This window comes from Corallococcus caeni (assembly GCF_036245865.1).
Lineage (GTDB): Bacteria > Myxococcota > Myxococcia > Myxococcales > Myxococcaceae > Corallococcus > Corallococcus caeni.
Genome location: NZ_BTTW01000001.1, coordinates 513,357 through 740,839, shown reverse-complemented (window position 1 = coordinate 740,839; position 227,483 = coordinate 513,357). Strand labels below are relative to the sequence as shown.

187 protein-coding genes and 2 pseudogenes (2 of these 189 cut by a window edge) are annotated in these 227,483 nt (G+C 70.4%); 83 read left to right on the top strand and 106 right to left on the bottom strand.

What is annotated here, in order from left to right:
- Nucleotides 1–216, bottom strand: partial view of a hypothetical protein gene (locus AABA78_RS03060; RefSeq protein WP_171421843.1) — the 5' portion only. Its footprint begins 9 nt before the window's first position; only the first 216 of its 225 coding nucleotides appear in the window; the start codon lies at nucleotides 214–216; its stop codon lies beyond the left edge, outside the window.
- A 272-nt stretch (nucleotides 217–488) separates the two neighbouring features.
- Between AABA78_RS03060 and AABA78_RS03055 the strand changes: the two genes are divergently transcribed.
- Both AABA78_RS03055 and sctV read left to right on the top strand, forming a co-directional pair.
- Nucleotides 489–956 (top strand): tetratricopeptide repeat protein, encoded by a 468-nt coding sequence (locus AABA78_RS03055; RefSeq protein ID WP_171421842.1) that lies wholly within the window; start codon nucleotides 489–491, stop codon nucleotides 954–956.
- Nucleotides 957–1,042: 86 nt separating this feature from the next.
- Nucleotides 1,043–3,169 (top strand): type III secretion system export apparatus subunit SctV, encoded by a 2,127-nt coding sequence (sctV, locus tag AABA78_RS03050; protein ID WP_338261545.1) that lies wholly within the window; start codon nucleotides 1,043–1,045, stop codon nucleotides 3,167–3,169.
- Between the two features lie 96 nt (nucleotides 3,170–3,265).
- On the opposite strand, the gene AABA78_RS03045 is transcribed toward sctV, so the two are convergent.
- Together AABA78_RS03045 and AABA78_RS03040 are read right to left on the bottom strand one after the other, a co-directional pair.
- Complete coding sequence (locus tag AABA78_RS03045) at nucleotides 3,266–4,321, bottom strand: FHA domain-containing protein (protein ID WP_338261544.1); 1,056 nt, start codon at nucleotides 4,319–4,321, stop codon at nucleotides 3,266–3,268.
- A 27-nt stretch (nucleotides 4,322–4,348) separates the two neighbouring features.
- Complete coding sequence (locus tag AABA78_RS03040) at nucleotides 4,349–5,410, bottom strand: tetratricopeptide repeat protein (protein WP_338261543.1); 1,062 nt, start codon at nucleotides 5,408–5,410, stop codon at nucleotides 4,349–4,351.
- A gap of 103 nt (nucleotides 5,411–5,513) precedes the next feature.
- On the opposite strand from AABA78_RS03040, the gene AABA78_RS03035 reads away from it, so the two are divergent.
- The gene (locus tag AABA78_RS03035) at nucleotides 5,514–6,032 is read left to right on the top strand and encodes an outer membrane beta-barrel protein (protein WP_171419642.1); all 519 of its coding nucleotides are present in this window, start codon (nucleotides 5,514–5,516) and stop codon (nucleotides 6,030–6,032) included.
- On the opposite strand, the gene AABA78_RS03030 is transcribed toward AABA78_RS03035, so the two are convergent.
- Nucleotides 5,974–6,822, bottom strand: a complete 849-nt coding sequence (locus AABA78_RS03030; RefSeq protein ID WP_338261542.1) for an RDD family protein — start codon at nucleotides 6,820–6,822, stop codon at nucleotides 5,974–5,976. The genes AABA78_RS03035 and AABA78_RS03030 overlap by 59 nt on opposite strands.
- A 141-nt stretch (nucleotides 6,823–6,963) precedes the next feature.
- Here AABA78_RS03030 and AABA78_RS03025 point away from each other — a divergent pair, with 141 nt between their 5' ends.
- On the top strand, nucleotides 6,964–10,068 hold the full coding sequence (locus AABA78_RS03025) for a cyclic nucleotide-binding domain-containing protein (RefSeq protein WP_338261541.1): 3,105 nt from the start codon (nucleotides 6,964–6,966) through the stop codon (nucleotides 10,066–10,068).
- Between the two features lies 1 nt (nucleotide 10,069).
- Here AABA78_RS03025 and AABA78_RS03020 read toward each other — a convergent pair whose 3' ends face one another.
- On the bottom strand, nucleotides 10,070–11,602 hold the full coding sequence (locus AABA78_RS03020; RefSeq protein ID WP_338261540.1) for a hypothetical protein: 1,533 nt from the start codon (nucleotides 11,600–11,602) through the stop codon (nucleotides 10,070–10,072).
- Nucleotides 11,603–11,653: 51 nt separating this feature from the next.
- On the opposite strand from AABA78_RS03020, the gene AABA78_RS03015 reads away from it, so the two are divergent.
- The 3 genes from AABA78_RS03015 (at nucleotide 11,654) to AABA78_RS03005 (ending at nucleotide 14,780) form a co-directional block, all read left to right on the top strand.
- The gene (locus AABA78_RS03015; protein WP_338261539.1) at nucleotides 11,654–13,225 is read left to right on the top strand and encodes a bifunctional metallophosphatase/5'-nucleotidase; all 1,572 of its coding nucleotides are present in this window, start codon (nucleotides 11,654–11,656) and stop codon (nucleotides 13,223–13,225) included.
- 101 nt (nucleotides 13,226–13,326) lie between these two features.
- Nucleotides 13,327–14,340: a stage II sporulation protein M gene (locus AABA78_RS03010; protein WP_338261538.1), complete on the top strand. Its 1,014-nt coding sequence runs from the start codon at nucleotides 13,327–13,329 to the stop codon at nucleotides 14,338–14,340.
- Nucleotides 14,337–14,780: an inorganic diphosphatase gene (locus AABA78_RS03005; protein ID WP_338261537.1), complete on the top strand. Its 444-nt coding sequence runs from the start codon at nucleotides 14,337–14,339 to the stop codon at nucleotides 14,778–14,780. The genes AABA78_RS03010 and AABA78_RS03005 overlap by 4 nt, the downstream gene beginning before the upstream one ends.
- Nucleotides 14,781–14,784: 4 nt before the next feature.
- Here the strand turns inward: AABA78_RS03005 and AABA78_RS03000 are convergent, their stop codons facing one another.
- The 13 genes from AABA78_RS03000 to AABA78_RS02940 all read right to left on the bottom strand — a co-directional run bounded on the left by AABA78_RS03000 (nucleotide 14,785) and on the right by AABA78_RS02940 (nucleotide 33,642).
- Nucleotides 14,785–15,309 (bottom strand): GNAT family N-acetyltransferase, encoded by a 525-nt coding sequence (locus AABA78_RS03000; protein WP_338261536.1) that lies wholly within the window; start codon nucleotides 15,307–15,309, stop codon nucleotides 14,785–14,787.
- A 7-nt stretch (nucleotides 15,310–15,316) separates the two neighbouring features.
- A complete protein-coding gene (locus AABA78_RS02995; RefSeq protein ID WP_171419658.1) occupies nucleotides 15,317–16,624 on the bottom strand; it encodes a DUF58 domain-containing protein in 1,308 nt (435 codons plus the stop codon).
- Nucleotides 16,621–17,622 (bottom strand): AAA family ATPase, encoded by a 1,002-nt coding sequence (locus AABA78_RS02990; protein ID WP_338261535.1) that lies wholly within the window; start codon nucleotides 17,620–17,622, stop codon nucleotides 16,621–16,623. The genes AABA78_RS02995 and AABA78_RS02990 overlap by 4 nt, the downstream gene beginning before the upstream one ends.
- On the bottom strand, nucleotides 17,619–18,896 hold the full coding sequence (locus AABA78_RS02985; RefSeq protein WP_338261534.1) for a DUF4350 domain-containing protein: 1,278 nt from the start codon (nucleotides 18,894–18,896) through the stop codon (nucleotides 17,619–17,621). Before AABA78_RS02985 ends, AABA78_RS02990 begins: the two co-directional genes overlap by 4 nt.
- The gene (locus tag AABA78_RS02980) at nucleotides 18,889–20,778 is read right to left on the bottom strand and encodes a DUF4129 domain-containing protein (protein WP_338261533.1); all 1,890 of its coding nucleotides are present in this window, start codon (nucleotides 20,776–20,778) and stop codon (nucleotides 18,889–18,891) included. Before AABA78_RS02980 ends, AABA78_RS02985 begins: the two co-directional genes overlap by 8 nt.
- Nucleotides 20,779–20,782: 4 nt before the next feature.
- Nucleotides 20,783–21,049, bottom strand: coding sequence for a hypothetical protein (locus tag AABA78_RS02975; protein WP_014398393.1), 267 nt, complete (start codon nucleotides 21,047–21,049; stop codon nucleotides 20,783–20,785).
- Nucleotides 21,050–21,108: 59 nt separating this feature from the next.
- On the bottom strand, nucleotides 21,109–22,713 hold the full coding sequence (rho, locus tag AABA78_RS02970) for a transcription termination factor Rho (protein ID WP_338261532.1): 1,605 nt from the start codon (nucleotides 22,711–22,713) through the stop codon (nucleotides 21,109–21,111).
- Between the two features lie 278 nt (nucleotides 22,714–22,991).
- On the bottom strand, nucleotides 22,992–25,475 hold the full coding sequence (gene sppA, locus AABA78_RS02965) for a signal peptide peptidase SppA (RefSeq protein WP_338261531.1): 2,484 nt from the start codon (nucleotides 25,473–25,475) through the stop codon (nucleotides 22,992–22,994).
- 48 nt (nucleotides 25,476–25,523) lie between these two features.
- On the bottom strand, nucleotides 25,524–26,732 hold the full coding sequence (locus AABA78_RS02960; protein WP_171422112.1) for a PEGA domain-containing protein: 1,209 nt from the start codon (nucleotides 26,730–26,732) through the stop codon (nucleotides 25,524–25,526).
- A gap of 28 nt (nucleotides 26,733–26,760) precedes the next feature.
- A complete protein-coding gene (locus AABA78_RS02955) occupies nucleotides 26,761–28,221 on the bottom strand; it encodes a PEGA domain-containing protein (RefSeq protein ID WP_338261530.1) in 1,461 nt (486 codons plus the stop codon).
- A gap of 96 nt (nucleotides 28,222–28,317) precedes the next feature.
- A complete protein-coding gene (locus AABA78_RS02950; protein WP_338261529.1) occupies nucleotides 28,318–30,249 on the bottom strand; it encodes a DNA gyrase/topoisomerase IV subunit B in 1,932 nt (643 codons plus the stop codon).
- Nucleotides 30,250–30,259: 10 nt separating this feature from the next.
- Nucleotides 30,260–32,638 (bottom strand): DNA gyrase/topoisomerase IV subunit A, encoded by a 2,379-nt coding sequence (locus tag AABA78_RS02945; RefSeq protein WP_338261528.1) that lies wholly within the window; start codon nucleotides 32,636–32,638, stop codon nucleotides 30,260–30,262.
- 287 nt (nucleotides 32,639–32,925) lie between these two features.
- The gene (locus AABA78_RS02940) at nucleotides 32,926–33,642 is read right to left on the bottom strand and encodes a hypothetical protein (RefSeq protein ID WP_338261527.1); all 717 of its coding nucleotides are present in this window, start codon (nucleotides 33,640–33,642) and stop codon (nucleotides 32,926–32,928) included.
- 106 nt (nucleotides 33,643–33,748) lie between these two features.
- On the opposite strand from AABA78_RS02940, the gene AABA78_RS02935 reads away from it, so the two are divergent.
- The gene (locus tag AABA78_RS02935) at nucleotides 33,749–34,408 is read left to right on the top strand and encodes an MBL fold metallo-hydrolase (protein WP_338261526.1); all 660 of its coding nucleotides are present in this window, start codon (nucleotides 33,749–33,751) and stop codon (nucleotides 34,406–34,408) included.
- A 14-nt stretch (nucleotides 34,409–34,422) separates the two neighbouring features.
- On the opposite strand, the gene AABA78_RS02930 is transcribed toward AABA78_RS02935, so the two are convergent.
- The gene (locus AABA78_RS02930; RefSeq protein ID WP_338261525.1) at nucleotides 34,423–35,160 is read right to left on the bottom strand and encodes a M50 family metallopeptidase; all 738 of its coding nucleotides are present in this window, start codon (nucleotides 35,158–35,160) and stop codon (nucleotides 34,423–34,425) included.
- 122 nt (nucleotides 35,161–35,282) lie between these two features.
- Here AABA78_RS02930 and AABA78_RS02925 point away from each other — a divergent pair, with 122 nt between their 5' ends.
- Nucleotides 35,283–37,460, top strand: coding sequence for a S46 family peptidase (locus AABA78_RS02925; protein ID WP_338261524.1), 2,178 nt, complete (start codon nucleotides 35,283–35,285; stop codon nucleotides 37,458–37,460).
- A gap of 1 nt (nucleotide 37,461) precedes the next feature.
- Nucleotides 37,462–38,115, top strand: a complete 654-nt coding sequence (locus AABA78_RS02920) for a DUF8685 domain-containing protein (RefSeq protein ID WP_338261523.1) — start codon at nucleotides 37,462–37,464, stop codon at nucleotides 38,113–38,115.
- Nucleotides 38,116–38,124: 9 nt separating this feature from the next.
- Here the strand turns inward: AABA78_RS02920 and AABA78_RS02915 are convergent, their stop codons facing one another.
- Entirely contained in the window at nucleotides 38,125–38,640 is a 516-nt protein-coding gene (locus tag AABA78_RS02915) for an RNA polymerase sigma factor (protein WP_338261522.1), read from the bottom strand.
- Between the two features lie 138 nt (nucleotides 38,641–38,778).
- Between AABA78_RS02915 and AABA78_RS02910 the strand changes: the two genes are divergently transcribed.
- Entirely contained in the window at nucleotides 38,779–40,764 is a 1,986-nt protein-coding gene (locus AABA78_RS02910) for an APC family permease (RefSeq protein ID WP_338261521.1), read from the top strand.
- Nucleotides 40,765–40,781: 17 nt separating this feature from the next.
- On the opposite strand, the gene AABA78_RS02905 is transcribed toward AABA78_RS02910, so the two are convergent.
- The 19 genes from AABA78_RS02905 to AABA78_RS02815 form a co-directional block, all read right to left on the bottom strand.
- Complete coding sequence (locus tag AABA78_RS02905) at nucleotides 40,782–42,413, bottom strand: sigma 54-interacting transcriptional regulator (protein WP_338261520.1); 1,632 nt, start codon at nucleotides 42,411–42,413, stop codon at nucleotides 40,782–40,784.
- 109 nt (nucleotides 42,414–42,522) lie between these two features.
- Nucleotides 42,523–43,503, bottom strand: a complete 981-nt coding sequence (gspN, locus tag AABA78_RS02900; protein WP_338261519.1) for a type II secretion system protein GspN — start codon at nucleotides 43,501–43,503, stop codon at nucleotides 42,523–42,525.
- 3 nt (nucleotides 43,504–43,506) lie between these two features.
- The gene (locus AABA78_RS02895; protein ID WP_171415955.1) at nucleotides 43,507–44,064 is read right to left on the bottom strand and encodes a type II secretion system protein M; all 558 of its coding nucleotides are present in this window, start codon (nucleotides 44,062–44,064) and stop codon (nucleotides 43,507–43,509) included.
- A gap of 1 nt (nucleotide 44,065) precedes the next feature.
- Complete coding sequence (gene pilM / locus AABA78_RS02890; protein WP_338261518.1) at nucleotides 44,066–45,673, bottom strand: pilus assembly protein PilM; 1,608 nt, start codon at nucleotides 45,671–45,673, stop codon at nucleotides 44,066–44,068.
- A gap of 1 nt (nucleotide 45,674) precedes the next feature.
- On the bottom strand, nucleotides 45,675–47,105 hold the full coding sequence (locus tag AABA78_RS02885) for a type II secretion system minor pseudopilin GspK (protein WP_338261517.1): 1,431 nt from the start codon (nucleotides 47,103–47,105) through the stop codon (nucleotides 45,675–45,677).
- Nucleotides 47,105–47,779, bottom strand: a complete 675-nt coding sequence (locus tag AABA78_RS02880) for a type II secretion system protein GspJ (RefSeq protein ID WP_171415949.1) — start codon at nucleotides 47,777–47,779, stop codon at nucleotides 47,105–47,107. The genes AABA78_RS02885 and AABA78_RS02880 overlap by 1 nt, the downstream gene beginning before the upstream one ends.
- Nucleotides 47,776–48,702, bottom strand: a complete 927-nt coding sequence (locus tag AABA78_RS02875) for a type IV pilus modification PilV family protein (RefSeq protein ID WP_338261516.1) — start codon at nucleotides 48,700–48,702, stop codon at nucleotides 47,776–47,778. The genes AABA78_RS02880 and AABA78_RS02875 overlap by 4 nt, the downstream gene beginning before the upstream one ends.
- Complete coding sequence (locus tag AABA78_RS02870) at nucleotides 48,699–49,424, bottom strand: pilus assembly FimT family protein (RefSeq protein WP_338262366.1); 726 nt, start codon at nucleotides 49,422–49,424, stop codon at nucleotides 48,699–48,701. The genes AABA78_RS02875 and AABA78_RS02870 overlap by 4 nt, the downstream gene beginning before the upstream one ends.
- An 8-nt stretch (nucleotides 49,425–49,432) precedes the next feature.
- The gene (locus AABA78_RS02865) at nucleotides 49,433–49,900 is read right to left on the bottom strand and encodes a type II secretion system protein GspG (protein WP_338261515.1); all 468 of its coding nucleotides are present in this window, start codon (nucleotides 49,898–49,900) and stop codon (nucleotides 49,433–49,435) included.
- 58 nt (nucleotides 49,901–49,958) lie between these two features.
- Nucleotides 49,959–50,378, bottom strand: coding sequence for a type II secretion system major pseudopilin GspG (gene gspG / locus AABA78_RS02860; protein ID WP_338261514.1), 420 nt, complete (start codon nucleotides 50,376–50,378; stop codon nucleotides 49,959–49,961).
- A gap of 76 nt (nucleotides 50,379–50,454) precedes the next feature.
- Entirely contained in the window at nucleotides 50,455–50,598 is a 144-nt protein-coding gene (locus AABA78_RS02855) for a hypothetical protein (RefSeq protein ID WP_338261513.1), read from the bottom strand.
- A gap of 15 nt (nucleotides 50,599–50,613) precedes the next feature.
- Complete coding sequence (gspF, locus tag AABA78_RS02850; RefSeq protein WP_171422077.1) at nucleotides 50,614–51,870, bottom strand: type II secretion system inner membrane protein GspF; 1,257 nt, start codon at nucleotides 51,868–51,870, stop codon at nucleotides 50,614–50,616.
- A 6-nt stretch (nucleotides 51,871–51,876) separates the two neighbouring features.
- Nucleotides 51,877–53,703, bottom strand: coding sequence for a type II secretion system ATPase GspE (gene gspE / locus AABA78_RS02845; RefSeq protein ID WP_338261512.1), 1,827 nt, complete (start codon nucleotides 53,701–53,703; stop codon nucleotides 51,877–51,879).
- Nucleotides 53,704–53,708: 5 nt separating this feature from the next.
- Nucleotides 53,709–56,324: a type II secretion system secretin GspD gene (gene gspD, locus AABA78_RS02840; protein WP_338261511.1), complete on the bottom strand. Its 2,616-nt coding sequence runs from the start codon at nucleotides 56,322–56,324 to the stop codon at nucleotides 53,709–53,711.
- 28 nt (nucleotides 56,325–56,352) lie between these two features.
- Nucleotides 56,353–57,267 (bottom strand): type II secretion system protein GspC, encoded by a 915-nt coding sequence (gene gspC / locus AABA78_RS02835; RefSeq protein WP_171421953.1) that lies wholly within the window; start codon nucleotides 57,265–57,267, stop codon nucleotides 56,353–56,355.
- Between the two features lie 200 nt (nucleotides 57,268–57,467).
- Nucleotides 57,468–58,883: a sigma-54-dependent transcriptional regulator gene (locus AABA78_RS02830; protein ID WP_338261510.1), complete on the bottom strand. Its 1,416-nt coding sequence runs from the start codon at nucleotides 58,881–58,883 to the stop codon at nucleotides 57,468–57,470.
- 47 nt (nucleotides 58,884–58,930) lie between these two features.
- Entirely contained in the window at nucleotides 58,931–59,941 is a 1,011-nt protein-coding gene (locus AABA78_RS02825; RefSeq protein WP_338261509.1) for a ParB N-terminal domain-containing protein, read from the bottom strand.
- Nucleotides 59,942–60,002: 61 nt separating this feature from the next.
- On the bottom strand, nucleotides 60,003–61,349 hold the full coding sequence (locus tag AABA78_RS02820) for a TldD/PmbA family protein (RefSeq protein WP_338261508.1): 1,347 nt from the start codon (nucleotides 61,347–61,349) through the stop codon (nucleotides 60,003–60,005).
- A gap of 7 nt (nucleotides 61,350–61,356) precedes the next feature.
- The gene (locus tag AABA78_RS02815; RefSeq protein ID WP_338261507.1) at nucleotides 61,357–62,838 is read right to left on the bottom strand and encodes a TldD/PmbA family protein; all 1,482 of its coding nucleotides are present in this window, start codon (nucleotides 62,836–62,838) and stop codon (nucleotides 61,357–61,359) included.
- 288 nt (nucleotides 62,839–63,126) lie between these two features.
- On the opposite strand from AABA78_RS02815, the gene AABA78_RS02810 reads away from it, so the two are divergent.
- The 3 genes from AABA78_RS02810 (at nucleotide 63,127) to AABA78_RS02800 (ending at nucleotide 67,006) form a co-directional block, all read left to right on the top strand.
- Nucleotides 63,127–65,073 carry an FHA domain-containing protein gene (locus AABA78_RS02810; RefSeq protein WP_338261506.1) on the top strand — a complete coding sequence of 649 codons (1,947 nt, stop codon included), beginning with the start codon at nucleotides 63,127–63,129 and terminating at the stop codon, nucleotides 65,071–65,073.
- Nucleotides 65,074–65,175: 102 nt separating this feature from the next.
- Nucleotides 65,176–66,513, top strand: a complete 1,338-nt coding sequence (locus AABA78_RS02805) for a cyclic nucleotide-binding domain-containing protein (RefSeq protein WP_171414225.1) — start codon at nucleotides 65,176–65,178, stop codon at nucleotides 66,511–66,513.
- Nucleotide 66,514: 1 nt separating this feature from the next.
- On the top strand, nucleotides 66,515–67,006 hold the full coding sequence (locus AABA78_RS02800) for a hypothetical protein (protein ID WP_171414224.1): 492 nt from the start codon (nucleotides 66,515–66,517) through the stop codon (nucleotides 67,004–67,006).
- A gap of 3 nt (nucleotides 67,007–67,009) precedes the next feature.
- On the opposite strand, the gene AABA78_RS02795 is transcribed toward AABA78_RS02800, so the two are convergent.
- Nucleotides 67,010–68,593: a tetratricopeptide repeat protein gene (locus tag AABA78_RS02795; protein WP_338261505.1), complete on the bottom strand. Its 1,584-nt coding sequence runs from the start codon at nucleotides 68,591–68,593 to the stop codon at nucleotides 67,010–67,012.
- Between the two features lie 144 nt (nucleotides 68,594–68,737).
- Between AABA78_RS02795 and AABA78_RS02790 the strand changes: the two genes are divergently transcribed.
- Nucleotides 68,738–69,706 (top strand): homoserine kinase, encoded by a 969-nt coding sequence (locus AABA78_RS02790; RefSeq protein WP_338261504.1) that lies wholly within the window; start codon nucleotides 68,738–68,740, stop codon nucleotides 69,704–69,706.
- Nucleotides 69,707–69,710: 4 nt separating this feature from the next.
- Here the strand turns inward: AABA78_RS02790 and AABA78_RS02785 are convergent, their stop codons facing one another.
- The 3 genes from AABA78_RS02785 to AABA78_RS02775 all read right to left on the bottom strand — a co-directional run bounded on the left by AABA78_RS02785 (nucleotide 69,711) and on the right by AABA78_RS02775 (nucleotide 73,198).
- Nucleotides 69,711–70,181 carry a nuclear transport factor 2 family protein gene (locus AABA78_RS02785; protein ID WP_171414221.1) on the bottom strand — a complete coding sequence of 157 codons (471 nt, stop codon included), beginning with the start codon at nucleotides 70,179–70,181 and terminating at the stop codon, nucleotides 69,711–69,713.
- Between the two features lie 73 nt (nucleotides 70,182–70,254).
- Nucleotides 70,255–70,782, bottom strand: a complete 528-nt coding sequence (locus AABA78_RS02780; RefSeq protein WP_171414220.1) for an SRPBCC family protein — start codon at nucleotides 70,780–70,782, stop codon at nucleotides 70,255–70,257.
- Between the two features lie 52 nt (nucleotides 70,783–70,834).
- Nucleotides 70,835–73,198, bottom strand: a complete 2,364-nt coding sequence (locus AABA78_RS02775) for a hypothetical protein (RefSeq protein WP_338261503.1) — start codon at nucleotides 73,196–73,198, stop codon at nucleotides 70,835–70,837.
- A 25-nt stretch (nucleotides 73,199–73,223) separates the two neighbouring features.
- Between AABA78_RS02775 and AABA78_RS02770 the strand changes: the two genes are divergently transcribed.
- The 4 genes from AABA78_RS02770 to AABA78_RS02755 all read left to right on the top strand — a co-directional run bounded on the left by AABA78_RS02770 (nucleotide 73,224) and on the right by AABA78_RS02755 (nucleotide 78,382).
- Nucleotides 73,224–73,628 carry a TIGR02266 family protein gene (locus AABA78_RS02770; protein WP_120528360.1) on the top strand — a complete coding sequence of 135 codons (405 nt, stop codon included), beginning with the start codon at nucleotides 73,224–73,226 and terminating at the stop codon, nucleotides 73,626–73,628.
- Nucleotides 73,625–74,182: a DUF192 domain-containing protein gene (locus tag AABA78_RS02765; protein ID WP_338261502.1), complete on the top strand. Its 558-nt coding sequence runs from the start codon at nucleotides 73,625–73,627 to the stop codon at nucleotides 74,180–74,182. The genes AABA78_RS02770 and AABA78_RS02765 overlap by 4 nt, the downstream gene beginning before the upstream one ends.
- Nucleotides 74,183–74,349: 167 nt before the next feature.
- Nucleotides 74,350–76,686, top strand: a complete 2,337-nt coding sequence (locus tag AABA78_RS02760; protein WP_338261501.1) for a PhoX family protein — start codon at nucleotides 74,350–74,352, stop codon at nucleotides 76,684–76,686.
- A 34-nt stretch (nucleotides 76,687–76,720) separates the two neighbouring features.
- Complete coding sequence (locus tag AABA78_RS02755) at nucleotides 76,721–78,382, top strand: Aq_1262 family (lipo)protein (RefSeq protein ID WP_338261500.1); 1,662 nt, start codon at nucleotides 76,721–76,723, stop codon at nucleotides 78,380–78,382.
- 414 nt (nucleotides 78,383–78,796) lie between these two features.
- On the opposite strand, the gene AABA78_RS02750 is transcribed toward AABA78_RS02755, so the two are convergent.
- The 7 genes from AABA78_RS02750 to cglC all read right to left on the bottom strand — a co-directional run bounded on the left by AABA78_RS02750 (nucleotide 78,797) and on the right by cglC (nucleotide 86,352).
- Nucleotides 78,797–80,575 (bottom strand): bifunctional diguanylate cyclase/phosphodiesterase, encoded by a 1,779-nt coding sequence (locus AABA78_RS02750; protein WP_171414215.1) that lies wholly within the window; start codon nucleotides 80,573–80,575, stop codon nucleotides 78,797–78,799.
- Between the two features lie 139 nt (nucleotides 80,576–80,714).
- Complete coding sequence (locus tag AABA78_RS02745) at nucleotides 80,715–81,935, bottom strand: AAA family ATPase (RefSeq protein WP_338261498.1); 1,221 nt, start codon at nucleotides 81,933–81,935, stop codon at nucleotides 80,715–80,717.
- An 81-nt stretch (nucleotides 81,936–82,016) separates the two neighbouring features.
- Nucleotides 82,017–82,493, bottom strand: coding sequence for a Cys-tRNA(Pro) deacylase (ybaK, locus tag AABA78_RS02740; protein WP_014398345.1), 477 nt, complete (start codon nucleotides 82,491–82,493; stop codon nucleotides 82,017–82,019).
- 5 nt (nucleotides 82,494–82,498) lie between these two features.
- Nucleotides 82,499–83,641, bottom strand: coding sequence for a 5-(carboxyamino)imidazole ribonucleotide synthase (gene purK / locus AABA78_RS02735; RefSeq protein ID WP_338261497.1), 1,143 nt, complete (start codon nucleotides 83,639–83,641; stop codon nucleotides 82,499–82,501).
- Nucleotides 83,638–84,141 (bottom strand): 5-(carboxyamino)imidazole ribonucleotide mutase, encoded by a 504-nt coding sequence (gene purE / locus AABA78_RS02730; RefSeq protein WP_171414212.1) that lies wholly within the window; start codon nucleotides 84,139–84,141, stop codon nucleotides 83,638–83,640. The genes purK and purE overlap by 4 nt, the downstream gene beginning before the upstream one ends.
- A 161-nt stretch (nucleotides 84,142–84,302) precedes the next feature.
- Nucleotides 84,303–85,730, bottom strand: coding sequence for a vWA domain-containing protein (locus AABA78_RS02725; protein ID WP_338261496.1), 1,428 nt, complete (start codon nucleotides 85,728–85,730; stop codon nucleotides 84,303–84,305).
- Between the two features lie 115 nt (nucleotides 85,731–85,845).
- Entirely contained in the window at nucleotides 85,846–86,352 is a 507-nt protein-coding gene (gene cglC, locus AABA78_RS02720; RefSeq protein ID WP_171414210.1) for an adventurous gliding motility lipoprotein CglC, read from the bottom strand.
- Between the two features lie 267 nt (nucleotides 86,353–86,619).
- Between cglC and AABA78_RS02715 the strand changes: the two genes are divergently transcribed.
- The 7 genes from AABA78_RS02715 (at nucleotide 86,620) to pcnB (ending at nucleotide 96,039) form a co-directional block, all read left to right on the top strand.
- The gene (locus tag AABA78_RS02715; RefSeq protein WP_171414209.1) at nucleotides 86,620–87,447 is read left to right on the top strand and encodes an outer membrane beta-barrel domain-containing protein; all 828 of its coding nucleotides are present in this window, start codon (nucleotides 86,620–86,622) and stop codon (nucleotides 87,445–87,447) included.
- Nucleotides 87,444–88,340 (top strand): outer membrane beta-barrel domain-containing protein, encoded by an 897-nt coding sequence (locus tag AABA78_RS02710; RefSeq protein ID WP_171414208.1) that lies wholly within the window; start codon nucleotides 87,444–87,446, stop codon nucleotides 88,338–88,340. The genes AABA78_RS02715 and AABA78_RS02710 overlap by 4 nt, the downstream gene beginning before the upstream one ends.
- A 6-nt stretch (nucleotides 88,341–88,346) precedes the next feature.
- The gene (gene gltC, locus AABA78_RS02705; RefSeq protein ID WP_338261495.1) at nucleotides 88,347–90,398 is read left to right on the top strand and encodes an adventurous gliding motility protein GltC; all 2,052 of its coding nucleotides are present in this window, start codon (nucleotides 88,347–88,349) and stop codon (nucleotides 90,396–90,398) included.
- Nucleotides 90,399–90,509: 111 nt separating this feature from the next.
- Nucleotides 90,510–91,823, top strand: coding sequence for an MFS transporter (locus tag AABA78_RS02700; protein WP_338261494.1), 1,314 nt, complete (start codon nucleotides 90,510–90,512; stop codon nucleotides 91,821–91,823).
- A gap of 10 nt (nucleotides 91,824–91,833) precedes the next feature.
- Entirely contained in the window at nucleotides 91,834–92,868 is a 1,035-nt protein-coding gene (gene plsX / locus AABA78_RS02695; RefSeq protein WP_171422120.1) for a phosphate acyltransferase PlsX, read from the top strand.
- Complete coding sequence (locus AABA78_RS02690) at nucleotides 92,865–93,911, top strand: phosphatase domain-containing protein (RefSeq protein WP_120530639.1); 1,047 nt, start codon at nucleotides 92,865–92,867, stop codon at nucleotides 93,909–93,911. The genes plsX and AABA78_RS02690 overlap by 4 nt, the downstream gene beginning before the upstream one ends.
- Before the next feature lie 400 nt (nucleotides 93,912–94,311).
- Entirely contained in the window at nucleotides 94,312–96,039 is a 1,728-nt protein-coding gene (pcnB, locus tag AABA78_RS02685; RefSeq protein ID WP_338261493.1) for a polynucleotide adenylyltransferase PcnB, read from the top strand.
- 83 nt (nucleotides 96,040–96,122) lie between these two features.
- Here pcnB and dinB read toward each other — a convergent pair whose 3' ends face one another.
- On the bottom strand, nucleotides 96,123–97,328 hold the full coding sequence (dinB, locus tag AABA78_RS02680) for a DNA polymerase IV (protein WP_338261492.1): 1,206 nt from the start codon (nucleotides 97,326–97,328) through the stop codon (nucleotides 96,123–96,125).
- A 41-nt stretch (nucleotides 97,329–97,369) separates the two neighbouring features.
- Here dinB and AABA78_RS02675 point away from each other — a divergent pair, with 41 nt between their 5' ends.
- Complete coding sequence (locus AABA78_RS02675; protein ID WP_171413557.1) at nucleotides 97,370–97,783, top strand: secondary thiamine-phosphate synthase enzyme YjbQ; 414 nt, start codon at nucleotides 97,370–97,372, stop codon at nucleotides 97,781–97,783.
- Here AABA78_RS02675 and AABA78_RS02670 read toward each other — a convergent pair.
- Both AABA78_RS02670 and AABA78_RS02665 read right to left on the bottom strand, forming a co-directional pair.
- Nucleotides 97,780–98,721 carry an RluA family pseudouridine synthase gene (locus tag AABA78_RS02670; RefSeq protein WP_338261491.1) on the bottom strand — a complete coding sequence of 314 codons (942 nt, stop codon included), beginning with the start codon at nucleotides 98,719–98,721 and terminating at the stop codon, nucleotides 97,780–97,782. The genes AABA78_RS02675 and AABA78_RS02670 overlap by 4 nt on opposite strands.
- Nucleotides 98,718–99,827 (bottom strand): serine/threonine-protein kinase, encoded by a 1,110-nt coding sequence (locus tag AABA78_RS02665; RefSeq protein ID WP_338261490.1) that lies wholly within the window; start codon nucleotides 99,825–99,827, stop codon nucleotides 98,718–98,720. Before AABA78_RS02665 ends, AABA78_RS02670 begins: the two co-directional genes overlap by 4 nt.
- 228 nt (nucleotides 99,828–100,055) lie before the next feature.
- On the opposite strand from AABA78_RS02665, the gene AABA78_RS02660 reads away from it, so the two are divergent.
- The 11 genes from AABA78_RS02660 to AABA78_RS02610 all read left to right on the top strand — a co-directional run bounded on the left by AABA78_RS02660 (nucleotide 100,056) and on the right by AABA78_RS02610 (nucleotide 110,690).
- Nucleotides 100,056–100,355: a serine/threonine-protein kinase gene (locus AABA78_RS02660; RefSeq protein ID WP_338261489.1), complete on the top strand. Its 300-nt coding sequence runs from the start codon at nucleotides 100,056–100,058 to the stop codon at nucleotides 100,353–100,355.
- Between the two features lie 257 nt (nucleotides 100,356–100,612).
- Nucleotides 100,613–101,410, top strand: a complete 798-nt coding sequence (gene uppS / locus AABA78_RS02655; protein ID WP_171413561.1) for a polyprenyl diphosphate synthase — start codon at nucleotides 100,613–100,615, stop codon at nucleotides 101,408–101,410.
- Nucleotides 101,407–102,237 (top strand): phosphatidate cytidylyltransferase, encoded by an 831-nt coding sequence (locus AABA78_RS02650; protein ID WP_171413562.1) that lies wholly within the window; start codon nucleotides 101,407–101,409, stop codon nucleotides 102,235–102,237. The genes uppS and AABA78_RS02650 overlap by 4 nt, the downstream gene beginning before the upstream one ends.
- An 84-nt stretch (nucleotides 102,238–102,321) precedes the next feature.
- Complete coding sequence (gene rseP, locus AABA78_RS02645; protein WP_171413563.1) at nucleotides 102,322–103,953, top strand: RIP metalloprotease RseP; 1,632 nt, start codon at nucleotides 102,322–102,324, stop codon at nucleotides 103,951–103,953.
- 10 nt (nucleotides 103,954–103,963) lie between these two features.
- A complete protein-coding gene (locus AABA78_RS02640; RefSeq protein ID WP_338261488.1) occupies nucleotides 103,964–104,449 on the top strand; it encodes a septal ring lytic transglycosylase RlpA family protein in 486 nt (161 codons plus the stop codon).
- A gap of 24 nt (nucleotides 104,450–104,473) precedes the next feature.
- Nucleotides 104,474–105,217, top strand: coding sequence for a tRNA (adenosine(37)-N6)-threonylcarbamoyltransferase complex dimerization subunit type 1 TsaB (tsaB, locus tag AABA78_RS02635; protein ID WP_338261487.1), 744 nt, complete (start codon nucleotides 104,474–104,476; stop codon nucleotides 105,215–105,217).
- A 74-nt stretch (nucleotides 105,218–105,291) separates the two neighbouring features.
- Nucleotides 105,292–106,323, top strand: a complete 1,032-nt coding sequence (locus tag AABA78_RS02630; protein ID WP_171413565.1) for an aspartate-semialdehyde dehydrogenase — start codon at nucleotides 105,292–105,294, stop codon at nucleotides 106,321–106,323.
- 126 nt (nucleotides 106,324–106,449) lie between these two features.
- Nucleotides 106,450–107,466, top strand: coding sequence for an MXAN_2561 family MXYO-CTERM-anchored protein (locus tag AABA78_RS02625; RefSeq protein ID WP_338261486.1), 1,017 nt, complete (start codon nucleotides 106,450–106,452; stop codon nucleotides 107,464–107,466).
- Entirely contained in the window at nucleotides 107,463–108,182 is a 720-nt protein-coding gene (locus AABA78_RS02620; RefSeq protein WP_338261485.1) for an MXAN_2562 family outer membrane beta-barrel protein, read from the top strand. The genes AABA78_RS02625 and AABA78_RS02620 overlap by 4 nt, the downstream gene beginning before the upstream one ends.
- A gap of 11 nt (nucleotides 108,183–108,193) precedes the next feature.
- Nucleotides 108,194–110,002 (top strand): PKD domain-containing protein, encoded by a 1,809-nt coding sequence (locus AABA78_RS02615; protein ID WP_338261484.1) that lies wholly within the window; start codon nucleotides 108,194–108,196, stop codon nucleotides 110,000–110,002.
- A 25-nt stretch (nucleotides 110,003–110,027) separates the two neighbouring features.
- On the top strand, nucleotides 110,028–110,690 hold the full coding sequence (locus AABA78_RS02610) for a molybdenum cofactor biosynthesis protein (protein ID WP_338261483.1): 663 nt from the start codon (nucleotides 110,028–110,030) through the stop codon (nucleotides 110,688–110,690).
- Nucleotide 110,691: 1 nt separating this feature from the next.
- Here AABA78_RS02610 and AABA78_RS02605 read toward each other — a convergent pair whose 3' ends face one another.
- The 4 genes from AABA78_RS02605 to AABA78_RS02590 form a co-directional block, all read right to left on the bottom strand.
- Nucleotides 110,692–111,381: a hypothetical protein gene (locus AABA78_RS02605; RefSeq protein ID WP_338261482.1), complete on the bottom strand. Its 690-nt coding sequence runs from the start codon at nucleotides 111,379–111,381 to the stop codon at nucleotides 110,692–110,694.
- Between the two features lie 85 nt (nucleotides 111,382–111,466).
- Nucleotides 111,467–115,267 (bottom strand): ATP-binding protein, encoded by a 3,801-nt coding sequence (locus AABA78_RS02600; RefSeq protein ID WP_338261481.1) that lies wholly within the window; start codon nucleotides 115,265–115,267, stop codon nucleotides 111,467–111,469.
- A 162-nt stretch (nucleotides 115,268–115,429) separates the two neighbouring features.
- Nucleotides 115,430–116,971 carry a M50 family metallopeptidase gene (locus AABA78_RS02595; protein WP_338261480.1) on the bottom strand — a complete coding sequence of 514 codons (1,542 nt, stop codon included), beginning with the start codon at nucleotides 116,969–116,971 and terminating at the stop codon, nucleotides 115,430–115,432.
- Between the two features lie 13 nt (nucleotides 116,972–116,984).
- Nucleotides 116,985–117,407 (bottom strand): NUDIX domain-containing protein, encoded by a 423-nt coding sequence (locus AABA78_RS02590; RefSeq protein WP_120529920.1) that lies wholly within the window; start codon nucleotides 117,405–117,407, stop codon nucleotides 116,985–116,987.
- Between the two features lie 73 nt (nucleotides 117,408–117,480).
- Here AABA78_RS02590 and AABA78_RS02585 point away from each other — a divergent pair, with 73 nt between their 5' ends.
- Nucleotides 117,481–117,963, top strand: a complete 483-nt coding sequence (locus AABA78_RS02585; protein WP_338261479.1) for a hypothetical protein — start codon at nucleotides 117,481–117,483, stop codon at nucleotides 117,961–117,963.
- Nucleotides 117,964–118,025: 62 nt separating this feature from the next.
- A complete protein-coding gene (gene acs, locus AABA78_RS02580; RefSeq protein WP_338261478.1) occupies nucleotides 118,026–119,978 on the top strand; it encodes an acetate--CoA ligase in 1,953 nt (650 codons plus the stop codon).
- Between the two features lie 26 nt (nucleotides 119,979–120,004).
- On the opposite strand, the gene AABA78_RS02575 is transcribed toward acs, so the two are convergent.
- Nucleotides 120,005–120,160: a hypothetical protein gene (locus tag AABA78_RS02575; RefSeq protein ID WP_158625595.1), complete on the bottom strand. Its 156-nt coding sequence runs from the start codon at nucleotides 120,158–120,160 to the stop codon at nucleotides 120,005–120,007.
- Nucleotides 120,161–120,391: 231 nt separating this feature from the next.
- On the opposite strand from AABA78_RS02575, the gene AABA78_RS02570 reads away from it, so the two are divergent.
- From AABA78_RS02570 to AABA78_RS02560, 3 genes are all read left to right on the top strand, one after another.
- Entirely contained in the window at nucleotides 120,392–122,119 is a 1,728-nt protein-coding gene (locus AABA78_RS02570; RefSeq protein ID WP_338261477.1) for a dipeptidase, read from the top strand.
- Between the two features lie 201 nt (nucleotides 122,120–122,320).
- Complete coding sequence (locus AABA78_RS02565; protein WP_171413576.1) at nucleotides 122,321–123,292, top strand: squalene/phytoene synthase family protein; 972 nt, start codon at nucleotides 122,321–122,323, stop codon at nucleotides 123,290–123,292.
- 84 nt (nucleotides 123,293–123,376) lie between these two features.
- The gene (locus AABA78_RS02560; protein WP_338261476.1) at nucleotides 123,377–123,907 is read left to right on the top strand and encodes a hypothetical protein; all 531 of its coding nucleotides are present in this window, start codon (nucleotides 123,377–123,379) and stop codon (nucleotides 123,905–123,907) included.
- Here the strand turns inward: AABA78_RS02560 and AABA78_RS02555 are convergent.
- Complete coding sequence (locus tag AABA78_RS02555) at nucleotides 123,891–124,625, bottom strand: hypothetical protein (RefSeq protein WP_338261475.1); 735 nt, start codon at nucleotides 124,623–124,625, stop codon at nucleotides 123,891–123,893. The genes AABA78_RS02560 and AABA78_RS02555 overlap by 17 nt on opposite strands.
- 104 nt (nucleotides 124,626–124,729) lie before the next feature.
- On the opposite strand from AABA78_RS02555, the gene dusA reads away from it, so the two are divergent.
- Nucleotides 124,730–125,731 (top strand): tRNA dihydrouridine(20/20a) synthase DusA, encoded by a 1,002-nt coding sequence (gene dusA, locus AABA78_RS02550; protein WP_338261474.1) that lies wholly within the window; start codon nucleotides 124,730–124,732, stop codon nucleotides 125,729–125,731.
- A 13-nt stretch (nucleotides 125,732–125,744) separates the two neighbouring features.
- Here the strand turns inward: dusA and AABA78_RS02545 are convergent, their stop codons facing one another.
- Nucleotides 125,745–126,821 (bottom strand): ribonuclease T2 family protein, encoded by a 1,077-nt coding sequence (locus tag AABA78_RS02545; protein ID WP_338261473.1) that lies wholly within the window; start codon nucleotides 126,819–126,821, stop codon nucleotides 125,745–125,747.
- A 174-nt stretch (nucleotides 126,822–126,995) separates the two neighbouring features.
- Here AABA78_RS02545 and AABA78_RS02540 point away from each other — a divergent pair, with 174 nt between their 5' ends.
- On the top strand, nucleotides 126,996–127,397 hold the full coding sequence (locus AABA78_RS02540) for a cupin domain-containing protein (protein ID WP_338261472.1): 402 nt from the start codon (nucleotides 126,996–126,998) through the stop codon (nucleotides 127,395–127,397).
- A 32-nt stretch (nucleotides 127,398–127,429) separates the two neighbouring features.
- On the opposite strand, the gene AABA78_RS02535 is transcribed toward AABA78_RS02540, so the two are convergent.
- Complete coding sequence (locus AABA78_RS02535; protein WP_338261471.1) at nucleotides 127,430–129,217, bottom strand: hydroxysqualene dehydroxylase; 1,788 nt, start codon at nucleotides 129,215–129,217, stop codon at nucleotides 127,430–127,432.
- Between the two features lie 447 nt (nucleotides 129,218–129,664).
- On the opposite strand from AABA78_RS02535, the gene AABA78_RS02530 reads away from it, so the two are divergent.
- Genes AABA78_RS02530 through AABA78_RS02515 form a run of 4 tightly spaced genes read left to right on the top strand, consistent with a single transcriptional unit; the run spans nucleotide 129,665 to nucleotide 134,565 of the window.
- The gene (locus AABA78_RS02530; RefSeq protein ID WP_338261470.1) at nucleotides 129,665–131,383 is read left to right on the top strand and encodes a chemotaxis protein CheA; all 1,719 of its coding nucleotides are present in this window, start codon (nucleotides 129,665–129,667) and stop codon (nucleotides 131,381–131,383) included.
- 27 nt (nucleotides 131,384–131,410) lie between these two features.
- A complete protein-coding gene (locus AABA78_RS02525) occupies nucleotides 131,411–133,099 on the top strand; it encodes a methyl-accepting chemotaxis protein (protein ID WP_338261469.1) in 1,689 nt (562 codons plus the stop codon).
- A gap of 15 nt (nucleotides 133,100–133,114) precedes the next feature.
- Entirely contained in the window at nucleotides 133,115–133,675 is a 561-nt protein-coding gene (locus AABA78_RS02520) for a chemotaxis protein CheW (protein ID WP_338261468.1), read from the top strand.
- The gene (locus AABA78_RS02515; protein ID WP_338261467.1) at nucleotides 133,672–134,565 is read left to right on the top strand and encodes a CheR family methyltransferase; all 894 of its coding nucleotides are present in this window, start codon (nucleotides 133,672–133,674) and stop codon (nucleotides 134,563–134,565) included. Before AABA78_RS02520 ends, AABA78_RS02515 begins: the two co-directional genes overlap by 4 nt.
- Before the next feature lie 63 nt (nucleotides 134,566–134,628).
- Here the strand turns inward: AABA78_RS02515 and AABA78_RS02510 are convergent, their stop codons facing one another.
- A complete protein-coding gene (locus AABA78_RS02510; RefSeq protein WP_338261466.1) occupies nucleotides 134,629–135,516 on the bottom strand; it encodes a CPBP family glutamic-type intramembrane protease in 888 nt (295 codons plus the stop codon).
- Nucleotides 135,517–135,618: 102 nt separating this feature from the next.
- On the opposite strand from AABA78_RS02510, the gene AABA78_RS02505 reads away from it, so the two are divergent.
- Entirely contained in the window at nucleotides 135,619–135,990 is a 372-nt protein-coding gene (locus AABA78_RS02505) for a type II toxin-antitoxin system PemK/MazF family toxin (RefSeq protein ID WP_338261465.1), read from the top strand.
- Between the two features lie 14 nt (nucleotides 135,991–136,004).
- On the opposite strand, the gene AABA78_RS02500 is transcribed toward AABA78_RS02505, so the two are convergent.
- On the bottom strand, nucleotides 136,005–136,850 hold the full coding sequence (locus AABA78_RS02500; RefSeq protein ID WP_338261464.1) for a nuclear transport factor 2 family protein: 846 nt from the start codon (nucleotides 136,848–136,850) through the stop codon (nucleotides 136,005–136,007).
- 72 nt (nucleotides 136,851–136,922) lie between these two features.
- On the opposite strand from AABA78_RS02500, the gene AABA78_RS02495 reads away from it, so the two are divergent.
- Nucleotides 136,923–137,786, top strand: coding sequence for a LysR family transcriptional regulator (locus AABA78_RS02495; protein WP_338261463.1), 864 nt, complete (start codon nucleotides 136,923–136,925; stop codon nucleotides 137,784–137,786).
- Between the two features lie 56 nt (nucleotides 137,787–137,842).
- Here the strand turns inward: AABA78_RS02495 and AABA78_RS02490 are convergent, their stop codons facing one another.
- Nucleotides 137,843–139,570, bottom strand: coding sequence for a GMC oxidoreductase (locus AABA78_RS02490; RefSeq protein WP_338261462.1), 1,728 nt, complete (start codon nucleotides 139,568–139,570; stop codon nucleotides 137,843–137,845).
- Between the two features lie 213 nt (nucleotides 139,571–139,783).
- Nucleotides 139,784–140,665, bottom strand: coding sequence for an aldo/keto reductase family oxidoreductase (locus AABA78_RS02485; protein WP_338261461.1), 882 nt, complete (start codon nucleotides 140,663–140,665; stop codon nucleotides 139,784–139,786).
- Between the two features lie 95 nt (nucleotides 140,666–140,760).
- Here AABA78_RS02485 and AABA78_RS02480 point away from each other — a divergent pair, with 95 nt between their 5' ends.
- On the top strand, nucleotides 140,761–141,669 hold the full coding sequence (locus AABA78_RS02480; protein WP_338261460.1) for a LysR family transcriptional regulator: 909 nt from the start codon (nucleotides 140,761–140,763) through the stop codon (nucleotides 141,667–141,669).
- Nucleotides 141,670–141,754: 85 nt separating this feature from the next.
- On the opposite strand, the gene AABA78_RS02475 is transcribed toward AABA78_RS02480, so the two are convergent.
- Entirely contained in the window at nucleotides 141,755–146,695 is a 4,941-nt protein-coding gene (locus tag AABA78_RS02475; RefSeq protein WP_338261459.1) for an Ig-like domain-containing protein, read from the bottom strand.
- A gap of 417 nt (nucleotides 146,696–147,112) precedes the next feature.
- Between AABA78_RS02475 and AABA78_RS02470 the strand changes: the two genes are divergently transcribed.
- The 3 genes from AABA78_RS02470 to AABA78_RS02460 all read left to right on the top strand — a co-directional run bounded on the left by AABA78_RS02470 (nucleotide 147,113) and on the right by AABA78_RS02460 (nucleotide 151,256).
- Nucleotides 147,113–148,909 carry a DUF885 domain-containing protein gene (locus AABA78_RS02470; RefSeq protein ID WP_338261458.1) on the top strand — a complete coding sequence of 599 codons (1,797 nt, stop codon included), beginning with the start codon at nucleotides 147,113–147,115 and terminating at the stop codon, nucleotides 148,907–148,909.
- Between the two features lie 12 nt (nucleotides 148,910–148,921).
- Nucleotides 148,922–149,953, top strand: coding sequence for an AraC family transcriptional regulator (locus AABA78_RS02465; RefSeq protein WP_338261456.1), 1,032 nt, complete (start codon nucleotides 148,922–148,924; stop codon nucleotides 149,951–149,953).
- Nucleotides 149,954–150,071: 118 nt separating this feature from the next.
- Nucleotides 150,072–151,256 (top strand): hypothetical protein, encoded by a 1,185-nt coding sequence (locus AABA78_RS02460; RefSeq protein ID WP_338261455.1) that lies wholly within the window; start codon nucleotides 150,072–150,074, stop codon nucleotides 151,254–151,256.
- Between the two features lie 34 nt (nucleotides 151,257–151,290).
- On the opposite strand, the gene AABA78_RS02455 is transcribed toward AABA78_RS02460, so the two are convergent.
- Entirely contained in the window at nucleotides 151,291–154,173 is a 2,883-nt protein-coding gene (locus AABA78_RS02455; protein WP_338261454.1) for an ELWxxDGT repeat protein, read from the bottom strand.
- A gap of 184 nt (nucleotides 154,174–154,357) precedes the next feature.
- Complete coding sequence (locus tag AABA78_RS02450) at nucleotides 154,358–154,729, bottom strand: DUF3060 domain-containing protein (RefSeq protein WP_338261453.1); 372 nt, start codon at nucleotides 154,727–154,729, stop codon at nucleotides 154,358–154,360.
- A 157-nt stretch (nucleotides 154,730–154,886) separates the two neighbouring features.
- Here AABA78_RS02450 and AABA78_RS02445 point away from each other — a divergent pair, with 157 nt between their 5' ends.
- Both AABA78_RS02445 and AABA78_RS02440 read left to right on the top strand, forming a co-directional pair.
- Nucleotides 154,887–155,936 carry a hypothetical protein gene (locus AABA78_RS02445; RefSeq protein ID WP_338261452.1) on the top strand — a complete coding sequence of 350 codons (1,050 nt, stop codon included), beginning with the start codon at nucleotides 154,887–154,889 and terminating at the stop codon, nucleotides 155,934–155,936.
- Between the two features lie 13 nt (nucleotides 155,937–155,949).
- Nucleotides 155,950–157,050: a hypothetical protein gene (locus AABA78_RS02440; protein WP_171412738.1), complete on the top strand. Its 1,101-nt coding sequence runs from the start codon at nucleotides 155,950–155,952 to the stop codon at nucleotides 157,048–157,050.
- A 19-nt stretch (nucleotides 157,051–157,069) separates the two neighbouring features.
- On the opposite strand, the gene AABA78_RS02435 is transcribed toward AABA78_RS02440, so the two are convergent.
- The 3 genes from AABA78_RS02435 to AABA78_RS02425 are packed head-to-tail and all read right to left on the bottom strand — an operon-like array spanning nucleotide 157,070 to nucleotide 160,248.
- A complete protein-coding gene (locus AABA78_RS02435; RefSeq protein WP_338261451.1) occupies nucleotides 157,070–158,659 on the bottom strand; it encodes a methyl-accepting chemotaxis protein in 1,590 nt (529 codons plus the stop codon).
- Between the two features lie 18 nt (nucleotides 158,660–158,677).
- A complete protein-coding gene (locus tag AABA78_RS02430) occupies nucleotides 158,678–159,115 on the bottom strand; it encodes a type 2 periplasmic-binding domain-containing protein (protein ID WP_338261450.1) in 438 nt (145 codons plus the stop codon).
- Nucleotides 159,116–159,138: 23 nt separating this feature from the next.
- Nucleotides 159,139–160,248, bottom strand: coding sequence for a porin family protein (locus tag AABA78_RS02425; RefSeq protein WP_338261449.1), 1,110 nt, complete (start codon nucleotides 160,246–160,248; stop codon nucleotides 159,139–159,141).
- 345 nt (nucleotides 160,249–160,593) lie between these two features.
- On the opposite strand from AABA78_RS02425, the gene AABA78_RS02420 reads away from it, so the two are divergent.
- Nucleotides 160,594–162,021 (top strand): alpha/beta fold hydrolase, encoded by a 1,428-nt coding sequence (locus AABA78_RS02420; RefSeq protein ID WP_338261448.1) that lies wholly within the window; start codon nucleotides 160,594–160,596, stop codon nucleotides 162,019–162,021.
- Nucleotides 162,022–162,035: 14 nt separating this feature from the next.
- On the opposite strand, the gene AABA78_RS02415 is transcribed toward AABA78_RS02420, so the two are convergent.
- Nucleotides 162,036–162,770: a glycoside hydrolase family 16 protein gene (locus AABA78_RS02415; RefSeq protein ID WP_338261447.1), complete on the bottom strand. Its 735-nt coding sequence runs from the start codon at nucleotides 162,768–162,770 to the stop codon at nucleotides 162,036–162,038.
- Nucleotides 162,771–162,950: 180 nt separating this feature from the next.
- Complete coding sequence (locus AABA78_RS02410; RefSeq protein ID WP_338261446.1) at nucleotides 162,951–163,838, bottom strand: hypothetical protein; 888 nt, start codon at nucleotides 163,836–163,838, stop codon at nucleotides 162,951–162,953.
- A 74-nt stretch (nucleotides 163,839–163,912) separates the two neighbouring features.
- Here AABA78_RS02410 and AABA78_RS02405 point away from each other — a divergent pair, with 74 nt between their 5' ends.
- Nucleotides 163,913–164,500: a transposase gene (locus AABA78_RS02405; protein ID WP_338261445.1), complete on the top strand. Its 588-nt coding sequence runs from the start codon at nucleotides 163,913–163,915 to the stop codon at nucleotides 164,498–164,500.
- Nucleotides 164,501–164,785: 285 nt separating this feature from the next.
- Here AABA78_RS02405 and AABA78_RS02400 read toward each other — a convergent pair whose 3' ends face one another.
- The gene (locus tag AABA78_RS02400; protein ID WP_338262365.1) at nucleotides 164,786–166,528 is read right to left on the bottom strand and encodes an AAA family ATPase; all 1,743 of its coding nucleotides are present in this window, start codon (nucleotides 166,526–166,528) and stop codon (nucleotides 164,786–164,788) included.
- Nucleotides 166,529–166,788: 260 nt separating this feature from the next.
- On the opposite strand from AABA78_RS02400, the gene AABA78_RS02395 reads away from it, so the two are divergent.
- Entirely contained in the window at nucleotides 166,789–167,160 is a 372-nt protein-coding gene (locus AABA78_RS02395; RefSeq protein ID WP_338261444.1) for a hypothetical protein, read from the top strand.
- Between the two features lie 112 nt (nucleotides 167,161–167,272).
- Nucleotides 167,273–167,686 carry a C40 family peptidase gene (locus tag AABA78_RS02390; protein WP_338261443.1) on the top strand — a complete coding sequence of 138 codons (414 nt, stop codon included), beginning with the start codon at nucleotides 167,273–167,275 and terminating at the stop codon, nucleotides 167,684–167,686.
- A 250-nt stretch (nucleotides 167,687–167,936) separates the two neighbouring features.
- Here the strand turns inward: AABA78_RS02390 and AABA78_RS02385 are convergent, their stop codons facing one another.
- The gene (locus AABA78_RS02385; RefSeq protein ID WP_338261442.1) at nucleotides 167,937–168,275 is read right to left on the bottom strand and encodes a hypothetical protein; all 339 of its coding nucleotides are present in this window, start codon (nucleotides 168,273–168,275) and stop codon (nucleotides 167,937–167,939) included.
- A gap of 20 nt (nucleotides 168,276–168,295) precedes the next feature.
- On the opposite strand from AABA78_RS02385, the gene AABA78_RS02380 reads away from it, so the two are divergent.
- On the top strand, nucleotides 168,296–168,748 hold the full coding sequence (locus tag AABA78_RS02380; RefSeq protein ID WP_338261441.1) for a hypothetical protein: 453 nt from the start codon (nucleotides 168,296–168,298) through the stop codon (nucleotides 168,746–168,748).
- 41 nt (nucleotides 168,749–168,789) lie between these two features.
- Complete coding sequence (locus AABA78_RS02375) at nucleotides 168,790–168,963, top strand: hypothetical protein (RefSeq protein WP_338261440.1); 174 nt, start codon at nucleotides 168,790–168,792, stop codon at nucleotides 168,961–168,963.
- Between the two features lie 61 nt (nucleotides 168,964–169,024).
- Here the strand turns inward: AABA78_RS02375 and AABA78_RS02370 are convergent, their stop codons facing one another.
- On the bottom strand, nucleotides 169,025–169,405 hold the full coding sequence (locus AABA78_RS02370) for a hypothetical protein (RefSeq protein ID WP_338261439.1): 381 nt from the start codon (nucleotides 169,403–169,405) through the stop codon (nucleotides 169,025–169,027).
- Nucleotides 169,406–169,751: 346 nt separating this feature from the next.
- Nucleotides 169,752–170,723 (bottom strand): hypothetical protein, encoded by a 972-nt coding sequence (locus AABA78_RS02365; protein WP_338261438.1) that lies wholly within the window; start codon nucleotides 170,721–170,723, stop codon nucleotides 169,752–169,754.
- Nucleotides 170,724–171,123: 400 nt separating this feature from the next.
- On the opposite strand from AABA78_RS02365, the gene AABA78_RS02360 reads away from it, so the two are divergent.
- Together AABA78_RS02360 and AABA78_RS02355 are read left to right on the top strand one after the other, a co-directional pair.
- Nucleotides 171,124–171,929, top strand: a protein-coding gene (locus AABA78_RS02360; protein ID WP_338261437.1) for an IS5 family transposase whose coding sequence is annotated in 2 segments (ribosomal slippage) — nucleotides 171,124–171,469 and nucleotides 171,469–171,929 — 807 coding nt in all. Because the reading frame shifts where the segments join, the coding sequence is not laid out codon by codon here.
- Between the two features lie 1,420 nt (nucleotides 171,930–173,349).
- Nucleotides 173,350–175,065: a S1C family serine protease gene (locus AABA78_RS02355; protein ID WP_338261436.1), complete on the top strand. Its 1,716-nt coding sequence runs from the start codon at nucleotides 173,350–173,352 to the stop codon at nucleotides 175,063–175,065.
- A gap of 220 nt (nucleotides 175,066–175,285) precedes the next feature.
- Here the strand turns inward: AABA78_RS02355 and AABA78_RS02350 are convergent, their stop codons facing one another.
- Entirely contained in the window at nucleotides 175,286–176,365 is a 1,080-nt protein-coding gene (locus AABA78_RS02350) for a helix-turn-helix transcriptional regulator (RefSeq protein WP_338261435.1), read from the bottom strand.
- A gap of 168 nt (nucleotides 176,366–176,533) precedes the next feature.
- Here AABA78_RS02350 and AABA78_RS02345 point away from each other — a divergent pair, with 168 nt between their 5' ends.
- Complete coding sequence (locus AABA78_RS02345; protein WP_338261434.1) at nucleotides 176,534–177,007, top strand: hypothetical protein; 474 nt, start codon at nucleotides 176,534–176,536, stop codon at nucleotides 177,005–177,007.
- A gap of 259 nt (nucleotides 177,008–177,266) precedes the next feature.
- Nucleotides 177,267–179,411 carry a hypothetical protein gene (locus AABA78_RS02340; protein ID WP_338261433.1) on the top strand — a complete coding sequence of 715 codons (2,145 nt, stop codon included), beginning with the start codon at nucleotides 177,267–177,269 and terminating at the stop codon, nucleotides 179,409–179,411.
- Here the strand turns inward: AABA78_RS02340 and AABA78_RS02335 are convergent.
- The 13 genes and pseudogenes from AABA78_RS02335 to AABA78_RS02275 all read right to left on the bottom strand — a co-directional run bounded on the left by AABA78_RS02335 (nucleotide 179,408) and on the right by AABA78_RS02275 (nucleotide 192,304).
- A complete protein-coding gene (locus tag AABA78_RS02335) occupies nucleotides 179,408–179,992 on the bottom strand; it encodes a transposase (protein WP_502260919.1) in 585 nt (194 codons plus the stop codon). The genes AABA78_RS02340 and AABA78_RS02335 overlap by 4 nt on opposite strands.
- Nucleotides 179,993–180,105: 113 nt before the next feature.
- A pseudogene (locus AABA78_RS02330) lies at nucleotides 180,106–180,333 on the bottom strand (S8 family serine peptidase); the annotation flags it as partial.
- Nucleotides 180,334–180,830: 497 nt separating this feature from the next.
- The gene (locus AABA78_RS02325; RefSeq protein WP_338261431.1) at nucleotides 180,831–181,736 is read right to left on the bottom strand and encodes a bile acid:sodium symporter family protein; all 906 of its coding nucleotides are present in this window, start codon (nucleotides 181,734–181,736) and stop codon (nucleotides 180,831–180,833) included.
- 121 nt (nucleotides 181,737–181,857) lie between these two features.
- A pseudogene (locus AABA78_RS39260) lies at nucleotides 181,858–182,049 on the bottom strand (aldehyde dehydrogenase family protein); the annotation flags it as partial.
- Nucleotides 182,050–182,760: a bleomycin resistance protein gene (locus tag AABA78_RS02315; protein WP_338261430.1), complete on the bottom strand. Its 711-nt coding sequence runs from the start codon at nucleotides 182,758–182,760 to the stop codon at nucleotides 182,050–182,052.
- Nucleotides 182,750–183,223 carry a MarR family winged helix-turn-helix transcriptional regulator gene (locus AABA78_RS02310; RefSeq protein WP_338261429.1) on the bottom strand — a complete coding sequence of 158 codons (474 nt, stop codon included), beginning with the start codon at nucleotides 183,221–183,223 and terminating at the stop codon, nucleotides 182,750–182,752. The genes AABA78_RS02315 and AABA78_RS02310 overlap by 11 nt, the downstream gene beginning before the upstream one ends.
- Nucleotides 183,224–183,341: 118 nt before the next feature.
- On the bottom strand, nucleotides 183,342–183,977 hold the full coding sequence (locus AABA78_RS02305) for a hypothetical protein (RefSeq protein ID WP_338261428.1): 636 nt from the start codon (nucleotides 183,975–183,977) through the stop codon (nucleotides 183,342–183,344).
- Complete coding sequence (gene rnhB / locus AABA78_RS02300) at nucleotides 183,974–184,852, bottom strand: ribonuclease HII (RefSeq protein ID WP_338261427.1); 879 nt, start codon at nucleotides 184,850–184,852, stop codon at nucleotides 183,974–183,976. Before rnhB ends, AABA78_RS02305 begins: the two co-directional genes overlap by 4 nt.
- 279 nt (nucleotides 184,853–185,131) lie before the next feature.
- Complete coding sequence (locus AABA78_RS02295; RefSeq protein WP_338261426.1) at nucleotides 185,132–185,545, bottom strand: carboxypeptidase-like regulatory domain-containing protein; 414 nt, start codon at nucleotides 185,543–185,545, stop codon at nucleotides 185,132–185,134.
- Between the two features lie 43 nt (nucleotides 185,546–185,588).
- Nucleotides 185,589–187,034, bottom strand: coding sequence for a tetratricopeptide repeat protein (locus tag AABA78_RS02290; protein WP_338261425.1), 1,446 nt, complete (start codon nucleotides 187,032–187,034; stop codon nucleotides 185,589–185,591).
- Between the two features lie 13 nt (nucleotides 187,035–187,047).
- Complete coding sequence (locus AABA78_RS02285; RefSeq protein ID WP_338261424.1) at nucleotides 187,048–188,820, bottom strand: M61 family metallopeptidase; 1,773 nt, start codon at nucleotides 188,818–188,820, stop codon at nucleotides 187,048–187,050.
- A gap of 39 nt (nucleotides 188,821–188,859) precedes the next feature.
- The gene (locus AABA78_RS02280; RefSeq protein WP_370469437.1) at nucleotides 188,860–190,224 is read right to left on the bottom strand and encodes an RsmB/NOP family class I SAM-dependent RNA methyltransferase; all 1,365 of its coding nucleotides are present in this window, start codon (nucleotides 190,222–190,224) and stop codon (nucleotides 188,860–188,862) included.
- A gap of 412 nt (nucleotides 190,225–190,636) precedes the next feature.
- Nucleotides 190,637–192,304 (bottom strand): metallophosphoesterase, encoded by a 1,668-nt coding sequence (locus tag AABA78_RS02275; RefSeq protein WP_338261423.1) that lies wholly within the window; start codon nucleotides 192,302–192,304, stop codon nucleotides 190,637–190,639.
- Nucleotides 192,305–192,512: 208 nt separating this feature from the next.
- Here AABA78_RS02275 and AABA78_RS02270 point away from each other — a divergent pair, with 208 nt between their 5' ends.
- From AABA78_RS02270 to AABA78_RS02260, 4 genes are all read left to right on the top strand, one after another.
- Entirely contained in the window at nucleotides 192,513–192,710 is a 198-nt protein-coding gene (locus AABA78_RS02270; RefSeq protein WP_338261422.1) for a hypothetical protein, read from the top strand.
- A 30-nt stretch (nucleotides 192,711–192,740) separates the two neighbouring features.
- Nucleotides 192,741–193,154 carry a toxin-antitoxin system YwqK family antitoxin gene (locus AABA78_RS02265; protein ID WP_338261421.1) on the top strand — a complete coding sequence of 138 codons (414 nt, stop codon included), beginning with the start codon at nucleotides 192,741–192,743 and terminating at the stop codon, nucleotides 193,152–193,154.
- 126 nt (nucleotides 193,155–193,280) lie between these two features.
- Complete coding sequence (locus AABA78_RS39255; RefSeq protein WP_440588501.1) at nucleotides 193,281–193,448, top strand: DUF6959 family protein; 168 nt, start codon at nucleotides 193,281–193,283, stop codon at nucleotides 193,446–193,448.
- Nucleotides 193,449–193,541: 93 nt separating this feature from the next.
- On the top strand, nucleotides 193,542–194,030 hold the full coding sequence (locus AABA78_RS02260; RefSeq protein WP_338261420.1) for a pentapeptide repeat-containing protein: 489 nt from the start codon (nucleotides 193,542–193,544) through the stop codon (nucleotides 194,028–194,030).
- 76 nt (nucleotides 194,031–194,106) lie between these two features.
- On the opposite strand, the gene AABA78_RS02255 is transcribed toward AABA78_RS02260, so the two are convergent.
- The 6 genes from AABA78_RS02255 to AABA78_RS02230 all read right to left on the bottom strand — a co-directional run bounded on the left by AABA78_RS02255 (nucleotide 194,107) and on the right by AABA78_RS02230 (nucleotide 200,231).
- Nucleotides 194,107–194,913, bottom strand: coding sequence for a hypothetical protein (locus AABA78_RS02255; protein WP_338261419.1), 807 nt, complete (start codon nucleotides 194,911–194,913; stop codon nucleotides 194,107–194,109).
- A complete protein-coding gene (locus tag AABA78_RS02250; protein ID WP_171421635.1) occupies nucleotides 194,910–195,620 on the bottom strand; it encodes a DUF4956 domain-containing protein in 711 nt (236 codons plus the stop codon). Before AABA78_RS02250 ends, AABA78_RS02255 begins: the two co-directional genes overlap by 4 nt.
- 5 nt (nucleotides 195,621–195,625) lie before the next feature.
- On the bottom strand, nucleotides 195,626–197,338 hold the full coding sequence (tmk, locus tag AABA78_RS02245) for a dTMP kinase (RefSeq protein ID WP_338261418.1): 1,713 nt from the start codon (nucleotides 197,336–197,338) through the stop codon (nucleotides 195,626–195,628).
- Nucleotides 197,339–197,344: 6 nt separating this feature from the next.
- Nucleotides 197,345–198,064 carry a VTC domain-containing protein gene (locus AABA78_RS02240; RefSeq protein WP_338261417.1) on the bottom strand — a complete coding sequence of 240 codons (720 nt, stop codon included), beginning with the start codon at nucleotides 198,062–198,064 and terminating at the stop codon, nucleotides 197,345–197,347.
- 11 nt (nucleotides 198,065–198,075) lie between these two features.
- Nucleotides 198,076–199,323, bottom strand: coding sequence for a putative porin (locus AABA78_RS02235; RefSeq protein ID WP_338261416.1), 1,248 nt, complete (start codon nucleotides 199,321–199,323; stop codon nucleotides 198,076–198,078).
- Between the two features lie 224 nt (nucleotides 199,324–199,547).
- Complete coding sequence (locus AABA78_RS02230) at nucleotides 199,548–200,231, bottom strand: hypothetical protein (protein WP_338261415.1); 684 nt, start codon at nucleotides 200,229–200,231, stop codon at nucleotides 199,548–199,550.
- Between the two features lie 114 nt (nucleotides 200,232–200,345).
- Here AABA78_RS02230 and AABA78_RS02225 point away from each other — a divergent pair, with 114 nt between their 5' ends.
- A complete protein-coding gene (locus tag AABA78_RS02225; RefSeq protein WP_338261414.1) occupies nucleotides 200,346–202,568 on the top strand; it encodes a serine/threonine protein kinase in 2,223 nt (740 codons plus the stop codon).
- Here AABA78_RS02225 and AABA78_RS02220 read toward each other — a convergent pair.
- On the bottom strand, nucleotides 202,565–202,897 hold the full coding sequence (locus AABA78_RS02220) for a rhodanese-like domain-containing protein (RefSeq protein ID WP_338261413.1): 333 nt from the start codon (nucleotides 202,895–202,897) through the stop codon (nucleotides 202,565–202,567). The genes AABA78_RS02225 and AABA78_RS02220 overlap by 4 nt on opposite strands.
- Before the next feature lie 101 nt (nucleotides 202,898–202,998).
- Here AABA78_RS02220 and AABA78_RS02215 point away from each other — a divergent pair, with 101 nt between their 5' ends.
- The gene (locus AABA78_RS02215) at nucleotides 202,999–203,382 is read left to right on the top strand and encodes a HesB/IscA family protein (protein WP_171421503.1); all 384 of its coding nucleotides are present in this window, start codon (nucleotides 202,999–203,001) and stop codon (nucleotides 203,380–203,382) included.
- 81 nt (nucleotides 203,383–203,463) lie between these two features.
- Here AABA78_RS02215 and AABA78_RS02210 read toward each other — a convergent pair whose 3' ends face one another.
- Genes AABA78_RS02210 through AABA78_RS02200 form a run of 3 tightly spaced genes read right to left on the bottom strand, consistent with a single transcriptional unit; the run spans nucleotide 203,464 to nucleotide 205,603 of the window.
- A complete protein-coding gene (locus AABA78_RS02210; protein ID WP_338261412.1) occupies nucleotides 203,464–203,982 on the bottom strand; it encodes an acyl-CoA thioesterase in 519 nt (172 codons plus the stop codon).
- 36 nt (nucleotides 203,983–204,018) lie between these two features.
- Nucleotides 204,019–204,771 carry a deoxynucleoside kinase gene (locus AABA78_RS02205; protein ID WP_338261411.1) on the bottom strand — a complete coding sequence of 251 codons (753 nt, stop codon included), beginning with the start codon at nucleotides 204,769–204,771 and terminating at the stop codon, nucleotides 204,019–204,021.
- A gap of 13 nt (nucleotides 204,772–204,784) precedes the next feature.
- The gene (locus AABA78_RS02200) at nucleotides 204,785–205,603 is read right to left on the bottom strand and encodes a glycerophosphodiester phosphodiesterase family protein (protein ID WP_338261410.1); all 819 of its coding nucleotides are present in this window, start codon (nucleotides 205,601–205,603) and stop codon (nucleotides 204,785–204,787) included.
- Between the two features lie 160 nt (nucleotides 205,604–205,763).
- Here AABA78_RS02200 and AABA78_RS02195 point away from each other — a divergent pair, with 160 nt between their 5' ends.
- The 3 genes from AABA78_RS02195 (at nucleotide 205,764) to AABA78_RS02185 (ending at nucleotide 210,860) form a co-directional block, all read left to right on the top strand.
- On the top strand, nucleotides 205,764–206,825 hold the full coding sequence (locus tag AABA78_RS02195; protein WP_338261409.1) for a hypothetical protein: 1,062 nt from the start codon (nucleotides 205,764–205,766) through the stop codon (nucleotides 206,823–206,825).
- A 211-nt stretch (nucleotides 206,826–207,036) separates the two neighbouring features.
- On the top strand, nucleotides 207,037–209,895 hold the full coding sequence (locus AABA78_RS02190; protein ID WP_338261408.1) for a serine/threonine-protein kinase: 2,859 nt from the start codon (nucleotides 207,037–207,039) through the stop codon (nucleotides 209,893–209,895).
- 218 nt (nucleotides 209,896–210,113) lie between these two features.
- Nucleotides 210,114–210,860 carry a hypothetical protein gene (locus AABA78_RS02185; RefSeq protein ID WP_338261407.1) on the top strand — a complete coding sequence of 249 codons (747 nt, stop codon included), beginning with the start codon at nucleotides 210,114–210,116 and terminating at the stop codon, nucleotides 210,858–210,860.
- 72 nt (nucleotides 210,861–210,932) lie between these two features.
- Here AABA78_RS02185 and AABA78_RS02180 read toward each other — a convergent pair whose 3' ends face one another.
- Both AABA78_RS02180 and AABA78_RS02175 read right to left on the bottom strand, forming a co-directional pair.
- Entirely contained in the window at nucleotides 210,933–212,120 is a 1,188-nt protein-coding gene (locus AABA78_RS02180; RefSeq protein WP_338261406.1) for a hypothetical protein, read from the bottom strand.
- Nucleotides 212,121–212,143: 23 nt separating this feature from the next.
- Nucleotides 212,144–213,706, bottom strand: coding sequence for a hypothetical protein (locus AABA78_RS02175; protein ID WP_338261405.1), 1,563 nt, complete (start codon nucleotides 213,704–213,706; stop codon nucleotides 212,144–212,146).
- A gap of 183 nt (nucleotides 213,707–213,889) precedes the next feature.
- Between AABA78_RS02175 and AABA78_RS02170 the strand changes: the two genes are divergently transcribed.
- Nucleotides 213,890–214,267 carry a metallothionein gene (locus AABA78_RS02170; RefSeq protein ID WP_171420185.1) on the top strand — a complete coding sequence of 126 codons (378 nt, stop codon included), beginning with the start codon at nucleotides 213,890–213,892 and terminating at the stop codon, nucleotides 214,265–214,267.
- Between the two features lie 52 nt (nucleotides 214,268–214,319).
- Here the strand turns inward: AABA78_RS02170 and AABA78_RS02165 are convergent, their stop codons facing one another.
- On the bottom strand, nucleotides 214,320–214,931 hold the full coding sequence (locus tag AABA78_RS02165) for a zinc ribbon domain-containing protein (RefSeq protein ID WP_338261404.1): 612 nt from the start codon (nucleotides 214,929–214,931) through the stop codon (nucleotides 214,320–214,322).
- An 86-nt stretch (nucleotides 214,932–215,017) separates the two neighbouring features.
- Nucleotides 215,018–215,950, bottom strand: coding sequence for a quinolinate synthase NadA (gene nadA / locus AABA78_RS02160; protein WP_171420181.1), 933 nt, complete (start codon nucleotides 215,948–215,950; stop codon nucleotides 215,018–215,020).
- 379 nt (nucleotides 215,951–216,329) lie between these two features.
- Between nadA and AABA78_RS02155 the strand changes: the two genes are divergently transcribed.
- The 6 genes from AABA78_RS02155 (at nucleotide 216,330) to AABA78_RS02130 (ending at nucleotide 227,479) form a co-directional block, all read left to right on the top strand.
- On the top strand, nucleotides 216,330–218,774 hold the full coding sequence (locus AABA78_RS02155; RefSeq protein ID WP_338261403.1) for a PilZ domain-containing protein: 2,445 nt from the start codon (nucleotides 216,330–216,332) through the stop codon (nucleotides 218,772–218,774).
- A complete protein-coding gene (locus AABA78_RS02150) occupies nucleotides 218,774–219,559 on the top strand; it encodes a methyltransferase domain-containing protein (RefSeq protein ID WP_338261402.1) in 786 nt (261 codons plus the stop codon). Before AABA78_RS02155 ends, AABA78_RS02150 begins: the two co-directional genes overlap by 1 nt.
- The gene (locus AABA78_RS02145) at nucleotides 219,556–222,483 is read left to right on the top strand and encodes an ATP-binding protein (RefSeq protein WP_338261401.1); all 2,928 of its coding nucleotides are present in this window, start codon (nucleotides 219,556–219,558) and stop codon (nucleotides 222,481–222,483) included. The genes AABA78_RS02150 and AABA78_RS02145 overlap by 4 nt, the downstream gene beginning before the upstream one ends.
- A gap of 172 nt (nucleotides 222,484–222,655) precedes the next feature.
- A complete protein-coding gene (locus tag AABA78_RS02140) occupies nucleotides 222,656–224,044 on the top strand; it encodes a peptide MFS transporter (RefSeq protein ID WP_338261400.1) in 1,389 nt (462 codons plus the stop codon).
- A gap of 122 nt (nucleotides 224,045–224,166) precedes the next feature.
- On the top strand, nucleotides 224,167–225,333 hold the full coding sequence (locus AABA78_RS02135; RefSeq protein WP_338261399.1) for an FIST signal transduction protein: 1,167 nt from the start codon (nucleotides 224,167–224,169) through the stop codon (nucleotides 225,331–225,333).
- A 16-nt stretch (nucleotides 225,334–225,349) separates the two neighbouring features.
- Entirely contained in the window at nucleotides 225,350–227,479 is a 2,130-nt protein-coding gene (locus AABA78_RS02130) for a sensor histidine kinase (protein WP_338261398.1), read from the top strand.
- Here the strand turns inward: AABA78_RS02130 and AABA78_RS02125 are convergent.
- A protein-coding gene (locus tag AABA78_RS02125) for a POT-type proton-dependent oligopeptide transporter (RefSeq protein WP_338261397.1) crosses the window boundary here: on the bottom strand, nucleotides 227,476–227,483 show its 3' end. 1,441 nt of this gene lie beyond the right edge of the window; 8 of the gene's 1,449 nt are visible here — the last part of the coding sequence; the start codon falls outside the window, past its right edge — the gene reads right to left on this strand; its stop codon occupies nucleotides 227,476–227,478. The genes AABA78_RS02130 and AABA78_RS02125 overlap by 4 nt on opposite strands.

Here is a 227,483-nt window from a genome sequence, read left to right as displayed (position 1 = left end):
GTTGCCGATGATCGACATGGCGATGTCGCTCAGCTTCTTCATGATGTTGGAGGCGAAGGCAGCGGCCTCCTGCTGCTTCTGGAGCATCAGCTGCGCCTTGGCGCGGGTCAGGTCGTCACCCTTGAGGCCCTTCAGGGTGGCGGACTCGGTCTCGTTCAGCTCCTGCGAGGCGTTGAAAGCGGAACGAACTGCAGAGCCGGCGACGTCAGCGTTCATGGGAGACTCCGAAGGTTGAGGCGGGTGGGTACCGCGAAGCTGCTTACAAAAGGATTATGGCGGATCAGGGGCCGGAAGTTTCGTCCCCATTTTCCGATCATTTTCCTACCCGGGAGCAGGGCGCGAGGTCCGGACGTGGGCGTGCGGACGCACCCTCTTTGAAGGTTCTGCCGATAACAGCTTAAAGTGTCCGCGCCCGGCACCCCTCCCGTCCCTCAAGAGGCGGTTTCCGGAGCACGACTTCCTGTCCTCCCTCTGAGGGACCCGCGCTGATGACGACCGAATCCAAGGCTCCGGTGTCGAACGACAACGAGAAGCCCCTGTCTGGACCGGAGATGCTCGAACGGGCCACGGAGGGCTTCAATCTCTTCCAGGACGGGAACTTCAGCGAGTCGCTGGCCATCTTCGAGAAGCTCTCCGCCATGGACGCGGGCGAGGCCTACTTCCAGACCGCCCTGGGCGCCTGTCACCTGGCGCTGGAAGACCTGGACTCCGCCGTGGCGTGCTTCAACCGCGCCATCGAGCTGGATCCCACCGACATCACGCCCTTCGTCAACCGGGGGGAGGCGTTCCTGCGCCAGGGCCGGACGATGGAAGCGGCCCGCGACTTCCAGAACGCCGTGTCGCTGGACCCCGAGGACAAGGACCCCTTGAGCCGTCGTGCGCGCATGCTGGCCGCCGCGGCCCTGGAGAGCTCGGACGAGGCTTCGGAAGCCGAAGCCCCCGAGGACCGCTCGTAGGCTGACCGCAGGCTCCCTCTCCGGACAGGGGAGGGATGGCCCCCCCTTGGGCTCGGGGGCGGCCACGGATTAGGATGGCGCCGCCGATGGCCAACGCCGATCCGAACAGCTTCCTGAACAAGTACTCCGACATCGTCCTGGCCGTGGTCGTCGTGGCCATCGTCGCGATGATGATCGTCCCGCTGCCGACGATCATCCTGGACGTATTGCTGACGCTGAACATCAGCCTCTCGGTGATCCTGCTCCTCATCTCCCTCTACGTGCCCAGCGCGCTGTACCTGTCGTCGTTCCCGACGATCCTGCTGATCACGACGATGTTCCGTCTGTCGCTGACCATCTCCACCACGCGACTCATCCTGCTCACCGGTGACCCGGGCGAAGTGGTGGTGGCGTTCGGTAACTTCGTGGTGCAGGGCAACTTCGTCGTCGGCGCCATCCTCTTCCTCATCCTGGTGGTGGTGAACTTCATCGTCATCTCCAAGGGCTCGGAGCGCGTCGCGGAAGTGGCCGCGCGCTTCACCCTGGACGCGATGCCCGGCAAGCAGATGTCCATCGACGCGGACCTGCGCGCGGGTGTGATTGATCAGGACCAGATGAAGAAGAAGCGCCGCGACCTGGAGCGTGAGAGCCAGCTCTTCGGCGCCATGGACGGCGCGATGAAGTTCGTGAAGGGCGACGCCATCGCGTCCATCATCATCACGGTCATCAACATCGTGGGCGGCCTCATCATTGGCGTGACCCAGAAGGGGATGTCCGCCGGTGACGCCGCGCAGAAGTACACGCTGCTCACCATCGGCGACGGTCTGGTGGGCATGATCCCCGCCATCCTCATCTCCACCTGCGCCGGCATCCTGGTGACGCGCGTGGGCGGCGAGGAAGAGGGCGCGCACCTGGGCAAGGACGTGGGCTCGCAGCTCACCGCCTTCCCGAAGGCCATCGCCATCGCCGCGGCCATGCTCATCGGCCTGGGCCTCATCCCCGGCCTCCCCAAGATTCCCTTCTTCCTGCTGGGCGCGGGCGCGGGCTTCGGCGCGTACTCGATGATGCGCAAGCGCGACGAGGCGCTGGCCGCCGAGGAGGCGGGCCCCGCCATGGAGTCCAGCTTCGGCACGCCGGTGTCCGCCGAGCCTCCGCCCAAGGAGCAGCTCAACCCGGACTCGGAGCTGTTCATCCCCGTCGTCACGCCCATCGTGCTGGAGGTGTCCGACGCGCTGGTGCCCTTCGTGGACTCGCGGCAGGACGGCGGCAAGTTCCTCTTCGAGCTCATCCCGTTCATGCGCGACGGCCTCTTCGTGGAGCTGGGCGTCCGCTTCCCCGGCGTGCGCGCGCGCGGCAACGGCGGCCTGCCGCCCGGGGCCTACCAGATTCAAATCAACGAGGTCCCCGTCGTCACCGGCCAGGCCACCCTGGGCCACATCCTGGTGAACGACACGGTGGAGCGCCTCAAGCTGATGAACATCCCCGGCTTCGAGGCCATCAACCCCGCGACGCGCCAGCCGGCCGCGTGGGTGCCCGAGCAGTTCCGGGAGACGCTCGAGTCCGCGGGCCTCACCACCTGGGACGTGCCCGGCTACATCATCCTGCACACCGCCGCCGTGCTGCGGAAGAACGCCCGTGAGTTCGTGGGCGTGCAGGAGACGCAGACGATGCTGGAACAGCTGGAGAAGGCGTTCCCGGCCATCGTGAAGGAGGTGGTCCCGAAGATCGTCAACGTGCTGAAGCTGACGGACATCCTCGGGCGCCTGGTGGAGGAGGAGCTCTCCATCCGCGACCTGCGCGGCATCCTCCAGGCCCTGTCGGAGTACGGGCAGGTGGAGGCCGACAACGTCATGCTCACCGAGCATGTCCGCGCCTCGCTGCGCCGCTACATCTCCCACAAGTACGCGCGCGGCACCGGCACGCTGGTGGTGTACCTGCTGGACCCGAACATCGAGGAGGCCATCCGCAGCTCCATCAAGCGCACCTCTGCGGGGGCCCACCTGGCGCTGGAGCCGGAGATCGCCCAGGAGATCGTCGGCGCGGTGCGTTCGGAGTGCGGCCACCTGCCGCCCAGCGCCCAGCGCCCCGTCATCCTCACGGCCATGGACATCCGCCGCTACGTGCGCAAGCTGCTGGAGTACGAGTTCAACCCCTCGTTCTCCATCCTCAGCTACCAGGAGCTGTCCCCCGAGCTGAACATCCAGCCGGTGGCGCGCATCTCCTCCGGCCGGTAGTCCCGCGCCGGAAAGACGAAGGCCCCCGTCTTTCGGCGGGGGCCTTTGTCGTTTCAGGAGGACGCCGTGGCGCGCGAGGTGCGCCGGGGACGCGGCTCAGGCGCCCGCGAGCACGGCGATCATCAACACCAGGAAGCTCAGCCCCACCACGCCCATCACGATGAGCGGGACGAGCTTCTTCTTGTCCGCGAGCGCGGACACGGCCGGGGCGGGCTCGGGTTCCGGCTCCGGCATGGGCGCGTCCTCGCCGCCGTCGGGCTGCGGCTCCTCGGAGGAGGCGGAGCCCTCCTCGGAAGGGGCGGGCTCCTCCGGTGGCGCGGGGGCGGGCTCGGGCTCCGGTTCGGGCTCCGGCGGGGGCGGCTCCTCGCGGCGGGGCGGGGAGGGGCGCGGCGGCGAGGGCGCCGGGGCGACGACGGAGCTCTCCGCGGAGAGGCTCACCGCCGGCTCGTCGGGCGGCTCGGCGGGGTCCACGTAGACGAAGCGGGTGGCGCCAATCTCCAGCTCGTCGCCGTCCTTGAGCGCCTTGCGGTTCACCCGCTTCTTGTTGACCTTGATGCCGTTGCGGCTGCCCAGGTCCTCCACGTGCGTGCCGGACCAGTCCCGGCGCACCTTGGCGTGCTTTCGGGAGACGAGGTCGTCCTTGAGGATGACGTCGGCTTCCTTCTCGTCGCGGCCGAAGACGTGCTCCTGGGCCTCGGAGATTTCGATGCGCTGGCCCTCGCGCGGGCCGTTCATGTAGCGCAGGAAGCGCTCCTCGCCGCCGGAGAGGCCGCGCATCGCGTCCTTCAAGGCGCCGCGTGCGAGGAAGGACGTCTTGTCGCTGACGTCAGGGGCGATCTCCACGACCTTGTCGAAGCGGACGTCGTACTGCGCGATGGCGATGACGTCGCCGTTGCGCAGCAGCTCCTTCTCTCCCTTGGGGAGCACCTTGCCGTTGATCTTCGTGCCGTAGGCGCTGCCCAGGTCCTCCAGGAAGTAGAGGGTCCCCTCCTGGATGATGCGCGCGTGGTTGCGCGACACCGCCTGCTGCGGAAGCACCACCTGGCAGGTCTTGTCCCGCCCCAGGGTGATGACGGAGTCGTCGAGGACGACCTCTTTGCCCGAGGCGCCTCCGGCCTCGCTGCGCTGTGTGACGGTCAGACGGACGCTCATCGCGTGTGTCGCTACCCAGGGGGACGGCTAGAACGAGTCGTTGGCGAGGAATCTCTCACACGTCGTGTACTCGGTGGGGAATTCCTCGGAGGTACCAAACTTCATGAAGTTCTTGCACGCCGTCTGCGCGTGGGTCTGCTTGTGGGCCTCGTTGAAGATCTGGAAGAGGCCGAAGTGGCAGGGCGCGAACTTGGCGTCCAGCTTCACGCACTTGCGGTAGGCGGCTTCCTCTTCGGTGAGCAGGCCCTTCTCGCGGTACTGGCGCGCGAGCAGGTACATGGCCGGGGCGCTGTTCTCCGCCGTCTGGGTGTCCTTCAACTCCTTGAGGGCGGAGTCCGTGAGGGCCACCTTGCGCTGGGCGACGGCCAGGTTGTTCAGGCAGCTGGAGTTCTTCTCATCCAGGCGGGCGCAGTTGCCAAAGGCCTCGCGGGCCTCCGCGAAGCGGCTCTGCTCCATGAGGACGGTGCCCAGGTCGTGCCACACCTCCGCGGAGTCCGGGGTGAGCTGGGCGGCCTGGGAGATGTGCTCGAAGGCAGTCTCCAGGTCCTTGTCCTCGTAGGCCATGATGCCGAGGTTGTGATGGGCGTTGGCCACGTTGGGGTTGACCGCGAGCAGCGTGTCGAACTCCTTCCGGGCCTCCTTCTTCTTGTCCATCTTCATGTAGGTGAGGCCCAGGTCGTAGCGCGACTCCAGGTTGTCCGGGTTCACCTGCAGGGCCCGCTTGAAGTTGTCGTGGGCCTTTCCGTAGGCGCCTTCCTCCAGGTAGAGGACGCCCAGGTTCTGGTAGGCCTGAAGGTGCTCCTGGTTGAAGCGCAGGGCCTTGATGAAGAACTCCTTCGCCTTGCCCTTGTTGCCCGAGTACATGGCGATGAGGCCCTTGTTGGCCCACAGGTCCGCGTACTGGGGGGAGAACTCCAGGCCCAGGTTGCAGTAGGTCTCCGCCTTCTGCAGGTCCCCGTTGGCCATCTCCTGCGCGCACAGCTCATTGTTGATGAGCGCCCGCTCGTGCGGCGGCGGCGTGCTGAGGCAGGCGGTGGTGGAGAGGGAGGCGGCGGCGGTCAGCGTGAGGAAGAGGCGGCGAAGACGCATGGCCGGCCGAGTGTAGGAGAGCGCCACCCCGTGAGGCAACGCCGGCCTTCCGCTGAATCAGCGCTGTTTTCCAGGGGTTAGGCCGGCTGTAGAGTGCGCCGCCATGCGTACCTACCTTTGTGCTTTCGGCTTGCTCGCTGCCCTGCTGGGCGCGGCTCCTGCTCACGCCCAGTTCTCCAACCGCAGCCTGGGATTGTCGCTGGGCTACATGGACTTCAAGGAGACCGCGGGCCTCGCGGGCACGCCGTTCATCGGTCTGGAGGGCAGCCTCTACATCGAGAACGGCTTCGAGGTCGTCTCGCTGTCGAAGCTGATGTTCCCCAAGGACACCTACGCCTCGCCGCAGAAGCGCGTGGTGGGGCTGGCGCCGTCGCTGGGCATCCGCTACCTGCTGCTGGAGGAGAGCATCCGGCCCTACATCGGCACGGACGTGAGCTACCTCATCGTCTTCAAGGACACCGTCAGCAACTTCGTGGGCATCGGGCCCAACGCGGGCGTGGACTTCTTCCTCAGCGACTCGGTGAGCCTGGGCGTGCGCGCGCAGTACAACTTCTACATCGCGCTCAACGAGGATACGCAGACGTCGCTGACGGGCTCCGTGGGCCTGGCGACGTACTTCTAGGGCCGGACGCCGGACGCCCCGGGCGTGCTCCCGGGGCGGGCAGCAGGGCGGCGGCCACGAGCAGCGTCCACTTCTCGTCCGAGAGGTGGGCGGGCTTCTCCATGGCCAGCGAGTCCTGGAGCCGGGCGCCCAGCGCGGAGAACAGCGTGAGCCGGGCCTCCAGCCGCAGCTCCTCACGGCGCAGGGCCGCGGACAGCACCAGCTCGCGCTCCTCGGTGGACAGCCGCTTCACGCGCGAGACGAACAGCGGATCCGCCAGCAGGCCCTCCTCGCCCCGGGTCTCCAGGGCTGAGGGCACCTTGAGGCGCCGCTCGCGCACGACGATGGTGCCGGCCAGCAGATCTCCCAGCCGCTGGTGGGAGCGCGACACGAGCGCCACCGAGCCGCCCACGAGGTAGAGCAGCGGCAGCCGGTCCACCACGCGCGCCAGGTTGCGCAGCGCCGCGTGGTAGAAGCCGATGCGCACGCCGCTCTCCTGGATGACCCGGAGGGACATCACGCGCTTGCCCACCGTCTGGCCCGCCCACGCGGTCTCCAGCGCGATGCCGTAGCCCCAGTCCACCAGGAAGTACACGACGATGCCCAGCGCGCTGGCGAACCCCGGGAACGCGGCCATCCCCACCTGGAAGACCAGCAGCACCACCATCGTGGCGAAGCCCACGATGAGCGCGTCCAGCAGCCACGCGAGGAAGCGCGAGTACACGCCCGCCAGCGTGAAGCGGAACTCCACGTACTCCGGGGTCAGCACCGTGTGGGTGCCGTCGAGCAGGGTGTCGGAGGAGGGCGTCACGGCGCCGCAGTGTACGCCACGCGGACCGCGGGGAGCAGGCGGGCGACCATGCCCGGCCGGAGGGCAGATGCGGGCGGGGCTTGAAGAGTGTTATTCGTGAATAGCGGGCTCCCACGTTATCCTGTCCGCATTCCCGCGCCCGTGGCCTCTTCCGACACCTCATCCTGGAACCGCCGCGTCCTACCGGCGGGTGCGTTCCAGTTCGCGCTCATCGCCGGGGTGACGCAGCTCAAGACGTCCGCGAACGCGCTGGTGCTGTCGCGCTTCGAGTCCCAGGCGCTGCCGTACCTCTACCTCCTGGGTGCGCTGATGACGGCGTCGCTGACGCTGCTGCCGCGCGGCCGCCCGGACGGGCCCACCGAGTCGCCGGGCATCCTCACCGGGGTGGGCGGGGTGCTGGCGCTGGGGCTGGCGGCGGCGCTGTCCGCGGGGCAGCGCATGCCGGCGCTGGCGCTGTACCTGTTCGCGGACTGCTTCAGCACGTTCGTGTCGTTCCGCTTCTGGGGCCGCATGGCGTCCGCGTTCGACGCGCGCGAGGCGCGCCGGGCGTTCACGGTGCTCAACGGCTTCGGCATGGGCGGCGGCATCGCGGGCGGCCTGCTGGTGCAGGCGCTGGCGGTGCGGCTGGGCACGCCCGTGGTGGTGGTGAGCGGCGCGGTGAGCCTGCTGGCCGCGGGCGCCATCTTCCACCACCTGCACAAGGCGGAGCCGGTGCAGCCCTCGCGCCCGCGCTCGTTGCAGGCGTGGTTCCCGGCGTGGAGCTACCTGGGGGAGAGCCCGTACGCGCAGGTGCTGGCGGCGCTGGGCATCGCCTTCGCCGTCCTGTCGTCCTTCGTGGACTACCTCTTCCGCCTGCGCGTGGAGGGCACGCTCAGCGAGGACGGGCTGGCGGCGCTGTTCGGTTCCTTGCAGCTGTGGATTGGCCTGTTCTGCGTGGCCTTCCAGCTGCTCGTGGCGGAGCGGCTGCTCAAGCGCATGGGCCTGCTCATGTACCTGGCGCTGGTGCCGCTGGTGCTCGCGCCGCTGGCGGGCGCCACGCTGGCCACCGGGCAGCTGTGGCCGGTGCACCTGCTGCGGCTGGTGGAGACGGCGGTGAGCTACTCCATCCTGCCGGTGGGCATCCAGCTGCTCTACGCGGCGGTCCCGGACGAGCAGCGCGAGGGCCTGCGAAGCGCGGTGGACGGCCTCTTGCGCAAGGGCGGCGTGGTGCTGGCGGGCCTGCTGCTCATCGGCGCGGGCCGGGGCGCCAACGGCATCACCATGGCGGTGGCGGTGGTGGGGCTGTGCGCCGCGCTGGGCCTGCTGCTCGTGCGCCTCAAGCCCGCGTACCTCACCGCGCTGGGCGAGCAGGTGGGGGCCCACGAAGAGGAGGAGGTCGAGCTGGGCGGCGAGGCGCAGAAGCTGCTGGTGGATGCGCTGGGCGCGCCCACGCCGGAGCGCGTGCTGCGCGCGGTGGACATGCTGGAGCAGGCGGAGGCCGCGCCCCTCCGGCAGCACCTGGCCGCGCTCTTGAGCCATCCCCACGAGCGCGTTCAGGAGCGCGGCGTGACGCTGGCCCTGTCCATGGATGCGCGGGAGCTGGCGCCCATGCTGGAGCGGCTGGTGGAGGAGGGCCCGCGGCGCCCTCGCGACCAGGCCGTGTGGGCCCTGGCGCGGCTGTCTCCGGAGCGCGCGGAGCGGCTCCTGCCGCCCCTGCTCACCAGCCCCGACGTGGGCCTGCGTTGCGCGGCCATTGGCGCGCTGATGCGCACGCAGGGCAACTCCGCGGCGCTGGAGTCCCTGCGCGAGCTGCTGTCGAAGGGGGACCACGCGCCGGTGGCCGAGCGGCGCGAGGTGGCGCGGCTGCTGGGTCGGCTGAAGGATCCCCGGTTCGCGGGGCAGCTGTCGCTGTACCTGGAGGACATGGACATCTCCGTGCGGCGCGTGGCGCTGGTGGCGGTGGGGGAGGGCGGCTACGTGGAGCTGGCGCCGCGCCTGCTGCCGTTCCTCACCTGGCGCGAGGAGCGTCCCGCCGCGCGTGAGTCGCTGGTGCAGCTGGGCGACTCCGTGACGCCGCTCTTGGAGCTCCAGCTCAACAACAAGGCCGCGCCGCTGGCCATGCGGATGCAACTGCCCCGCGTGCTGCGCGGCATCGGTTCCTCCGCGGCGCTCAACGCGCTCTTGTTCTCCAACGTGCGCGACGACGCGGCCCTGCACTTCCGCATCGGCGCGCAGCTGTCGCGCCTGCGCGAGGAGCAGCCGGATCATCCGGTGGACGTGGACCGCATCCACGAGGCGCTGGGCCGCCGCCGCGACACGTACCGCCAGCTGGTGGGGGCCTTCCGCGACGTGCAGGCGGCGCTGGGGCCCCAGTCGCTGCTCACCCGCGCCGTGGGCGACCGGTTGGATCAGGCGCTGGAGCTTTCGTTCTTCCTCCTGGGCCTGCTGCACCCGCCGCAGGCGATGCGCCGCATCCACCAGCACCTGGTGGGCAAGGACTCGCGGCGGCGGGCCTATGCGCTGGAGCTGCTGGAGAACCTGGTGGCGCAGGAGGAGCGCGAGCTGGTGATGGAGCAGGTGGAGGCCCACCACCGCGAGCTTCCGCCGGGAGCACCGGGCCGGCTGTGGCGGCGGCTGGCGAACCTCGTGCAGAGTGAGGACCTGGTGCTGCGCGCGTGCGCCCGCCACGTGGCGCGGGTGAATGGCCTGGACGTGCTCCCGCAGGAGGGTGACATGAGCGATACCATCGTCCAACGGATGTTCGCCCTGGAGGGCGTGAGCGTCTTCTCGCAGAGCGACGTGGACGACATCGCCGCCATCGCGGAGGTGGCGCGCGAGGCTTCCTTCAAGGCGGGCCAGCGGCTCTACAGCCAGGGCGACCCGGGCGACGCGCTCTACGTCATCGTCGAGGGCGCGGTGGACGCGTTCCGCAACGGCGAGCACGTGCTGCGCTTCCAGGCGAAGGAGGCCATTGGCGAGGTGAGCCTGCTCGACGGCGCGCCCCGCCCCACGGACATGGTGGCCGCGGTGGATTCGCGCGTGCTCGTCATCGACCGGCGCGACTTCCTGGACCTGCTGGCGGACCGGCCGGAGCTGCTCACGGGCTTCTTCCGCTCCGTGAGCCAGCAGCTCCAGAGCGTCATCGACCTGCCCGCGCGCCGAGAGGAGGGCCAGCGGCTGGAGCTGGGCGCTCCCCAGCAGCCCGCCGCGCCGCTGGAGGGCATTGGCGGCTTGCCTCCCGAAGGCAACGCGCCCTCCGACGTCTGAGTCAGTCTCCCGCGCCGTGCGGAGGCGGCGGCTCGCCGCTCTTGCGCGCGGGCGGCTGCACCGGGTCCAGGCCGATGAGGTGCGCCGACGCCACCGGGATGAACGGCCGCGTGAAGCAGCGGAACGGCGGGATGCTGCCCACGAAGCGCGTGAACGCGAGCCCCGCGAAGACCCACGGCTGACGCTCCACGGTGGCGATGGGCGCGGCGACGGCTTCCGCCCGGTGCGCCAGCCGCGACACGTACCCGCGCAGCGGCCCCCCCTGCAGGAACGGCAGCGCGCTCCAGATGCGCACGAACCAGGGTGGCCGCGTGACGGGGGCCATCCAGGCGCGGTCGCTCTTGGCGGCGGTGAAGACGAGCAGCCACCAGAAGCCCCAGAGGCTGCTGACCAGCGTGAACGAGTTCGGGATCCAGCACAGGGGGACGCAGAGCAGCAGGAGCGCGGGGACTCCCATCACGAACAGCAGGAAGGCCCTCCAGCGGCGCTGGAGCTTGGCGCGCATCCAGGGGACGTTCAGGCGCACGCGCGGGGTGATGTCAGGGTCCTCGGGCGGCACGCCGGTGGCGAGGCTGGCCTCGCGGGAGATGGACGTGTGGTAGTCGCGTGACAGGGCGACGATGATCCACTGCGCCGCGCTCAACGAGCCGAAGAAGAGCGCCCAGAACTCCCAGCTGCCCAGGAAGAAGACGCCGTCGCGCACCACGGGCGCGTCGATGTTGAACCCCTTCTTCTGGGGCTCCTTCTGGATGCGGGGGCCCTTCGCTTCCTCCTCCGAGATGTCAGCCACGTCCCGGAGGGCCTGCTCGACCTCCGTCCGGATGGCGGCGGAGAGCGAATCACTCTCCGCATCCCCCTCGTCCGTGACCTGTGCGTCCTCGCTCGCGGCGGCCGTGGCCTTCTCGGCGGACTGCCTTTGTTCCTCTGCCGCCGCCTCCTCGGCGGCGGCCGCGGCCTCATCCGCCGCGTCCCCGGCCACGGCGGCGGCTTCATCCGGAGGGAGCTCGCCCTGCTTGCCGGAGTTGACGGCTTCATGGATGAGCGCGCTCAGCGCCGCCTTCACGGCGGCCGCGTCCTCCTTCTCCGAGCCCTGGCCCTTCCGGGCCTTCATCGCGGCCTCCAGCTCCTTCGCCCGTGCCTCGATGCGGGCCTGCGCCCTCTCGCGCGCGGCCCGGGTCTCGGACGTCTCCGGCCGCTTCCGATGCTCCTGTGCGTCGAACTGGTTGAACGCCCAGCCCGCGGCGATGGCCAGCAGGAACGCCGTCTGGAGCGCGGTCACCTTCACGTAGGTGGCGCGGACCGCGGGGCTCGCGAGCGTGACGCGGGCGATGTGGAAGGGCAGGGCCACGCCATAGAAGAACTGGCGGATGCGGCCCGGGGGCAGCTGGCCCTTCGTGGACTGGAAGTGCTCGGCGCCGCCCCGGACCTCGCCCCACAAATCGGAGGCGAAGTTCCGGCCTCGCGAGCCTCCCTGACCCCCGGGAGTCCCGCCGTCCTCATCCTCCTGTAAAGGCTTGAAATCCTTGCCTTTCATGCCCGTCATTGGGTCACGCTACCACGTCGGGGATGTGCTAAAGGCCCGGCCGTGAACCCGAACCCTCTCTCGCTGCGTCCCTTCCGTCGTCCTTCCCGCCAGCTCACGCTGTCGTCCGGCGCGCTGGTCCTCGCCCTGGGAGCCCTCGCGGGTTGTGAGAAGACTCCCCCGCCGGCCCCGGCCACGCCGCCTCCCGCGGCCGAGCCCGCGAAGCCCGCCGTGCCCAACGAGGTGACGGTGCTCGTCACCGGCAGCGCCCGTGGCCAGCTCCTGCCCGTCGAGGGCAAGGGTGGCGCCGCGGAGCTGATGGGCCGCTGGGTGACTGATGAAAAGCACTGTGCCGGTCCGCTGAAGGACGGCCAGGCGACCTGTCCGGATGCCGGCACGCTCGCCCTGACGACGGGCGACCTGTGGACGGGCCCGGCCATCTCCTCCTTCTTCCTGGGGGCTCCGACGGCCGAAGTGATGGGGCACATGGGCTATGCGGCCTCCGCGCTGGGCAACCACGAGCTGTCGTACGCCAAGGATTCCTTCCTGAAGAACCGCGCGGCCGGGGGCTTCCCCTTCCTGGCGGCGAACCTGAAGGTGACGGACGCGTCGCTGGCGAAGGACCTGTCCATGCCCGCGTTCCAGGTCTACGAACGCCGGGGCCTGAAGATTGCGGTGGTGGGCCTCACGTCGCAGAAGACCGTTCGCACGGCGATGTCCGGCCGCGCGGAGGGCCTGGAGGTCACCCCCAACGAGGACGCGCTCAACACCGCGGTCCCCGAGGCGCGCAAGGCGGGCGCGGACGTCGTCGTCATCGTCGCGGACCAGTGCCCCACGGACCTGCAGCCGGTGCTGGCGAAGCACGCGGACTGGAAGGTGTCGCTCGTGGCCGGCGGCCGCTGCGGCACGGAGGCCCCTGGCGTGAAGACGGAAGGTGACACCACCTACGCGTCGCTGGGCCGCGGCTTCGAGTCGTACCTGCGCGCGCAGTTCAAGTTCGACCCGGCGAAGCCCGCGGGCCAGAAGGTGACCGGCGTGGACACGAAGGTCGTCCAGGTGTCCGGTGGCACGCCGGACGCGGAGACGGCGAAGCGCATCGCGGAGTGGCAGGCGAAGGTGGACCAGGCGCTCGGCCGGAAGATCGGCTTCACCAAGACGGGCATCCCGCAGGACTCGCCGCTGATGGCGAAGTGGGTGGCGGGCGCGGTGCGCACGCAGCTGAACACCGACGGGGCCATCCTCAACAAGGGCGGCATCCGGGGCGGCCTGGCCAAGGGTGACGTGACGCTGGGCAGCGTGTACTCGGCCCTTCCGTTCGAGAACTCGCTGCTCACCGTGAAGCTCAAGGGCGAGGACCTGGCGAAGCAGCTGGCGAACCCGGACGCGCTCGTCGCCGGCTTCACCCCGGCGGGCAAGGGCAAGTTCAAGGACGCCAAGGGCAAGCCGCTGGATCCGCAGAAGGAGTACACGGTGGCCACCGTGGAGTACCTGTACTTCGGCGGTGACGGCTTCGACTTCGAGAAGCTGGACAGCGACCCGGCGGAGACGGGCATGGCGTGGCAGACGCCCGTCGTCGAGTGGACCGAGGCCCAGGGCTCCACCGAGGCGAAGCCGCTCGAGAAGCTCATCAAGTAGTCCGCTGGAGTGCTGAAGCACCGGGGCGCCGGAGTCCTCCCTCGAAACGAAGGAGGGCGGCCGGCGCCTCGTCGTTTCCCGTGCTCGGCTAGAGTGGCCCCATGGAGATGGCGGAGTTCATCGAGACGCGGCGGCCGCGCTGGCAGCAGCTGGAGTCGCTGCTGGACAAGTCCGAGGGCGAGGGGCTGCGCAGGCTGAGCCTGGACGAGGCCCGCTCGCTGGGGAAGCTGTACCGCGCCGTCTCCAGCGACCTCTTGTGGGTGCGCGCGCGCAGCGGATCCGCGGACGTGAGCGCGTACCTCAACGACCTGGTGGGCCGCGCGTACGCGCTGACGTACCCGGGCAGCCGGCCCCGGTTCGCGGACGTGTGGGCCTTCGTCGCGCGCGGCTTCCCGGCGCTGCTGCACCACGAGTGGCGGATGTACGTGGCGTCGGTGCTGCTGTTCCTGGCGGGCGCGGGCTTCGGCTACGTGGGCATGGTGGTGGATCCGGACGCGGCGCACTACCTGGTGCCCGAGCAGCACCTGAGCATGGACCCCGTGAAGCGCGCCGCCGACGAGGCCGCGGGCAAGGGCATGTCCGTGGAGGAGCAGGCGCAGTTCACGACGTTCCTCTTCACGCACAACATCCAGGTGGCCTTCCTGGCGTTCGCGCTGGGCATCACGCTGGGGCTGGGCACGGCGGTGATGCTGTTCACCAACGGCCTGTTCCTGGGGGCGCTCGCGCAGGTGTACGCGGCGAAGGGGATGGCCGGGTGGTTCTGGGCGTGGATATTGCCGCACGGCATCCCGGAGATTTCCGCCATCTGCATCGCGGGCGCGGCGGGGCTCGTCATTGCGCGGGGCATGGTGGCGCCGGGCGGGCTGTCGCGCGGGCAGGCGCTGCGCAAGGAGGCGGTGACGGCGGTGAAGCTGCTGTTCGGCACGCTGGTGCTGTTCGTGCTCGCGGGCTTCATCGAGGGCACGGTGTCGCAGATCCACCCGCCGAAGCTGTCGGTGGCCTTCAAGGTCACCTTCGCGCTGACGGTGGGGACGGGCGTCTACGCGTACCTGCTGTCGGACTGGATGCGCGGCCGGCGGGACAGGGCGCGGGCGACGGCGGAGCTGGCGGGATGAGCGGGCCGGAGCTGGCCGTGCCTCCGTTGCCGCGCGAGCCGGAGGTGCTGATTGAATGCCCGCGCTTCTCCCTGGTGAAGCGGCGCGCGGACGGCTCCGTGGACTTCGTGTCGCCGCTGCCGTGCCCGTACAACTACGGCTCCATTCCGGGGCTGCTGTCGGACGACGGGGATCCGCTGGACGCGGTGGTGCTGGGGCCTCGCCTGGCGCAGGGGCAGCGCGTGCGCGTGCCGGTGGTGGCCGTGCTGGGCTTCATCGACGCGGGGAAGGGCGACCCGAAGGTGGTGTGCGGGACGCACCCGATGACGCCCGCCGAGCGCGCGGGCCTGGAGCGCTTCTTCCGCGTCTATGCCCTGTTCAAGCGGGGCCTGCACCGCGTGCGCGGCGACGTGCCCGACACGCGCTTCGTGGGCTGGCTGCGTGAGGGGCCCGAGGCCTGACGCCTCAGCCGAGGGCCTTGGTCATCTTCAGGACCCGGTTGTGCTTCAGCCCCTGCTCGATGGGGCCCACCCATTGCTCCGGCTGGAAGCCCACGCGCGTCCAGAAGCGGCGCCCGACCGTGTTGTCCTCCACCACCGCCACGCGCAGCAGCCGGCCGCCGTTCGCGCGCACGTGGCCTTCGTAGGCGCTCAGCACGGCCTCGCCCCGGCCCTGGCCTCGGGCTTCGGGCGCGAGGAGCAGCAGGCCGATGTACCACTCACCCCGGGCCGGGAAGTCGCGCAAGGCTTCAATCATCCCCGCGAGGACGCCGTGCGCGTCGCGAAGCGCGAGGAGCTGGCCCTGGCCGGGGGCGAGCCCCGGAGGCCGTTCGCTGGGGATGTTCCGGGCCTGATCCGGGAGCGCGGGGCGGCCGTAGGCGATCTGGTGGTAGTCCTCGCAGCGGTCGAGGAGCGGTTGCACGACGTGTGTCTCGCTGTCGTCGACGGGCTCCGCCGTGAAGTCCGCCGTCTGGAATGCGGTCCGGGCCATGGGGCTCCTACAGGACGCCGCGCGCCTTGATGTCGAGGTATCGGTTCACCGCCGCGAGGCTCAGCTCGTCCGGCGCCACGTCCAGCATCTGCACGCCGCCCCGGCTCACGCGGGCCTTGAGCACCTCGCGGTCCGTGAGCAGCTCCGACGCCACCGCGTGCTGGAACGCTTCCTCCGGGCCTGACGGCGGCGTGCGCAGCAGCTTCTGGAGTGCCGTGTCCTTCACGGACAGGCACAGCGGGACGTGGCGGCGGGCCAGGCGGTGCAGTGGAGCCACCAGCGTGTTGGCCTGCTCCTCGTCGAGGAAGTCCGTGAAGACGCACAGCAGGCTGCGCCGGTTGAGGCGCACGTTCAGCTCCTTGAAGAGCGCCAGGTAGTCCACGTACGTGAGGCTGGGCGTCGTGGAGTAGAGCGTGTCCACCAGCTTGCGGTACTGGCCCCGGCCCGCGGCGGGCGGCAGGTAGGCCTTCACGCCGTCCGCGAAGAGGGCCAGTCCCACCCGGTCCCCGTTGCGGATGGCCACGAAGGCGAGGAACAGCGCCGCGTTCACCGCGTGATCCAGCTTGGTGAGGCCGTCCACCTGCGCCGCCATGGAGCGCCCCGCGTCCACGCAGATGAGCAGCGCCTGGGAACGCTCCGACTCCAGCACGCGCGTCACCGGACGGCCCCGGCGCGCGGTGGCCTTCCAGTCCACGTCGCGCACGCTGTCGCCCTGGGCGTAGTCGCGCAGGCGCGCGAACTCGCTGCCCCGGCCGTCGCGCCGCAGCTGCCTCAGGCCCAGGTTCACCAGGTCCAGCGCCGCGCCCGAGAGCAGCAGCCTCCGGGCGCCTCGCAGGTCCGGGTACACGGACACCGAGCGCTCGGCAGGGAAGGCGCGCTCGTGCGACATGAGCCCCAGCGGGCCGCGCACGCGCACGTGCACGGCGCCGAAGCTGAACTTGCCGCGCTTCGCGGGCGTGGCCCGGTACACCCACTGCGTCTGGCTGTCCGGCGTGAGGCGCAGCGTGGCCTCCGAGGGCTCCGTGGCGAAGGACGGAGGCGCGTCGTCCTTCACGCGCACCTCCACCGTGCCGCCTCCCCGGTGCACCAGCCGCAGCTCGACGCGGTTCGCCACGCCGACGTTGAGGCGCTCCGGCAGCGTGCGCTCCACCTCCAGGCGCACGCGGCGGGCCTGGAGGAAGTCGAACGCGGCCAGGGCCACGGCCAGCGCGTCCAGCGCCAGCACCGCGCCGCCCAGGCCCGGGAAGAAGCCCGCCAGCGCCATGGGCAGCGCGAGCAGGGCGAGCAGCCCCCACAGGCGCTCGGAGGGAATCACCGGGGGACCTCGACGCCCTGGACCACCTCGCGCAGCACTTCCGTGGGCGTGGCCCCGTCCAGCTCCGCGTCCGGCGACAGGAGCAGCCGGTGGCGCAGCACCGGGCCCACGAGGAATCGCACGTCGTCCGGGGTCACGAAGTCGCGGCCCCGCAGCGCCGCCAGCGCCTTGGACGCGAGCAGCAGGTGCACGCCCGCGCGCGGCCCCGCGCCCAGGCGGATGTTGGGCGAGCTTCGCGTCGCCGCCACCAGCTTGCGGATGTAACCCAGTACCGGTTGCTCCACGTTCACCGCGCTGAGCGCCGCGCGCGCCTCCAGCAGCCCGTCCTTCGTCACCGCCGCGTTCACTCCGGCTCGCGCCAGGTCGCCCGAGTCGAAGCCCCGGTGCACGGACTCCAGGATGGCGTCCTCCTCCTCCGGCGCGGGGTAGCCCACGTCGATCTTCAGGAGGAAGCGGTCCAGCTGCGCCTCGGGGAGCGGGTACGTGCCCTCGGACTCCACCGGGTTCTGCGTGGCGAACACCGTGAACATGGGTGACAGCTGGAGGTTCTTGCCCTCCAGCGACACGGCGCGCTCCTGCATCGCCTCCAGCAGCGCGGACTGCGTCTTCGCCGGGGCGCGGTTGATTTCGTCCGCGAGCAGCAGGTCCGTGAAGATGGGGCCTCGCGCGAGCACGAAGGCCTGTGACTTCAAGTCGAAGACGCTGGTGCCCAGGATGTCCGCGGGCATCAGGTCCGGCGTGAACTGGATGCGCTTGAAGTCCGCGCCCACGCTGCGCGACAGCGCCTTGGCCATCAGCGTCTTGGCCACGCCGGGCACGCCCTCCAGGAGGATGTGTCCGCCGGCCACGAGCCCGCAGAGCATCAGCTCCAGCGGTTCGTCCTGCCCGACCACGGCCTTGCGCACCTCCGCGAGGACGCCCTCGCGGATGGCGTTCGCGGACCGCACGGCGTTGCCGCTGTCCGGGAAGGGAGGAGGGGAGAAGGGCGGGGCGTTCATGGGGTTCCGGGGCGGGGCCGGCCGGTGCCGGCGGGGTGGATGCGCTCGCGCAGGTGCGCGGCGGAGGTGGCGAGGGCCTGGAGGTCGGCGTCCTTCTGGACGGCGGCGGATTGGCGATTCACGTCGAGCAGCCCTTCCGCCAGGTCCTGGCGTCCGCGCGACCGCAGCCCTTGCGCGACGGCGTCGGCGGTGGAGTGCGAGGGCAGGCCCGCGAGCGGCGCCAGCTGCTGCGTGAGGCCGCGCGAGATGAGGCCCGCGGCGAAGGCGTGGTGCTGGCCCTCGCGGTACAGGCGGCTCATGGCGAAGAGGGCGTCCGTGGCGCCCACGCGCATGGACTCGGGCGGAGGCAGCGGACGGCCGAAGCGCTTCAGCGCGCCCGCCCACAGCACGACGCCCAGGAGCAGCTGCGCGACGGCGAAGTGCAGGCCGTAGCGGCGCGCGAAGTCCACGATGGAGCGCTCGTTGGTGAAGCCGTGGTGGAACTCGTCGAAGGCGTAGGGGCCGGGGCCCATGGCGCCCAGGGCGCTCAGCCAGAACTGCGCGTTGTCCGCGCGCGCGAGCGCCGGGTTCATCGCGAGCTCGGGGGCGCCCACCACCAGCACCCGGCCCTTGCCCGCGGGGACCACCGCCGCCACGGGGAAGCCCAGGCGTTCATCCTCCAGCACGGTGACCGCGCCCTCCGGGAGCCGGAGGTAGGCCTGGACCTTCGCCTCCACGCGCTCGACGCCCAGCGTGTACGGCGTGGGCAGCGGGGGCACCAGCGTGCGCATGGGCAGCGTCACGTCCGCCTTGTCCAGCTTCACGCCCAGCGCATCCAGGAGCGCGTTCTCCCGCGAGCCCCAGGGCACGTACACGAGCGACGCCCCGGCGCGGACATGGGCCAGGACGCGTTCGACCTCGTCGTCGTCCAGTTGCTGCGCCCGCAGCGCGTTGAAGCCCTGGTGCGGCGCGTCCTCGCCGTGGGTCCCCGCGTCCGGATCCGAGGCGAGCCGCGTCTGATCCGGATCCTCCTCGTGCGAGTCCTGGACCTCCACGGCGAGCAGCACCAGCGCCTCATGGCCGGAGAGCAGGCGCAGGTCCGCCATGTTGCGTGTCACCGGCAGGCCGCTCTCCTGCGCGAGCAGGTACAGGGCGCGCGCGCCGTCCGGCTCCGCGCGGAAGGTGGACAGTGGATCCGCGAAGCCGCCGCGCTGGGCGCCGCGCACCAGGAACGTCCCGAGCACGCCCGCGAGCAGCAGGCTCCCCAGCACGAGCAACGGGAAACGGTCACGCACCGGCGGCCTCCTGCACGGGCGGCGCGGCGAGCAGCGGGGCGGTGATGGCACGGAACTCGGTGTAGCCGTCCGGGCCCACGGGCACGTTGCCGTACCACGCGAAGTCGAAGCGGCGCGTCAGCTCCCGGAACGGGGCCTTCACCTCGGGGCGGCCCCGGAACGCGCGCAGGTAGTCCCAGTTGGAGAGGGTCTCGTCGTAGTGGATGGCGCCGTCGCGGTGCAGGCGCGACAGGAGCGCGAGGTAGAGGTTGCGCACCGCCTCGCGGTACTCGCCCTTCGCGGCCAGCGCGTCGGCCAGGTGCGCCCAGCCTTCCGGCGGACGGGACAACGCGTGGTCCGGGTTGTCCGCGAGCGCCGCGGCGTCCACGGTGCGCACGTCCAGCGCCGGACCCGGGGCCGCACGCTTGCGCCGCAGCACGCTGACGAGCACCACCCCCAGCACCGCCAGCGTCAGCGCGACCAGGATGACGACGAGGATGTCGGCCGCCGCGCCGCCGCTCAGGGGCAGGGCCGTCTCACGCGACCTGGGCTGCGGGTCGTGGCGCTTGAAGAACTCCTTCAGCCACTCGCCCAGCTTGTCGATGAAGCGGCGCCACCAGCCGGGCTCCGGAGGGACCTCCTCCTCCTTGGGTTCGGACGGGGCCTTCTCCGGACGTTCCTGGAACTCCGGCCGCGCGAGGATGGACCGCGCCCGGTCCGTCGCCGCCCGGGCGTCCGCGCGCGCCTGGGCCTCGGCCGTGGCCGTCACCTGCGCGAGCCCTTCCTCCAGCGTCACCGCCGCGCTGTCGCAGTCCTCGTCGTCGTAGGCCTGCTGCTCCAGGCGGCGCACGAAGCGCTCCAGCTTGACCGTCTCACGCGCGTCCAGCGCATCGAGGTCCCGGAGCGCCGGGCCCTCCACCTGCTCGGGCAGCTCGCACGTCGTCGCGACCTTCACCAGCCGGGCGCGCACGGCCTTGCGGTCCACCGGCGCGGCTGCTTCCGGAGCCGCTTGCGCCGGAGCGGGCACGGCGAGGAGCAGGCCCGTGGCGAGGAGCAGCGCGGCGGCGACGCCCTTCGACGCCAGCGTGCCGGGCTTCCTGCTCCGCTCCGGCAGTTGCTGCACGGCGGCCAGCAGGTCCAGCCCCTCCTGCCGTACGCGTCCGTCCACCAGCAGCAGCGTGGCGGTCGCCGCGCGCAGGGGCTCGAAGAGGGCGAACGTCGTCGCGGCCAGGAACACGAGCCACGGCGGGTTGTCCAGCGACGCGAACCGCTCCGCGAACGTCAGGTCGATGCCCACCAGCTGCCGCCCGAGGTACAGCAGGAAGTTGAACCCCACGTGCAGGTTGAAGAACACCAGCACCTGCACGCCCATCAGCCAGCGCACCGCGGTCGCCGTTCCCCGCGACGGGCCCAGCAGCCGCGAGCCCAGGGCGTACAGCTTCAGCGGGCTGCCCCGGCCCTGCATCGTCGCCGCGTAGCCCACGCCCTGCGCGGAGAGCAGCAGCGTCGCGATGCCCAGCGAGAACGTCAGCGTCAGCACGTTGAAGAACGCCAGGTACGCCACGGCGATGAACAGGCTGGGCAGCCGCGCCAGCGCCGCGCGCAGCGACTGCCGCACGGACGGCTCCGCCTTCGCGCCCAGCAGCACCTCCTGCACGTAGTGGCACGCCGCGCCCTGGCCCACGCCCCGGAGGAACCACGCGAGCGTGACGTACAGCGCGGGCAGGGTGGGGGAGCGCCCATGGTCCACGGCGTCCAAGAGGTGCAGCAGCGCGGCCACCACCGCGGCGCCACCGGGCAGCGTGAGCGCCCAGACGCCCGCGTCGCGCGCGCACAGCCGCAGCGCCGCGTCCATCAAGGCCACCGGACCCCGGGGGCGCAATTCCAATGCGGAGACGGCCATCGCGTCAGCCCACCGCGTGCGCGGCCAGCAGCACGCCGCCCCACACGAGCACGACGCCCACGAGCGCCAGCACCACGTGCGCCACGCTCCACTCGCGCCGGGGCGGCGGCCCCTCCAGCGCCTTGCGGCGCGTGTCGAGGCAGCTGGCGCAGCGGTTGATGCCCTCGAACTGCGTGGTGCACTCGCGGCAGATGACGCGCCGGCACTCCACGCAGACGCCCAGGCCCGCGCGGTCCGGGTGATAGTGGCAGCGGCCCGAGCCCTGAATCATGCGCTCACCTTACGCAATCCAGGGCTCGCCACACCACCCCCGCGCGGGCGGACCGGGGCCTACAACTCGTCGAAGAACTCGTCGTTGTAGGTGTAGCGGCCGAGCCGTTTGACGAGCGCCTCCATGGCCTCCACCGGCTTCACGGAGAAGAGCATCTGCCGCAGCTTCTTCACCTTCTCGTACTCGCGCAGGGTGAAGAGCTTCTCCTCCTTGCGCGTGCCGGACTGGGGGATGTTGATGGCCGGGAAGACGCGCTTCTCCGCGAGGAGGCGGTCCAGGGTGACCTCGGAGTTACCCGTGCCCTTGAACTCCTCGAAAATCACCTCGTCCATGCGGCTGCCGGTGTCGATGAGCGCCGTGCCGATGATGGTGAGCGAGCCCGCCTCTTCCGTGGCGCGCGCGGCGCCGAAGATGCGCTTGGGGCGCTCCAGGGCGCGGCTGTCCACGCCGCCCGTCATGGTGCGGCCGGAGCTGTCGACCTCCTTGTTGTAGGCGCGCGCCAGGCGGGTGATGGAGTCCAGGAGGATGACCACGTCCTTGCCGGATTCCACCAGCCGGCGGGCGCGCTCCAGCGCGAGCTCCGCGACCTTGAGGTGGTCGCCCGTGGGCCGGTCGGAGCTGGAGGCGATGACCTCCGCCTTGATGCTCCGGCGCATGTCCGTCACTTCTTCCGGGCGCTCGTCGATGAGCACCACCATGACGTGGCACTCCGGGTGGTTCTGGATGACGGCCTGCGCGATGCGCTGGAGCATGATCGTCTTGCCCGTCTTGGGCGGGGCGACGATGAGCGCGCGCTGACCCTTGCCGATGGGCGCGATGAGGTCCAGCACGCGCGTGACCATCTCCTTGTGGCCGTTCTCCAGCTTCAGCCGCTCGGTGGGGTCCACGGAGGTGAGGTCCGCGAAGTGGGGCAGCCGGGGCGCGCCCTCCAGCGGGCGCCCGTCCACCGTGTCCACCTTCTGGATGACGCCCTTGTGGCCGCGCATCTGCGCGAACGCGGTGAGGTACTGGCCCTGCCGCAGGCGCAGCTTCTGCACCAGGTTCTTCGGCAGCTCCGGGTCGTCCGGCGACGCCAGGAGGTTGCGCTTCACCTGACGCAGGAACGCGTTGGGGCCCTTGGCCTCCGTGTCCAGCACGCCCTCCACGGGCGCCAGGTTCTGCTGCTGTTGCTGCTGTCCGCCACCGCGCTGCTGCTGCTGATGGCGCGGGTGCTCGTGGCGCTGCGGCTGCTGCTGCGGCTGCCCGCCGTCCTGCGCGGGGCGGGCCTCCTGGGCCTGCGGCTGGCCGCCGCCCTGGGGCTGCTGCTGTTGCTGCTGCGCCTGGCGCTGCTTGTACTGCTCCAGCTCCTGCGGCGTCAGGAACACCTGTACCTGCTGGCCGTCCGGGCCCGGCTGCATGCGGTAGGCCTGGCCCTCCGGGGTGAAGTGCACCTGCGCGCCACGACGGCGGCGGCGGCGGCGGCGACGGCGGCCACCCTGGCCCGCGGGGCCTCCGGGCGCGCCGTTCTGCGCGGCACCTCCCGCGGAGGCGTCGCCCTCGTCGGGGCCCTCGTCTCCCTCGTCGTCTCCGCCGTCGTCATCCGCCTCGGGGGGCGGAGGGGGACGTGCGGCCGCGGGCGGGGGCGGCGGGTTGCGGGTCTCGGGGTTGTCGGAATTCTCGCTCATGGGGCTCCACGCGTGACGGCCCTTGAGGGCGGCGGCCTTGAGGGGGCACGCCGGGGACGTCAGGAAGCAGGTTTTGGGACAGGAAGCCGGACGCGGGGCCTGCGAGAAGGCCGAAACCGCCGGTTCCTGAAACCCCCCGACGGCCCTAGCGCCGGCCGGGAGGCACTCACCACCCTAACAGAGCGCCCGGATGGGGCGCCCGCAATTTCGCCGGGGGTGTGCGTGGGCTGTCCACCCGCCGACCTCCCCGGCCCGAACCCGGGGCCTCCGGGCGCCGCTCAGCGGATGCGCACGCGGAAGGGCATCATGGCCTTCAGCCCGGGGCGCAGGAGCTCGGGCGACCCCAGCCCCACCTCCCGGGCGAGCACGGACAGGGCCTCCGGCGGGCGCTCCGGCAGCGCGGGCAGCAGCAGCCCCGCCAGCGCGTGCACGCCAGGCTCTCCGCCCAGGCCGGAGAAAAAGCCGCGCGCGTCCCCCATGACGTCCAGGTCCAGGTCCTCCGCGGGGGGCACCTTCGCGCGCCTGCGCGCCGACGCGATGGCCTCCGGCAGGCCGCCCAGCCCGTCCACCAGCCCCCGGGCGAGCGCGTCCGTGCCGCTCCACACGCGGCCCCGGGCCACGGCGTCCACCTTCGCCTTGTCCATCTTCCGGTTGCGGGCGACCTCCGTGATGAACGTGTCGTAGGAGTCGTCCACCCAGGTCTGCACCGCGGCCTGCTGCTCGGGCGTCCACGGCTTCCACCACTCCAGGAGGTCCGCCAGCTCGCCGCGCTTGAGCGTCTCCTGGTTCACCCCCAGCTTCATGCCCAGGCCCTCCAGCGCGGGCTTCGGGTAGAAGACGCCGATGCTGCCCGTGAGCGTCGTGGGCTCCGCCAGCACCTCGTCCGCGGCCACCGCCGCGTAGTAGCCGCCGGACGCCGCCGCGTCGCCCATGGAGGCGACGACGGGCTTGTGCTTCTTCGCCTCCAGCACCGCGCGGTACATCAGGTCCGACGCCAGCACGTCGCCGCCGCCGGAGTCCACGCGCAGGACGATGGCCACCACGGACGGGTCCTCCTGCGCCTCCTGCAGCGCGCGCACCACCGTCTCCGCGCCCGCCAGCTGCGCGAAGCCCAACGGATCCTCGCGGCTGCGGCCGCCGGTGATGTCGCCCAGCACCGGCACCACCGCGATGCGGCGGCGCAGGCCCCAGCGGTCCTCGCGCTCGTCGCGCGGCGAATACGACGGGTGGAAGCGCAGGCCGGGGAACCACTCCGCCACGCGCGCCTCCAGCTCCGTCGCGGACACCACGCCGTCCAGCAGCCCCGCCGCCTGCGCCCGCTTGGAGGACAGGATGCCCTGGGCCCACGCGGCGCGCAGCTTCTGCGGGGGCAGCTTGCGCCCCGCCTCCACGGCCTTCTCGTAGTGCGTCACCTGCGCATCCAGGTATGCGTCCAGCGTCTCGCGCTCCGCGGGGCTCATGTCGGAGCGGGTGAACTGCTCCATCGCCGTCTTGTACTCACCCACGCGCGCCACGTCCCAGTGCACGCCCAGCTTCTCCATGGTGCCGCCCAGCGACGTCACCGTGGCGGCCAGGCCGTTGATGGGCAGCGACGCCTCCGTCAGCGCGTAGACGCTGTCCGCCGCGGACGCCACCAGGTAGCTGCGGTCATCCCCGGACAGCATCACCACCACGACCTTCTTGCCCGCCTCGCGCAGCTTGAGCAGCGACTGGCGCAGCTCCTCCGCCGTGCCCCAGCCCACGCCGGGCAGGCCCTCCATCTTCAGCACCACGCCCTTGAGCCGCTCGTCGCGCGTGGCCAGGTCCAGGAACTTCATCAGGCGCAGGTACGGGTCCACCTCGCTCACGCCCAGCAGCGAGAGCACGGGGCTCACGCCGCCCGCGAGCATGTCGTCCAGGTCCACGAGCGCCACCACGCCGCCGCCGCCGTGCACGGAGCGGTAGCGCTCCGACGACAGGCGAAGCTGCAGCACGTGGTCCAGCCCGTTCCCCGCGCCGCCCGCCGCGTACGTCAGGCCCGCGTGGCCCAGGTCCACCGTGGCCGCGAACTGGAGCGCCAGCGGGATGCCGCTCACGAAGCCGTGGGACAGCCCGCCGCCCAGCCGCAGGCCGCGCACCACCTCTGCCTGGAGCGTGTACGTGGCCAGGCCCTCCCGGAAGCCGCCCTCCGCGAAGAGCCAGTCCACGCCCAGCGTGTAGCGCTCGCCCAGCGGGCGCAGGCCCAGGCCGAAGTTGTAGCGCCGCGGCAGCTTGAGGCCGTCCTGCTCCGGCGCGTTCACGTCCTTCGCCACGGCGGCCAGCGACAGGAAGCGGAAGGGGCGCGCGGTGAGGCCCACGTCCCAGCTGGTCAACCCGCCGATGCGGCGGTCATCCGAGCTGAAGTCGTGCAGGGCGGCGCCCAGCTGCAGCGTGCGCGGCCCCAGCGACAGGCCGAAGGACGTCTTGCGGTAGTCCGGCGCGTTCTCCCCGCGGATCCACTCCAGGGAGAAGCCCGCGCCCAGCCCCAGCAGGCGCGTGCCCAGGAACACGGCGTCCGCGACGGAGTCGGATTCGAGGTTGCGCTCGTGGAGGTAGAACAGCTGCCCCGCGTCCTGGAAGCCCAGGCCGGCGGGGTTGAGGGACAGGGCGGGCGCCTCGTCGATGAGCGCCGCGTTGGTGGGCGGCAGCGTGACGCCCCGGGGCGGGGCGGGGGCGCGGTCGACGGCGCCCGTCTGGGCGAGCGCGAGGCTGGGGAGGAGGGCGAGCAGCGGCAGGTGGCGCATACGGCCCGGGACTCTAGGGGGGAGCCGTCCCGGGACAAGCGCCGCGTGCTACCAGTCCTCGGTACCCGACACGTTATCCAACGGATCATCCCCGGAGTGCTTCTTGACGGACTGTCGGGAGTTGCCGCCCCGGTCCTCCGAACCCCAGTCCTCCGCGCCGCTGCGGTTGTCCAGCGGGTCGCGCTTCTTGATGACCTGTTCGCCCTCGCTGTTGATGAGCTGGTTGACCACCCGCTCCATCTCCGACTTGAGCTGGCCGTACTCGTCGCCCTGGAGCACCAGCTTGCGCGAGCCCAGGCGCTTGCCGCTCTTCACGTCGAAGAGGGCCACCGCCAGCTCCGTGCCCCGCTCCGGGATGACGCGCACGGTGCCCACCATGGCGCGGTCCAGGCTCAGCGACTTGCCCAGGGACATGACGGCGTTGGCCGGCTTGTCGCTGCCGCGCGCCACGTCCGGCACCACCTTGTCCAGCTGCGCGTCGTAGGCCTTGTAGGTGGCCGTCGGCGACAGCGCGGTGGTGACCTCCACGTCGTCCGGCGTGACCTCCGCGATCTGCCCGAACTGGCGGAAGCCCGGCCGCTCCATGCGCACCAGGTGCTTGCCCACGGGCAGCGTGGGCAGCGTCACCGGCGTGAAGCCCACCGGCTCGCCGTCCACGTAGACGCGGGCGCCCGCGGGCCGGGACTTGAAGGTGGCGCTGCCGCGCAGCTGCGAGGTGCGGCTGGTCGCCACCTGCACGCGCAGGCTCATGAACTCCCGGCTGAAGCGCTTGGGGTTCAGCTCGAAGGTGGGGTTGAGCGCCATCAGGTCGATGAGCAGCAGCTTCGCCTCCTCCACGTCGCCCCGCAGCTGGAGGATGGCGCCGTGCAGCGCCAGCGCGTCGCACAGCGGGAAGCAGGAGGTCATCGCCGCGACGGAGCCCTCCACCTCCTTGAGGGTGGCGCGCACCTTGCGCTCCGCGTCCTCGTAGTCGCGCGCCTCGAAGGCCTTGAGGCTCTCCTCGTAGCCCTTCTTCGCGCGCTGGAAGGACGCCTGGGCGGCCGGGTCGTCCGGCAGGCCGAACAGGTCGCGGGGCTTTCGCACGGAGTAGCCCGCGAAGTTGCCGAGCGCGTCGTTCATGTAGCTCTCCATCTGCACCCCGGAGGACTCGGACGACGGGTCCATGGGGATGAGCAGCGCGGAGACGCGGCCCTGCGGGGGCGAGGACGACAGCGCCAGGGCGGGCAGCAGCACGAGCGCGAGCGAGAGGGCTTTCATGAGGAGTCCTGTGCGCTTGACGCCCGGCCTAGAAGGAAATTCCACCGGGCAGACCATTCACCGGGTTGAAGCCGGAGCCGCGGTCCGTCGTGGCCACGTACACCACGCCCGCCGTCACGGCCGCCACGCCCGCCGCCGCCGCCCAGAACCAGGGCTTGCGCAGCACGGAGTCGCTGGAGGACACGGCGTCCTTCTCCTCCTTGCGGCTCTGGGGCAGGGCGGCGCCCGCGAGGAAGGTGTGCACCTGGTCCGCGGCGGCGTCCGCGCTGCCCTTGCCGTCGCGCTTGGTGAAGTCCACCTCCACGTCGCGCAGGCGGTTCTTCGTGCGCAGGTCCCACGCCTGCACCTCGCCGTGCAGCCGGCCCTTCTTGTCCTGGAACGACGCCGCCAGCACCACGTAGCGGGCGTTGAGCCGCTCGCCGATGGCGCCCACCTCCGGCGGCACGCCGTCCGCGTCGAAGGCGGCTTCCGTGCCCGCCTTCGCCGCCGCGTCACGCAGCGCGGACAGGCCCGGCGCGGAGGCCAGCTTCGTCTTCACCTCCGTGGGGGCGGACGGCTTCACCTCCGCGTACGTCGCGAACGGGGCGTAGCCCGGCAGCACCACCTGCACGGGGTAGTGGCCCGGGGCCAGCTTCGCGCCGGACAGCGGCGTCACGCCCACGTCGCGTCCGCGCACCAGCACGCGCGCGCCCTGCGGCTGGGACGTCACCGCCAACGTGCCCTGCGGCTGCGCGTTCAGCTCCGTCTGGGCCTCCGCGAACACCCGCTGCACGTCCTGGCCGAACAGGCCCGCGTCCGGGCGCAGCGACGGCTCCGCCAGCAGCGCGTTCGTGAAGGCCGCCTTCGCGCCCGCCACGTCGCCGTTGAGCAGCTGCGACGCGCCCTGGAAGAGGTACGTCTCCCCCAGCTTCTCCGGGCGCAGGTCGCCGGGGCGCTGCACGTAGGCCTCCGCGGCCGCCTTGAACTTCACCGCCGCGGTGTCCGGATCCAGGTTGTCGTACGCCGTGCGGCCCTCGTCGAAGAGGGCGTCCCCCTTGGGGTTGCCCTGCGGCTCCGGCGGCGGGAAGGCGGTGGCCAGGTCCACGAACTGGATGTCGCCCGCGCTGCCCAGCTTCCGGGTGAGCGTGTCCTCCAGCTTCGCCGCGGAGTCCGCCGCGGCTGACTGGCGCGCCACGCCGAAGATGGCGACCGCGTTGGACGGCGCCGCGCGCACCACCGCGGCCGGGACCTCGGCCATCTTCGGGAGGGTGGGCCTGGCCGGGGCGACCGGGGCCTGGGTGGCCGCCTTGGGCGCCACGGGCGCGTCCGACGCGGGGGCCGCTTCATCCGGAGGGGTGAAGGTGTCCTCGGGGACGGGCGCGGGCACCTTCTTGGTGGCGGCGGGGCGCTTCTTCTTCGCGGCGGGCTTCCGCTTGGTGGCGGCGTCGGCGGCGGGAGCGCTCAGCACACAGGCGAGCGCGACAGTCAGGGCAAGACGGGCAGTGTTCACGATTCGGCGGATGCTAGCCGACCGGCGGGGCGGAAGACCAATGCCCCCCCGGGACGGGGAAACGCCCGTCCCGGGTGTGCGGGGACTCCCGCTTTCTCAGACGTCCAGCTCCTGGACCTCGCCCGCCATTTCGGTGATGAACTTGTAACGCGCCGAGACATCCTTGCCCATCAGGTCGTTGATGATGCGGTCGGTCTCCAGCGCGTTGTCGATGGTGACGCGCAGGCTGATGCGGTTCTTCGCATCGAGCGTGGTCGTCTTCAGCTCATCGGCGGTCATCTCGCCCAGACCCTTGAAGCGCATGATGTTGGGCTTGGCGTTGCCCTTGGCCTTCTCGCGGATGATGCGGTCGCGGTCCGGTTCGTCCAGGGCCCAGTACGTCTCCTTGCCGATGTCCACCCGGTACAGCGGCGGCTGGGCGATGTGCACCGCGCCCGCCTCAATCAGGGGCCGCAGGTGCCGGTAGAAGAACGTGAGCAGCAGCGTGGCGATGTGGTGGCCGTCGCTGTCCGCGTCCATCAGCAGGAAGACGCGGCCGTACCGCAGCTTCGTGATGTCGAAGTCGGAGCCGATGCCGCAGCCCAGCGCGCTGACGATGTCCTGGAGCTCCTTGTTGGTGGCCACCTTGTCGGTGGAGGCCTGCTCCGCGTTGAGCACCTTGCCGCGCAGGGGGAGGATGGCCTGGGTGCGCCGGTCGCGGCCCTGCTTGGCGGAGCCGCCTGCGGAGTCACCTTCCACGATGAACAGCTCGCTCGTCTGCGGGTCCGTGGACGAGCAGTCCGCCAGCTTCCCGGGGAGGTTGAGCCGGTGGCTCACCGCGGACTTGCGGCTGATGGCGGCGGAGGCCGCGCGGGACGCCTCACGCGCGCGGGCGGCCAGGATGATGCGCGCCAGCAGCGCTTCCGCGATGGACTTGTTGTCGTTGAGCCACTTCTCCAGCACCGGGCGGATGGCGCCGTCCACCTGCGCCGTCGTCTCCGGGTTGTTGAGGCGGCCCTTCGTCTGCCCCTGGAACTGGGGCTCCACCACGTACACGGAGAGGATGGCGGTGATGCCCTCGCGGATGTCCTCCGCGGTGAGCGACACGCCCTTGGGCGTCAGGCCGTGCGTCTCGATGTAGTTGCGCATCGCCTTGACGATGGCCGCCCTCAAGCCCGCCTCGTGCGTGCCGCCCAGGTTCGTGGGGATGCCGTTGACGTACGAGCGGATGTGCTCGTCCGTGGCCTCCGTCCACGCCAGCGCCACCTCCAGGCGGACCTCGTTGTCGCGCGAGAAGTAGAACGGCGTGCTGCCCGCGGGGACGATGGGCTTCTGGCGCTCCGTCACGACCTTGGTGAGGTACTCGGCGATGCCGCCGTCGTGCTTGAACGTCTCCGACACGGCGGGCGTGACCGTTTCGTCCTTCCAGACGACCGTCATGCCCTTGTGCAGGTAGCTCTTCGCCTCCAGGCGCTCGCGCACCAGGGCCGCGTCGAACTTCTGCTTCTCGCCGAAGATCTCGGCGTCCGGCTCGAAGGTGATGGACGTGCCGGTGCCGCGCGCGGGGCCCTCCACCTTCAGGGCGCTCGTCGCCTTGCCGCGCGCGTACGACTGCACGTGGCGCTTGCCGTCCTTCTTGATTTCGATGAGCAGCTTGCTGGTGAGCGCGTTCACCACGGAGCTGCCCACGCCGTGCAGACCGCCCGAGTGGATGTAGTTGCCCTGCTCGAACTTGCCGCCCGCGTGCAGCGTCGTGAGGATGACCTCCACGGCGGGCTTCTTGTGCTTGGGCATCATGTCCACGGGGATGCCGCGCCCGTTGTCCACGACGGTGATGGACTTGCCGCCCTTGTGCAGCGTGACCTCGATGTGGGACGCGAAGCCGTTGATGACCTCGTCCACCGAGTTGTCGACGATCTCCCAGAGCAGGTGGTGGTAGCCCGTGGTGTCGGTGCCACCGATGTACATGGCCGGGCGCTTGCGCACCGGCTCCAGGCCTTCCAGGACCTGGATGTCCGCGCCTGTGTAGCTTTCCTTCTTGGTCGCCATGGCCTTCCCGCTACTCCTTCTTCTCCGGCAGCGGCACGAAGGTGACGGGCCGCGCCACCTCCTTCACCGTGTCGCGCTTGGACATCTCGTGGCCCTTGCCGCCGCGCGCCGTCACCGTGAACTTCGCCGGTGACAGGTGCAGCTTGCGGCCCTTCTGCGTCTCGAACTCCAGCGTGGCGTCCTTCTGACTGGCCGGCGCCGCGAGGAAGTCCACCACCTTGTCGCCCGCGTCCACCTTGATGACCTGGACGCCCTTGCCCGGGCCCGCCAGCTCGTTGACCTCCGCCACCTTGCAGACGAGGGCGTTGGTCTTCTCCGTGAGGACGGCGAGCAGGTCCTTGTCGCCCACCGGCTGGGTGCCGATGATCTCATCGCCCTCGCCCGTCTTCGCGTAGCGGCGGCCGGCGCGGGTGGACACTTCCAGGTGCGGCGCCAGCAGGAAGCGCAGGCCCAGGCCCTGGCGCGTCACCGCGACCAGCTTCTCCGGCTGGGGCAGGCGGGCGTCCTGGGACAGGGCGCCCACCACGCGCTCGCCGTCGTCGAACTTGAACAGCTTCTGCACCGGGTCGCCGTAGCCGGTGGACGCCGGCACGTCGTTGAAGCGGGTGACGTACGCGGTGCCGAAGTTGCTGAACAGCACCAGGTTCGCCTTCAGGCTGCCGGCGAGCACCGCCATCACCGCGTCGCCCTCGCGCAGGCGGGTGGTGGACGGGTCCTTCACCTCGCGCACGCGCTTGATCCACCCGTCACGGGTGATGACGACGTGGGCGTCCTCGTCCGCGATGAACGCCTCCGCGGAGAACTCCATCTCCTCGGAGCCCGCGCCGCCGATGCGCGTGCGGCGCTTGTCGGTGTACGCGGCCTTGAGGCCGGACAGCTCGTCGTGGATGACGCCCCAGCGCTTCTTCACGTCCTTGAGGATGCCCTCGATGCGCTTGATCTCCGCGCGCTTCTCCTTGAGCTCCTTCTGGACGATGAGGATCTCCAGGCGGGCCAGCTTGTAGAGGCGCATCTCCAGGATGGCGTCCACCTGCACTTCGTCCATCTTGAAGCGCGCCATCAGCTTCTGGGCCGCGTCCTGCTTCCCCTCGGACTGGCGGATGATCCGGATGATCTCATCCAGCGCGTCGTAGGCCTTCTCGAAGCCCTCGAGGATGTGGACGCGCCGCTTGAGCTCCGCCAACTCGTGCTCGAACCGCTTGGTGACGATCTCCAGGCGGAAGTCGAGGAAGTAGCGGAGGATGGACTTGAGGTCCAACCGCTTGGGCGTGCCCACGTCCGGGTTGTCGGAAGGGACGAGGCACGTGAGGTTCACGCCGAAGTTCGTCTGCAAGGGCGTGTGCTTGTAGAGGTACGCCATCACCAGCTCGGGGTTGGCGTCCTTCTTGAGCTCCAGCACGATGCGGACGTCCTTGGTGGACTCGTCGCGCACGTCGGTGATGAGCGGCAGCTTGCGCTCGCGCACCAGCTCGCCAATCTTCGCGACGAGCGTGGACTTGTTCACCGTGTACGGGATGGAGGTGACGACGATCATCTGACCGCCGCGCTTGAGCTCCTCCAGCTTGTACTCGCCGCGGATGCGGACGGAGCCCTGGCCCGTCTCGTAGATTTCGCGCAGCTCCTTCTTGTCGTTGAGGATCTGCCCGCCGGTGGGGAAGTCCGGCCCCTTGATCCACTTGAGCAGGTCCTTGGTCTGCAGCTCCGGGTCGTTGATGAGCGCCAGCAGCGCGTCCACCAGCTCGCCCAGGTGGTGGGGCGGGATGTTGGTGGCCATGCCCACCGCGATGCCGGTGGTGCCGTTCATCAACAACTGCGGGACGCGCGCGGGGATGACGACCGGCTCCTCGCGGGTGCCGTCGTAGTTGGGGCGGAAGCGGACCGTCTTGCTGTCCAGTTCCCCCAGCAGCTCCGTGGCCAGCTTCTCCAGGCGGCACTCGGTGTAGCGGTAGGCCGCGGCGGAGTCGCCGTCGAGCGAGCCGAAGTTGCCGTGGCCGTCCACCAGCGGGTAGCGCAGGGAGAAGTCCTGGGCCATGCGCACGAGCGCGTCGTAGATGGCCGTGTCGCCGTGCGGGTGGTAGCGGCCCATGATGGCGCCGACGACTTGGGCGCACTTCTGGTACTTCGTGTCGAACGACAGGTTCAGGTCGTTCCACATGCCGTACAGGATGCGGCGCTGCACGGGCTTGAGGCCGTCGCGCACGTCGGGCAGGGCGCGCGAGGTGATGACCGACAGGGCGTAGTTGAGGTACCGGCGGCGCGCTTCCTCGGCCAGGCCCGCGGGCAGACCGTCGCCGCCGCCGGCGCCGGACGCGCCGCCGCCTCCCTTGCCTCCGCCCCCTGCCGGGCCTCCCTGCTTCTTGCGCGACTTCGTTTCGGCTTCTGCGAGCATGGTCATGGAATCCAGATGGGTGTCACTCGGGCCGCCCCCACCGTGCGTGACGCGGCGCGCGGGCCGCGCCGTACGCCCTGCGACTACCAGTCGGGTCGGACACTCAACGTCAGATGGCCGGGACTACCATGGGCCTCTGACATTGAGAACGAATTCGGGAGGTTGCGTCGGCTCCAACGCGGGACTTCTGCACGTCCGTACAGTCCTGTGCCTGCTTAGAACCCACCGCCAACCCCCCGGAATTCCGAGGGGAGCGCTGTCAGGGCCTGACTGGCCGGCAGCTTGGACTAGCCGTTGTCGCCGGGGGGATTGGCGCGGGGCTTCTTGCCTTCCGCGTCAGGGGCGCGACCCCAGTTGCCGCTGCCGCGCTTGAAGATCTGCACGCCCCGGCCGGAGCTGCCGCCGGCCATCCCGTTGATGCTGGCGGTGAGGGCCTTGCCACCCGGCGGGTGGTAGATGACGCGCACCTTGCGCGCGGAGGGCAGCAGCGCGCTGGTGGCGTCCACCAGCAGGTAGACCGTGGTGCCGTCCGTCTGGATGCGCTCCGGATCCTGCCGGTTGTTGAGGTCCGCGAGCAGCTCGCCCGCGTCCGCGCTGGTGGCGTCGGAGCCCAGCTGGCGGACCTTCACGCGCAGGGCCATTTCCGGGGGCGCGTCCTGGCGCTTGTACTCCCGCACGCCCTGGATGACGACCGCCAGGTCGGCGCCGTTCTCCGGGGCCTTGTTGGCGGCCAGCTGCAGGCCGGACTGGGTGCTGGAGTCCGTGTCCAGGAAGAGGGTGATGTTGGCGCAGCGCTGCTTGCACTCCTCGCCGAAGGGGTCCTTGTTGAACTTCAGGCGCATGGCGAAGTCGCTGCCCTGGGGCCCGATGGTGGCGTCCACGATGACGGGCCGCTCGTCGTCCGGCGACGGCTTGTAGCGGAAGGTGGAGGTGCTCCGCCCGGCGGCGGAGGCGGTCGCGCCAGCCAGGAGCGAGCAGGCGAGCAGGGTGGGCAGGCGCTTCACGGAAGAGGACCTCCTGGCGGCATGGGACGGCGAACGGGCGCATTCAATGGGAACAGGCCCCGGGGCGGCAAGCCTGGGGCGTAGAGTGGCCGCCTGGAGGACAACCATGCCCACCCCGTACGTACGGCAGCTGAAGCTCGGACCGATGGACAACTTCGTCTACCTCGTGGGGCCCCAGGACGGCCCGGAGGTGGTGGTGGTGGATCCGGCGTGGGACGTGCCGGCCATCGAGGCGGCGGTGGCGAAGGACGGCAAGCGCCTGGTGGGCGCGTTCGTGTCGCACTGCCACGGCGACCACATCAACGGCCTGGCGGAGCTGCTGTCGCGCCACGACGTCCCGGTGTACGCGCAGGCGGAGGAGGTCGCCTTCTCCAGCGAGCTGCGCGCCAAGGGCGGTGACGCGCTGAGGGCGCTGAAGGCGGGGGACCCCGTGCCGGTGGGCGCGCGCACGTTCCAGGCCCTGCACACGCCCGGGCACACGCCGGGGTCGCACTGCCTGCTGGCGGAGGACGCGCTCGTGTCCGGGGACACGGTCTTCATCAACGGGTGCGGCCGGTGCGACTTCCCGGGCGGCAACCCGGAGGACATGTACCGCTCGCTGTCCCAGGTGCTGGCGAAGGTGCCGGACTCCGCGCGGCTGTTCCCCGGGCACGACTACGCGGACGTGCCGGTGGCCCAGATGGAGGCCATCCGGCAGAAGAACCCGTACTTCGGCTTCCCGGACATGGCGTCCTTCGTGGCCTTCCGGATGCGGCCGCGCAAGTAGCGCGGCCCCCAAGCTCACACCCGCCGCGCGCGGGCCACGGGCGGCAGCTTCACGCCACCGCCCGGCTTCGCGTGCATGGCCCAGTACGCGGACACGCCCAGCAGGGCCAGCGACAGCAGCGTCCACAGGGCCGCCCAGACGATGGAGGGCACCCACGTCTCGCTGGCGAGGATGGCCGCGTCGCTCTGCGCGCGCACCGCGCTGTTCCACAGGTCGTCCCGCAGGTCGAAGATGACGTAGAGCGCCGTGAAGGCCGCGAGGAACAGGTTGAGCGCGTCCACCAGCCCCGTGGGCAGGAAGCGCGCGCCCAGCCCCATGGCCACCGCCATGCCCAGGCAGAAGGCCAGGGTGAAGAGGTCCCCCGCGTAGAAGAAGCCCATCACCGCCAGCCACACGGACGCCGCGCCCATCACCGCGCGGCCCAGCCGGAAGCGGAACGTGGCCAGCATCAGCGCCGCCCCCGCCACCGCGCTGCCCAGGTAGCCCGCGGACGACACGATGACGCGGTTGAACACGCCGGGCGGCAGGCGGGAGAAGCAGGTCCCCCCTTCGTTCACCTGGAGGTGGACCCGGTCCACCGAGCCCCCCACGAGCAGCGAGGCGATGGCGTGTCCGCTCTCATGCATCATCACCACCAGCACCTTCACCGGCCACAGCACCGGCGAGTACCAGAAGTACCAGGACGCCCCCATCAGGAGCAGGAGCAGCGCCAGCCTTCCGAAATCCAGTGTCGCCCCGCTCGCGGTCCGCATCGCTGGTCCCCTCCTGCCTGGACACCGGAACATCCAAGCGCGTTCCATCTTCCGCGAAAACGCCCGCCCCGGACACCGGAACGGTCGCGCCCGGGCGGCGGACGGAGTAGGGAGGGGGCACCATGAAGAAGACGCTCCTTCTCCTCTCGCTCGTGGCTGCCCCGGTCTTCGCCGGGGAAGGGAAGTGGACCCCGCAGCAGGTGCTGGAACTGAGCCCTGCCTGGCTCAAGGCCCAGGGGCTCCAGCTGCCGCCCAACAAGCTGTGGGACCCCAAGCGCGGCACGGGCCTGCTGGCGGGCACGGTGAACACCGGAGGCTGCTCCGGGTCGTTCATCTCCGCCTCCGGCCTCATCATCACCAACCACCACTGTGCCTTCTCCATCATCCAGGAGCACAGCTCCCCGCAGAAGGACCTCATCACCGACGGCTTCCTCGCCAAGAGCCAGTCGGAGGAGCTCCCGGGCAAGGGCTCGCGCGTGCAGGTGCCGCGCGGCTTCAAGGACGTGACGGCGGAGGTGAACGCCGCCGTGCCGCAGGGCGCGGACGACCTCGCGCGCTACAAGGCCATCGACCGCAAGCAGAAGGAGCTGGTCGCCGAGTGCGAGAAGCGCCCCGCGACCCGCTGCCAGGTGGCCACCTTCGACGGCGGCGTGAACTACACGCTGGTGGACGCCGTGGAGCTGCAGGACGTGCGCCTGGTCTACGCGCCGCCGCGCGCCGTGGGCGAGTACGGCGGCGAAGAGGACAACTGGATGTGGCCCCGCCACACCGGCGACTTCGCCATCATCCGCGCGTACACCGCGCCGGACGGCACCTCCGCCGCGTTCAGCGACAAGAACGTGCCCTACAAGGCGGAGTTCTTCTTCCCGCTGTCCACCGAGGGCGTGAAGCCCGGGGACTTCGTGATGGTGCTGGGCTACCCGGGCACGACGTTCCGCACGCTGCTCGCGGACGAGATGGCGGAGCGCCAGGCGCGCTACTACCCGCGCATCCGCGACGTGCTGGGAGAAGCCATCCGCATCCTGGAGGCCGAAGGGGAGAAGGACCCGGCCGGGAAGATCGCCGTGGCCTCGCAGCTCAAGGGCCTGCACAACGTCTACAAGAACGCGGGCGGGCAGCTGGCGGGCCTGAAGCGCGGCCACATCGTGGAGAAGCAGCGCGACACGGAGGCGGCCACCGTCGCCTGGGCGCAGAAGGACGCCGCGAAGTGGGGCGACGCCCTCAAGGCCCGCGAGGCGCTGCTCCAGGAGCAGCAGGAAGCCGCCAAGACCTTCGACCGCGAGTTCCTCCTGAACATGTCCGGCCGTCTGGCGCGCGGACCCGCGCTGGCCACGGCCGTGTCCCGGCTGGCCATGGAGCGCGCGAAGCCGGACCTGGAGCGCCGCCCGGAGTACATGGACCGCGAGGTGCCGCGCATCAAGGACCGCCTGGAGCGCGAGCAGAAGAACCTCTTCCTCGCCGCGGACAAGGCCCTCTTGCACGCGTTCGTGAAGCGCGCGCAGGCGCTCCCGCAGGACGCGCGCATCACGTCCGTGGACGCCGTCTTCGGCAAGACGTACTCGGAGAAGGACGTCACCGCGAAGATCGACTCGCTCTACGCGGGCACCAGGGTGCTCACGCTCGCGGAGCGCCTGAAGATGGCGGACGAGTCCGTGGGACAGCTCGCCGCGCGCCGCGACCCGCTGCTGAATTTCGGCATGGAGCTGGCGAAGGAGCAGGCCGCGCTGGATGACACGCGCGACCGGCGCCAGGGCGCGTCCTCCCGGCTGCGGCCGGCGTGGCGCAAGGCGGTGATGGCGCAGGCGGGCAAGCCGATTGCTCCGGACGCCAACAGCACGCTGCGCGTGTCGTTCGCCAAGGTGCAGGGCTACACGCCGCGCGACGGCGCGCTGTACCTGCCGCAGACGACGCTGACCGGCATGCTCCAGAAGCACACGGGCGAAGAGCCCTTCAACGCGCCGGAGAAGGTGCGCGCCGCCGCGGAGGCGAAGAAGTTCGGCCGGTGGGTGGACCCCCGGCTGAAGGACGTGCCGGTGGACTTCCTGGCGGACGCGGACACCACGGGCGGCAACTCCGGCAGCCCCACGGTGAACGGCAAGGGGCAGCTTGTCGGCGTGAACTTCGACCGCGTGTGGGAGAACGTCGCGAACGACTTCGGCTACAATCCGGACGTGGCCCGGAACGTCAACGTGGACGTGCGCTACCTGCTCTGGCAGCTCGACCAGGTCGAGGACGCGGACGCGCTCCTGCGCGAGCTCAACATCCGCAAGGGCAAGCCGGTGGCCAGGGAGGCGCGCTGACATGTCGGACGCGGGAGCGGGACCCCGGCCTCTTCCCACCTTCCGCCCCGATGAGCGGGTGTGCGGCAACTGCAAGCTCTGGAGTCCGCACTCCGAGGATCACCGTGGTTGGGTGGGGCCGTGCCGCCTGCAGAACTCGCGCGGCATGTTCCCGCCCTCCGCGCCCATCTGTGACAAGTACGCGCCCAAGGGCTCGGCGGCCCCGGCGCCTGTCGTTTCGAGCACGCGAACCCGCACCGCGCGGAGCGTGGCGCCCGTGGTGGTGCGCCACCGCGCGGATCCGCACGCGGTGGTGGACCTGGAAGGGCTGAACATGACGCGCGAAGAGCTGATGGACATCTTCCGGGAGGCGGCGGGCCTGAGTGAACCGCCGCTCGCGGGCAAGTGGGAGGGCGGCACGGTGCGGCTGGTGCCGGGCAACCCGGAGCTCCAGGCGAAGGACCTGCCCATCGACAACCTGTTCCACAAGGTCACGATGGTGCGCGACCGCATCCGCGTGCTGGAGCAGAAGCTCAACGCCCACCCCAAGCTCACGGAAGCGGAGAAGGCGGAGATGCAGGGCTACATCACCCGCGTCTACGGCTCGCTCACCAGCTTCAACCTCCTCTTCAAGGAGAAGGGGGACCAGTTCGTGGGCAGCAAGGGCGACGAGTAGCGTGCTCTGTCACGGCCGCTGGCCGCGCTCCTCCATCACGGTGAGGGCGCGCTGGCGGCCGCGGTGCAGGGCGCTCTTCACGGTGCCCTCGGGGATGCGCAGGAGCCGGGCGATTTCGGTGGAGCCCAGGCCGCGCACCTCGCGCAGGTAGAGCACCTGCCGCTGCTGGGGGTTCACCTCCTCCAGCGCTTCGTGGAAGTGGCGCTGCATCTGCGTGCCCATGGCGTGGGCCTCCGGCGACACGGTCTCCTGGGGCGCGTGCGTCAGCCGCTCCCGGCGACGGCGCGCGCGCAGCCAGTTGATGCTGCTGTTGACCATCACCCGGTGCAGCCAGGTCGTCCACGTCGCGCGCCCGTCCAGCCCCGGGGGCTGCCGCGACAGGCGCAGGAAGACGTCCTGCACCACGTCCTCCGCGTCGTCGGTGTCGCCCACGATGCGCCGGGCGATGGCCAGCGCTCGGGGACGGTGCTGGGCGTACAAGTCATCCAGGGTGGGGAAGGCGAGGACGGCGGCGTGCGGGCCCATGGCGGACGGTCTCCTGTGTCTTCCCCTGGAACGAACGGGCGCGGGAAACGGTCTATGACCCTGGAGGGCATGCGACTGCGGGGCCGTGTTCTCGCGCGGACAGCCGGTGCGCACCTTCCGGGCCAGGGGGACGCCGACATGGCCCAGCTGGCCGACTACGGACGCAGGAGGCCGTTCATGCCCCGGCGCCGGGAGGGCAGCGGCGTCGCGGACCTGCTCCTGGGGCGCCCGCTCACCAGCGCCCAGGCAATGCAGGAGAAGACGGGCGTCCTCACCGGCGTGGCGCTGCTCGGGCTGGATGCGCTGTCCTCCGCCGCGTACGGCCCGGAGGCCGCGCTCACCGTGCTGCGCCCGCTGGGGGCCGGGGGGCTGTGGCTGCTCCTGCCCATCACCGTCGCCATCGTGGGGCTCCTGATGATCGTCGCGGGCTCGTACGCGCAGACCCTGGCCGCGTACCCCAGCGGCGGCGGCGCGTACTCGGTGGCGAAGCAGAACCTGGGGCGGGGCGCGGGGCTGCTCGCGGCGACGGCGCTGATGCTGGACTACCTGCTCAACGTGGCCGTGGGCATCTCCGCCGGCACGGGCGCGCTGGTGTCCGCCGTGCCCGCGCTGAGGCCCTACACGCTGCCCATCACCCTGGGCCTGCTGGCGCTGCTCACCCTGGTGAACCTGCGCGGCGTCAGCGAGGCGGGCGCCGTGTTCGTCCTGCCCACGTGGTTCTTCATCACGTCGCTGAGCGTGGTGCTGGCCGTGGGCGTCTTCAAGCTGGCCTCCGGTGACGCGACGCCCGTGCAGGCCCCACCCGCGTTGGCGGTGCCCACCGCGTCGCTGGGCGCGTGGCTGGTGATTCGCGCCTTCGCCAGCGGGTGCACGGCGATGACGGGCGTGGAGGCCCTCAGCAACGCCGTGCCCATCTTCCGCGACCCCGCCGTCCGCCGCGCGCGCGTCACGCTGGGCCTCATCGTCGGCATCCTGGTGACGATGCTGCTGGGCATCGCGCTGCTGTGCCGGGCGTACGGTGTGGGCGCGACGGACCCCGCCGGCGCGCACTACCAGACGGTGCTGTCGCAGCTCATCGCGGCGGTGATGGGGCGCGGCGTCTTCTACTTCGTGGCCATGGCCGCCATCCTCTGCGTGCTCGCGCTGTCCGCGAACACCAGCTACGCGGGCTTCCCGCTCGTGTGTCAGGTGCTGGCGCGCGAGCGCTACCTGCCCCCGGGCTTCGCCCACCGGGGCCGGCGCCTGGCCCTGTCGCGCGGCATCCTCACGCTGTCCGCGCTGGCGGCGCTGTTGCTCATCGCGTGCAGGGGCATCACGGACCGGCTGATTCCGCTGTTCGCCATCGGAGCGCTCATGGCCTTCACCCTGTCGCAGGCGGGCATGGTGGTGCACTGGGGCCGGCACCGGGAGGAGGAGGGCTGGCGGTGGCGCCGCGCCCTCAACGGCGCGGGCGCGGTGATGACGGCGCTCACGCTGTGCATCGTGGCCGTGTCCAAGTTCATGCACGGCGGCTGGGCCGCGTTCGTCATCGTCCCCGTGGGGCTGGGGGTGCTGTCGCGCGTCCACGCCTCGTACACGCGCACGCGCCAGGCCACGGAGCTGAAGCGGCCCCTGCGCCTGACGCCTTCGTCGTCGCTCGTCGCCGTGGTGCCGGTGGACCGCTGGTCCCACGCGTCGGAGACGGCGCTGCGCTTCGCGCTGGAGCTGGGCGACGACGTGCGCGCGGTGCACATCTGCAGCGGGGACACCGACGAGGCGGCGCTGGATTCCCAGTGGCAGCACTTCGTCCAGGGGCCGCTCCTGGCGGCCGGGCGGACGCCGCCGCCGCTCGTGCACGTGGGGTCTCCGTACCGCGCGCTGGTGTGGCCGTTGATGGACTACCTGGACGCGCTGCTCGCGGAGGTGCCGGGCCGCACCGTGGCCGTCGTGATGCCGGAGCTGCTGGAGAAGCGCTGGTACCGGGCCATGCTCTACAGCCGCCGCTCGGAGCTGCTGAGGAGCGCGCTGCTCCTGTCCGGCGAGCGGCGCCTGGTGATTGTCAGCGTGCCCTGGTACCTGCGCACGGACGCGCACCCCGCGCCGCACTCGGCCTGGGGCGACCCCGTCCACCCGGGGAACGGGTAGGGCGGGGCGCGGCGGAACTACTCCTGTTCGTCCTGCTTCGTCAGGCCCCAGTCCTTCAGGCGCTTGAAGAGGGTGGAGCGCGCGAGGCCCAGCTCCCGCGCCACGCGCTCGCGGTTGTTGTTGAAGCGGCGCAGCGCGGTTTCGATGATCTGCCGCTCCAGCTTCTCCAGCATCTGCTCCAGCGTCATGCCCGGCGGCAGCTCCGGCACGGTGATGCCCGTCTCGCGGTTGACCTCCTGGTCGAAGGACAGGTCGCTTCCGTCGATGGACGGGCCCTTGCGCAAGAGCAGCGCGCGGTGCACCACGTTGCGCAGCTCGCGGATGTTGCCCGGCCAGGCGTGCTGCTGGAGCCGCTCCAGCGCGGCCTGGGTGAAGCGCACCGTCTGCCCGCGCGGGGCGAACGCGCGCACGAAGTGCTCCGCCAGCGCCACCACGTCGCCCCGGCGGTTGCGCAGGGGCGGCAGGTGCAGCGGCACGACGCACAGGCGGTAGTAGAGGTCCTCGCGGAAGCGGCCCTCGCGCGCCGCCGCCAGCAGGTCGCGGTTGGTGGCCGCCACCACGCGCACGTCCACGTGCAGGGGGCGGCTGGCGCCCACGCGCTTGATTTCACCGCTCTCCAGCGCGCGCAGCAGCTTTGCCTGGAGGTCCAGCGGCAGTTCTCCAATCTCGTCCAGGAACAGCGTGCCGCCGTCGGCCTCCTCGAAGGCGCCCTTGCGCGCGCCCACGGAGCCGGTGAACGCGCCCTTCTCGTGGCCGAACAGCTCGCTCTCAATCAGTTCCTTGGAGATGGCGGCGCAGTTGACCGGGATGAGCGGCCGGTTCGCGCGCGGCGAGCACGCGTGCAGCGCGTTCGCCACCAGCTCCTTGCCCGTGCCGGACTCGCCCAGGATGGTGACGGCCGCGGTGGACGGGGCCACGCGCTGGATGAGGTCCGTGAGCTGCCGCACGGACGGGTCGCTCCCGAGGATGCCGTGGAAGGCCTGGGCCTCCTTCTTCGCGGCGGGCACGGCCTCCAGGATGAGCTCCGCCTCGCCCACGCGCAGCGACGTGGGCAGCGTCACCTCCGCCTCGAAGAGGCGCACCGGGCCCAGCCACGTGCCGTTGGTGGAGCGCAGGTCCACGACGTGGAAGACGCCGTCCTTGCGCGTGACCTTGAGGTGCCGCCCGGAGATGAACCGGTCCTGGAGCACCAGGTCGTTGCCCGCGTCCTTGCCCACCGTGAAGCTGTCGCCGGTGAGCCGGTGCACGGCCTCCGTGCCGCCCTGCTTCACGCGCAGCTGCGCGGGCTGCCAGCGCTGCGCGTCCCGGCCCTGCACGCTGGTAGCGTTGCCTGCCTCCGTGGCCGCGTCCGCGTCCTCGCTGGCGCCGTGCTGGCGGAACACCGCGCGCCACTGGCCCAGCTCCAGGTCCGCGCCGTCGGGCAGGTCGCCGCGCTCCACCACCGCGCCCGCGACCTTCGTGCCCTTGCCGGACAGGTCCTCCACGCGGCACTTCTGGCCGTCCCACAGGAGGGCCACCTGCTGGCGGCTCACCTCCGGATCCGGAATGGCCACGTCGCTGGAGTCGCCCCGGCCGAGCACCACCCGCGCCCGGTCCACCGCTACCCGCAGCACTTCCTCGCCTCGACGGAAGAACACCAGCTCCGGCATTACGAACTCTCTCCCAAGCCCCGGACACCCAGGGGCCGCGCAGCGCTTTACACGGCGCGTGCGCGGGCAGCAACCCGGGGGGGAGGGGAGGAAAACGACCCCCGGGGTCCTACCGCTTGGGCCCGAAGCGCGGGCTGCTCACCATGCCGCTGAGCCGCCCGCCGCGCCAACCCGGGTTGTCCCGGTCCTGCGGCAGCATGTTCACCGCGAGCGCCAGGGGGCCCAGCCGCTGCTGGAAGGCCTGCTCGAACTTCAGCCGCACGTCGAGCGCCAGCTCGCTGTACTCCAGCCGCCGCCCCAGCTTCACCGTGCCGGTGCCCGCGCCCTCCAGGTCCTCGCTCTTGAGGTTCAAATCCCTCACCGTGCCCAGGCCCTTGTCGAACTGGACGTCGCCCTTCAGTTCGCCCAGCACCATGCGCGGCAGGGTCATGGGCATCGCGGGGCCGCCGCCCATGGGGATGGCCGCCGTGCCGCCCTTGATGGTGAGCCCCTGGGTGTCCAGCGCCACCGTGCCGGTCGCCTGGGACCAGTCCACCGGCTGGCCGCGCATCATCGTCCCCGGCGCCTGGAGCGCCAGCTTCGCGTTGAGGGTGCCCTCCATGTCCACGCCCGTGTACTTCGGCAGGTTGCCGCCGCTGGCCTGCACGCCGTCCACGTCCACGTTCAGCGACGTGCCGCTCAGGCCGCCCACGTGGATGTCCACCGTGCCGCCCATGCCGTGGAGCTTCATCACCACGCCGGGCGGGAAGACGGACGGGCGCAGCGCCACGCTGTCGAAGACGAGCGCCTCGCCCAGTTCGTCCGGGCCCAGCCCGCCGGACTCGCCCCGGGCGAGCGCCGCGACGGCGTCCGAGCCCAGCGGCGTGGGCGGCTTGCTGACGCGCACGTTGGTGGCGGTGACGCCGGAGAGGCCGGGACGCAGGCCGCCGATGCGGACCGCGAGCCCGTGGGCCGCCGCCTCCGTCACCAGCCGCGTGCGGACCGCGTCGTACGGGAACGTGAGCAGCAGGCAGAGGATGAACGCCACCACCGCGAAGGCGGTGTAGCCCACGACGAGCTTCCAGCGGGCGGTCTTGGATTCAGTGGCCATGGGCTATTGCTTCATCCGGTAGGTGGCGACGGTCGTCCACGCCGTCAGGGTGTCCGTGGCGGGCCGGGGCTCCACGCGCAGGTACTTCACCTTCACGATGCCCGGGCCCGTCTCCACCGTGCGCAGGAAGTCCGTCAGCTTGCGCAGGTCCACGTCCGTGAAGGTCAGCTCCACGGAGCTCTCGATGATCTTCCCGTCCCCCACGCCCACGTCGCCCTTGGGCGTCATGTTGGGGACGGTGAGGCCCGCGGCGGTGGCCTTGTCTTCGATGTATGTGATCAGCCGCACGTTGCTCTGCGTGAGCTGCTGCTCCACGTTCTGGCGCTCCGCCTGGGCCTCGCCGTAGCTCGTCGCCAGGGCCTGCACCTCCTGCAGCTTCGCCAGCTTGTCCTGCGTGCGCCGGCGGTAGCCCTGCGCGCTGTTGGCGAAGCTGAAGAGGGTGACGAAGAGCACGAACACCAGCACCGCGGAGCCGGCCAGCGCCACGAGCTTGCGCTCGCGGTCGGAGAGCCGCTCGAACCACGTCTGGAGGGGCGCGAAGAGTTCTTTGAGCTTTCCCATGTCAGGTCTCTCCCCCCTGCTTCTCGCCGGGGCACTGCACCTGCACGTCCAGGCGGAAGGTCACCTTCTGCCCGTCGCGAGTCTTCTCCACCTTGCCCTCCTTCACGTCCTTGAAGCAGCGGTGGCCCTTCAATGCGGCGGAGAGCGTGTCGATCTGCTTGGAGCTGTCCGTCTCCCCCTGGAGCATGATGCGGTCCAGGTCCACCTGGATGCGGTCGAACTTCACCGGCACCTCCGGCGGCACGCGCTGGGTGACCTCCGCCAGCAGGTTCACCGCGGACATCGCGGGCAGCGCCGCAGCGGGGCTCTCCACGCCCTTGAGCATGTTGAGGGCGCGGTCGTAGTTCGTCTCGCAGGTGCCCAGGATGCGCTGGGTCGTCTTGCAGAGCACCGCGTCCACCTCCGCCTCGCGGCGCGACAGCACCGTGTTGCGCACCACCCCGAAGGCGACGAGCAAGAGCAGCAGCGTCACCGCGAAGGAGGCCAGCAGGCCCAGCCGGTCCTTCACGTAGTCGTAGCCGCCCTTGAAGGCGAACTCACCCCGGCGCAGGTTGAAGCGCGGCGCCTTCGCCCCGGCCGCGTTGCCGCGCATGGCCAGCGCGTACGCCTGCGCCGCGGACGGCGTCTCCTGGGGGCCAATCATCGCGGCCGCGTCCGCCGGCAGCGCCATCACGCGCACCGGCAGGTTCAGGTCCTTCGACAGCTGCTCGGCCAGGCCCGGCATGCGCGCGGTGCCGCCGCACAGCACCACCGCGGCGACCTGCCGGCGGGTGCGCGCGGCGAAGGCCTTGAAGGACGGGCGCAGCTCGCGCAGCACCGGCTGCAGGCCGCGCACGAAGGCGTTGGCGGCGCGCTCGGCGTCCGGCCCCTTCGCGGCGCTGGCCATGGCGCCGTGCGCTTCCTTCCACGCGTGGGCCTCCGGCAGCGTCGTCTGGAACTCCGTGGCCAGCGCGCGCGTCAGGTCGCGCCCGCCGCCCGCGAAGGTGCGCGCGAACTCCACGCCCTTGCCCGGCTGGCCAATGGCCACCGACGTGCGCTCGTGGCCGATGTCCACCACCGCCACCGGGCCGCCCTCGGACGCGCCCTCGAAGAGGCCGGGCATCTGCGTGAAGAGGTTCTGGTACGCGAGCGCCGGGTGGGTGATGACGCGCGGGTCCACCTGGAGGCCGCCCAGCAGGGCCAGCAGCGACTGGAGCTCCTCCTTCTTCACCACGCCCACCAGCAGGTCCGCGGCCTTGTCCTTGCCGCCGGTGTCCTTCTGGCCGACCACCTGGTAGTCGTAGACGACCTCCGAGATGTCGAACGGCAGCTGGCTGCCCACCTCGAAGGGCAGCGTCGCCTCCACGCGCTTGCTGTCGGAGAAGGGCAGGCTCACCGCGTGCGTGGTGAGGGACGGGCCGGGCAGGGCGATGACGACCTGGTCCACGTGCCCCTCCGGCATCTTCCCGAGCAGCTCCTCCAGCGCGGCGCGCAGCGTGTCCGCGCGCTCGCCTTCCTGCGCGCGGCGCACCTCCGCGTAGGCCTGGGTGGTGCTGCTTTTCGCTCCGGAGGTGAGCACCACCCCCTTCACGGAGTGGCTGCCCAGGTCCAGGCCAAGAATGCGGGCCATGCTATTCCTCTCTGTAATACACGAGCTTGCCCAGCCCGTCGTCCAGGCGGATGACCGCGGTGAGCGTCTTCTGGACGCTGCCCGCTTCTCCCACGGACTTGATGGTGAATGTCTTGCTCTTGTCGCCCAGGTAGCGGTTCTGCTGGACGTTGCCCTTGATGAGCGGGTTGACCGCGATGCCGGCCTGCTCCACGACGCCCACGAAGTCCGACACCGACATGCCGAAGAAGTTGAACATGCGCGCGGCGCGGATGCGGCTGATGAGCTCGTTGAGGAACACCGGGTCCGTCAGGCGCGGATCCGGCCGGTTGGGGTCCGCGGCGGACATGATGGCCAGCCCCAGCATGATGGGGTCGTCGGTGTTGACGTTCGGCTTGGAGTTGATGTCCGGGTACACCGTGAGCCGGTCGCGGAAGGCCGCCATGAAGCGGTCGTTGACGCCATGCACGCGGTACAGCTCGTCCAGGCTGTCGAAGCGCGCGTTCTTGACGTCATAGCGCGGTTCGTAGCGGCTGTACGGCGAACCCTCGTCCGCGAAGCCCGCGACGAAGGGGTTCGTGGGGTCCTTGGGGTTGAGGGTGGACTGGGTGGTGTCCTCGTCCGACCAGTCCTTCAGCGCGATGACGGTGTCCTGCGGCGTGGAGCGCACCTTGTTGGCGTCGTCCTGCTGCCAGAGGAACTCGAAGCGCTTGTCGGAGAACATGTCCATCATGCGCGCCGCGGTGGCCTGCGCCTCCGCGCCGCCGGTGTTCAGGCGCATGACGTTGAGCTTCTCCTCCTCGTCGCTGATGGTCGCGAGGAAGCAGCCCTCGAAGCCGCCGAAGGAACGGCGCTGCATCTGCGCCGCCATCTGCGTGGCCGCGCCCGCGTTCTCCCCCTCCTCGCCGTCCATCTGGAAGTTGGAGTCCACCTGCACGGGCTCCGTCTCCACGGGGCGGCCGTCCTGGCCCTCCGCGCCGTCGCTCTTCACCAGCCCCTTGAGCATGTGGCAGTCCACCCGGGCCAGCTTCCAGAGCTGGATGTTGAGCGACTGCGGCTGGAACGCGTTCGCGCCCCCCGCGCCCGCGCCCGCGCCGCCCAGGGCTCCGCCCAGCGCGCTCAGGAGGCTCGCGGGGTTGGGGATGGGCGTCTGGTCCACCTGCTTCTGGAAGCGCAGCAGGAGCCGTCCCAGCGACAGGCCGGAGCGGGCCATGTAGTAGGCGCGCACTTCGTCGCGCTGGTTGGCGGCGAGCTGCAGGTCCACGCGGCTGTTGTAGGCGAACTCCGTGGCCACCACCGTGAGCAGCGTGATGGAGACGAGCGCGATGATGAGCGCCACGCCGCGCGAGCGCTTGTGCTTGCGGGCGGCCGGCGACGGCGGCGCCTGGGGGGCCACCGCAGCCCGCGCCTTGCCGCGCCGGCGGAACGCCTGCTGGAAGTAGGGGAGGGCCATCAGTTGAACCTCGGCAGTTCCGTGTTGAGCACGATGCGCGTCTGCGTGGTGTAGCGCGCTTCCTTGCCCGCCTCATCCAGGGCGATGACGGTGATGCGCACGCGCGTGGGGAGGATGGCCTTCTTCTCCGTGCGCCGCGTGTCCCATTCGTCATCCCACTCCTTCTTCTCCGAATCCCAGTAGGCGAACTCCACGCCCTTGACGCCCTCGAAGAGGACGTCCGTGGTGCCGCCGCGGTCCATGCGGTCCCCCACGTTGGGGTTCACCCGCCGCTTGAGGTCCTGCCGCTGCCGGGCGCCCTTCTCGCTGGAGTTCTCCACGAAGTACTCCACCACCGCCTGGTCGGACTCCTTCACGTCCGTGTACAGGCGCTGGTGCGCGAACGTCGTGAAGGTCAGCTTGTCGCGCTCGCCAATGAAGTTGGTGGGCCGGTCGTTCTGGTCGCGGAAGCGGCGCAGGTCGTAGCGGTCGCTCACGAAGGCGGAGCCGATCTCCCGCGCCATGCGGTTGAGCGACACGCGCACCATGCGGTAGCGCTCCGCCTCGCCCTCCACGACCTCCTTCGCGTTGATGCCCGTCTGGAAGGCCATGGCGACGACGGTGCCCATGAGGGCGGTGATGCCCACCGCGACCATGACCTCCATGAGGGTGAAGCCTCGCATGCGACGCTTCATCGGATGGTCCCCCCTCGCGGCATGCCCGGGAGGCCGCCGTTGAAGATGCCGCCCGGCAGGCGCGGGTTGATGCCGGTGTTGCCGTTGGCGCCGCCCTGACGGCCGTTCGGGTTGTTGAGCTGGTCGAGGACCTGGGCCCGGTTGACCAGCGGCTCGCGTGTGTTCGGGTCCAGCATCTGCCCGTTGGGGCCGGGGATGGGGTTGTCCACCACCTGGCCCGTGCGCGGGTTCACCCACTGGTTCGCCGCGCCCGGCGTGCTGCCCGCGTTGGGCGTGAAGCCGCCGTTGCGGTCGCCACCGGGCCCCAGCGACACGACGTGCGTCACCACGTCCACGCTCTCCACCTGGGTGCCTTCCTTCCAGTACACCGTGAGGTGCACCTCGCGGACGGACTTGGTGAGCTGGTCCACCATCTGCGTGAACATGGGCTGCGCCATGCTCATGGCGGACGCGCCCATGGGGCTGGCCGTGGTGGTGCCGCCCGGAGGCGTGCTGCCGCCCTTGCTGTCGCCGCCGCTGCCGCCAAAGAGGCCGGCCAGCCCGCCCAGCGGGTCGCCGGAGTCGCCGCCGCCCATGGGCAGGTTGAAGATGGCGCCGATGAGCTGGTCCGGCGTCACGCCGTCCGTCTTGGGCGCGATGATGCGGGCGCGCCACTTGAACTGGGGCCAGCCGTCGTCGGAGAAGTCGCCGGACTGCTCGTCGTCGTCCTGTTCGAAGCCGTCGTCGTAGAGCTTCTGCTCCAGGTCCGTCATCTTCGAGCGGGCCAGCAGCGACGCCACGGTGAGCCGCTTGGTGTAGACGTGGTTGGCCACCGCGCCGGAGTTGAGGTCGAAGATGGCCATCAGCGCGACGCTGAGGATGGCCATGGCCACCATCGTCTCCAGCAGGGTGAAGCCCGAGCGCCTTCGTGTGGGAGTCGTCATGAGCGGGGCACCTCCAGGGCCTCGGGTGCGATGAACACCTTGCCCGTCAGGGGTGACACGTCCAACGTCCACGCGTTGTCGCCCTGGCGCAGGAACACCATGGCCTTCTCCGTGTAGCCCTGCGGGAAGAAGTAGAGATAGGCCACGCCGCTCTCCACCGGCTCGCGCTGCTGCCGCGTCCACACCGACACCGCCACGCCCGCCGGAAGCTCCTTGGGGGTGATCTCCTCCGCGGTGTACGCGGAGAAGGTGGCCTGCGACTCGATGCGCGTCTTCTCCTCTTCCATCAGCTCCTGCGCGGACGGCTGCGAGCCCTCGGCGCGCGTGTAGTTCTTGCGCGAGTCGCCGCCGTTGTTGCCCGCGCGCGCGGTGCGCTCGCGGTCGCGCGCCTCGTCCCGCAGCGCCGCGTCCCGGTCGCGCGAGGTGGTGACGCCGCCCGCGGCGCATTCGGCGTGGTAGCGCGTGGGCTGCTCGCGCTTCGGGTCGGGGATTTCGAACACCAGCCGGCACGTCTTGCCGCTGAGCGCCGCCGAGTCGTAGAGCGAGCGGATGACGCCCGCCAGCTCCGTGGCGCTGCCCTTCGCCTTCGCGCCGGTGATGGCGCCGATGCCGACGGTCACCGCGGCGAACATCACTGCCGCGATGGCCAGCGCGATGGAGATCTCAATCAGCGTGAGGCCGCGCGGGGCGCGACGGCGGCGGGCGGGAGCGGGCAGGGACATGACCTTCTTCAAGGCTGCACCTCCTGTGCCACGATGCCGCCGCTGAAGAGGTCCGCGGCGTCGCCGGTGCCACCGGGCTTCCCGTCGGAGCCGAGCGACAGCACGGCGCCCGTCTTGCCTTCCATGCGGTAGACGTACGGGTGGCCCCACGGGTCGATGGGCGTCCCGTCAATCACCTTGGAGTCGATGAGCGGCTGGAAGCCCTGCGCCTGCGTGGGGAAGAAGCCCATCAGCCGGTGGTGGGCCTTGAAGAAGCCCTCCAGGCGGCGGATCTGCTCGCGCGCCTGGCGCTGCGTGGGCGTGAGGGTGTTGTCCTCGGTGGCCCACACCAGCGCGAACGCGAGCAGGCCGGCGCCGACGAAGACGCCCAGCAGCAGCAGCCTGCCCAGGCGTGACGAGCGGGCGCGGGCCTGCTTGCCGGAAACGGGTCGCGCCTCGCGCGCGGACGTCGGTGAGGAAGTTTGCTCGGGGGTCATCACGGGCATTCCTACGACAACACGCGGGAGGCGCGGCTTTGCTTCAGGAAAACGCCTGTTACTGCTTGGCGCTCTGGTCCTTGGAGGAGATGTCGGCGTCGGAGCCCTCGCCGCCCGGGTTGCCGTCGGCGCCGTAGCTGGTGATGACCGGCTTGCCGCCCTCGTTCATGTAGACGTACTCGCGGCCCCAGGGGTCCAGCGGCATGCGCTCCAGGTTCTGGGTGTCCACCAGCGCCTTGAGGCCCGTGGCGGTGTCCGGGTAGGAGCCCTTCTTCGTGTAGTAGAGCTTCATCGCGCTCTGGATGTTGCGGATGTCCAGCTTCGCGGTGTCCTGCTTGGCCTCTTCCAGCTTCGGGATGACGGCCACGCCCACCGCCGCCGCGATGAGCCCGAGGATGGTGATGACCACCATGATCTCGATGAGGGTCATGCCGCGGTTCTTGCGGCGCTGGTTCTTCTTCGCGTTCGTCGTGTGCATGTCTTCACTCACCTTCGGGTGACTTTCTGGCAAGCCACCGCGCCATGGGTGTGTCGGGATGTCAGAAGCGATGGGGTCAGGGAGGGGTGCCCGGGCGGGTGGCCGCGGGCGGGTCCCGGTGGGCGTAGAGGGTGGCCCCCACCGTCGCCAGCGTGGCGGCCAGGGCCAACAGGCCCATCAGCGTGGCGCGCTGGATCCACCGGTCGAGCGTGTCGTTCATCGTGCGCCCCTGCTCCTAATGAATGGCCGTGTTCACCTGCAGAATCGGCATCAGGATGCTGAGTGCGACGAATGCAATCATCACGCCCATCACCACGATGAGCATGGGCTCCAGGAGGCTGGTGAGCGCGCCGATGCGCACGTTCACCTGCGTCTCGTAGGAGTCCGCCACCGACAGGAGCATGTCCTCCAGCTGCCCTGATTTCTCACCGATGGCGACCATGTGGTACACGAGCGGCGGGAACTGGCCGGAGCGCTTGAGGGGCGTGGCGATGCTTTCGCCCTCGCGGATGGACTCGCGGGCGTTCTCCACCGCGTCCGCCAGCACCGAGTTCGTCATCACTGCCTTGACGATGTCCAGCGCGGCCAGCATGGGCACGCCGCTCTTGAGCAGCGTGGACAGCGTGCGGGCGAAGCGGGAGATGGCCAGGAGGCGCACGAGGCTGCCGAAGATGGGGGCCTTGAGCGTGAAGCGGTCCCACTTGGGCTTGCCCTTGGGGCTCTTCGTCCAGCGCATGAAGAAGATGAAGCCCGCCACGATGGACGGAATCACCAGGAACCACCACGCCTGCATGAAGTTGGACGCGGCGATGAGGATGCGCGTGTTCAGGGGCAGGGTGGCCTTCATCGTCTCGAAGATCTTCGTCACCTTCGGGACGACGAACACCATCAGCAGCACCAGGATGCCGCCGCCCACCAGCAACATGATGGCGGGGTAGAGCATGGTGCCGATGATCTTCTGCTGCAGCTTGGCCTGGTTCTCCGTGAAGTCCGCCAGGCGCAGCAGCACGGTGTCCAGCGCGCCGGAGGCCTCACCCGCGCGCACCATGTTGATGTAGATGCTGGGGAAGATCTTCGGGTGCTGGCTGAACGCGTCCGCCAGGGACGAGCCTTCGTTCACGCGCTGCTTGATGTCGGAAAGGGCGCGCTTGAGGCGCTCCTTCTCCGCCTGGTCCACCAGTGCGTTGAGCGAGTCCACGATGGTGACGCCCGCGCCCAGCAGGGTCGCGAGCTGGCGGGTGAGGATGGCCACGTCCTCGGTGCTGACCCGGCCGCCGGCCAGCTTGCGCAGGTCCACGTCGCGCGCCACGAGCGACGCGTTGGCGCCCTTGGACACGCCCGCGCGGCTGCCCTCCGCCTGCCCGAGTACGTCGGTCAGGAAGATGCCATCCGCGCGCAACTTGGAGCGCAGCGTCTTGGGCGAGTCCGCTTCGAGCAAGCCCTTCTTCTGCTTGCCGTGGGAATCGAGGCCTCTGTATTCGAAGACGGGCATGGCGGACTAGATGTCCTCCTGCGTGATGCTCAGGACCTCGGCGATGGTCGTCTCGCCCATGGCGATCTTCCGCACGCCGTCATCGAGCAGCGTCGTCATGCCCTTGGCCAGGGCGGACTTCTTGATGGTGGACGCGTCCACGTTCTTGAGCACCAGCTGGCGCACGTCGTCGTCCACGAAGAGGAACTCGTAGATGCCGGAGCGGCCGCGGTAGCCGTTGCGGTTGCAGGACGGGCAGCCCACCGCGCGGTAGATGCGGTCCGTGTTGAACTTCGCCTTGAAGCTGGCGACCGTGTAGCCCAGCTCCTTCAGCTCCGCGTCCGTGGGCGTGTAGGCCTGCCGGCAGTCCGGGCACACCCGGCGCACGAGGCGCTGGGCGAGGATGCCGGTGAGCGACGACGCCACGAGGAAGGGCTGCACGCCCATGTCCACGAGTCGCGTCACGGCGCCGGCCGCGTCGTTGGTGTGCACCGTGGAGAGCACCAGGTGGCCCGTGAGGGACGCCTGGATGGCGATCTCCGCCGTCTCCTTGTCGCGGATCTCACCGACCATGATGACGTCGGGGTCCTGGCGGAGGAAGGAGCGCAGGCCCTGCGCGAACGTCAGGCCAATCTTCGGGGCGATGGCCATCTGGCCAATGCCCTTGAGCTGGTACTCGACCGGGTCCTCGACGGTGAGGATGTTGAGGTCCGTGGTGTTGATCTTGGAGAGCGCGCCGTAGAGCGTGGTCGTCTTTCCGGAGCCCGTGGGGCCCGTCACCAGCACGATGCCGTGCGAGCGCTTGATGACGGACTCCATGTTGCCCAGCACCTGCGGGCTCATGCCGATCTCCGCCAGGTCCAGCAGCGTCGCCGTCTTGTCGAGCAGACGCATGACGATGCGCTCGCCGAAGGACGTGGGCGTGGTGGACAGACGGATGTCGATGTCGCGGCCCGCGAGCTTGATGCGGATGCGGCCGTCCTGCGGCAGGCGCTTCTCCGCGATGTTCAGCTGCCCCATCACCTTGACGCGCGCGATGATGGAGTTCTGGTAGCGCTTGGGCGGCTTGATGACCTCCTGGAGCACGCCGTCGATGCGGAAGCGCACCAGGAGCTCGCGCTCCATGGGCTCGATGTGGATGTCGCTCGCGCGCTCCTTGGCGGCGCGGAAGAGCACGGAGTTCACCAGCCGGATGACGGGGGCTTCGTCGTCCGCGTCCAGCAGGTCCTTGGGCTCCTCCAGCTCGTGCGCCAGCGAGTCCAGGTCCTCCGTGGTCTCCATTTCGTCCACGAGCGCCTCGGCCTCGTTGACGGAGCGGTCGTACACGCTGTTGATGGCGTCCACGATGGTGGAGGCCAGCGCGATGCGCGGCTGGATGGCCTGGCCCAACAGCAGGCGCGCGTGGTCCAACGCGGTGGTGTCCAGCGGATCCGCCACCGCGAGCACCACCTCGTCACCCTCCACGGAGAGCGGGAGCAGCTGCGTCTGGCGGGCGAAGTTGATGGGGATGCGCTTGACCAGCTCCGCGTCCACCTCCTCCACGAAGATGCGCTGGAGGTAGGGCAGGTCCAGCTGGTGGCCCAGGGCGCGCGCGACGTCCTCCTCGCTGACGGCCTTCATGCCCACCAGGACCTCCCCCAGCCGCCCGCCCTTCTCCTGCTGGGCGGCGAGCGCCTCCTGGATCTTCTCCGGGGTGAGGGCGGGCACGAGCGCGCGGAGGATCTCCCCGAGCGGCCGGCCACAGAGGTAGGCCTGCCCGTGGGCGACGACCTGCGTGGCGTCGTTGCGGCCGCCGGACACGGCGGGCGTCGCGGCGGTGTCTTGAGAGGTCGTGGTGTCGGCGGTCAGGTCCATGGTCCTTACTCTCCGTCTCCCGGCTGGATGCGCAGCCGCTCGGTGTCCGCGTCCGGCGTGGGCGCGATCACCTCGGGCTGTGGCGCGGGGACTGATCTCTCCGAACCCTCCGGAGGCGCCTCGAAATTTCGCGGCGCCTGCTCGCCCTCGGGGGAGGGCGTGGCACCTTCCTGCGGAGGCGGGGCCTGCTCGCCCGGCCGCGCGGGAGACGGAGAAGCGGGCGCCGCGCCGCCAGCGGCCGGGGGCGCGCCAGCCGGACGGATGACCCGTTCGTTGGAGGTGCCGCTGCCGCCGTTCTCCACCCGCTGCTCTTCCTTGATGACGGCCTGGTTCATGCGCGACAGGGGGCCGGGCTTGCGGCTGAAGTCCACCGCGACGTCGTAGCCGGGGACCTGGCCGTAGAACTGCTCCACGAACTGCTGCCGCTCCTTCATCTTGCGCTCGAAGATGCGACGGAAGTCCTCCTGGCCGCGGATGATGTAGGGCGTGAGGAAGAGCAGCAGGTTCGTCTTCGTCTTGCGGCGCGTGGTGTCGCGGAACAGGTGGCCCAGGAGCGGGATGTCACCCAGCACCGGCACCTTGGAGACGGACTCCAGCGTGCGGTCCTGCATGATGCCGCCAATCACCACCGTCTCCATGTCCTTGGCGATGACGGTCGTCTTGGCGCTGCGCTTCGACGTGGTGGGGCCCAGGACGGGGTCCGAGGAGGCGATCTCCTCCGTCTGCTCCGTGATGACGAGGCGGATGTAGTCGCTCTCGTTGATCTGCGGCTTGACGGTGAGCTTGAGCTCCACGTTCTGGCGGGTGATGGGGGCGTACAGCGACCCCAGGCCGCCCAGCGAGCCCAGGAGCGACGGGTTGATGCCGCCGTTGGTGCCGGCGCCGGTGACGGAGCTGCCCAGCGCGGACGGGGTGAAGCCGGACTGGAAGGGCACGTTCTGGCCCACCGTGATCTCCGCCTCCTCGTTGTCGCTGGTGAGCAGGTGCGGCGTGGACAGCACGTTCACGTCGGACGACTGCTGCATGGCGTTGAGCACCACGCCGAAGGCCGGGATGTCGATGCCCAGCGCCTTGAGCTCCGGCAGGACGGGGCCCTGGATGCCGGCGAGGAAGCCGCCCATGCTGGCCAGGTTCGCCAGGGAGAAGGACGGGGGGATGGAGCCGCCGGAGTAGTTGGTGCCCAGGATTCCGGGGATGGCGCCGTCGTCCGTCTTGAGGCTGAAGCCCTGGTGGAAGTTGATGCCGAACTCGCTGTTGCGGTCCAGGTTCACTTCCATGATGACCGCCTCCACGAACACCTGGCGGCGCGGCTGGTCCAGCTGCTGGATGATCTGGACCATGTTCTTGTAGTCCGCCTGGCTGGCGACGATGACCAGCGAGTTGGTGCCCTTGTCGGCGGAGATCTTCACCTCGCCGCTGAAGAGCTCCGCGGCCTGTGCGGGCGCGCGCGGCAGGCCCTGCGCCTGCTGCGGGATGGGGCCGCGCTGGGGGCGGTTGGCGGTGCCCTGCGCGAGCGACTGGAGCGTGCTGGCCAGCTCCTCGGAGTTGGCGTTCTCCAGCGGGTAGACGTTGATCTTGTTGCCGCTGCCGGACGGGATGTCGATCTCCCGCACCAGGTCCTGGATGCGGCCGAAGGCGGCGGGGCTGGCCACGACGATGAGCTTGTTGGTGCGCTCGTCCGGGATGATCTGCGACAGGGTCGCCGCGCCGCCGGTGTCGGTGCCGCCGGACACGCCCTCCGCGCCGGGCGGAGGCTGGCCGGGGGTGCCCTGCGTGAAGTTGCCGGGGCGCTGGCCTGCGCGGCCGCCCGCGCCGGCCTTGGCCTCAAAGAGCTTCTGGATGGTGTTGGCCACGTCCTGCGCGGTGGCGTACTGCACCTGGATGATGCGCATCTCGTCGCTGGAGGAGCGGCTGTCCAGCTGGTTGATGAGGCGCTCCAGGCGGTGGATGTTGGAGCCCACGTCGTTGACGATGATGGTGTCCGGCGGGTACGGGATGGTGTCGCCGTCCTTGGACACGAGCTGCTGGAGGACGCCGCGCAGCGGCTCCACCTCCACGTACTTGATCTTGAACAGCTTGGTGACCATCTGCTCGTTCGTCGTGTACGGGGTGTTCTCGTCCACGATGGTCGGGATGGGGTTCTGCTTCGCCGAGCGCTTGTCGACGATCTTCAGGAAGCGGCCGTACGGGTAGACGGCCAGCCCGTTCGCGTCGAGCGCGGCGAGGAACGCGGAGTAGAACGAGTCCGCGTCCACCTCCACGCGGCCGTTCTCCGGACCGATGATGGAGATCTTCCCGCGCACGTTCTCCGGGAGGATGAAGGTGCGGCAGGTGGCATCCGACACGGTCTGGACGAGCTTCTCGATGTCCACCTTGTCGAAGTAGATGCCGTAGCGCGCGTTGCGCCGGGCCTGCTCGCACGAGGGCACCTGGCGGGGGCCCTGGTTCTCCGCGGGCGCGGCGTTGCTTCCGGCCTGCGGGGTGATGGTCCGGTCGCGTTCACCCTGGGCCGCGGGAGCGGGGGCAGCGGTACCGGGCTGGGTGGGACGGCGCTGGGCCCACGCGGAGCCGGAGAGCGCGAGGCACAGACAGAGCAGCCAGGACGGGAGCGTCGTCTTCATGGAGGAGCGGGCGCTTTGACGGGGGTGTTTAACGGACGTTGTAGGATTTGCGGATCGGCGCGCCGTTGCGCTCGATCTCGATCTCGATGCGGCTGGAGTCCTTCAGCTTCGAGTAGATCTCCAGCGCCTTCTCGGGGCTGTTCATGTCGAAGCCGTTGATGCGGCGGATGACGTCACCGTTCTGGACGCCGATCTTCGAATAGATGCTGTCCGGGCGGATGGAGAACAGCTTGAAGCCCACCGCCTGGCCGTCCTTGAAGGCGGGCACGATGCGCGCCTGCATCGCCACGTCGTTGAGGTTGCTCAACGTCTTGTCGATCTCCGCCTTGGGGACTTCGTACTCGTTCTCACCCGTGGACTTGATGCCGTTGCCCAGGCTGTTGGGCGTGGTGGCGGCGGGCGTGGCCGTGGGGGGCGGGGTGTAGGCGGCGACGGCGCCGTCACCGGGCTGCCCGTCGATGAACTCGCGGCGGCCGTTGTTGTTGATGATGACGCGCTCGCGTTCGATCTCCATGATCGTGGCGCCCATCAGGTTGTTGCCGATCATGTACGTCTGCGACCGCTGGGTGGTCATGTCCTGGATGGACGCGAAGGACCAGTCCGGGTTGGCCGCGACGAGCGTGCCCAGCAGCTTCACGCGCAGGCCGCTCTTGGACGGCGGGGCGTTGGCGTCGAACTCCGGCGCCGTGGGCTCCTTCACCGCGACCTCCGGCTCCGGGAGCTTCACGCCGGTGAGGCGCGACAGGCGCTCCGCGTCGATGGTGGCGAGGCCGCTGTCCGCGGCGTGGGTGCGCTGCGCGACGCGGGCGGGAGCCTCGGACGCGGGCGCGGGGGAGATGGAGGATTCAACGAACAGGTTCACCGTGCGCGCCGCCAGGAGGGCGACGAGCAGGATGAACAACAGGTTCACGCTCCAGAAGTACTTGCGAAAGAAGAGTTCCATCACGCTTCCGGGAGAAAGCCAGCCCCACATGGGACCTTGAGCAAGGCAGGTGCCATCGCTGGGCGGGCGTCAAACCCACGACTTACGGCCAAGTCCTTGAAATTATTTCGGAATAGGACGGAGCCCCGGCCAGGTGGGCAGCCGGGACAGGACGTCGGGACAAATTGTCAAAAGCTGGCGGGGGCCGGTGTGACGGCCTGTCAGTCCGCGCTGGTGGGGGAGGGGGGCCCCGAGGGGGCGGCCGGGGCCACGTCCGGGCCGCCCTGCTCGCGCTCCAGCTTGCGGTAGATGGTGCGCGCGGCGATGCCCAGCAGGCGGGCGGCGAGCGTCTTGTCGCCCCGGGTGTGGCGCAGGGTCTCGTGGATGACGCGCCTTTCAATCTCCTCCATGGGCGTCCCGATGGGGATGACGAGCTGACCGGCCGAGCCCAGCGGCCCCTTGCGCACGGACTCCGGCAGGTCGCTGGCCTCCAGCACGTCCGTGCGGGCCAGCACCACGGCGCGCTCCACGGCGTGCTCCAGTTCGCGCACGTTGCCGGGCCACGCGTAGTTCTCCAGCACGTTCAGCGCGTCCGGGGAGAAGCCGCGCAGCACCTTGCCGTTCTTCGCGGAGAAGCGGCGCAGGAAGGCCTCCGCCAGGAGCGGGATGTCCTCGCGACGCGAGGCGAGCGCGGGCACGCGGATCTCCACCACGTGCAGTCGGTAGTAGAGGTCCTCGCGGAAGCGCCCTTCGGCGACCTCCTTCTGCAGGTCCTTGTTGGTGGCGGCGACGAGCCGCACGTCCACCTTCACCGTCTGCGTGCCGCCCAGCCGCTCCAGCTCTCCCTCCTGGAGCACGCGCAAGAGCTTCACCTGCGCGGAGAGGGGCATCTCGCCCACCTCGTCCAGGAAGAGCGTGCCGCCGTGGGCGCGCTCGAAGCGGCCCTCGCGCCGGGTGACGGCGCCGGTGTACGCGCCGCGCTCCACGCCGAAGAGCTCCGCCTCCAGGATGCTCTCCGGGATGGCGCCGCAGTTGACGGCGATGAAGGACTGCTTCGCCCGGGCGGAGTGCTCGTGCAGCGCGCGGGCGGCCAGCTCCTTGCCGGTGCCGGATTCGCCCAGGAGCAGCACCGTGGCGGTGGAGGGCGCCGCCTGGCGGATGGTGTCCAGCATGGCGCGGAAGGCGGGGGACTGGCCCACCATGGCGCGGCCGCCGGCGGGGTTGATCTCCGCGAGCTTCGCCTTGAGGGAGGTGTTCTCCTGGACGAGCGCCTGCTTCTCCAGCGCCTTCTGCACCGCCTTCACCAGGGCGTGGCGCTTGAGGGGCTTGGTGATGAAGTCGTAGGCGCCGTCCTTCATGGCCGCCACGGCCGTCTCCACCGTGCCGTAGGCGGTCATCAGCACCACCTCCACGTCCGGGCGGATGGCGCGGCTGGCTTTGAGCAGCTCCTGGCCGTCCATGCCGGGCATCATCAGGTCGGTGACCATGACGCTGACCTCGGGGCGCCGGAGCAGCTCCAGCGCCTCCGTGCCCTGCGCGGCGGTCAGCGTGGCGAAGCCTTCCCGCTGGAAGATGCGGGCGACGGAATCAAGGTTGGCGCGGTCGTCGTCGACGACCAGGACCGTGGGAGATGTCATGGGAGTGCGGGGCCTCTCTCAACACCGCCCTGCAATCCCCATTCCCTTCAGGCCTGCTCTTCGTCCGGTTCCATGGGGCCGCCGCCCATGCGGCCGATGTCCTCGCGGCGCACATTGTCCACGTTGAAGCGCCGGGCGCTGGCCAGCATGCGGCTCACGGTGGCGTCGAAGGTGGGAGGGGGGCCGTCCTTGCGGAAGCGCAGGAAGTTGAGCCGGGCCACGACGAAGTTCTTGAGGTAGGGGCTCTGGAGGCCGCGCTCCTTGAGGGCGGAGACGATGGCCACCACCGCGTCGTCCAGCTCCAGCAGCCGCTCCGCCTGGGCGTCGCGCACGGCGATGGCCTCCGGCAGCGGCACGTCCTGGAAGCCGTCCACCACCTTGACGAAGGGGTGGTAGGCGCCCGCGGAGAAGCGGGGGCGCTTCTCGTAGGCGGCGCCCAGGGTGAGGAAGGAGGGCTCCTCGAAGAGGTGGGCGAAGGCGGACTCCTTGCCCGGGCGGTTCGCGCCCACGAGCCCGCGCGCCATGCGGATGACCTCCAGCGAGCGCTCCTTCAGGTTGTGGGCCTTCTCCGTGTTGAGGGCCAGGATTTGAAAGGCCACGTCCTCTTCGGGCAGCAGCAGCGCGACGATGGACTTCGCGCCCAGCATCTTGCTGGCGTTGAGGCGGTGGTTGCCGTTGGGCGTCCAGTAGTGGCCCTCCACGCGCACGGCGATGACGGGATCCAGGAAGCGATCCAACCGCTCCATCGCGGTGGCGAGCCGCTTGACGTGGGGCTCGGACAGGTCGCGCTGGTAGGGCGTGGGCTCCACCTTGTCGATGGGGAGCACCGCGAAGACGACGGGGTGGCCGCCCAAGGGGTCGCGGTAGACGGAGAGCACCTCGCCGCCGTCCTCGCGCACCGCCTGGAGGAGGGCTTCGGGGAAGGCCACGGCCTCGCTCGCCACCTCGTGGGGGCCCAGGCCCCGCGACCTCGGTTCGGCCTTCTTGCGGCGCGGCTTGCGCGGCGTGGCCGACTTCGACTTCGCGGGGGCGGACCTGCGGGCGGACTTCGCGGCCATGCGGACGGACCTCGTACCGTGAGGAAGAGGCCCGCCAGCGTAGGCGACCGGACGGGGCTGACTACGCGCCCGACACGGTGAGCTGTCGGAAGCGGACAGTGGGCGCGCCCACGCTGCCGCCGCGGAACTGGAGGTCGCTGCCCACCGCGTCCACGTCCTTCAACATCTGGAGGAGGTGGCCCGCGACGGTGACCTCCTGTACCGGGTGCGTCAGCTCACCGTTTTCAATCCAAAGGCCGTTGGCCCCGCAGGACATGTCCCCGGACACCGGATCCGCGCCGTGGCCCAGGAGGGCGGTGACGTAGAGGCCCTGGGGCACCTCCCGGATGAGCTCCTCCGGCGTCTTCGTGCCCTTCTCCAGGTAGAGATTGGTGGTGCCGATGCCCGGCAGCGCGCTGTAGCCGCGCGACGCGTTGCCCGTGGTGCGCGCCTTCGCCTTGCGCGCGGTGAAGGCGTCGTAGAGGAAGCCGGACAGCACGCCCTGATCAATGATGGGCGTGCGGCGGGTGGGGACGCCCTCGCCGTCGAAGGGCGCGGTGGCCAGGCCCCGGGGCAACAGGCCGTCGTCCACCAGCGAGACGTGCTTGCCGGCCAGCCGCTTGCCCACGTGGGGCGCGAGCACGCTGGACTGCTGGTACACGGCGTTGCCGTTGGCGGCCTGGGACAGGTTGCCCACGAAGCTCGCGGCCACCAGCGGGTCGAACACCACCGGCACCTGCTGCGTCTTCACCGGCTTCGCACCCAGCATGCGCACGGCGCGCTTCGTGGCCTCTCGGCCGATGGACTCGGGCGACTCCAGGTCGTCCAGGAAGCGCTTGTAGTCCAGCCAGTAGCCCGTCTGGAGCTGCCCGTCCTGCGACGCCACCGGCACCGCGACCAGGTACACGTACGTACCGGAGTAGCCGCCGGACGCGCCCTCGCTGGACGCGAGGTACACCTCCGCCACGAAGTCGCCCGCGGACACGGAGTCGAACGTGGCCACGCGCGCGTCCTGCGCCCGGCCCGCGCGCTCCGCCTCCAGCGCCGCGTTGATCTTCCAGTCCCCGGGCAGGTTCGCGACCTTCGGGTCGAAGAGAGCGCCGGTGTCCCCGCGCTTGCCCAGGTCCTTCGCGCCGGGCAGGCCGTTGAGCTTGTTGGGCGCGGCGGCCTCCGCCAGTTGCACGGCCAGGTCCACCACGCGCTCCAGCCCCGCGGTGGTGAAGTCGGACGTGTACGCGAAGCCCAGCCGGTCCTTCACGATGACCCGCACGCCCACGCCCTTGCTGGTGGCCTCCGTGAGGTCCTCAATCTGCCCTTCGCGGACGCGCACGCTGCTCTGGCGGCCCACCTCCAGGTACGCCTCCGCCTGCTTCGCGCCCTTCTTCACGGCGCGCTGGACGATCTTCTTCGCGAGCTGTTCGTAGTTCACGGTGTCCTCAGCCGACCTTCGTTCCGCCCACGGTGACGTTGTCGATGCGCACGGTGGGCAGGCCCACCCCCACGGGCAGCATCTGCCCGTCCTTCACGCAGACGCCCATGCCGGGGTCCGGCATGGGGTCGCAGCCCACGCGGCTGATGTTCTTCAGCGCCTCCGGCCCCACGCCAATCAGGATGGCGTTCTTCACCGGGCGGCCCAGCTTCCCGTCTTCAATCTGGTAGGCCTCGCTGACCTCGAAGACGAAGTTGCCGTTGCTGATGTCCACCTGACCGCCGCCGAAGGTGGCGCAGTACAGCCCGCGCTTCACCTCCTTGAGGATGTCCTCCGGCGCGTGGTCCCCGGGCGCCAGGAAGGTGTTCGTCATGCGCGGCAGGGGCAGGCTCTTGAACGAGTCCCGCCGGCCGCTGCCCGTGGAGCGCTGGTTCATCAGCTTCGCGTTGAGCTGATCATAGAGGTAGCCCTTGAGGACGCCGTTCTCGATGAGGACCTTGCGCTCGCCCGGCACGCCCTCGTCGTCGATGTTGATGGAGCCGCGCGCGCTGGACACCGTGCCGTCGTCGATGACCGTCACCAGGTCGGAGGCCACCTTCTCCCCCAGCTTGCCCGCGAACAGCGAGGTGCCCTTGCGGATGAAGTCCGCCTCCAGGCCGTGGCCCACCGCTTCGTGCAGCAGGATGCCGCTCCAGCCCGGCGCCAGCACCACCGTCTGCGGCCCCGCCACGCAGTCCACCGCGCCCAGCGTGGCGATGGCCTGCCGCGCGGCCTCCTCCGCCACGGACTCCGGCGTCACGCCGTCCCAGTAGCTGAAGGACACCCGGCCGCCGCTGCCGTACATGCCCGTGCGCCGCTCGCCGCCCTTGCCCAGCGCCACCACGTGCACGCTCAGGCGGGACTGGTCCTGCGTGTCCTCGCTGAAGCGGCCGGAGGTGTTGGCCACCGCGATGCGCCGGGTCTGATCCACGTAGGACGCGTTCACCTGCTGGATGCGCGAGTCGAAGGCGCGGGCGGCGGCGTTGGCGCGGGTGAGCAGCGCCGTCTTGCGCGCCACCGCCACGTCCTCCAGCGGCTGGGCGACGCGGTAGTGGCTGGGCACCGGCACGCGCTTGACGGGGTAGGCGCGCTCGGAGCCGCCGCCCTGGGCAATCATCGCCGCGGTGCGCGCGGCGCGGACGAGCGCGGCGTCGTCCCAGTCGTCGGAATAGGCGTAGCCCACCTTGGCCCCGGCGATGACCCGCACGCCCACGCCCTGCACCAGGCCCACCTGCGCGCTGCGGATGCGCTCCTCCTCCAGCACCACGGCGGTGGTGGACGTGCGCTCCACGTACACCTCCGCGAAGTCCGCGCCCCGGCCCATGGCTTCCGCCAGCAGACGTTCCAGCAGACCCGGGGGCAGGAGCGGGGAGGCGGCCGCCTGCCGTGCCGCCGGAGGGGCGAGCTGGGCGGGACGGGCGCGCCGGGAGGAGGCGAGGACTCGGGGCATGGCGGGGCTCGTGGCGCTGGAGGAAGCGGGAATGGAGGAAACCTACATCGGAGACGGGATGGCGTGCGGGCCAACGAACCGGAACGGGCCCGTCTTCCCTGAAAGGAACGGTGGGAGCGCATTCCCACCGTGCGGTGAGCGCTCTAAGATGCTGGCCGCTTCAACCTGGACCCACCCATGCCTCCTCGCCGTCCATCACCGTCATCGCGTTCGGGTACCGGCCGTTCGGCCGGGGGCGCGACGGCGGATCGCCGACCCAAACCTCCCGCGGGGGGCGGCTCTCGCCGCGTGTCCGCCGTGCCGGATGAAGACTGGTCCGCGCCCGAGTCGGGCGAGGACAGCCAGGACGGAGGAGACCCGGAGCTGTACGGCGACGCGGAGCCCGTGCGTTCGCGCACCGGCGAGACGCGGGTGGCATCCATTGAGAACCTGCGTCCGGAGGAGGAGGAGCCCGCCGAGGAGGAGGACAACTCCGAGACGACGCGCGCCGGCCCGCCGGTGATGATGCTGGTGCTGGACGGCGTCGACAAGGGACGCAAGAAGCGCTTCAAGGGCGTGCGCATGGTGGTGGGGCGCAGCAAGGACTGCGACTTCGCCCTGGGCGACCAGACCGTGTCCCGCCGCCACCTGGAGCTCGTCTACGGCGAGAGCGGCGTGGTGATGCGCGACCTGGGCGGCATTTCCGGCACCCAGGTGAACGACCAGAAGGTCGACGAGTGCATCCTCAAGCACGGGGATGAGATCTCCGTGGGCAAGACGCGCCTGCGCTTCGTGGACGAGGGCGAACTCATCAAGGAGATGCGCGCCAAGGCCGAGTCCGGCGAGGCGGATGAGAAGAAGGAGGAAAAGAAGGAGGAGAAGAAGGACCCGCGCCTGGATGAGAAGACCAACGCGAACTACAAGCTCGCGGACCTCATGCGCGACGAGAAGGCGCGCAAGACGGGCGTGCCCCGCCCGCGCCCGGTGCGCTCGCCGGCGCGCGAGGGCTTCCGGCCGACCTTCAAGATGAAGGTGGGCGCGGCCGTGGGCGGCCTGGTCCTGCTGCTGCTCATCGCGGGCCTGGCGATGTCCGGCGGGAACAAGCCGCCGCCCAAGCCGCCCGTGGACCCCAACCAGGCGCGCGCCCAGGAGCTGATGCAGCGCGCGCGCGACAAGGTGCGCGACGGCGAATACCCGGACGCGGTGCGCTTCGCCCAGGAGGCGGAGAAGCTGCGCGTGGGCATCGACGTGGACGGCGTGGCCAAGGCGGCGCAGCAGCTGCAGGACATTCTGGACTCGTTCCAGGCGGTCCGCGGGCTGATGGCGGAGAACCGCTACACGGACGCCCGGGCGAAGCTGACCGCCACGCCGCAGGGCACCGCGCGCACGGACGAGGAGCGCAAGAAGCTGGAGGAGGAGCTGGAGTCGCGGGAGCAGGCGTACACGCTCGGCCTGGTGGAGGCGGCGCTGACGGAGCGCCGGCCGGACGACGCGCGCACCCTCATCGCGGAGCTGCCGCAGAGCACGCGCTCCCTCTACGAAGAGAAGCTCAAGGAGCTGGAGGCGCTGCTCGCCAAGGAGGCGCAGCAGGCCGCGCGGCAGGCGGGCATCCGGCAGGCGGTGGCGGCGGAGAACGCCAAGCAGCGCCGCGCGGAGTTCGTGGCGGAGGCCTTCCAGGACGTGGAGCGCCGCTTCAACGGCGGGGACTTCCAGCGCGCGACGCTGGAGGTGGACCGGGTGATGGACAAGTACCGCTCGGAGGCGGACATCCAGGCCCGCGCGCGCAACCTGAAGAAGCTCATCCCCCAGTTCCGCTCCGCCTTCGAGGAGGGCCAGAAGAAGTACGAGAACAACTCGCTGGAGGCGTCCGTGAAGCCGCTGCGCCGCGCGGCGGACGTGTACCGGCAGATCGGCTTCGCGGGCTCGCTGGGGGACACGCTCGACAACGAGCTGGCGTCCGCGTCCGTGGCCGCGGGGCAGGCGGCCTTCAAGCGCAAGGAGTTCCCGCTGGCGGGCCGCAGCTTCCGCGAGGCGCTGCGCCTCAACCCGGGGGACTCGCGCGCCCGCGACGGCCTGGACGAGCTGCAGAAGAAGGTGGAGGAGCTGTACCTGTCGGCGTACATCGCTCGCGACCGCGACCCCGCCATGGCGAAGGAGCAGTTCAAGATCGTCATCGAGGCGTCCGCGGACGGCGCGGACGTGAAGCGCAAGGCGGAGATGGCGCTGAGCGAGCTGCAGAAGGCCGACGGTTCGTAGCGCGAAGCGTGAAGCCGGGGGCCGCCGCGCGTGGGATGGGGCGGGCGGCCTCCTCATGGATTCCCGTCACCCCTGTCGTCGTGCGCGGTCTGGAGACACTGGATGAACGAGTCGTCGTTGCGTGAGCTGGGCATGGACCTGTTCGAGGAGCGCCAGTTCGAGCGCGCCCTCGCCGTCTTCGCGGAGGCCGTTCGCCGCGTGCCCGCCGACCACCGCTCGCGCATGCTGGCGTCCCGGTGTCTGGCGGAGCTGGGCGAGCGCGAGCGCGCCGTCACCGCGTACCACGCGTGCGCGGAGGGGCTCCTGCGCCGCGACTACCTCCTCTCCGCCATGGCCGCGTGCAAGCTGGCCCTGGAGCTGTCGCCGAACGAGCGGCGCCTGAAGGAGACGCTCTTCCGCGTGCACTCGCGCGCCGCGCGCAGCGCCCCGGGCCGCGCCGCCGTGCCGCCGCCCTTGCCGCCGGAGCACCTGTACGACGGCAAGGTGGACACGGACCTGATGGGGCTGGTGGGCGAGGAGCTGTCCAACCGCGCCATCGAAGTGCTGGCCGCGCCGGACACGGGGGGCAACGCGGATCCGCAGAGCCGTCCGCCCCTGCCGCTGTTCGCGGACCTGGACCGGGACGCGTTCCTGGACCTGGTGGGGCGCATGGTGTGGCGCACCATCAAGCCGGAGGAGGTCATCAGCCGCGAGGGCGAGCCGGACGACCACCTGCACGTGCTCGTCGCCGGCAAGGCGGAGGTGACGCGCAGGACGGACGGCGAGGACCGCACCCTGGGCTTCCTGGGCGGCGGCTCCATCTTCGGAGAGCTGGCGCTGCTCACGGGCGCGCCGCCCACCGCGACGGTGACGGCGGTGTCGGACTCGGAGGTCTTCGAAATCCGCCGCGAGCACCTCAACGCGGTGGCGAAGAGCCACCCGGCGGTGCCGCAGTTGCTGGCGGACTTCGCGCAGCAGCGCATGATGCGCAACCTGATGGCGAACTCGCCGCTGTTCCAGCAGCTGCCGGAGTCCGAGCGGGGCGCCTTCTTCCAGCGCTTCACCTTCCGCGCGCTCCAGCCCGGGGAGAAGGTCCTGGTGGAGGGCGAGTACTCTCAGGGCCTCTTCCTGGTGCTGGCCGGTGAGATGACGGTGCAGAAGGAGGACCCGGCGGGCGGAATGGTGACGCTGGGCGTGCTGCGCGAGGGCGACGTGGCGGGAGAGATTTCGCTCCTCACGGGCCTGCGGGCCACGGCCACGGTGACGGTGACGCGCAAGACGGCGGCGGGGTGGCTCAAGCGCGAGGCCTTCCAGGAGCTGGTGAAGACCTTCCCCAACATCCGCACGTACCTGGAGCAGCTGTCCGACCGGCGGCTGAAGCAGATTGGCGAGGCGCTGCGTCCGCTGGAGATCATCGACGCGGACGACATGATGCTGGAGCCGGAGACCGGGGCCGCCTGAGATGGTGCTGACTCGAGCCCGGGTGCTGAGCGGCATGGCGGCGGTGGTCGCCGCGGCGCTGGTGCTGTTCTTCTGGCCGCGTGAGGAGCCGGGCGTGAAGGACGCCGTCACCCGGCGCATCATCGCGATGACGCGCTCGGCGGAGGAGAAGAACGTCGGCGAGGTGATGGAGGGCGTGTCCGAGCGCTTCAAGACGACGGAAGGCTGGAGCAAGCAGGACGTGCGCGGCATCCTGACCGCGCAGGTGCTGCGCGGCCAGTGGGTCCGCATCTTCACCACCGATATCGACGTGCACGAGGTGTCACCCACCCAGGGTGACTTCCAGGCGCGCTTCATCTTCGGCCGCTCGCAGGCGGACAAGCTGGAGGACCTGGCGAAGGAGAGCGTCCTCAACGCCTATTCCATCGAGGGCACCTTCGAGAAGGAGGCCGACGGGGAGTGGCGCGTGGTGAAGGCGAAGCAGCGCCGGTTGGACCCCTCGGAGCTGCTCTAGCCGTTACTGCTGGAAGAGCGGCCCGGCCTCGTTGAGCCAGGCCTTGGCCATGGCGGGCTGCCCGCTGGTCTCCAGGCGCTTCTTGATGTCGTTGGCGCGCGTGGCCAGCTGATCCACCGGCGCGCCCTGGGCGCGGGCGCGCACGAGCGCGAAGTAGTGCTGCTGGCATCCGGCGGCGAACTCGCCCTGGGCGAAGAGCAGCTCACCCAGCGCCGCGTACGCCTCCGGCATGCTGCCCGCGCCGCTGTCCGGGGCCACGGCGGTGAGCAGCGTCCGCGCGCCTTCGAAGTCCTTGCGCGCGAGCAGCAGCGCCCCCTTGGCGTACTGCGCCCGCGCCAGCCCCACGCCGCGCGCGGAGAGCGCCTTGTCGTATGCCGCGAGCGCGTCGTCCTGCCGGCCCGCCGCCTCCATCACGCCGCCGCGCGCGAGCCAGTACCGGTCATCCCGATCCAACGCGGGCACCTCCTTGCCGTCCGCCGTCCGCGCCTTCACCTCGCGGAAGGTCTTCTCGTAGGCGTCCAGCATCGCCAGCGCGCCCTCGCCGTCGCCCTGGGCCTGGAGCAGGCGCGCGCCCTCCAGCGTCAGCAGGGGCGCGGTGGGCCGCTTCGCCGCCGCCGCCTCGAAGGCCTGACGGGCCTCCGGAGCGCGCTTCACCGCGAGCGCGCGGCCCCGGGTGAAGAGGGCGTAGTGCTCATCCGGCCAGGCCTTGAGCGCCGCGTCCACGTGCGTGAGCGCCTGGTCCGGAGCGCCCTTCGCCAGCGCGACCTCCGCCTGCGCCACCTCCATGCGGGCCTGGAGCGTGGGCGTCAGGTCCTTGGCGCGCGCGCGCACCTCGTCCAGCGTCGCCTGCACGCCATCCGGGGGCTGTCCCGCGTACAGCCGCGCCAGCGCGGACGTCACCTTCGACAGCAGGTGGTCCGGGTTCGCGGTGGTGGCGCGCGAGAAGGCCTCCACGGCCTGGGGGAACATCCCCTCGTCGAGCAGCGCTTCACCGTAGGCCGTGGAGAAGCGCGGATCCTTCCACGCCCCTTCCGCCGCGCGGGCGAAGGACTGGCGGGCCTCCGAGAGCCGCCCCTGCTTCTGCAGCAGCAGCGCCTGCGCCAGCGTCAGCTTGGGGCTGTTGGCGCCCTGGGCCTTTAATTCCTCCAGCAGCTTCTGCGCCTCCGCCGTCTGGCCCGCGCCCACGAGCAGCAGGGCCCGCGCGCCGTAGCGCTCACCGGAGCGCGAGCCCAGCGCCTCCGCGCGCTCCAGCTGTTCGCGCGCCTTCGCGTCCGCGCCCGGCTGGTGGTGGGTGAGCCACAGCTCCGCCTGGAGGTCCGCGGCCAGCGCCCGCGCGTCTCGCGAGTCCGGCGCGAGCGCGAAGAGGGCCTCCAGGTTCTGCTGCGCCATGGCCAGGTCGCTGGGGTTGCCCCTCAGGAACGCGGCGCGCGCCGTGCGCAGGTGGGCGTCCACCTCCTGCTGGACCTGTCCGCGGTGGACGAACCACGCCACGGCGGCCGCGAGCAGCACGGCGACGACGCCAATCTGGGCAAGGGCGCTGCCCAGCCCCTCGCGACGCTTCCAGTCACCGCGGCCCGACGTTTCCATGGGGGTGGCCTCACGCGCAAAGATTGAAGATTTTCAGACAGTTATGCGAAGTAGGACGGGCATGGACAGATAGGTCCGGCCCCCCGGGGTGTCAACGGGTGGGGGCAGCACGCACGCGCGGGTGGAACACCCCGGAGGCACGCCATGGCCGTGTACACGACACTTCCCCCCGAGGCCTTCACCCACGTGGCGGACGCCTACGGCCTGGGGGCGGTGCGCTCCATCACGCCCATCCCGCAGGGCTCCATCAACACCAACCACCGGCTGGAGACGGACGCGGGCCGCGTCTTCGTGCGCCACACGACGGTGCGCTCGTCGGACGACCTGCGCTTCGAGGCGTCCCTGCTGGAGCACCTGGCCCGCGCGCGCTTCCCCGCGCCCGTGCTGCTGGTGCCGCCGGGGGCCACGCCGTTCCTGGACCTGCACGGCGGACGGATCAGCGTCTTCCGGTGGCTCTCCGGGGAGGAGTTCACCCGCGACCGCCTCACGCCGGACGTGCTGGAGCGGCTGGGCGCGGAGCTGGGCAAGCTGCACCAGGTGACGCAGTCCTTCAGCGGCACGCGCGCGAACCCCTACGGCCAGGGCGTGGTGAAGGGCTGGCTCGACAGGCTGGCCCAGCGGCCGGAGCCGGAGCTCGTGTCGGTGGCGGCGGAGCTGGAGGGGTTGCTCGCCCGCGCGGAACACGAGCGCCAGGGGCTGGAGCCCCGGGGCGTCATCCACGCGGACCTCTTCCTGGACAACGTGAAGTGGCTGGCCGACCGCGTGGGCGCCTTCTTCGACTTCGAGATGGCCTGCGTGGAGGCGTACACGCTGGACGTGGCCATCACCCTCAACGCGTGGTGCTTCGAGGGGACGTACCAGCCGGAGCTGTGCCAGGCGCTCCTGCGCGGCTACCAGGACGTCCGGCCGCTGGCGGACGTGGAGAAGCGGGCGCTGTACGGCCACGCCCTCTACGGCGCGGTGCGCTTCACCACCAGCCGCATCCGCGACTACCACCTGTCCCCGCTGGGCGCGGACAAGCTCGCGCCCAAGGACTTCCGCACCTACCTGGCGCGGGCGCGGGCCCTGGACGGGATGGGCCCGGCGGGACTTCAGGCGCTCGTGGGACTGTGACGCGCTAGATGCCGGAGAGGATCTTCCACTCGCCGTCGACCTTCTGGAACACCATCTGCTCCAGCTCCGAGTCCTGCTGGGGCCGGGCGTTGAGGCCGGGCATGCGCCAGGACGCGTTCCAGTAGTAGATGGCGAGCGCGAGGTTGTCCTCTTCGCGGAACTCCACGCGGCGGATGTTGAAGTCCACCTTGGGGTTCTGCAGCTTCTGGAAGAGGGCCTGGAGGTGGGGCCCCAGGTTGGCGGCGGTGAGGTCGTCCGCCGTGTCCTCGGTGCCGCCGTCGTCGCGGAACTTCGGGGACACCAGCGCCTGGATGGCCTTCGCGTCGCGGGCCTCCAGGGCGGCGCGGTAGCGCTCCATCACGGAGAGGATGGCACGGGTGTCGTCGGTGTCTTCCAGCTCCGTGCCGGGGATGCGCTTCGGGGCGCACGCGGCCAGGAGGAAGACGGCGCAGAGGGCGAGGAAGCGGTTGTGCATGGCGGGGCCTTACGGGTTCAACCGCATTTGTGTCAACCCATTCCCAGGCCCCGCCGCCCTCCGTGCGCTTTGACTATTTGGCGCGGATGACTTCAGCGATGAAGCGGTTGAGCACGGGCAGCTCGCCGTCGAGGATCTTCAGCCCTTCCGTCTTGATGAGGGGCTCCGCGATCATCGCCACGGGCTTGAGCAGGAAGGGCACCTTGAGCGAGAGCTCGCCGTCCATCTTGCGCTCCGTCTGGCCATTGCCCAGGTCGCGCAGCTTCAGCACGCCCGTGTTCACCAGCATCTTGGAGATGGTGTGGGACGTGGGCGTGTTGGTGAACGTGAGCTGCTTGGTGCGCTTGTCGTAGGTGGACGTCTCGATGAAGGCGAACCACTCCGGCGACACCTTCTTGGGGCCCACGGAGGAGATGACGGGCTTGGGGCGGTAGCGCACCTTGCGGTGCACGCGGTCACCGTCGTTGCGCACCTCCAGGGGCTGCAGCTCCAGCAGCACGCCGTGGTGCTGGAGGAGGAACGGGAAGTAGCGCTCGTCCAGGAGCGCGCGCTCCACCTCGTCCACCGTCCCCTGGATGTACTGTGTCTTCTCGAAGTGCATGCCCCATCCACCTTTCCGTCAATGCGTGAATCGCTGTCGCAGGGGCCCGCGTCTAGCGGAAAGCCTGACGCGGCACCAGGGGCCCGCGAAAGGTCGTCTGCTCGAAGTCACATCGCTCCTGCCACTCGGAGGCCGCCGCGCGGAAGGCGGCCCCGTAGTCCGGCAGCGCCCCCACTTCATGCCGCACGGCGCCGCAGTCGCCCGCCAGGTAGGCGGCCTCGATTTTCAGCCGCGTGGCCTCCCGGCGGATGGCCTCCGGGAGCGCGGTGTCCGCCAGGGCGCGCTGGAGCTGCTCGCCCGCGAGCGCCGGGGCCCCCACCTGGTGCAGGCGCCGTCCCAGCAGGTAGCGCAGCCACGGGTCCTGGGGCGAGGCGAGGAGGGCGCGGTCGAGCAGCAGCAGGCGCAGCTCCTCCCGCGGCGCGCGGAAGTACGCGTCGATGGGAGCGCGGCGCGACGGCGTCTCCAGCGCGGCCAGCTTCACCTGGGCGGTGCGCGTCACCTCCGGCCCCGGGTCCAGCGCGAGCGCGGCCTGGAGGAAGGCGCGCGAGCCCTCCACGTCCTCCAGGTGCAGGGCCACGTCGGCGCGGGCCACGGCCACGTCGGCGGCGAGCGTGGGCCGGTCCTTCACCTGCTCCGCGAGCGAGGCCAGCACCTTCGCCGCGTCGGGCGCGCGCTCCAGGGCGTCCAGGGCCGCGGCCTGGCCCAGCTGGAAGGACGGCTCCTCCGGCTGGAGCGCCGCGGCGCGCTGGTAGCGCTCGAGCGCGTCCTGCGGGTCGCTCGCGAGCGCGTCGCGGGCGGACTCCGACAGGCGGGCCACCTCGCGGGCGCAGGCGCGGGAGAAGAGGCTGCCCGTGCGGAAGCGCGCGAAGGCCCGCGCGAGCGTGGACGCGTCCAGGGGCAGCGCGTCCAGGGTGCGCTCCCACTCGGTGACGAGCTCGTCCAGGGGCCGGCCGTAGGCCTCGTTGAAGTCCGCGTGCGCGTAGACGGCGCGCAGCCGGTCCGCGCCATACGTGTCCGCCAGGTAGCGCAGGAACGAGCCCGCCACGGTGTACGCGCGCGCCGGGGCGGACTGGTAGAAGCCCTTGGGCCCCATGAGGTCGCGCATGTCCGGCGCCAGCCCCTGCCGGCGCATGCCCGCGGCCCACTGGTGCAGGGTGAGCTCGCCCTGCACGGGGTCGTCCGCTGCCACCGCCAGCCCTTCAATCACGCCCATCAGCGGCCACACGCCCAGCCGGGTGGTGACGCGGAAGAAGCCGGAGCCCGCGGGGCCCGCCATGACGTGCGCCAGCTCGTGGTGGAGCGTGGAGTGGGGGAAGGGCTTGTCCTGGATGTGCAGCTCCGTGCGCCAGGGCTTGGCGAACTGGGTGCGGCCGGCGCCCACCAGCTTCTGTTTCTCCTCCTCGGAGCGGTAGAGCCACACGCGCACGCGCTCCGTGGGGGCCACGCCCAGGAAGCGCGACGTCTGGGCGTAGCGGAACTCCAGGTCGCGTGCCATCCGGTCCACGTCCTCGCGGGCCTTGCCGCGCGGGTAGTGCAGGACGAAGTGCGCCGTCTCCCGCACGCCGCCCAGCTGCTCCGCCAGGTACGCGTCGCTCATCCGCAGGCCCAGCTGGGGCGCGTGGAGTTCCAGATAAGTGATGCCCAGGGCGCAGGGGAGCACCAGCCCCAGCAGGCCGCCGACGCGCGCCCCTTGCCGCGCCAGCCGCCCGGTGCGCACGTCCAGGAACGCCAGGGCGAGCCCCGCGAAGACGCCCACCCACAGGAGCGTCTCCAGGCGGAACCAGCCGAGCGCGGCCGTCAGCTGGAGGGCCTCGTCGTAGAGCGGGCCGGGCAGGTGGCCCAGGAAGACGTTGAAGGCGAACACCTGGGGCCCGAAGACGATGGGCCACACCGTCACCGCCAGTGAGGCAAGGAGGAGCAGGGCGTACAACCCCGCCGCGCTCCGGGGGCGGGCGGTCGCGAAGCCCAGGAACACGCCGGCCGCGGACGCCAGCAGGGCGGAGGGGACGGTGAGCAGGGGGTAGAAGCCGGCCAGCTCGAAGGGGTCGCACGCGGTGCGCAGGCGGGCGAAGAGCAGGGCGCACACGAAGGGGGGGACCAGCACCCCCAGGTTCAGGACGACGCTGGCGCCCAGGGCGCGGCCCACGGCGGTTCCGGGCAGGGCGGACGCTTCCGCCGAGGCGGGCCGGGGGGAGGCGCCGGTGAGGATGCGGCGCTCCTGGGCGGCGGCGGCGATGCCCGTTCCTCCTCCGAGCAGGCCGACGGCGATGGACAGGGCCAGGCCCAGCTCGAAGCCGGGCACCCCGAAAAGCGGGAGGAGGACGAGGGCCGCCCCCCCACCGCCGAGCAGCAGCACGATGGCCAGGACGGCCGGACGGCCCAACAGAGCGCGGGCACGGGGGAGGACTTGCCGCATGGCGTCCCCTATACTCCCCGGCCGCATGTCCGAACAGAAGAGCGGATCCGAACTGCGCACCCACGGTCGTGCGCCCATCGAGCTGAAGGTCGACTACAAGAAGCTCAATTCGTTCTTCGCCGACTACACGAAGAACATCAGCAAGGGCGGCACGTTCATCAAGACGAAGAAGCCACTGCCCATCGGCACGCGCTTCCTCTTCAAGCTGACGGTGCCGCACCGGGAGGCACCCTTCGAGCTGCTGGGCGAGGTCGTCTGGTCCAAGGCCGACGCGGAGGAGCCCGGCATGGGCATCCGCTTCATCTACAGCAGCGAGTCACAGCGCGTGGACTTCGAGACGCTGGTGGAGCGGCTCATGTCCGACAGCCTGGGCTCCGAGCTGACCGAGAAGCTGCTCAACAAGCCCCTGCACCCCCAGCACCCGTCATGAAGACGCGGACGCGCCTCACGTTCGTTCTGGCGGCGCTGGCCTTCGTGGGCGGCGCGTGTCAGGAAGCGCCCGCCGCGCCTCCGAAGCCCGCCGCGCCCGCTCCGGCGCGGCCGAAGTCGAAGGACGTGGCTGCGGAGGACTACGTGATGCCGACCCTGCCGCGCGCGCACGTGCGGCTGAAGGATGCCTACGGAGGAGTGCACCGCGTGGAGGTGGAGGTGGCCGCCACGGGGGAGTCGCGCACGCGCGGGCTCATGTGGCGCAAGTCGCTGCCCGCCGGGCAGGGCATGCTCTTCCTCTTCCCGGACGAGGACGTGCGCGGCTTCTGGATGCGCAACACGCTCATCCCCCTGGACATGCTGTTCATCACGTCCGAGGGCCGCGTCGTGGGCATCATCGAGAACGCGGAGCCGCGCACGCTGACGAACCGCACGGTGGGCATCCCCAGCCAGTACGTGCTGGAGGTGCCGGGCGGCTGGTGCCAGAAGAACGGCATCGTCCGCGGCGGCACCGCGGAGTTCGAGGGCGTGAGCACCATCCCCATCACGCCGTGACACACCGGGGACCGGTGACGCGCGGTTGTCGCGCGTCCGGCCCTCCCGTGATGAAGAAGTGACGCGCTGCTCAAGGCAGCGCCACGCTTCCTCCGCAGGATGCGCGCCGCGCGTGACCGACCTGACCGTGGGCGGCCGCGTGCGCCACCTTCTGGAGGATGCACTGCATGGCTTCTCGTCTGATGGGCCGCGCCACCGGCGCGATGCTCCTGCTTGGCACCGCGACGTGGGTGGGCTGTGAGGGAGCGCAGGGCCCCGCGGGGGCGGACGGCGCCAAGGGCCAGGATGGGCAGGACGGTCAGGACGGCGTCCAGGGACCGACGGGTGACCCGGGCGCTCCGGGCCCCGGCACGCAGGGACAGCCCGGGCCGGGCGCCACGGCGCGAGCCCCGGGCGTGGAGTCCGGCACGCCGCTGTCGTCCGTCATCGCCGTGACGTTCCGGGGGGACCTGGGCACGGGCGCGACCAACGTGGCCGAGTACGTGAAGGCCCGCGTGGAGCAGGTCGTCACGGGGAAGCTGCCCTCGCCGCTGGTGTTCCCGCTGTCGTCCGCGTCCACGGATACGGTCCGCTCGGTGCCAGGGCTGTATCCGACCACGGTCATCAAGTGGATGGATCCGTTGGCCTTCGCGAAGGGTGGGGCGCGCTTCGGCGCGAACGTGGACTACATCGCGTTCTTCGGGGACGGCTGGTCCCAGGACGGGCGCGCGCCGCAGTACCACGGGCAGGGCGCGGCCGGCTGGATGTGGATCAACCACGAGTACGTCTCCGGCACGAAGCCCCGCGTGGGCACGGCGCCCATCGGTCAGCACCTGGACTTCGCGCGCTTCCTGCGCAACACGGGCGCGCTCTCCAACACGGTGGCGGACGGCACGTCGTGGCAGGCGGACGCGCTCGTCTCCTACAACCGCGAATGGAAGAAGCAGGTGGGCGGCACCTGGATGCGCGTGGTGCAGGACCCCGCGACGGGCGGCTGGGCGGTGGACCGCAACGCGGCCAACGTGCGTTACGACGCCTCCAGCGCCACCCTGGCGAAGGTGGTGGGCGTGACGCTCTCCGGGGAAGAGCATGACGACTCCGGCGCGGCGCTGGCGGCGGGCGTGGTGCCCGGCACGCACTCGAACTGCTCCGGTGGCCAGACGCCGTGGGGCACGGTCATCGTCGGCGAGGAGAACGTCCAGGGCGTCTACGGCGACCCGGAAGCCGCGCTGTGGACGGGGAAGAACGACTGGATTCCGGCGGCCCCTGGCTTCGCGCCGGGCGCTCCGCTCGCGCCCGATTTCTCGGCGCCGGCGGAGGGGGACATGATCAGCGGGGACCGCAACTCCGCGCACTTGAAGGACGGCTACGGCTACCTGACGGAGGTGGATCCGGGGCAGCCAGCGGACCTCTGGTACGGCAAGGACGCGGCGAAGCCGGGCGCGGGCCACCGCAAGCTGGGCGTGATGGGGCGCGCGCACTGGGAGAACGCCAGCTTCGTGGTGGACGCGGACTGGAAGCTGCTCGCGAACCAGCCCGTCGTCATCTACGGCGGTGATGACCGGCGCGGCGGACGCATCTTCAAGTTCGTGTCGCAGGGGAAGTACACGCCCGGGATGACGCAGGCGCAGGTGCGCGCGCTGCTGGACGCGGGCACGCTCTACGTGGCGCACTTCGCGGGCCTGGACAACGCGACGGGCGACACGCTGGTGGGCGGTGTGGTGCCCACGGACGCGGCGCCGGGCCACGGCCGGTGGATCCAGCTGGGCCTGGACAGCACCGACCTGGCTCCGAACGGAGAGGCCTTCGGTCGGCCGACGCTCCAGGTGGGCGCGGCGCTGCGTGACGCGAACCACAACGCGATGGGTGGCTTCGTCAACGACGACCAGGTGCGCAAGCTGCTGTGGACGGCGGCGAACAAGGTGGGCGTGATGGAGCTCAACCGCCCCGAGGACACGGAGTGGAACCCGAAGGACCCCAGCGGCACGCCGCTGCTCTACGTGGCCTTCACCGAGCACGGCGACCCCACGGCGTTGGATCAGCAGGGACGGGTGGCCACGGCCGCGCTGCAGGACGGCGTCTGGGTGAAGAAGGAGCGCGGCGCGCAGGACAACCGCGCGGTGGACAAGGTGGGCTCCCTCTTCGCCATTCGGGAGGCGGATCCGGCGGCGCCCGCGGGCTCGCGCACGTTCGACTTCTTCCGCGTGTGGAAGGGTGAGGCGGCGGCCACCAGCGCGGCGCCGGAGTTCGCGGCGGCCAAGCCGGACAACATCGTCATCGACCGCGAGGGCGGCGTGTGGTTCGGCACGGACGGCAACTTCGGCGTCAACAAGGTCGCGGACGGCGTCTTCTACCTGGACCAGGCGCCCGCGCATCGCGGCAGCCCGTACTTCCGCAAGGCGTTCCGCGTCCTGTCCATGCCGAGCGACGCGGAGGCCACGGGCCCGGCGTTCAACTCGGACATGACCAGCCTGTTCGTCAGCGTCCAGCACCCGGGCGAGGACAGCTTCAGCGTCTGGCCGTAGTCCCTTACCGATGATCCGTGACGGAGGCCTGCGCATGCGTTCTTCCCAGCTCGATGGGGTGCGGGGCCCCGTCTTCATCGTCCTGACGTTGGGGGCCTTCGCCGCGGCGGCGGGCGTGTGGCGGCTGCGCACGCCCGCCGAAGTAGCGGCTCCGTTTGATCCGCTCGCGCAGGCGCTGGCGGCGGGCAGCCGCGTGGCCAACCGGGAGGCCCCGGTGCCGTCCATGTGTTACACGAAGACGGCCGGGGTCTCGAACCCGTGCTGGACGTGTCACACGGGCGGCGTCGGCAACAACGTGATGGCGGATGCCTCGCTGCAGGCGGAGTACGCCTTCAGCGACGTGGGCCTCACGAACCACTGGACGAACCTCTTCACGGATCGGACGCGGGCCATCGCGTCCATCTCCGAGGAGGAGGTGCTCGAGTACATCCGCGAGGACAACTACACGCCGTTGCGAAGCGCGCTCCTGGGGCGTGCGGGGGGATACGAGGGCTGGGTTCCGGACCTGGACCTGACGCAGGGCTTCGACGCGGAGGGCTTCGCGCGGGACGGCAGTGGCTGGCGGGCCGTGCGCTACAAGCCCTTCCTGGGCACGTTCTGGCCCACCAACGGCAGCACGGACGACGTCTACGTCCGGCTACCGGAAGCCTTCCGGAAGGATGCGAAGGGGCAGCCGTCGCGCGAGGTGTATCGCCTCAACCTCGCGGTGCTGGAGGCGGCGATGACGGTGGACCCCGGCCTCCTGGACGTGAAGGCCGCGCGCCGCCGCGTGGAGCCGGTGGACGAGCGCGTGGGAGGCGTGGACCTGGACGGGGACGGGGTCTTGTCTCCCGGCGTGGAGCGCGTGCACGGGTTGCCGGCGCATTACGCGGGGAGCGCGGCGGACGTGCGAGTGCGGCGGTACACGTATCCCAGGGGCACGGAGTTCCTGCACACCGTGCGCTACGTGGATCCGGAGGCACCCGCGCTCATGTCCACGCGGATGAAGGAGCTGCGCTATTCGCGCAAGGACGAGGAACCGGCGGACGACCGGGTGCGAAACTTCTACGCGGAGGAGCAGGAGAAGAAGGTGCGCGGTCGGCTTCCCGCGTTTCCGGGCACGCCGGAGCTGGGGTTGATCAACGAGTTCGGCTGGCGCCTGCAGGGCTTCATCGAGGACGCGAAGGGACGGCTGCGCCTCCAGACGTTGGAGGAGCACGTCTACTGCATGGGCTGCCACACGAACCTGGGAGTGACTGTGGACCAGACCTTCGCGTTCCCACGCAAGGTGCCGGGGCGTGAGGGATGGCGGACCCAGGACCTGCGAGGCCTGCCAGATGTTCCGCAGGCGGGGCACGCCGCTCCGGAGACCGCGACGTACTTCGAGCGCGTGCAGGGCGGCGATGAGTTCCGCGCGAACGAGGAGCTGCTCACGCGCTTCTTCCCAGGTGGAGTGCTGGACCTGCCCGCGGTGCGCCGCGCGGCGCCGGGAGGGGACCGCGACCTCGCCTGGCTGGTGACGCCATCAAGGGCGCGCGCGCTCCAACTCGACAAGGCCTACTGGACGCTGGTGCGGGAGCAGGCGTTCGCGCTGGGGCGGGACACGCTGCTAGCGCCGCCCGCCAACGTGCACCGCGCGGTGGAGAACGGCTCCACCGAGCTGGAGGCCACGGGCCGCCTCTACACCGACGGACGGCTGCACCTCGCGTGGGAGTAGGCCGAGATTGGCGACGCGACCGACTTCACGGCCTCGGACCTGACCCGCGAATTGCTGCTTCGCGTTAGGCGCAGCGAGCGCTTCCGGCTTCCCGCGCATCCAGGCTCGCCGCCTTCCGCCCGATGCGCCTCAACTGGTCCAACTGTCGGACCAGTTGCCCCGGCCCGGATGGCGGCACCCCGGCACAGCCCAGCCATGGCGAGTGCTGCGTCAGACCTGACGGGGCGCGGTCAGCCCAACTGGTCCGACAGTCGGACCAGTTCGTGAGGCGCGCCTCCGGCAGGGAGCCTGCGTCGGGTTCTCACTTCCCAGCAATGTGGGCAAACCTCGGGGCCGAGGGCTGACAGCATGCCGCGCCGTGTTGGACGGCTCCGACGGACAGCTGCGCCGCACCTGGGCATGGGCGCAGCCGGGTTACTTCACCGTGCCCGGCTGGAACAGGAACGTGCTGGTGTGCGTCTGCGCGGAGACGGCCTTCACGCGCTTGCGCAGGGCCGCGGCGACGGCGGACAGCTCCGCGGGGTGGGGGTGGGCGGACAGCCCGTGGTGGTCCACCGCCGCGAGGCTCAGCGTCACCGGCACCGTGTTGCCCGCCGCGTCTGTCGCGGTGAAGCCTCCGCGCCGCAGGTCCTCCGGACCGTAGAGCGGCACCTTCTCCGCGTCGAAGCGCTGGCAGAGCGTGCGCAACACCTCCGGCGCCACCGCGTCCGGACACACGAGCACGAAGTCGTCGCCGCCCACGTGGCCCAGGTTCGAGCCCTCCGGCAGCAGGTGCAGGCACTCCGACAACACGCTCGCCGTGTAGCGGATCACCCGGTCGCCCTGGAGGAACCCGTAGCGGTCGTTGTACGCCTCGAAGTGATCCAGGTCCGCGTAGATGACCGTGAACGCGCTGCCCTGGAGCGCGGCGCGGATCCACCGCTCAATCATCCGGCTGCCGGGCAGGTCCGTGAGCGGATGCGCCCCCGTCGCCGCGTGCTGCTCCAGGTCCGAGGCCCGCGCGATGAGCTGCTTCATCGTCACCGTGCCCAGGAAGTGGCCCTTCGCGTCCGTCACCACCACCGGGTCGTAGACGGACTCGGGCGAACGGCGCATCGCCATGCGCGCCAGCGCCGTGATGGCCGTCGCGTCCTCCACCACCATCAGCGCCTCGCGCGGCCCCTCCGGGAGCGCGGACGCCGCGCTGACGGCGGCCCCCCCGAAGCGCGCGTAGAAGCTCCGCCGCGTCACCACCGCGTGCGGCTGCTCTCCGTCCAGCAGCACGACGTGGTCCTCGCCCGGCGTGCGGCGGAAGAGCCGGTCCAGCTCCACTGCCTGCGCCGTCACCGGAGCGCACGGCGGACGGATGATCATGCTGCCCACCGTCTCGTCGTCCTCGTGCTCACGGTGGTGCAGGGCGCGGATGGCCTCGCGGCAGCGCTCCGCGAAGTCCGCGCCCGGCCGCTGCGGGGAGCTCACGGGCCGCGCCAGCAGGTAGCCCTGCGCGTGCCGGATGCCCAGGCGCAAAAGGACGGCCAGCTCGTTCCACGTCTCCACGCCCTCGGCGATGAGCACCGCGTCCACGCGCTGCGCGAAGGCGACCAGCGACTTCACCAGGTGCTGCCGGTACGTGTGCAGGTGGATGTCCCGCACCAGCGCCTGATCCAGCTTGATGAAGTCCGGCGCGCTGTGCACCAGCGTCACCAGGCCCGAGTGTCCCGCGCCGAAGTCGTCCAGCGCGATGCCGAAGCCCTGCTCCGCGTACCGCCGCGCGAGCATGCGCAGCTGCTCCGTGTCCTCGAACGTGCTGCGCTCGGTGATCTCCAGCACCAGCTGCTGGGGACTCAGGCCGTGCTGACGCAGCAGCTCCAGCGTGGACGCGCCGCCAAAGCGCTCGTCGCTCAGCACGTCCGGGCTGACGTTGAAGAAGAAGGGCCCGCGCCGCTGCGCCTCCGGCAACGTGGCGATGCGGCGCACCGCAGCGGTCCAGCACGCGCGCTCCAGCTCGAAGGTGAAGCCCTCCACGCGCGCGCGGTTGAACAACTCGTTGGGGGACTCCACCGGGCCCAGGCCTCGCGACAGAACCTCGTGGCCAAGCACCTCGCCGCTGAGCAGATCGACGATGGGCTGGAAGACGGTGGCGACCCTCGGCTCATCTCCGTTCCACAGCCAGGGGGGTGGCGGTGCGGGCTTGCTGGGGGAGGGCAGGCTCATGACTCCCGAAATGTACCGCGCTCTGGCGCAAGCTTCAGGCCCCCCCGACCACTCGGCAGGTCCAACATCGAAAACGGACGCTTGCCGCGGGGCCTCCCGGGGGCCCGGGACGGGAGGGCCCTGACAGCCTCCCCAGGTCCTATTCCCCCTGAATCCGCTGGATTTCCGGCACCTTGGCGCCGTCGGACGCGAGCGGGGCCGGATCCACGGGCGTCACCTGGGCGACTTCCACCGGCGGCACCTGGGTCAACGTCACCTGGGCCGCGACCGCGTCCATCGCCTGGCCTTCCTCTCCCTGAGCGGTCGAGAGGGCGCGGAACCGGCGGGCCAGCGAGGCCAGCTCCGCGGCCTTCAGCTGGGCCTGGCCGCTGCGCAGCGACAGCAGCGCCACGCGCGCACGCTCCAGCAGCGCCACCTCCGCGCGCAGCCTCGCGAGGATGCGCTCGCGCCGCTGACGCATGTCCCCCAGCCGCTCCACCTCCTCCGCCAGCGACGCCGCCGCGGCCTCCAGCTGCCGGCGCGCCACCACGTCGGTGCTCGCGCGGGCGCTGCGCTCCAGGCTGTCGCGCTCCGCCTGCAGCTCCGCGGCGGCGCGCTCCTCCAGCTGCGCCTCCACGCCGGCCCACTCGGACGCCAGCTCCACCGCGCCCTTCGTGATGCGCGCCAGCGTGCGCGCCAGCTCCTCGCGCGCGGGCTCCCGGGGCAGCTTCGCCAGGGACTGACCGCATTGGCGATAGAGGGTCAGCGCGCGCTCGGACAGCGTGAGGAAGTCACCGGAGAGCTGGGGCAGCAGCTCCTCCGCGCGCGCCTCCACCGGGTCGGCCGTCAGGCCCAGGTGCGCGGCGATGGCGCCCAGCCCCACGAAGAGGCCCACGATGCCACCCACCACCGCCGCCGCCAGCAGCGTGGGCGTGGCCACGGACGCCAGCCGCACCGACAGGATGTTCGCCACCACGCCGCCCGCCAGGGTGAGCCCCGCACCCAGCACGGCGCCCAGGCCGTAGTGCACGAGGGTGGGGCGGGCCTCCGCGACCTGTCCCTCTTCCCCCAGGTCGTTGAGGCGGGAGCGCACCAGCAGGGCCCCCGCGGCCGCGCCACTGGTCGCCACCGTCCACGCGGGCGACAGGCCCAGCCCGTAGGGCAGCGCCACCAGCAGCAGCCCCAGGCCACTCAGGAGGCCCCGGTCCCACCGGTCGCCGCGCGCGCACGCCAGCACCACCGCCGCGGGGACCAGCCACGTCAACGGCACCGGCAGGCCCACGCGCAGGCCCAGCCACTGCACCAGGCCCGCCCCGGCGCCTGCCGCCAGCGCGCGCGTGACGGTGTGCTCGAAGGCTTCGCGGTGGTGGAATTGCAACACGGCGGCATTCATCGGGACACCCCGGGAGCGGCCTCACGGGCCGGGAATGTCCCTTCGAACGCGCGGCGCGCTAAAAAAGGTCTACGCCTTCGGACGCGAGATGGGTCCCGGCTTTCCCTTCGTCACGCGGAGGTAGTCCGCCGGGGCGAGGACAATTTGCGTCCCGCGCACCCCGGCCGACACGGCGACCTCGTCGAACAGCTCCAGCGTCTCGTCCACGAAGACGGGGTAGTCCTTCTTGCCGCCCAGCGCGGTGACGCCGCCCCGGATGTAGCCCGTGAGCGGCTGCAATTCCTTGAGGGGAACGGTGTCCACCTTGCGGTCGCCGGAGAGCCGCGCCAGGGCCTTCAAATCCAGTTCCGCGTTGCCGGGCACCACCGCCATCAACACGCCGGTGCGGTCCCCCTTGGCCACCAGCGTCTTGAAGACCTGCTCCGCGGGCATGCCCACTTTCGCGGCCACCGTCTCCGCGGACAGGTCGTCCGGATCCACGTCGTAGTCGCGCAGGCTGTACGCGATGCCGAGCGAGTCCAGCAGCCGGGCGGCGTTCGTCTTCATGGGCGTCACATCCCCAGGGCGGTAGCCGCGGCCTTCACGCGCTGGAGCGCGTCCTCGGGCGTCTTTCCCACCGCGGACAGGTGGCCCATCTTGCGGCCCTTGCGCGCGTCGCGCTTGCCGTACAGGTGCAGGCGGACGCCGGGCATCGCCAGCGCCTGCGCGAACCGGGGCCCGCCTTCCTTCAGCCACAGGTCGCCCAGCAGGTTCACGATGGCCGCGGGGCGCACCACCTCCACGGAGCCCAGGGGCAGATTGCACACCGCACGCACGGCTTGCTCGAACTGGCTCGTGAGGCACGCCACTTCCGTCGAGTGGAAGCTGTTGTGCGGCCGGGGCGCCACCTCGTTCACCAGCAGCGACCCGTCGCCCAGCAGGAACATCTCCACCACCAGCAGCCCCTCCACCTTCAGCCCGGAGGTGATGTCGCGCGCCACCTGCGACGCCTGCGACAGCACGGCCTCCGGCAGCGGACCCGGCAACAGCGACCACGCGAGGATGCGCTCCTCGTGGTGGTTGAACGCGGGCGGGTACACCGCGAGCTGCCCATCCGGGCCGCGCGCCACCAGCACGGACAGCTCCGCCTTCAGGTCCAGCGCGGCCTCCACCACCACGGAGCGCTCGCCCAGCTCCTTCCACGCCACGGCCGCCTCGGAGGCCGCCTTCACCTCGTACTGGCCGCGCCCGTCGTAGCCGCCCTCGCTGGACTTGATGAAGCACTTGCCGCCCAGCGCGGTGATGGCCGCCGCCAGCTCCGCCTCCGAGTTCGCCTCGCGCCACGGGCCCAGCGGGAAGCCGCCCTTCGCGAGCCACGCCTTCTGCCGGCCGCGGTGCTGCACCACCTCCAGCACGGAGGCGCCGGGCCGCATGGGCGCGTGCCGGGCCACCGCGTTGAGCGTGGCCAGTGACACCTTCTCAATCTCCAGCGTCACCACGTCGCACTGGCGCGCCAGGTCCTCCGCCGCCACCGTGTCGGAGAAGGACGCGGTGAGGCAGCGGTCCACCACGGAGCGGGACGGGCACGCGGAGTCCGGATCCAGCGCCTGCACCTGGTAGCCCAGCGTGCGCGCGGCGAGCGCCATCATGCGCCCCAGCTGGCCGCCGCCGAGGATGCCCAGCGTGCCGCCGGGAAGCACCATGGGGCCGCTCATCCCGCCACCTCGCGCTGCGCCAGCACTTCGTCCGTGCGCGCCTTGCGCCACGCGCCCAGCCGCTCGCGCAGCTCCGGGTACTTCAGCGCCAGGATGGCCGCCGCGTGCAGCGCCGCGTTGGCGGCCCCCGGCTTGCCAATGGCCTGCGTGCCCACCGGGACGCCCTTGGGCATCTGCACGATGGAGAGCAGCGCGTCGAAGCCGGAGAGCACCGTGGTGGGCATGGGCACGCCCAGCACCGGCAGCAGCGTCTTGCTGGACACCATGCCGGGCAGGTGCGCCGCGCCGCCCGCCGCGGCGATGATGACGGACAGGCCCCGCGACTCCGCCGTGGACGCGTACTCCATCATCCAGTCCGGGGTGCGGTGCGCGGACACGATGCGCACCTCATGCGGGATGCGCAGCTCGGCGAGGATGTCGATCGCCGGTTGCAGGTGTTCGAGGTCGCTTCTGCCGCCCATGATGACCCCGACCCACGGGGTGCTCGCGCTCGCCGCCATGCTTGTCCGCGCCTCCAGTGCGCCCTGCTTCCAGGGGGTGAAGCCTGGAAGAACGCGGAGATAGGGCCACGCGATTCCGGAGGTCAACCGCGAAGATGTGACGTCGCGATGAAGGGCGGGCAGGGGGACGGGCCCTGGCCCCCTGCACGCCCCAGGAGCTCTCAGTACGTGGAGCCCATGCGCCCGAAGCTCTTGAGCGCCTTCACCTTGCTGTTCTTCACGGCGGCCTTCTGGGCCTCCTCGGTCTCCGCGTCGTCGTATTCCTGCATCGCGCGGGCCTGGTCGGCCTGATCCGCCGCCACCGCCGCCGCGCCCGCCACCGCGCCCGCCTCCTGGAAGAGGGCCTGGTTCTGGGAGAGGTAGCCCTTGGCCTCGTCCTTCCTGCCCTGGCTCATCGCCTCCGCGGCCTTCTGGAGGTTCTGCGCGCTGCGGGCCCGGGCCGCGTACACCGTGGCCTCCTTGTCCTGGCGCTGGACGACCTCCTCCTGCACGTCGGTGGCCACCGCGGCCAGCATGGACTGGTCCTCCACGTTCTTGTGCACGAGCAGGTCCGTGTACGCGACCTTCAGCCCCGCCACCTGCACGGACTGGCCCGGCGTGGTGCCCGTCACGTGGATGCGCGCCACCACGCGCTCCACCTGGCCCGCGGAGAAGTCCGGCAGCGCAACGCGCACGGTGTTGCCGGCCTGGTGCGCGCGGTAGCCCAGCACCTCGTCCAGCGTCGTGCCCGGGGGCAGTTCGAAGGACAGCTCCACGTTGCGCGCCACCGCGGTGGTGGCCTGCTGCAGGTCACGCTGGAAGAGGGTGGACAGCTTGCTCGCGTCCTCGAGGAAGCCGTACGCGCCCGCGCCGTACTCCGCGAACGCCTGCATCAGGTCCTCGTTGAAGTCGGTGCCCACGCCAATGGAGCTCACCGTGATGCCGGAGGCGCGGATCTCCTTCACCACGTTCTTGAGCCCCTCCTCGTCGGACACGCCCTCGGTGGGCTGGCCGTCGCTCATCAGGATGAGGCGGTTCACGCTGGCCCCGTTGCCCATGGCGGACGCCAGCTGCGTGCGGCCCACCGACAGGCCCGCGCTGATGTTCGTGCCGCCGTCGTCCCAGATGCCGTCGATGAACTGCATCATCCGCTCGCGGTTGCTCGCGGTGGCCGGCAGGGATGGCAGGCTCTTCACGTCACTGCCGTAGTGCACGATGGCCAGCCGGTCCTCGTCGCGCAAGAGCGTCACCAGGTGCCGCGCGGCCTGCTTCGCCTGCTGGAGCTTGTAGCCGCTCATGGACCCGGACCGGTCGATGACCACCGCCAGGTTCACCGGGCTGCGCTTCGCCCCGGGCACCTCCGCGCCGGTGAGGTCTACCGTCACGTACGTCTCCGACGCGCCCACCGGCACATAGGGATGCGACAGCCGGCTGGTCACCTGGAGGCTGCCGGACGACGAGCGCGGCCCGGGGGGCGGAGTGGGCAGCGGCGGCGCCGGGGTCGTCACGACGACCTGGGGCGGAAGTCCGCCCCGGTGGGGCATGCCCAGCACCAGCGCGGTGAGGGCAAGGCCACCAGCCAGGGCGAGGAACAGGACCGTACGATTCATGGCAGGGCTCCAGAGGCGTTTGGAAACGCGGGCCCTGCCTTTACGAACGGGGGGCGCGAAAAGGTCTAACCCTTTCGCGCGAGGCGATTGTTCAGTGCGCCGTTCAGTCCGGGCTTCAGGTGCCCGCGGCCGCCGGGGTGGCGCCCGCGCAGAAGTAGGGCGAGTTGTTCTCGCCGAAGGTGCGCCGGTAGAAGCCCTCGTCGGCGGCGCGGATGGCGTCCAGCGTGTCCTGGTCCAGCAGCAGGGGCCGGCACGTCATGCGGTCCTTGAGGCCCGCCTCCACGTCGTCCACCGTGCGGGTGATCTCGCAGCCCGTCGTGGTGCCCTGCACGCATTCCTTGCTGCAGTAGCCCAGGGCCGGGGCCTCCGGGTCCGCGCTGCGGGGGCTCAGGTCGTCGCGCACGCAGATGAGGTCCTCGCACTCCAGCGAACCGAAGGAGATGAAGTCCTGCTCCGCTGCGATGTCCTTCTCCTTGACCTCCACGACGTCGCGGCCCTGCGCCTCACGTTCCTGATCCGTGGCCTTGCGCACCAGGTTGCACGGCTTGCCCAGCTCGGTGGTGACGTCGCAGCCTCCCATCAGGAGGACGGCGGACAGGAAGAGCGCGGATCGCACGAACATCTTTGAGACCTCTAGGAAGGATGGAACCAGGGCGCCTGGGGGGAGGACGCCGGAACCTCGAAACGGTAGCACACCGGTTCTTCGCGCCAACCACTGACCCACGGGGCGCGAGCGCAGTGGAATTGTGAAGCGATACGGGAGGAATACAGAGGAGGCAGGCGCATCGTGGCGGTTGATGGTTGGGAATACGACCGATAGGATGGTGGGGCTGATGTCATGCTGCCTTCCGGTGGCAGTACGTTCCCTCCCCCCACGGAGCGCCCGGACTTGAACCGCCCCACGCTGCTGCTTGCGCTGAGCCTGATGTGGCCCGCGCTGGCCCCCGCCCAGAACCAGGAAGGCATGGGCCTCGATCTGACCGAGGATGCCCAGGCCAAGCCACCCGAAGAGAACCCCGCGCCGCCGCCGGACGAGGAAGCCCGTCCCGCGTCGCCGCCTGCCGCCACCCCGGCGAAGGACATCCCGGTCGAAGCGCTGATGCCGCTCACGGACATCACCCAGGACGACCGGGTGAAGAGCGTGCAGCGCAAGGTGTACCTGAAGAAGGGCCGTCTGGAGGTCTCACCGTTCGTGAGCATCTCCGTGAACGACCCGTTCTATTCGAAGTTCGGCGGCGCGCTCCGCGCGGCCTGGTACCTGTCGGACACGCTGGCCATCTCCGCGCGCGGCTCGCTGATCCAGGTGCTCCCGTCGGATGACGTCCGCACGGCGAAGCGCACCTTCAACGCGAAGATCTACAACTCCGTGCCGAACTGGTCCGCCATGGGCGACCTGGAGTGGGCGCCGCTCTACGGCAAGGTGTCCTTCCTCAACTCCATCCTCCACTTCGACGGCTACCTGCTGGGCGGCATGGGCGTGGTGAGGACGGAGACGTCCGCGCTGCCCGACCGCGGCCTCAACCCGGCCTTCGACCTGGGCCTGGGCATGCGGTTCGTCACCAAGGACTACCTGGCCGTCAACGTGGCCCTCATCAACACCTCCTACGTGGACCAGCCCCTGGGCAGCAGCAAGGGCGCCATCCAGAACGTCATGACCCTCAACGCGGGCATCTCCATCTTCCTGCCCCTCAAGTCGACGGGGAGGGAGTCCGAATGAAGCCCGCCTACCGTCTGCTCCTGACCCTGTGCGCCGGCGTGCCCGCGCTCGCCTCCGCCGCCGACCAGGCCCCCGCGCCCGCTCCGGCCGCGGCGGCTCCCACGCCCGCACCTGCTCCGGCGGCCCCGGCGGCCCCGGCTCCGAAGACCGCGGCGAACTCGAACCCGCCCAGCACCTCCCAGGAGGAGGAGGCCGGCGACGTGTCCGAGGTGGACAAGGACGCCCTGGGGCCCCTCCGCGAGCGCATCCGGCCGGTGTCCGGCCACATGTTCCTCAAGAAGGGCCGCTTCGAGGTCAGCCCGTCCGCGTCCATCACCATCCGCGACGCGTTCTTCAAGAAGTACCTCTTCGGCGGCACCGTCACCTACTTCCCCATGGAGACGCTGGGCGTGGGCCTGCGCGGCGGCTACGCGCTGAACAGCGTGGCGGGCTCCGCGCAGATCTGCACCTTCACGGAGGGCGAGGGTGGCGACACCCGCGGCTGCCGTGCGCCCACCAAGGGTGAGCTGGACGGGTACGCGCCCGGCCAGATGTCGCTCATGGGCGGTGTGGACGTCCAGTGGGCGCCCATCTACGGCAAGCTGTCGCTGCTGGCGGAGAAGTTCGTCCACTTCGACATGTACGGCGTCGTGGGCGCGTCCGTGGTCCAGTACAAGGGCCCGGCGGAGTCGCTGACGGATGGCACGCCCGCCGCGGGCAGCAAGTCGTACCTCACGGGCGGCGGCAACGTGGGCGTCGGCCTGCGCTTCTTCTTCAACCGGTGGATGACGCTGCGCACGGAGCTGCGCGACCTCATCTACGTGGAGAAGGGCCGGGACCCCACGCCCAACTACCTCCGCAACCAGATCATGTTCGAGCTGGGCCTGTCCTTCTTCTTCCCCTCCGGTTCCTAAAGACTCATGCGCACCCACCGGTTCCTCCGCCTCGCCGTCCTCGGGCTCACGCTCGCGTACACGGCCCCCACGCTGGCCCAGTCCTTCGAAGGGCTGGACCTGGCGGGCCAGTCGAAGAAGAAGAAGAAGGGGTCGTCTTCCAAGGCCTCCTCCAAGAAGAAGACCACCGCCAAGCGCGGCAAGGGCAAGACGGCCGCCCCGGCCGAGGACGCCACCGAGGAGTCCTCCACCGCCACCAGCGCGCCCGCGGCCACCCCCGCTGGCAACCCGGCCACGCCTCCCTCGTCCATCAGCTCGACGCCCGCGCCCTCGGCGATGCCCGCCGCGCCCGCCGCGAAGCCCACGAAGCCGGCGCCGCAGACCAGCCCCGGGCTGGGCCTGGACCTGACGGGCGACAACGACAAGCCGCCCGCGCCGACGATGACGTTCGACGCGGTGGACGTGTCCGGCAAGACGGCGGACCGCCAGCGCCTGGACGCGGCCATCAGCCTGTTCAAGAACGACGAGTACGAGAAGGCCGCGATGGCGTCCCACGAGCTGTTGGGGGACCCCAAGCTCCAGGGCCTGCACGTCGAGGCGCGCTACGTGCTCGCCAAGTCGCTCTACCGCATGGGGCTGTACCACTCGTCGCTGGGCGAGTTCTCGAAGATCCTCGCGGCGGGCCCTTCCACGAAGTTCTTCAAGACGAGCCTGGAGTGGCTGTTCTTCATCAGCCGCAAGACCCAGAACGAGACGGTCATCCTGGATGAGATCGCCCGGTACGCGAACTACGAGTTCCCGGAGAAGTTCCGGAACGAGTTCCGCTACCTGCTGGCGCGCTACCACTTCGTGCGTGGCCGCGCGTTGGATCAGGTGGGCCAGACGGAGAACGCGGACAAGTCCTTCGAGGAAGTGAAGCGCCTGGCGCTGACGATTCCCCGCACGGATCCGTTCTACCCGCGCGCGAAGTACCTGGAGGGCCTGGCCTTCTTCCGCAACGGCACGAACCACAAGGACGCGGCGGCCAAGCGCGGCAACACGGACGTCATGGCGTCCGTGGAGGCGATGAAGGAAGTGGTGCGCCTCACCCGTCCCATGGCGGGCCGCACCGGCGAGCAGGCGAAGCTGGACAAGTCGCTGCGCGAGCTGGCCTTCATGCAGCTGGCCCGTACGCACTACGGCATGCAGCAGAACCGCTTCTCCATCTTCTACTTGAACAAGGTGGAGCGCGGGAACACGCAGTGGCTGGAGGCCCTCTTCGAGTCCTCCTGGGCCAACTACCGCATCGGCCAGTACGAGCAGGCGCTGGGCAACCTCATCACCCTGTCGTCGCCCTTCTTCCGCGAGGAGTACTTCCCGGAGGCGCTCATCCTGAAGGCGGTCATCTATTACGAGAACTGCCGCTACCGGGAGTCCAACCTCATCCTCCAGGACTTCGAGCGCACCTACCTGCCCGTGCACGACGAGCTGGACGGGCTGGTGAAGAAGAACATGGAGGCGTCCGAGTACTACACGGTGCTCGCGGACGTGCAGAAGAAGAACAAGGACGGCCTGGAGAAGAACGGCACGGACGTGCTCCTGGAGCGCATCCTGCGGCTGGCCCTCACGGATCAGGACCTGAAGAAGACCAACGACTCCATCCTGGAGCTCGAGGGTGAGATGGACCTGTTCTCCAACAAGGGCGACACGTTCAAGTACTCGGAGCTGACCAAGCAGCTCCTGGAGGAGCTCAAGGTCCAGCGCACCAGCCTCATCTCCAAGGCCGGCATCATGGCCAAGGGCAAGCTGGAGTCGGAGCTGGGGGCGCTCAAGCTGCTGCTGGCCAACGGCCTGCGCATCAAGTTCGAGACGACCACCAAGGAGAAGGAGTTCCTGGAGGAGCAGCTCAAGGCGGGCGGCCGCACGGCCATCGTCAAGAAGTACAAGTACTCCGTGGCGGTGGCGGACGATCAGCTCTACTGGCCCTACGAGGGCGAGTACTGGCGTGACGAGCTGGGCACGTACCAGTACACGATGACCAAGGGCTGCATCGAGCGCGACACGGCCAACCGTCAAATCCAGTCCGCCGAGGCGATGTAGACGCCTTGCGCTGAGAGTGGGATTCTTCCCGGCCGCCGGAGCGCCCCGTACGCGCGCTCCGGCGGTCTTGTCTTTTCCAACGGTCCCTCGAAGGGACGAGGGAGTGCGAAGTTGGCTCGGGAGGCGTCGCTGCGGGTGGTGTTCGGCATCGCCGTCCTGGACCTCATCGGGTTCGGCATCCTGATTCCGCAGCTGGGCGTGTACGGCGTGCGCTTTGGCGCTTCCCCCTTCGCGGTGGGGCTGCTCGTCGCGGTGTACTCGCTGATGCAGCTGGTGGCGGCGCCCGTGATGGGGCGGCTGTCGGACCGGTTCGGCCGGCGGCCGGTGCTGCTGGTGTCCCAGGTGGGTTCGCTGGCCGGCTACGTGCTGTTCGCCTTCGCGCACACGCTGCCCCTGCTGTTCCTGTCGCGCGTCATCGACGGCGTGTCCGGCGGGAACGTGTCCACGGCGCAGGCGGTGGTGGCGGACATCACCAAGCCGCATGAGCGCGCGAAGGGCATGGGCGTCATCGGCGCGGCGTTCGGGCTGGGCTTCGTGCTGGGGCCCGCGCTGGGCGGCGTGCTGGGGGCGTGGGGCGGCAACCTGGCCATCGGCCTGTTCGCGGCGGGGCTGTCCGCGCTGAACCTCTTCAACACCTGGTTCTTCCTGCCGGAGACGCGCAAGCCCGGCTCGCCGTCCGCCACCGCGCGCACGCTGAAGGGCTCCCTGGGCGTGTTGACGCTGCCCGTCGTGGGCCGGTGCGTGGTGCTGGTGCTGCTCTACACGGTGGCCTTCGCGCAGATGGAGGGCACCTTCTCCGTCTACCTGCTGACACGCTTCCTGTCCTCCGGGCCGGTGCCGCTGGAGGGCGGGTGGCTGGTGCACGCGGTGCATCCGGACGCGGCCATCCTGCGGGAGGCGAGCCTGCGCTCCGGGGCGCTCTTCGCGGTGGTGGGCGTGCTGTCCGCGCTGGTGCAGGGCGGGCTGGTGCGCCGGCTGGTGGCGCCCGGCCATGGTGCGTCCGGCCAAGCGGCGTCCGGTGGCCCGGGGGGCAGGGGAGGGCGGGAGGCCCCGGTGGCCGTGGTGGGCTTCGGGCTGACGGCGGCGGGGCTGGCGTTGCTGCCCGTGGCGCCGTCGTACGGGTGGCTCTTCCCGGTGATGGGCCTTCTGGCGGTGGGCTCCGCGCTGGTGACGCCGTGCCTGTCCGCGCTGGTGTCCCTGCACGCGCCGTCCGAGCGGCAGGGGGCGGTGCTGGGGGCTTATCAGGCGTCCGGGTCGCTGGGCCGCATCATTGGCCCCGCGCTGGGCGGGCTGCTCTTCACCCGACTGGGCCCGACGGCCCCCTACGGGACGGGCGCGGTGCTGGTGGCGCTGGGTGGACTTTTGGCACTGTCCCTGGTGACACAGGTGCGAATGTCCGGAGCGGGCGCGGAGCAAAGCTCATAGGATGGGGACCATGGTGGGCAAGCCGCAGCACATCACCATCGCGTTCGACGTGATGGGGAGCGATCACGGCCCGGCGGAGGTGGTGCGAGGCGCCGCCCAGCTCTCGCTGGAGTCTCCGCACATCCACGCGCTGCTCGTGGGGGACCGGCCGGTCATCGACGAGGCCCTGGCGGGCATCAAGCACAACGGGGAGCGCATCTCCGTGCACCACGCGGGCGACTACGTGGGCATGGACGAGAAGCCCGGCGAGGCGCTGGCTCGCAAGCCCGAGTCCTCCGTCGCGGTGGCCGCCCGGCTGGTGGCGGAAGGGGAGGCGCACGCGCTCGTCTCCGCGGGAAACACGGGCGCGGGCGTGCTCGCGTGCAAGCGCCACTTCCAGCTGATTCCCGGCGTGCGCCGCGCGGCCCTGGCCACGGTGTACCCGACGCGGGGCGTGCGCGGCGCGAAGCAGGACCCGTTCAGCCTCATCCTCGACGTGGGCGCCACGGTGGAGGCCACCGCGGAGGACCTGGTGGCGTTCGCCGTCATGGGCAGCGCCTACGCGCGCATCATCTCCCGCAACGAGCGGCCCAAGGTGGCGCTGCTCTCCAACGGCGTCGAGCCCCAGAAGGGCCCGCCCCGCGTGGTGGAGGCGCACCAGCGGCTGTCGCAGATGACGGGGCTCAACTTCACGGGGAACGTGGAGGGCATCGACATCCCGCGCGGCACGGCGGACGTCATCGTCACGGACGGCTTCGTGGGCAACGTGTGCCTGAAGATGCTGGAGGGCGTGCACGACACGGTGATGGAGCTGGCCCAGTACGCCTACAAGGAGAGCCTGCGCTGGCGCGCGGGCCTGGCCATGCTGTCCTCCGGCATCGAGCGGCTGAAGGACATCACGGACTGGGAGCAGTACGGCGGCGCGCCCATCCTCGGTTTCGACCGCATCTTCATCAAGGCGCACGGCCGCTCCAGGGCGCGCGCCATCGCGAACGCGGGCAAGGTGGCGGCGAAGGCGGTGGCGAACGAGCTGGGCACAGCCATCCAGGAGGGCCTGGCGAAGTGAGCCTGCCGGACCGCATCGACCCGCCTCCGCCGCGCCGCATCTACCGGTGGGACCTGGACAAGACGTACCTTCAGACGGACTTCGAGTCGTTGCGCGACCTGTTCCGCACCGCCTTCCAGAAGGCCCATGAGAAGGTCGCCGTGCCGGGCGCGTCCGCCCTCATCCGCGAGCTGGCGGAGCAGGGGGACTCGCGGCTGTGCATCGTGTCCGGCAGCCCCAAGCAGATGCGCGCGGTGTTGGAGGAGAAGCTCAAGCTGGACGGCGTCCAGTGGGATGAGTTCGTCCTCAAGGACAACGTGGGCAACCTCTTGCGCGGGCGCTTCCGGGCCCTGCGCGGACAGGTGGGCTACAAGCTGCCCGCCATCCTGGAGAGCCGCGTCAACGCGCCGGTGGAGGCGGAGGAGGTCCTCTTCGGCGACGACGCGGAGGCGGACGCGTTCATCTATTCGCTCTACGCGGACCTCATCGCGGGACGCGTGGACGAGCGCGTGCTGTCCCAGGTGCTGGAGGCGGGCGGGGTGTACCCGGACGACGCCGCTCGGGTGCACGAGGCGTGGAAGAAGATCCCCATCGCGGACCCGGTGCGGCGCATCTTCATCCACCTGGACCGGCTGACGCCGCCCGCGCACTTCACGCCCTACGGCCCGCGCGTGGTGCCCATCTTCAACTACTTCCAGGCGGCGCTGGTGCTGCTGGCGGACGGCCACCTCACGGCGCCGCAGGTGCTCAAGATCGCCGTGGAGATGGTGCAGACGGCGGGGCACAACATCATCACGCTGTCGAACTCGTTCCAGGACCTGCTCCGGCGCGGACTGCCGCTGCAGCAGGCGGCCATCGCGCTGTCGCAGGCGATGGAGGGGCCCAACGCGCTGCTCAAGGCCATGCGGCCCGTGCCGGACATCCTGGCCGCGTTCAGCAAGCGCCTGGCCGCGCTGGGCACGCAGCCGCCCCCACCGCGCGTGCAGGCGGTGGACTACGTGTCGCTCATCTCCCACGCGCTGCCCCGGACCCACAAGGGACGCACCCTGAAGCCGCAGTCCTGAAGCCCCGGCCGTCCCCGGGCTCTGGTGACTGCCTGGCTGCCTGCCCGGGGGCCCGTCCAGCGGCTCAAACCATTGGAACGCCCGGCCCTGGCCCCGGATGGGGTGGGCGGGGTGTTGTCCAGTGGAAGCGCCTTCTGCGGGCAGCGGGCGCACGGAGGGCGGGCGGGGGGGCCATGAGGAACCTCCGACGTCCCTGAAGAATGTCCTTAAGCGCGACCCCCATGGGTGGGAGGATGCGTGCTAGACGGCTGCCCTTCCGAGGCGAATGACGCGAGACCCGACCCATTTCCCGCCCCATGGCGGAACGCTGCCAGCCGCGCCCGGAGACGACGCGCGCGGAGAGGCCTCCTTCGAGGCGGCAGCGGCCGAGGCATCCGGGTCCGCGCGCGAGGTTCTTCCCATGTCTTCCCCCCTGGACCTGACAGGCCACGAGGAGCGCCCCGAGCGCCCCGAGGCCCAGGCGCCCGCGGACTCCGCCGAGCGCCCCAGCGAGCACGAAACCCCTTCCCGGGCCTCCGAGGCCCCTGCCGAGCCCCCCGATTCCGCGGACGCGGGAGAGGACGACGGGTTCGACGACGATGACGACGGCGAGGACGCCGGCCCCGAGGTCAGCGACGAAATCCGGGCCGCCACCGAGGCCCTGAAGGCCGCGGAGGCGGAGGACGCGCAGGCCGCCGCCGAGGCGGGTGACGAAGCCGACGAGCCCGAGGCCGTCATCCTGGAGCCTGAGCCGGAGCCCGCCGCGAACGAGCCGGAGCTGCAGGCGCCCACCACCACGCGCACGGGCGAGCCGGCGGAGATCGACCCGGACGAGATGGATCCGGACGCGCTCAAGGTGGTGCTGCGGCTGCACCAGCACGGGCACCAGGCGTACCTGGTGGGTGGCTGCGTGCGCGACCTGCTCCTGGGCAAGAAGCCCAAGGACTTCGACGTGGCCACCAGCGCCCACCCGGGCGAGGTGCGTGCCATCTTCCGCAACTGCCGGCTCATCGGAAGGCGCTTCCGGCTGGCGCACGTCTACTTCAAGGGCGGGAAGATCGTGGAGGTGTCCACCTTCCGCGCGAACCCGACGGAGCTGGAGCCGGCGGCGGGCGCGCCGGGCTCGGCGGGCTCGGACGACGGGCAGTCCGGTGAGGACCTGCTCATCACCCACGACAACGTCTTCGGCACCGCGCAGCAGGACGCGCGCCGCCGCGACTTCACCATCAACGGCCTGTTCTACGACGCGGCCGAAGGCCGGGTCATCGACTACGTGCGCGGCCGGCGCGACCTGGATGAGCGCTTCATCCGGACGATTGGCGACCCGGAAATCCGCATGCGCGAGGACCCGGTGCGCATCCTGCGCGCGGTGCGCTTCGCGGCGAAGCTGGACCTGGACATCGAGTCGCGCACGTACGCGGCGATGGAGGGCGCGGTGGAGGACCTGCCGCGCTGCGCCCCCGCGCGCCTGCTGGAGGAGACGTTCCGGCTCATCCGCGGCGGCGTGTCCGCCCCGGCGCTGAAGCTGCTGGCGGCGCTGGACGCGCTGAAGATTCTCCTCCCGCCCGTGGACGCGTACCTGCGTGAGCACGGCAAGGAAGGGGAGAAGACCTTCTACGCCTTCGCGCAGGCGCTGGATAAGCGCGTGTCCGCGGGTGAGGTGCTGGACGACGCCATCCTGCTGGCGACGTTGCTGGTGCCCATCAGCCGCGCGCAGCCGCCGCCGGACGACTCGCAGGACGAGGGCCGCGCGTCGGTGTCGCGCGTCATCGAGGACCTGCTGGCCGGCTTCGTGGAGTCCGCCCGGCTGCCGCGCCGCATCGCCGAGCGCTGCCGCATGCTGCTGCTGATGCAGCGCACGCTGTCCGGGGAGCGCCGCCGCAAGACGGGCGCCTTCCGCCGCCACCCGCTCTTCAACGAGGCGCTGGCCGTCTTCACGATGACGGTGGAGGCCACGGGCGAGGGCCGCGAGGCGCTGGAGGCCTGGCAGGCCGGAGAGGTGCCGCCGCCGCGCGCCGGTGCGAATGGTGGAGGGGACGCGGAAGGCCCCCGCCGCAAGCGCCGTCGCCGCCGTCGCCGTCGTGGCAACGGGAGCGGAGAGGGCGGCGGTTCGGGCGCCTCCTCCGGTTCCGACGCCGGCGAGGGGTAGTGCCCCTGCGGGACTGCTGAAGCGAAAGGGCTGGAGCGCTCAGGTGCTCCGGCCCTTGTCGTGTCCGGGAGCCCGGTGACGCGCTACCGCTTCGGCTTGTCCACCGGCTTCTCGGAGCGGTGCTGGTCGTCGTCCGACGCCTCCGCCCCCGCGATGTCCGCCATGGTGATGGCCTTGCTCCCGAAGCGGGCCGCGATGCGGTCCATCGCCTCGTTCAGCTTCGACGACTTCGGTGCCGCCGCCGGGAACAGGCCCAGCTGCGCCTCGTCGTCGTCCAGTTGCACGCTCACGCCCGTGAGCCGCAGGGCCTTGCCCTCGTGGGCGCGCTCCAAGAGCTCCAGCGCCGCGCGGTAGATGACCTGTCCGTCGTCCGTCGCCTCACGCAGCGTGGTGCGCCGGGTGATGAGCGTGAAGTCCGCGAACTTCAGCTTGAGCTGCACGACGCGCCCCTTCAGCGCCGCGCGCCGCAGCCGCCGGGCCACCCGCAGGGCCTGCGCGTGCACGTGCGGCTTGAGCACCTCCACGCCCGTCAGGTCCTCCTCGAACGTGTCCTCCGCGCCCACGCTCTTGGCCGCCCGGTCCGGCACCACGTCGCGCGCGTCGATGCCGTGCGACAGCTCCCACAGGTGCTTCGCGCTCGCCGCGCCAAAGCGCTCCTCCAGCCACGCCACGTCCCGCGTCGCCACATCACCAATCGTGGAGAGCCCCGCGCGCTTCATCGCCTCTTCCGTCTTGGGCCCCACGCCCCACAGCCGCGACACCGGCAGCCCCGCCAGGAAGGCTACCGTCTCCTCCGGCCGCACCTCGCGCTGGCCGTTGGGCTTCGCCAGGTCGGAGGCGATCTTCGCCACGAACTTCGCCGTGGCGATGCCCGCGGACGCCGGCAGGTTCAGCTCGTGGGCGATCTCCTTGCGGATCCGCTTCGCGATGTCCGCCGCCGCGCCGAACAGCCCCACCGACGCCGTGACGTCCAGGAAGGCCTCGTCCAGCGACAGGGGTTCAATCAGCGGCGTGTACCGCTCGAAGATGGCGAACACCTGCTCACTGGCCTCCGCGTACGCGGAGAAGCGCGGCTTCACCACGATGGCGTGCGGCGCCTGCTTCACCGCCCTGGCCATGGGCATCGCGCTCTTCACGCCGAAGGGGCGCACCTCGTAGGACGCGGCCACCACCACGCCGCGCTGTGCATGCCCGCCAACGATGACCGGCTTGCCCCGGAGGGACGGGTTGTCGCGCTGCTCGACGGACGCATAGAAGGCGTCCATGTCCACGTGGAGGATGGCTCGCATGGCGTGAGTCACTCTAGTGGCCCCCTCTGACAGTGCGACCCATGAAGACCCTCACCGAATACCTCTGGTTCGAGACGAAAGCCCGCCGGGAGCTGGTGCGCCTCACGGACACCGTGGCCGCCCTGGTGAAGAAGAGCGGCATCCAGGAGGGCATGGTGCTGGTGTCCGCCATGCACATCACCGCGGGCGTCTTCGTCAACGACGACGAGCCCGGCCTCCACGAGGACATCTGGGACTGGCTCCAGCACCTGGCGCCCTCCGGCCCCGACTACCGCCACCACCGCACCGGCGAGGACAACGGCGACGCGCACCTGAAGTCCATGCTCGTCCACCATCAGGTGCTGATCCCCGTCACCGCCGGCAAGCTGGACCTGGGCCCCTGGCAGCAGTGCTTCTACGCGGAGTTCGACGGCCAGCGCCGCAAGCGCGTCATCGTCAAGGTGATGGGGGACTAGCCGGCCACCGGCCACGACAGCCCGTGCCGCGAAAGCTCCGCCACCAGGTCCGGCGGCAGCGGGCTCTCCACCTTCACGGGCTCCTTCGTCACCGGGTGCGGCACGGTGAGCGAGCGGGCGTGCAGGAAGAACCGCCCCAATTCCGGCGCCTCGCGGCCGCCGTAGAGCGCGTCCCCCACGAGCGGCGCGCCCACGCCCGCCAGGTGCGCGCGCACCTGGTGCAGCACGCCGGTGAGGATGCGCACCTCCACGAGGCTGTAGTCCCCGGAGCGGGCCAGCACCTGGAAGTGGGACAGCGCCTCGCGCGCGTCCTCGGCGCCGTAGGGGGCGGGCTCCACGCGGTCCGGGTGGCGCGGGTGGTGGCGCAGCGGCACCTCCACCTCGCCCTCGTCCGCCAGCGGGCCCGTCACCAGGGCGAGGTAGCGCTTGTCCACCGTGCGGTTGCTGAAGGCCTCACGCACCGCGGTCCACGCCTCGCGCGTGCGGGCGACGGCGAGCACCCCGGACGTCTCCACGTCCAGCCGGTGGCACAGGCCGCCCTCGCGCGGGTCCTGGGACGCCTGCGCGACCTCCGGGTAGCGCGCCACCAGGGCGTTGGCCACGGTGCCCGTCTCCCCCGGCTGCAGCGGGTGCGAGGGCCGGCCGGCGGGCTTGTCCACGAAGAGCAGGGCGGCGTCCTCGTGCAGGACGACCAGCGGGAAGTCCGTGTCGGGCACGGCCTCGCGCACGGACTCCTCCACCGTCACGGCGACCTTCTGGCCTTCGGTGATGGTGAGCCCCTTCTTCGCGGGGCGGCCGTCCACGCGCACCTGGCCCTCCTCGAAGAGGCGCTTGAGGCGGGCGCGGGACAGGCCCAGGGCCTCGCCCACGAACAGGTCCACCCGCTGGCCCGCCTTGGCGGCGTCCACGGTGAGGGTGTGCGTCGTCGTCGTGGTCACTCGGAGAGGGCCTCGTACACTTCCTCGGCCGTCTGGAACCGGTCGTCCGGCTCCTTGCGGATGAGGCGATGGGCCACCCGCGCCAGCTGCGGGTCGCCATGCAGGTTGAGCGCGAGCAGCGGCGGGGGTTCCGTCTCCAGCACCTGACGCCACAGCTCGTGCGGCGTTTTCGCGTCGAACGGCGGACGCCCGCTCATCAGCTCGTACAGGATGACGCCCAGGCTGTACAGGTCCGAGCGCCCATCCAGCGGCTCCCCGAGAATCTGCTCCGGGGCCATGTACCGGTAGGTGCCCACGAGCTTGCCGTCCGCGGTGATGCCCGCGTCGTCCGCGAGGAACTTGGCCAGGCCGAAGTCCATCAGCCGCACCTGCCGGTCGTCGTCCACCATGATGTTGGACGGCTTCAGGTCGCGGTGCACCAGCCCGTGGCCATGGATGTACGCCAGCGCCTCGCACACCTGGAGCATGGCGTCCTTCAGCTTGCCCATGCGCTCCGGCCGGTTGAGGTCCGCCACCTTCGGCGTGCTCACGCGCGAGGGCGGCTGCGCACGAGGGGCCGCGCGGCGCGGGTCCACCCCCCGCATCCCGTCCGGGTCCGAGTCGTCCTCGGCGCCGTGGAAGCTGGCCAGGTCCTCGCTGGGCGCCTCCTCCGCGAACGCGTTCAGGTCGAAGGTGCCGTCGTCCACGGCGTCGTCCTCGTCCTCGTCCGGGCTGTCGACGCTGCCGAAGTCGTCGTCCGCGGTGCGGCGGATGGCGAGCGGGCCGCGCGAGGAGGGCGTGGGCGTGTGCAGGTCGTTGAAGCTCACGTCCAGGTAGTGGCGCAGCGTGAGCCCCTCGATGAGCTCCATGGCCAGGTACGGCTGGCCCGCGTGGACGCCGGCCTCGAAGACCTTCACCACGTTGGGGTGGGCCAGGTCCGCCAGGGTCTCGAATTCGCGCGCGAGTCTCCGGGCCGCGCGGTCGTCCAGCGACGGGCCGCCCGTCGACAGGAGCTTCAGCGCGACCTCGTCGTTGCTGCGGCGGTCCAGGGCCCGATAGACGGTCCCGGCCCCGCCACTGCCGAGCGTCTCCAGCACGCGGTAGGGACCAATGGCCTTGGGAGGCATGGGAGGGCGGATCCTACGGAGCACGTCACGTCACGGTCAAACACGCAGACATGTCTTGAGACGCAGCGGACGCCCGTCCCCTGGGCCGTTTCACTTTTCCAGTGAGACATGGGAAGTCTCACGGACCATGCAAATCGGGAAGTATCGGATCCTCCGGCAGTTGGCTTCAGGGGAGGTGCTGGAGACGTTCCTCGTGAGCATGGACGGGCCAGGAGTGTCGGCGACGACGTGTACGCGCTGGGGATGATGCTCTACGAGCTGCTCACCGGCCGGTATCCCTTCGACGCGACGGGCATGGTGGCCATCTTCATCGCCATCCTCTCCGAGCCCTTCGTGCCCGCGGTGGAGCGCCGGCCGGACCTGCCCGAGGCGCTTCGGCACATCCTGGACCGGGCGCTCGCGAAGGACCGGACGGTGCGCTACCGGACCCGCCTCGAGTTCCAGGCGGACCTGGCGCGCTTCCTGCGCTCCCTGGACGAGCCGGTGGGCCCGGCCGCGCTGGCCCGGTGGGCGGCCGCGGTGAGCTGAGTGAGCGGACGGCGGCTCCTTCCCGACGCCTGTCCGAAGGCCGGGCCCACCCCCAACGCACAGAACCCGAGCAGCCCACCGAGCAGCCGGAAGGAGGGCAGGGCATGAGCAGTTTTCATGGAAGCCCACTTTCACCGGGCTCCTGTCCCCTCATGAACCGTTCACCCCCTCTGGACGACCACTGGGCTGGGGAGAGGGACCGGGCGACCACGCGCCCGTGGACGCGACGCGGCGCCGCCGCTAGGGTGCGCGGCTTCATGGATCGCCCTCTTACCGTGTTGCCCACCGCCCTCGAGGCCCAGGTCAAGGCCCGGCCGCTCCCGCGCCACGTGGGCATCATCATGGACGGCAATGGTCGCTGGGCGGAGCTTCGCGGCCAGCCCCGCCTGGAGGGCCACCGCGAAGGCAGCGTCAGCGTCCGGGAGGTCACCCGCGCCGCCCGTCGGCTGGGCGTCCAGGCCCTCACCCTCTACGCCTTCTCCTCCCAGAACTGGGCCCGCCCGCCGGAAGAGGTCGCCGGGCTGATGGAGCTCTTGCGCGAGTACCTCGAGTCCGAGCGCGCCGAGATCCTCGACAACGGCATCCGCCTCAACGCCATCGGCGAGGTGGACAAGCTGCCCCGCTACGTGCGCGAGCCCCTGGAGCGCCTGCGGGCCGACTCCGCCCACAACACGGGCATGGTGCTCACCCTGGCGCTCTCCTACGGCGGCCGCGAGGAGCTGCTGCGCGCCGCGCGCGACCTGGCGCAGGCCGCCGCCCGCGGCGAGCTGGACCCCGCGCACCTGGACGCCGACGACCTGGAGTCGCGCCTGTGGACCGCCGGGCTGCCTCCGGTGGACCTCATCGTCCGCACCAGCGGCGAGCAGCGCATCTCCAACTTCCTGCTCTGGCAACTGGCGTACGCCGAGCTGTGCTTCACCGACGCCCTGTGGCCCGACTTCCGCACCGAGGAGTTCCTGCGCTGCCTGTCGCAGTACCAGGGCCGCGAGAGGCGCTTCGGTCTGACGTCCGCCCAGGTCAACCGGGACGACACCCCCCAGCGGGCCAAGGCGTGAACGAGAAGAACAAGAACCTCCTCATCCGCGTTGTCACAGGCATCACCCTGCTGCCGCTGGTGCTCCTGCTGCTGTTCCTGGGCGGGTACTACAGCGCCATCCTCCTGGGTGCCGCCGCGGCCGTGTGCGCCGGCGAGTACTACCTCATCACGCAGAAGCGCCTGGGCGCCGCCGCGTGGGTGGGCATGGCCTTCGCCTTCGTGATGCCGCTGCTCCCGCTGCGGGACGCCGCGCGCACCGGCGAGACGGCCTTCTGGCTCACGTCCGTCTTCTTCTTCTTCGCGTGGATCTACAACCTGTTCCGGGGCGCGCTCGCGGAGGCCCCCACCCGGGCCGCGCACCTCGTCACGGGCTTCCTCTACGGCTCCGTGGGCCTCACCGCGCTGTCCGCGCTGCGCCTGCTCCCCGGCGAAGGCCACGCGTGGGTCATCTGCGCGCTGACCATCACCTGGGCCAACGACACGCTGGCGTACTTCGCGGGGCGCTTCCTCGGGAAGCACAAGCTCTACCCGGCGGTGAGCCCGAACAAGACGTGGGAGGGCTTCTTCGGCGGCATGGTCGGCTCCGTGCTGGGCATGTTCGTCGCCAAGCTCGGCTTCTTCCCCATCTTCACCGTGTGGGACTGTGTGGTGCTGGGCATCCTGGGTGGCCTGCTGGGCCCCGTGGGCGACCTCTGCGAGTCCATGCTCAAGCGCGCCTACGGCGTGAAGGACTCCGGAAAGCTCATTCCCGGACACGGCGGCGTGCTCGATCGCATCGACGCGCTCATCTTCAACGCGCCGCTGGTGTTCGTCTATGTGCAGTTCGTGAGGCACCTGCTGCCGTAAGTGCCTGATTTCGCGCCTGCCCGCCCGCCTTGCGGCGTGCGTTGTGCGTTGTCCGTCCCAGGGGGCGCGATTACTCTTCCGGCCATGCTCCAGAACCTCGGGTTCTTCATCCTCCTGCTGGGCGTGCTCGTGACGGTGCATGAGCTTGGCCACTTCCTCGTGGCCAAGGCCTGCGGGGTGAAGGTCCTCAAGTTCTCCATCGGGTTCGGGCCGAAGATCATCGGCTTCACCAAGGGGGAGACGGAGTACCAGGTGGCCCTGTTGCCCCTGGGCGGCTTCGTGAAGATGGCCGGCGACCTGCCCCACGAGGAGCTCCCGCCAGAAGAGGCGGCGCGCGGCTTCCTGGCGCAGCCGCCCTGGAAGCGCGGCCTCATCGTCCTCGCGGGCCCGGCCTTCAACCTGCTGTTCCCCATCCTGGTCTACTTCTTCGTCTTCCTGGGCCCCCAGGAGACGCTGTCCACGCGCGTGGGCCTGGTGTCGCCGGACATGGCCGCCGCCGCCGCGGGCATCCGCCCCGGGGACCGCATCCTGTCCGTGGAGGGCGAGCCGGTCCGCACCTTCGACGACATGCGCGACGCGTTCGTGGGCAAGTTCAACCGCCCCGTGCCCGTCACCCTGGAGCGTGAAGGGCAGCAGCTGGTGGTGGAGGTGACGCCGGAGAAGAGCTCGGAGGTGTCCCCGGTGGACACCGTCGAGCGCGGGATGATTGGCGTGAGCCCCTACCCGCAGCCGCCGGTGGTGGGCGTGCCGGCGACGTCCCCCGCGGCCGCCGCGGGCCTGAAGAGCTTCGACCGCGTGCTGTCCGTCAACGGCGTGCACGTGCAGGACGAGGCCGCCCTGTACCGGGAGGTGGCGAAGGTGCCCGAAGGCACGCCCCTGAAGCTGAGCGTGGCGCGCCTGGCCCCCGTGGCCGTGGGCGCCGTCACCGGCCGCCTGCCGGAAGTGGTGGAGGTGACCCTGCCGCGTCAGGCCGGCGAGGGCGCGGCGGCGCTGGGCGCGGAGGCCGTGGACCTCTACGTGGCGAGCGTGGCCTCAGGCAGCGTGGCGGAAGCCGCGGGCATCCAGCCGGGCGACCGCATCGTGGCCATCAACGGCACGCCGCTGAAGTCCTTCAACAAGCTGGCGACGGTGCTCAACGGCCTGCAGGCCCAGCCCTTCACGCTCACGTGGCGCGGGGAAAAGGGCGAGCGCACGGAGAAGCTGGCGCAGGCGCCGCTCAAGACGCGCGACGACTACGGCCAGACGAGCGCCCCGCTGGTGTTCGGCGCGCGCCCGTGGAGCTTCAGCAGCGCGGACCTGCCGCCGGTGGAGAAGGTGACCATCGACCTGGGGCCGGCCGCAGCCTTCAAGGAGGCCGCGCTCATCGTCCCCAAGATCGTCGGGCAGATGGTGCAGGTGCTGGGCGGGCTGTTCGTGGGCAAGGTGTCGCCCAGCACCATTGGCGGCCCCATCATGATGTACCAGCTGGCCGCCAAGAGCGCCGAGCAGGGCCTGGACAGCTTCCTCAACCTGATGGCGATCATCTCCATCAACCTGGGCGTGATGAACCTCTTGCCCATCCCGGTGCTGGACGGCTTCCACCTGCTGTCCGCGGCGTGGGAGGGCATCCGCCGCCGTCCCATCCCCGTGCGCGTGCGCGAGGTGGCGAACATGGTGGGCCTGGCGCTGCTCATCCTGCTGATGCTGCTGGCCGTGACCAACGACGTGACCCGCTAGCGAGGTGATGATGCGAGGACGGACCGCCCTCCTGCTCATGGGGATGGGACTGCTTGCTGGCTGCGCGTCGCGCGCGGCGAAGCCCCAGCCGCCGGAGACCGCTGCTTCCGGTGACGACGGCACGAAGGTGACGCGGCGGGAGAAGATGCCGCGCGACTACCTGGGGGAGGGCCTGGCGTCCTTCTACGGCCCGGGCCTCCATGGCCGGCCCACCGCCAGCGGGGAGAAGTTCAACCAGAACGCCCTCACCGCCGCGCACCGCACGGCGCGCTTCGGGTCGTGCGTGAAGGTGATGAACATGGAGAACGGCCGCCAGGTGGAGGTGCGCGTCAACGACCGCGGCCCCTTCGTGGACGGCCGCATCATCGACGTGTCGAAGGCCGCGGCGAAGGCGCTGGGCATGCTGGACAAGGGCCTGGCGCGCGTGCGGCTGTACCGGTGCGGCAGCGACCGCGTGTCGCAGGTGCCGGTGGAGTTCTGGGCCGCTCCGGCCTGAAGTGCCTTGAACCGAGAAGAAGGGATGTCGCCTGTGTTGCTCGCGCTGGACACCTCCACGCTGACGCTGTCGCTCGCCCTGGTGGAACGCCAGGGGGAGGACGTGCGCGCGGTGGAGCACGTGGTGGTGCCTCCGCCCGACAAGCAGAGCGAGGCGCTGCCCGGCGTCGTCGGCGACCTGCTCCAGCGCCACGGCCTGAAGCTGAAGGACCTGGAGGGGCTGGCGGTGGGGCTGGGGCCGGGGTCGTTCACGGGCCTGCGCATCGGCCTGGCCACGGTGAAGGCGCTGGCGTACGCCACGGGGCTCAAGGTGGCCGGCGCGTCGTCGCTGGCGGCGGTGGCGCTGGAGGGGCCGGAGGGCGTGCCGCTGTTCTGCCTCGCCGTGGCGCGCAAGGACGACCTGTACCTGGGCGCCTACCGCCGCGTGGGCCACGCCGTGGAGGCGCTGGCGCCTGAGACGGCCATGTCGCCGGAAGAGGTGGCGCAGCGCATGGCCGCCGAACCGGAGGCGGTGGCGCTGGGCCCGGCGCTCGCGGACTACCGGCAGGCGCTGGAGAAGCACGGCGTCGCGCCGCACCGGCTCCTGTCCGGCCCGGCCTTCCCGTCCGCGGTGGAGGTGGGGCGGCTGGCGAGGCTGCCGGAGGCGTACTCGCGGGAGGCGCTGTTCGCCCTGGAGCCGCACTACGTCCGCGCGTCCGAACCGGAGCGCAATCCGAAGTTCCCGCCGCTGCCGGGCCCCGTGCCCACGGCGCGGCTCAAGGAAGACTGACGCCGAAGCCTGAAGCTCGGCACCCGCTTCGTCGTGCTCGCGCATGCGGAGGCGCTGACGTAAAGGAGCCCGTCATGAGAGAGAACCTTCGGATTGCCGTGGTGGGCGCCACGGGCGTGGTGGGCCGCGAGGTGCTGGCCAACCTGTACGCGCGCGACGTGCCCATGGAGCAGGTGCGGGCCTTCGGCTCGGAGCGCTCCAAGGGCCTGGAGGTGGAGTACGGCGAGGACACGCTGGAGGTGGAGCGGGCCTCCGCGGACGCCTTCCGGGGCATCCACGTCGTGCTGCTGGCCACGCCCGCGGAGGCCTCCCGCACGCTGGCCCCCGCCGCGCAGGCCGCGGGCGCGTGGGTGGTGGACGCGAGCAGCGCCTTCCGCAGCGACGGCAACGTGCCGCTCATCCTGCCGGGCTTCAACACGGAGGCCCTGGGGCCGGGCTTCAGCTTCAAGGGCCGGGTGGTGAGCCTGCCGGGCATCGTCACCAGCGCCACGGTGCACCTGGTGGAGCCGCTGCGCCGCGCGTTCGGCGTGGTGCGCGCGCAGGTGACGGCGCTGATGGGCGCCTCCAGCGCGGGCGTGCGCGGCATCTCCGAACTGGAGAAGCAGACCGCGGACCTGCTCTCCGGCCGCGAGCCGGAGCCGCAGGTGTTTCCGCACCGCGTGGGCTTCAACCTGGTGCCCCAGGTGGGCAGCTTCATGGTGAACAGCCCGTGGACGGAGGAGGAGGGCGGCTGGACGCTGGAGGCCGCGCGCCTGTTCTCCGCCCTGGGCGAGACGCCCGTGCTGGCCGGCACCGCCGTGCAGGTGCCCACCTTCCACGGCCACGGCCTCACCGTGAACGTGCAGCTGAAGAAGCCGGGCCCGGTGGAGCAGGTGCGCGCCGCCCTGAAGACGTCCCCCGCCCTCAAGGTGCTGGACGCCCCGGGCGAGCGCATCTACCCCATGCCCATGCTGGTGATGAGCGACCCGGCCGTCCACGTGGGCCGGGTGCGCGCCTTCCCCCAGGCCCCGGAGTGGGTGACGCTCTTCGCGTCGGTGGACAACGCCGGCCGGGCCGCCGCCCACCTGGTGGACGCGGGCCTCAAGCTGGCGGAACGCCCCGCCTGACAATTTGGCAAAGCCCCCGGGGGCACCTTGCCTGTTTGGCGCGCGAACCCGGGGTTTTCCTTGGGAGACAGGCCGGCCGGGCAGGGGTTGTGGGTGGCCCCGCCCTTGCTAGCTTCCGGCCCATCCATGCGTCTTCCCTTCATTGGCCTCCTGCTCTTCGCGTCCACGGCCGTGGCCCAGGTGCCGACGGTGACGTTCTCGAGCGCGTCCACCAGCACGACGGGCCTGACCATCACCGTGCCCAAGTCCGACTGCGGCATCCAGCGGCGCTTCAGCTTCACGCGCTCCGGGACGCCCTGCGAGGAGTCGCTCTACCTCTACGTCACCACGGCCAGCTGCGGGACGCGGCCGCTGGCGGGTGACCTGACGCTCGCGACCTACGGCCCGTCCGACACGACGGCGAGCGGCACCCTGTCGTTCAGCGTGGAGGAGGTGCTCGCTGCGCGCAACTCCTCCGCGGACGCGGGCTCTGCGATGACGTGCGCGAACGTGACGACGGAGATGACGTTCAACCTGTGCGCGGCGGCCCGGAGGACGGACTCCACGGGCTTCAACTGCCAGACCACCTACAGCAGCGTGGGGACGCCCGCCTACGTGGTGAAGTACGACCCCGCGCCGCCCGCCACGCCCACCATCGCCAAGGTCATCGCCCGGGACTCGGCGCTGTCGGTGCAGGTGGACGGGGCGGAGACGGACTCCACCATCGTGGTGGAGGCGGCGGCGGTGGCGACGAGCGACGCGGGCACCGACGGCGACGCCGGGACGGAGGACGCGGGCACGGACGCCGACGCGGGCACGGACGGCGGGCAGGGGCTGGTGGGCGCGCTGGCGGTGGAGGGCACGACGGGGCCCGTGACGCGCGTCACGAAGGCGGCGGGCGAGGGCAACGTCGTGATTTCCGGACTCACCAATGGCGTGACGTACCGGATCCAGGCGAGCATCATCGACAAGGCTGGCAATGAGAGCACCCAGTCGGCACCGGCGGAGGGAACGCCCGTGAAGAGCAGTGGTCTGTTCGACGCCTACAAGGATGCCGGCGGCGAGGAGAGCGGCGGCTGTGCCGCGACCGGTGGTGGCATCGCGGGTGGCGCGGTGCTGGCCGCGCTGGGCATCTGGCTGTCGTCTCGGAGGAAGGTGTCATGAGCAGCAGGGCTGTGGGCCTGGGAGTCGCGGCGCTTCTCTTGGCGGTACCGGCGGTGGCGCAGGAGGTGACCATCCCCACGCGCTCCCCGCGCACGGGCGCGGTCATCATCCGCGGGGGCGGCTACAAGCCGCGCATCGACACGGAGAAGGCCCTCAACGGCGCGACGCCGTACGAGGACACCTTCGGTGACACGTCGCTGCTGCTCATCGAGGGAGAGCTCCAGCGCTTCTTCTACCAGGGCATCGGCACGGCGGGCCTGGGCCTGGGCGTGGGGTACGCGGAGAAGTACGCGGACGCGAAGCTCGCGGACGGCTCGGCGGCGGCGGACAAGGCGGCGCTGAAGGTGCTGCCCATCCAGCTCAACGCCTTCTACAAGTTCGACTACGCGGCCTTCCGCTGGGGCATCCCGCTGGTGCCGTACGCCAAGCTGGGGCTCGTCTACTCCCCGTGGTGGATGACCAAGGGCAGCGAGACGGAGCTGGTGGATGGCGACAAGGCCAGCGGCGGCAAGTGGGGCTGGGCGGGCACCGCCGGCGTGTCGTTCCTCCTGGACGTGCTGGAGCCGCGCTTCGCGCGCGACTTCGACTCGGACCTGGGCGTGAACCACTCGTACCTCTTCGCCGAGTACACGCATGCGGATGTGAACAACTTCGGCGGCAAGGGCCTGAACCTGGGCAGCCGGCGCTGGATGTTCGGGCTGGCGTTGGACTACTAACCGAAAGGCCCATGGCGTCCCGACCCCGCGCGCTCCCTTCGTCGCTTCGGCTGTTCCTCCTGCTGGCCGCCGTGGGGCTGGGGGTTTCCGGCTGCCGGGGCCTGAGGCCGGACCTGGGGCCGGAGCGCACGCTGGAGGCGGGAGTCCCGGAGGCCTTCGGCTCCACCGCCCCGAAGGCGCCCGCCCTCACCTGGGACTTCGGGGACGGCACGCCGGCCCAGACGGCGCCGGGCGTGAAGCACGCCTGGGCCACCGCCGGCCGCTACACGGTGCGGGCGCTGGACGGGGACAAGGAGCTGGCCCGGGTGGTGCTGACCGTGGTGCCGCGTCCGGTGCTCCGCGCGGTGCCCCAGGACGCGCAGACGGTGCTGTGGGTGCCCCGCGTGCGCGGCAACGTGGAACGGCTGGTGGACTTCCACGAGCGGCTGGTGGGCGCCGGCAACGCGCGCCGCACGCTGGAGTCCTCGCCCCTGACGCCGCTGCTGCTGCGGAGCCTGGAGGAGGGGCCTTCGGAGGTGGACCCGGAGGAGGGCTTCGGCTTCTTCCTCCTGCCGGACTTCGACGGCGTGGTGGCGCTCCTGGGCGTGACGGATTCGCGGGCGGCGCTCGCGGCCGTGGCGCGCGAGCTGCGCAACGCCGGCCACCAGGTGCTGCCCCGCGAGGACGGCAGCGCGCGCGTGGAGCCGGTGGACGGCGGCCGGGCCATGCTGCTGTTCGCGGACCGGGGCTACGTGTACCTCGCGGTGCCGGACTCGCCGGACGCCCCGGAGCCCGGGGAGACGGTGAAGGCGCTGGCGGTGGTGGAGTCCCCGGATGTGGAGTTGGTGCGCCGCCGGGTGGAGGCGCTGTCCGGGCCGGGCATCTCCGAGAACGCGCTCCTGGCGGAGCTGCGCGGCAAGGTGCGCGACGGCAGCGTGCTCCTCTTCTCCGCGCCGCCGGTGCCGGAGGCGGAGAAGGAGGACATGCCGGTGCGCGGCTTCTTCGGCGCGCTCGCGGTGCAGGCGGATCAAGCGGAGCTGGACGGCTTCCTGTCGTCGTCCCGGCCGCTCCTGGGCGGCACGCGGGGCCCTGCCTCCGCGCTGCTGGGACGCGCGGCGGTGGGGCCGGTGGCGGCGGCGCAGCTGTCGGTGCCCCCGGAGGAGCTGGCGCGGCTGGTGTTCGGCTCTCCGGAGTCACCGCGGCGGCAGCGGACGCTGGAGCGCTGGCGCAAGCAGGGGCTGGACGCGGAGCCGCTGTTGAAGGCGCTGCGCGGCGACGTGGCGATGCTCGTCTACTTCGACGCGGCGGCCTTCTTCCGGAGCTTCATCCAGGACCAGCGCCCGGCCCCGAAGGGCACGGTGGTGATGGAGGCGGGGCTCACGTCCGTGGAGCCGGTGCTCCAGCTCGTCCAGAAGCAGCTGCAGGACAACGCGCTCGTCTTCCAGAAGGAGGCGAAGGGCAGCACCACGCGCTTCCGCACGCGGCTGCTGGAGCAGCCGGTGTCACTCACGCTCACCCCGGAGCGCGCCACGCTGGAGGCGGGCGAGGTGCTCGCCGGCCGTGAGACGGGCGACGTGGGCGCGACGCTGCGCACGCGCTTCGGCGCGGAGGCGTTCGGCCCGGGCCACCTGTCGCTGATGGTGGACATGGGGCGGCTGCGGGCGGACCTCGCCGGGGTGCGTGAGGTGCCGGGCGTCGGCACGGGGAAGCTGCTGGCGAGCCAGGTCTTCGTGTCCGCGCTCCTGGAGCGGCTCACCCCGTTCGAGTACGGGTTCCTCGACTTCTCCCCCGCGGAAGGCGGCGGCCGGCTCCAGGGCCGCGTCGTGCTGCGCGAGCGGTAGGCACACACCAGGAGGCGCCAAGGCCATGTCCGTCACGGTGCTGTACTTCGCCGCGGCCCGCGAGCGCGCGGGCCTGTCGCGCGAGTCGTTGGACGTGCCCCCCGGGGCGCGCGTGTCGGACGTGCTCGCGCTGCTCGCCGCGAAGCACCCGCCGCTGGCGCCGCTCCTGCCGCACCTGCGCGTGGCGGTGCAGCAGCAGTTCGTGGCGCTGGACGCGCCGGTGTCGCCGGACGCGGAGCTGGCGCTGATTCCCCCCGTGGCCGGCGGCGCGCCGGGCCTCTTCCGCGTGGTGGACCGGCCGCTCCAGCTGTCGGAGGTCGTGGACGCGGTGGCCTCCGAAGGGGCGGGCGGGCTGGTGACGTTCTCCGGCGCCGTGCGCAACCAGACGAAGGGCCGGCGCGTGCTGCGGCTGGAGTACGAGGCCTACGCGCCCATGGCGGAGGCGAAGCTCGCGGAGATTGGCGACGAGGTGGCCCGCGCGTGGCCGGGGACGCGGCTGGCCATCGTGCACCGCGTGGGGACGCTGCTGCCGGGTGAGCTGGCCGTCGTCATCGCCGCGGCCTCCGCGCACCGCAAGGAGGCCTTCCGGGGCTGTGAGCACGCCATCGAGCGGCTCAAGCAGGACGTGCCCATCTGGAAGAAGGAGTTCTTCGAGGACGGCGACGTCTGGGTGGGGCTGGGGCCCTGAGCTAGCGCACGCCGAAGCTGGCGGGGACGGTGACGCGCGCGCCGCCGTCCTGCTTGCGCGCGGCGCGCTCCGCCTCCGTCAGCGGCTTGAGCGGCTGGTCCAGGCCCATGGCCTTGCGCCGCGCCTCCTCCTTGTCGTGGGCGACCTGCAGCGCGCGCGCGTTGTTCGCGGCGAGGCGCGCCGGGTCCGGCCCCATGGTGAGGAAGGCGACGGGCGCGCTCAGGAAGAGGATGGCCACGGTGATGAGCCAGGCCACGTCTCGCACGCGGAAGCGGCCCGCGCGCTCCTTCACCACCGACGGCTGCACCAGCAGCCGCAGCTCGCCCTCCATGAGGCGCAGCGTCATGCCCTCGCGCAGCTCCACCGCCGCGCGGCCCGGCGCGCCCGTCAGCTCCTCCGGGGCCACCGGCTGGAAGGCGTCGCCCTTGAGGCTCCTCTCCACGCGCGCGGACGGCGGCACGTGGATGCGCCAGCCCTGTGGCGTGCGCTCGGCGAGGAGGAAGGGTTCCTCCGGCAGCGTGAAGCCGTAGAGGGGCAGGGGGGCCGTCTCGTCGGGCGCGGCGTGGACCTGGCCCAGCTCAGGGCCGTAGCTCCAGGCCTCCGCCAGGGAGGTGCCCCAGTACAGCTCGCAGAAGAGTCCACCGTCCGCCACGGGCGCGGAGGGGGAGGAGGGCGCGGAAGGCGTCGGCATGTCGGGCCGGAGCATAGGGCCTTCGCGGCCGCCCGGCCCGGCTTCGTGGGGCCGGACGTCCCCTGGACGACGGGCGGCCTGCTCCTCAGGCGCCCGTCAGGTCCTTGAGCAGCGTCTCCAGCGTCTCGAAGTGCAGCGGCTTCACGAGGTGGGCGTCGAAGCCGGCCGCCTTGGAGCGCTGGCGGTCGGACTCCTGGCCGTACCCCGTCACCGCCACCAGCTTCATGGGGCGCGGCTCCTCCTGCTGGCGGAGCAGCCGGGCCAGCTCGTAGCCGTCCATCACCGGCAGGCCGATGTCCAGGAGCGCGATCTCCGGTTGGAAGGCCTTCGCCGCCTCCAGGCCCGTGGGGCCGTCGTAGGCCACGCGCGTCGTGCAGCCCAGGAACTCAAGGGACTCGGAGAGGACGTCCGCCGCGTCCCGGTTGTCGTCCACGATGAGCACGCGCGCGCTCACGGAGGTGGGCTCCTGCGGGACGAGCGCGCCGGGCTGCGGCGTGGGCAGCGCCGCGGGAGCTTCCGCCTCCAGCGCGGGCAGGCGCACGGTGAAGGTGCTGCCGCGGCCCCGGCCCGGGCTGTGCGCGCTGATGGTGCCGTCATGCAGCAGCACCAGGCTGCGCGCGATGGCGAGCCCCAGCCCCAGGCCGCCCTGGGAGCGGTCCAGGGCCTGGTGCTCCTGCACGAAGAGGTCGAACACGCGGGGCAATATCTCCGGCGCGATGCCCACGCCCGTGTCGCGCACGCTGACGACCAGCTCCTGGCCCTCGCGCGTGCCCGTCACGGCCAGGAAGCCGCCCGGCTCCGTGTACTTGGCGGCGTTGGTGAGCAGGTTGGCGAACACCTGCGCCAGCCGCGTGGGGTCGCCGTGGAGGTCCGTGCCGCGCTCCGGCAGGTCCACCTCCAGCGTGTGCTGGCGCTGATCGATGAGCGGGCTGATCTGCTCGATGGCCTTGGCCACCACGTCGGTGAGCGTGACGCGCTCGCGCTTGAGCGTGACCTTGCCCCGGGTGACGCGGCTGACGTCCAGCAGGTCGTCCACCATGCGCACCAGGTGCGTCACCTGCCGCTCGATGAGCGTGCGCTCGCGCTCCGCGGCCGTCTCTCCCCGCAGGCGCATCAACTGGAGCGCGGTGAGGATGGGGGCCAGGGGGTTGCGAAGCTCGTGGCCCAGCATCGCGAGGAACTCGTCCTTGGCGCGGTTGGCGGCCTCTGCTTCCCGCCGCGCGGTGGCCAGCTCCGTCACGTCGAAGACGACCACGATGATGCTCTCCACCTGGCCCTTCGCGTCGCTCATGGGCTGGTAGACGAAGTCGAAGAACACCTCCTGCGCCGTCTGCTCCGGGCCGTGGTGGAAGACGACGCGCAGGGAGCGGCCGATGTACGGCTCGCCCGTGGAGTAGACGCCGTCCAGCAGCTCGTAGATGCCCTGGTCGGCCAGGTCCGGCAGGGCCTCGCGGACGGGCTTGCCTATCACCGCGCGGTTCGCGACGAGCTGGAGGTAGTTCTGGTTGGCGAACTCGAAGACGTGCTCCGGGCCGCGCAGGATGGCGATGCCCACGGGCGCGTTCTGGAAGATGCGCGCCAGCCGCTCGCCGTGCGCGGCCTCCAGCTTGCGCAGCCGGGAGCGGGTGACCTGCGCGGTGACGCGCGCCAGCAGATCCCTCGTGGAGAACGGCTTCACCAGGTAGTCATCCGCGCCCGCGTTGAGGCCCTCCTCCTGGGCCTCCTCGCCCGCGCGGGCGGACAGCAGGATGACGGGCACCGTCCGGGTGCGCTCGTCCGCGCGCAGGGCCTGGAGCAGCCCGAAGCCGTCCAGCCGGGGCATCATCACGTCGGACAGGATGAGGTCCGGGGGCCGGGCGCGCGCGGCCTGGAGCGCGGCCTCGCCGTCCGCCACCGCCTCCACCGTCCAGTGCGCGCCCAGCAGCCGGCTCACGTACTCGCGCATGTCCGCGTTGTCGTCCGCGAGCAGCACGTGCCCCCGCTCCTCGTCGCCGAGCACCGCCGCGGCGATGGACTCCGGAGGGGCGCTGTCCTCGCCGGGCATGGCGGGCAGGCCCGTCAGCCAGCCCAGGGCGTCGCGCACGTAGGGGTCCGCCCCAGCGGGCAGCGGACGCTGGCTCCGCGCGGACGTCACGTGCTCCGGCGGCAGGTGCTCGAAGCCCGTGGGGATGCGCACGGTGAAGGTGGTGCCGCGGTCCAGCTCGCTCTGGACGGTGAGGGTGCCGCCGTGCAGCCGCACCAACTCGTGCACCAGCGCCAGGCCGATGCCGGAGCCTTCGTGGGAGCGCGCGCGGGCGCCGTGCACGCGGTGGAAGCGCTCGAAGAGGCGGGGTAGCTCATGGGCGGGAATGCCCGTGCCGGTGTCGGTGACGCGCAGCTCCAGGTGCCCGTCCCGCTGCGCCTGGGCCACGGTGATGGTGCCGCTGAAGGTGAACTTCAGCGCGTTGGAGATGAGGTTGAGGACGATCTTCTCCCACATCTCGTGGTCCACCCAGGCCGGCTCCGGCAGGGGCGGGCAGTCCACGTCGAGCGCCAGCCCCGCGCGCTCGATGGCGGAGCGGAAGGCGCTGGCGAGCCCGGAGGTGAGCGCGGCCAGGTCGGTGGGCTCGTAGGTGGCGCGCACGCGGCCGGCCTCGATGCGCGCGAAGTCCAGCAGCGTGTTGACCAGCTTGCGCAGGCGCACGCCGTTGCGGTGCACCGTCTCCAGCGCGTCACCCTGGAGCGTGCGCCCGGGGCTGGCGAGCGCGTCCTCGGTGGGGCCCAGCAGGAGCGTGAGCGGCGTGCGCAGCTCGTGGCTGATGTTGCTGAAGAAGGCCGTCTTCGCGCGGTCCAGCGCCGCCAGCTCCTCCGCGCGCTGCCGCTCCTCCTGGTAGGCGCGCGCGTTGGCGAGCGCGGCGGCGACCTGTTCGGCGGTGCCCTGGAAGAAGGCGTGGTAGGGCGCGTCGAGCAGCCGCCGGGGGCTGACGCCGCCCACGAGGAAGCCGTACGGCCGCGCCTGTCCCGGCCGCGTCAGGGCCCGCACCACGGCGAGCGAGGGCGGCGTGTTCCAGCGGCCTCCGGGCAGGTCGCGGAGGCGCTGGCCCAGGTGCTTCACGACGACGGCGTCGCCCGTCCGGGCGGCCTCGGCGAAGGGCCAGTCGGTGTCGGACCCGGCGGAGAGGGACTGCTGCGCGGGCAGCGCGGCCAGGACGGCGTCGGGCAACCGGCTGCCGCCCGCCAGGCGCGCGGTGTCGCCGTTCGCGTCCAGCAGGTAGAGCAGGCAGAACGGCAGGTCCAGGTCGTTGTCCGCGAGCACGTTCAGGCTGGCGTGGCACGCCTGCTCCGGGGACTTCGCGTCGGCGGAGCGGGCCGCCAGGTCGCGCAACATGCGCAGCTGCCGGTCGTGCTGCACCTCCTGCGTCGTCTCGCGCACGGTGACGAGCACGCCGCCCACGCCGCCCTCTTCGTCGGGGATGGGGCTGTACGAGAAGGTGTGGAACGTCTCCTCGACGAACCCCCGGCTGTTGATGAACAGCTCCAGGTTCTCGCTCCAGGTGGCGGGGCCGCCGTTCAGCACGCCCCGGGCCATGGGGCCGACGACGTCCCAGATCTCCTGCCAGACCTGTTCCCCGGGCGCCCCCATGGAGCTGGGATGCTTGAGGCCGAGCACCGGGCGGTACGCGTCGTTGTAGATCTGGATCAGCTCCGGGCCCCACCACATGAGCATGGGGAACCGGTTGTGGAGCACGACGCCCGCCATCGTCTTCAGGCTGACGGGCCAGTCGCGGGACGGGCCCAGCGGCGTGCGGGACCAGTCCATCGAGCGCACCAGTTCGCCCATCTCTCCGCCACCCGCGAAGTGACGCTCCTCGGAAGGGGAAATGAAGGGGGACAGGGGCTGGGGCATGCGGAGCTCTGGGGGCGGCACGAGGTGGAAGAGGGCCTTGGCTTCTATTGGTGCGCACGCGGCCGTGCAATCAACGCGGTTGAGCGCAGCCGTGCAGCACCTGCCATCCAACAAGCGCTTTGCTCCCAGGAGGGCATCCGGCGGAGCAGGCGGAAGGCCGCCTCAGGGAGGAGAAGGGGCCACGACGCGAGCAGCGCCCGCGTCCGAAGCCACGGCTGCGGCGCTCACGGACGTGCCCGCGTCCTGGGCACGAGGGACCCCCACCGCCGCGGCCGTGCCCGCGTCCTGCGCCCGAGGCGCGACCGTGGCGACGGAGGTTCCCGCATCCTGCGCGGGAGGACCGACGGCGGTTGGGGCTCCCACGGTAAGCGCGGAAGGCGCGAGCGCGGTTGTACCCGCGTCCTGCACCCGGGGGGCGCTGGCGGTCGCGGACGTCCCCGCATCCGTGACCACGGTCGCGGCCACGGGAGCTCCCGCCGCCGCGACCGGAGGCGCGGTGACAGCCACGTGCACTCCCGCATCCACGACTGTGGGAACGGCGGCCACCGCCGGCTTCACTGCCACCGGCGCGAGGCTCGCCGCCGGGAGGACGCCCGCGTCCGGAGCGACAGGGGCCGACGTGGCCAGGGGCGCGCCAGCGGGGGCCTTCATCCCGGCGTTCGGAGCCTCCGGTGAAGGCAGCGCGCGGCGGATCTCCGCGCCCGCCGTGGCCACGATGCCAATGGACAGGAAGAGGAACCCGGCCGTCTGCGCCACCGTCTCCACGCGCGGCGGGATGCGCCGTCCGCTCACCGCCTCGATGGCGAGCAGCAGCACCCGGCCGCCATCCAGGCCCGGCACCGGCACCAGCGTCAGCATGGCCAGCGCCACGGAGGCCGCCACCAGCGCGCGCACCAGCGCATCCACCCCGGACGCCGTGGACGACGCGACGTCGGAGGACTCCTGGCGCATCAGCGCGCCCGGCCCGGCCCGGCCCGCGACCTCCGGTCCACGCACCATCGCCAGCAGCGTGGACAGCGCCTCGGACGCCACGCGCCCGGTGTGCACCAGCGACTGCGTGAACGCCTCGCCGGGCGCGTGCTCGCGGAACACGTACTGCTGGCTCACGCCGATGCGCCCCGCGCCGTGCTCGTCCGCCCGGGGCCGCACCGTCACCGTGCGCGGCTCTCCGTGGCGGTCCACCGAAAGCTCCAGCTGACCGCCCACGCCGTCCGCCACCCGCGTGACGAAGTCCGACCAGCTCTCCAGCGGCCTGCCGTCCACGCCCACCAGCCGGTCCCCTGGCAGCAGCTGCGCCCGCGCCGCCTCCGAGCCCGGCAGCACCGTGCCCACCGTCAGCGGCACCACCACGTGCGTGCCCGACGAGTACAGCGCGAACAACAGCCCCACCGCGACCGCGTAGTTCGCCAGCGGCCCCGCGAGGATGATGGCCATCCGCTTGAGCGGCCCCAGCGTGCCGAACCCCGACGTGTCCTCCTCCGCGGAGCGGTGCGGGTTCATCCCCTGCAGGTTCGCGGACGCACCCAGCGGCACCGCGCCCAGCACGAACTGCGTCCCGCCCAGCCGGAACGACAGCAGCGGCGGCCCGAAGCCCACGGTGAAGCGCGGCACCCGCACGCCCAGCAGGCGCGCGGCCACCAGGTGCCCCAGCTCATGCACGATGAGCAGCGCCCCGAGCGCCAGGAGGACGAACAGGTAGTGCATCCGTGAAGGCCCGTTACAGCTTGCGGCGCTTCCCGGTGCGCTTGTAGGTCAGGTAGTCCGACAGGATGGTGCCGTGGTCGAAGCACAGGTCCTTGGGCAGCGCGTCCACGGTGAACGTCTTCGCCTCCGCCGCGTCGTCCGCGCCCACCGGCTCCCCCGTCGCCTTCGCGATGAACACCGTCGAGATGGTGTGCAGGCGCGGGTCCCGCTTCGGATCCGAGTAGCTGAAGAACTGCTCCTCCAGCGTCACGTCCAGGCCCGTCTCCTCCTTGGCCTCGCGGATGGCCGCCTTGTCCAGGGGCTCGCCCTCGTCCACGAAGCCGCCCGGCAGCGCCCAGCCCACCGGCGGGTTCGCGCGGCGGATGAGCACGATGCGCTCGCCGGACAACTCGATGATGCAGTCCACGGTGGGTTTGGGGTTGCGGTATTCAGGCATGGCGTCGCACTCTACCCAAAGCCCCCCGGCAAGCGCCCGTTCCGGATGTCTCCCGTGGGCGATGGTGCGTGCCGTGTCTACCCTGCGACGCCTCTGCTTCACCGCCCTCGTGGCCTCCACCCTGGCGGGCTGCCTGCCCTACAGCCAGAACGAGGGCGAGTACGAGCTCATCCCCACGGAGACGCTGCGCGACGACTGCGGGCTGCTGGAGACGTTCCAGGGCAACCTCCAGCTGAGCCTGCAGATCTCCGGACGCGTGGTGCGCGCGGACTTCGGCGTGCAGAACATGCAGCTGCTCGGCTACTTCCTGGAGGAAGGCGAGGGCTTCACCGCCGACGGCAGCGTGGCCAACGTCAGCACCACCGTGGACGGGGACAACGAGTGCCTGCTCGACCAGGTCCAGGTGCACCTGGACGCGACCACGCGGTGCGCCACCGAGTTCAGTGGGCAACTGCGGCTCGCCTACGACGCGAACAACAACACCGCCTGCACCTGCGAGCTGTGGTTCCGCTTCGACGGCGTTCAGGGGAACACCCGCTGCGAAGGGAACCCTTGAGATAGTGGGGTGGGCTTCCTAGAACAGGAGGGCTGTTCCCACGCTCCAGCTGAGGGACGCCCATGGCCAACACCCACGAAATCGTCTCGGTCCTGACCGAGTCCCGCGTCTTCCCCCCGCCCAGGGAGTTCTCCGAGCGGGCCCACATCCGCGGCATGGAGGACTACCAGCGGCTGTGGGACCAGGCCGCGAAGGATCCGGACAGGTACTGGGGGGACCGCGCCCGCGAGGAGCTCTACTGGAAGGAGCCCTTCCAGACGGTGCTGGACTGGAAGCCGCCCCACGCGCGCTGGTTCGTCGAGGGGAAGACAAACCTCGCCTACAACTGCCTGGACCGGCACCTGCCGAAGCTCAAGGACAAGCCCGCCATCCTCTTCGAGGGCGAGCCGGGCGACCGCCGCAGCATCACCTACGGAGCGCTGTCCCAGCAGGTGAACCGGCTGGCCAACGGCCTCAAGTCGCTGGGGGTGAAGAAGGGCGACCGCGTGGGCATCTACCTGCCCATGGTTCCGGAGGCGGCCGTCGCGATGCTCGCGTGCGCGCGGCTGGGCGCGGTGCACTCGGTGGTGTTCGGCGGCTTCTCCGCGGAGGCGCTCCAGGACCGCATGAAGGACGCGGGCGCGAAGGTGCTGCTCACCGCGGACGGCGGCTGGCGCAAGGGCGCGGTGGTGCCGCTGCTGAAGAACGTGGAGGCCGCGCTCCCCAACGCCCCCAGCATCGAGAAGGTCGTCGTCCTCACGCGCACCGGCGACGGCAAGCTGCCGGAAGGGCCGAAGTTCGTGGCGTGGGACGCGCTGGTGAAGGGCCAGTCCGACACCTGCGAGCCGGAGTGGGTGGAGAGCGAGCACCCGCTGTTCATCCTCTACACGTCCGGCTCCACCGGGAAGCCCAAGGGCGTGCTGCACACCACGGCCGGGTACGCGCTGGGCGCGTCGCTCACCACGCGCTGGGTGTTCGACCTGCGCGACGAGGACGTCTACTGGTGCACCGCGGACGTGGGCTGGGTGACGGGCCACACGTACGTCGTCTACGGCCCGCTGATGAACGGCGTCACCACCATCATCTACGAGGGTGCGCCGACGCAGCCGGGGCCGGACCGCTTCTGGGACATCATCGCGCGCTACAAGGCCACCATCCTCTACACCGCGCCCACCGCCATCCGCGCCTTCATGCGCCTGGGCGACGCGCCGGTGAAGAAGCACGACCTGACTTCGCTGCGCCTCCTGGGCAGCGTGGGCGAGCCCATCAACCCCGAGGCGTGGATGTGGTACCGCGACGTCATCGGCGGGGGGCGGTGCCCCGTGGTGGACACATGGTGGCAGACGGAGACGGGCGGCATCATGATCTCCCCGCTGCCCGGCGCGACGCCCACCAAGCCCGGCTCCGCCACCCTCCCGCTGCCCGGCATCCACGCGGAGATTCTGGACCGCGAAGGCAAGCGCGTGCCGAAGGGGCAGGGCGGGCTGCTCTTCGTGACGAAGCCCTGGCCGTCCATGCTGCGCAGCGTGTACGGGGATCCGGAGCGCTACGTGAACACGTACTTCAGCGAGCTGCCCGGCATGTACTTCACCGGCGACGGCGCGCGCACGGACGCGGACGGCTACTTCTGGCTGATGGGCCGCGTGGATGACGTGGTGAACGTCGCGGGCCACCGCCTGGGCACCGCGGAGGTGGAGAGCGCGCTCGTGGCGCACCCGAAGGTGTCCGAGGCCGCCGTCGTGGGCCGCCCGGACGACCTGAAGGGCACGGCGCTCGTGGCCTTCGTGACGCTCAAGCACGGGAACGCTCCCTCGGACGCGCTCAAGAAGGAGCTGGCGGTGCACGTGGGCAAGGAGATTGGCGCCATCGCGCGGCCGGATGAGATCCGCTTCGCGGAAGGGCTGCCCAAGACGCGCTCCGGGAAGATCATGCGCCGGCTGCTGCGCGACGTGGCCGCGGGCAAGCAGTCCACGCAGGACACCACCACGCTGGAGGACCTCAACGTCCTGGCCGCGCTGCGGCAGAACGACGAGTAGCCTCCAGGCAGCGCAAGCGGCCGCCCCTACGCGTCCTTCGCGTCCTTGCGGGGGCGGCCGTGCTTGTCCTTCACCTGCTCGCGGTCCGCCTTGCTCCACCAGATGCGGGAGCTCCACAGGGCGGGGCCGAGCACGACCGTGAGGACGAAGAACACCACCAGGCCCACCACGATCTCCGTCACGGCTTCCTCCAGAAGGAGCCCTGGGGGCGGACGGCCCCCGGGCGGGAAAAGCCAACCCTAGCGTCCCGGTGCGGCGGCTGCCATCGCGCGTGAGGGCCGGGCAGTAGCGGGGGGCTCGGCGGCCATCGGCTTCACGCATGGCGCCCGCGCGGCGCGGGGGCCCGGGTGCCTGAGGGCCGGGCAACCTGTCCGGGCGGGCAGCGGGCGAAGGTCCTGCTAGATTGCGCCGCCATGAACCGATTCCCTTCGACCCTCCTCACCGCGCTGCCGCTGACGGCGGTGCTCGTGGCCCCCGTCGTCGCGGACGCCTGCACCAGCATGCTGGTGACGAAGGGCGCCACGACGGACGGCTCCACGTTCATCACCTACGCGGCGGACGCGCACGAGCTGTACGGCGAGCTGTACTACACGCCCGCGCGCCGCCACGCGGCCGGCGCCATGCGCGACGTCGTGGAGTGGGACTCCGGCAAGTTCCTGGGCCGCATCAAGCAGCCGGCCGCCACGTACTCCGTGGTGGGCAACATGAACGAGCACCAGCTCTCCATCAGCGAGTCCACCTTCACGGGCCGCAAGGAGCTGGAGGGGCCCTCGGGCCTCATCGACTACGGGTCGCTCATCTACATCGCGCTGGAGCGCGCGAAGACGGCCCGCGAGGCCATCCAGGTGATGACGGACCTGGTCGCCGAGTACGGCTACGCCTCCACCGGCGAGACGTTCTCCATCGCCGACCCGAAGGAGGCGTGGATCCTTGAGATGATTGGCAAGGGCGAGGGGCAGAAGGGCGCGGTGTGGGTGGCCCGCAAGCTGCCGGACGGCTACATCTCCGCGCACGCCAACCAGTCGCGCATCCGCCAGTTCCCGCTCAACGACAGCAGCACCACGCTGTACGCGCCGGACGTCATCACCTTCGCGCGCGCGAAGGGCTGGTACACGGGCGCGGACAAGGACTTCAGCTTCGCGGACACGTACCACCCGCTGGACTTCGGCGGGCAGCGCTTCAGCGAGGCGCGCGTGTGGAGCATCTTCCGCCGCGCGGCCCCGTCCCTGAAGCTGGGCGTGGAGTACGCGGACGGCGCGGACACGACGAAGCGCCTGCCCCTGTGGGTGAAGCCGGACAAGAAGGTGTCCGTGCAGGACGCCATGGCGCTCATGCGCGACCACTTCGAGGGCACGCCGCTGGACATGTCCAAGGACGTGGGCGCGGGGCCCTACGCGGTGCCCTACCGCTGGCGCCCCATGACGTGGGACGTGGACGGCAAGAGCTACGTGCACGAGCGCGCCATCTCCACGCAGCAGACGGGCTTCTCCTTCGTCGCGCAGATGCGCGCGTCGCTGCCGGACGCCATCGGCGGGGTGCTGTGGTTCGGCGTGGATGACACCTTCACCACCGTCTACACGCCCATGTACGCGGGCATCCGGCAGGTGCCGAAGAACTTCGCCCAGGGCGTGGCCAGCCGCGGGGACTTCTCCTGGGACTCCTCCTTCTGGGTCTTCAACTGGGTGTCGAACCAGGCCTACGGGCGCTGGAGCGACATGATCGTCGACGTGCAGAAGGCGCAGGGGGACCTGGAGGGCCAGTTCCTGGCGGATCAGTCCAACGTGGAGAGCATCGCGCAGGTGCTCTACAAGCGGACGCCGGAGCAGGCCCGCCAGTACCTCACCGAGTACTCCATGCAGCAGGGCGACAAGGTCCACGCGCGCTGGCGCAAGCTGGGCGAGCAGATGCTCGTGAAGTACATCGACGGCAACGTGCGGGACGCCACGGGCAAGGTGGGCCACCCGCGCTACCCGGACGCGTGGTACCGCCGCATCGCGGCTGACAACGGCAAGATGCTGGAGTCGCACGAGAAGCCGGAGCCGAAGCCCGCCGCCGCGCCGGCCCAGCCCGTGCCCCCCACGCCGCCGGCGGCGCCCGTGCAGCCCGCGGCCCCGAAGCCGACGGTCGCTCCGGCGCCCTGAGGCCCCCGCCGCGCCCCCGTGCACCGGAAGCACCCGGTGCGCGGGCTCCCGGCGGCGTCCGGACCCGGGAATCCGGGAACCCGGTGTCCACCGGGGGCCCCTCGCGCGGGGCCCGCATGTTCTCGCGTGTGTCGGTGGGTGGCTTGTGGCAGTGAGGGCCCCCGGGCGGCAACGTCGCGCCCGTGTCCGGAGGACGGTTCCTTGAGTGACGCCCCCACCGCGACGGCGCTGCCGTTCCGGGATGACGAACTGGCGGACTTCCTGGAGCGGACCAGCCGCACGTTCGCGCTCGCCATCCCGCTGCTCGAGGAGCCGCTGCGCCGCGAGGTGGGCCTGGGCTACCTGCTGCTGCGCGTCGCCGACACGCTGGAGGACGCCGCCCCCTGGACGCGCGACGAGCGGCGGGAGGCCCTGGCCGCCTTCGCGTCCCTGCTCCAGGAGACCCCGGGCGTGGACGCCGAGGCGCTGTCGCGCCAGTGGCTGTCGCGCCGCCCCAGCGAGAACGCGGGCTACCTGGACCTGCTCGCGAGCACCCCCACGCTGCTGGCGAGCCTGGACGCGCTGCGCCCGGAGGCCGGCGCCATCCTGCGCCACTTCGTGCTGAAGACGGTGCAGGGCATGGGGCAGGTGCTGGCCGGCGCCTCCGAGGACGGACGGTTGCAACTGGGGTCGCTCCAGTCCCTGCGTGACTATTGCTACATCGTGGCGGGACTGGTGGGCGAGCTGCTCACGGACCTGTTCGTCCTGGATCCGCGCCTCGCGCCGTACGCGCCCAACCTGCGCTCGCTGGCCCCGCTGTTCGGAGAGGGGCTCCAGCTGGTCAACATCCTCAAGGACGCGCGGCAGGACCGGAAGGAGGGCCGCGTGTGGCTGCCGGAGGGCGTCCACCTCCAGGACGTGGAGCGGCTGGCGGGCGAGGACCTGGTCGCGGCCGCGCGCTACGTGCGGGCCCTGCACCTGGCCGGGGCGCCTCGGGACGTGCTCGCCTTCACCGCGCTGCCGCTCCTGCTGGCGCAGGCCACGCTGGAGCTGCTGGTGCGCGACGGCGCGGGCGCCAAGGTGTCGCGCGCCGTGGTGTCCGCCCAGCTGGACACCCTCCAGGCCGCGCTCTCGCGGGGCACGCTGCCGGAGGCCGTGGAGGCGCTCGCCGGGCCCGTTCCGGGCGGCCCCTGAAAAGCGTTGACCGGGAAGCAACTCCAGGGCGCTGGCGCCGGATAATTCCGGTGCAGGTGTTCCCCCTCTGGAGTGGTGTCCCTCATGAACTGCGCCCGCTCGGCCCCGGCGGTCATCGTCTACTTCCCCGCGCGTTCAGAGGCGGCGCCCCCGCGGGTGCACCGCCGCGTGGCCCGGCTCGAGCGGCAGGGTGGGGGGCTGCCGTTCGCCGCCACGCGTCACCGGGGGCTGTGGACGTTCCAGACGCCGGAGGGGCCGGAGCGCTGGCTGCCCGGCCGGGTGCGGGGGCAGGCCCGGATGCATGCGTTCCTGGTGGAGGTGCTGGGCTTCGGCGCGCTCATCCAGGCGTATGACGTGGCGGCGGACACGCGCAGCGACTCGCTGCCCGGGCACCCGGACTTCGCGAAGAACTTCGACCTGTTCCTGCACCACTACGCGGGCGCGCTGCTCAAGCACGCCGCGCCGGAGGTGGCCTTCGCCCGCGCGCTGGGGCAGGTGGTGATGCTCAACGGCCAGCAGTGGGCCGGGCTGGGCTTCACGCTGACGGACGCCGGCCAGCGGCTGGTGGACGCGTGGCTCGCGGAGCAGGGCGTGGTGCTCAGCCCCCCCGCTTGAGCCACACCCGCAGCGGCCCCCCGCGCTCGAAGCCCAGGGCGCACCAGGCGTCGAGCGCCTCGCCGTGCTCGTAGCCGACGAGGGAATGCCCCGGGAAGCGGGCGCGGAGCCGCGAGAGCAGCTCCGCGTCCAGCGATGAGGGCGCGCCTTCGCGGCGGAATGTGTTCGACAGTCCGACGGCCCCCGCGGCGAGGGACGCGATGCCACCGGCCAGCGGGCGTGGCCCGTCCCCCGCCGCGAGGAAGACGACGCCTTCTTCTTGAAGCAGCGCGGGCGGAAACACGCGGACGCCGGGGGCGGGCAGGGCTCCCTCGGGCAGCCCGCTCCAGGCCGCCTCCCAGGCCTCCAATTCGTCCGGGGTCTGGACCGTACGCCACACCAGGCCTGACGCGGGTGGGGGCACGGACGCGGCGGCCTCCAGGTGGATCCACCGGGCTTCAAACAGCACGTCGAAGCCGAGCGCGGAGAGGTCGAGCGTCGCGAAGCTGTCCTTCACGCCCCAGCGGCCCGGCAGCTCCAGGCGGGACAGGGCCTGGAGGGTGGCTTCCGTCCCGTCCGCCGTGAGCGTGACGGCGTTGGGATAGAAGGCCGGCACCGGCGCGGGGTTGATCCACAGGCCGTGCTCGAAGCGGCCCGGGCGGCCATGGGCGCGGCAGACGGCATCGCACCAGTCCGCGTTGTTCCGGACGGCGGGAAGCCAGGGCTGGGCAGGGGACATGGCCCGCGAGCATAGGGCCGGCCGGGCTCGGCAGCCCGCCTGCTTCCGGAGGGGGCCTCGGGAGACCCTGGGCGGACGGCGGGAGTCCGGATATGGGTAGGGCGATGACTGCCCTGGCCTACCCCATGCCGCTGTGTGTCGCGCCGATGATGGACTGGACGGACCGGCACTGCCGGTACTTCTTCCGGCTCATCTCCCGCCACACGCTGCTCTACACGGAGATGGTGACCACGGGCGCGGTGCTCCACGGCAAGCGCGACCGCCTGCTGGGCTTCACGCCCGCCGAACACCCGGTGGCCCTCCAGCTTGGCGGCTCGGAGCCGGCGGACCTGGCCGCCTCCGCGCGCATCGGCGAGGAGTGGGGCTACGACGAGATCAACCTCAACGTGGGCTGCCCCAGTGACCGCGTGCAGTCCGGCCGCTTCGGCGCGTGCCTGATGGCGGAGCCGGACCTGGTGGCGCGCGGCGTCGCCGCCATGCGCGAAGCGGTGCGCATCCCCGTGACGGTGAAGTCGCGCATCGCCATCGACGACATGGAGGAGTGGCCCACGCTGGAGGACTTCGTGCGGCGCGTCTCCGCCGCGGGCTGCACGCGCTTCATCGTGCACGCGCGCAAGGCGTGGCTGCAGGGGCTGTCCCCCAAGGAGAACCGGGACGTGCCGCCCCTGCGCTATGAGCTGGTGCACCGGCTCAAGGCCGAGTACCCGCACCTGGACATCACCCTCAACGGCGGCATCAAGACGCTGGACGCGGCGGCGGAGCACCTGGGCCGCGTGGACGGCGTGATGATGGGCCGCGCGCCCTACGAAGCCCCGTACCTCCTGGCGGACGCGGACCGGCGCTTCTTCGGGAGCACGCAGGCGCCCCTCACGCGGCACGAGGTGGTGGACGCGATGCTGCCGTACATCGAGACGCAGCTGAGCCAGGGGGCGCCGCTGGGCGCCATCACCCGGCACATGCTGGGCCTCTTCCAGGGCCTGCCCGGCGCGCGCGCCTGGCGCCGGCACCTGAGCGAGAACGCCCACAAGGAGGGCGCGGATCCGGAGGTCGTGCGCGTGGCCGCCGCGAAGGTGCCGCGCGACGCCGACCTCCAGGCCGTGGCCTGACGGCGCCGAGCCCTTAGCGCTTGGGCACGGTGGTGCAGCACCCGGAGCTCGCGCAGCGGACCCAGCCCTGGCCCTGGCAGAGCTGATCATTCGTACACGCGGGGCCCTGGCCCGGCTGCCCGCAGGTGGAGGCCGGTCCGCCTCCTCCACCGCCGCCGTTGAAGGGCTTCGCGGCCTGGATCTTCACGGTGGGGCAGCGGGGCTGGGAGGCATTGCCCACGCAGCTGTTGCTGTCGCCGAGGGTCACGTTCTGGGGACACGTCATGCGCGCCGCGGGGCGCCGCTGCTCATCCACCGAGAAGCAGACGCCCACCTCCGTGAGGTTGCATTGCGGGTCGCAGCTGAAGGCGACGCTGTCACCCTGGCCGAACGACGCGCGCAGTTCCTCCAGCGCCACCTCCTTGCCGACGTTGTCTCCCAGCGCGGGCGGCGTCCCCTGGTCGCCCGGCAATGACAGCAGCGCGTCGATGGTGCTCTGGAAATAGGTCCGGGTGTCCATCCCCGTGCAGCTGCCGTGCTTGGGCCACTCGTGGTTCGCGAGGAAGAAGTTGTCCGTGATGAAGCCCGGGCCGTAGGTGCCCAGGGCTTGCGGAATCGTGGCGGGGTCGGGGAAGCACCTGGAAGGCGCGTTGGGGCCCTGGCATTCGCAGAGCCCGCCGCAGAAGGCCGGGTAGGTGCAGTGCTGCGCCTGCGCCTGCGCGTCGGTGAACTGGGGCCACAGCCCGTGGATCGTGAGGTGCGTCGCGCCGAAGGTGCCCTCCAGGTGCTCGCACTCCTCCTTGTCCGGATGGGTCCGGCAGAAGGTGGGCGCCCACGTCAGCGCGAGCAGGTACGTGCCGAAGCGGGGCGTGGCGCACGCGCCGCCCTCCTGCACCTCCTTCGAGGCCGCGTCCGCGCTGAAGCAATTGCAGGCGGTGGCCTGGGGCCGTCCGAACTCGAACTCGATGGCCTCCGGCTTCGCCAGGTGCAGCGGCCGGGCGGTGGCGGTGGGCGGCGTGGGCGGTGGCGCGGGAGGCGGCTCGGCGTGCGTGCGACACCCCTGCGCGATGACCAGGCATGCCCACAGGGCAAGGCGCGACGGAAGGCGCATGGCTCAACTCCCTTGGGACACGGGTCGGCTGCTGCGGCACGAAGGTACGGAGGTGGAGGCGGGCGCCAAACCCCGTGCTCCAGTCCACCGCCGCGTCCGGGCCCCAACCCTTTCCTCCAGCGCGCGTGGCCCCCAGCTTTCCCCTTGGGACCCATTCACCGGAGGGATTGCACCATGGCACGCGCCATCATCAAGAAGGCCAACGAGGCGGACGAGCGCCGGCCATTCATCGCGCACGGAGAGGCCACCGTCCTGGACCTGGGAGCGCTCACCATTGGCCGGGGCTACTTCGAACCCGGCTGGCAATGGTCGAACGACGTGAAGCCCATCGCGGGCACGGAGAGCTGCGAGGCGGTCCACACCCTCAGCGTGCTGTCCGGGCGGATGCACATCCAGATGCTCGACGGGCAGGAGCTGGACCTGGAGCCGGGCGACGTCGCCTTCATCCCGTCAGGCCATGACGCCTGGGTCGTGGGGGATGAGCCCTGCCGCGTCGTCGACTTCACCGGCGCGGAGGAATACGCCCAGGCCCGGGCTGGCAAGCCGGAGGAGCCCGCGCAGCCGTCCCTTCAATAGCCCAGGCGACATCCCGGGCGCCGGCACGGCCCTCAGCGGATGCCCAGCCGCGCCAGCAGCGTGTCCACCATGTCGCTGACGCGGAATTGATCCAGCCAGTCGTCCACGTCGGTGAGGCCCGTGACGGCCGCGAACCGGCGCAGCACGTCCGAGGCCTGGAGCGCGGTGCGCAGGCCCATCACCTCGAACAGGTGCGGCCGTCCGCGCTGGTACAGCGCCGCGTCCAGGCGCTTCCACGGCTCCAGCCACGCCGGCTCCTCCAGGGGCCAGATGTCCGCGCGGCGGGCGTTGGAGTGCGTCCGGTCGAGGATGGCATTGACCGCGCGGCGGCCCGCCTCGCACGCGCCCTCCATGGAGGCCAGGTCCGTGTGCGTGCGGACGTAGTCCCCCGCGAGACAGAGATTGGGAATGGCGCTCGCGGCCTCCGGGCGCACCTCCCAGGAGCGCGGCGGGTGGACCAGCAGGCCGGACGTGTTGCGCGGCGGCAGCCCGTCGCCGTAGTCCAGGTCCGCGTCCAGGTGGACGGAGTGCAACAGCTCGTCGGTCAGCACCTGCTCCTCCGCGTCCCGGCCGTTGAGCGCCGCCTTGAGCTGTCCCCAGACCTCCGTCTGGAGCTCCTCTGGCGTGCAGTCCTTCGCGCGCTTCGGCACGAACGTGCCGGGCGTGTTCCAATCCGAGACATCAATGGACAGCAGCCCGCCCACCTGCCCATCCCCGAACTGGCGCCGGAACAGCCCCAGCTCCCGCCAGAACTGCGGCTGCGAGATGGACGTCAGCGCCCACGGCGAGTCCGGATAGAAGGTGTGGCCCCGGACCAGCGGCACGTCCTCGTAGAGGAAGAACTGGATCCCCACCATCCACGACACCAGCTGCTCCACGTCCGACGCGCGCAGCCTCGCCAGGGCCGGGTCCAACGCGGCCAGCTCCGGCGTGATGAGCGCATGCGCCGCCTCCAGTGGCACCGCGAGCACGTAGTGGTCCGCGGCGCGGGATTCGCCGTTGGCGAAGCGGACGCGGGAGATGCGCCCGTCCGCGACGTCAAGCGCGGTGCAGGGCACGCCCGCGTGGAATTGCACGCCCAGGGAGCGCAGCTGGGCGACCCAGGGGTCCAGCCACATCTGGCTGGTGGGGCCGCCCATTGTCCGGTCGTTGTTCACCCCGCTCTGCGCGAAGTCGAGGATGAGCTGCATGGAGATGGTGCCAATCGTCCGCGCGGAGCCGCGCTTCGGATCCATGGCGACCATCGTGCGGGGGACGGCCCGCAGCAGTCGCTGGAGCTTCGGCGAGTACAAATCCCCCTGGCAGTAGTCCCACCAGGAGAGCTGCTCATACTGGCCAAACCGGCGAGCGTCACTGGATGAGAGGAATTGCAGGATCTTGAGCCCGTGCAGGCTGCTGTCGGCCGTGTCGATGTCCAGCTTCTGGAAGAACAGCTCCAGCGCCTCCAGGACGTCGTAGGGCTTGTCGAGTTTGCGGCGTGAGAAGCGATACCACGTGTCCTCGTCCACCATTGCGATGGCGCTCTCCGTGGTGGCCCGGAGGCGCTGGTCGACGGTGGGGGTGGCCGCGCCGGGCACCGCGGGCGTGCGCTGCATCTGGTCGATGACGTGGCGGTAGAAGCGCGGGTAGAAGCGGAAGCCGTGCTCGCCTGGCAGGTCGCGCCGCCCCTGCGTCCCGGTGCCGGGCACCGGCTGCGAGCGGGCCTTGCCGCCCCAGGTCGTCCGCGCGTCGTGGACGTGGACCTCGAAGCCGCGCTCCGCCAATTCGTGCGCGACCGTCAGCCCCGCGACGCCCCCTCCCACCACGATGACGCTGGGCATGCAGTACCTCCGGTTGTTCCACGTGTGCTGGAGGGAGCGTCGCGCACGGACCCACGGGTCCACATCACCCCGCAGCGCGAGTGCGATGTCTTGTACGAACGGATGAGACGCACTGTGTTGGGTGTGGATGGTATTGAAACATGTAACTCGTGACAGGTGAGACATGCTCTCGTCGCAGGGGCTCCCATTCCGACCTGGGAGGTCCTGCCGGGCCTCAGCCCTCGCCTTCCTGCTCATTCCAACTGTGCGTGAAATCACCGGTATGGTTGTGTCTTTTTGTATGTTTCGATACTGTTGACTTCTCGATTGATTCCTCGCCTGGGGGTCGGCCCACCTTCATGGCAATGCCTTGCATTTTGAGGAAGGGGGGCGCGTGTCGCTGTTCCTGAAGGACCCTCCATCCGTCTCCATGTGTGTGCTGACTGCCTTGCGCTCGTGGAGCGGAAGGTGACGACAGGCCCGGGAGACATCTCGTCGGACACCGCCGCGGAGTGGCAGAAGGTGCTGGCTGTCTTCGCGGATGAGGCGGAGGGGTTGGTCGCCTCCATGGAAGAGAACCTCATCGCGCTCGAGGTCTCTCCGGCGGACGGGTTGCTCCAGGACATCCTGCGCGGGGCCCACACGCTGAAGGGCGCGGCGGCGTCGCTCGGCTTCCAGGCCGTGACGGACTACACGCACGGCGTGGAGGACCTCCTCCAGGCCCTGCTCGACGGGCGCCTCGCGCCGGATGAGACGCGGGTGTCGCTGCTGCTGGGCGCGGTGGACCACCTGCGCGACCTGTCGCGGGCCTCGCTCGCGGGCGTGGACTCGCTGGGGGCGGTGCACCAGGCGCACCTCGTCCGGCTGCGCGAGGGCATCGTCGCGGGCGTCCCCACGGAGGCGCCGCCCCTCCTCGCCGGCCTGCCGCGCATGCCGGAGTCCCGGAGCACGGCGCGAAGCCGCGCGCGCATGGACATGGAGCGCCTGGACCGCATCGTCACGCTCACCGCGGAGCTGTCCGTGGCGCGGGGCCGGATGGCGCAGTTCCTGTCGTGCGCGGAGGAGTCCGGCGCCCGCTGGGAGGACGCGCTCAACCAGCAGCGGGAGATGGATCCGCTCTTCGAGGCGCTCCAGGAAGAGGTGATGAAGGTGCGGATGGTCCCGGTGGGACCGCTGTTCCGTCAGCACCTGCGCACCGTGCGCGACCTGGCCCGCTCCCAGCAGAAGCTGGCCCAGCTGGATCTGGAGGGCGAGGACGCCACGCTGGACACCGCGGTGCTGGACGCGCTGCGCGACCCGCTGCTCCACCTGCTGCGCAACGCGCTGGACCACGGCATCGAGACGCCGGACGAGCGGCGCGCGGCGGGCAAGGACCCCCGGGGCCGCCTGCGGCTCAAGGCCTACCATGACGCCGGCAGCGTCGTGGTGGAGCTGTCCGACGACGGCCGGGGCATCCAGCGGGAACGGGTGCGCGAGTGCGCACGGCGCAAGGGCCTGGTGGCGGCGCCCGAGCGGCTGCGCGACGACGAGCTCCTGCGCCTCATCTTCGAGCCCGGCTTCTCCACGACCACCGAGGTGACGGAGCTGTCCGGCCGCGGCGTGGGCATGGACGTGGTGCGCCGGGACATCGAGGCCCTGCGCGGCTCCGTGTCCATCCAGAGCCAGGAGGGGCAGGGCACCACGCTGACCTTGCGGCTGCCGCTCACGCTCGCCGTCATCCAGGGCTTCGCCATGGGCGTGGGGGACCAGGTGTACGTCGTCCCCATCGAGAGCGTGCAGGAGTGCATGGAGGTCCCCGCCGGCGAGCGCACGTCGGAGGAGTCCGGGGTGCTGGCGCTGCGCGGCCAGCCCTTGCCGTACCTGCGGCTGCGCCAGGTCTTCTCCCTGGGCAGCGCCACGCCGGCCCGGGAGAACGTGGTCGTCCTCAGGCACCCGGACGGCGTCATCGGGCTGGCGGTGGACGAGCTCCAGGGCGACGGCCAGCGGGTCATCCGGCCCCTGGGGCGCCTCTTCCAGGGCATCCCCGGCATCTCCGGCTCCACCATCCTGGGCGACGGCCGGGTGGGGCTCCTGCTGGACACGCCCGCGCTGGTGCGCAGGGCCATCCTCCACGCCTCTGACTCCCCGGTCAGTCCTCCCGCCCCCCTGGAAACCCCTTCCCCCGCGAACGCCCCCTCGGCGCCGTAGCGGTCAGTCGCTGTCCCGGAGTCCCCCATGTTCAACAATCTGAGCATCACGGCGAAGCTGACGCTCGCCTTCGGCGCGATGGTCGCCATCATCATCGGCGTGGTGACGGTCGTGTACAGCACCCTGGACAAGGTCGCGAAGTCCGCCGAGGGCGACACCGAGAGCCACCAGGTGATGATCGCCGTGCGCACCCTGGAGGGGGACATGGCCGACCTGGAGACGGGCCAGCGCGGCTTCATCATCACCGGCGACGACAAGTTCCTGGAGCCCTACAACCTGTCCCGGCTGAGCGTGTCGCAGAACCTGGACCGCATCCGCGAGCTCACCCAGCGTGACCACCGCGAGCAGGAGCGTCAGCAGGAGATCCGCGACCTGCTGCAGCAGTGGATCACCCAGCACCTGGAGCCGCTCATCGCCCAGCGCCGCGAGGTCAACGCGGGCCGGAGCGAGCTGGCCCAGCTGGTCGCGGTGGAGCAGGCCGCGCGCGGCAAGCAGACCGCGGACCGCATCCGGATGCTGCTCTCCAAGCTGGCGGATGACGAGCAGACCCTCCTGCAGGAGCGCACCGCCCGGACCGGGGCCATGGCGCAGGACCTGTACGACGTCATCATCACCGGCGGCGTCCTGGGCGTGGTGCTCGCGGGCCTGCTGTCCTTCTTCCTCACCCGCAGCATCGTGCAGCCGCTGACGGAGGCCGTGCAGGTGACGGCGCAGGTGACGGCGGGCGACCTCACGGCGAACATCACCGCCCGGGGCACCGACGAGACGGGCCGGATGATGAGCAGCATGCGGGAGATGATCCAGCGGCTGTCGGGCGTCATCAGCGAGGTGCGCGGCGCCGCGGGCTCGCTGTCGTCCGCGTCCCTCCAGGTGGCGTCCGCCGCGCAGGGACTGTCGCAGGGCACCAGCTCCCAGGCGGCCTCCGTGGAGGAGACCACCGCCAGCCTGGAGCAGCTCAACGTGAGCATCCGCCAGAACTCGGAGAACAGCCGGGAGATGGAGCAGACGGCCCTCAAGGGCGCCCGCGACGCGGAGGAGAGCGGCCGCGCGGTGAGGGAGACCGTGGAGGCGATGAACGCCATCGCGGAGCGCATCTCCATCGTGGAGGAGATCGCCTACCAGACGAACCTGCTCGCGCTGAACGCCGCCGTGGAGGCCGCGCGCGCCGGTGAGCACGGCCGGGGCTTCTCCGTCGTCGCCACGGAGGTGCGCAAGCTGGCGGAGCGCAGCCAGAAGGCCGCCAAGGAGATTGGCGGCCTGGCCACCTCCAGCGTGAAGGTCGCCGAGCGTAGCGGTCAGCTGCTGTCGGAGCTGGTGCCCGCCATCCGCCGCACGTCGGAGCTGGTGCAGCAGGTGACCAACGCCTCGCGTGAGCAGTCCATCGGCGTGTCGCAGATGAACCGCGCCATGACGCAGGTGGATCAGGTCACCCAGCGCAACGCGTCCGCCGCGGAGGAGCTGTCGTCCACCGCGGAGGAGATGGCCACGCAGGCGGAGTCCCTCCTGCAGATGATGACCTTCTTCCGGCTCATGGAGGGCCTCAGCTTCAACCACCCCGCCGCGCCGCGCGCTCCGACGTCCCGGCTGCCGACCTCGCCCGCCCGGGGCCTCCATGCGGCGGCGCAGGGGCCGCTCGGCGCGTCCTCGCCCACCGCGCTGTCCCGGCTGCAGAACGGCGCGGAAGCGCCGGCCCCTCATGACTTCCAGCGGTTCTAAGGAGGCGCGCGCACCATGAACCCTTCCACTGAACCGGGCGGCGGCAGGTCCAGCTACCTGAGCTTCATGCTCGCGGGCGAGGAGTACGCCGTGGGCCTCCTGCGGGTGCGGGAGATCATCGAATACCGCCCCGTCACGCGCGTGCCGGGCATGCCTGCGGCCGTGCAGGGCGTCATCAACCTGCGCGGCAGCGTGGTGCCCGTCGTGGACCTGGCGGTGAAGTTCGGGCTGCCGCCCCGGCCCATCACCCGCTGGTCCTGCTTCGTCATCGTGGAGGTGGCGCTGGACGGCCAGCAGACGGTGCTGGGGCTGCTCACGGACACGGTGCGCGAGGTGCTGGAGCTGGGCCCCGCGGACATCGAGCCGCCCCCCGCCTTCGGCACGCGCGTGCGGCTGGAGTTCCTCCGGGGCATGGGCCGCCACAACGACGGGTTCATCCTGCTCCTGGACCTGGACCGGCTCCTGTCGCTGGAGGAGCTGCTCAAGCTGACGGGCGCCTCCGAAGAGGCCCCGCCCCCCGCGCCGTCCCAGGCTCCGGCGCCGCCGCCGGCTCCGGAAGCGTCAGGCAACGGGTGAGCGGGCAGGACCCCTGGCCGTCCACGCTGCCTCCGGCGCTGTCGCGCTCGGAGCTGGCGCTGTTCCAGCACCTGGTGGAGGCGGAGGCCGGCATCCACCTGTCGTCGGCCAAGAGCGCGCTGGTGGCGAACCGGCTGTCGCGGCGGATGCGGGAGCTGGGGCTGACGTCCTTCGCCGCGTACCACGCGTTCGTCACCGCGCGGGGGAACGAGGCGGAGAAGGTGCGGATGCTCGACAGCCTCTGCACGCACGAGACGTCCTTCTTCCGCGAGCCCCGGCACTTCGAGCTGCTGCGCGACCACATCTTCCCGGAGTGGAGCGCCCAGGCGGCGCAGGGCCGGCGGCCCCGGAGCATCCGCGTCTGGAGCGCCGGGTGCTCCACGGGAGAGGAGCCGTACTCGCTGGCGATGGAGCTGCTGGAGGCGTTCCCCAAGGGCTCCGGATGGAACCTGGAGGTCGTCGCCACGGACCTGTCCACCTGGGCGGTGAAGCGCGCGGAGGAGGGCCTCTGGAGCCTGGAGCGGGCCCGGACCATCCCGCCGGTGCTGCTGCGCAAGTACATGCTGAAGGGCGTGCGCACCCAGGAGGGGCTGATGACGGCGGGGCCGGAGCTGCGCCAGTTCATGCGCTTCGCGCGCGCGAACCTGCACGCGCCGGCCACCTGGCCCATGGGCCCCTTCGACGTCATCTTCTGCCGCAACGTGCTCATCTACTTCGGCGCGGAGGCCCGGGCGCGCGTCATCCAGGGCCTGCTGTCACGGCTGCCGGAGACGGGCTACTTCTTCCTGGGGCACGCGGAGAGCCTGATTGGCATTACCGCCGCGGCGCGCTCCGTGAGCGCCAACGTGTACACGCCGCGCCCGGGACCGCCGCTGCCGTCGCGCGAGTAGCGCGAGCGCGCCGCTTCCCATTTCCGGAAAGCGGGTGCGTGGGCCCGCGGGAGGCGCGTTTGCCTATGCGTTGCTCGCCAGGGAGGGGTCCTCCGGCTGAAGGTGGCCGTCGCGCGTGGCTGAACCCTTCCAGCGCGTCAGGCCAATGATTGCCAGCGCCAGGACGACGGCGCTGAAGATGGACGCCTCCAGGCCATAGGCCCCGCCCGAGACCCACTCCGGGCGGCCGTGGAAGACAGGCGTCCACCAGCCGCGGGATTCATTGCCGCTCACGCCGAAGCCCATCACGCCCAGGAACCAGTTCCAGCCCATGTGCACGCCCACCGGCAACGCCAGGTGACGCGTGCGCAGGTAGCACAGGCCCAGCATCCAGCCCGCGAGGAAGGTGGTGAGCATCGCCACGATGCGCGTGGGGACGTCCATCTGGGTGTTGAAGGGGTGGGCGAGGCAGAAGATGAGGGAGAGGACGACCTGCGCCCAGCGGGTGCCCAGGCCCCGGATGACGCGCTGGAAGAGGTAGCCGTGGAACAGCGTCTCCTCGAAGAGGGCCACGCCCAGCATCAGCCAGGCTGCCTTCACGACCGCGGTCACCTGGGGATTCCCGGCGCGCTCCAGGTGATAGCCCCCGGCCGCCCAGCCGCAGACGGCCACGAGCCCCACCAGGACCATGCCGCCCAGGACGCCCGCGCCGACGTGGCGGGCCGCGCGCCGGTCCAACGACATGCCGAGCGACGTCAGGGGCTGCCGCTCGAGATACAGGAAGTCGAGGCTCACGAGCAGCACCGCCAGGAAGGCGACGAAGGGCGGCTGCACGACCTGCTTCAACACGAGGGGCAGCAGCGACTGGAGCCACATCATGAGGCCCATCAGCACGGCGGTCACCACGAGGAAGCCCAGGGCCTTCCAGCCGTTGCGCAAGTGCCCTTCGCCATCCCGGAACACGGACCGCATGGTGATTCTCCTCGCAGGCGCGGATGCGCCCCCTGCCTACAACCAACGCGCGAGCCGGGGAAGGATTGCCCCCGGTCGACACCGCGTGGCACAACCCGCCGCATGAGCACGGGCCCGAAGACGATCCGCCGAGGCGACCTGTTCTGGTGCGAGCCGGACGAGGCGCGCGGCTCCGTCCCGGCCATCGCCCACCCCTACGTGGTCCTCCAGGACGACGTCTTCAACCGCTCCCGCATCCACACCGTCGTCGTGTGCGCGCTGACCTCCAACCTGAAGAAGGCGGGCGAGCCCGGCAACGTGCTGCTCGACGAGGGGGAGGGCGGCCTCGCGAAGCGGAGCGTCGTGGTCGTCTCCCAGGTGTCCTCGGTGGAGAAGGCCCGGCTCGGAGAGCGCATCGGGGCGCTCTCCGAAGCGCGGGTCGAGCAGATCCTCGCGGGGCTGCGCTTCCAGCAGGCGTCCTTCTTCCGCGAGTAGCGCCATGAACTGTCTCACGCAGGGAGGGCAGGGTTGCCCCAGGCCGCGGCGGAGATCCGCCACTGCCCGCCGGTGCGCACCAGCAGCAGGTGGTCGATGAAGCGCACGCCTCCGACGCGGACCTCCAGCTTCGCGGCGGCCACGTTGCCACGGACCTCCACCTTCAGGACGTTCCAGGGACTCTCCCGGTCCTGGATGCCCGCTTCCTCGTTGGCCGCATAGCGAGCCGCGGCCTCGGAGATGCTCCCCCACGCGAAGGGCACCCCGTCCACGTGCACGCGGTAGTAGAGGCAACCCGGCGTATGGGATTGATGCAGCAGCGCGTGGCTGTAGAGCGCGTGCGCTTCGATCTTCGCGTCGAGCACCGCGCGAATCTCCTGTTCCGCGGAGGGCGATGCGGTCGCGGTCTCTCCGGGTGCGAGCCGCTGGAACACCTTGCCCACGATGCGCCAGCCCACGGGCGTCTCCACGACGAGCAGCAGGTCATCGAACGTGTGGTCCGGCCAGTGGGAGATCGCCTCCATCAACGCGAACGGACCCTCACGGTCGAGCACCACCTGCCGGCGCCCGGTCGCGGGCTGGGGCGCCTTCGTATCCGCGTCCAGCGCTTGCCACCATTCCAGCTGCGTCCGCGTCCGCAGCGAACCTTCGGCCCCGTTCACCCAATGCATGAGCACGTCCGGATGGAACGCGGACCGCAGGAGCCGGCTGGAGCCCGTGTCCGAGGCCTGGAAGTACGCCTGCACGGCCTCCTCGGGGCTGGAATGCAGCCGTGAGACGGGCCCCGGGGAGGGAAGGGGTGCGGTCCGAACACAGGCCGCGAGCAGCGCCACGGTCACCAACGGGAGTGTCTTCGACATGCCAGGAACGGTGCGCGTTCCGCCGCGTGAGCGCCAATTGATAGTAGCGCCCTGACTTCATAGAAAGCTTCGATGGACTTCCCAGACCTCCCCTTTCTGCGCACGTTCGTGACCGTCTACGAATCACGCGGCGTGACGGAAGCCGCGGCGCGTCTGCATCGCACGCAGCCCACGGTGAGCTATCAATTGCGCCGGCTGGAGGAGACGCTCGGCGCGCCGCTGTTCGAACGCCGGTCGGCGCGGCTCGTGCCCACGCCTGTGGCGGATCGGCTCTTCCGGTTCCTCGGTGGCTTCGCCCGGGACGTGCAGGCGGTGTTGCAGGGGGACGAGGAAGACCGTCCGCTGGAGATCGCCGCGGTGTCTGGCTTTGGCCGCTACGTGCTCTTCCCGATGCTGCGGGAGTCGGAGTCGCTGCACCGGGCGCTGACGCTGCGCTATCCGTCGGCGGAGGAGGTCTTCCGGCAGGTGCTGGAGGGCCAGGTGGACGTGGGCTTCTCCTTCCGCTCCACGGTGCACCCACGGCTCACGCTGACGCCTGTCTACGAGGAGCAGCTCGTGCTCGTCGCGGGACGGACCTGGGCCCGGCGCCTGCGCGCGCGGGAGCACTTCCAGGACGTTCCGCTGGTGACCTACGACGAAGGGGACTACGTGGTGGGCCGGTGGCTGGGCCACCACTTCGGCCGGCGTCATCCGCACTGGTACAGCACCGCGCACTTCGAGGAGCTGGAGGAGGTGCTGGAGTGGGTGGCGCAGGGAAGGGGCGTCGCCGTCGTCCCCGGCTTCTGCATCCCGAAGGGGCGGGGCCTGGGAGTGGTGAGCTGGGGCAAGCCCCCGCTGACCAACATGGTGCATGCCGTGCAGCGCACCCAGGCCCCGGTGCGGCCGGTCGTCGCGGAGCTGCTGGAGCGGCTGCGCGACGTCCCCCGAGGCATTTGACGAGGGCCTGGTCCAATCAGGCGATCTGCCTGATCTGCGCCGAGAGGTTCCGGCGGCTAACCCCGGAGCCGGTCCGCCAGGTCCTGCGCCAGGCCGCACATGGTCAGCGTGGGGTTCCACGAGCCCGAGGTCGGGAAGAGCGCCCCGCCCGTTACGTAGACGTTGCGCACGCCGTGCGGGCGGTAGTCCAGGCCGACCACCGACGTCGCCGGGTCCTTGCCCATCCACAGCGGCGAGGCCTCGTGCACGATGATGTTCAGGCGGATGCTCTTCTTGCCCGGCCGCTCCGACTGCCAGGTCCCGCCGTTGCCGCTCGCGTCGTCGACCCAATACTCGACCTCCGGCGCCGAGCCCGAGCACCCCACGCGCCCCGCCAGCACGTCGATGGTCTGATACGTCGCCTCGTCGAGCACGTCCCACAGGTGATGGTCCTGCACCCCGGGCTGGAGCTGGAGCGTGATGTTGGTGGCGGGGTCGGTGCCGCCGTTCATGCGGATCCAGTTGTCGGGGTTCTTCTCGCTCACCTCGCCCAGGGTTGCGCAGACGAACACCACGTAATCCTCGGAGCCCTTCAGCTGCGCCATCGACGCGACCGCCGCCGCGTCCGGCGCCTCGTGGGCAATGGTGCTCTCGTCGGCCTCCGGGTTCGCGGCGGCGAAGGCGCTGGCCTGCACGTGGTACTGCAAGCCATTGGGAGCCTTGCCGTCCAGGTAGGTGGCGCCAATCTCCAGCGCGGACAGGTCCTTGAACGCGGAGCGCTTCACGCGCGCCGTGATGTGAGACATGAAGTGCCCGGTGTAGCGCTTGCCGATGTTCGGCAGGGCCTCCTTGAAGGAGTTCATCAGCAGCGTCGCGGGCGGAATGGTGCCCATCGCCAGGACGACCTTCGCCGAGCTCACCGCCAGCGGGCCGCGGCTGGTTTCCAGGGCGGTCACGGTCCCATGGCCGTCATGCACCAGGCGGTCGACGACGCAGTGGTCCACGATGGTCAGCGGCTGCCCCTTGCCCTGGGCCGCCAGCGCCTTCTGGGATTGCTGCAGGTCCAGCAGCGTCCCGACGGTGGAGTACTTGTAGAACTTGACCCCCTTCCACGGAGTGTCGCCGACGGCGATGGGCGCGGGGAACGCGTTCTCCGCCGAGGGCACGGCGTGCTTGAAGTTCTCGCGGAGGTTCACGTCGAGCTGGCGCTGGAGGTTGCCGTAGACGCCATCGTGGATCCTGTCCATCGACGTGACGTGCAGGAAGGCCCGGGCGCGGTCCCAGAAGCCCGGCTGGAGCGTGACGTCGATCAGCTCCTGCGGCCAGTCACGCATGAGGTCCGGGCCCGGAGCCGGGCACCACGCGCTCCAGTAGGTGGAGCGGCCGCCCAGCACGGGGATGTAGCCGGCCTGGAAGAACTCCAGCTCCGACGTCGCCATCCGCGTCGTGCGCGTCCACGGATAGGTGGTGGGCGGCGAGCCGGTCGCGGCCTGGAATGCGAGCGGCAGCATCTGGTAGTGCGTGGGCAGCCAGAAGCCGCCCCGCTCCAGCACCAGGATGCGCGCATTCGGGTTGTGCTTCAGCGTCTGCTCGATGAAGGCCACACCGGTGGGCCCGGTGCCAATCACGATGAAGTCATACGCGGAGGCCTGGATGTCGCTCCACTCGTTCGGCTTGGCGAAGAACGCCTGTCCGGCGATCTGATCCGCGCTGGCCTCCTGCGGCCCGGGAACGGGATAGCCCAGGGAGATGCCCTTCGGGACGTTGCGGGAGCCAGCGAAGAACTTCTTGTAGTTGGCGGACATGGGACCTCTTCACGCAGGACTGGTGGACGTGAGGTCCTCCGCTTGTGCAGAACGCATGCCGCAGTGTGAACACCTGCCAGGTCGGGGCGGCCTCGGAGCGCGGAGCCTCGCGGGCGGACCGGGGCGCGTCGCGGCGGGAAGCGCCGGCGTCTTCCCCGGACGCAGAGGCACGGGCGGTAGGAAGACGTGTGCCCGTGCCTGCAACGTGAAGCCTCAGGGGTGCGCGGTGGTGCGGCCCATGGCCTCCAGCTCCTGGAGCGCATCGGCCGGCAGCTTGAGGTCCCCCGCGGCCAGGTTCTCCCGCAGGTGCGCGACGGAAGACGTGCCGGGAATCAGCAGGATGTTGGGCGCGCGTTGGAGCAGCCACGCGAGCGCGACCTGCATGGGCGTCGCGCCCAGCCGCTGCGCGACGGCGGACAGGTTGGAGGACTGCAGCGGGGTGAAGCCGCCCAGCGGGAAGAACGGCACGTAGGGGATGCTGTCGCGGGCCAGCGCGTCGATGAGCGCGTCATCGCTCCGGTGCGCCAGGTTGTACTGGTTCTGCACGCAGACCACCCGGACCATCCGGCGTCCCTCCGCGACCTGCGTGGGGGTGACGTTGCTGAGCCCGATGTGCCGCACCAGGCCCTGCCGCTGAAGCTCCGCCAGCACGGTCAGCGGCGCTTCGATGGATCCCTCCGCGGGGCCGTGCGTGTCGAACATGATCCGCAGGTTGACGACGTCCAGCACGTCGAGCCCCAGGTTGCGCAGGTTGTCGTGCACGGCCTGCTTCAGCGCCTCCGGCGAATAGGCCGGGAGCCAGGACCCGTCCTCGCCGCGCCGGGCGCCAATCTTGGTGACGATGACGAGGTCCTTGGGGTAGGGCGCGAGCGCCTCGCGGATCAGCCGGTTGGTGACGTGCGGGCCGTAGAAGTCGCTGGTGTCGATGTGGTCGACCCCGCGAGCCACGGCCTCGCGCAGCACGGCCAGCGCGGCGGCGGGGTCCCTGGGCGGACCGAAGACGCCGGGGCCGGCGAGCTGCATCGCGCCATAGCCGAGCCGCTTCACGGGATGGTCACCGAGGGGGAAGGTGTTGGACGGGTCGAAACCGGGCATGCTCCATCTCCTTGTTGGGATGAGGCAGAGATAGCCGTTGTGGGCTCTGGCGATAACAGGGCACGGCCCGTACAGGTCGTGCGGAGCGGCGGACAGTGAAGGTCGACCTGGGTGACTTGAATGCCTTCGTGGTGGTGGCGCGGGCCCGGAGCTTCCGGGATGGCGCGCGCCTCAGCGGCCGGGGCGCGTCCTCGCTCAGTGATGCGGTCCGCCGTCTGGAGGAGCAACTGGGGGTCAGGCTGCTCAACCGGACGACGCGCAGCGTGGTCCCCACCGAGGCCGGGGAGGGGCTGCTGGCCCGGCTGGGCCCGGCGTTGAGCGAGATGGAGGCCGCGCTCGACGTGGTGAACGGCTTTCGCGGCAAGCCGGCGGGGACCTTGCGACTCAACGTGCCGGTCAGCGCGTCGCGGCTGGTCCTCCCCGCCATCCTCCCGCCATTCCTCGCCGCCTATCCCGACATCCGCGTGGAGGTCATCTCCGAGGACAGCTTCGTCGACGTGATCGAAGCGGGATGTGACGCCGGCATCCGCTACGACGAACGGCTGGAGCAGGACATGGTCGCGGTGCCCATCGGGCCGCGCGTCCAGCGCTTCGCCACCGCCGCCTCTCCGGCGTATCTGGCGCGCCATGGCCGGCCGGAGCATCCGCGGGAGCTGCTCCAGCATGCCTGCCTGCGCGGCCGCTTCTCGAGCGGAGCCATGACGCCCTGGGAGTTCGAGCGCGACGGGGAGCGGGTGCGGGTCGATCCCACGGGGCCGTTGATCGTGGGCCTGGGTGGGGGCGCGGATCTCGCCGTCGACGTGGCGCTCGCGGGGACCGGCATCGTGAGCCTCTTCGAGGATTGGCTGCGGCCGTATCTGGAGAGCGGCGCGCTGGAGCCCGTCCTCGAACCCTGGTGGCAGAGCTTCTCAGGGCCGTTTCTCTACTACCCCGGGCGGCGCCTGGTGCCCGCGCCGCTGCGGGCGTTCATCGACTTCATCAAGGACCCGAAGGCAGCGTCTTGAGGCCGGCGCCGCCCTCTTCGCCTGGTTCGCTGCGCGGAGCCGGCTTGTGGGGCCGGCTCCGCGTCAGGTGTCGCCGGACGCGGTGCTACTGGGTGACGAAGACCAGGTCATCCACGTCGGTGTACGTGCCGCCCGGGCAGGAGCCCATGCTTCCCCCGTAACGGAACACGCCGCGCACCGCCTGGAGCGTCCCGGTGGGCAGCGTGAACGTGGCCGTCAGGGTCTGCGAACCGGCGGCCGTGGGGGTGAGCGTGGTGAGGAGCGTCCACGACGGGCTGGTCGCGCTCGCGGCGTAGTACAGGTCCAGCTTGTCGGAGGAGTAGCCGGAGTAAGCCCAGACGGTGGCCTCCACCCGCACGGTCTTGCCCGGCAGCATCACGGTGCCATCCAGCGTCGTCACCTTCAGCCGGTCCAGCGACTCGTCGGAGTGGAAGGAGCCGCTCGTGCCATCCGAGCAGGCACCCAGGGCATTGGGCTGATGGGGCTCCGGCCCCAGGCTGCCACGTCCGGTGAGCAGCGCGCTGCTGTCACAGGACACGCCGCGCGCGGAGCACTTGGGCACCCGCAGCACGTCGTCATAGGTCGCGACCTGGGCGCCTCCTCCCGCCGAGTTGGAGACGGTGACGCTGACCGTGCTGCTCGGGGACACCAGCCCGGAGGTGTCCACCGCCTCCGCCCGCACCGACGCGGAACCATTCGTCACGGTGGAGGTGTTCCACGCCAGCTGGTACGGCGCTGAGCTCACCGTGCCCAGCAGGACGGAGTTGATGTAGAAGCGCACGCTCGCCACGCCCACGTTGTCGCTGGCGTTCGCGGAGAGAAGGATGGTGCCGGACACCACGGCCCCCGAGACTGGTGAAACCAGGGCGACGGTGGGAGGTGTCGAGTCGTTGCTGATGGTGACGGTGAGGACCTGGCTCGTGGCGCTGTTGGACGCGGTGTCGTACGCGATGGCCTTCAGCGTGTGGCTGCCATTCCCACGCAGCACCGTGTTCACCGAAACCGCATAGGGCGCGGTGGTGGCGCTGCCAATCATCAGGGTGTCCACGTAGAAGTCCACGCGGCTGATGCCGTAGGCATCCGCCGCATCCGCGGTGAGCGTCACCGTCCCGCTCAGCACGGCGCCATTCGCCGGAGACGTCATGGCCACCGTGGGAGGCGTCAGATCGTTTTCCGTCGTGAACGTCACCGGAGGGCTGGTGCCAACGTTGGTGGTCGCGTCATAGGCCATCACGACCAAGGTGTGGCTTCCGTTCCCCACCACCATCGAGTTCCAGTTGAAGGAGTAGGGCGCGACGGTCGTGCTGAAGCGCCGCGCGCCGTCCACGTAGAACTCCACCTTCGTGACGGCGACGTTGTCCGTCGCACTGGCGGCCAGGGTCATCGTGCCCCGGCCCAGGGCGCCCTCGGCGGGCGAGGTGATGAAGACCGTGGGCGGCGTCAGGTCGTTCGAGACCGTCACTCCGACCGCCGCGCTGGTGGTGGTGTTGCCCGCCAGGTCATACGCCACGGCGGTGAGCGAGTGCGGGCCGTTGGTCAGGCCCACGGTGCTCCACGTCAGGGAGAAGGGCGCCACCGTGCTGGTGCCGGCCAGCGCCCCGTCCACGTAGAGCTCCACCTTCGTCACCCCGAAGTTGTCGTCGGCGGTGAAGGCCACCGTCGTGCTCTTTTCGAGCGTGCTTCCACTGGCCGGCGAGGTGATGGCCACGGTGGGCGCCACCCCATCCGCCTCGGTGGCCACGGGGAAGACCAGGTCGTCCCGGTCGACGTTGGAGCCGCTGCCAATGCACGCGCCCTGCACCCCTCCGCTCCGGAACACGCCCCGGATGGCCTGGAGCGGCCCGGCGGGCAGCACGAAGGTCGTCGAGAGTGTCTGGGGGTTGCTGTAGCCCGGCGTGACCATGGTGAGCAGCGTCCAGACGGGGCTGAGCGCGTTCGGGGCCGAGTACAGCTCCAGGGTGTCATACGAGGCGTTGTAGGCCCAGACGGTGGCCTCCACCCGCACCCGCTTGCCCGCGGCCAGCGGGGTGCCATCCACGGTGGAGACCTTCAGGCGGTCCAGGGACTCCGAGGAGTGATACGTGCCGGATGATGAGTCCGTGCAGTTGTCGAGCGTATTGGAGGCGTGCGGCTCCGGGCCTACGAGGCCGCGGCCATTGAGCAGCGTTCCGGAGTCACACGAGCGGCCGCCCACCGCGCAGCGGGGCACCTTGAGCGCGGCGTCATAGGACGCGTTGCTCGCGGCCCCCGCGTTGTTCACCAGCACCGTCACCGCGGCGCTGGCGGCGCTGTTGCCCGCGGCGTCGAAGGCCTTCGCGGTGAGGGTGTAGGGGCCATTGTTGTACAGCGCCGAGTTGAACGAGCCAGTGAAGTCGGGCGGGACGCGGGTCATGAGCAGGACCCCGTCCAGGTAGAACTCCACCCTGCTCACGGCCACGTTGTCGTTCGCGTTGACGGGGATGCTCACCCAGCCGGACACCTCCGCGCCGTTCACGGGGGCGGTGATGGCCACCGTGGGGGCGGTGATGTCATTGAAGACCGTGACCTGCACGGAGGCGCTGCTCATCGCGTTGCCCGCGGCGTCCAGCGCCTGGACCACCAGCGTATGCGGACCGTTGCTCAGGGACTGCGTGTAGAGCGGCATGCTGGCGCTGGTGAGGTTCGGGCCTCCCAGGCTGTAGTTCTGCTGCCCGTCCACCTTCAGCAGCAGGGACCTGACCGCGACGTTGTCGCTGGCGATGACCTGGACGCTCACGTTTCCAGAGAGGGTGGCGCCCGTGGCCGGTGACGTGATGGCCACGGTGGGAGCCGTCTTGTCATTGTCCAACGTCACCTCCACGGCCGCGCTCGTCGCAATGTTGCCCTTGAGGTCCAGGGCGCGGGCCGTGAGGGTATGGGGCCCGTTGTCCGCGCCGTTGCTGTTCCACGTGAAGGTGAACGGCTCGGTGGTGACGGAGCCGAGGAACTGGCCGTTGTCGAAGAACCCCACCTCCGTGACGCCGAAGTTGTCGCTCGCGGAGGCCTGGAGCACCACGGCACCCGTCAGGATGGAGCCGTTCACCGGCGCGCTGAGCGCCACCGTGGGCGGCACCGCGTCCGGTTCGTTGTCGGCGAAGAAGACCAGGTCGTCGCGGTCGTCATAGCTGCCATAGGGCGAGCACAGGGTCGCGACGCTGTTCTTCCCGAAGACGCCGCGGAAGGCCTGCACGCTTCCCGCCGGAAGGAGCGTGGTGGTGGAGAGGGTATTGAGCCCCGCGGCGGTGGGGTAGAGCGTCGCCACGTGGGTCCACGTGGGGCCCGCGCCCGAGTCCACGTCGGTGGCGCGCAGGAGGATGAGCCGGTCCGAGGTGTAGGTGGCCGACGCCCAGACCTTTGCTTCGATCTTCACCCGCCGGCCCTGGGCGATGGGGGTGTCGTCGAGCGTGGCGACGGAGAGGGCATCCAGCGACTCGTTCACATGGTAGGTGCCCTCCTGGCTGTCGTAGCAGGTGTTGCGCAGCGTGTTCGGGGCATGCGGCTCCGGCCCCAGCAAGCCGCGGCCGTTGAACTGCGAGCCGGAGTCACAGCGGGAGGCGAGCCCACCGCAGACGAGCGTCATGCGGGTGCTGTCATAGCTGGCGACGACCGGACTGCCATTGCGCCAGGTGATCTCCACGAAGGTCGTCCCGACGTTGCCCGCGGCATCGTAGGCCTTCGCCCGGAGGATGTTGCCCAGTGTGGTGCGGGAGTCCCAGTTCACGCTGTACGTCGGGCCGGGGCCGGTCACGGTCCCGATGAGCTTGGAGGGCTCGCCGGTGTAGAGCGGGTCCACGTAGAACTCGACGCGCGTGACGCCCGATGCGTCGGTAGCGTTCGCGGTGAGCGTGATGGTGTTGTGGACGAACTCGTAGCGCTTGGGAGACGTGAAGGTGACGGCCGGCGCGGTGATGTCGCCGCAGACGTTGGCGTTGCAGGTCTCGCCGCCAGCGCACGTGCCGCACTCGAAGGTGCCGCCACAGCCGTCACCGAGCGAACCGCAGTTCTTTCCGAGCTGCGCGCACGAGGTGTAGCAGGCGGTGGGGTCGTACAGCTCCGACGCGGCGGTGTATTTCGCTCCGGGCGGACCCTGCGTGCTTCCTCCCGCGATGAGCAGCAGCCCGGAGTCCAGCTGGACTCCTTCATGGAAGCTGCGCGCGAGTTGCAGCGTCACCCGCTGGGAGAAGAGGCCGGTGGCCGGCTCATAACGCTCCACGGAGTCCAGCTCGGTGCTGGACGCGCTCTGCTTGCCTCCCGTGACCAGGACGGTGCCGTCCGCGAGGCGCCAGGTCCGGTGGCCGAACCGTGCCACGCTCATCGAGCCGGTGGCCTGGGCGGTGTTCGTCGCCGGGTCGAAGACCTCCGCCGTCTTGAGGGGCGTGCCCCAGAGGTCGAAGCCTCCCGTGAACAGCACGCGGCCGTTGGCCAGCAGGGTCGCCGCATGGTTGTCGCGGTTGCCCACCACGGGGATGGGGCGCGTCCAGGTGGAGGTCGCGGGATCGAAGATTTCAGCCCCGGGATAGCCCGACACCAGGACACGGCCGTCCAGGAGCAAGGTGAGCACGGGCACGTTGTGCGCCAGGATCTGATCCGGCAACACGGTCCAGGTGGAGGTCGCGGGATCGAAGAGGGCAGCCTTCGCTCCGACCCCCACCACGAAGACCCTGCCGTCCGGCAGCACCACGGAGTTCGTGGTGCTCTGGGGGAAAGGCATCGCGGGCCCCGCGCTCCAGGTCCCCGTCGCGGGGTCGTAGAGCTCCACGCTGCTCAGCGCAGTGACACCGACGCTGCCCCCAATGACCATCACCCGGCCGTCGGTCAGCAGCACCGCTGAATGGCCATGCCGCCCGGTGCTCAGGGCCCCGGTGGCACTCCACTCTCCGGTGGCAGGGGAATAGAGGTCACAACTCGCCAGCTCTTGCACGCCAGGGCCATTGCCCGAGCCGCCCGCGGCCACAACCCGTCCGTCCGAAAGCAAGGTCAGGGTAAACCCTCCCCGGGGGGTACTCATGGCCCCTGGGGTGGTGTCCTGCGTCTGTGATTGGAGGGGAAGCGCCTCCGTTACTGCCTCGCAGCCAAGTGGATTCGCGGCCGCCAGCAGCAGCAGCGCGAGCAATAAAGGTCGTTTCAAGAGGTGTCTCGGCGGGGAGCGGACGGCGAACCGTGGTGGCACGCACCGCGTTCACGTGGAAGGCCCCCATTCCTTCCAGCGGTCGGCGCTGACGACGAATACCTTAAACGACTGACATTGGAAATCTTGAGCTAGACAGGACGGTGATAGGACCCGGCGCCTGGGTTGACCTTGATGAGACTTTGTAGCTGTCTTCCCGGAAAGGCTGTGGTGTCGCCTGGAAATCCATGGCTCTCCGTCGCTTGTCGCGCACGAGCCCTTCGGCGACGCTCCCGCGTCTCCTTCCCCCAAGGCCCCATGAACGCACTGCGAACCCCCAGCATCCTCGCCGCGTTGCTGCTGCTGTCCCCCGGCTGCACCTCGTCACGTCCACCGGCCCAGGTGGAGTCGCAGGCCTCCCAGGCCGCCGCCCCTACGGCGTCCCCCGCCCAGGTGGCGCTGCGCGGCTTCGTGGAAGCGTACTTCGAGGAGCACTTCCGCCGCTCGCCGATGTCCGCCACGTCCGCGGGCGTCCACACGTATGACGGGGAGCTGCGCGGCTTCCGGCCCGAGGAGCGGGCGTCGCACCTGGCGTTCCTGAAGGAACGGCTCGCGGCGCTGCCCGGGGCGGTGGATCGGGCCGCGCTGCCTCCCGGCGACAGGGCCGACTACGACATCCTGATGAACCACTTCCGGGCGCGCATCCTGGACCTGGAGACGGTGCGCTCGTGGGAGCGCAACCCGAACGCCTACCTGGGCTTCGCGTCCAACGCCGTCTACCAGCTCATCAACCGGGACTTCGCGCCGCTGGAGGAGCGGATGCGCTCGGCGGTGAAGCGCATGGCCCTGGTGCCGGAGGTGTTCGCGGCGGCGCCGGCGAACCTCCAGAACCCGCCCAGGCTGTGGACGGAGATCGCCCTGGAGCAGGTGAAGGGCACGCGCTCGCTCTACGCGCAGACGCTGCCGCAGGCCTTCGCGCCGGTGCAGGACGCCGCGCTCCAGGAGGCCTTCAAGAAGGAACAGGCCCGCTGCCTGGAGGCCATCGACGGGTACATCCGCTTCCTGAAGGACGACCTGCTGCCCCGCTCGAAGGGGGAGTTCGCCATCGGTGAGGAGACGTACCGCCAGAAGCTCCAGTACGAGGAGGGCGTCACCGACAGCATCGACTCGCTGCTGGCCTGGGGGCGCGCGGAGATGAAGCGCACGCAGGACCAGTTCCGCGAGGTGGCGGGGCGGATTGCGCCGGGCAAGGCGCCCATGGACGTGTATCGCGAGCTGGGCAAGGACCACCCGGCCGGGGCGGAGCTGGTGCCCACCACGACGGCGACGCTGGAGGACATCCGCCAGTTCCTCATCGACCACCGCATCATCACCGTGCCCAGCGAGGTGCGCGCGAAGGTGGCGGAGACGCCGGTGTTCAGCCGCGCGCTGTCCTTCGCGAGCATGAGCACGCCCGGCCCGTTCGAGACGAAGGCGACGGAGGCGTACTACTACGTGACGCCGCCGGACCCGGCGTGGAGCGCGGAGCAGTCCGAGCAGCACATGAGCTTCTACAACCGCTACGCGCTGCCCCTCGTCTCCATCCACGAGGCGTACCCCGGCCACTACGTGCAGTTCCTGTGGACCAATCGCATCCAGTCGAAGGTGCGCCGGCTGCTGGGCTCCGGCTCCTTCAGTGAAGGCTGGGGCCTCTACACCGAGCAGATGATGCTGGACGAGGGCTACGGCGGCACGGGCCCCCAGGCGGACCGGCTGCGGCTGAACCAGCTGGCGCTCTACCTCCAGCGGCTGGCGCGCTACGTGGCGGGGTTGTCCTTGCACACGCGCGGGATGACGTACGACCAGGCCGTGAGCCTCTTCGAGAAGGAGGCCTACATGACGCGCATCAACGCGGAGCGCGAGGCGCGCCGTGGCACGTCGGATCCGACGTACCTGGTGTATGCGCTGGGCAAGAAGATGCTGATGGAGCTGCGCGAGGACGCGAAGGTGAAGTGGGGCAAGGACTTCAGCCTCCAGCGCTTCCACGACGCGGTGGTCTCCCACGGCTACCCGCCCGTGCCCATCGTCCGTCAGCTGCTGCTCGGCGAGGACGCGGCGCCCTCCGCGTCCCGCTGAGCGTCCCAAGCCATGTCGCAGCGATTCACCGTGACCGCGCTCGTGGCGCGGTTCCTGGCGGGTGCCGCGTCCAGGGCGGGTGTCGCCGTCCAGGACCTCCTGGACGCCCACGGTGTCTCCTCGCAGCAGTTGCGCGAGCCGGACGCCCGTGTCCCGCATGAACTCGTGAGGACGCTCTGGGAGGAGCTGCCGCGCCGGCTGGGGGACGACGCCTTCGGGCTTCACTGCGCCCAGGAGTTGCCGCCCGATGCCTATGACCTGGTGGACCTGGCGATGGGCCATGCGTCCACCCTGGGCGAGAGCTATCGCACGTTCCTGCGCTACCAGTCCCTGGTCCATGACGCCGCCTCCTTCAGCCTGGAGGAGACAGGCCCGGTCGCGCGGCTCGTTCACATCTGGCCCGGGCCGGATCCGCTCCCGCGTCACATCAACGAGTTCGCGCTCGCGGCGCTGCTCGTGCGAGGCCGCAGGTACCTGCGGCAGGAGTGGGTCCCGCAGGAGGTCTGCTTCCAGCACGCGGCGCCCGCTGACACCCGGGAGCATCAGCGGCTGTTCCGCGCCCCTGTGCGCTTCGGCCACCCCATCAACGAAATGACGCTCGACCGGAGCCTGCTGGACCGGCCCATCCCGGTCTTCTACCCGGAGTTGGGCGCCGTGCTCGACCGGTTCGCGCAGGTGCTGCTGGGCAAGCTCCCCGCGCAGGGCGGGTTCCTGGACGACGTGCGCCGGGGCATCCTCCGGAGCCTGAGCGCCGGCCCTCCGGAGGCGGAGCTCCTGGCGCGCCAGCTCGGCCTGAGCAAGCGCAGCTTCTTCCGCCGACTTCAGGAACTCGGGACGAGCTACCAGCAGCTCATCGACGAACTCCGCCGCGACCTGACCGTGCGCTACCTCCGGGAGGGCAAGCTCTCCCTCTCCGAGATCGCCTTCGCGCTCGGCTACTCCGAGGCGAGCACCTTCCACCGCGCCTTCCGGCGCTGGACGGGGCAGAGCCCGGCGGAGTACCGGCGCTCGCTCACCGACGGGCCTCCACCCCCGCCACGGTGAGTGGCACGGTCTGCCAATGCATTGGCATCCCTGAGCAATGAACCCTCGCGGCCCGCTCTTCATAGTGGCCGCGAGCTGAACCGGCGAGGCCGGCTCGGCTCCTTGCTCAGGAGCGGTCATGAACGCGCTGCAATCCCTGTTGTCCTTCTTCACCGTGCTGGCACTCGGCCTTGGCTGCGGAGCGGCCCCCGCCGCGCGCGAGTCCCCCGAGGAACTCGGGCCGCCACGCGAGTCCTCCCTCTCGGCACTGCCCGCGTCGCCGCGCAGCACGCTGGCGGCGTTTCTCGCGGGCAGCAGCTCGCGGGTCTACTACCTGGATCCCGTCAGCACCGTCGCCGAGCTGGCATCACAAGGCTCGGAGTGGAAGTACTCCTGGCTGCCCGGGTCGGCGAAGCCGGGGAGCCCGCTGACAGGGTTCCAGCTCGGGAACAGCGCGCCGCGCGTCTACTTCATCGCGAACGACGGCCTGGTGCATGAGCTGTGGTGGGATGGCACCTGGCACGACCAGGCCCTGGCCACGCAGGTCGGGGCTCCCCCCGCCGCGGCGGACAGCCCGCTGGTGGGCTTCGTGCGGTCGGGGGTCTACCCGCGCGTGTACTACGTGGCCGCCAGCAACCGCCACGTCCAGGAGCTCACGTGGAATGGCATGTATTGGGGCGTCAGTGACGTGACCGAGCGCGCCGGTGCACCGGCGGCGGCGGTTGGCAGTCCGCTGACCGCCTTCCAGGTCAAAGGCAGCGAGGCGCGGGTGTACTTCGTGGGCAACAGCCGCCATGTCCACGAGCTGTGGGAGAACAGCGGCGGCGCCTGGGCTCAGCAGGATCTGAACCTCGCGGCGAACGCTCCCATGGTCGACAATGACACGGCGCTGACCGGGTTCGCGACGGACGGCACGTGGTCTCACGTGTATTACGTGGGCATGGACCACCATGTGAGCGAGCTGAAGTTCACCTCGCAGGGGTGGACGTACACCAACGTGACGCCACCGGAGGGCCCGTACGCGACCGCGCCCGCCACGGCCCTGACCAGCTTCGCGGTGAACCCTGGCAACGCTCGCGTCTACTTCGAGATGGCTTCCAATGCGGTGGGCGAGCTGTGGTGGGATGGGGCGCGCTGGCACCTGAACAACCTGACCGCACTTGCCGGCGCCCCTGTCGCCAAGGCCAGCAGTCCCCTGGCTGGGTTCGCGATCGACGGTGTCTACTCACGGGTGCACTACATCGCGGGCAATGACAACGTGATGCAGCTGGCATGGAGCGGGTCGAACTGGGGCTTCACGAACCTCACCACGACCGCGAACTGAGCCCGTCCCGGTTCCCGCGTCACCCGAGCCACTGTCAGTGGGTGAGGTCCTCGCGTTCCAGGGCCCACCATTCCCGGCCCGTGGGTGAGAAGCCGAGGAAGAAGTAGACGTGCTCGCGCGTCGCGGTGAAGAGGTACGGATCACCGCCTGTCAGTCCTGGCGCCAGCTCTTGGAGCTGGCGCGTTCCGCGGCGCGTGCCATCGCTCCTCCACAGCTCCGGTCCGGTGTGGCCGTCATCCGCGGAGAACAGCAGCGTGCCGGCCACGGGGAAGAGCCACGCAGGCGACCCGCTGGCCGGCCCGGGGGCGAGGTCCTTGAAGAGCCGCGTGCCCGGCGCCCTGCCGTCGCTCACCCACAGCTCCCGGCCCGTGGCGCCCCCGTCCTGGGCGCTGAAGAAGAGGCATCCGTCGAAGGCCACCAGGTACTGCGGCGGGTCCATCACCGGGCCGGGAGTGATGTCCTTTACCAACACGGTGCCGTCACGGGTGCCGTCCGTCACCCACAGCTCGCGGCCGACCTCGGGGTTCTCCGCGACGAAGAAGACGCGCCGGCCCACCACGGTCAGGTCCGTGGGGAAGGAGCTGTCCGACCCGGGGGAGACGTCCGCGAGGAGGAAGGTGCCCTCCGGCGTCGCGTCAGTGCGCCACGGCTCGTCGCCGAGCTCCGAGTACTGGTGGAAGATGAACAGCCCGCCCACCGCGACGGCGTCCGAGAACAGGAGGCTCTCCTGCCCGGGCATGAGGTCCAGCGCGACGGTCCCCGCGGCCGTGCCGTCCGTGCGCCAGAGGTCGAAGCCGGTCTCCTCCTCCACGGCCATGAAGTACAGGCGCCCCTGCAGCTCGATGAAGGCCTGGGGGCCGGAGCCCTCAGGCCCGGGCCACAGGTCCTTGACCATCCGCGTCCCGGCCGTCGTGCCGTCCGTCCGCCAGAGCTCCACCCCGTGCGTCCCATCGTCCGCGGCGAAGTACGCCACGCCGTCGTGCACGAACGGGCCTTCGAAGAACTGGCTGCCCTCGGGCCCCGGGTAGATGTCCTTCACCAGCCGCGTGCCGCCCGGCGTGCCGTCGCTCCGCCAGAGCTCGAAGCCGTGGATGCCGTCGTCCGCGAAGAAGAGCAGCGCTCCCCCGAACGGCGTCATGCTCCTGGGCCCGGAGCTGTCCGGCCCCGGGCGGAGGTCCGCGACGAGCCGGGTGCTTGCCGCCGTGCCTGCCGTCGCCCACAGCTCGGCGCCGAAGCTCGGGTCATCCGCCGTGAAGAAGAGCGTGCTGCCCACGCTCGCGCTCGCGGTGATGCGGGGATCGTCCGGTCCGGGGATGATGTCCTGCACCAGGTAGGCAGGCCCCGCGCCGGGGTCGCGGCTCCTGTCACCCTGCTCGCGCTCCACGGCCTCGCCGTCCCCGGTTTCGGGGAACACGGCCACGGCGGCGGCCAGCTCCACACCGCCGCCCCTGACGAGCCTCAGCGCCCACAGCTCGGTGCCCCGCGCCGGCTCGGTGGCCGCGAAGTACACGCGTGAGCCCGAGCGCGTGAAGTCATGCGGCGCGCTCGAGAAGGCGCCCGGCACCAGGTCCGCGACCCGCGCCGTCCCTCGGGTGGTGCCGTCGCTGCTCCACGGCTCATGGCCCCGGCCCTGCTCGCGCGCGGTGAAGAAGAGACGGCCCCCCTGCGCGGTGAGCTGCGCGATGCTGGACCCGGCGGGCCCGGGCATCACGTCCTTCAGCCGGAAGGTTCCGCGCGGCGAGCCGTCACTGCGCCACAGCTCGTCGCCCGCGTCGGGCGTGTACGCGGAGAAGTACACCGCGCCGCCCAGGGCGGTGAGCGACCGGATGTGCGGGCTGTCCGGGCCAGGAAGGAGGTCCTTCACCAGCCGCGTCCCCCCGCGCGTGCCATCACTGGTCCACAGCTCGGCGCCGAGCACTCCGTCGTCCGCGGTGAAGAAGAGCCTGCGTCCCGCGGCGGCGAGCGTGTTCGCGCCGTCGAACGAGAGCAGCGCATGGATGTCCGCCACGGCCACCGTCCCCTCGGGGGTGCCGTCGCTCTTCCAGACGGTGAAGAGCCTCGGCCCGTCCTGGAGTGTGCCGTCCTCGCTCTTCGCGCCGATGATGGGGGATTGGCCGATGATGAAATAGAGCACTCCATCCGCGACGATCGGGCCCACCGTGTAGACGTCGACCCGATCGGTGAAGTCGAGCAGCGTGACGATGGCTCCCGTCCTCCCATCCAGTCGCTGGAACGTGTAGCCACCGAAGAAGTAGAGGTGATGGCCCATCGGCACGAGCTCGGTAGGAGGATAGGCCAGTCCCGTGGGCACCACGCGGGTGGTGCCCGGAACGCCTTCGGTCCGCCACAGCTGGGAGAAACCCAGCTCCGGCGAATACGCTCTGAAGTAGAGGACTCCCTCCAACGCGGCCAACGTGGACGCGTACGACGACGCGTCTCCGACGGCGATGTCCTTCACCAGCCGGGTGCCCGCGCGCGTCCCATCACTGGTCCACAGCTCCAGGCCATGCGTGCCGTCGTCGGCGGTGAAATAGACGCGCCGCCCCGCCGTCATCAGGCCGCGCAAGGAGGCACCCGCCGGGCCGGGCCGGATGTCCTCCACGATGCGCGTCCCGCCGGGGGTGCCGTCGCTCTTCCACAGCTCCGTGCCGTGCGCGGCGTCGGTGGCGACGAAGAAGAGCGTGCCGTTCACGTCCGTCAGCTCGGCCGGGCCCGCGCTGAGCCGGCCAGGGACGCTGTCCTCCACCCGGTACGGGGAGCTTGTCGAAGCCGCGTCCTCGCTCGCGCCGGCCTCCTGGAGCTCCAGTGCGGAGGGTTCGCCTTCGGCCTCCTCGCCAGGAACCGCCGCGGGGCCGCTACAGGCCAGGACCACGGCCAGGGCCAGCGGCGAAAAGAGGACTCCGGCAGGCAAGCGCATGAGGCTCCTTCTTGGCGCATGGACGCGCGAAGACGTGATGCGCATGGTGCGCACGCCGCCCTGCCGGGACGAGGTGCCCTCCTGGCCGGCCCGCGTGTCGGCTACCGCCCGAAGTGCCCATCAAGACCGCGCAGGGCCTCCCGTGCGCCCGCCTCCGTGACGAAGCGGGCGCGCGGTCCGGCGACTACTTCTCCTGGGTGACCTTGTTGTCCGTGCCGTTGCGGCTGATCTTCGGCTTCGACTTGCCGTGGCCGCGCTTCCAGGTGACGGTGTTGGAGCTCCCCGTGACGGAGATGGCGCGGGTGGCCTCCACCTTCACCTTGTTGTCCGTGCCGTTCACGCTGACGCTCTTGCACTCGCCGGTCAGCGTCACCGTGTTGTCCGCGCCGGTGATCTCCACCGTGCTCTCCGGCGTGCACGCGTGCGTCGCCGTTTCGCCAGAGCCGGTGATGTCGATGTTGCCCTGCGCCTCCGAGTCCTCCTGCGCGACGGCCGTCATCGGGCCGAAGGCACATGCCACCATCATGAACACTGCCGTGCCGGACTTCCTGTTCATCCGTGTCCCCTGGGGAGAGGTGCGAGCCTGACGCCGCACGGGTCCCCTCTACGTGACGGGCGACGGAAGATTCAACCCGGGCCTTCCGGGCCCGGCCCATTGGTGATCGCAGCCACCTTGGGCTAGATCTCTTGTCCTACTATCCAGTGAGGGCTCGATGCCCAAGTACGTAGGGGAGTCCGGAGAGAACCGCCTTTTCCAACACAAGGACCTGGCGGGTTTCTATTACGTGGCCAAGCTGCTCCGCGAAGAGGATCGCGACGGCGATTTCCTCTACGTGGGTCTCGGGCGCAGTCCGGTGGTGATCATGGAGTTCCTGCGCCAGGCCTTCGACATCGATGCGCAGGACCTGCCGCTCAGCATCGAGACGACGAAGGATGAATACGCGAAGGGCAAGCGCGAGGTGCCCTACGACGAGTCGATGGCGAGATTCATCGATCACTATCTGCCGAAGACGCTGCTCCGGGGGCGCAAGGTCATCCTGGTGGACTACGTGGACTCCGGCTACTCGCTGCTCAGCGCGCAGGGCCTCATGGAGGCGCACCTGAGGGCCATGGGCCTGCACGAGGAGGCGGAGCACGTCTACATCGCGCCGCTGACGAACCTGGAGAAGTTCCTCACGGCGGAGAAGTCCGTGATGGGCCGCTTCAGACCCGACATCAGCGCCGCGCACCGGCTGCTCAAGGTGCTCCACGCGACCATCGACAAGGAACCCTTCTCACGCTTCCCCAGGACGTCCGAGAAGAGCATCCGTGAGGGCAGGTTCCCCCAGCCCGATCAACAGGCCGTCGCCCGGCTTCAGAACGTCATGAGGCTGGCGCTCCGGCATCTTGGGGAGGACCGGGAGCAGGTCGAGCTGGCGCTGCGCACGTCCAAGTTCCTCGAGCAGAAGCGTCGCCCTGGGCGGACCTTCCAACAGGCGATCAAGGACATCCCCCCGCGAGGACAGCTCACCCAGAGCGTCGTGGTGAAGGAACACCTGAACGAAAAGTACAGCCGCCTCTCCGCGGAGGAGTACGGCATTCCCAACGGGCGGCTGGCCTACGAGTTCCGGCGAGGCCTCGCCAGCGCGAAGCGCCATCCCTACGTGGCGACGGGGGTGGGCGTGTCCTTCGCGATCCTGGCCATCTTCTTCATCTACATGCTGGTCAAGGTCCTGATGTCGATGCAGGCCGTGGACCCCTCCGACCGCGTCCAGGAACTCTGAAGGGAACCCCCGCATGCCCGGCGTTCTGCGCTACCGCTTCTCCAACATCGACGCGCTCGTGGACCGGATGTTCGACCCGCAGGTCCGGGAGCCCCGGCAGTACATCCGCGCCGCCAGCGAGCTCCAGGACTCGGACGCCGGTGATCAGCAGATCGCCGCGGTCTGGATGATGGACCGCTCGGACCTGGACCTGATGCTGGCCACGCTGCTGGACGGGTGGCTCAACCCGCAGGACGAGCGCGGGAGCTGTCCTGCTTCGGACCGGCGCTTCCTCCAGTTCCTCTCCAGCTACGTGCGCAAGAACGAGATGACGTTGTGGGTGCCCCACCTCATCAAGAAGAGCACCTTCGTCAACGTGGCCAAGGGCGTCACGTACCATGCGCCGCGCTATCGCATCGATGCATGGCGGCAGTACCCCCTGGTGGGCCCTGACGACAACACCCCGTGGCGGGTGGAGAACGTCCGCCGCCTGCTGATGCTCTTCGCGGCGGGGGCCCACTTCGTCGTCCTGCACAACTACGGCGACACGAAGATTGAAAGCGATGACTTCTACGGCGCGTTCGGCAAGAGCTTCGGCGCATGGACGCCGTGGGGCGGCATGCAGAACACCGCCATCGGGCACAGCCACTACCGGTACCACGGCAGCAAGGGCCCCGTTCCCTCGCTCGGGACGGCGTATGCCTATCCCTACGTGACCGGAGAGCTCGCACCCAAGAAGGACTGCCCCTTCATCTGCTCGCTCATCGTCGACACGACGGATTGGAAGAACAAAGCCATCATCGACGGGAACGTGGAGTACTTCGACTACAACACCTTCTTCCAGTTGGAGGGGTGGCCCGGGACGTACGTGACGGGAAAGCTGGGCCTCAAGGGACGCCACGGCCGGGACTTCGACCTGCACCAGGCGACGCTCTGGAACATCTCCACCTTCGGCCTGTGTCCGTACAGCGAGAAGCGGGGCACGCCCATCTTCCTCGCGCCCAGGGACTACCGCTTCCAGTCGGACTCCTACGGGATGCGCATGCCGAAGTTCGCGGGGGCCCGCGAGGTCCAGACGTGGTACCGGCCCGAAGCGCTGACCCCCGCGAAGGCCGACGTGGTCTACGCGCGCTGAGGCCCGCGGCGGCAGGCGCCTAGACGCGGAAGCCGCTCACGACGCCCTGGATGCCCTGGAAGGCGACCTCCAGCCGCTGGATGGCGGACTCCACGTCCTCGTTGGCCTGCACGCTGTCCTTCATCATCCGGGAGAAGTCCGTCACCACCGCCGTCATCTGCACGATGCCGGCGTTCTGCTGGGTGAAGGAGTGCACGATGTCCTGGGCCGCGCTGCTGCTGTCCCGCACGGCCTCCGTCAGCTGCCGGAGGCTCTGCCCGGAGGAGAGCGCCTCGTTGATGCCCTCCGCCATCTTCTGGTGGCTGCTCTCCACGGACGCGGTGACGGCGCTCACGGAGGTGCTCATCTCCGACAGCAGGCCGCTGATGCTCTGCGCGCCGCGCAGGGACTGCTGGGACAGCGACCGCATCTCCCGGGCCACCACCGCGAAGCTGCGCCCATGCTCGCCCGAGCGCGCCGCTTCGATGGCGGCGTTGATGGCCAGCACGTTGGATTGATCCGACAGGTCCTTCACCGTCTTGAGGATGGCGGACGCCTTGCGCGAGCCCTCCGTGAGCCGCGCGATGGCCGGCATCAGCTCGCCCACCTGGGTGCGCAGGTGCTCCAGCGCCTCGCCGCTCTGCCGCAGGCGCTCCTGGCCCGTCACGCTGGTCTGCTCCGCGCGCTGGGCGACCTGCAGCACCGTGTGGGCCTGCCGCGAGGCCTCCAGCGACCGCTCCTGGATGTCCCGCATCGCCACGCTCGCCTCCTCGATGCTGGACGACTGGCGCGCCAGCTGCTGGGACTGCTCGCGGCTGATGTGCGTCAGCCCCTCGACGCTGCCCGCCAGCTCCGTCAGCGTCTCCTGGAGGGTGACGGGAATCGTGCGCAGGCGCTGCACCAGGTGGTTGATGCTCTGGGCCAGGAGGCCAATCTCATCCTCGGACCGGATGTGGATGACCTGGGTGAGGTCGCCCTCGGTGGCGATGCGCGAGGCGACCTGCGTGAGGCGCAGCAGGGGCCGGGCCACCTGCGACACCAGCCACACCGACAGCGACGCGAGCACGCCCAGCAGGATGAGCCCCAGCAGGACGAGGCGTCGCTGGGAGCCTTCGTGCTCCTCCCGCGTGAGGGCGAAGGAGGCCCCCATCTCCCGCTGGTCTTCCTCGGTGGCGCGCGTCAGCGCGTCCCGCACCCGGTTGTAGCGCGCGGCCATCTCCGGGAGCCGGGCGGCGGCCTGGGCGTCCTTGTTAATCATCCGCTCGCTCGTGTCGCGGGCGAAGGCCACGTAGTCGCGCAGCTGCGCCTCCAGCGCGTCCAGGCGCCCCGGGGCGATGGCGGGGTTGGTGCGCCCCTCGGCGAGCCGCTGGAGGAAGCGCTTCGCGGTGGCGTCCGACTCGGCCAACTGCTCCAGGTCCTCCGCCGCCACCGCGTCCTGGAGGCCGCGCTGCAGCTCTTGCAGGAGCACGTCCAGGTCCCGGCTGAGGAGCACCGCGGGGACGTAGCCCTTCTCGATGCGCTCCAGGTGCTCCCGGGTGCTGCGCCCGAGCAGCTCCGAGAGCCCGATGATGGCCACCAGGAAGAGGGCCGCGAGGACGGGGAGCAGCAGGACCTTGTGCTGGAATCGCATGGCGCCGGGTTCGCTCTCTCAGTCCAGGAGGGTGAGGACCTTCAACCCGGGGGTGGGGGTGTTCGCGGGCACGTAGCCCACGGCGCCGGGGTTCGCGCGCACGAAGGCGAGGACCTCGTTCTCCGACGGCAGCTCGGGGGGCGGAACGTCGCGGCCGGAGAAGATGCGCTGCTGCCAGAAGGCCCGGACGGCGGGCAGCGAGCGCTTGAGCACCTCGTCGCAGAAGGCGGCGCGCACCGGCGAGCTGTCGTTCAGGTCCACCGGCAGCGCCGTGGCGCCCGAATCCCACTGGGTGCTCTTCTTGAAGAACAGCTGCGAGAGCCGCGCGCGGCTCAGCTCCGTCACCGGGTTGGAGGGATGGACCACGACCTTGTAGGTCGCCGACGGTGAACCCCGCGCCGGTCCGGCGAAGAGCCCGATGAACCCACACAACAGGAGCAGGGAAAGCGTTCTCATGGCGTCTCCAGAGGGGGGCGGGGCTAGAAGCTGAACTGCGAGCCCAGGGACAGGAGCCGCGTGTGGGGCTCCGGGTGGAGGAGGGCGGCCAGGTCGTCGGTGGCCTCGGGCATGGCGAAGCGGTTGCCGATGACGTTGTGGAACGACACCTTGAAGACGAGGTGGGGGTCGAACCAGTAGTTCAGCCCCACGGCGACCTCGCGGTGGCGCAGGTAGGTGACGAGTTCGTCGGGCACGGCGGTGGGCGCCCAGGTGCGCGAGCCCTCCACGCGTCCGGCCACCTGCCAGTGCGGGGTGACGAAGTACGCCGCCTCCAGGTAGCCCGTGCGCGCCGTGGCCACCTCGGAGAACAGGTTGAAGAACTCGGCCCGCAGCCACAGCGACTCGCCCAGGTACTCGGCGCCCACGCCCACCACGCCCAGCACGTCGTGCTCGCCCTCCGCCGTCTTCGTCGGGGTCCGGGACACGAACCCGGACGTGGTGAAGCGCAGCCCCTCCAGCGGCGCCCACAGCGCCAGCCGCCCGCCGGCCAGCTGCGATTCAATGACACACAGCCCGCCCTCGGTGTCGTCACAGTCCTGGGAGAGGGGCTCCTTCAGGTCGAGGAAGCCGCCGTAGGCGTCGTACTCCACCATCCACTCCCCCGGCAGGTTGATGCGGCCGGTGAGCCCCAGGCCGTTGTAGTTCTCCACGCCAATCGACGTGGGGCCGTACGTCCCCTGCGGCAGGGCGTTGAAGGGCCGCAGCGTGCCCACGTCGTAGATCTCCGAGTACAGCGCCAGGGGGAGCTGGTTGCGGCCCACGCGCAGGTGGAACTTGTCGGAGAAGGCGTACTCCGCGAAGGCATAGTCCACCTCCAGCTCCAGGTCCTGGCCGGGCGCCTTCTCGAAGGAGAACTGCGTGTTGATGACGAGGCGCTCCGTGGGCAGGGCCCGGACCAGCAGCGTGCTGCCCACGTCATGCAGGCCCAGCTCCTCGTTGCCGCCCAGGTAGACGTTCTCCCAGGTCCTGCCGGTGCTCAGGTGCCCATAGCCGTGGATGAAGAACTTCCCATCCGCCAGGGGCATGCCGGACGCGGTGCCGGAGACCAGGAGGAATCCCAGACACAGGGAGAGCCGTCGCAGATGAAACATGGAAGTGCCTTTCAACGGCGCCCGGGGGGGACGCCGCCGCCAACTCACCCGTGACGCATGTCTGCGCGGGTTGTAGCTGTATAAGAAAATTGAAACACCTTGTCCAGGGGAGCGGAGGGGGAACCGCGCGCGCCAGGCCCGGAATCACCGCCGTTGGCTGGAGGCCAAAGCAGATGTCTGTCCATTCCTGGTATCAGCTTCAGCCGTGAAACACGGGACTTCAATGACAGACATACTCGCTGGCGCCGGTGGATGCCTGTTTTGAAGTGAATGCGGTCAAGACCCGAATGAATTGCGATCCTGGGTCCGCTCTGGGAAGTTCCCGGGCTCTCCCGGAGCCTGAACATGAAATGCCCCGCCTTCGCAGCCGTGGTCACCCTCTGGAGTGCACTTGTCCTGGGCAGTTCCGCGCACGCGGCCGAGCAGGGCACGGCGCCCCGTGCCGACGGGTTCGCCGGTTGCCAGGACGCGAAGTCGGACGCGGCGCTCGCCGGTTCCCTCTGTGCTCGCTTCAGTGCGCCGTTGGACTCCGCGGCCCCGAGCGGTGAGCGGATCGAGCTCTTCGTGCGCAAGTTCCCGGCTCCGGGCCGGTCGGCCGGGCAGGTCTGGCTCGTGGCGGGTGGGCCCGGCGAGTCAGGGGCTTCGTTCTACCCGCTGCTGAAGACCCTGCGGGCCGCCTTCCCGGGATACGACCTGCTGGTTCCGGACCATCGCGGGACGGGTTTCTCCAGCCGGCTCTGCCAGAAGGAGGAGGCCGTCGACAGTGCCGGGGGCGCCGCGCTCGAAGGCGCCGAGTGGGCGACCTGCTTCGAGGCGCTGGAGTCCGATTCCAAGCGCACTCGCGCCTTCACCATCACGCACTCCGCCCGAGACTTGAGCGCGCTGATGGAGCGCTACTCCACGGGCCGGAAGACGTGGCTCTATGGGGTCTCCTACGGCACGCAGCTGGTGTTGCGCATGATGACGGTGGCCGCGCCGCGGCGCCTCGATGGCATCGTGCTCGACTCCCTCGTTCCACCGGAGACGACGGACCAATGGGACCTCAGTCATCGCTCGGCCGTCGTCGACGAGGTGGGCCGCGCGGTCCTCGCGAAGTGCGACGCGGACCCGGCCTGCCGGGCGCGTCTGGGGGGCTCGGCGGTCGCCGCGATGCAGGGGCTCGTCGACGATCCCAAGTTGTCCGAGGCCGTCCCGGGGGGACGTCCGAAGCTCTTCTTCGGCGCACTGCTGAACAGCCCGGAGCTGCGGGCGCGGATTCCCCTCGTCCTCTCGGGCCTCCGGAGCGGAGACCTCAAGCCGTTGCAGCAGGTTGAGCGGGACCTGGAGGCACTGGGCGCCGTGTTCGACCATTTCCCTCAGTCCCCGGTGTCCATCCCGCTCGTCGCGGTGATCAGCGCCTCCGAGAACAACGCCAGGCCAGACCTCACCCAGGCCCAGGTGGAGGCGGAAGCCGCCCGGTTCCTGTTCGTCAGCAGTCTGCCGGGTCAGCTCGTCGGTCGGACGTCCTTGGCCTATCCACGCGACGAGTGGTTCGGCAAATCTCCCACCGCGCTTCCTCCGGTGCTGGTGCTCCAGGGCGACATGGACCCGAAGACGCCCCTCGCTGGCGCCCAGGCCCATCTGCGCCTCCTGCCCGAAGCCGCGGGCGTCAACCTGTTCACCGTGAAGGGTGGGCCGCACTTCCTGCTCTTCACGGCGCCAGATTGCTTCAAGGCCGCGGTGAGCAGCTTCATCCAGAAGCGGCGTGCTCCTCGTGCGGCTTGTTCGCTTTGACCCGCGCCTGACGTCTACGGAGCGGGGATGAACTTGAACTCCGCGATGACGATCTCCGCCTCCTGACCGTTCTTGGGCGCGCGTCCCTGGAAGAGCCAGAAGTTCATGTGGACGGGCAGGGGGGTCTGGGGAATGCGCTGGACGTAGTCCGGCGGATTGAGCAGCCAGCTGGCCATCTGATTGGTGTTGCCATCCTGGTGGCCATGCAAGGCCTGGAAGTAGACCTGCGTCGAGGACCATTGGAAGCGGTAGGTGGAGTAGGTCCCCCCGAGGCTGATGGCGTAGGCCTGATGGGAGTAGGGGACGCCCGTCACCGCGGGGTACACGGCCCAGTTGCCCATCTGCGGCTGACTGCCGCCCCACTTCGCGAATTCGATATCGATTTCATTCGTGCCGTCCGGGCCCACGTCGGGACGCGTGTAGTTGAACAGGCCCAGGACCACGTTGTCGTCGAAGAGGTCCGGCCGGCCAATCACCTTGAACTGGTACGTGCCGTACCCCAGCCGCTGCTGCGGCATGTAGACCTCCGCCGTCGTCCAGCGTCCGTCGCGCCAGGCGATCTTCAGGTGGAGGTAGCCGTTCGCATCGACCCAGGCGTTGCGGTCATCCCAGGCATTGGGGCCCGGGCCGCCCTGACCGCTGCGGACCTCCCATTGGTAACCCGAGAAGGAGACGCTCTTCGCCTCCGCGAGCGGAGTGAAGGCAATGCTGGAGACGAGAGCGATACCAAGGACCTGTGAGCCGCGCATGGATGACCCCCACTTCGAGAAGGGTGCCTACGTAAAGCACGCCTTCCGGCATATACATCTTTTGCTAGGATTGAAATGGGGTTGCCTCCGTGTTCTATCATCCCCCCGGTGCTTCCGTGGAGTGCCTGACTGCTCGGGTGGTTCAAGGCCCGATTCGCGCCCTGCCGCGACAATCCTGCGTCAGGGCGCGCAGCCTGGATCGGCGGGGCTCCAGGTGTACTGGGAGTCCAGCGTCAGCACCTGTTCCACCACGGGGCCCTTCATTCCCCGCGCGGTGAGGCGGAAGGTCTGCTCCGGCGCCGTGCCCGAGACCTCGGCGCGGTAGATGAAGCGACAGCCCGCGATCCATGTGTCATCAGGCACCGGCGCGCGGGTGCCGTCGAGGCACGGCTCCGGAGCGAAGCCCACCTGGGCGGCGCTCTCCGAGTAACGGTCCTTCTCTCCGAAGTACGCCTTCTGGGAAGCAAAGAACGCCTTGAGGTTGCTGGCTCCCTCGCACAGCGGAGCTGGCAGGGGCGTCCCCTCCGGCCTGCGCACGCCATGGCACTCCTCGAGGACGAGCTCGGAAGGCCACACGCGCACGGGCTGCCTGTCCACATACCCATGCGTCAGGGTGTACGTGAGCCCTTCGGCGAGTCCGCCCACGCCCACCGCGCGCACGCTGAAGGTGCTGTTGTCGGGAGCGGAGCCGGCCACCGAGACCGCATAACGGAAGTGGCAACCCGCGAGCCAGGTGGCGTCCGGCGTGGGCACGCGGCTGCCATCCGTGCATGGCGCAGGGGAGGGGAGGCGTGTGACGTCCGCCGTCCAGGCGTCCTTCTCTCCGAAGAACTCCTGCTGTCCCGCCAGCAGCCCGCTGAAGCCAAGGAGCGCCTCGCATCGCAGCCGCTCGCGCAGCTCCGCCTCGGTGCTGCTTCGCGAGGGTGCGACCGGCGCGGGTGCGGGCGCGGGCGCGCTGGCCTTGACCGGAGCGGGAGCGGGAGCGGTCGGCTTCTCCTGCCGCTCACAACCGCCCAGCACGACCAGCGCCGAGACGAAACGGATGACCCGGAATGAGAGGCTTCGCACGCTGGACTCCTGGGGTTCGCATTTCCAGGCATCCATCATGGCGGTTTCCTCGCTCCTATTGCCATGCGAACTGGATGGACTCACTGGAAGGCTTCTCCCTGCATGCCAATACGCACCTCCATGCCAGCGACAGGCAGGGGCTGGAGCGGATGTGCCGCTATGGGGCGCGTGGCGCGCTGGCGCTGGAGCGCCTGTCGCGAATGGAGGATGGCCGCATCGCCTACCGCATGAAGCGCCCGCTGCCGGAAGGCACCACGCACCTGCTCTTCACCGGGCTGGAACTGTTACGGCGTGTCGCGTCCCTGGTACCTCCGCCTCGGGCAAACCTCACGAGGTTCCACGGCGTCTTTGCTACAGGCGCCAAACTGCGGCCATTTCTGGTCCCCCGAGCGGGAGAGGAGGAAACGAGCGTGGCGCCCCAGGCAGCGGCCAGCAAGGAGCCGCTGAAGGAGAAAACGCCGCGAGAGGACTGGGCCGAGTTGCTGAAGAGGACGTTCGACTTCGACGTGTTCGCCTGCGTGAGGTGTGGAGGCAGACGGCGAGTGCTGGCGTACGTGAACGAGGCGGGAGGAGTACGAGCGATTCTGGAGCACCTGGGCCTGCCCACGGCAGGTGCGAGGCTGGCCCCGGCGAGTGGGCCCCCTCAAGCCGCAGGGTGTTGAGGCTCAAGCCGCCCCAGCCAAGAGAGCCAAGTCCTGCCGCGCACCTGAAGGGAGCGCGGCCAGGGCCGGGTGTACCCCAAGGGGCTGCGCGGCTGCTCCACCCGCTTGGCGCACTGCTCGGGCGGCCCCCATCAACAGCCCTCCGCGGCCCCTCCGCTCCTGCCCTCACCCTCCACATGGCCTCTATCCTGCCTATACGCTGTCGCTGAGGACTCATGGTTCTCCTTCCGCGACTGGCTGCTCAGCGTCGGGAAGGAGAGGGCAGTCAGCGTAACGACGTGAGAATCAGACCGCTATTTCCGGAAGAACGGCGGTTAGTTCTTTCCTGAGAGCATTGCCTGATTCGTGATGCATTACTCTGCTGATTTTGTCGAAAAACTCCTTCTTGCCTGCTAGACCAAGATGATTGGCAACAGTGCCAGCGATCCCCTTGTTGTCGTACATCCTGAGGATTCCTTCTAGATTGGCGCTGTCGAGGTTGGTCTCCAGTCTCGATTTAAAGTCATTGTAGATCGAGCGAGGGATAATGTTTTTTACCTCTTCAGTAAAGGCTGTCTCGAGGTCTTCGATTGTTTTCATTGAGACTTCGACATTCTTGAGTTTGTTGTCGATGACCCGCGTAACGTATCTGCAAGATGCGGCTTCGAGGTCGGCTCGTGCAATCTTGATGATCGCCGAGGTTAGGTTTTTTAGTCTTTCCTCTGGGGTTGAGCAATGGAGTATGTCGGCAAGCGCAAGGAATACTTTCGGCAGTGCAAAGAGGCTTTCGATTTCTGAGACTGGGAGGGTAAATATGTGAAGACTCTTGAGGCGCTCTATTTCAGCATTGTCGCGATCATCGGCATCGACTATTCCAAATGATGCTCCCAAGTGGAGTCGCTTGGCGTTTCGCCGGAGGCTACTTGTAGAACGAATCACGTCTGAGCATGAACCAAGGGGGATGACCGTAAATAGGGGGTATTGCGATCGGTAGACTATAAGATCAATGCTGGATGATTGACCTTCGACGAATAGGATTGGGCGGCGACTTCCCACGATTTCTGCAATGACCAGTTCGGGAATCTCGCCATCCTCGGGTAGTTCGTCAATATCCCAAGCCCCTTGTTCTTGATTTGAGGCGTAGGCGCGGATGAAGTATCGCGCGACTGCTGATTGAGTTGTTGCGAAATCGAGATCGTGGGTTATGTATATGAATGCGCAGTCGGGCCGAGCGGCTTCAAGTTCGTTCCAAAGTCGACCAAGAATGGCCTTGTGTATGTGGCTTTCTGGTTCGTCGATAATGAGGAGCGAGTCGGAAGGTGCGAGAAGGCACTGTCCAATGTAGTAAAATATTGCGCGCTCGCCATCGCTTAGTTGCGTGGCTGGGTAGGCTGTGTTGGCAGGCGGTGGCGTTTCTGGTTTTGGTGCTGGCGAGACGTCGATGGATGTTTCGTTGGTGGTGAGTGTTCGGTGAGGCAAAAGACGCTCCCAAATGGCCCTAAGTGTCGATAGTTTGGGGAGGGGCAGGGGGCCTGGATCGTCTTTTCGGCGGTCAGGAAGGTATTGGAGCGCTACGCGTGATTGTTCAGCGAACAGCGCTTGGAGCAGATGCTCAATATCGTTGAGCGGGGTTGTGGCGGGACTTCCCCTCCAGCGGCTGCCTAATCTGTAGTGATGTGTATCGAGTGGACTTGTGCCCTTCGGGGTTTCCGTGCCGAACCATAGGCGCTCGGTTGCTGTCTTGAGCGATGTCAGTGCTATGTGTTCGGGCATTGATAGTGATTTTTGTGCTGAAATTCTGAGCGACTTGTTGCCCGGGAGCGACGCCTCTATGTGGACGCCAAGTCGGGTTTTTCCTGAGCCGTTTGCTCCGATGAAAATTATTGAGTGTCCAGGCTGTGCTTTGAGCTTGAGGGAAGGGGCTGCGTTTGGTCTTGGAATGCTGATTTCGAATGATGTGTTGGATGTCATTTTTTTGGGGGGTGGTTTCTTTGCTGTGAGGCGTTCCCAGATTGCCTGAGCGTGGTGAAGGTACTCTACGGGAACCATGCGCACGAGTGGCTATGTATGGGCGAAGATTGTGAAGCGGACGCCGTCCACGCGACCGTTGACCATGCGGAGGTATGTGCCCCGCTCCCCGTCGTAGCCCAGACAACACCGTCCGTGAGGACCTTGCCCGGCTCGCCGCCCAACAGGAGGCGACGAACGAGCGCGCGGGTACCGCGCTGAAAGCCGCCGAGCGGATAGCGGTGGACCTCCACCGTCTCATGGAGGGGGTCCAGACGGAGGTACGCGGCGTTGGCGAGCGCATGGCCACTGCCGAGCAGGTGCGCCGCCTGGAAGATCGCATCATGGAGGTGGACCGGCTCGTAACGGAGCACGCGCCGGCCGTCGGCGCGGTGCCGGGCCTGGCGGCGAAGGTGGAGGCGCTGGAGAAGTCCTCGGCTGCCCACGGGGTTGCGGTGGAGGCCATCCCCGCCATCCGGGAGCGCCAGGACGCGCAGGAGCACCGGAACTCCCGTCAGGCTGGGGCGCTGTGGGTGGTGGGCGTCGTCGTTGGCCTGTTGGGGCTCGCTGGGCTGCGCGACTGCGGCCGCTGGTTCGTCCAGGCCCAAGCGCCCGCCCAGCACCAGTCCATCCAGGACGCGCCCGAGCCCGGTTCCCCCACGAGGCGCCGGTGAGCCTCGCGCTCTTCGCCGCGCACGTGCTCGCCGCGTGCGCCGCCCTCGTCCTGGCGGCCTGGGTCAGCGCTTCTCCATGACGCCGCCTACTCCCAGCAGCCGGAGCCTCACCATGCCCATCACCTCGCAGCGCGCCGCCTTTCTTCAGCTCGTCCTCGCGCAGATGCACGCGCCCTATCGCTGGGGTGCGAAGGGCCAGCGAGCCGCGGCGGACGGCCCGCGCCTCTTCGACTGTTCTGGCCTCGTGACGTGGTGCTTCAACCAGGTGGGCGGGCGCGACTGGAGGGCGGACTACAACACCGACCGGCTGTGGGAGGAGTGCGCGCCGGTGGCGAGCGTGGCGGACCTTCAGCCTGGTGACCTGGTGCTGTACGGCAAGGCCGGCGATCCGGACCACGTCATGGTGCACGTGGGCGTGGGTGTCGTGGTGGGCGCGTCCGGGGGCGGCAGCAAGACGCTCACGCTGGAGGACGCGGCGCGCGGACGCGAAGGTGAAGTCCTTCACCCGCGTGGAGTACCGCCCTGACGTCCTCGGCTTCCGCCGCCTGCCCTTCGTCTCCTGAGCCGCAAGCACCTTGGCCATGGCGCCCCCTCTCCTCGGGCTGGTGCGCCGCTGAACCCCTTTCCCGACGTCCAACCCGCAGCATCGCCAGGAGCACCTGCATGTCCACCCCCGCGACGTACACGCCGCCCGCCGAGCTCATCACCGCCGCCGAGAAGGCCCTGGCCCAGGCCAGTCCCGGCAAGCTCGCCACCGCCCTCACGCTCTACACCTGCTACGGCAGCGTCACCGGCGGACGCTCCGCGGTGACGGGCACCGAGCTGCCGCCGTTCGAGAAGTGCTCCGTGCTGGTGCGTGCCGGCTGGCTGGCCGTCGCCGAGGCCATCAACACCCCGGTCGCGTCCGTAACCGCGGTGCCGACGGGGCCGGTCGGGGCTCCCGTGGTACCGCCCGGCCAGAAGCCCAGCGTCGGCCGCAGCGTCCACTTCCAGGACGGGGCCAACGTGCTCGCCGCCACCATCACCCGCGTCCACCCCAACGGGAAGGTGGACCTGACTGCGTTCCCGCCCGGCGAGGAGTCCATCTGCGTGTCCGAGGCGGACGAGGCGCCCACCGACGTCCCGCGCACCGGCTTTGGCCCAGACCTCCACCGGCGCCAGATCCAGCATCCTGGACGCGCTGCTCACGCCCACCAACATCAGCGTCGCAGTCGTCGGCATCATCGGGCTCTTCGCCGGCGTCTCGTGGCTCACCGAGACGCGGAAGCGGCGCATCGCCCTGGCCGCCTACCACGCGTACCACGTGATGGAGGACGTCAAGGCGGAGTGCAAGGCCGCCGGGAAGTCGTACCCCTTCGTGGACATCACGGAGGCTGCCCTGGGCAAGGCGAACGAGTACATGGTCGCCAACGGCTGGCGCACTCTGAAGCCTCGTGAGCAGGCGTCCGCGACGCTCCAGTTCAAGTCCCTGCACGGCGAAGCGAAGGTGCAGGAGAAGGCGCAGGAGCAGGCCCTGATGGTCGCGCACGGCGCCGTCGCGGCGAAGTCGACCCTGGAGGGCGCGGTCCCTTCGATGCCCCGCGGGTAGCAGTCGCTGCGGGGCTGTCGCGGGTGCTGAGCGACGTGCCGGTGCGGACCGGATACCTGGAGGCACAGGCGGGCATCTCCTCCCTCACGGGCGCCTACGCGCGCCTGGAGGGTGGGGCGAGGCTCCGGGCCAAACTGGGCGTCTTTGGCTTCGCGGAGGTCAACCAGCGCGAGCGGATGGTTGGAGTGGGCGCTCGGTGGACGTTCGACTGGTGATGAACCCATGGTCTGCTCCAACGTGTCTGGGGCGGGCCAATGGGGCCACCTGGCTTTTGAGCTAAGGGGTGGGGGATGCAACCGCCCTGAAGTCCTGCAAGAGTTGGATTGCGACCTTCTCGCAAGAGAGATTGATGGTGGCCTCCGTGGCGTTGCAGTCCCAGGTGTCGAGCGGGGTCAAGAAGCGGTCGCCCATGCTGCGTGTTGACGTGAGGAGAAAGGTCGCGAGTACGTGCTTCGCGCCGAATGACGTAAGCTTGTAAACCAAGTCGTGAATCACTGTATAGTTTGGGACTTCTCGCTCGGAGATGACCTTGAAGCCTCGTCGCAACAAGGCGTCCTGCAAATTGCTCTCGACTGTGGCGTTCGTGTCTTCAGCGTTGTACGGCTTAAGGTGAATTGCTTGGAGTTTGGCGAGCAACTCTCTCTGGGGCTTCGTCATCCTTGTTAGCATTGGTGCTCCCTTTCGGTTGGGGAACGATATGCCGTACTGCTAAGGCTCGCGAGTTGGTGTCACCTGTTGAGGACTACAAACCCCTGCACTTCGTGACTAGGCAGCAAGTCTTGGTGGGCGATAGCGCCGGCCGCGTCCAGTTCGGCGCCGCAGGTGGCGCAGCGGTAGACGAGGCAGCCTCCGGCCAGCACCCAAGTAGCCACCGCCGGATGCAGCACCAGCAGGTCGAGTGTCCCCGAACTGCCGGGCGCGGAGGTATATCGGCGCGCGGTACTGCTCCAAGGTGTCTTCGTCATGCCGTGGGCCCCGGACCGTACTATTCTTCCCACGTGTACTATCTGCCGCCAAGTCGTTGAAGCATATCAACTGCTGCCGCGTGCGGAAGCGGCTCGTTCTGATCTATCGAATAGCCGCTTGGCTGGGGCGAATAGATCGCACTTGCGGCTTGAATAAGAATCGCGTCCTTGATTTTTGGATCCTTGGTCGACGAGACAAAAACGCCAAATGTGCTTAAGGCCAGGGAGCGGTGCCTGTTTACGATGAAGTTATGTCGGTTGGTGCGGTAGTTTCTTCCGCAGATGGAAAGAACGTAGAAGACAATTGACAGCAGGATGAATCGTGGGAGATAGGCGAATACCGTCAGGCCTATTGACCCCTGGCTTAAAGCGTCTGGTACGTGGAGACTAGCGTATGTGGCTACTGCCAGTGCGGTCGCTGCGGAAATGCAAACACCTAGTAGCCATCGGTTGGCATAGGTCTCATGGGTCGTCGCTTCGTTCTCGAAAAACTGCCGTTGAGTCGAGACGACGGCGTCAACCGTGTGAAGGCGCTGCTGCTCCAATATTCTTTGTATCTCGACTGCGGCCTTTGTGACTATTGAGAGTTGCTCTTGCGCCTTGACTTCGAGGTTGCCAATCTGAAAGTCCAACATCACGATGTATGCCGAAATTGTCGAAACTTTTCCAAAAAGATTTTCGTGTAGCTGGATGATTTCGGAGGCGACATTTTCAGGGATAGTATTGTCGGCATCGTTAAGGCCAACGAGTTCGGCCGCTCTTGTTAGTGCATTTGCTAGTTTTTCGGCCAGCACGAATGCTGGGTCTGCCAAGCTGTCTGGTACCCATTCCCAGTTGGTTACGACCATTGATTTGAGGAGCAGTTGGGATGATTCGATATGGCGCCTAATGCTTCTGAATGTGATTTTTTGATTTGGACCGTCGGGAACGAAGTCTGTGATTTGTAGCTTGAGTGTAGGTGTGAGATTGTGTTTTATTATTGCTGCGCGGTTGGGTCGAGTGCTGTTCATGGGAGGGAGCCTACTGCATGCGCGATAATCAGCAAAAGCGTCGAGTCGGCGCCATTCTCAAGACGTGATCGTCTGGTTGCGCTGCGAAGCCTGGATGCGGGTAAGGGTTGTTTCTAGCGTGCAGTTGTGGCTGCGGTCAGTCCGAGTGTTCCATTGTCCCGCTATAGGCAACGTGGTTAGTGCCCGGTAAGGTAGGCGGCGCAGCGGGACGCTGCGGAGCCCGCAGTGGTTCATGCCCTCCAGTTCGCTGGCCAGGCGGTGGATCACCTCTCCGTCGCCGGGTTCCCTGGACCTGCTGTGCTGTCGGCGCGGGATGGTGGTGTTACTGGAGGTTAACAGCACCTAACGAAAGTCAGGGTTGGGCTGGCCGAGCGCAAGGGGCGTCCCCAGGTTGAGGGGCATGGTCCGAGAACTCGTCCCCGACGCCTTCTGGCAGCGCGTGGCTCCCTTGCTGCCACCGCCCCGGCCCAAGAAGAAGCTGGGCCGCCCTCGGGCGGATGACCGAGCGGCGCTGGAAGCCATCGTCTTCGTGCTCCGAAGTGGCATCCCGTGGGAGATGCTGCCTCGCAAGCAGTTCGGCCTTTCGGGCATGACGGCCTGGCGCAGGTTGGAGGAATGGACCCGCGCAGGCGTGTGGGAAAAGCTCCAGGAGCGGCTGCTGGACGAGTTGGGACTGCGAGGCAAGGTGGACTTCTCCCGCGCCTCCATCGACTCCTCGTCCGTACGGGCGTCAAAAAGGGGGCCCTCACGGGCCCAAGCCCGACGGATAGAGCGAAGGCGGGTAGCAAGCATCATCTTCTCGTAGAGGCCCACGGCCTGCCGCTGACTGAGTCGGTGACAGCCGCCAACGTCCACGACACGCACGAACTCTTCCCCCTCGTCGACTCCGTGCCCGCGGTGCGGATGCCTTCGGGGCAGCGTCGCTTCCGTCCGGGAAAACTCCACGCAGACAAGGCCTACGCCTCCAGGAAGAACCGGAGCGGACTTCGTCTGCGCGGCATCACTGCTCGCATCGCGCGTCCCGGCGTTGAGTCAAAGGAAAGGCTCGGACGCTACCGATGGGTCGTGGAGCGCACGCTGGCCTGGAAGAACCAGCTGCGCCGCCTTCGCGTGCGCGACGAGCGCAGGGACGATGTCCACTTCGGCCTCCTCGTCCTCGGCTGTTGCGTCATGCTCCTACGACGCCTCTGTCCTGGCATTTGTTAGGAGCTGTAAGAGCCTATTTCGGTAGGCTCCGTCCTTGGCACGCTGCTCCTCGGGCATTGAATCTGCGGGTCCACTCACTCCCCAGCCAGCACCACGGCTCGGACGCGCTGCGCTCCTGAGATGACGCCAGCAGCAACGGAAACTCCTGATTCCCGCCTCGTCCACGTCGCCTGCGTCGACGGTCGAGACTCCCCACCCCACCCCGCTCCCCGAGTGGGAGGGCCCGCCGCGGAGAAGCCCGTGGCTGCGACACGCAATGCGGAATGAGGGGACCTCCTCCCGCGCCCACCTCCCCTACACAGCTCCCGCACCAACACCTTCCCCGCTACCTCTTCTGCTGGTGCCGAGCTGCGCTGCCGTGTTCGCCTGCGTGAGGTGTGGAGGCAGACGGCGAGTGCTGGCATACGTGAACGAGGCGGGAGGAGTACGAGCGATTCTGGAGCACCTGGGCCTACCCACGGCAGGTGCGAGGCTGGCCCCGGCGCGCGGGCCCCCTCAAGCCACATGGTGTTGAGGCTCAAGCCGCCCCAGCCAAGAGAGCCAAGCCCTGCCGCGCACCTGAAGGGAGCGCGGCCAGGGCCGGGTGTACCCGAAGGGGCTGCGCGGCTTCTCCACCCGCTTGGCGCACTGCTCGGGCGGCCCCCATCAACAGCCCTCCGCGGCCCCTCCGCTCCTGCCCTCACCCTCCACATGGCCTCTATCCTGCCTATACGCGCGATGGCATTCGGCGCGAGAGCGCTGGCCAACAGCAGGACGCATGCCGCGAACACGGATCGCTACCCGCGGGCGTCGTCGGGGCACCGTTTCGGAAGGCGTCTGTGGGCAGGGGAGCCGCGGCCGGCTCAACCCGAGGCCCACCACGAGGAGACAGGGGCACCCAACCTCATCCTGGTGCCCATCGGCGCCCGGATGGGCCTGGCGCCCCAGGTGGACCCGGGACTGCGCATCAGCACGTCTTCGGCCCCCGCCTTCGTCGTCCTGGAGATGGAATCCTGTCCCGCCGCGTCCAGGTGGCGCTCCACGGTCCGCCTGAGCCTGCTCCTGTCGCCGCCGCGCCTGCCTGCGGGGGCCGTGACCTGCGCCTCCTCACGGCCGTCTCGCTCGCCACTGCCGGTGTCCTACTGGGTGTGGCGCTTCGAGGAGCGCTCCGAGGTCGACCCGGAGTCACGCGGAGTGCCGATGGGGGGAGGCTGGGACTCCACGCGCGTTCGGAGGCATGATGGTGGGAGCTGTCGAGGGGTGCCCGGGTCCTCGCGGGTGACGCACGAGCACCAGGAACCCGGGTCGTCGCAGGGGGAGCGCGGGAATGTCGGAGTCGGTCGAGCTGAGGTGCCTCCGGTGTGGTGCGCCGGATGCGGGGAACGTGGCGCGCTGTGTGTGCGGCGCCAGCCTCCGGGTCGATGTGGTGTTGCGGGATGCGGTGGCTGACGAGCGGACGCGCTTCGCGCTGGCGCGGGCCATCTCGCTGCTGGGCCCACCCGCGCCCTCGTTCTCCGAGGCGCGAAGCCTGCTCGCGACATCAGGGGCCCCCCTGGCCCGTGGCGTCTTTCGCGCCTTCGCGGAGAAACTCCTGGAGGTGCTGCGCGCCCAGGGCGCCCGCGCGGACTTGCGGCCCTTCGTGGAGGCGGTGGTGCCCGTCCAGGAGCCCTCTCGTCGAAGCTTGAGGATGCTCGTGGGCCTCTGCATCCTGTTCGGATTGCTGGGCGGCATCTGGGTGGCCCGTTCTCCGCGCTTCGCTCGCACCCGCTCGAAGGTCATGGCCCTCGTGGCGGGTGAAGACCTTCCGGGCGAGGCTGCTCCCGTGCCGTCGGCTCTCTCCACCGCGGAGATTTCACGCCGCGCCGGCCCGAGCACGTTGTCCCTGCGATGTGGGAGCAAGGTGGGCTCCGGCTTCTTCGTGGACTCGGAGCTGGTGCTGACCAACGAGCACGTGGTGTGTCCGCCGGGCAAGCTCATGACGGCGGTGCTCGCGGACGGGCGGGAGCTGCTCGGCGAGACGGTCGCCAGTGATGTGGATCTGGACCTCGCCACCGTCCGTGTCGTGGGAGCGAAGGCGGCGCCACTGCCACTGGGTGACGTCACGCGCCTGGAGCCCGGAGACCCGCTGGTCTTCATTGGCAGTCCCAAGGGCCTGGACTTCACCGTGCACGAGGGGAAGGTGGGCTTCGTGGGCCGGCAGTATCTGGGCACTGGCTATGTGCAATTCAATGCCTCGGTGAATCCGGGCAACAGTGGCGGACCGCTGTTGAATGGACGCGGCGAGGTGGTGGGCGTCGTCTCGATGAAGATCGAGAACGCGGATGGGCTGGGGCTGGCGCTGCCCATCGCCTACGCGAGCAAGCTCGTCTCCGTGCCCACCACGCCCGAGTCCACGGAGCGCTGGAAGCAGTTGCTCGAGCGCGTGGCGCGTGACGAGGAACGCGAGGTGAAGCGCTTCCAGGTGGACACCGAGCAGCAGGTGGTCCTCTCGGTGCAGCGGGTCGACGGGCTGGGGCTCGTCGTGTTGGTGGTCGAGCGGTTCGACTCGCCACCCACGGCCGTGAAGCGCCGCATGGAACTGGAGACGGAGGGCAAGACGTGCACGCTGGACCTGGAGTTCGAGGACTGGCGGCCCCTGAGCCAGTCCCTGGCGGCGCAGGAGGACTCGCGGAGGCTGCGCTGGTTCCTCTCGCGAGGCCTCACCCGAGGCATCCACATTGGCGGGGCGCGGCTGCCCGTCGAGACCTGCTCGTTGCCGGAAGTCGGCACCGCCTGGCTGAAGTCAGGGCAGGGGAGTGGTGAGAACCAGGAGCGCATCGAGGTGTCGCTCAAGGACGTGCGGGAGGCCCGTGAGACGTGGAGCCGGAACCCCACGGGCATCCAGCGCTGGGAGCGGGAGCGCTTCAAGCAGCGGCTGGCGGGGACTCGCTCTCGAGAGGAGGAGGAGCGGTGGCGCTCGTCCTTCGGCAGGGCCCGGGCGCGTGTCACCCGCTTCGAGGAGGAGCGCGCGCGTCTGCGCAAGGACGCGTCCTCCGGCAAGCCGGTGGCGAAGCGCCAGCAAGAGGTGGAGGAGGAGCTGAAGCTGGCGAGCCAGCAGCTCGCCGAACTGGAGCGCTACGCCGCGGAGAAGAACGTTCCCCCGGAGTGGCAGCGGTAGGCCCTGGGGCTTCGGGCTCTGGACCTTCTCAGTTCGCCGGCGAGGCTGGACTCCACCTGGCGCTGAGGGCTCGTGCGCTACGGCGCCGGCCAGTCCGCCGGAGGCTGTCCGCGGACGTCCTGCACGGCCGGACGATTCAGCTCCGCCAGCGCCTCGTCCACGCGGGGAGTGCCTGGGAGGGCAATCCGTCACCCGGTGAAGACGCCCTGGCGGAGGTCGTTCACCCCGCAGCCTCGGCGCTCCGCTCCTGCGCGAGGAGGATCAGCTTGGACCGGCTGGGCACGGCCAGCTTGACGAAGATCCGCTTCAGGTGCGTCTTCAACGTGTTCAGCGAGCTGCCCATGTCCTCGGCGATGGTCCGGTTGTCCCAACCATTCAGGACACGCTCCACCACGTCCAGCTCGCGTGGGGTGAGCCGCTTGCGCCACTCGGTGGGGACCTGGACGCTGTGGGACACCTCCTGGAACAACAGCGCCCAGGGCGCCCTCCAGGGATGGAGCGGCAACGGGAGGAACGTCACCTTCAAGCTTCGCGCTGGCCGCCGGAACGTCAGGACGTCCTGTCCGGAGTGCATCGGCTGTCCAGCGCGGCGGAGCCGCTCCAGCGCGTCCAGGAGCACGTGAGGCAGACCGAAGCGGCCACACGGCGCCTCGGAGAACCAGCGATGGAGCAGCGCCGTGGCGCGGGGCGTGCGCATCAGCTCGGCGTGGGGCGGGCTCAGCACGATGCTCTCAAGCCCTGTGTGCCGGAAGAGCTGGTCCAGCAGGTCTCCCTGGCGGACCAGGTCTCCCAGCATGAGGCAGTTGCGAACCGTCCTGGCCAGGATGGGCGTCAGGCGCTGGAGGAGGTCCCGCTGCTGCTCGGAGAAGGCCTTCGGGGTGTCCCGGTACAGGGTGAAGCCGCTGTGCCAGCCAAGCCCCATGTCCAGCGCCACGGACATGACGCGCTCCACCGGCATGTTCATCTCCCGGCAGTGCGCATACATGGCGCTGTTCCGCATCTCCCGGAGCGACAGCATCTCGGTGTCCCGCAGCACGGTGTTGGGCCGCCGGATGACCGAGGCGCTCACGAAACATTCGTCTGAAATCTCCGGGTAGCGGTCGAAGAAGACCTGGGGCATGTCCTGGACCACGGGCCAGTCGTACTGGCCGGGCTCCCCGGGCCTGGACACGCACAGCCCTCCAAAGTCCGCGGCCAGCTCGCGCGACAATATCCCGTGGGCCTCCGAGAAGACCTCCCGCAGGTCGAGCGAGCGGGTCAGCGCGGTCATCACCTCCAGGAGCACCTGTTCGCGTTGCATGGCCTCCCTCCTCGTCTGGAATGACTTTATCACACGCGGAGTGTCACCCCTATGGGTGATGCCCGCCCCCAACGGGCTCCCGTACGTTTCGCCAGCCGGGACTCACGGTGATGGCCTCGCTGGATGCCAAGGAGAGAGACAATGCGGAATCAATTGTTTGTATGTGTTATGGCGGTGGGTGTGTTGCTGGCCGGAGGCAGGGCTGAAGCCCTTCCTGGCGGCTGGTACACGAAAGAGACGGGCGACCGGGTCACCCTCTACGACCAGGCCCACGAGGCCGTCTGGGCTGGCTACTTCGACGAGGAGGGCAACTGGCACGAGACGACCTACTCGCCCAGGGGCAGCGGCTCGGGGGACCAGGGTCAGACGATGGGCGGCATCAAGACCACGGCGGACACCGTGCTGGTGGAGATCACGAAGCCGGTGGAGGGGATCGTCGTCATCGACGCGTCGAAGCAAGACGTCGTCTTCGAGCTCCGGGGCCATTTGGATGCCGGGATGACCGTCAAGATTCCCGTGAGCAAGCTCGGTGACACCGTGCAACTGGTGGCCACCGTCGATGACAAGGGGGCGACGCTCGACCTTGCGTTCTTCAAGCGGGCGGACGTCTGCGCCAGCAAGTCGTTCTGGCTCAGTCGCTGAACGCACGGAGTCCCACCGCACAGGCCCCTTGACCCGGGCCTGTGCCGTTACTTCCGTCCGCTTCATTTCGACCGACCCGAGCGGTTGGGTGAGGGGATCGCGTCGTTCCTACGAGAGGCACTGCTGACGTCAGCTCACACCCTGGGTCCGGGTTGACGAAAAGGTCAATGTTTCAAGACTCAACGTTTCACGCGTCTCTCCAGGAGGGTGCGCCCGGCGCCGATGCTCCTCGACAGCCCGGCCCCAGGAGAGCCTCAGCATGAAACGTCTCGCCGGCAGAATTCCCCGCGTCGCCACCGTCTCGCTCCACGCCACCACGGTCCGTGCCCTCACTTCGGCGGCGGGCGGCCCCCCCGGCTCGCTCGCCCTCCGAGCCGCAGCGAATGCACGCTCCGGACGAACCGCGGTCCGGAAGGTGGCGGCCACGCCCGTGGCCAGCGCCGCGACGTCCACGCCGTCCCTTTCGGCGGCGGCGGCGGCGCCCGACCCGATGAGTGCGGCAGGCGCGGGGGGCGGCCAGGGCACCGGGCCACTCCCGGCCATCAGCGGCATCCTCGTGCCGAACCACGCCTATCCGCCCCTGGGCGCGCCTCTCTCGGCGGGCGGCATGGTGCCGTTGTTCATCGCGGGGCACCCCGTCTTCATCCCCGGCCGCCAGCTCGCGGCGCCGACCCAGGCCGTGGCCAGCGCCTCCAGCTCCAGCTCCGCCGCCGTGTCGTCCTCCTCGGGTGGCACCGGCGTCCAGGCCCTGGTCGGGCCCCCCATGCGGGGCGCGAGGAGCAAGACCGCGCTCACCCGTCGAGCCTCGCTCCCCGCCCAGGCGCACGTCCGGAGGATCCACACGAGCCGGGACACGGTGAACGAGCCCCTCTTCACGGCCCTGCTCCGAAAGGCCAACACCCTCCCCGAGGGGGGCCGCCTGGGCCCGGCGCCGGAGCACGCCACGGCCGACAACCCGACCTGGCTCGTCCCGCTCCGGCAGATCACCCACCACGGCCTCTCCGTGCTCCAGGGCCTGGACTCGTACTCACGACATGCCTGGGGCGATGGGCGGATGGCCACCCTGATCGCGCATGCCATCCGCGACCAGGCCTCCGCGCTGGCGGACATGCTCCCGCCGGAGACTCCGGTCGTGGATGTCCCCATCCAGGAGCTGCTGCGCCTGTACGCCGCCGAGCTCAACAGCCCGAAACCCGATGTGGACCGGCTGCTCGTCTGGGCCAAGACGGCGTGCATGGAGGCGCGGCGGGTCGCGGGAGATGCCCCGCTCTTCGCCACCGACGAGGAGGGCGTCGGGGACTACCGCCTCGCGCTGCGCATGCTGGACGAGGCGAGGAAGAGCACCCTGTCGAGCGTCAAGAAGAGCTACTTCCGGGAGCTCGGCGCGCGGGTGCTGCCCCGGTGCGAGACGGACATCGCCTACCTCCAGGCCCTGTCCATGCTGGCGGGCTACGTCCACATCGATTTCGAGTGCGTCCTCCCCCTCACCATGAAGACCTCGCTGCTGCTCTCCGTCGAGCACCAGGCCAAGGTCGCCAGGACGCGCTCCGTGCGCCTTGCTCGCACCCTGCTCCAGACGGGAGGGCCGCACGCGGGGGTCCGGCAGTACTTCTGGGAGGGCATCGACAGCAAGGGCAAGCCCACAGGCCTGCTGATCATCAACTCGATGGGGACGAACTCGGATGGCGCCAACCGCGACGTCGTCCTGAAGGCCAAGCAGGTGGCGACCGGCTCCCTGGCGAACATCGACCCGAAGGGCATCGGCTACACCGCGTCCCAGGCCGCGGCGCCGAGGCAGCGGGAGATCTTCGAGGGCTACTCCAAGGACACGGTCATCATCTGCACGGGGCACAGCCTGGGGGCGTCCATCGCGGCGGAGACGTTCATCCTCCTCCACACGTTGGGGTTCGACGACACCTACCTGGCGACCTTCAACGGCGGCGCCTTCAATCACGACGTCCCCGAGCACGTGCTGAGGGCCGCTCGCACCAGTGCCATGCTCGTGCAGAACCAGGGGGACCCGGTGCCCTACGGCGGACGGCACGTCCTGCCTGGCCTGGAGAAGATCCACACCGCCCAGCACGTGGGGACCATCGCGCGAGCCGAGCCCCACTTTCTGTTCCCCAACTGGCCGGACATCATCAACCACGGCATCCCCAACGAGGTTGCCCAGTTCATGTACGGCGTCCCGGGCACCGCCAGCGTCCACCTCAACGACCAACTGGTACGCGGCTACCGCCGGCAGCTCTTCATGGCGCTGAGCACGTACCTGCCCTGGCTGCCGAACAAGGCCCTCACCACCGTGCTGAAGCCAGACCCCATCGAGGCGGGCAAGACCGAGAACTCCTTCATCGAGTTCGTCCCCGACAGGGACAAGGACGGCGACGCGCCGGCGAAGCTCTAGCAGGCTGTTGAAGAAGCCCGGTTTGAAGGCATGAGACCGGGCTTCTCATGCCCTGCATTCTCAACCTTGTCGTCGGGCGGCTCCTGCTTGTCGTCCTTCGGGCGAAACGACTTCAGGGACGCCCAGGCCTCAATCAGGCTGCCATCCACGCTGAAGTGCTCGCTGCTGGTGAGCCCCGCGCTTAGCGCCTGGCCCATGACGGCCATGAAGAATCTCCGGGCGACGTCATGCTCCAAGATCCAGTCCCGGTTCTGCGAGAAGGTGCTGTGGTCGAAGCAGACGTCCTCCATCCCCATGTCGAGGAACCACCGGAAGAGGAGGTTGTCGTCGAGCTGCTCGCAGAACAGCCGCTCGCTTCTCACCGAGTAGAACGCCATGAGCAGGCAGGACTTCAGCAACTGCTCCGGCGGAATGCTCGGCCGGCCGGTACCGCTGTACATCGCATCGAACGTCGGCGAGAGCGCCGCCAGCGCGGCGTCCGCCATGTCCTTCACCCTGCGCAGCGGATGGCTCGCTGGGACTCGATCCCCCGGCGTCCTCAAGCTGAAGAGCGTCGTCTGCTGCTTGGGCCGTCCGCGCATCAATCCCTCCGTGACGCGGAGGACACCACGCCACGGTGCGGGGGGGCGAGCCCTTGGAGGGGTTTCTCAACAGCCTGCTAGAGGAGGAAGGACGGGGCAGGATCCGGTGAGCGTCAAGGTAGTTGTACGCGGTAGCCCAGCCAGAGCGCGGCGATCCCCGCGACGGTCGCCGTCGCATACGAGGTGCCGCTGCTCTGCTCGACCTTGTCGCCGGGTTGGGCCGTCCAGACGTTCTCGCCGGGACCGGTGGCATCCACCGCCCTGCCCCACGCGGAGTATTCCCAGGGCTCCGCGCTGGCGTTGCACGCGGCCATGGCGACGACCTCGTCATACGCGCCTGGCCAGACGAGCCGGACAGCCTGGGATGTTCGTAACCTCCCCGCGTGGCCTGGACGTCATAGACGACGCCCGCGTCTCCCCCCGCGCCTGCTTCCACCAACATCTCGAAGCGGTACTCCAGCGGGCTGATGCGCTCGGCGGGACTCGCGATGGCCCGGAACCCCGCGGGCGCCGTACTCGTGGCGGTGACGGTGCCTGCGTCATGGACCCAGGGGTCCGCCGCCAGCACCGCCAACACCTCTGGATTCTGGTTGGTGAGCCGCACCGTGCCATTCAGCACGTTCGAGCGCAGCTCCACGCTCCCTCCGTCGAGCGCGGCCTCCACCTGGGCCAGGGAGTCACCGCCCTCTACTTCCAGACCCCTGCCGTTATCACATGCGACAAGCCCCGTCAGACACACGAGGACCACGGCAAACCATCCCCTGCTCGAATCCCAGTCCGTCACCAGGGCCCGGGTTCTTGATGAGGGCGGTCTCAGTGGAGGCATGGGCGAAGGCGTTCAGGGAACCTGACGCGGATGGAGGGCCTCCGCGGTCGCGCCCGCGGCCTGTCTCCGGGCCATCAGGGCGCCGAAGACTCCGGCGGTGAAGAACATGATGACGCTGTAGATGGCCGCGGGGATGGCCATCACGCCGTCATTGAGCAACCGGGGGCTGGAGGCGATGGCGATGGCGAGCGTGCCGTTGTGGATGCCCACCTCCATCGCGATCGCCACCGCCTGCTTGCGCTCGACGCGCAGCAGGACGGGCACCACGAAGCCCACCGCCATGCTGGCCAGGTTGAAGGCAAGCGCCGCGAGCCCCACGCTCTGGAAGTACATGACCAGCTGATCCCGCTCCTTGAGGGTCGCCGCGAGCACCACGAGCACCAGGAACAGCGCCGAGACGATGCGCACGGGCCGGTCCAGGCCCTCCGCGAGCGCCGGCCGCTTCGCGCGCACCCACATTCCCAGCGAGATGGGCACCAGGACGATGCCGAACACCTGGACGATCTTGGCGAACTGCAACGGAATGGCCCGCTCCTCCCCCATGAAGTGCGCCAGGGAGAAGTTCACGATGAGCGGCAGCGTGAGCAGCGACAGCACGCTGTTGACCGCCGTCAGGCTGACGTTCAGCGCGACATCGCCCTTGGCCAGATGGCTGAACAGGTTCGCGGTCGCGCCGCCCGGCGTGGCGGAGAGCAGCATCAACCCCACGGCGAGCTGCGGAGGCAGCCCGAAGCCGGTCGCGATGGCGTAACAGACCCCAGGCATGAGCAGCGTCTGACAGCCCAGGCCCACCAGCGCCGCGCGCGGATACAACGCCACGCGGCGGAAGTCCGCGAGGGTGAGGCTCAGCCCAAGGCCGAGCATGATCACCCCCAGGGCAATCGGCAGGAACACCTCGGTGATGGCACTGCTCTGCATGGCGGGCCCCCCAGCGAAAGCACCCACTCTGCCAGAAAGCCCGCGGACAGGGAGGCTCACCCCTGGCGCAGCAACAGCAACCGCAGCAAGGCCCGCGCCCGTTCGAGCTCCGCTCCCGCAGCGCGTCGTACAGCGACTCATGCGCGAGCACACGCTGCACCGAGATGCAGCCCTGCCCCGCCTGGAAGAAGGCCCCCTGGGCGATGCGGTCCGCGACGAAATCCAGACGCTCGCCCGGGTCCGCGTGCGCCGTAGGCCTCCGCGTAGCGGACGAAGTCTGGGGTGCCTGGCGCACTGCTCGGGCGGCTCCCATCTACGTGACGGGCGATGGAAGATTCGATCCGGAGGCCTCCAACTCCAAGCGGAGCGCCTCGTGCTCTGCCTCCGAGAGCGGAAGGGCGCCGAGGTCCCGCACCCGCTCCAGGGCGTCAGGCGTGTCCCCCAGGGCCACGGCCAGCTCCGCCCGGGCCACGAGTGCCCGTGCCCGCTCCATCGTCGTCCCGGCGCCGACCTTCTTCAGCGCCACGTCCAGGACCTTCGCGGCCGCGGCGTCATCGCCCTTGAAGTCGCGCAGGCGCCGGGCGGTCTTGAGGGCCTTGCCGAGGACGGTGGTCGAGGCGTCCGCGTCGTCTCCGTAGCCGCTCGGCTCGTCCCTCCGGATGAACATGACGGAGTTGCCGGAGGGGTCGACGACGGTGAAGCGCGTCTGCCCCTTCCTCATGCGAGTCATTCGCGGGAGACCCCGGAGGGGAATCCGGCCATGGGCCGTTCGCAGCGCGGCCAGGAAGCGCGCGTGCAGCTCCTCCACCTCGTCCACGATGATCAGACAACTGCTGAAGGCCTTCAGTGGATCCAACCCCTTCAGGCCGAAGAAGTGGAGCTGGGCGCCACCCCGCCGGGTCGCCGCGTAGGGGTTCGGAGCCCGCTGCTGGTACGTCACCTCGAACCCCAGCAGGGCATAGAACTCGAGCGTCGGCGCGAGCTCCACGCAAGGGAGCAGGGGGATGGATGTGTCACCCTTCATGGAGGCGCTCCTCCACGGACAGGTCCTTCTCCAGACGCAGGCGCGCTTCACGGAGTCCCTTGAGCGCCGAGGCCAGGAGCGCTGGAGCGAGGCTCGCGGCCATCCGGTCCGCCCACTCGGCTTGCGCCAGCTCGACCTTGCGCAAGGCGCGGCGCCCGGCGGCGGTGAGTGAGACGCACTTCGCACGCTGGTGATGCGGGTTTTCGACGTACTCCACGAACCCGTCGCTCGCGAGCGCGTCCGCCGTCTGCTGCACGCTCTGCCGCGCAAGCCCCATCGTGCGTGCCACCGCCGCCACCGTCGCGGGGCCGTGGTCAATGACGCCCAGCACCTGCCAGCGGGCGCTCGTCAATCCCGCCGGGGCGCTCAGCCGATCCCCGGCCTGGAGCAGCCGCCCATTCAGTTGGAACACCTCCAGCACCAGGGCGCTGAAGGTCTCTGCTTTCCGGGTCAGGGGTGGCATGGACAGGAACCTGTCAAGATGACAGGAGACTGTCAATATGGGCCCGCGGGAGGAACGGGTCCTTGTGGAGGAGGGCGTCCCCCCAGGACTCCGGCGTGTCTGTGTTTGCCTTGCTCCCTCAGCGCGCGCGCTGCAGGTGGATCATCGCCTCATCCAGCAGCGCGGCCACGCCCCGGCGCACCACGTGCACCACCTTGCGGTGATGCGCGGAGGCCAGGTGCGTGTAATGGCTGGACACCTTGTGATGCAGCTCCGTGGCGCCCCACACCAGCACCAGGTCCGCCCACTCCAGGTCGCTCTTCGCACGGTCCGCGGTGCGGCGCTCCGTGCCGTCCACCATGCGCAGGGAGATGTGCCCGCCCAGCTTCGTCTCCAGCTCCTCGCGCACCGCGGGCGAGCCGCCCACCACCACCACGCGCTGCACGCCGCGCTGGTGGCACATCTCCAGGAACGCCACCTCCGCGCGCCGGTTGGCGGAGCCGCCGCACCGCGCGCAGTGGCTCCGGGGCTCCACCCGCAGGGGCTCCCGGCCGCTCGCCGACGCCACCTGGAGGCAGGCCGCATCCGCGCACACCTGGAAGAAGCGCTCGGCCAGCACCTCGGCTGCTCGCAGGAGCTTGGGCTCGCTCATCCGCGCCTTGCCCGGCCGCGTGAGCCCCACCTCTTCCAGCACGCCCCTCGCCCGCGCGCGCGCGTCCATCAGCGTGACGCCCCGCTCCGCCAGCCACCCGTCGATGTCCCTGTCCGCGCTCATCGCTTCGCCATCGGAACAGGAGTAGCGGCGAACAGCTCCGACTGCATCGGGACGGGCCCGGAGGGCTGCGCCAGTCCGAGCGCCTCGCGCACCGGGCCGAAGCTCCGGCGGTGGATGGGCAGCACGCCCCGGGCCTGGATGGCCTGCACGTGCTGCGCGGTGGGGTAGCCCTTGTGCGCCGCCAGCCCGTAGCCGGGGTACTGCGCGTCCAGCTCCGCCATCAGCCGGTCGCGCGTCGTCTTCGCCAGCACGGACGCCGCCGCGATGCTCAACGACAGCGAGTCCCCCTTGATGATCCCCCGCTGCGGAGAGGGGCACTGGGGAATCGTGCGCGCGTCCACCAGCACGTAGTCCGGCGTCAGCCCCAGCCCCTCCACCGCGCGCCGCATGGCCAGCAGGCCCGCGTGGTAGATGTTGATTTGATCAATCTCATCCACCTCCGCCCGGCCCACCGCCCACGCCACCACGTCGCGCTTGAGGGCCTCCGCCAGCGCCTCGCGCTTGTCCGGGTCCAATATCTTCTTCGAGTCATCCAGCCCCTTGAGCTTGTAGCCCCTGGGCAGGATGGCCGCCGCCGCGACGACGGGGCCCGCGAGCGGCGCCATGCCCGCCTCGTCCACGCCCGCCACCTTCAAGAGACCCTGCTCCCACAGCTCCGTCTCGAACTTCAGCAGGTGCCGCAGCCGCTGACCTTCCGCGCGGTTCTTCTCCTGCCGCGAGCGCAGCTTCCGCGCGAGCGCCTGCGCGCCCTGGCGTGGATCTGCTTCCAGCGCCTCCAGCAGCCCCTGGGGGAGCGGCTGCGCCTGGGTGACGAACCGCCCGGTCAGCTCGGTGACCGAGCATTCAAGCAGCGCCTGCACACTCTCTGCGGACATGGGGGACCTTCGGGATTGCCTACCCGTCGGGTAGCGCGGTTGCACGGCTTACTGGAGTGGGGGAACACCAGTGCCGCGACAACACGCCCGCTCGCACGCCGTCAGGCCAGACGGGCGGGCGGCGAGGCGGGAGGAGGGCCGGACCGACGCGGAGGCGCGCATGCGGACTTGACGCATGGCGTAAGTGGTACCGCGCACGGGCAGGTGTGCACAACCGCCCGACGGGCCGGAGCAGCGGATTTTCCGCGCGCTCCGGCCCTCACTGGCGGGTCTTCCGGCTCAATCCTTGAGATGGAGCGTCACCGTGGCGGGAACAGGCGTGCAGTGACACCCGTCGCACGTCCACTCCACGCGCTCCGCGGGCGTCACGTGCGAGCCCGCCGTGGCCATCACGCGGATGGGGCTGGGCGCGAGCGTTTCGTTGATGGCCGTGGTGACGCCGCGGTCATCCGTCACGCCGGTGATGCTGACGTTGCTCTCCAGGTTGGTGGCCGTCACGGACGCGCCCTGGATGTACGCGCCGTCCGACGACATCACCTCCACGCGCAGCGACAGCGGCTCCGCGCAGGTGTCCTCGTGCCGGTTCGCGCTGGGGGCGTCATCACAGCCCGTCAGCAGCACGCTCGCGAGGAGCCCCAACCATCCATACGTCCTCAACTGCTTCCGCATCCCCACGCCCCCGACCCGTCCCATGCCGTGAATCTGGTACCGGGGGACGGGTGCTGCAATGCATGTGTCAGGCGGCGGGCGGCAGCCGCGCATGGGCAAAACGTGCCGCATCGGTGTCCGGATAGCGATGCAGGATGTACCGGTAGATTTCCTCCGCGCGCACCGCGTTTCCCAACTTCTCCCCCTGCACGCGCGCCAGGAGCACCAGCGCGCGCGGCGCGGTGGGCTCATCCGGCGCCGTGTCCGCCGCGGCTTCCAAAGCTTTGACCGACAGTGGGAAATCTCCTTCCACCGCCGCGGCCTGGCCAATGAACAGATGGTGCGCCGGCGAAAGCTCCAGGCGGGGCAGAACGTGCAGCACACCGTACAGCGCCAGCGCCTTCGCCACGTCGCGCGCCGCCACCGCCGCGCCCAGCTCGGCCAGCTGCTGGACGCGGGTGGCTTCGGCGTCGACGGCGCCGGGCTCCGGGGAGTCCGGGGAGGGGAGCCCCGGAAACTCGCGCAGGGCCGTGGGCGTGCGCTGGGGCGCGGTGTCCCCCAGCGTGGGCTCCAGGAAGTCGCGCGCGGGCAGGTAGCCCAGCGCGTCCCCGTGCACGTACAGCACGAGCCCCAGCAGGCTCGCGGCGCTGAAGGGCATCAGGCAGGTGAGGACCTGCGCGATGAGCCCGGACGCGAAGGGAAGCTCCAACCCGACGACCCACGCCGCGCCCCAGTGCAGCCCGCCGTGGACCAGCGCCAGCAGCACGAACACTTCCGTCACGAGCCCCGCGTCGAGCCCCACCGCCCGGACGCACCCGAGCGTGCGCAAGGGGTTCAGCGCGGCGCGCACCGACTGTGAGGTGGCGGCCAGCAGCAGCGCCCACGGCAGCCACAGCAGTCCCAGGCCCGCGAGCCCCCAGAAGAGCGGGTCGCCCCTCACGTCAGGCACCCACAGGGTCTCCAGCGGGTACAGGAGCCGGACGATGACGCTGAACCCGGACACGGGCGGCAGCAGGTGCCAGGCGCGCGCGAGCGCGGGCAGGAAGACGCCCACGGTGACGCCCAGGCCGCGCAGGCCCGGCACGAGGTTGTCCTGGACGAGGCTGGTGAAGCCGGGCCCCTCCGGATCCGCGTCACCCCGGGCCGCGCCGCGCACGAGCGCGAAGAAGGCGGACCAGAAGACGCCCAGCGCGAGCGTCATGGGCAGCACGTGGAGGATGCGCACGCCCACCGCGAGCATGTGCAGCACGGCCAGCACCCCGCTGACGGCCATGAGCCTCTGGAGGCCCGGTCCGCTGAACGGAAAGCGCAGCGCCTCCAGCAGCCGGCTCCGGAGGGCGCGCCCCGAGCGTGGGCGCAGGAGCACGCTCGCCGAGCCTCCGCACCGCGCGCACACGGAGTACTCCACCGTGCCCATGCGCCGCGACTCCACGCACGCGGGGCACAGCGCGGCCTCGCAGTGTTCACAGCGCCAGCCGGCGGCGGCGTCCGGGTGGCCGGTGCAGCGGGGTGGGGCGGGGAGGGAGGCGGCCATGCGGCCGGCAAGCCTACGCCGGGCCGGGAGTCTCATCCCAGGGGGCGCCCAGCCACGCCTGGAACGCGGCCTTCTGCGCGTCCGTGGGGCGCTCCACGCGCTGGAGCCACGCGGCGTCCGCGGGCTTCTGGCCCAGCACCACCGGCACCTCCAGCAGGCGGTCGCGGCGGAACAGCGTCACCCGCACGGTGTCGCCGGGGCGCTTGTCCTCGCAGCGGGCGATGAGCCCCGCGCCGTCCACGCGCCAGCCGTCCAGCGCCACCACGTCGTCCTCCGGGTACAGGCCGGCCTCCAGCGCGGGCGTGCCCTCCGGCACGGTGGAGAGCGTGGAGGAGCCGCGCACCGTGACGCCCAGCCAGCCCTTCGGCCGGGGCTCGCCCTTGAGGCGCGGCGGCGTGCCGCCCTTGTCGTTGGGGGCCTCCCGCATGCGGAAGGACAGCTCCAGCCCCACGTGCGCGAAGACGCCGTAGTCCAGGTCGTCCGTGGAGCGCACCGCCTGGTCGAAGAAGGGCGTCAGGTCCACGCCCGCCACCTCGCTCGCGGCCTTCTCCACGCCGTCCTCCGGCACGCCGGAGCCGTCGCCATGGCGTTGCCACAGCAACCGCATGACGTCATCCAGGCACCGGGCGTCGCGGGTGGCGCGGCGCACCTCCAGGTCCAGCAGCGCGCAGACGACCTCGCCCTTCAGGTAGTAGGAGATGGCGCTGTTGGTGGAGTGCTCGTCCGGGCGGTAGTGCTTCACCCAGCTGACGAGCGACGCCTCCGTGAGCGTCTGCACGCGGCGGCCCGGGGTGGAGTGCAGCAGGCTGAGCGTCTCCCCCAGGCGGGCCAGGTAGCGCGAGGCGGACATCAGGCCCGCGCGGCGCACGAAGAGGTTGTCGTAGTACGCGGTGCCGCCCTCGAAGGCCCACAGGAGCGTGGTGTAGTTCTCCTGCGAGTAGTCGAACGGCACCAGCGCGCGCGGCTTCACCCGCTTGATGTTCCACAGGTGGAAGTACTCGTGCGCCACCAGCGTGAGGAAGTCCTCCCAGCCCCGGTTCGAGGACAGGCCCGTGCGCGGGAAGAGCAGCGCGGTGGAGGCCTGGTGCTCCAGCCCGCCGCGGCCCTTGTCGGTGAGGTAGACGAGGAACAGGTAGCGCTTCAGCGGCAGGCCTTCGTACATGCGCGCCTGGGCCTCGCAGATGCGCTGCATGTCCGCGCACAGCCGCTCCGCGTCCGGCACGCTGTCGCCCCACACCACCACCTCATGCGGCACGCCCGCGGCGGTGAAGGTGAGCGGCGTGTGCGGGCCCACCTCGAAGGGGCTGTCCACGAGCGTGTCGTAGTCCGGCGCGTGGAAGGTGGCCCCTTCCGAGTCCAGCGCGCAGAACGTGCGCCAGCCCTGGGGCGCGTCCACGGTGACGTGGTGGGGCAGGGCGCGCGTGCCCTCCGTGTAGAGGAACACGGTGGCGCCGTTGAAGTAGGCGTGGCTGCCGTCCAGGTGGCTGGTGCGCACGGACAGCTCGTTCGCGTAGACGCGGTAGCGCAGGGTGACGGCCTGCCCCCTCGCGTCCACGCGCCAGGTGCGCTTGTCCACGCGGCGCACCGGCAGGGGCTGTCCGTCCGGGCCCTGCGCGGTGACGTCCTGCACCTGGCGGGCGTACTCGCGCACCAGGTAGCTGCCCGGCGTCCACACCGGCATCACCGCGTCGAGCACGTCCGGCCCCGCGGGGAAGGCGGCCTCCACCTCGAACAGGTGCGCATGCGGGCGGGGCATGGCGACGTGGTAGCGGACGGCGAGCGGCATGGACGGAGCGCCTTTCTTCCTTCTCTGGGGACGGCGGGGTTACTTCGCCTTGACGAGCACGGCGCCGAAGAAGCCGTCGGTGCCGTGGGTGTGCGGGGCCAGCCGCAGGAAGGGGCCGGGCCCCAGCTTCGCGCCCAGCTCCGCGCCCAGCACCTCCGCCACGGGGCGCACGCTGAAGTCGGGGTGCTTGGACAGGAAGTCCTCCACCACGTTCTCGTTCTCCTCGCGCAGCACGCTGCACGTGCCGTAGATGAGCCGGCCGCCCGGCTTCACCAGCATGGCGAAGCGCGCGAGCAGCGCCTTCTGCCGGCCCACGTGCATCTCCAGGTCCTCCGGCGTGAGGCGGTAGCGCGCGTCCGGCTTGCGGCGGAAGGTGCCGGTGCCGCTGCACGGCGCGTCCACCAGCACGCGGTCCGCCAGCCCCTTGAGCGGCGTGAGCGCGGCGTCCGCGTCCGGGCCCTCGTGGGGGATGAGCTGCGTGCGCACGTTGTGCACGCCGGCGCGGCGCGCGCGCTTGCGCAGGTCCTCCATGCGGCCCTCGTCCACGTCCAGCGCGTGCAGGTCGCCGCGGTTCTTCATCTGCGCGGCCAGCTGGAGCGTCTTGCCGCCCGCGCCCGCGCACGCGTCCACCACGCGGGTGGGGGGCGCGTCCACGAGCATGCCCAGGAGCTGGCTGCCCTCGTCCTGGATCTCGAACCCGCCGTCCTTGAAGTCCTGGAGGGAGAAGAGGTTGAGCCGCGTCTCCATGACGAGGCCGAAGGGGGACAGCGCGGTGGGCTTCGTGGACTCCACGTCCTCGGCGGCCAGGCGCTCCTGGAGCTGGGCGCGGTCGCCCTTGAGCGTGTTGGCGCGGACGATGAGCGGGGCGCGCTCGTTCATGGCCTCGGCGGCGCGCGCGGCGTCCTTGCCGAAGACGGCGCGGAAGCGGTCGGCGAGGAAGTCCGGCAGCGACGCGGCGATGGGGAAGCGCTTCGCCTCCGGCAGGGCGTCCAGCTCCGCGGCGGCGTCCGGCAGGCGGTCGAGCACGGACACGTCCGGGCCGGTGAGCCCGCTGGAGCGCGCGACGTAGGTGGGGTCCTCGCCGTGGAGGATGCGGGACGCGGCCAGCCGCATGACGTCCTGGCGCGTGGCGTCCAGCGCGTCGAACTTCCGGTGCGACCTCTCCAGGAGGAAGTCCACGGTGCGCTGGCGGCGCAGCAGCGCGTAGACGCGCTCGGCCACGGCGCGGCGCTCGGTGGAGTAGAGGGCCGTCTTGCGGCGCAGCACGAACTCCAGCGCGCGGTCGGACAGGCGGCCCTCGCGCCGCACGCCGCCGTAGGCCTCCAGACACGCCTGGAGGATGAGGTCCTCGCGCAGGGGTCGGTTGGGGTTGGGGCGCGCGCGTTCGTGCTGGGCGCGGCTCATCTTCGGTTTGTCAGCGCGTCCCTTGGCGTCCTTGCGCTTCTTCGGAGCGCCAGGGCGGGACGTACGGGGCCCGCCCGACTTGGGGGCGGCACCGCGGGAAGGTCCAGGCTTGCGAGTCGTGGCCATGTCGCATGGGCCTTCGCATCCCCCGGGCAGGCTTGACAAGCAGGGAACGCAAAAGACGCCCCCGGAAGGCCCTGGAGGGACCGGCCGGAGGCGTCTGGGCGCCGCTTCAGGGGGCTTTTCGGGGCCTGCGGTCCGCCCCCGGGCCCGGCAGGGAGCGAACTGGTCCGACAGTCGGACCAGTCCGGGCGGCGCGCCTCCGGGGCGGGCTCATCGGCTTCCGGCGCCGGAGGGGGCCGAACTGGTCCGACAGTCGGACCAGTCCGGGCGGCGCGCCTCCGGGGAGGGCTCAGCGGTTCCGGCGACGGCGGCGCACGAGCCCGGCCACGAGGGCCGCGGCGGCGGGAATCAGGGCGGCGGAGGGGCCGGCGGCGCAGCCACCGCCCCCGTTTGAGTCGTCAGCCCCCGGCGTGACGCCTGGCGTCGTGGGCGTGGCCGGAAGCTCGGGGCGGGGGTCGGGGTCGGAAGGCGTGGTACCGGGGTCCTCGCCGGTGCCGGTGCCGGGGTCGGTGGTTCCGGTGCCGCTGGAGGTCACGGTGACGACGGTGGTGGACGTCAGCGGGGCGGCGCCCTGGACGGTGGCCGTGGCCGTCACCGTGTAGGTGCCGGCCTGGGCGAAGACGTGCTGCGCCTGAGTGCCCTCGGCGGTGGCGCCGTCTCCGAAGTCCCAGGTGACGGTGGCGCCGGACTGGGAGGCCGTCGCGGTGAACGCGGCCGTGTGGGGCGCGGTGCCGCTGGCGCTGTCGACGGCGACGTTCAGCGTGCCCCGCGGCGCTTCCGGCTGCGCGGGCAGCGTCTTGGAGAGGGTGAGCGTGTCCAGGATGCCGCCATCCGTCTTCACGAGCTTCGCGGTGAGGGTGCCCTCCACGACGTCCACGTCGAGGAAGCCGTGGGCCGCGTCGTCACGGATGACGCTCCAGGAGGGGCGTGACGTGGCGAACGTGCGCAGGGTGGCGCCGCCGCCGCCGACGACGAGGTAGGGGATGCCCTGCTCGCCCTTGCCGGCCTCGGCGTCACCGAGCATGGGCTTGCTGCGCTCGTAGTCGTGGTCGTGGCCGGTGAGGACCAGGTCCACGCCGTACTTCTCGAAGAGGGGGCCGAACTGGCGGCGCATGGTGAGCTGCGAGCCGTGCTCGCCGCTGGACCAGGACGGGTGGTGGAAGAAGACGACCTTCCACGGCTGCTTGGTGGCGGCCAGGTCCTTCTCCACGAACGCCTTCTGCGCGGCGAGCGTGCACTTGGACGCGGACGCCAGGCCCACGGCGCAGTTCGAGTCGATGGACACGAAGTGCACGTGGCCCCAGTCGAACGAGTAGTAGCGCTCCGAGCTCTCCGCGTTGTTGGTGGGCAGGTAGAGGTTGTCCAGGTAGGGCTGGGCCTCGTTCGTGACGTACTCGTGATTGCCGGGCGTGGCGAACATGGGCACCTGCGCGAGCAGGGCGGCCATGGGGGTGAAGAGGTTGGTCTGGAACTCGGTCTCGGTGCCGGACGCGTACGCGTTGTCGCCCAGTGCGACGAAGAGCTCCGGCTTGTTGGTGAGCATGGAGGCGGCGACCTTCTTCTGGTCGCTGCCGCCGGTGCCGAAGTCGCCCACGGCGGCGAAGTGCACGCGCCGCGTGCCGGGCACGGGGGCGGTGCTGAACGTCTTCGCCGGGGTCGTCTCACCGCAAGCGTCCACGGAGTACGTATAGGAGGTGCCGGGGGACAGGCCGGTGAGGACCACGGCGTGGATCTTCGCGGTGGCGGTGGACCGGGCTGCCTGGGTGGTGTTTCCGACGCCGTAGCGCACCTGGGCGCTGGAGCAGTTCGAAGCGAGCCGGAACGCCACGGTGGCGGTGTCGGGGCCCACCTTCTGAAGGTAGGGATCACGCGGCAGGGCGAGCGCGTCACCCGAGGCAAAGCCCCCGACGAACAGGGCAGCCAGGGCAGCGAGCGAAAGAGACTTCGTCCGGTCCATGAATCCTCCGGCCCGAGACATTCGGGACCGGGGCGCAACGGTTCATGGCTCAACGTTCATCCGAAAATCAGGCGCTCGGGGGTAGGCAGGCGGGCGGGCGCTGGTTGTGGCTGAAAGGCAGACAGAAGGGCGTGTATTGCCTGTTTCAGCTCAGGGGCGTAGAGGGCGCCGCCTTGCGAAGTCCGGGGGCTGCGTTACCCCTGAAGACATGACCGAAGTCCACTCCCAGACCCGTGAGTACAAGATCCCCGAGGGCTGCCCCGTGTGCGAGTCGGACCTGCCGGTGCGCGTGACGGCGACCGGTCCGAACGCGGTCTGTACGCACTGCGGCTGGATGGGCCGCCCATTCATCACCGTGACGCACGAAGGACTGCGCGTGTCGTACGACGACGCCGCGCGGGCCTGAGCGTCGGCGCGTCGACCCCGACCGTGCCCGATGCGACTGACCTACGATGTGACCACGTGGGAGGCCGAACAGGCCTTCTTCCAAGGCAAGCCCTTCACGGGGGCCCTCTTCGAAGAACGCGCCTCGGGCCTGCTCTGTTCCGAAACCTTCTATGTGGATGGCCTGCGGCAAGGCCCTGACCGCACCTGGCATGAGTCCGGACTGCTCGCGGAGGAGGTCTTCTACTGGCGCAACTGTTGGCACGGGACCTCACGCGCCTGGCTCGCTGACGGGACGATGATTGAGGATCGTGTCTACCTCTACGGCCTCTGTGTCGTGGAGCGGCGCTGGAGTCACTCGGGGCTGCTGAAGACGGACCGGCGCGCGTCACCAGATGATCCGGCCGTGGTTGCGACCCTCGCGAGACGAACGGCCGATGGCGACTGGCCTCTGATCGAGTGGTGAAGCGCGCATCCGTGTCATTGCGCGATCGGAATGCTCGGGGACGGAGCCTGGAGCGTTTCGTCGGATAGGCTCAGATCGATTCCCTCCAAGCTGGCGAACGGCAGCTCCGCGAACGTCCAAGCGTGAATGGCGGCCGGAGGTCACTTGATGGAAGATGACCGGGTCAAAGTCCTGTCGAGGCAGTCGAACGCGGCAGTGGTCCGGATGCCGGGCCGGAGCTTTCCGGGCGTGGTCCTCCAGGGGGACTCGCTGCGGATCCACGGCTGGTGCTCGAAGCATTTCGAATTGGCCTGACGCCGCTGGATCGGCTGAAGGTTAAATGCGGGAGCAGGAATGGATAGGTCAGCGCTAATTGAACGCTGGGCAAGCCCGTTGGGGGCTGCTTGTTTGGATGGAATTGTCGCCTCGTTGGTGGCGAGGGATTGGAAGTGGGTTGATATTGTCCGCTCCATGCCTGGGGCTGATTTGGTTCCCTATGGGCTTGATATGAGAGGGGTGCGCATTGTTGGGAAAAATCTCAGTGGCGTCGATTTGACCGGAGTCTGGTTGGATCATGCCGTTCTGGATGGAACCTTGATTGTTGGAGTCCGATTGGGTGGTGGAAGGCTTTTTGCTGCGTCATTGATGGGGGTGGTTGCCACGGCTGCTGTTTTTCATGGCGTGAATGCACGTGGCGCTTGTCTGGAAGGCGGGGTGTTTTCCCGATCTGATATGTCGTCTATTGATCTGGAAGGGGCTTCGTTGAGGGGAGCTAAACTGGACGCTGTTGATTTAAGTCGAGCCAATCTCCAGCGCGTTGATTTTTTGGGCGCTGATTTTTCTGGCGCCAATCTCCGGTATTCCGTACGGGACTGGGGAAGGCCTGATGACGAGTGAGCAGCATTCGAAAGCCCAGGCCAGCGCATCCCTCGCGCCAACCCGGGCCTCAATCCCATCCAGATGAATCAGCGGCCTACGGCTTCTTCACGTCGTAGGACACCAGCTCCTCCAGGCGTTCCCCGTCCTCGCGGACCTTGCCCACACCAGGAACGAGCCAGTACAGACGCTGCTTCTCCTCCTTCACCTCGCCGCTCTTGTTCAGCTTGTCGCGCTGGACCTTGATGGCATTCGTGAACGTGCCCGCGGGCGTCGTCACCGTCACGTCCTTCTCCAGGACCTTCCAGACATAGGTCGGGTCCTTCCCCTCCGTCCCGCCCGCCGCGTAGGTGATCAGCTCCCGCACCTTGTCCTGGCGCTCCCAGGGGATGGAGGCCGGCGTCGTCGCCAGGGACTTCATCATCGCCGGGGACCAGGTCGTCGCCTTCGAGGCCACGCCGTCCAGGATGTCCTCCTCACGCAGACGCACCACCACGCCGGTCGTCAGCTCCAGTTGCCAGGAGTTCTCCTCGTAGACCGTGCCCGCCTGCGTGCGGTCCTGCTGGCTGTGCACCTTGACCGCCGTCATGGTCGTGCCGGGCACCGTCTCCGGGCCTTGCACCGTCACCACCTTGTTGAACACCCCGTCCGCTGGGTCGGTGATGCGGTAGGTCCACCGGGAGCCCGTCGTCAGCGGCCAGAGCGTCGTCACCTCCGCCTGCTGATCCGGCTTCGTGCCGCCGCCCGTGTTCGGGTCCACCGGGTTGCCCGGGAGGTCCACCGTGCCGTCCGGGTTCGTCGTGGACGAGCCCGGATCATTCCCCGTGGGCAGGCTGCCCCCGCCACCACAGGCGGCCAACGCCCCACACGCCGCGAACAGCACCGCCAGCTTCCTGAACTTCATACCATCTCCTCCCGCGCGCCCTTCGCGCTCACCGCCGTCCACCGCAGCCCCCGCAAGGGCGCCCCTTCCGTCCGTCCCAACGCCGCCGCCAGGCTTCCAGGCTCCGGCTCCTCCACTTCCAGCTCCACGCGCCGCGCGGAGAAGTCCAACGCGCAGCTCTTCACCAGCACGTTGCGCTCGCCCAGCGCCGTCCTCAGCGTGGCCTCCGCGCGCACCAGGTCGTCCGCCTGCGCGGACACCAGCAGCCGCTGCTTCGGCTCCTTCGCCGCCACGGCCTTCTTCTCGAACAGGTCCAGCACGAAGAGCAGCACCGCCACGAACCCCGTGCCCACGAACGCCAGCACAAGGTTGCCGTGGCCGCACGCCATGCCCAGGCCAATCACCAGGAACAGGATGGCCGCGTCACGTGGGTCCTTCAGCCCGGACCGGAACCGCACGAACCCGCCCAGGCCCACCAGCCCGAACGCCTTCGCCACGCTGTTGCCAATCACCGCGGTGATCACCGCCGCCGCCGCGCAGAGGAGGATCTGCGCCTGCACCATCTCCACCTTCGGCAGCGGCTTGCCCAGCACCAGCCGCCAGGGACGCGACGACAGCAGCGCGCCAATCAGCGCCGACGCCACCAGCCGGGGGAGGATGGCCCCCATCGACAGCGACGCAAGCTCCTGCTCCACGTCCTGGAACAGCGCACCGAATGGACCTTCCATGGGCGTCATGCCTCCTGCCGCCCGGCGTCCACCCCGAGCGTCTCCACCAGGGACCGCACCGGCCGCTGCGCCTGCTCCAGCGCACGGGCCTGCGCCACCACCGCGTACGCGTTGCGCAGCACCGGCATCTTCCCGGCCTGCTCCTCCAGGATGCGATCCAGCAGCGCCCGCGTCTCCGCCACCAGCGGCAACCCCTTCATCGACGACACCACCGTCGCCGGCCACCGGCGCGCCGCGGAGGCCCGCAGCTTCCACGCGCGCGGCGAATCCATCCCGTCCACGGAGTCCAGCGCCTCCTTGGTGAGCTGCGCGCCCCGCTCACGCATCGCCCAGGCGCGCGGCGTATCCACGCCGGTCAGCGAGCGCAGCACCAGCTTCAGCGCGCCCTTCTCCAACTGCTCGCGCAGCCCCACCGCCACCGGCGTCTCCAAACCCGTGGTGCTCTTGAGCACCGCCAGCCGGTCGTGCGGAATCAGCGCCTCGCGCAGCGCGTCCGCGCGCTCCGTGGCCAGGCCGCCCAGGCTGCGCGCCACCTCCGAGTACAGCTTGCGCTGCATGCCCGCCTCGCGCACCACCCAGGACTCCTCGCCGTCCACGCCGGCCAGGCCCAGCAGCACCGCCGACAGGTGGCCGTCCTTCATGCCGCGCTCGCGCAGCGCCCACGCCTCCGGCGAGTCCTGGCGCTTGAGTCCCTCCAGCACCGCCGCCGGCGCCTGCGCGTACAGCCGCTGCCGCAGCGCGTGCGAGCGCGGGGACGTCACGAACCCCAGGCCCTCCGCCACGTCCACCGGCACGCTCGCCGACAGCACGTCGCGCAGCGTCCACGCCGTGTCGTCATCCAGCCCCGTCAGGCTGCGGGCCACGAGCCCCGGCAGCCGCTCCGCGTACGCCACCCGGCGCTGGTGCGCGGGCAGGCCCGGGATGCCGTTGAGCAGCCACGCGGCCAGCTGCGGCTCGCGTGCCTCCAGCCCGTCCACCGCGTGGAAGAAGCGCTCCTCCACGTCGTCCACGGACGCCACGCCCGGCGGCGGCGGGGTGGGGGCGGGGACCAGCCGCTGCACCGGCTGCTCACGGCCTTCCAGCCGCGCGACCACGGCCTCCACCAGGCGCTGCTCCAGCACGCGCAGCGGCTGATCATTGTTCTCCAGGATGATCCACCGCGCCGGGTCCCTGCGGGCCTGGGCGAGGAACGCCTCGCGCACGCGCACCGCCAGCCCCGCGCCCACCAGGCCCTTGCGGCTGTCGGTGTCGTTCACCTTGCCGCTCTGCACCTTGCCCAGCCGCTTGCGCAGCCGCGCCAGGTCCGGGTCCACGTCCACCAGGATGACCAGGTCCGGCCACAGCCCCTGCGACGCCAGCTCGCAGGAGGGCAGGAGCTGCTCCTCCTTCAGGCCCCGCCCTCCGCCCGTCAGCGCGAGCTGCGAGTAGAGGTAGCGGTCGGTGATGCACACCTCGCCGCGCTTGAGCGAGGGCGCGATGACCTCTTCCAGTTGCTGCGCGTCGCGGGCCAGGTTCAGGAAGAACTCGGCGCGAGGCCCCATCTCCAGGAGCCGCGCGTCGCGCGTGAGCTCGCGGATGCGCCGGGCGGTGGGCGACTGCAATTCGCCGCCTTCACGCGCGTGCGCGACCTTGTAGCCCAGCCGCTTCAGCCGGGACGCGAGCAGGTTGGACAGCGTCGTCTTGCCGCTGCCGTCAATGCCTTCGAAATCGATGAACACGGTGCCCTAACCCCCTACGACCCCAACGCCACCTGAAGCGAAGGCATGCACCCGCGCCATGCCTTCCGCGAACTTGCTGTACGCCGCCGGGCCCCCCGGATTGAGGGCCGACAGCCACTCGGGCAGCTCCGCCCCGAGGTGCTTCACCTCCAACACCACCCGCGAGTCCTCCCACGCGGGCATCCCCAGCCGCTCCACCGTCAGCGCCACCGGCGACAGGGCCAGCTCCGGCGACACGGCGTGGAAGCCGATGTCCCGGTCCACCGTCACCCGCCACTCCTGCGACACCTGGTACACGTGCCGCCGGTACGTCACCGCCAGCACCGGCGACAGGCTGCCCCCCGCGATGAGCGGCAGCAGGCTCACGCCCCCGCGGATGGCCCGGCCCAGCTCCGCGCGCGGCACCCACACGCGCCGCTTCTGCGTGAGGCCGTTGCGCTCGCGCTTCACCTCCAGCACCACGCGCTCGCGGCCCGCCGCGCCCACGTCCGGCGAGTACTCCTTCGTCCTCACCTTGAGGCAGTCCTCCGGCGTGCGCAGCGCGCGCTCCGTCAGGGGATGGCCCGGCTTGTCGAAGTACACCGACACGATGCGCGTGGGCGGCGGCAGCACCCCGCCCAGCTCCTGCGACAGCCGCGTGCACACCGCCTTGGCCTCGGAGGCGTCCAGCACGCGCTTGAATTCACGACGCAGCTTCGTCACTTCGCCTTCAGCGAACGAGATCATCTCCAGTCTCCTCACCGGAAGCGGGTGGCGAGCTGCAACGACAGCTCGAGCGCGGGCGCCACGTCTCCCGGCCGGAGCGCACGCTCCGCCTGGACCTGCGCCTTGAAGGAATCCGCCAGCAACACGTTGAAGCCCCCCGTCACCGAATGCCCCTGCGCCTGGATACCGCCCTGCAATTGCAGCGCCTCCGCGCCCACCACCGGCTGCACCGCCCAGCCCTCATGGCCCACCGGCACCGTCCAATAGGCCAGCACCGACTGCGAGCGGAACGGCCCCAACGCCAGCCGGCCCGCCGCCGCCTCGCCCGTCAACGTCAGCCCCCAGAGCGTCAGCTCCGCGTCCGCCGCCGTCGCGTACTGCTTCGTCCCGTCGATGACCTGCGTGAGGTACGTGCTCGTGCCCAGCGTGAGGAACTTGAACGGGCGGATGCTCAGGCGCGCGGAACCGTCCTCGCTCAGCCGCTTCCCGCTCGCGTCCTCGCCGCCCTCGAAGAGGCCCGCGGACAGCTTCAGGCCCCATGCCTCCTTGAGCCGCATCTCACCCATCAGGCCCAGGCGCCGGCCGCCCAGCGAGTTCGTCTCCGTGAGGTAGTCCTCCACGAGCCCGCGCTCCTGGATGGGCAGCCGCCACGCCGACTCCTGCGAGCGCTGGAGGAAGGGCGACTTGAAGCGGCCCGCGTACAACCGCAGGCGCTTGTCGTCGTCCGCCAGCCGCACGAAGGCGTCCTTGAGAATCGCCTTGGAGGCGAGGTCCGCGCTCACCTCCGCTTCCAGGTTGGACAGCGACGCGGCCACGCCCACGCGCGCGGACTCGATGCCCAGGTCGCGCTCGTACTTCTGCCGCTCATCGGCGGCGGCGCGCGCGAACACGCGGCCGAACACCCGGATGCGCTGCTGGGGCCCGCCCTTGTCGTCCACCTTGTCCGCTTCGTCCGGCGCCTCGCCCAGCGTGTCCGCCTTGGGCCCGGTGTCCTTCTTCTTCTTCTTGCCCGGCACCGCCGCGTCCGGCACCGGCGCGCCCGGCTCCGTCACCTGCTCCGGCGCGCCCATGACGGGCCCCTGCGAACCGCCCGGCATCGCCTGCGCCACCGCGCCGTCCAGCGCGTCGTCGTCTCCGGAGACCTCGAGCGGCTGCTCCGCTTCCGCCGCCGCGTCCTCGTCCGGTTCCGGCGCCGCGCCCGCGACCGCCGGCAGGCCCAGGAGGGCCGCGACGAGCAGCCCCCGCCGCCACCCCTTCTCCTCCAGCCCCCTCCCGCCCATGCCCGATGTCTCCCCGCCCCGGAAATGCCCACGCCATCCGACCTGCTGCCTGCTCTCCCGTGCAACCCTGGTGCCCAGGGCAGGGACGTGCACTGCCGGACATCCGGAAGGGGCTCGCGGGGCGGATGACCCGTGACGTGGACGTGACGAGACCCACCCTGGGAAGGTTTTTTCCCTCCCGGGGCCTGTAGGGCCTGCAACAGCGGGCTGTAAGAAGGGCGGTCTTACCGATCAGCCGGCGGATCGACTGGCGGCGCGGCGGGCCCCGCGGGCGCGGTGGTGCCAGGCTCCGGCGGCGCGGCGGGGCCGGGCTCCGGCGGCGTGGCCTGCGCGGGCGGATCCACCGGCGGCGCGGCCCCCGGCTCCACGGGCGTGGCTTCCGGGTTCGCGGCCTGGGGGAGGGGAGGGATGGGGTGCTCGGGCGTCACGCCGCGCCGCGTGACGGCGTACAGCACCCGCACCAGCAGCAGCCCCCCGGCCAGCGCCAGCAGGACGCGCCAGACCCAGGGTGGAACCGGAGGCTCGCTCACGGTGAACCGCGCGTGGGCCGCCTTGGGGCGGGTGGTGAGGAAGCGCACGTCCACGTCCCACGCGCCGGCCTCGTCGGGGACGAACTCCGTGCTCCAGCCCACGGCGTCCCGCGTCAGGGTGCGCGTCACCTGGCCGGGCACGCCCTGCCGGGAGAACGCGACCGTGACGGCGCCCTGGAAGGGCGGGCCCTGGAGGTTTCCCACCGACAGCGTCAGCCGGAGGGGCTCACCGGGGCGGGGGACCGCGGGGGTGAGGACGCCCTGGAGCTGGTCCTCCGCGTCCCGCCAGGACAGGGAGAGCAGGTCCCCGCGCCGCTCGACCTTTATCTGATCCGGTGCCGGGGCCGCGGCGGCATGCAGGGCCAGCAGGCAGGTCATGACGACCCACCCCAACGAGGAGGTCCTGCGCCTTTGCCTCATGGGCCGCCGTCCCCTAAGATGCGCTGCCCTGTCACCTTCCACTGAGCCCGCTCCCCCCGGGGAGTCCCCGGGATGAACCCTCAAGCATTCGGGAAATACCAGCTCCTCAAGAAGCTCGCCACGGGCGGCATGGCCGAAGTCTGGCTTGCGCGTCAGACCGGAATCGAGGGCTTCCAGAAAGAGCTTGTCGTCAAGCGCATCCTCCCGCACCTCGCGGAGGACCGCGAGTTCGTGGAGATGTTCAAGAACGAGGCGCTGATCGCCGCGCGCTTCAACCACCCGAACATCGCGCAGGTCTACGAGTTCGGCGAGGCCAACGGCACCTATTACATCGCCATGGAGTTCATCCACGGCGAGGACCTGGGCCGGGTCATGCGCAAGGCCAGCGGGATGAACCAGTGGATCGCGCGTCCGCTGGCCATCCGCATCGTCGCGTCCGCGTGCGAGGGCCTCTACTACGCGCACAGCCGCACGGATGACCGGGGCCAGCCGCTCAACGTGGTGCACCGGGACATCTCCCCGCAGAACATCCTGATCAGCTTCGATGGTTCGGTGAAGCTGGTGGACTTCGGCATCGCCAAGGCCGCGGATCAGGCGTCCATGACGAAGTCCGGCGCCATCAAGGGCAAGTTCGCGTACATGGCGCCCGAGCAGGCCGCGGGCAAGCACCTGGACCGGCGCGCGGACATCTTCGCCATCGGCCTGGTGCTGTACGAGATGCTCACCGGGCACCGGCCGCTCAAGAAGGACTCGGAGCTGGCCACGCTGCAGGCGGCCATGGAGTGCTCCATCCCGTCCCCGTCCGAGGTGGCCGACGTGCCCCGGGACATGGACCACGTGGTGATGCGCGCCCTGGCCAAGAGCGCGGACGACCGCTACGACAACGCGCGCGAGTTCCAGACGGCGCTGGAGGAGCTGCTCGTCAACGAGCGCTGGCTGGTCACCTCCGGGCAGATCTCGGAGCTGATGAAGACGCTCTTCGCGGACCGCCTGGACGAGGAGCTCAAGCAGGGCCAGTTCGTGCCCGTGGGCGAGGACTCCAACACCGCGCCGCCCCGGCCGCCCCCGGACATGAGCTGGGACGCGCCTCCGGGCGAGTCGCCGTCGCAGTCGCGCGAGCGCTCGCGCGGCAACACCCGCACGGGGGCCGCGCCCCGCCGCCAGACCGGCATGGCGCCCGCGCTGGTGGACGACCCGAACGAATACGACGCGCCGTCGCTCACCGGCGTGGAGCCGCAGCCCCGGCGCCGCTCCAGCGTGTCGGAGCCGGTGGCCCGGCGCGGCACGGGCACCAGCAACCCGAACGCCACGCAGATCGCGCGCACCAACTCGCGCTCGGACCTGCGCAGCCAGGCCGTGGAGGACGTCCCGCCGCCCCGGCGCACCATGTCGCGCGCGGTGCCGGTGTCGGAGCCGCCCGCGCGTTCGCGCTCGGGCGTGCACCGGATGGACCTGGAGGACGACGAGCGCACGCGCCTGCCGCCGCCGGAGGATGATCCGGACACGGTGCCCGCGCCCGCGCCGCCGCGACGGCGCACCAGCAGCAGCCAGTCCGCCGTGGAGCCGCCGCGCCGCCGCACCTCCAGCCGCGTGGACGCCCCGCGCCCGCGCCCGGTGGCCCCGCCGGTGGAGGACGACGAGGACTCCGGCGAGCGCCGCCCGTCGCGCAGCAGCGCCCCCGCGCTGCCGGAGCCGGTGAAGCCGCAGGGTGGCAGCGTGCGCGCGCTGGCCACGGTGGGCTTCGTCGTGGGCCTGCTCGCGGTGGGCGTGCTCTTCCGCGAACCCATCATGCTGGCGCTCACGTCCAAGGCCGCGGACGCGCAGGGCGTGTGGCTCACGGTGAACACCAACCAGCCGGTGAAGGTGTCCGTGCGGCACACGGAGCGCTGCAACAGCCCGGAGCCGGTGACGTTGCTGGGCACCGCGCCGCTCACGCGCGTGCAGGGCGCCCACCTGCAGGACACGCTCATCCTGGAGAACGACGCCCAGGGCATCTACCTGGAGGACTCGGAGGAGCTCGCGTTCGGCCAGCCCGGCGAGCTGAAGACCTTCGAGCGCAGCTTCAAGGAGGGCACCCTCAAGCTGAAGATCACCCCCAAGGGGATGACGCCGGGCCTGACGGTGTACCGGAACAACCAGATGATGGGCAGCGCCGGCACGACGCTGAAGCTGATGGAGGGCAAGCAGCGCCTGGAGCTGCGCGGCAGGCAGCTCAAGGAGCCCGTGGCCTTCGAGGCCACCATCAAGCCCGACGAGACGACGGACCTTCCGCTGGACCTGGCCTCCGCGCTCTAGTAGCGCGGCAGGGAAGGGTCCACGGTGCGCGAGTACAGGTCGATGCCGCCCTGGAGCGACACGGCCTCAAGGCCCCGGTCGATGAGGTACGCGGCGCCGTCCAGGCTGCGCACCCCGTGGTGGCAGTAGACGACCACGGGGCGGCCCCGGAGCGCGTCCAGCTGCTCGTGGAAGTCCTCCAGCTCCGGCAGGGGCATCAGCACCGAGCCGGGCAGGGCCACCCACTCGTGCTCGTGTGGGAAGCGCACGTCCACCAGGACGGGGCGTGACTCGGGGGGGCCTGCCAGGCGCCGGGCCAGCTCGGCGGGGGTGATTTCAGGGATGGGCATGGGGGTTATCTTCTGTTGAGCCGTGACGGGGCCTGTCAGGTCCCTTGGCTTTTCGGGCGCCAGGGCGTTATGAGGCGCCGTCTACGAGGAGAGTGAAGCACATGGACACGTCTACCGCCGTCACCGGCTCCACGCCGGCCTCCCAGCCCGCCACCTCCGCGCCCGTCGTCCTGACGGCCGCCGCCATCGCCCAGGTGAAGACGGTCATCCAGGCCCAGGGCTTCCAGGGCTACTTCTTCTCCATCCGCGTGGTGCCCTCCGGCTGCAGCGGCCTGGGCTACGACCTGAACCTCGTCAAGGAGACGAAGGCCGGCGACCAGACGTGGGAGCAGGATGGCGTGACCATCGCCACCGACGCGCTGAGCGCCCAGTACCTGTCGGGCACGCACATCGACTACGTCACCAGCATCACCGGCGCGGGCTTCAAGTTCGAGAACCCCAACGCCAAGTCTTCCTGCGGCTGCGGCACGTCGTTCACCACCTGAGCCGTCTTCGCGCTCGAGGTGGAAAAGGGCCGGGATGGGACGCCAGCCAGGCGTGCCCCCGGCCCTTCGTGCGTCCAGCGGTCAGGCGCCGGCCACGGGCTTCATCACCTTCATCCAGGACTGCTCCTCCTTGCCGCGGCCCCGGCGCAGGGCGCGGCGGGCCTCCGCCTCCTGGAAGGCCTGGCGCTCCGCGTCCGACTCCAGGAGCAGCGGCGGCACCGGCACGCCCTTGCCGTCCTGCCCCTGCGCCACGAAGGTGAGCAGCGCGCTGGTGGTGAGGTGCCGCTCACCGGTGAGCGGGTTCTCCGCGTGCACGGTGACGCCCACCTCCAGCGACGTGCGGAACGACGCGAGCACGCGCGCGTGCAGGAGGGCAATCCAGCCCACGCGGATGGGGGCGTGGAAGTGCAGGTCGTCCATGGACGCCGTCACCACGACCTGACGGCAGTGGCGCTGGGCGGCCACGGCGCCGCAGATGTCGATCCACTGCATCACCTTCCCGCCGAACGCGGCGTTCAGGTTGTTGGCGTCCGGGGGGAGGATGAGCTGCGTCATCACCACTTCGGAGTCGCGCGGGCTCTTGGGGCTGAGGTCGTGCATGGCGCCGGGCAGCGTCGCACGAGAGACGGCGCCGCGTCAGGCCAGGAATGCGGAGACGCGGTCCATGAACTCCTCGCGGCCCTGGCCCCGGCGGATGTCCTGCTTGGACACGTCCACCACCAGGCAGTCCACGCCGTACTTCTCCTGGAGCACCTGGGGGAAGCCCGCGTAGTAGCCGTTGAGGCCCTTCAAGAACTGCCGCCCGATGCCCTTCTCCTCCGCGCGGCCGCGCGTGCGGATGCGCTGGAGCAGCACGTCCTCCGACGGCACGTCGAAGCAGATGACCTTGTCCGGCCGCACGATGTGGCGCGACAGCCGCTGGAAGTACTCGTAGTACAGGTCCAGCTCCGCGTTCGTCATGTGCCCCAGGCCGTGCAGGTACTTGGCGAAGATTTCGGGGTCCTCGTACAGCGTGCGGTCCTGCACGCAGCTCTTCCTGACGGAGTGGATGAGCTCGTGGTGCTCCACGCGCCGGATGAGGAACTCCAGCTGCAGCGTGAACGACCACCGCGACATGTCGCCGTAGTAGTCCCGCAGGAAGCGGTTGTCGATGACGGGCTCGTCGAACAGCTCGAAGCCGAAGCCCTGGCTGATGAGCTTCGCGGCCGTCGTCTTGCCCGCGCCGATGTTGCCCGCCAGCGCCACGAAGCGCTTGGCGCGGGGCACCTTCACCTTGAGCGTGTTGCGGGCCTTGGGCTTGGGTTCGGCGCCATCCGTGGGCGGCGCCTTGGACGAGGGCGGCTCGGTGCGGGACGTCGCGGGACGCGCGCGGGCGGTGGAGCGGGGCATGGAGCCCGAAGGCTTAACCCGGCTTTCCAGAGGCGTCCATTCGCTGGCGGAGCAGATCCGGCCGGTCGGTCATGATGCCGCCGACCCCTTCCGCGAGGAGCCGGTCCATCTCCGCCGGATCATCCACCGTCCACACGTTGATCCACTTGCCGCGCTCGGCCGCGGCCCGTAGCAGCGCGTCGTCCACCAGCCTCACCTCGCCGAAGTACAGCGGCATGTCGAGCACGCGGTAGCGCGCGTCCTCCGGTGGGACCTCGCCCGCCTTGAGCGCCAGGACGAACGCGGCCAGCGCGTCGCGCGGGTAGAAGTGGCACGCGTCGGGCAGCTCCTCGTAGAGCCGCTCCGCGATGGCGTCCTGTTCGCTGCCAATGCACACGCGGCCCAGGGCGCCTTCCTCGCTCAGCAGCCGGGCGAGCACGGCCTCCGCGCCCGGCACGTCCGGCTTGAGCTCCACGTTGAGGCGCAGGGCAGGGAAGGCGCGCAGCACCTCGCGCAGCGTGGGCAGGCGCACGCCCTGGCCGCGGAAGGGGAAGGTGCGGCCCTCGTCCGGCGTGAAGCGGTAGCCCGCGTCCAGCTTCCGCAGCTCCGCGAGCGTGAGCGCCGCGAGCGGGCCTGTCCCGTCGGTGCAGCGCTCCAGCGTGTCGTCGTGCGCGACGATGACCTCTCCGTCGCGCGACAGGTGCACGTCCAGTTCCAGCATGTCCGTGCGGTGCGTGTGGACCGCGCGCTGGAAGGCCTCCAGCGTGTTCTCCGGCGCGAGCAGCGCGCCGCCGCGATGCGCGATGTGCAGCGTGGGCTTCAGACCCTGCAGAAACGTGTCGCGCGGCAGCATTGATCCACCTATTCCTGAATTGACTGCGATGTCACGGACAGGGCCCCGGTCCGTTCCTTGCCGGCCCCGCTCGGCCGCCGGTATAAGGGCTTGAATCCTCAGCCCGACCGGCGTCGGACTTCAAGAATCGCGGCGCCCTCAACCCCCCGGAGAGATACGAATGGAACTGCGCAAGAAGCTGGGCGCTGCGGCCCTCCTGGCTGCCGCGGCGATGGCCACGGCGGCCGGCTGTGGCGGACGTGACGACGACAACCCCACCCCGACGCCGGACGCCGGCTGTACGGGCGTGTGCAGCACCGACGCGGGCACCAACGACGCGGGCACCAACGACGCGGGCACGGGCGACGCGGGCACGGACGGCGGCGCGGGCACGGCGAACCAGATCGCCGCGGCGCGCAAGGTGCCGTTCAACACGAAGGTGACGCTGCGTGACGTGGTCGTCACCGACGTGGACTACGAGAAGCTGGGCAATGACGGGGTGCAGTGGCGCTCGTTCTTCTGGGTGACGGATCCGGCCGCGCCGAAGGAAGGCCTCTACATCACCAAGTTCTACACGGACCTGCCGGACACGTATCACCCCCAGCCGGGCAACAAGATCGACATCGAGGGCTACTTCGGCACGGAGCCGAACTACCAGCCGTTCAGCGGCCGCCGCCACCACCTGGCGAACGACTTCCGCAACGCGAAGACGCTCAACATCACCGTGAAGTCCGACGCGGGCGTGGACGCCCGGCCGCCGGCCAACGAGGTGACGGCGGAGGACCTGACGGCGTCGCTCGCGGCGCCCCAGAGCTCCGCGTCCTACCTGGGCACGCGCGTGCACCTGGCGGGTCCGCTCACGCTGACCAACCCGCAGCCGAGCCAGCTCCAGCGTCTGGACAACGCGGACGCGGGCACCATCCACTACGGCTTCGAGGTGACGGGCGGCATCCTCGTCTACCACGCCAAGACGCGTGACTCGTCCGGCGACGGCGGCACCCGCTGCGACTACCAGAAGGCGGCCCTGGACGGCGGCGCGGTGACGTTCCCCAACGGCATCAGCGGCGTGTGGGACACCTACACCTTCGCGGGCTGCGAGGACGGCGGCACGGACATCACGGGCTGCGGCGCCAACGACAAGGACAGCGGCGTGCCGGGCACCGACCAGCGCTACACCTACACCCTCATCCCGCAGGACTGCACCGACCTGCCGGGCCAGGTGAACGGCGCGGCCTTCCCGTAGTCCGCCTGACGCCTGACGCTCTCTCCCGTCCGCCTCCCAGGGCCCTGAGCCCTGGGGGGCGGTCGTGTTTCCGGGGCCCGAAAGTTCGCGTGGCCCGCCGGCCCTGCCTAGAGTCCGCGCCGGGCGGGTCGGACGGCTCCCCCCGGGGCGGGATTGCAGGTAGGCTCCGGACACGGTTCAAAGTTCCACCCGCGGCCCACCTTTCACGTCCTTGAGCTCGCCCCAGACGGCCACCCCGTTCGGAAAGTACCTGCTCATCAAGCGCCTCGCGCTGGGCGGGATGGCGGAGCTGTTCCTGGCGCACAAGCCGCCGGACCCCACGCTGGTGGTCATCAAGCGGATCCTCCCGTACCTCTCCGAGGAGCCGGAGTTCGTCCAGATGTTCCTGGACGAGGCGCGCATCGCCGCCCAGCTCCACCACCCCAACATCGTGCAGGTGCACGAGCTGGGGAAGGAGGGGGACAACATCTTCATCTGCATGGAGTACGTGGAGGGCGTGGACCTGCGCCGCGTGCTCGTGGAGGAGCACAAGTTCGGCGCCTCCATGCCGTACGGCGTCGCGGCGAAGATCTGCGCGGCCATCGCGGCGGGCCTGGACCATGCGCACTTCAGCCGCGGCGTGGATGGGCGCCCGCTGGAGCTGATCCACCGGGACGTCTCTCCGCAGAACGTGATGATCTCCTACGACGGGCGCGTGAAGCTCGTCGACTTCGGCATCGCCAAGGCCGGCGCGTTCATGGAGCGCAGCAAGCCGGGCGTCATCAAGGGGAAGTTCCTCTACCTGTCGCCCGAGCAGATCATGCAGGAGCGGCTGGACCACCGGGCGGACATCTACGCGCTGGGGGTGATGCTGTATGAAATCACCACCGGCAAGCAGCCCTTCCACCGCGCCACCACGGAAGGCATCCTCTACGCCATCCGCCACGAGGAGGCGACGCCGCCGCACCTGGTGCGCCCGGACTACCCGGAGGCCCTGTCGCGCATCGTGATGCGGTGCCTGGTGAAGGACCGCACCCAGCGCTACCAGCGGGCCTCCGACGTGCGCAACGACCTGGAGGCGTTCCTCGCATCCGGCGTGCTCAAGCAGAGCCTGGACGTGGCGTCGTACATCGCGCGGCTCCTGGGGGAGAAGGAGGAGCGCACCGTGCTCCACATCCCCCCGGCGAAGCGCGCGGGCCGGCACGAGGCCACCCTGCCGCTGCCGTCCCTGCGCACGCCGCTGCCGCCGCCGGTGCCCGACCTGCCGGAGGACACCGCCGCGCGCACGCTGCCCCTGTCGGACGCGGAGGAGGACACCGCCGCGCGCACGCTGCCGCTCCCCGAGGACACCGCGGCGCGCACCCTGCCGCTGACGGAGGACGAGGACACGGGCGCGCGCACGCTGCCGCTGGGCGGCACGGCATCACAGCCTCGGGGGCCCTCGGCGCTGACGCCCGTGGGGCTGGTGGCCCGGCCTCCCGCGCGCCGGCCCACGGCGGAGGCCGCCGCGCTGCGCGCCTGGGACGCGGAGGAGGGCGAGCCCGAGACGCAGATGGCGCGGCCGCGCGACCTGCCTACGGGCCGCGACGACGACGATGAGGACGATGACGGCGAGTCCACCGCCGTCGGGACGATGCCCGGAGCGCCCGCGCCGCGCCGCCACCTGGAGCCCGTGTTCGAGGCGCAGGCCTGGGATGAGGAGGCGCAGGAGGAGGACGAGGACGCCGACTCCACCGTGCCGCTGCGCGCGCGCCGTCCCCGGGCCGTCGTGCCCACGCCCGCGCCGGTGCGCCGGGGCGGCCCTCCGGAGCCCACCGCGCGCTCGGGACCGTCGGGAGAGCGGGGCGCCTCGGACCGTTCGCGGCGCCCGTCGTCCGGCGTGGCCATGCCGCGAGGCGCCGGCGCATCGGACGACCCGTTCGCGCCCACCCCGCGCCGCACGCCGCCCCATGCTCCGGATGACCGCGCCACGACGCCGCCTCCGGCCCCGCGCCGGTCGGGCATTGCGTCCTCCGAGGACGGCCGCTCCGAGCCGCTGTCGTCCGGCCCCCGGCGCATGGCGTCCTCCGACGACGGCCGCTCCGAGCCGCTGTCGTCCAGCCCCCGGCGCATGGCGTCCTCCGAGGACGGCCGCTCCGAGCCGCTGTCGTCCGGCCCCCGGCGCATGGGGGACGACGGGCGCCTGTCGCAGCCTCCGGGCCCGCGCCGTGGGGCCTCGCCGTCCAGCGACGCGAACCGCTCCCCTCCGGCCGGCAACTCCGGGGCTCGCGCCGTGCGCCCGCCGCCGCGGCCGTCGCCCGAGGACGACGAGCGCTTCAACACCGACCCGGGGCCCTCCGCGGTGAGCCTCACGGACCCGACGCCCGTGTCCTCGGGAGACCCGGACGACGACGAGTCCACCATCGGGTTCCAGGCGCCGCGCCGGCCGCCCCGGCGGGCCGTGCGTGCCCCCGTCGAAGAGGACGAGGCCTACGACGACGAGGGGCCCGACACGCTCGACGCCTCGAGCGCGCCGAAGCGCTCGCGCCTGGCCGTGCTGCTGGTGCTGGGCGTGGCGCTCTTCGCCGTGCTGGGCCTGGGGCTCGCGTGGATGATGGGCCTCTTCGGTCCGGAGGCGCAGGCGCCCCCCGCGCCCATGAAGGGGGCCCCCATGGGCGGCCCGGCGCGGCCCGGTCCCCAGGGCACGGCCCCCGTGAAGGCGCCCGCTCCCGTTCCTGAAGAGGCCGCGTCGCCGAAGCCCGCCGCCCCCGTCCTCGCGGAGCCGGCGACGGCGCCGGACGCGGGAGTGGTGGTGGCCGCGGCGGGCACCGAAGTGGCGGCCCCGCCGGTCGTGGAAACGGCGGCCCCCGTCGAGCCGCCTCCCCCCGCCACCGTGGAGGTCCGCTTCGAGGCCCCGGTGCGCACCGTGCTTGGCCGGCCGGGGGGCGGGAAGCTGCCCATCAACCAGGTGGTCGCCCTGGCTCCCGGCCCGCTCCGCGTCCAGTACACCTGCCCGGGAAAGCGTGCACCTCGGGGCATTGAGACCTACAACGTCCGACCTGTAACCGGGGAACTCCAGACGCTCCGGGTCCCATGCCGCAGGCGACGCTAATTGGCACGGCGACTTACGCGTATGCGGCATCCGCACCCCCCGGAGGACACGTAGGACCGGGTAAGCTTGAGTGCCCTTAAGTCGTTGGAATTCCTTGGCTTTCCACCAAGCGGGCGCGTTTACACATGTCAGAGGGGTCCGTAGACTCCGGCCCCTCTATGGCTCGCGCGAAGAAGCGGAAGAACATCACACGACAGAGGACCTACCCCGCGGGGAGGGTGGCCCGGCAGCTCCCGGTCGCCCCTGAGCCCAACCGACTGGTGAAGGTGTGGCGGCGCGTGTTGGAGCGCCGGCTGCGCACGCGGCTGCGGGGGAAGGTGGCGGTGGAGATCCACGACAACACCCACACGATGCTGACGTTCCAACGTCAGCGCGCGCTGTGGCGGCTGAGGCTGCACCACATGTTCCTGGCCGCGCCGGACGACGTGCTCCAGGCGCTCGCCAGCTTCGTGCGCAAGGGGGACGCGGACGCCAGCGCGCTGCTGGACCGCTACATCGAGCGCAACCGCATCTTCATCCGCCGGCTGTCCCCGGCGCAGATGCGCAAGCGGCTGAGGCTGTCGCCGGTGGGGCGCTACCACGACCTGGGGCGCATCTATGAGCGGCTCAACGAGCGCTACTTCCAGAGCCGCATCGACGCGGCCATCACCTACGGGCCGGCGCCCCGGGTGAAGGGGCCTCGCAAGAGCATCAAGATGGGTTCGTACTCGGCGGACTCGAAGGTCATCCGCATCCACCCGGCGTTGGATCAGCCGCTGGTGCCCCGGTACTTCGTGGAGTGGATCGTCTTCCACGAGATGCTGCACCACGTCTACCGCGCCCGCAGGGGCGAGGACGGCCGGCGCTGCATCCACCCGCCGGAGTTGATGGAGCACGAGAAGCGCTTCCACGACTACCAGCGGGCGCTCGCCTGGGAGCGGGAGAACCTGGACCTGCTCCTGTGCGCCCGCACGGAGCAGCTCTGATGCGGACGGGCCCGCTCCCGGGGCGCCCTCGAGGCGTCCGGGACGCGGGCCACCCTGACGGGCCTGGACGCGTCAGGGCAGGATGAGGCCGCCGGGGCTGCGCCGCTCGTGCGTGGGCGCGGCCGGGGGCTCACCCGGGGCCGCGGTGCCCTGCTCCGCCTGGGCCTGCGCACCCGCCGCGGCCAGGACCACCACCTTGGCGAAGAGGGTCTCCGCGAAGCGGGAGAAGGGCTCGTCGAGCCCGTGGAAGAGGCGCCGGGCCTCGCCCCTCGCGATGTCCGCCTGGAGGGCCCGCCCGGTCGCGTCGAAGAAGGCCGCCATGCGCCACAGGCGGCGCGCGTAGCGCTGGCGCACCTCCGGGGTGAAGAAGGCCCGCGCCGCGTCCAGCACGCGCTGCCGCACCTGCTCCTGGCGCTGCGCTCCGCTCAACGCCAGGGGGCTCGAGGCCAGCGCCTGCACCTGCTCCATCAACCCCCGCACCTCCGCGTCGGGCGGCATCCACTCCGCGATCTCCGGCGTCGCGTGGAGCTGATCGCCCTCCAGGGCATGGCGCACGTCGTCGGGCTCGGGGGCGGGGAGGGGCTCGGGCTCGTGGACGGGCTGCACGCCGTGGTGGCGCAGCGCGGCCTCCAGGTCCGGCGGGAAGGGCGTGCGGGTGCGCAGGTTGAGCGCCGCGGCCTCCGCGAGCAGCCGGGCTCCCTCCTCGCGGGTGATCTCCATGCCGAAGCCGTTCTGGAGCCCGTGCTTGAGGATGCGGCGGAGGTCTCCCCGGCTCTGCTCGGTGCGGGTGAGCTCCAGCACGCCCTGTTCGTCCGACACGATGGCCTGGAGCAGCTCCACGCCGCCGCGCACCACGCGCGTGAGCAGCAGGCCGTACTGCCCCGTCGAGGACACCAGCGTCACCAGCGTGGGCAGCGTCTCCGGCGCCGCGGGGGCGGGCGCCGCCTTCGGAGCCTCCGGCGGGGTGACGCCGCGCGAGCGCAGCCGGTAGAGCGCCTTCTTCGCGGCCTTGGCCAGGGGCTTCACCGCGGAGGCGGACAGGGCCTCCGGCAGCGCCACCTGGCCCGCCAGCACGGCGGCCTCCAGCACCGCGCCCGCCAGGGCCTCCGGCAGCGCCTCCACGTCCGCCGGGGCCGCGGCGCCCACGTCGTCCACGAGCCTCCGGGCCCGCGCGACGTCCGCCTCCGGGAAGGCGGGCAGGGGTGTGCCGGCGCGCAGCGCATCCAGCAGGGGGCGGGGCTCGGTGGAGGCAGGGCTCATGCGCGGCGGTTCTACTTCACGCCCTACCGCCGCCGCACCAGCCAGCTCCCTCCGGCCTGTCCCACGATGACCAGTTCCGACTGCAACCGTCCGCCAAAGACGCGGGACGGATGCACCCCGCGCACGAGGAAGTGGTCGTACCAGGTGCCCTGCGTCGCGTAGTCCAGCTCCTGGGGCCGCCACTCGGAAGGGAAGGTGGGCGGCACCTCCCCCCGGTAGCGCAGCGGCGAGTGCGGCGTCGTGGCGAACGTGAAGTTGGGCACCCCGCCGCGCTCGCGCGCCACCACCGCCGCGGCGTGGATGAAGACGGGGAAGCGCACCACGCTGGAGCGCGGGTCGAACACCAGCCCCATCACCTTCGGCCGGTTCGCGGCCAGGCCGGACAGCACCTCCAACTCGCGGGCCTCCTCGGAGAAGCGCTGGAAGCCGCGCCCCATCACGAAGGCCAGCAGCAACGCGCTCGCCGCCGCCGCCAGCCCCAGGGGCCGCCGCCACTCCGCCCGCGCCGCCGGCATGCTCGCCACCAGCAGCGCCGCGGCCAGGTGCGCGTAGCGCGTGTTGAGGTAGTAGACGTACCCCCGGATGTCGAAGGGCAGCAGGAAGTAGAGCGCCAGCGCCAGCACGCCCAGCCCCAACAGCCGCCAGCGCGCCACCAGGCCCTCGCGCCGGGTCCCCGGCCCCACGACGCCCAGCACCCAGCCCGCCACCGCCACCGCGCCCACCGCGTACAGGGGCCAGCGGTCCGAGCCGTCGTGGAACGTGTTGGCGAGCACCTGGAAGAACTCCGCGCGGTTCTGCTCGAAGCCCTTCCACGCCAGGTTCTGCGGCGAGAACGTGGGCCCCCACGCCTTCCACGGCGCGCCCGGCTGGATGTCCGGCGGGTTGCCGAACCGGAGCACCACCCAGGACAGGAACAGCGCCACGCCGGGCACCACGCCCAGCAGCGCCGGCACGCGCGGCCGCAGCCGGGCGACAACGCCCTTCGCCGCCGCGTCCTCCGGCACCGGCGTGGTGAGGAGCAGCCACGGCAGCCCGAACGCCAGGAACCCGAAGGCCTGCACGTGGAAGAGCAGCACCGCCACCAGGCACGCCGCCAGCCCCACACCCCAGCGTGCGCGGCGCGGTGCGTCCGTCAGCGTCCGCACGAACAGGCCGCAGCACAGCAGCGTCAGCGGCAGGGCCGCCAGGTAGTTGATGAAGCCCCAGCCGAAGCTGTCCCCGTACGCGAGCGGCAGCGTCAGCAGCGCGGGCCACGACGGCCGGCCCAGGCTGCGCAAGAGGAAGGCCATGCCCAGCGGCATCCCCACCACGTACGCGGTGAGGAAGACGCGGTTGGCCAGCTCCAGCGGCAGCAGCCAGTTGAGCGCGCTGACGAGGTAGTAGTAACCGAGGTAGGGCGTCAGCTCGTGCCGCGCCGCGAACAGCGTGGGGTACAGCGTCGTCGGGTCGTCCAGCCGGTGCAGCACCGAGATGAGGTACAGGTGCTGCGGCAGGTCCACCATGGGGATGGCGCGCGACACCCAGAGCGGGAGCGCCCCGAGCACGAGCGCGGCGGCGAAGGCGATGCGGTCGGTTCGATTCGTCACGGGCAGGAGGGCGCGGACTGTACGCGCGCGCCCCCGCGCCGGGCGAGCGCACCGTGTGCCCTGTTAATGGGTAGGCAAAGGTGCGTGCGAATGCCTTGGCAGGGGGAATGCCCTGCGCTATAGGCCGGTAGCGGCGGGCGTCTCCCCCCAGGACTTCACGGCGCCTCGCCAAGGAGAGCGGACATGGCACGCAGCGCGACGTTGATGACCGCGGGATTGCTGCTGGGCGGCCTCTGGCTGGTGCCCGTCAGCGCCCACGCCTGCGAGGCCCACGCGAAGGCGGCCGCGTCCAAGGGCACCGCGCGGCAGGCCCAGACGCCGTCCCCGGAAGCGAAGCAGGACGAGGCGCCGCGCCCGCTGGAGGAGCTGGACCAGGTGCTGACGGCGAAGTGCTCCTGCGGCAGCAAGGCGGACTGCACCTGCAAGCGCGGCAAGTGCGAGTGCTCCAAGTGCTCGGGCCGTCATGCGCCGCGTCAGGTGATGGACGCGCTGCGCGGCCGTCCCGCGACGCAGGAACTCCAGGAGGCGCGCAACGACGCCTCCGCCGGCATCTTCATCTGAAGCGGGGAGGGGGCTTCTGGAAGAGCCCCCGTTGGAAGCCCGGGCGGTGGGCTCAGGCCGTCGGGCTGGACGGACGCCCGCGCGGGGCAGGGGCGCCGCCCTCGGACACGAGCACGGGCCAGCCGCGCGCCATCGCCTCACGGAAGAAGGCCGCCAGCTCATGCCGGCTGGTGTTCACCGCGCCCTGGAACGGGTCGATGAGGGCCTCTTCCCCCAGGCTCTGTTGCGAGGACAGCTGCACCGGGTGGCCGCAGCGCTCGCAGCGGATGGACACCTGGCGCACCAGGGCCACCGGCACCGCGTAGCGGGCGCTGCACTCGCCGCACTTCCACACCAGCGCGCGCTCTCCCGCCTCCCGGCGCGCCAGCTGCTCCAGCTCGTCCGCCATGCGCAGCAGCGCGGGCAGGTCCTGGGGCGGCTGGGCGAAGATGGCGCTGGGGCCAAAGCCCTTGCCCGGCGAGCCCAGGGCCGGGGGACGGTCCCCCTGGAGCAGGGCGCGCATGCGGTCGCGGGCTTTCAGGTCGCGGAACTCGGCGCCAGCGAGGGCGCGCTCCACGGCCTCCATCACCGGCGGCAGGTCCGGCTCGAGGCGCTCGTCGTCCGGCAGGGTCTTGGGGAAGTCCACCAGCCGGTGGGCGGGAAGTGCGAGAAATCGGAAGGCCACGTCTCTTCCATGGCACTTGGGCCCGCCGTCCGCAAGACGCGAGTTGCTGTAGGTGGGACGCGGGCGACAGTCCGCGTCCGCCTTTTTCAGGCGGACCACTCCAGCATCCGCCGCAGGGGCGCCAGCGCCGCGTGCTGCAGGTCCGCCGGCAGCACCAGCTCCGGGGTCCGGTCCTTCATGCACCGGTAGAGCTTCTCCATCGTGTTGAGGCGCATGTACGGGCACTCGTTGCACGCGCACCCGTTGTCCGGCGGCGCCGGGATGTACGTCTTGCCCGGCGCGGCCTTCTTCATCTGGTGGAGGATGCCCGCCTCCGTCACCACGATGAACTTCTGCTTCGGGCTCTTCACCACGTAATCCAGGATGGCCTTGGTGGAGCCGATGAAGTCCGCGTGCCGCAGCACCTGCTGCTCGCACTCCGGGTGGGCCACCACCTCCGCGTCCGGGTGCTCCACCTTCAGCCCCACGAGCTTCTTCTCGCTGAAGATTTCGTGGACGATGCAGCTGCCCGGCCACAGCACCATGTCGCGGCCCGTCTCCTTCATCACGTGCCGGCCCAGGTGTTGATCCGGCGCGAAGAGGATGGGGCGGTCCTTCGGAATCTGGTTCACGATGCGCACGGCGTTGGACGACGTGCAGATGACGTCGCTCATCGCCTTCACCGCGGCGGAGCTGTTCACGTACGACACCACGAAGGCGTCCGGGTGCTTGTCCTTGAACGCCTTGAAGGCCGCGGGGGGGCAGCGGTCCGACAGCGAGCAGCCGGCCTTGAGGTCCGGGAGCAACACCTGTCGGGTGGGATTCAGAATCTTCGCGGTTTCCGCCATGAAGTGCACACCGCAGAAAACGATGACGTCGGCCTCCGTCCGCGCCGCCGCCTGCGCCAGCGCCAGGCTGTCGCCGACGAAGTCGGCCACGTCCTGCACCTCGCTCTCCTGGTAGTAGTGCGCCAGGATGACCGCGTTCATGGAGCGCTTCAGCTCCCGGATGCCCGCCTCGTAATCGACCGTCTCGCCCATGGGGGGCCTCCTCGTCGCCCGCGCATTCTGTAACGGCGTCCGGGCCCCGGGGCCAGCGCGCGCGGCCGCACTGAGTCCGCGCGTCCTACCCACCAAGGGGTCCCGGTTGACCGCGCACCTTTAACCTATTCCGAAAAGTCCTCTCACCCCCGCGTACATCACCTAATCCGTGGGAGCAGGTAAAGTACGCGCGGGTTGTTCGCCGGCGGCTCACCGGGAAGGCGTCTCAGCGCGGAACCCGCTGGCAACAAGAGAGAGCACCTGGCTCGGGCACTCAAGACATGTGGATGGCGGGAACGGGGCGCGTGCGAGCCCCGCGTCGACGGGAATGGCGCCATGCACGGGCGCCGGTGTGGCTCTTGCGCGTCGGGAAAAATCCATGAGCGTGCCGACTCACGAAGTCCTCATCGTCCACCCCAACGAGCTGCGCCGCAACGCGCTGAAGTCCGCGTTGCGAGCACACCGGGTCTCGGTGGTGGGTTCACAGCTGGAGGCCACGCGGCGCATGGAGGCGTCCGTGCCCACGCTGATCATCGCGCCCGCGGACAACGCGCGCCGCTTCCTGCGCCACGTGGACCGCGCCGCGCCGGAGGCCGTCTGCGTGTTCGTCTGCGCGCGGTCGGATCAGCAGGGCCTGGAGGAGCTGGTGGAGACGGCCGCGGAGGGGCACGTCTTCAGCACGGTGGATGACGCGCTGAGCGAAGGCGAGCTGAGCATGCGCCTGCGCGACATCCTCCAGCTGCGCGCCTCCACGCGCGTGGTGCTGGACGCGGGGATGCGCGTGGACTTCCTGCTGCGCGACCGGCCCTTCAGCGCGGAGTGCCAGGACCTGGGCCACTTCGGCGCGGCGCTCCAGGTCCCCATGGACGCGTCGATGGGGGCCTTCCTTCCGGGCACGCCCCTGGACTCGCTGTCCATGGTGCGCGACGGCCGGCCCGTGCTGCACGTGGCGCGCGCGTACGTGCGCCACGCGACCCCCGTGCAGCAGGGGACGCACGCGTTCCTGCGCGTGGGCATCTCCTGGCGGCCCGCCGCGGACGAGTCCACGGCCGCCCCGCCGCGCACGCTGCGGGACGCGGTGGCGGTGCAGGCCGCGCTGCGCAAGGCGCTGCGGCGCGAGCTGCCCGTGTGGCTGCACCCGCCGGACAGCCACACGGCGCACTTCCGGCTGGAGTCCGCCACGGTGGAGGCCTGCGACGAGCGCGGCCTCCTGCGCGGGCGGGTGTCCGCGGCGCTGCCCGCGAGCGTGGGGGAGGTCGTCCACCTCGCCTTCGAGATGGGCGGCCAGCGCTACCGGGGCGTCACCAGCATGCTCCACGTGGGGCATGACGGCGTGGCCCTGGGCATGCCCCGCTCGCTGGCGGTGGAGAACCGGCGCGGGCAGCAACGCTTCCGCCCCAGCGCGCACCACCGCTTCCTCGTGCGCTTCACCTCGCCGTTCAGCGGCCAGCGCATCACCCGCGCGGTGCTGGACCTGGGCGCGCGCGGGTTCGCCTTCCCCATCGACGCGTCGTGCGAGGTGCTGCCGGTGGGCTCGCACCTGGACACCACGCTGCTCTTGCCGGACGGCTCGGAGGTGGCGTGCCGCGTGGAGGTGCGCTCGGCGGACGTCGTCCCCTTCGAGTCCCGGCATGATCAGCGCCTGCGCCCCTACCGCTGCGGCGTGCGCATCCTGGACATGCCGCGCGCGGTGCGCGACGCCATCGTGGACGCGTTCGTGTCCGCGCGGGCGCCCCAGGTGCGCGACGGCGCGGTGTTCCGCTTCCCGGACCTGTGGCGGATGATGGAGGCCGCCCACTACACCTTCCACCCGGACCACCCCTTCGGCGAGGAGTCCCGCGTGCTGCCCGTGCTGGAGGCCACGCACGAGCGGTTGGGCCGCGCGCGGGAGCTGGGGCGCTCGCTCGTCTTCACGGATTCACGGCGGCTGTTGGGCCACGTCAATGGCCTGCGCATGTACTCCGGCACGTGGCTGGTGCAGCACCTGGCCGTGATGCCGGGCTTCCGTCGCAGCGAGCAGATCTCCAGCGAACTCACGTCGCTCGCGGTGGAGGTGGGCGAGGCGATGGAGGACGTGGAGTTCATCCGCTACATGTGGCGCACCGACAACCGCTGGCCGCACCGGCTGGGCACGTGGCTGGCGCGCGTGCTGGAGGGGCAGGGGCTGTGCCACCTGCGCCAGTTCCACTACCTGCGCGCGGACCTGGAGGTGACGCCCGCCGTGGACGCGGCGGCGCTGCCCGCCGTGCGCGACGCGGGCCCGGAGGACCGCCAGTGGCTGGAGTCGTACCTGCGCCGCAGGGGGGAGATGGTGCGCCTGCTCAGCGAGGACCTGCGCGCGGACTCCAGCGCGGAGGCCGTCCTGGGCGAGCGCTTCCGGGCGGCGGGGCTGCACCGGGAGCGGCGGATGTTCGTGGTGGACGGCGACGCGGGGCCGCTCGCGCTGGCGCTCCAGGACGAGGCCACGCCGGGCCTGAGCCTCATCGAGGTCACCAACGGCTTCAACCTCGTGGTGCCGGACCGGGAGCACCCGCGCGCGAGGGACGCCGTGGCGGCGCTGACGCTGCGGTGCATGGCGCACGCGCGCGAGCGGGACCGGCGAGCGGCGCTGGGCCTGGTGGACGCGCTGGACGTGCCGGTGCTGCGCGAGCTGGGCTTCGTGGACCAGGGCCGCTTCTCCGAGTGGACCTTCCACCGCTCCATGGTGCGCCGCTGGTGCGAGGCCTGGCGCTCGCTCTTCGAACGGCAGCTGCCCATGCGGCGCACGAAGCGCCGGCCTCCCGTGCCGGCTCCGGCGCAGGCCCCGAACCAGGAGGCGCGGTGATGTACCTGATGGAATCCGCGGACGAGTCCCGCCGCCTCCTGGAGCAGGAGCAGTCCCAGGACACGCGCGCCATGCTGCACCGCACGGGCCTCAAGCCGGGGGACCGGGTGCTGGACGCCGGCTGCGGCCCCGGCGGCATCGCGGAGCTGATGGCTGAGGTGGTGGGGGAGGGCGGCCACGTCACCGGCGTGGACCTGCACGAGGGCCGCGTCGCGGAGGCCCGGGCGCGCAACGCCCACCGCCCGCGGCTGACGTTCCTCCAGGCGGACGTGCGCACCACGGGGCTGCCCGCGGACGCGTTCGACTACGCCTGGAGCCAGTACGTCTTCGAGTACCTGCCGGACCGGCACGCCGCGCTCGCGGAGCTCATCCGCGTGACGCGGCCCGGGGGGCGGGTGGTGGTGTCCGACATCGACGGGCTGGGCTTCCAGAACTGGCCCTTCCCGGAGCACCTGCGAGAAGGCACCCAGCGCATCGTGGAGGCCCTGGCGACGCGCGGGTTCGACCTGTACGTGGGCCGCAAGCTGTTCTCCGAGTTCCGCCGCGCGGGCCTCGCCGACGTGCGCGTGCACCTGATGCCCTTCTACCTCTGCGCGGGCGCCGCGGAGGACAGGTTGGTGCGCGACTGGAAGACGCGCTTCGAGGCCCTGGCGCCGGTGGGCGCGGCGGCCTTCGGCGGCCCGGCGGCCTACCAGTCGCACTGCGACGACTTCCTGGCGATGCTCGAGGACCCGGAGGGACTGAAGTACGCGGTGACGCTGGTCACCGAAGGAACGAAACCGTGACCCCTCGCCTGCCGGCGGTGAAGGTGCAGGACGTGTCACCGGACAACGCCCCCGAGGTGAGCGTCCGCGCCACGTCCACGCTGCTGCTCTACTTCGAGCACCGCTACGGCGCGGAGCGGCTGGCCAAGGTGTGGCGCGATCACGGGTTCACCCTGGGCCTGGACTACATGCGCCAGCCCACGAACTACGTCTCGCTGCGCTTCCTGGAGCGCGTGGCGGCGGCGCTGCGCGAGGAGTCCGGCGACTCGCGCTTCATGCGCGAGGCGGGCCTGTTCACCGCGTCACCGCAGGCGCTGGGCTTCGTCTTCTACATGCTGCGCGCCTTCGGCTCGCCCAAGGCCTGCTACAAGCAGACCATCGACTTCTCCCCCAGCTACAACCGGGTGGGGACGTTCGCGGTGGACCTGCTGGAGCACAAGCGGCTCAAGCTGTCCTACCGCAGCAGCATCCCGGAGCAGAACCGCAACATCTGCGAGCTGCGCATGGGCCAGTTCGCGTCCTTCCCCACCATCTGGGGCCTGGCGCCCGCGGAGGTGCGGGAGACGGAGTGCCAGGTGCTGGGCGGCGAGGCGTGCCGCTACCACCTGACCTGGACGGATCCGCCCACGCTCTGGGGCCACTACCTGGGCCTGCTGCTGGGCATGGTGAGCGGCCTGCTGGCCACGCACCTGGGCTGGGGTGACGCGCTCTTCTCCGTGACGTCGCTGGGCGTGGGCGGCTTCGCGCTGGGCGGCTGGTTGGACCGCCGGCGCGAAATCAAACGCAAGGACGAGCTGCTCGCGGCGCAGGCCCAGGCGAACATGGGCTCGCTGCGGGAGCTGCAGCAGCGCTACGACGAGGTCTTCGGCAGCAACGTGGCCCTGGAGGACCGCGTGGTGGCGCGCACGCGCGAGCTGTCGGAGGCGAACGCGAAGCTGGAGACGGCGCTCGCCAAGCAGCGTGAGCAGGACCGGCTGAAGACGGAGTTCTTCGACAACGTGAGCCACGAGCTGCGCACGCCGCTCACGCTCATCCTGCTGTCCCTGGATGCGCTCCAGAAAGAGCCGGAGTCGCTGCCCACCGTGGTGCGGCAGCACCTGGTGACGCTGGACCGGAGCACGCAGCGGCTCCTGCGCCTCATCGACAACCTGCTCAACCTGGCCCAGCTGGAGGCGGGCAAGGTGCGCCTGCGCTACCAGCCGCTGGAGCTGCACGCGTTCCTGTCGTCGCAGCTGTTGCCCTTCCGCACCGTGGCGGAGAAGCAGGGGCTCACCCTCGTTCTGGAGGGCGGGCCGGTGTCCCCGGTGCACGTGGACGCGGAGCGGATTGAAGGCGTGTTCCACAACCTGGTCTCCAACGCGCTCAAGTTCACCCCGGCCGGCGGCACCATCGCGGTGCGCGTGCGCGAGGACGACACGGACGTGCACGTGGAGGTGGTGGACACCGGGCAGGGCATGGCGCCCGCGGACCTGGCCGTCATCTTCGACCGCTTCGCCCAGGCGGACACGTCCGGCACGCGGCGCTTCGGGGGCAGCGGCATTGGCCTCGCGCTGGTGAAGGAGACGCTGGAATTGCACTCGGGCGGCATCGAGGTGTCGAGCACGCCGGGGCAGGGCTCCAGCTTCCGCGTGCGGCTGCCCAAGGGCACCCAGCACCTGCGCGAGGATTTGCGCGAGCGCCGCGCCACGGACCTGCCCACGCGCCGCGAGCGCCGCAGCTCCGGCCGCTTCGCCACCGTGCTGGCCGCCACCGTCGCCGGGGCGCAGCGCCCCTCGGAGCCGCAGGACCACACGCGCGCGGACGCGAAGGCGCCGCGCATCCTGGTGGTGGAGGACGACGCGGAGATCCGCGCCTTCATCGCGGACATCCTCGCGCCGGGCTACCGCGTGCTGGAGGCCACCAACGGCGAGGAGGGCGTGCGCCGCGCGCTGGAGGAGCGGCCGGACCTGGTGGTGTCCGACGTGATGATGCCGGTGCTGTCCGGCCTGAACCTCCTGGTGCAGCTGCGCTCCCACGCGCAGACGGTGGACCTGCCCGTCATCCTGCTCACCGCGCGCCAGGAGGTGTCCGCCAAGGTGGAGGCCCTGGGCGCGGGCGCCAACGACTACCTGGGCAAGCCCTTCAGCCCGCGCGAGCTCTTGGCGCGCGTGGAGACGCAGCTGCGCCTGCGCGAGGCGGCCGTGCGCGCGGCGGAGAACGAGCGGCTGGCGGCCATCGGCCTGCTCACCTCCGGCTTCGCGCACGAGGTGCGCAACCCCCTCAACGGGCTGATGAACGCGCTCATCCCGCTCAAGGAGGTGGTCCAGGGGAAGCAGACCGGCGGCGACCCCAACCTGGGCCCCGCCATGCTGGAGGTGATGGAGGAGTGCGGCCAGCGCATCCGCCACCTGGCGGAGTCGCTCCTGTCCTTCGTGCGCACGGCGGAGAAGCCCGTGGCGGTGCGGTTGGATGCCGCGCTCGACTCCACGCTCAGCGTGCTGGGCTGGCGCATCCCGCCGGGCGTCGTGGTGGAGCGCTCGTACCAGTGCGCGGAGCCCATCTGGGGCGACCCGGGCACCCTCAACCAGGTGTGGCTCAACCTCCTGGACAACGCGGTGCGCGCGGTGGGCGACACCGGCCGCGTGCAGGTGGAGACGGCGCAGCAGGGCGACGAGGCGCTCGTCACCATCGTGGACACCGGCGTGGGCATCCGCCCGGAGGATCTGGAGCGGCTCTTCCAGCCCTTCTTCTCCACGCGCGCGGCAGGGGAGGGCACCGGCCTGGGCCTGGCGCTCAGCCGCCGCATCGTCCTGCAGCACGGCGGGCGCATCCTCATCACCAGCCAGATGGGCAAGGGCACGCGGGTGGAGGTCCGCCTGCCCCTGCGCCCGGCGCACGCGGAGCCCCTCGCCTCCACCCCCACCGCGGGTGCGAGCCGCGGCCGGTGGTCGCGGCGCATGGGCTGACGCGGCCGGCCACGAACGGGAGGGCGCGGGGGGCTGACGGGCCGCTCGCGCAGGGGGCGGGAATTCCCAAGGACGCGCGGTGTCCTCTGTCCTCGCTGAAGGCGTGACTCCTGTTACAGTCGCGCGACTTTTTCGTTCCCCCTCACAGACATCCGTTCGAGGAACTCACGGCATGCAAAGCACCGTCGCCGCGGGCGAGGCCCGCAAGGGGCATCCCCCGGGCCTGTATTTGTTGTTCGCCACCGAGATGTGGGAGCGCATGTCCTATTACGGCATGCGCGGCCTGTTGGTGCTCTTCCTCACCGACAAGGTGCGGGGCGGCTTTGGCTGGTCCACGGCGGATGCGCTGGGCCTCTACGGCACGTACACCGGCCTCGTGTACCTGACGCCGATTCTGGGCGGCTACATCGCGGACCGCTTCATCGGCCAGCGCAAGGCGGTGCTCCTGGGCGGCGTGCTGATGATCATCGGCCACCTGCTATTGGCGCTACCGGGCGTCTCCATCTTCTACGCGGGCCTGGGCTTCCTCATCATCGGCAACGGCTTCTTCAAGCCGAACATCTCCACCATGGTGGGCGGGCTGTACCCCGCGGGTGACGGCCGGCGCGACGGTGCCTTCACCATCTTCTACATGGGCATCAACCTGGGCGCCGTGCTGGGCAACTTCATCTGCGGCACGCTGGGCGAGCGCGTGGGCTGGCACTGGGGCTTCGGCTCCGCCGGCGTGGGCATGACCCTGGGCGTCATCACCTTCGTGCTGCTGGCGAAGCGGTACCTGGGCACCGTGGGCCTGGCGCCCGCGCCGCGCCCCACCGAGGCGCAGACGACGACGAAGGACGGCAAGCGTCACGCCTTTTCCCGCGACGAGTGGGACCGCATCATCGTCATCTTCATCATCGCGCTGTTCGTGGTCGCGTTCTGGACGGGCTTCGAGCAGGCCGGTGGCCTGATGAACCTCTACACGGACCAGAAGGTGGACCGCTCCATGTTCGGCTGGGAGGTGCCCACCACCTGGTTCCAGAACTTCAACTCCGTGTTCATCGTCACGCTGGCGCCGGTGTTCGCGATGGTGTGGAGCTCGCTGGCGGCGAAGGGCAAGGACCTGAGCATCCCGGTGAAGATGTCCCTGGGGCTCATCTTCCTGGCCGTGGGCTTCGCGTTCATGCTGGGCGCCTCCAAGGAGAGCGCGGCGGACGGCAAGGCGGCGGCGTGGTGGGTCATCATGGCGTACCTCTTCCACACCATGGGCGAGCTGTGCCTGTCGCCGGTGGGCCTCTCCATGGTGAGCAAGGTGGCGCCCCAGCGCGTCACCTCCGCGATGATGGGCGTGTGGTTCCTGGCGAACGCGGTGGCCAACAAGCTGTCCGGCGTGCTGGGCGGCTACTCGGAGAAGATGGGTGAGTTCAGCGTGTTCCTCACCATCGTCATCGGCGCGGGCCTGGCGGGCGTCATCCTGCTGTTCCTCGCCCCCATGCTGAAGCGGATGATGCACGGCACGGACGAGGTGACGGCCACGCCGGCGCCCACGCACCAGGAAGGCACCGTCCACCCGGCCACCTGAGCCAGGGGGCGTCCCCTTCGAAGCACGAACGCCGGAGCGCCCCCTGGGTGCTCCGGCGTTTTTCGTGGGGCCGTGCGTGCCCTGCACGCCCGCTTCCGCGTGAGTATCGATGCTGGAGCCCCATGCGGATCCAGATTGGAAAGAGCCGCTCACCGGATTGCGCCGTCGCCGCGCGGGAAGCGGGCCAGGAGGCGCTGCGCGGCGCGAACGCCGCCACCTTCGCCCTCGTCCTGTGCACGGACCAGTACGACGCGGTGGCGCTGGCGTCCGCGCTCCGCGAGGAGCTGGGGGATGTTCCCTGGGCCGGGTGCTGCGCGGCGGGCGTCTTCGCGGGCACCGAGCTCTTGCTCCAGGGGCTGGTCATCGCGCTCTTCCGCGGCGACGACTTCCTCGTCGGCGTGGGAATGGGCGGGCCGGTCAGCGAGCGCCCGAGAGCGGCCGGACGCGCCGCGGTGGCCGCGGCCGTCAGCACGCTGCCTCCCAAGCCGCCGGGATATCGTCGGGCGCTGATCGTCCTGCCGGACGCGCTGAGCGGCAACTCGACGGAGGTCGTGCGCGGGGCCCAGCAGGAAGCGGGCGCGGGCATCCGTTGGGCGGGGGGCGGAGCGGGAAACAACGCCCGGTTCGTCAAGACCGCCCAGTTCACGCACGGGCAGGCCTACCAGGACCAGGTGGTGGTGATTGCCTTTGATGCCCGGGAACCGTTTGGCGTGGGCATCCAGCACGGTTGGTCTCCGTATGGTCCTCCCTCGCAGGTCACGAAGGCCCGGGGCGCGACCGCCATCGAGCTCGACTACGAGAGCGCCTCCGAGGCCTACCTGCGCACGGCCGCGAGCCGGGGAGATGCCCTGGATGCGCGGAACCTCTCCCACTTCGCGATGACCCACCCGCTGGGGATTCCCCAGGCCAATGGCGAGTTCGTGATCCGTGACCCCCTGTCCGTCGAATCCGATGGTTCGGTCCGCTTCATGGCCGAGATTCCGGATGGCTCCCTGGTCCGGGTGATGGAGGGCAAGCGAACGGATCTGCTCGGCGCCGCGGCGGATGCCGCCGCCCAGGCCCGGGAAGCCACCCCTGGCCCGTTGGGCGGCGCGGTGGTGTTCGATTGCGTCTCCCGGTACCTCGTCCTGGGGGACGAGGTCCGGGACGAGCTTGCGAGGTTCCAGGCCGCGCTGGGCGAGGGCGTCCCGGTCGTGGGCTGTCTGACCCTGGGCGAGGTGGGGGCCATGGGAGGTGGGGTCCCCCAGTTCCACAACAAGACAGCGGTGGTGGTCGCGCTGCCTGGGTAAGAGGACGAGGTGGCGCATGGAGGAGCACGGCGCGGACGCGGACCACAAGCTCACCGAGGAGCGCCTCGCGCTGCTGAGCGTGCTCCAGGAGCTCTCCGTCGCGGCGCTCGACCTCCTGGACCCGGACAAGCCCGCCGACGACTTCCTGGACCGCGTCGCGGAGCGACTGGGCTGCGTGGTCGCCCTCTGGCTCCAGTCGGATGTGCGGGGACAGGTCGGTCTGCTGGGGGCGAGCGGACTGTCCATGGCCTCCCGCCAGCTCCCGATTCCGAGGCTGCTCCCCCGGCACCCACGGGAGCCAGGGCCCCTCCTGGTGGACCTGCCCTATCCGGAGCTGGCCTCGCCGGGGCTCGTGCGCTGGTCGGTGCCCATCGACGCCGCCGGACCTGGCGAGGCGCCCCCGGCCAGCCTGCTGCTGCTGTACTTCGATCGCGAGCCGCATCTGCCACGGCAATACCGGAGCATGGTGGAGCGGCTTGGCGGCGTGCTCCGCACCGCGCTCGTCCACCGGCAGCTCTTCGCGCGGACCCTGGACAGCGAGCGCGCGCTCCAGCACGAGCGGGACTTCAGCTCGGCGGTCCTGGACACGGCCCGCGCCCTGGTCATCGTCCTGGATCCCGAAGGCCGCATCATCCGCTTCAACCGGGCGTGCCAGGAGGTGACGGGCTACTCCTTCGAGGAGCTGCGCGGTGAGCGGTTCTGGGCGCGGCTGCTGCCGCTGGAAGAAGCGGCGCGGGTGGAGATGCACTTCGCCGTGCTCGCGGCGGGGCTGGGGCACGAGCAGTACGAGAGCCACTGGGTGACCCGGACGGGAGAGCGCCGCCTCATCTCCTGGTCCAGCAACGTCCTGCGAGGCGAGTCGGGAGCGATCGAGTACGTCATCGGCACCGGCATCGACATCACCGAGCACCGCCGGACCGAAGAGGAGCGCGACCAGACCTTCCAGCGCGAGCAGCAGGCGCGTGCCCGGGCCGAGGAGCAGGAGGGGAGATCCGCGCTCCTCGCCGAAGCCTCCGGGCTGCTCGATGGTTCGCTCGCCCCCGAGGATGCGCTGCGCAGCGTGGCCGCGCTGATCGTCCAGCGGTTCGCCGACTGGTGCGCGGTGGATGTCCTGGAAGGGATCCATGACTGCCAGCGGATCACCGAGGCCCGCTCCGAAGCGCTGCGCGCCACCTCGCCCGCGCGCGGCCTCCGGGAGGGACAGGACCCCTCCGAGGCCGTCGACTTCCCGTCCCGGATCTCCGTGCCGCTGCTCGCGCGGGAGCATGCGCTCGGCACGCTCACGCTCGCCCGCCTGGAGGGCAGTGGCCGGTATGGCCCGGCCGACGTCGCGCTCGCGCAGGAGCTGGCCCGCCGCGCGGCGATGGCCATGGACAACGCCCGCCTCTATCAGCAGGCCCAGCTGGCCATCGGCCTCCGGGACGAGTTCCTCTCCATCGCCTCCCATGAGCTGAAGACCCCGGTGACGTCCCTCCAGTTGTCGGTGCAGGGCCTGATGCGCCTGGCCCGGACCGGCGCGCTGCGGACCTCGCCGGCGGAGACCGTGACGCACGCGCTGGAGGTCATCGAGCGTCAGGCGAAGCGGATGGCGAAGCTCGTCAACACCCTGCTGGACGTCTCACGCATCCATGCCGGACGGCTGGAGCTGGAGTTCGAGGAGGTGGACCTCGCCGCGCTGGTCCGGGACGTCGCCGCGCGCTTCGCGCCGGAGCTGGCCACGTCGGGAACCCGGCTCGCCGTCCACGCCGACACGGCGGTGCCGGGGGTGTGGGACCGCTCGCGGCTGGATCAGATCGTCACCAACCTGCTCTCGAACGCCATCAAGTACGGCGAGGGCAGGCCCATTGAAATCCGCGTGGAGGGGGACGCCGTGATGGCCCGGCTGGAGGTCCGGGACCAGGGCATCGGCATCCCGCCGGAGCGGCACGCGCGCATCTTCCGGGCCTTCGAGCGCGCGGTGTCGTCCCGCAACTACGGGGGGCTGGGCCTGGGCCTCCACATCGTGAACCAGCTCGTCGAGCGGCTGGGCGGGTCCGTGTGGGTCGAAAGCGAGGCGGGGCGCGGGGCCACCTTCACGGTGGAGCTCCCACGCCAGGGGGCCCCCGCGGCCGCCGCCGCGGAGTCGACGGTGCAGCCGGGGCCCTAGGCCG

Excerpts from the sequence above, each read along its gene's own strand:
- AABA78_RS02570 (WP_338261477.1), top strand. The coding sequence starts at position 120,392 with ATGAACCGATTCCCTTCGACCCTCCTCACCGCGCTGCCGCTGACGGCG.
- AABA78_RS02155 (WP_338261403.1), top strand. The coding sequence starts at position 216,330 with ATGAGCGTGCCGACTCACGAAGTCCTCATCGTCCACCCCAACGAGCTG.
- AABA78_RS02220 (WP_338261413.1), bottom strand. The coding sequence starts at position 202,897 with ATGCCCATCCCTGAAATCACCCCCGCCGAGCTGGCCCGGCGCCTGGCA.
- AABA78_RS02770 (WP_120528360.1), top strand. The coding sequence starts at position 73,224 with ATGTCCGAACAGAAGAGCGGATCCGAACTGCGCACCCACGGTCGTGCG.
- AABA78_RS02710 (WP_171414208.1), top strand. The coding sequence starts at position 87,444 with ATGAAGCCCGCCTACCGTCTGCTCCTGACCCTGTGCGCCGGCGTGCCC.
- AABA78_RS02265 (WP_338261421.1), top strand. The coding sequence starts at position 192,741 with ATGCGACTGACCTACGATGTGACCACGTGGGAGGCCGAACAGGCCTTC.
- AABA78_RS02785 (WP_171414221.1), bottom strand. The coding sequence starts at position 70,181 with ATGCACAACCGCTTCCTCGCCCTCTGCGCCGTCTTCCTCCTGGCCGCG.
- AABA78_RS02790 (WP_338261504.1), top strand. The coding sequence starts at position 68,738 with ATGGCCGTGTACACGACACTTCCCCCCGAGGCCTTCACCCACGTGGCG.
- AABA78_RS02285 (WP_338261424.1), bottom strand. The coding sequence starts at position 188,820 with ATGCCGCTCGCCGTCCGCTACCACGTCGCCATGCCCCGCCCGCATGCG.
- acs (WP_338261478.1), top strand. The coding sequence starts at position 118,026 with ATGGCCAACACCCACGAAATCGTCTCGGTCCTGACCGAGTCCCGCGTC.
- AABA78_RS02885 (WP_338261517.1), bottom strand. The coding sequence starts at position 47,105 with ATGGCCCTCCCCTACTTCCAGCAGGCGTTCCGCCGGCGCGGCAAGGCG.
- AABA78_RS02665 (WP_338261490.1), bottom strand. The coding sequence starts at position 99,827 with ATGCCTCCCAAGGCCATTGGTCCCTACCGCGTGCTGGAGACGCTCGGC.
- AABA78_RS02210 (WP_338261412.1), bottom strand. The coding sequence starts at position 203,982 with ATGCACGACCTCAGCCCCAAGAGCCCGCGCGACTCCGAAGTGGTGATG.
- AABA78_RS02510 (WP_338261466.1), bottom strand. The coding sequence starts at position 135,516 with ATGCGGTCCGTGTTCCGGGATGGCGAAGGGCACTTGCGCAACGGCTGG.
- AABA78_RS02225 (WP_338261414.1), top strand. The coding sequence starts at position 200,346 with ATGAACCCTCAAGCATTCGGGAAATACCAGCTCCTCAAGAAGCTCGCC.
- AABA78_RS02455 (WP_338261454.1), bottom strand. The coding sequence starts at position 154,173 with ATGCGCTTGCCTGCCGGAGTCCTCTTTTCGCCGCTGGCCCTGGCCGTG.
- AABA78_RS03005 (WP_338261537.1), top strand. The coding sequence starts at position 14,337 with ATGAGCGGGCCGGAGCTGGCCGTGCCTCCGTTGCCGCGCGAGCCGGAG.
- AABA78_RS02365 (WP_338261438.1), bottom strand. The coding sequence starts at position 170,723 with ATGAACAGCACTCGACCCAACCGCGCAGCAATAATAAAACACAATCTC.
- AABA78_RS02150 (WP_338261402.1), top strand. The coding sequence starts at position 218,774 with ATGTACCTGATGGAATCCGCGGACGAGTCCCGCCGCCTCCTGGAGCAG.
- AABA78_RS02310 (WP_338261429.1), bottom strand. The coding sequence starts at position 183,223 with ATGCCACCCCTGACCCGGAAAGCAGAGACCTTCAGCGCCCTGGTGCTG.
- AABA78_RS02540 (WP_338261472.1), top strand. The coding sequence starts at position 126,996 with ATGGCACGCGCCATCATCAAGAAGGCCAACGAGGCGGACGAGCGCCGG.
- gspN (WP_338261519.1), bottom strand. The coding sequence starts at position 43,503 with ATGGCCACTGAATCCAAGACCGCCCGCTGGAAGCTCGTCGTGGGCTAC.
- AABA78_RS02205 (WP_338261411.1), bottom strand. The coding sequence starts at position 204,771 with ATGCCCCGCTCCACCGCCCGCGCGCGTCCCGCGACGTCCCGCACCGAG.
- sppA (WP_338261531.1), bottom strand. The coding sequence starts at position 25,475 with ATGCGCCACCTGCCGCTGCTCGCCCTCCTCCCCAGCCTCGCGCTCGCC.
- pcnB (WP_338261493.1), top strand. The coding sequence starts at position 94,312 with ATGTCTTCCCCCCTGGACCTGACAGGCCACGAGGAGCGCCCCGAGCGC.
- AABA78_RS39255 (WP_440588501.1), top strand. The coding sequence starts at position 193,281 with ATGGCGGCCGGAGGTCACTTGATGGAAGATGACCGGGTCAAAGTCCTG.
- gspE (WP_338261512.1), bottom strand. The coding sequence starts at position 53,703 with ATGGACCTGACCGCCGACACCACGACCTCTCAAGACACCGCCGCGACG.
- AABA78_RS02590 (WP_120529920.1), bottom strand. The coding sequence starts at position 117,407 with ATGCCTGAATACCGCAACCCCAAACCCACCGTGGACTGCATCATCGAG.
- dusA (WP_338261474.1), top strand. The coding sequence starts at position 124,730 with ATGACTGCCCTGGCCTACCCCATGCCGCTGTGTGTCGCGCCGATGATG.
- AABA78_RS02425 (WP_338261449.1), bottom strand. The coding sequence starts at position 160,248 with ATGTTTCATCTGCGACGGCTCTCCCTGTGTCTGGGATTCCTCCTGGTC.
- AABA78_RS02405 (WP_338261445.1), top strand. The coding sequence starts at position 163,913 with ATGGACTCACTGGAAGGCTTCTCCCTGCATGCCAATACGCACCTCCAT.
- AABA78_RS02750 (WP_171414215.1), bottom strand. The coding sequence starts at position 80,575 with ATGAGCCTGCCCTCCCCCAGCAAGCCCGCACCGCCACCCCCCTGGCTG.
- AABA78_RS02595 (WP_338261480.1), bottom strand. The coding sequence starts at position 116,971 with ATGCACTACCTGTTCGTCCTCCTGGCGCTCGGGGCGCTGCTCATCGTG.
- AABA78_RS02615 (WP_338261484.1), top strand. The coding sequence starts at position 108,194 with ATGGCGTCCCGACCCCGCGCGCTCCCTTCGTCGCTTCGGCTGTTCCTC.
- AABA78_RS02765 (WP_338261502.1), top strand. The coding sequence starts at position 73,625 with ATGAAGACGCGGACGCGCCTCACGTTCGTTCTGGCGGCGCTGGCCTTC.
- AABA78_RS02235 (WP_338261416.1), bottom strand. The coding sequence starts at position 199,323 with ATGGGCGGGAGGGGGCTGGAGGAGAAGGGGTGGCGGCGGGGGCTGCTC.
- AABA78_RS02610 (WP_338261483.1), top strand. The coding sequence starts at position 110,028 with ATGTCCGTCACGGTGCTGTACTTCGCCGCGGCCCGCGAGCGCGCGGGC.
- AABA78_RS02905 (WP_338261520.1), bottom strand. The coding sequence starts at position 42,413 with ATGCCGGAGCTGGTGTTCTTCCGTCGAGGCGAGGAAGTGCTGCGGGTA.
- AABA78_RS02415 (WP_338261447.1), bottom strand. The coding sequence starts at position 162,770 with ATGCGCGGCTCACAGGTCCTTGGTATCGCTCTCGTCTCCAGCATTGCC.
- AABA78_RS02945 (WP_338261528.1), bottom strand. The coding sequence starts at position 32,638 with ATGCTCGCAGAAGCCGAAACGAAGTCGCGCAAGAAGCAGGGAGGCCCG.
- AABA78_RS02830 (WP_338261510.1), bottom strand. The coding sequence starts at position 58,883 with ATGACATCTCCCACGGTCCTGGTCGTCGACGACGACCGCGCCAACCTT.
- AABA78_RS02295 (WP_338261426.1), bottom strand. The coding sequence starts at position 185,545 with ATGGGACGGGTCGGGGGCGTGGGGATGCGGAAGCAGTTGAGGACGTAT.
- AABA78_RS02775 (WP_338261503.1), bottom strand. The coding sequence starts at position 73,198 with ATGCGGCAAGTCCTCCCCCGTGCCCGCGCTCTGTTGGGCCGTCCGGCC.
- purE (WP_171414212.1), bottom strand. The coding sequence starts at position 84,141 with ATGGCGGCGAGCGCGAGCACCCCGTGGGTCGGGGTCATCATGGGCGGC.
- AABA78_RS02640 (WP_338261488.1), top strand. The coding sequence starts at position 103,964 with ATGCGAGGACGGACCGCCCTCCTGCTCATGGGGATGGGACTGCTTGCT.
- AABA78_RS02315 (WP_338261430.1), bottom strand. The coding sequence starts at position 182,760 with ATGAAGGGTGACACATCCATCCCCCTGCTCCCTTGCGTGGAGCTCGCG.
- AABA78_RS03000 (WP_338261536.1), bottom strand. The coding sequence starts at position 15,309 with ATGGCCCGGACCGCATTCCAGACGGCGGACTTCACGGCGGAGCCCGTC.
- AABA78_RS02925 (WP_338261524.1), top strand. The coding sequence starts at position 35,283 with ATGAAGAAGACGCTCCTTCTCCTCTCGCTCGTGGCTGCCCCGGTCTTC.
- AABA78_RS02215 (WP_171421503.1), top strand. The coding sequence starts at position 202,999 with ATGGACACGTCTACCGCCGTCACCGGCTCCACGCCGGCCTCCCAGCCC.
- sctV (WP_338261545.1), top strand. The coding sequence starts at position 1,043 with ATGGCCAACGCCGATCCGAACAGCTTCCTGAACAAGTACTCCGACATC.
- AABA78_RS02875 (WP_338261516.1), bottom strand. The coding sequence starts at position 48,702 with ATGACGACTCCCACACGAAGGCGCTCGGGCTTCACCCTGCTGGAGACG.
- AABA78_RS02520 (WP_338261468.1), top strand. The coding sequence starts at position 133,115 with ATGAACCCTTCCACTGAACCGGGCGGCGGCAGGTCCAGCTACCTGAGC.
- AABA78_RS02450 (WP_338261453.1), bottom strand. The coding sequence starts at position 154,729 with ATGAACAGGAAGTCCGGCACGGCAGTGTTCATGATGGTGGCATGTGCC.
- AABA78_RS02465 (WP_338261456.1), top strand. The coding sequence starts at position 148,922 with ATGTCGCAGCGATTCACCGTGACCGCGCTCGTGGCGCGGTTCCTGGCG.
- AABA78_RS02170 (WP_171420185.1), top strand. The coding sequence starts at position 213,890 with ATGGCACGCAGCGCGACGTTGATGACCGCGGGATTGCTGCTGGGCGGC.
- gspG (WP_338261514.1), bottom strand. The coding sequence starts at position 50,378 with ATGCACACGACGAACGCGAAGAAGAACCAGCGCCGCAAGAACCGCGGC.
- AABA78_RS02255 (WP_338261419.1), bottom strand. The coding sequence starts at position 194,913 with ATGAAGTTCAGGAAGCTGGCGGTGCTGTTCGCGGCGTGTGGGGCGTTG.
- AABA78_RS02180 (WP_338261406.1), bottom strand. The coding sequence starts at position 212,120 with ATGAGCCCTGCCTCCACCGAGCCCCGCCCCCTGCTGGATGCGCTGCGC.
- AABA78_RS02195 (WP_338261409.1), top strand. The coding sequence starts at position 205,764 with ATGGAACTGCGCAAGAAGCTGGGCGCTGCGGCCCTCCTGGCTGCCGCG.
- nadA (WP_171420181.1), bottom strand. The coding sequence starts at position 215,950 with ATGGGCGAGACGGTCGATTACGAGGCGGGCATCCGGGAGCTGAAGCGC.
- AABA78_RS02990 (WP_338261535.1), bottom strand. The coding sequence starts at position 17,622 with ATGAACGCCCCGCCCTTCTCCCCTCCTCCCTTCCCGGACAGCGGCAAC.
- AABA78_RS02395 (WP_338261444.1), top strand. The coding sequence starts at position 166,789 with ATGGCCACTGCCGAGCAGGTGCGCCGCCTGGAAGATCGCATCATGGAG.
- AABA78_RS02500 (WP_338261464.1), bottom strand. The coding sequence starts at position 136,850 with ATGTCGAAGACACTCCCGTTGGTGACCGTGGCGCTGCTCGCGGCCTGT.
- AABA78_RS02675 (WP_171413557.1), top strand. The coding sequence starts at position 97,370 with ATGAAGACCCTCACCGAATACCTCTGGTTCGAGACGAAAGCCCGCCGG.
- AABA78_RS02445 (WP_338261452.1), top strand. The coding sequence starts at position 154,887 with ATGCCCAAGTACGTAGGGGAGTCCGGAGAGAACCGCCTTTTCCAACAC.
- AABA78_RS02560 (WP_338261476.1), top strand. The coding sequence starts at position 123,377 with ATGAACTGCGCCCGCTCGGCCCCGGCGGTCATCGTCTACTTCCCCGCG.
- AABA78_RS02910 (WP_338261521.1), top strand. The coding sequence starts at position 38,779 with ATGGCCCAGCTGGCCGACTACGGACGCAGGAGGCCGTTCATGCCCCGG.
- uppS (WP_171413561.1), top strand. The coding sequence starts at position 100,613 with ATGGATCGCCCTCTTACCGTGTTGCCCACCGCCCTCGAGGCCCAGGTC.
- AABA78_RS02400 (WP_338262365.1), bottom strand. The coding sequence starts at position 166,528 with ATGGTTCCCGTAGAGTACCTTCACCACGCTCAGGCAATCTGGGAACGC.
- AABA78_RS02370 (WP_338261439.1), bottom strand. The coding sequence starts at position 169,405 with ATGACGAAGCCCCAGAGAGAGTTGCTCGCCAAACTCCAAGCAATTCAC.
- AABA78_RS02625 (WP_338261486.1), top strand. The coding sequence starts at position 106,450 with ATGCGTCTTCCCTTCATTGGCCTCCTGCTCTTCGCGTCCACGGCCGTG.
- AABA78_RS02135 (WP_338261399.1), top strand. The coding sequence starts at position 224,167 with ATGCGGATCCAGATTGGAAAGAGCCGCTCACCGGATTGCGCCGTCGCC.
- AABA78_RS02475 (WP_338261459.1), bottom strand. The coding sequence starts at position 146,695 with ATGAGTACCCCCCGGGGAGGGTTTACCCTGACCTTGCTTTCGGACGGA.
- AABA78_RS02390 (WP_338261443.1), top strand. The coding sequence starts at position 167,273 with ATGCCCATCACCTCGCAGCGCGCCGCCTTTCTTCAGCTCGTCCTCGCG.
- AABA78_RS02780 (WP_171414220.1), bottom strand. The coding sequence starts at position 70,782 with ATGCACTTCGAGAAGACACAGTACATCCAGGGGACGGTGGACGAGGTG.
- AABA78_RS02880 (WP_171415949.1), bottom strand. The coding sequence starts at position 47,779 with ATGAAGCGTCGCATGCGAGGCTTCACCCTCATGGAGGTCATGGTCGCG.
- AABA78_RS02895 (WP_171415955.1), bottom strand. The coding sequence starts at position 44,064 with ATGGGAAAGCTCAAAGAACTCTTCGCGCCCCTCCAGACGTGGTTCGAG.
- AABA78_RS02470 (WP_338261458.1), top strand. The coding sequence starts at position 147,113 with ATGAACGCACTGCGAACCCCCAGCATCCTCGCCGCGTTGCTGCTGCTG.
- rho (WP_338261532.1), bottom strand. The coding sequence starts at position 22,713 with ATGAGCGAGAATTCCGACAACCCCGAGACCCGCAACCCGCCGCCCCCG.
- gspD (WP_338261511.1), bottom strand. The coding sequence starts at position 56,324 with ATGAAGACGACGCTCCCGTCCTGGCTGCTCTGTCTGTGCCTCGCGCTC.
- AABA78_RS02935 (WP_338261526.1), top strand. The coding sequence starts at position 33,749 with ATGCCCACCCCGTACGTACGGCAGCTGAAGCTCGGACCGATGGACAAC.
- AABA78_RS02340 (WP_338261433.1), top strand. The coding sequence starts at position 177,267 with ATGAAACGTCTCGCCGGCAGAATTCCCCGCGTCGCCACCGTCTCGCTC.
- AABA78_RS03040 (WP_338261543.1), bottom strand. The coding sequence starts at position 5,410 with ATGCGTCTTCGCCGCCTCTTCCTCACGCTGACCGCCGCCGCCTCCCTC.
- AABA78_RS02200 (WP_338261410.1), bottom strand. The coding sequence starts at position 205,603 with ATGCTGCCGCGCGACACGTTTCTGCAGGGTCTGAAGCCCACGCTGCAC.
- AABA78_RS02290 (WP_338261425.1), bottom strand. The coding sequence starts at position 187,034 with ATGGCCGCCTCCCTCCCCGCCCCACCCCGCTGCACCGGCCACCCGGAC.
- AABA78_RS03010 (WP_338261538.1), top strand. The coding sequence starts at position 13,327 with ATGGAGATGGCGGAGTTCATCGAGACGCGGCGGCCGCGCTGGCAGCAG.
- AABA78_RS02525 (WP_338261469.1), top strand. The coding sequence starts at position 131,411 with ATGTTCAACAATCTGAGCATCACGGCGAAGCTGACGCTCGCCTTCGGC.
- AABA78_RS02490 (WP_338261462.1), bottom strand. The coding sequence starts at position 139,570 with ATGTCCGCCAACTACAAGAAGTTCTTCGCTGGCTCCCGCAACGTCCCG.
- AABA78_RS02240 (WP_338261417.1), bottom strand. The coding sequence starts at position 198,064 with ATGATCTCGTTCGCTGAAGGCGAAGTGACGAAGCTGCGTCGTGAATTC.
- AABA78_RS02535 (WP_338261471.1), bottom strand. The coding sequence starts at position 129,217 with ATGCCCAGCGTCATCGTGGTGGGAGGGGGCGTCGCGGGGCTGACGGTC.
- AABA78_RS03045 (WP_338261544.1), bottom strand. The coding sequence starts at position 4,321 with ATGAGCGTCCGTCTGACCGTCACACAGCGCAGCGAGGCCGGAGGCGCC.
- AABA78_RS02420 (WP_338261448.1), top strand. The coding sequence starts at position 160,594 with ATGAAATGCCCCGCCTTCGCAGCCGTGGTCACCCTCTGGAGTGCACTT.
- AABA78_RS02270 (WP_338261422.1), top strand. The coding sequence starts at position 192,513 with ATGACCGAAGTCCACTCCCAGACCCGTGAGTACAAGATCCCCGAGGGC.
- AABA78_RS02555 (WP_338261475.1), bottom strand. The coding sequence starts at position 124,625 with ATGTCCCCTGCCCAGCCCTGGCTTCCCGCCGTCCGGAACAACGCGGAC.
- AABA78_RS02975 (WP_014398393.1), bottom strand. The coding sequence starts at position 21,049 with ATGATTCAGGGCTCGGGCCGCTGCCACTATCACCCGGACCGCGCGGGC.
- AABA78_RS02495 (WP_338261463.1), top strand. The coding sequence starts at position 136,923 with ATGGACTTCCCAGACCTCCCCTTTCTGCGCACGTTCGTGACCGTCTAC.
- AABA78_RS02350 (WP_338261435.1), bottom strand. The coding sequence starts at position 176,365 with ATGCAACGCGAACAGGTGCTCCTGGAGGTGATGACCGCGCTGACCCGC.
- AABA78_RS02805 (WP_171414225.1), top strand. The coding sequence starts at position 65,176 with ATGAACGAGTCGTCGTTGCGTGAGCTGGGCATGGACCTGTTCGAGGAG.
- AABA78_RS02440 (WP_171412738.1), top strand. The coding sequence starts at position 155,950 with ATGCCCGGCGTTCTGCGCTACCGCTTCTCCAACATCGACGCGCTCGTG.
- AABA78_RS02620 (WP_338261485.1), top strand. The coding sequence starts at position 107,463 with ATGAGCAGCAGGGCTGTGGGCCTGGGAGTCGCGGCGCTTCTCTTGGCG.
- AABA78_RS02430 (WP_338261450.1), bottom strand. The coding sequence starts at position 159,115 with ATGAGAACGCTTTCCCTGCTCCTGTTGTGTGGGTTCATCGGGCTCTTC.
- AABA78_RS02545 (WP_338261473.1), bottom strand. The coding sequence starts at position 126,821 with ATGCGCCTTCCGTCGCGCCTTGCCCTGTGGGCATGCCTGGTCATCGCG.
- AABA78_RS02930 (WP_338261525.1), bottom strand. The coding sequence starts at position 35,160 with ATGCGGACCGCGAGCGGGGCGACACTGGATTTCGGAAGGCTGGCGCTG.
- rnhB (WP_338261427.1), bottom strand. The coding sequence starts at position 184,852 with ATGTCCGCAGAGAGTGTGCAGGCGCTGCTTGAATGCTCGGTCACCGAG.
- AABA78_RS02865 (WP_338261515.1), bottom strand. The coding sequence starts at position 49,900 with ATGACCCCCGAGCAAACTTCCTCACCGACGTCCGCGCGCGAGGCGCGA.
- AABA78_RS02815 (WP_338261507.1), bottom strand. The coding sequence starts at position 62,838 with ATGCCCCGAGTCCTCGCCTCCTCCCGGCGCGCCCGTCCCGCCCAGCTC.
- AABA78_RS02960 (WP_171422112.1), bottom strand. The coding sequence starts at position 26,732 with ATGAAAGCCCTCTCGCTCGCGCTCGTGCTGCTGCCCGCCCTGGCGCTG.
- AABA78_RS02755 (WP_338261500.1), top strand. The coding sequence starts at position 76,721 with ATGCGTTCTTCCCAGCTCGATGGGGTGCGGGGCCCCGTCTTCATCGTC.
- purK (WP_338261497.1), bottom strand. The coding sequence starts at position 83,641 with ATGAGCGGCCCCATGGTGCTTCCCGGCGGCACGCTGGGCATCCTCGGC.
- AABA78_RS02275 (WP_338261423.1), bottom strand. The coding sequence starts at position 192,304 with ATGGACCGGACGAAGTCTCTTTCGCTCGCTGCCCTGGCTGCCCTGTTC.
- AABA78_RS02800 (WP_171414224.1), top strand. The coding sequence starts at position 66,515 with ATGGTGCTGACTCGAGCCCGGGTGCTGAGCGGCATGGCGGCGGTGGTC.
- gspF (WP_171422077.1), bottom strand. The coding sequence starts at position 51,870 with ATGCCCGTCTTCGAATACAGAGGCCTCGATTCCCACGGCAAGCAGAAG.
- cglC (WP_171414210.1), bottom strand. The coding sequence starts at position 86,352 with ATGTTCGTGCGATCCGCGCTCTTCCTGTCCGCCGTCCTCCTGATGGGA.
- AABA78_RS02230 (WP_338261415.1), bottom strand. The coding sequence starts at position 200,231 with ATGACCTGCCTGCTGGCCCTGCATGCCGCCGCGGCCCCGGCACCGGAT.
- AABA78_RS02870 (WP_338262366.1), bottom strand. The coding sequence starts at position 49,424 with ATGTCCCTGCCCGCTCCCGCCCGCCGCCGTCGCGCCCCGCGCGGCCTC.
- AABA78_RS03020 (WP_338261540.1), bottom strand. The coding sequence starts at position 11,602 with ATGAAAGGCAAGGATTTCAAGCCTTTACAGGAGGATGAGGACGGCGGG.
- AABA78_RS02760 (WP_338261501.1), top strand. The coding sequence starts at position 74,350 with ATGGCTTCTCGTCTGATGGGCCGCGCCACCGGCGCGATGCTCCTGCTT.
- AABA78_RS02950 (WP_338261529.1), bottom strand. The coding sequence starts at position 30,249 with ATGGCGACCAAGAAGGAAAGCTACACAGGCGCGGACATCCAGGTCCTG.
- AABA78_RS02605 (WP_338261482.1), bottom strand. The coding sequence starts at position 111,381 with ATGCCGACGCCTTCCGCGCCCTCCTCCCCCTCCGCGCCCGTGGCGGAC.
- pilM (WP_338261518.1), bottom strand. The coding sequence starts at position 45,673 with ATGGCCCGCATTCTTGGCCTGGACCTGGGCAGCCACTCCGTGAAGGGG.
- gspC (WP_171421953.1), bottom strand. The coding sequence starts at position 57,267 with ATGGAACTCTTCTTTCGCAAGTACTTCTGGAGCGTGAACCTGTTGTTC.
- AABA78_RS02920 (WP_338261523.1), top strand. The coding sequence starts at position 37,462 with ATGTCGGACGCGGGAGCGGGACCCCGGCCTCTTCCCACCTTCCGCCCC.
- AABA78_RS02460 (WP_338261455.1), top strand. The coding sequence starts at position 150,072 with ATGAACGCGCTGCAATCCCTGTTGTCCTTCTTCACCGTGCTGGCACTC.
- AABA78_RS02305 (WP_338261428.1), bottom strand. The coding sequence starts at position 183,977 with ATGAGCGCGGACAGGGACATCGACGGGTGGCTGGCGGAGCGGGGCGTC.
- AABA78_RS02325 (WP_338261431.1), bottom strand. The coding sequence starts at position 181,736 with ATGCAGAGCAGTGCCATCACCGAGGTGTTCCTGCCGATTGCCCTGGGG.
- gltC (WP_338261495.1), top strand. The coding sequence starts at position 88,347 with ATGCGCACCCACCGGTTCCTCCGCCTCGCCGTCCTCGGGCTCACGCTC.
- rseP (WP_171413563.1), top strand. The coding sequence starts at position 102,322 with ATGCTCCAGAACCTCGGGTTCTTCATCCTCCTGCTGGGCGTGCTCGTG.
- AABA78_RS02485 (WP_338261461.1), bottom strand. The coding sequence starts at position 140,665 with ATGCCCGGTTTCGACCCGTCCAACACCTTCCCCCTCGGTGACCATCCC.
- AABA78_RS02250 (WP_171421635.1), bottom strand. The coding sequence starts at position 195,620 with ATGGAAGGTCCATTCGGTGCGCTGTTCCAGGACGTGGAGCAGGAGCTT.
- dinB (WP_338261492.1), bottom strand. The coding sequence starts at position 97,328 with ATGCGAGCCATCCTCCACGTGGACATGGACGCCTTCTATGCGTCCGTC.
- AABA78_RS03035 (WP_171419642.1), top strand. The coding sequence starts at position 5,514 with ATGCGTACCTACCTTTGTGCTTTCGGCTTGCTCGCTGCCCTGCTGGGC.
- plsX (WP_171422120.1), top strand. The coding sequence starts at position 91,834 with ATGGTGGGCAAGCCGCAGCACATCACCATCGCGTTCGACGTGATGGGG.
- AABA78_RS02980 (WP_338261533.1), bottom strand. The coding sequence starts at position 20,778 with ATGGCCGTCTCCGCATTGGAATTGCGCCCCCGGGGTCCGGTGGCCTTG.
- ybaK (WP_014398345.1), bottom strand. The coding sequence starts at position 82,493 with ATGAAGACGAACGCCGCCCGGCTGCTGGACTCGCTCGGCATCGCGTAC.
- AABA78_RS03055 (WP_171421842.1), top strand. The coding sequence starts at position 489 with ATGACGACCGAATCCAAGGCTCCGGTGTCGAACGACAACGAGAAGCCC.
- AABA78_RS02140 (WP_338261400.1), top strand. The coding sequence starts at position 222,656 with ATGCAAAGCACCGTCGCCGCGGGCGAGGCCCGCAAGGGGCATCCCCCG.
- AABA78_RS02795 (WP_338261505.1), bottom strand. The coding sequence starts at position 68,593 with ATGGAAACGTCGGGCCGCGGTGACTGGAAGCGTCGCGAGGGGCTGGGC.
- AABA78_RS02825 (WP_338261509.1), bottom strand. The coding sequence starts at position 59,941 with ATGGCCGCGAAGTCCGCCCGCAGGTCCGCCCCCGCGAAGTCGAAGTCG.
- AABA78_RS02725 (WP_338261496.1), bottom strand. The coding sequence starts at position 85,730 with ATGAATCGTACGGTCCTGTTCCTCGCCCTGGCTGGTGGCCTTGCCCTC.
- AABA78_RS02435 (WP_338261451.1), bottom strand. The coding sequence starts at position 158,659 with ATGCGATTCCAGCACAAGGTCCTGCTGCTCCCCGTCCTCGCGGCCCTC.
- AABA78_RS02130 (WP_338261398.1), top strand. The coding sequence starts at position 225,350 with ATGGAGGAGCACGGCGCGGACGCGGACCACAAGCTCACCGAGGAGCGC.
- AABA78_RS02630 (WP_171413565.1), top strand. The coding sequence starts at position 105,292 with ATGAGAGAGAACCTTCGGATTGCCGTGGTGGGCGCCACGGGCGTGGTG.
- AABA78_RS02855 (WP_338261513.1), bottom strand. The coding sequence starts at position 50,598 with ATGAACGACACGCTCGACCGGTGGATCCAGCGCGCCACGCTGATGGGC.
- tsaB (WP_338261487.1), top strand. The coding sequence starts at position 104,474 with ATGTCGCCTGTGTTGCTCGCGCTGGACACCTCCACGCTGACGCTGTCG.
- AABA78_RS02335 (WP_502260919.1), bottom strand. The coding sequence starts at position 179,992 with ATGCGCGGACGGCCCAAGCAGCAGACGACGCTCTTCAGCTTGAGGACG.
- AABA78_RS02505 (WP_338261465.1), top strand. The coding sequence starts at position 135,619 with ATGAGCACGGGCCCGAAGACGATCCGCCGAGGCGACCTGTTCTGGTGC.
- AABA78_RS02280 (WP_370469437.1), bottom strand. The coding sequence starts at position 190,224 with ATGAGCCGCGCCCAGCACGAACGCGCGCGCCCCAACCCCAACCGACCC.
- AABA78_RS02915 (WP_338261522.1), bottom strand. The coding sequence starts at position 38,640 with ATGGGCCCGCACGCCGCCGTCCTCGCCTTCCCCACCCTGGATGACTTG.
- AABA78_RS02600 (WP_338261481.1), bottom strand. The coding sequence starts at position 115,267 with ATGCCCCAGCCCCTGTCCCCCTTCATTTCCCCTTCCGAGGAGCGTCAC.
- AABA78_RS02345 (WP_338261434.1), top strand. The coding sequence starts at position 176,534 with ATGGCGGTGGGTGTGTTGCTGGCCGGAGGCAGGGCTGAAGCCCTTCCT.